Consider the following 230,686-nt stretch of genomic DNA (forward strand, 5'->3'; position numbering starts at 1 on the left):
CAATAACACAAACCGTTTGTCTTCCGGCATTTTCCCGTTCGGCAGCAATAGCAATGCCTAATCCCGCGCTGATCGATGTAGAGGAGTGCCCTACGCTTAACACGTCAAACTCGCTTTCACCACGCCAAGGGAAGGGGTGTAACCCGCCTTTTTGGCGAATGGTGGACATTTGGTCACGACGACCGGTTAAGATTTTATGCGGATAGGCTTGATGGCCCACATCCCAAATTAACTGATCGAAAGGCGTTTTAAAGACATAATGCAGCGCAACGGTAAGTTCCACCGTGCCTAAACCGGACGCTAAATGTCCGCTACTTTGGCTCACCGATTCCAGCAAATATTCGCGTAGCTCTCGACACACTTGAGGGAGTTGTTCTTTGTTTAACAAGCGTAAATCTTCAGGCGAATTAATCAAGGATAAAAGGGGGTAGTTTTGCATAAGGGTTAATCAATCCAACGTTAAAATTTATCTATCACTACGTTAAAAACAGGTCTAATTTCCACCGCACTTTGGGAGAGATTAGCTTTTTCGTTTAATGATAAATTCCGCCAACGCATAAAGTGCGGTGGTATCAAAAGGTAAATCTTTGAGTTCGGCTAATGCCATTTCGTAAAGTTCTTGTGCTTTTTGTTTGGCACCTTCCAGCCCCAATAATTTCGGATAAGTGCTTTTATCAGCCGTCAAGTCGGAGCCGACCGTTTTGCCGATGGTTTCGCTGTCGCCCTCAATGTCTAAAATATCATCTTGTACTTGGAAGGCGAGCCCAATTGCCGTGGCGTAGCGTTCCAGCTGTTGTGCTAAAGCCTTGTCTGCAAAATGAGGCGAGCAAATAAAGCCCATAGTGAGCGCTGCAGTGAGCAAGGCACCGGTTTTATTTAAATGGATGTGTTCTAATTCTTGCAGGCTGATGACTTTGTGTTCTGATATTAAATCTAAACTTTGTCCCAAGCACATGCCTTTGACACCGGAGGCGGCACTTAAGGTTTTAATGAGCGCCAGCTTTTGTTCCGCTGATAGCGTTGGAATATCCGTTAAAATCTCAAAGGCAAAGGCTTGCAATGCATCACCGGCTAAAATCGCGGTGGCTTCGTCAAACGCAATGTGGCAAGTTTTATGGCCGCGACGCAATTCATCGTCGTCCATGGCAGGCAAATCATCATGAATCAATGAATAAGCATGAATGGCTTCAATGGCGGCTGCCGCATAATCAAGCTGCGCTAAATCGGCACCGAGCATTCTGCCGGTGGCATAAACTAAAAAGGGGCGAATGCGTTTTCCACCCAACAATAAGCCATATTTCATGGCGTCAGCTAAAGGCGCGGGCGCGCTATCAAGGTGGGCAAATTGCTCTGCTAAAAAGTGATTAATTCGCTGCTGAACTTGCTGTAAATCTTCTGAGAACTGATACATTACCGCCCCGTTATTCTTCCGCTTGATAATCGCTAAGTTTGGCACTTTCGTTTTTTTGTAACAAAATTTGGATGTGCTGTTCCGCTTGCTGTAAGCGTTCTTGACCTAACTGAGCCAGTTTGATGCCTTGTTCAAAATCTTTTAATGCCTCTTCAAGAGAAAGGTCGTTATTTTCCAAACGGGAGACGATTTCTTCCAGTTGTTTTAACGTATTTTCAAAATCCGGTTCATTTTTCTCAGCCGGTTTGCGCGCCATGGTCTCATCCTTTTTTGCAGCAAAATAGAATTGCCGTATTCTACTTGATTTTTCGTGCTTTTGTTAGGAAGAATTGCGTGCTGCTGGCAGAAAAGTGCGGTCGAAATATACGGTGTTTTTTGACCGCACTTGTGTGTGATGAGAAAACTTTTCCGCGTAAATGGTGCAATTCAGGTACAATGCGCATTATTTGAGGTAACGGGATCTTATGAAAAAAATCAAACATTTTGGCAGTTTTGCCCATCGCTATGTGGAGTGGGTCGTTCGTTTAGGGAAAATCCGTTTCTCGCTGTTAGGCGTGATGATTTTGGCGATTTTGGCGTTGTGTACCCAAATGGTGCTCAGCCTGATTTTTGTCGGAAAAATCTACTGGCAGGATTTGCTCCGTTCGATCGTATTCGGAATGATTTCAGCGCCTTTTGTGATTTATTTTTTCACGTTATTGGTAGAAAAGCTGGAATATTCCCGGCAGGCACTTTCCCATTCTGTTGCAGAACTGAAAAGTGAAGTAAAAGAGCGGCTGTTGGTGGAAAGCCGTTTGTCGGCAGCGTTAGACAAAGTGGAGAAAATTAGCCGCGACAAAACCACCTTGATGACAACGATCAGCCACGAGTTGCGCACCCCGTTAAACGGCATTATCGGATTAAGCCGCATTTTGTTGGAAGAGCATCCCACCGAACGCCAACGCAATTATTTAAAAACCATCAATAGCAGTGCGATTTCTTTGTCGCATATTTTCAGCGATATTATCGATTTAGAAAAAATTGATGCCCGCCGCATTGAATTGCATCGCAAAGAAACGGATTTTTATGCCTTGCTCAATGACATTAGCAATTTCGCTGTATTAATGGTGGAAGAAAAACGTCTTGAATTTCACTTAGATTGCCCGCCAAGCTTGCCAAACTGGTTGATGTTGGACGGTGTGCGGTTAAATCAAATTTTATGGAACTTGATTACCAATGCAGTGAAATTTACCCAACAAGGCAGCGTAACCTTATCGGTTGAACAAATTGCCAATAATGAATTTGCGATTCGCGTGACGGATACGGGCATCGGCATTGGTGAAGCCGATTTAGAAAAAATCTTCGAGCTATATTATCAAGTGAGTTCTAACCGTAATAAATCCTTGGGGAGCGGCATTGGGTTATCGGTGTCCAAAGCCATAGCTCAATTAATGGGAGGCGATTTAACCGTTACCAGCAAAATGGGGCAGGGATCCACCTTTCTGTTAACGTTTAAGGCAGAAGAGGCTTTTCGTCCGTCAGAAAACGACAGCAAGTTGCCATTAAAGCTTAATATCTTGTTGGTGGAGGATATTGAAGTGAATGTGGTGGTGGCGAAATCCTTGCTGGAAAAATTGGGTTACCAAATTGATGTCGCGATGACCGGTGCGCAGGCGATCGAAAAATTTGAGCAAAATTATTATGATTTGGTGTTTTTGGATATTCAGTTGCCGGATATGTCAGGCTTTGATATTGCCCATCACTTACGCCAAAACTACGAAAATGGCATTTATGATTTCCTGCCACCGCTCATTGCCTTGACGGCAAATGTCGTGCAGAAAAAAGAAGAATATGTCGCGCAAGGCATGGATGATGTCATTCACAAACCGCTGTCGTTAGATGAGTTGAATCAGTGTCTGTTCGATTATTTCGGCGAAGAAATCACGCAATTTGAACTCACCGACACCAAGCAACCTGAGGCTTCTGCCGATTTTGACACGAAAATGTTGGGCGAATTGGTGGAAATGCTGGGGGTGAAATTTGTGCAAGATAATCTCACCCTATTTGAACACACCATGGCAGGATACGCCATTGAATTACAGCAGGCCTATCAAGCCTATTTGCAGGATCCGGCATTGAAAGCTAATGTGCTTGCCTTAGCGCATAAAATTAAAGGGGCATTGGCTTCCGTTGGGTTAAAACGCTTGCAGGAAATTGCATCACTCTCACAAAATGCCGAGACAGCACAATGGCAGGAGAATATTGCCCTTTGGTGCCAACAACTGAGCGAAGAATGGCAAGAGGATGTGGAAAAACTGAGAGCGTGGCTAAAACAGTACGTTTAATATTATCGTTATGTGATCTTGCCCATAGAAATATAAAAACGTTCAAGCTATGATAATAGCGGTTTTTTTCTATTCAATGATAAAGGAGTGATTTATGCAATCTTGGACACCGGAAATGTGGCGAGCCGCGTTGCTTGGTTTGGTTGTGGGATTCGCGATAGGGTATTTTTTATTGCGTTTTACCAAAGGTTCTGTGAAAAAACAGGTGAAAACCGAAACGGAATTACGCCAATTAAAAGCACAATTAGAGAATCAAAAGCAACAACTTGAAAAACATTTTGCGGAAAGCGCAAATCTCTTAAAAACGTTAGCGCAGGATTATCAACATTTATATCAGCATTTTGCCGGCGCTTCTGTTCAATTATTGCCTGAATTAGATGACAAAGCCTTATTCCAAGAGCATAAGCTTGATGTGACCGGCGAGGTTTCACCGACAACGCCGGACGATCAGCCGAAAGATTATTCGGAAGGTTCTTCCGGGTTATTAAAGGCCGAAAGATAAGGATTTTTCCTTAGAGTAAAGTGCGGTGGATTTTTCGGTTGTTTTAAACAGGATGAAAATCTACCGCACTTTTCAAATAATCTACTACATATGATGTACGACCAGTCTTTTCCTCTGATGGGTCAACACTTCCGCCTCTAAATTAAATACCGTTTTTAAATTTTCTTGGGTAATGATTTCTTCCGGTGTGCCGATCATAGCAATTTCACCATTTTTCATGGCAACAATGGTATCAGCATAGGCGGCTGCCATATTGATGTCATGCACCACCATAACGGTAGTCAGTGCCAGTTCATCGGTCAGTTGACGTAGCAAGCGCATTAGCTCGCGTGCGTGGAACATATCCAGATTATTTAACGGCTCATCAAGTAGCACATGATCGGTTTTTTGACAGAACGTCATGGAAATCAGGGCGCGTTGACGTTGACCGCCGGAAAGTTCGCTAAGAAAACGATTAGCTAAGGGGGCTAATTCAAAACGTTGTAAGGCATCGCGGATGATGGCATTGTCTTCTTCCGTTGGACGCCCTTGATGGTGCGGATAACGGCCGAAAATTAACAAATCTTTTACCGTAATACGACTATGAATCACGTTATCTTGGGTCAGAATTGCCAGGTTTTGCGCAATTGTGCGTGATGGCGTGGTGGCAATATCCATATCATTGAGCCAAATTTGCCCTTGTTGAATCGGATTTAAGCGCGCAACCAAAGAGAGTAGCGTGGATTTACCGGCACCATTAGCGCCGATCAATGCGGTAATGCCACCGTTGGGGATGGTGAGATTAATGTTATTTAAAATCGTCGCCTGATTGATTTTATAGGTTATATTTTCAATTTTTATCACAAGAAATTCCTTTATTTTGCCCGTCTTAACATCAAATAGATAAACACCAATCCACCGACAAATTCGATAACTACGCTAAGCACCCCCTGCATCTTCATCACCTGTTCAAATACGACTTGACCGCTTACTAATGTGATGGCCGACACCATAAACGTCATTGGGATGCGAATGCTGTGGTGCATGGTCGGGCTGATGGCGTTGACGATGGCGCAAACCAATAAGCCTAAAAACAGAATCGGTCCCACAAGTGCGGTGGAAATTGACACTAAAAATGCGCAGCAAATGAGTAATTGGCGGCTGAACTGATGATATTCCAAGCCTAATCCGATAGCGCGTTCACGCCCCAGTAAGAGTACATCTAATTTAAAACGTTGTTGCCAAATCCACAGGGCGCTGACCAATGTAATGACAGTACCAATCCATAATAAGGTTGGGTTCACCGTGTTAAAACTGGCAAAGGAAGATCCTTGCGCCACGGCGAATTCATTGGGGTCGATCATGCGTTGTAGCAAGTTATTCACGCTACGGAAAAGCACGCCGAAAATAATCCCCACCAAAATCATACGGGCGAGATCGCTATTGTTTTTGCTGAGTGTACGGAATAACAGGAGTGCACCAAGCAACATAAGCAAGGTTTCAAAGGCAAATTTGCCGGCCACATTGAGTTGTGTAAATCCAATTCCGCCGAAGAGAAACACTAAAATGCTTTGCACCAATAAATATAAGGAGTCAAAGCCTAAAATGCTGGGGGTTAGAATCGGGTTATTGGTTAAGGTTTGGAATAGCAATGTAGATATGCCAATGGTGTAGGCCATTATCAGCAATAACAACAGTTTTTTTCCACGAAACGGCAAAATGAAATCCCAGTTACCATTGGCGTGATAGGTCATAAAAAAGATGCAAGCAAACGTGAGTAGGGCACCGAGTAATAACATGACGCGATTATTTTGCATTGGCTTTCCCCTTAAATAACAAATAGAGGAAAATCAATGTGCCGACAATGCCGAAAATGGTTGAAATCGGTACTTCATAAGGTGCGTTAATGACTCGGCCTATAATGTCGCAAATCAAGACTAAATTGGCGCCGAGCAATACAACCGAAGGCAGATTTTGGCGTAATCGGTCACCGGCTAAGCGGGAAATAATATTTGGTACAACCAGGCCGATAAAGGGAATTTGCCCAACGGTGACTACGACTACCGCAGTAATCATCGCCACTACAATTAACGCAAACCACGTCATTTGACGATAATTAATCCCTAAGCCGGTACTGATATTTTTCCCCAGTCCGGTAATGCTCAGACGATCGGCCATAATATAAACCACCACAGCAAGGGCGGCGGTGAGCCATAATAATTCATAACGTCCTGCCAAGATGCCGGAAAAATCGCCGGAAAACCAAATGGACAAGGTTTGTAAGCTGTCTGTTTCGTAGGCAAGAAAGGTGGTCATCGCCTCAATAATATTGCCGAACACAATCCCCACCAACGGAACCATGAGACGTTGATGTGGCGGTAATTGCTGTAACAATAAGGTAAAAATGCCCATGCCGATGAGTGCGGAGACGGTGGCGACAGACATTTTGAGAAGCAAGGCGGCGCTTGGAAATAATAGGCTGGTTAATAAAATCCCCAATGCCGCGCTTTGACTGGCGCCGATCATGCCCGGCTCAATAAAGCGATTTTTTAAGACAATTTGTAATACCATGCCTGCTACGCCAAGGGTCGCTCCCACTAAAATCACGGCGAAGGTACGAGGTAATCGACTGACTAGCAGGACTTGCATTTGTTCCGGTTGAGAAAAAAATTGAGACCAATGGAAATCGGCTACGCCCACGGTAATACTTAATGCGGCGAGTAATACAAGAATTAAAAAATTAATCCGATTTAACGTGAAAATTCCAGACATGATGTTTTTTTAAGTAATAAAAACGTTCTCTCCGCTTGGCATGAAGGCGATACAACGGAGAGAACGATAAGCATGATTATTTTTTCTCGAAAGCGGTTTTAATCGCGTTTAAGTCCGTTTTTAATTGTTCCGCACCGCCCGGCGCTAAGTAGGAAGCGCTACTGAGATAAACGACATTACCGTTTTTCCAGGCTTTAGTGCGACGAACCAATTCATTATCCAACACGTCTTTGGCGGTTTTACCTTCTTCGCCAATAGCAGAAATGCGATCTAACACAAACAACCAGTCAGGATTGGTTTTTTCAATAAACTCAAAGCTCGCCGGTTGGCCATGACCGGTACCTTTAATGCTCGGATCCGCCATTGGTACGCCAAGTTCATCATGAATAAAACTTAAACGATAACCGCTACCGAATGCGGAAATTTTGCCACCGTTGACTAAAATAATTAAACCGTTGCCTTTGTCTTTCACGGCGGCTTTAGTGTCTTTTAATAAGGTTTCCAATTCACCTTTTAACTTATCTGCAGCCGCTTGTTTATCAAATAAACGGCCGAAACTGTCAATGCGTTGAATGCCGCTTTCCACTAATTTATTGCCGTTGTCGGTTAAATCAATGGTTTTGGCAATGGCACTGACATCGTCAAATTTTTTGGCTGTACGCGTGCCGACAATGATTAACTCAGGTTTTAGTTCATTTAAGGCTTCCAGATTTGGCTCAAAAATGGTGCCGACATTTTTGGCCGACGCCAAGGTTGGTTTTAAATACGGAAGGAGTTTTGCCACATCTGCTGCGCCATCCACTTTCACGCCTAAGGCTTGCAAGGTATCTAAACTGCCGGTATCAAACACTGCAATTTTCGCCGGTGGCGCACTTAACGTGACATCACCACGTGCCGTGGGAATCGTAACCTCTTTTGCCAATGCGGACGTTGCCATCGCAATACAGGTGAGTGTTAACAATGCCTTTTTTAACATCATAAGTCTCCTTGGTATATGTGATTGAAAACAATTCTCAACTATTTTAACGGAAGTTAGACAAAAAATGAATGGGGTTTTATAGCGAAATGACATAATAGAATGTGATTACAGAATATGATTTTAGAAAGTGCGAATAGGGGCAACTTATCATGCTCGCCCCCAGATTATGACCGCACTTTTGTTTACTTCAAAATAAACATAGGTGTTTGGCTAATTGGATCGCGGTGAATCACTACTTCTAAATCAAACACCTCTTTTAACAGTCCCTCTGTCATCACTTCGTCAGGCGTCCCTTGGGCCATAAGGTTGCCGTCTTTGAGAACGATTAAATAATCACAATAACGACAAGCCTGATTTAAATCATGGAGTACCGTAATGACGGTTTTGCCGTTTTGTTGCATTTGACGCATCATGCCCATGAGTTCCGCTTGTCGGTTGAGATCCAAATAAGTGGTTGGTTCATCTAACAGAACAAGCTCTGCATCTTGCGCTAATGTCATGGCTAAGAAAACCCGTTGTTGTTGCCCGCCGGATAAATCCGATACCAAATGTTCCGCCAGTTCCGCGGTGTGGGTTTGTTCCATAGCCCAAGCCACTAATTGCTCATCTTTATCACTTAATTTGCCCCACAAATTCAAATAAGGCGAACGGCCGTAAGCAATTAATTCGCGTACCTTAATGCCTTCCGGCACCAAATGTTGTTGTGGCAAGAACGCTAATTGTTTGGCGTATTCTTTCGGGGTGCTTTGCCAAATATCTTTGCCTTTGTGAGTAATTGTGCCTAGACGAGGTTTGAGCAGACGGGCCACTGCTTTCAGTGTTGTGGATTTGCCACACCCGTTCGGGCCAATTAAGGCAATAATTTTGTTGCTAGGAAAGCTGAGAGATAAATCCTGTACGATAGTTTTATCTTGATAGCTTAATTGTAACTTATTGATCTCAATGCTCATTATTTCGTTCTCATCAATAAATAGAAGAAGTAAGGGGCGCCGATAATGGCGGTGAGAATACCGGCTGGCAGTTCTGTCGGCGGATCGATAACCCGCGCTAAAATATCGGAAATTTGTAACAACAACGTGCCGATTAGCATGGCCGCCGGCAATAATGTGCGGTGACGTCCACCGACCAATTTGCGTGCTAAGTGCGGTGCAACTAAACCGAGAAATGCGATGGGGCCGCAAATGGCGACGGCTGTGGTGGAAAGTGCAACAGCCAGCACTAATACCAAGATTTGCGTTTTATTTACGCTTACTCCCAAGGTGGCCGCTTTGTTTTCACCTAAACCTAAGGTGTCCAAATCTCGGCAGAAAATAAACGGTAACGGCAATAACACCAACAACCAAGGCAAAACGACATCGACATAAGCCCAACTTCTGCCCCACAAACTTCCGGTGAGCCAAAGCATAGCCGTGTTGATTTCTACCGGATTGGTTAGCATTAAATAATGGCTGATTGCCGCCCATAGGGCAGAAAGCGCCACGCCGATAATGGCCATTTTGATCGGGCGGAAGTTAAAAGCACATATCATCCATAACAAAATGAAAGACAGGACACCGCCGATAAAGGCAAAAATCGGTAGCCAGTAAAAGGCCAAATTTGGTAGGAAGATTAATACGGTGACGGCGACTAAACCGGCGGCGTTATTGATTCCTAAAATATCAGGAGAGGCCAACGGATTACGCACGACACTTTGCACCAACACCCCGGAAATGGCCAATGCACCGCCGATAATAATGGCGAGTAGCGCGCGTGGCAGACGGTATTCCATTAAAGTGAAATAGTTTTTATCATCAGGGTGAAAGGCCTGGCTAATTTCATCAAAGGATAGCGTGTAAGTGCCGTAACGAATGCTTAATACAAATAATAGCGCGACCGTACAGAGTGCCGATAAGTAAAAGCCGATTGCACGGAATCCTGAATGAGAACGGCGCATTAGTGTTTTCCTCTGGCAAATAAGACAAAGATTGGCGCACCGATTAAGGCCAAAATGGCGCCGGCAGGCACTTCACTTGGGAAATCAACAGCACGGGCAACGGTATCAGCGGCCAACATTAAAATGGCGCCTAATAACATGGACATAGGTAATGATTTTCGTAGATCATAGCCGATCCAATAACGTGCTAAGTGTGGAATTAACAAACCGATAAAGGCGACCGGGCCGGCTACGCTAACGGCTGAACCCACAATTAATAATGCGATGATATTGGCATACCAACGCAGACGGAACAGGTTAATTCCCAAGGATTGAGCGGATTCGTCGCTCAAATTGAGTAAATTTAAACGGCTGGCAAAGAAGAGGCAAAAGAGTGCGCTCGATAGCAGAAACGGCCAAATAGCGTGCCATTCGTTCCAGCGGGCGTGAGAAATGCCGCCGGCAAGCCAACTCATTACGCCAAAGGCATGATCTTCCGACATAATTAACACTAATTTGGTGAGGGCAGTACACAATAACGACACGGCAATACCCGCCAAAATCACGCGGCTGCGATCGCCACTACTGTCTTTCCACGCGTTGCTGATCAACATTACAACCAACCAACTGATTCCACCGCCGATACTTGCCACCAAGGCAATGCTATAGCCTGATAATAAGGCCGGGCTAATGGCAGTCGTCGTTACCATAGCCAAACTTGCGCCGGAATTGACGCTTAATAGCGTTGGTGAGGCCAGTGGGTTGCGGGTGATGGTTTGTAATAATGCCCCGGCTACTGCTAAATTAGCGCCTAATGCGATCGCCACTAATGCCCGCGGAAAGCGTAAATCGACCACGGTAATCTTGGCCAATTCATCGCTATTGGGGAAAAAGGCGTTTAGCGCATCTAATGGTGAAATTTCAATAGGGTAGTATAAAAACAGGCTTCCCCATAACAAGAAAGCCAGTCCTAGTAGGGGCAAGCCCCAACGAAAAGCTGTGCCAAACATTATTTTTGATTAACGAATTGTTCAACTTGTTTTGCCATGATCTCGCTGGCCGTAATGCCGCGTCCGCGTGCCCACATATCGGCATTGACGCTAAATACACGTTTGGCTTTTACGGCAGGAATGGCTTGCCATAATGGTTCAGCTTCCCATTTGCGGGCAATACTTTCTTGGCGATAGTGGGCGATAAACATATAGTCTGGTTTTTCCATCACGAGTTGCTCAAGATTGATTTCAGCAAAGGCTTGAGTGGCGTTTGGTAATTTTGGCGAGTTAAAACCTAGAACACCAAGGAAACTAGCGACATAACCACTGTCATTTTGTAAATTGAATTTGTCTTCGCGAGAGGTGCCGAAAACCCCTTTTTTGCCTTTCACATTGATATTTTGCGCAATGCTTTCGATAATTTTATTGTGTTTATCAATTTGCAATTTCATTTCACTGCCTTTACCGACAACATCGCCGATTTTTTGTGCCGTATCAAGATTTTCCTGATAGCTTTCATGGCGGGAGTCAAACATCATGGTCGGGGCGATTTTTTTTAATTCTTCATAAACTGCTGTATGACGAGAAGGATCAGCGATAATTAAATCGGGTTTTAATGCGGCAATGGCTTCAAGACTAGGTTGTGAACGGGTACCGACAGATTGCCAAGGTTGTATCTTATCTCGTACTTCCTGCAAAATGCGGGTTTTATCGTTGTCATCGGCAACGCCGACCGGGCTAACACCAACTTGAGCAAGGGCATCAACGAAAGAATATTCTAACGCGACAATGCGACTTGGGGTTTTATCTATAGTGAATTCACCTTTAGCATCGGTGACGGTCACAGCACTTGCCGTCACAGAAGTCATAAGAAAAAGAGAAGTAAGGGTTGCTTTGACGAATTTTTTCATTTCCGATTCCTCTGTCATCATAAAAACATAAGTGTAAGAGGTTAAATTATACACAGGGCTTGATATTGAGAATAGTTCTTTTTTTTAATGTCCGACCACATCAATAATCATCACTTCTGATTGCGACCCTAATCGCATCGGTACGCCCCAAAAGCCATAGCCTGATGTGACGAAAAAGTGTCCGTGATTGATTTGTTCATAGCCGTAACTTAAGCGATAAATCAGTTTAACAATAAAATTTGCCGGGAAAATTTGACCATTATGAGCGTGTCCGGAAAGCTGAATATCAATCGGCAAATTGGCGTGTTGTTCAATCTCTGTTGGGCGATGATCCATTAGAATCACCGGTAATGCCGTGTTGACGCCTTTCAGTAATTGCGCCGTCGTTGGTCTGTTTTTCACGAGGTCGTCATTGCGCCCAATGAGGGTAAAACGTCCATCAATCACGACACTTTCATCCATTACGGGAATGATCCCCGCTTTGCGCATTTCCGCTTCAATGCGTTGTTGATCGCCAAAGAAATCATGGTTTCCCAGTGTAGCATACACGCCAAGCGGGGCGTGCAGGTTGGCAAAGTGCGGTTGCATTTTTTCTGCTAAATAGGCGTTGACGTTATCATCCATAATGTCGCCGGGGAGCAAAATAATATCCACTTTTTCCTGCCGCATGATGTCAGCCAACGTATCTAACTGTGTTGAGCCAAACAAACGCCCTAAATGCAAATCGCTTGCCATGCCAATGCGTAAAGGTTGCATGGGTTTATCCAGCTTGACTTGATAATGGCGGATCACCGGTGTGTAAGCGTTATATAAACCCAGTCCAATAAATCCTAAAAAGAGTATCGGGTAGAGTAATTTTAGTGCCTTATCCCACGACTTAAAAAAACGATGCAGTATGCCCACGATGGCACTGCTAAACGTGGAAAAGAGCAATAAGGTGAGAAGCAAGGCACTGACGCGAAAACTTTCGGCATACAGACGCAAGGGGGCGGTTGCAATCAGAGCATTAAAGAGCAAAAAGAGGATGAGGGTCAGTTTGGTGCGCGTTTTGGTGCTGAGATTAAAAAGCCAGCCGAGGGTACGACTAAAACCGAATAACATAAATTGTAAGACCAGCACGGCGATAGCCATGGTGATGTAGTGTCTTGCTTCCATAATATTCCTTATGTTCCTTGAGAGTGGAAAGTGCGGTTATTTTTCTGTGTATTTTTAAGGCAACGGATAATAATACGAATCATCTTGAGGCGCAATTTAATCCGAAATTGATCGTTTTCAAGTCAGAAATTTTTCGCTAAAATGCGACCACTTTTTTGTGTAAATAAGGGAAGAAAATCTATGTTCGGAAAAGGCGGTTTGGGCGGTTTAATGAAACAAGCTCAACAAATGCAAGAAAAAATGCAAAAAATGCAAGAAGAAATTGCACAATTAGAAGTGACCGGTGAGTCAGGCGCAGGGTTAGTGAAAATCACGATTAACGGTGCGCATAACTGCCGTCGTATTGACATTGATCCTTCTTTAATGGAAGACGACAAAGAAATGCTGGAAGACTTAATCGCTGCGGCATTTAATGATGCAGTACGCCGTGCTGAAGAGTTACAAAAAGAAAAAATGGCGTCTGTTACCGCCGGCATGCCATTGCCGCCGGGCTTTAAAATGCCATTCTAAAAACACCTTCAAAATTGACCGCACTTTGGGTTTATTGATCCTAAAAGTGCGGTTTCTTTTTTTATCAAATCGATTGAGAACGCAATGCAAACCAGTCCCTTGTTAGAAAATTTGATCGAAAGCTTACGTGTATTACCGGGCGTTGGCCCTAAATCCGCGCAACGTATGGCGTATCATTTATTGCAACGTAACCGTAGTGGCGGTATGCGTTTGGCACAAGGGCTGACTGAAGCCATGTCAAAAATTGGGCATTGTGAGCATTGTCGTACTTTCACGGAAGAAGAGGTTTGTCATATTTGCAACAACCCTCGTCGTCAAAATTCAGGGTTGCTTTGTGTAGTGGAAATGCCGGCAGATATTCTTGCCATTGAGCAAACCGGGCAATTTTCAGGCCGTTATTTTGTGCTTATGGGGCATCTGTCGCCATTGGACGGCATTGGCCCACGGGAGATCGGCTTGGATTTATTGCAAAAACGTTTACAAACAGAATCCTTCAAGGAAGTGATTTTGGCGACAAATCCCACTGTCGAAGGCGATGCTACGGCGAATTACATTGCAGAATTGTGTTTGCAACAAAACGTCAAAGTCAGTCGCATTGCCCACGGTATTCCGGTGGGCGGTGAATTGGAAATGGTGGATGGCACCACGCTGACCCATTCTTTCTTAGGTCGCCGCGAAATCGGCTAATCTTTTCTCTTCTCTGCGTTTTCTTGTTTATGCGACTTTTTATAGCAGAAAAACCGAGCCTTGGGCGCGCGATTGCGGATGTTTTGCCGAAACCGCATCAACGCGGTGACGGCTTTATCAAATGTGGCGATAATGACTGCGTGACGTGGTGTGTGGGGCATTTGCTGGAACAGGCAGAGCCCGATGCTTATGATGCTCGTTTCAAACAATGGCGCTTAGAAGATTTGCCGATTGTGCCGCAAAAGTGGCAGTTAATTCCGAAAAAAGAAACCTATAAACAGCTAAAAACCGTTGAAAAGTTGGTGCAGCAAGCGGACATCCTCGTCAACGCGGGCGACCCGGATCGTGAAGGGCAATTACTGGTGGACGAAGTATTCAGTTATCTCAATTTACCACCTGAAAAACGCAATGCCATTCAGCGTTGTTTAATCAGCGACTTGAACCCAAGTGCGGTAGAAAAAGCCATCAAAAAATTGCAACCTAATCGTGATTTTGTGCCCCTTGCCACCTCCGCGTTGGCACGTGCGCGCGCCGATTGGCTCTATGGTATTAACATGACACGGGCTTATACCATTCGAGGAAGACAGGCAGGGTATAATGGTGTGCTTTCCGTTGGGCGAGTGCAAACGCCCGTACTTGGCCTTATCGTACGCCGAGACTTAGAAATCGAGCATTTCCAACCGAAGGATTTCTTTGAAGTGTTAGCTTGGGTGCGTGACCCAAAAGAGGAAGAAACACCGAAGAAAGCTACCGCACTTTTTTCTGCGTTGTGGCAGCCAAGCAAAGCCTGTGAAGATTATCAGGACGAGGATGGGCGCGTATTATCTCATGCGTTGGCGGAAAATGTGGTGAAGCGCATTACCGATCAACCGGCGGAAGTGACGGATTATTCGGATAAACGGGAAAAAGAAACGGCACCGTTGCCCTATTCTTTATCAGCGTTGCAAATCGATGCCGCCAAGCGGTTCGGGATGTCCGCACAGGAAGTACTGGATACCTGTCAACGTTTGTATGAAACCCATAAATTGATTACTTACCCGCGTTCCGATTGCCGTTATTTGCCAAAAGAACATTTTGCGGATCGCATGGCGGTGATGAATGCCATTTCTACCCACTTAGCTCCATTTCAGCCCTTGCCTGAAATTATCGATCCTGAGCAAAAAAATCGTTGTTGGAATGATAAAAAAGTCGAAGCACATCATGCCATCATCCCGACAGCAAAGAACCGCCCGGTGAGTTTGAATCCGGCGGAACAACATATTTATTTTCTGATTGCCCGCCAATATTTGATGCAGTTCTGCCCTGACGCGGAATATCGTAAATGTAAAATCACCTTGAATATTGCCGGAGGGACTTTTGTCGCGCAGGCACGTAATTTGCAAATCGCCGGTTGGAAACAGCTTTGGGGCAAAGAAGACAGCGACGATGAACAGCAAGATACGCTGCTGCCGGTCGTCAAAAAAGGGCAACTGTTGCATTGTGAAAAGGGTGAAATTATCAGTAAAAAAACGCAACCACCGAAACCCTTTACCGATGCAACTTTGCTTTCCGCCATGACAGGCATTGCCCGCTTTGTACAAGACAAAGCGTTGAAAAAAATCTTGCGGGAAACCGATGGTTTAGGCACGGAAGCGACGCGTGCGGGCATTATTGAATTGTTGTTTAAACGCGGATTTCTCTATAAAAAAGGGCGTAATATTCACAGCACCGAGGCGGGGCGAATCTTAATTAACGCATTGCCGGATGTAGCAACACAGCCTGATATGACGGCACATTGGGAGTCACAGCTTGATGGCATTAGCCGTAAACAAGCGAGTTATCAGCAATTTATGCAAAACCTCACACAGCTTTTGCCGGAATTATTGCATTACATTAATTTTTCTGCGTTACGCGAGTTGAGTCGGCATAATCAAGATATGAAAAAGCGAGCGCCGAGATCCCAGAAAAGTTAACGAGGTTAAAAGTGCGGTCGTTTTTCAAAATGTTTTTACTGAGTGAATTTGCACCAAATAGCGTAAAAATACATAAAACAACTTGCGAAGTACTAAGATATTCGCTAATATCTGCGCCGTTATTTTTCATTAGAGTTTGCTAAATTAGAGAAGGTAAAATGTATTCAGCGTTGTTAATCCTTTATTTGGTTGTTTCCATTGCCCTTATTGCGTTTATCTTGTTGCAACAAGGTAAAGGCGCAGATGCCGGTGCATCTTTTGGTGGTGGCGCATCCGGTACCGTGTTCGGTGCAGCCGGTGCAGGTAACTTCCTTTCTAGAACAACGGCAGTTTTAGCAACGATTTTCTTTATTATTAGTATCGTTATCGGTAACATCAATTCACACAAAAACAATGTAAAACAAGGTGCATTTGATGATTTATCCGGCACGGCTGAACAAATTCAGCAACAACAGCAAAAAGCACCGGCTGTGTTAGATACAAAAAATAGCGATATTCCTCAATAATAAAACTTATCAAATTAAGCTCTGGTGGTGGAATTGGTAGACACGCTATCTTGAGGGGGTAGTGACCGTAGGTCGTGCGAGTTCAAGTCTCGCCCAGAGCACCAACTTAGAAAGACCGCAATTTTGCGGTCTTTTTTATTAACTTCGATCCGTAACGATTTCGTACGTAGCGTGCATCTTAATGCACAACTAACCACGCACGGAACATTATTTAACCCTTTCGGACATTCACGATTTCGTGTGTAGCGTGCATCTTGATGCACAACCAGACCACCCACGGAACATTATTTAACCCTTTCGAGTATTCATGATTTCGTGCAACAAGTTGCACGCTACGATTCACTAAAATAGAAATATGAAAACAGATATTTCCAGGCGGAAGAATTTTTTGTCAACTCAGCAGGTAGCGTGCATCTTGATGCACGACCAAACCATCCACGGAGCGTTATTCGCCTCTTTCGGACATCCACGATTTCATGCGTAGCGTGCATCTTGATGCACGACCAGACCACCCACGGAACGTTACTTATCCCTTTCGGACATTCGCGATTTCGTACGTAGCGTGCATCTTGATGCACGACCAGACCACGCACAGAACGTTATTTACCCCTTTCGAGTATTCATGATTTCGTGCAACAAGTTGCACGCTACGATTCACTAAAATAGAAATATGAAAATAGACATTTCCGGGCGAAAGGATCTTTTGTCAACACAGTGGGTTATATTGTTACGCATAGAGAATAGATAAAAAAATCTGCGCATTAAGACGAGTGAATTAATGCGCAGATTTGTTTTATTTCTTAAATGGGGACGTTATTTCACCAATCCACCACTGGCTTGCAAGTCGGCATGGTAGGAAGAACGAACGAACGGACCACAAGCCGCATGTTCAAAGCCCATGGCTTGTGCTTTTTCGCGGAACATATCAAATTCTGCCGGAGGCACATAACGGGCAACCGGTAAATGGTGTCGGCTTGGTTGTAAATATTGACCGACAGTGAGCATGGTCACACCGTGATCACGTAAATCCTGCATGACTTCTAAAATTTCTTCGTTGGTTTCGCCTAAACCCACCATTAATCCTGATTTGGTTGGAATATGTGGGAACATGGCTTTAAATTCTTTCAGTAAGCGCAATGACCATTGATAATCTGCACCCGGACGAATTTCACGATATAAACGTGGTACATTTTCCAAATTGTGGTTAAACACATCCGGCGGATTGTCTTTTAATTTTTCCAACGCCAACTCAATGCGTCCACGGAAATCCGGCACTAAAATCTCAATTTTAATGTTCGGATTTAAGGCACGAATTTCGCGTACGCAATCGGCAAAGTGACCGGCACCGCGATCAGGTAAGTCGTCACGATCAACGGAAGTGATCACCACATAACGTAACTTCATATCCTGAATAGTTTCCGCTAATTTGCGCGGTTCTTCTGGATCCGGTGCAAGCGGTTTGCCGTGTGCCACATCACAGAACGGACAACGGCGGGTACAAATCGCCCCAAGAATCATAAAGGTTGCTGTACCGTGATTAAAACATTCATGCAGGTTCGGGCAAGAGGCCTCTTCACAGACAGAATGCAATCCGTGACGACGCATACCGGATTTAATACTTTGAATTCGCGCGCCATTGGCGGGAATTTTGATTTTCATCCATTCCGGTTTTTTCAGTAATTCCTGATTAGGATCGATATTTTTTACCGGAATAATAGAGGTTTTGGCGGCATCACGATATTTAACGCCGCGCTCCATCTTAAAAGGTGTTCCCATTGAAATTCCTTATATTGCGAGTAAATGGCAAGGGTAACGAGATTAAACGGTAATTCACTAAGACTGTTAATGATTTGTTACATTATACCCTAACAGCGTGGAAAAATGCTTAACTAATTGGAGGGAAACTTGGTGGCAATCCGCCCGCTCACTGCCAATGAAATCTGCCAGTTGACACATTTCTAATCCGGCATAACCACAAGGATTAATTTGATGGAAAGGCGTTAAATCCATATTGATATTAAACGCTAAGCCGTGAAAAGAACGACCATGACGAATGCGCAAACCGAGAGAACAAATTTTTTTGCCATCAATATACACACCGGGCGCATCCGGTTTTGGGTAGCCTTCAATGCCATAATCCGCCAATGTTTTCACCACTGATTGTTCAAGTGCGGTCACTAATTGACGCACATTTAAATTCTCATGGCGCTTAATATCAATCAGCACATACATAATTTGTTGCCCTAAGCCGTGATAAGTGATTTGCCCGCCACGATCTGATTGTACCACCGGAATTTCCGTACGTTGCAATAAATGTTCCGGTTTGCCGGCTTGACCTTGAGTAAAGACGGAGGGATGTTGCACTAACCAAATTTCATCAGGCGTATCTGCCGTGCGATTATCGGTAAACGCCTGCATGTTATGCCATACATGTTGATAATCTTGGATACCGAGATTTCTTACAATTAAAGTAGGTTGCATAATTTTTCCTTTGCGTGAGGAATGAAGGTAAATAAAAATCCGATTTATTCATTTTGAAACGTGCTTTATGCCTCTCTGTGGTGGTGTTGGCAAGCGGACAAGTCAAAATATCATTCTTTTTCTTCTAATCGGATGACTTGGCTGATGATATCGCCATCGGGCAGTCGGGTTTTGATTTGTTCACCGACATTCACGTCTTTCATAGAACGAATCGTGAAATTTTGTTGATTTTGTGTAATAGAGTAGCCGCGTGCCAATACTTTTAACGGACTTAAACTATCCAGCTTGCCACACAAATGTGATAACTGTTTTTGCTGAAGACTGAGCGTTAAATTCATGTGAGAATTTAACCGCACTTTTAGCTGCGCAAGCTGCTGTTCATATTGTTGTATGCGCAATGGGAGCGGATTTTTATACAATCGCATTGAAAGTGCGGTCAGATTTTCCGCCTTTTTTTGCCAACGATGACGTAAGCTTTGTTGCAATCGATGGCTTAACTGCGTGATGAGCTGTTGTTGAATACGCAGTTGCGCCTGAGGATGTTGATTGTGTAATCGTAAAGACAGATGGCGTAGCTTTTGTTGCTTTTCTGCAAAGAGACGATCTAGGGCAATTTCAAGACGCTGCCGGCGATATTGAAGTTGTTGCAATAATTCCGTTTGATTTCGACTGACCAATTCTGCGGCGGCAGAAGGCGTTGGTGCGCGGACATCAGCGACAAAATCCGCAATGGTGACATCGGTTTCATGCCCTACAGCACTGATCACAGGAAGATGAGAATGAAAAATAGCACGCGCCACAATTTCTTCGTTAAAACACCATAAATCTTCTAAGGAACCGCCACCACGGCCGACAATCAGGACATCCACTTCTTGCCGTTGATTCGCCAGTTCAATCATTTGCGCAATGTCAGTGGCGGCATCTTTGCCTTGAACGGCGGTCGGATAAATGATGATTTTTAAGCTGGGATCGCGGCGTTGCAAAATGTGTAATATATCCTGCAATGCCGCGCCGGTTTTTGACGTGATAATCCCTACCGCTTTGCTAAAGTGCGGTAGGTTTTTTTTGAGATGTTGGGCAAATAATCCTTCTGCCGCTAACTTCAGTTTTAATGCTTCAAATTGCTGCATTAATAACCCTTCACCGGCTAAATGCATGCTTTCAATAATGAGTTGATAATCGCCACGAGGCTCATACAAACTCACATTAGCACGCACCAACACTTGCATTCCATTGGTCGGACGAAAGCTTACACGCAGATTTTTCATGCGGAACATCGCGCAACGCACCTGAGCGTTTTCGTCTTTCAAACTTAAATACCAGTGACCGGAAACCGGTTGGCTAAAGTTAGAAATTTCACCGGTAAGCCAAACGGCACCCAGCTGATTTTCCAACATCAATCGCACAGATTGATTGAGTTGGCTGACAGAATAAATGTTATCGGCCATGGGTGATTATTCGTATAACAACGCCCAGCCGTCATCTAACCAGTTGCAGATGCTGTCAAATAATACGTCAAGCGACACGGCATTATCGGCGTCGGTTAATTGACACAAGAAAGCATAATCAACGGCTTTACCATCAGCTAGATGTTTTAAAATTGCCGCTTCGGCAGGGCTTAATTCATCTAACCATTCGCCATTGGCATAAAGACGAAGAGGGCTTGTGGTATAAACTAACTTACAGTTATTGTCTTGCAGCAATTTTCCGCCTTGCTCAAAGGTTTCTCGAACATCATCAAGATCGGCAATGTCTTCCGTGGCAAGCAATTCATAACGTCTGCTGCTGACGGTGGTCGCCAGGGCGTGTTGGAATAAGTGATCGAATTGTGTTGACTGTGCAAGTTGTTGCAAGAATTGCTGTTTTAATTCTTTTACGGAATCAGCGGTTAATTCGCCGGTGTTTTGCACAGGTGGCGCAAGTCGGAACGGAATGGCTAATTCGCTGACATCCAAATCTGTATGGCAAAGGCTTTGTTCAATGTTTTCAAACAAATCGGCACTATTCGGATAGCGTAAACCAAAAGAAACGGTTAAGCAGTCATCTTGTGCAACGCCATAATGAGATAAGCGAGAAGGCACATAAAGCACATCACCCGGAGCTAAAACTTCGTCAAAAATGATATCGCCCATATCATCGAAAATACGAATCGGTTGATCGGCTTTGAATTCGGTGGTCGGGTCACACCATTTACCTAACTGCCAGCGTCGGTGACCATAGGCCTGAACGAGGAAAACATCATATTCGTCATAGTGTTTCCCAACAGAACCGCCTTGTGGCGCGAAAGACACCATAATGTCATCACGTTGCCATTGTGGAATAAAGCTAAATTTATTCCAAAGACCACCTAAAGTCGGCGACCATTGTTCTAAATTTTGCACTAAAACAGACCATTTCTCAGGCAAATTTTCAAAATCTTGTGCGGATAATGGGGCTTTATGCAGTTCCCAGTGATCTTCAGCGTGTTGTTTTACTAAACGCGCAACAACTTCATCTGTTTGGGCAAGTTCCAAAATATCATCGGGCAGAAGTTGACCGATAATTTCCGGTAGTCCGTTACGAATTAAGAGCGGTTTTTTTTGCCAGTAATCACGTAAAAAGATTTCTGGCGTAATATCGAATGGAAGGCAGTTCTTGTTCATTTTGAATCCCTTATTAAGCTGTGAAATAACAGGTTTGATTCACTGGCTCATCGGCTAATCATCGGCGAATCGTTGACAAGCGTGGATAAGCAAGAATTGAATCAAGGTTGCGGTCAAATCGTTTGCCCGAATGGTTATAGATTGGGCTTGCGACTTGAACCTTATAGGATGGCACCCAAATAACTCGCTTAAAATTGGGGGAGATTTGCGATCTTTCCCAATCAGGATGATTTATTTTTCTTTCCTTGTTCTTCAGCGCGTTTACGCCGAATTTCTTTCGGATCGGCAAGGAGTGGGCGATAAATCTCAATACGATCGCCTTCTTTGAGCAAATCCGTCAATTTCACGGGGCGACTAAAAATACCCACCTTATTGTTGCGTAAATCAATGTCGGTGAATTGTGTTAGGATTCCCGATTGCAAAATTGCTGTTTGAACCATTGTGCCGTCATCTACCGTAAAGGCTTTTAAATAATAATGATTTGGCAGGGCATAAGCAATTTGAATTTTAATTTTGTGATTCATGAATCCGTTTATCCGTGGTGAATACGGCGTGATCAATTCCTGTTTACATCACAAGAAAGGATCAATGCCGTACAACATTGTGTGATAAAATGCCTAGGCTATAGGTTAAAAGCCTGGTTAAAAAGGCGGGCACATTATACTGGAAAATAGGCAGAAACTTTAGAGGAAAAACATGAATTGGGTAGGGTTTGCGATCGGTTCCGCATTTTTTGCCGGTTTAACGGCAATTTTAGGCAAGTTAGGTGTAGAAGGGTTAAACAGCAATCTTGCAACATTTATCCGCACTGTCGTCATTTTATTTGTTGTGATAGCGATTATTACAATGCGAAATGAATGGCAACTGCCACAGCATATTGCCGCCAAACCGGTCGTTTTTTTGGTTCTGTCTGGTGTGGCAACAGGACTTTCATGGTTATGTTACTACCGCGCCTTACAATTAGCGCCTGCCTCTTGGGTGGCGCCGATTGATAAGCTCAGTGTGGTGATTGCGATTATTCTTGGAGTGGTTGTTTTAGGCGAACCTATCAGTATGAGATTAATTCTAGGCGCAGGGTTAATTTTATCAGGAGTCCTTGTTTTAGCTCTATAATATTGCCATAGGCTGCGTTTTGCGCAGCCTACCCATTATGAATGTTGAATATCATGCGGTTTCTTTTCCGGCTTCTCGGGATCTTCATCAAACTTCACCACAGGCACGCAGCCACGGCAAGTCCCTTGATCAATACCGGCTTCTTTACAGAAATCAGAATAGGCTTCCCAGGCACGTTTCACCCAACTTTTTTTGCCTTCTTCGCTCATTTTTGTCTCCTTCATTTTTTATTTTCTTTTAAATTGTTAAGGGATTGTTATCATAAAAGGACAGCATTTTTTTGCAACCATTTCTTCACTTCCCTACGACAATTTTCTAACCATATTTTCTTATTCGGTCTTTTTTCCGGCTGTTTGCAATAATCTGCCAACATGGGGAAAGGCAATTCGCCTGCTGATGTGATTAAACGCCGAATGGACGGCAAGGCAGAAGATAACGGCAGGAAAAAATCGGCAAAATCCTTTAACAATCGCCAATCCGAGCAATCCAGCGTCCAATCTATTTCTGTTCGAGCAAACTGTGTCGCCAGCGGATGGAAAGAAAGGGGCAAATTACGTTGAAATTGTTTTTCTGCTCGTTGCACGAATACTCGCCCTTCCTCACTCAAAGGACACAACGCCACCACAGAATAACAACCGCTGCTGGCTTCTTTGCTTTCGCTAAAATGCACCAAAATAAAACCGCACTTTTGCCAGAATGCCAATAGTTCCGGCGTGTAACCAAAACTGACGGAAAGAAAATCCACTGTGCCCTGTTGTTTTATCTGCGCAATTAAACGCTGTCCAAGCCCCTGTTGTTGCCAGTTGGGTTGCACGGCGATACGGGAAATGCGCAAAGAACGCAATTCACACGCCTCCTCCAATCCTGCTTGGAAACACAACATTTGCGCCACCAAATTGCCACGCGGGCGACGTTCTCCACGGCGAATTTGGCGAATTAACGTTTTGTCCGTCAACCCGCCTTCCGACACCGCCCATGCGCAACCAAGCAAGGAATCCTGTGCTTGAGCAAGGTAAAATTGCTGCTGTGGTGCATCCAATAAACGGCGTAAATCCAAAGGCGAGGTTCGATAATGCGCCAAGGTCAGTAAGCCGTAAACAGATTCAATTTGATCATGAGGAATTCGTTCACAATGCGAAATTTGGATCTGCGCCGCAAGCGCCACATCATAAGGCGGCTGTGGCAGACGATCTTCGCAATCGCACAGCAACAGGTCGTCAATAAACGCTTCCAGTTTGTCATCCGCCTGCCAACGTAACGGCGTAAACAGTTCAAAATGACGCAAAGTGCGGTCGGTTTTCGCCATGAATTTTAATAAGAAGCCTCTGCCCGTGCCTTCGTAGCTATGAATGGTGGTCGTCAACACAACGCGTTTAAAAGCCTTAGTTAGACGAAATAAGATGTCTAGCGGAATCATCGCCGCTTCGTCCACAAACAACCAATGATTGGCAAAGTGTTGTGGTACGTCGCTGAGGTTTTGGCTGAGTTCATCAGGCGGCATAAAGGTGATATCCGCCCCGGCAAATTCATTGAAAATATTGACCGCACTTTTATTCGGCGCAGTGAGAATCACCGGCTGGTTTTGTGCCAATTGCTGTTTGGCAAAGAGTCCCGCCAACGCCGATTTTCCTCGCCCACGTTTTGCCGTGACGATCAGGATCTCCTCCTTGGCTTCCGCCATTTGTTGCAATAAACGGGCTTGTTCTAAGGTTGGCTGACAATGGGTTGAACGGTCTTTTTGAGGCATCGGCGAGGCAAGCGTTAAGGGCGTACTTTGATAAACAGGAAAACCGTATTTTGCGATTTTTTCCTGTAAAAAGGCGATAAAGTGCGGTGTGTTTATGGCATGTTTTTGGCCCGACCAACGCAGGCTGTCACTGTCCGGTTGGTTGGCTAAATCTGCCCAATGATTCAACAACAATAATAGCTGACCACCGTCCTGCAACGTACCTGCCGCAATGGCGAGGGCATCCAAATGAATGCCTTGTCGTGCGTCATAAATGATGGCAGGAAATTCCCTACCGAGCAGATTTTTTGTTTTGCTAAAAGGAAAAGAGGATTGGGTGGCAAAGTGCGGCGACACATCGCCAATCCAGACCGCACTTTTAAGCGAAAGGTTGTGGTTTAATTGGTGGGCAAGAAAATCATCCTCGCCCACTAAAATGAGGAGTGCTCGGCTCATTTCTCACTCAAATACGGATCCGCAAAACCCAGCCCCGTCATGATTTGGGTTTCCAGGCTTTCCATTTCTTCCGCTTCATCATCTTCAATGTGATCATAACCAAGCAAATGCAAACTGCCGTGCACTACCATGTGCGCCCAATGCGCCATGACGGGTTTGTCTTGTTCCTGCGCTTCACGTTCTACCACTTGGCGGCAAATCACCAAATCGCCGAGTAACGGCAGCTCCACTTCATCAGGGCATTCAAAAGGGAAAGACAACACATTGGTCGGGCGATCTTTGCCGCGATAATTCAAATTCAAGGCATGGCTTTCCGCTTCATCGACAATGCGCACGGTCATTTCCACTTCATCACTCTGCGGTTGTACCGCGGCTGTTGCCCATTGTTCGATTTGTTCTGCGGTTGGCAAGCCGCTTTCTTGTTCACAAGCAATTTGTAAATCAATGATCATCTTACTCATGTTGCTCTCCTAAATTCATTGTGATTTCTGACCGCACTTTTCTTTCTGCGTTTTGGCGCAATATGGATTGTTCAGCTTGATTCAAGCGTAGCGTGCCGCCAAAAGCTGCGCCAATATAGCATGAACGCGAATAAAACTCAGTGAGTTTTTATGTTTGAGTTGCTGGTTTTTTTATGCACAAAAACATCATTTTTTATCTATGAACGTAATGAAATATTAGAATTGTAAATTTTATGTAAAAAATGGCAAATGTTATGTTTTGATGTGTATTAAATGCCATTTAACCATTTGATTTTGTTATGTATTGTAGTGATTTTACGGTTTGACGATAACGTTTGCATTTTATTTTTGAATCACTATAATAGGCCTCGTTCAGTTAATTAGGTAGGCTGGTTAAGTGAACTGGAATTGATTAATAATTCAAACAGACTTGTTCATTTTAAATCTAAAATCTCACATTAGGAGTATTAAAAATGTTAAACGCATTAACTACTAAAGCATACGTTAAAGTTACCGAAGCAATCCGTTCTTTCAAAGAAAATAACGAAGGTGTAACTGCAATCGAATACGGTCTAATCGCAATCGCAGTAGCTGCATTAATTGCTACCGTATTTTACAGCAAAGGCGGTTTCATTGATGCATTAAAAGCTAAGTTCTCCGCATTAGCAACTAAAATTACTAATACTACAATCTAATTAAATTAGTAGATACATTTAGTTTATATTAAAGGCCTCCTAATAGAGGCCTTTTTAATAACTTGATTTAGTGACGGGATATTTTAGCGTGAATCTTTTTTTTCTAAAATTAGAAAGTACATTTAACGAATTTAAATCTTCAGAAAAAGGGGTAACTGCGACTGAGTATGGTCTTATTGCGGTTGCTGTTGCGGCAATGATTGTTGCAACTTTTTATACGTATCCTAGTTTAGTATCAACCATTAGAAATGACCTGATAGCTGTGGCGACCATCGTGATGGGGCAGACATTTTAATAATTTCTTAAATTAGAAGATATTGAATATTTTCAACGAAGTAATGATCACTATTTACTCACTTAAAGTAAGCGCCTGACACAATGAATTATCTAATTATTGCTTTACACATTGTCTTAGTTTGTCTCCTTCTCAGATTGAGTTATACGGATGTCCGAGACCGAGTTATCAGTAATCGTGTTGTTGTGCTATTGTTTTTTATTGTTGTTCCTCTCAGTTTATTACAATACCAATCTGTTTTTCTTGTTCCAGCACTTGTGGCGCTTGTGGTCGGGTTTGTTCTTTTTATGTTGCATGTGATGGGCGCAGGTGATATAAAGCTTATAGCCGTGTTGATGCTTATGATTCCTTATGAGCAGATAATTTTCTTCTTCTTCTTTACTGCCATTGCCGGATTATTTCTTATTATTATCGGCTGGCTTTTTTACCGTAAATCAATAAAAGCGCGTGGATTGCCTTATGGGGTGGCGATTAGTCTGGGATTTCTAACGAATTTGGCATTATCGGGCGTGCCTAGTGCTTGATAATGCTTTTTATTAAAACAAAAAGGGTAAAAAAATGAACTATAGAACTCTCTTAATTATTTCATTGCTCATACTGTTTGTGGGTATAGCAGGTATTATGTTTTTGCCTAGTGGCGATGAAACACCTGCTCAGCAAGCGGCAGAGCAAGTAGAGCCAGAAAAGAAAGTTGAAGAAAAGCTAATTTTAGTTGCTCAGCTGAAACGCGATGTAAACAAAGGTCGCTTGTTACAAGCAGAGGATTATGCACTTAACGAAATGACAGTTACTGTTGATAGCCCGTTAGTCAGTAATGATGTGCGTGATTTAGCGATTAATAATAGTCTGCAAGGCTTTTTAGTTGCTGAGAACTTGGTTTCCGGCTCTTTCCTATCGCCGAAGACCCTTCTTTCACCAAATGATCCCGGTTTTTATACGGCAAGTTTAAATCCGAATCAGGAAGTGGCCTATCGCGTTTATATTCGACCTGAAGATGCTTATATTCTTACTACGGTAAGTGGTGGGGATTATGTATCTGTATTTAACCAGCAGATTGCAAGTGATTCTCGAAATTCAAACGAACGAAAAAACCTTATTAAGGTGGCGCCAAGGGTTTTAGTGTTACAGTCAAAAGCATTCCCATTACCAAAAGACGATGAAGGGAATGTGAGAAAGCCGGATGATGGTTTTTCTTCCGATCAGGAGTATGTTGGGTTTATTGCGCTAAAAGTTACAGGCGCACAGGCAAAGAATTTTTATTCTCTAGACAAAGACTCTAAACTTGTCGTCTTACCAGCTGAGAATACGTCTCAGTATATTGATTCCCGTGGCACATTCATCAGAAAATTAAGAGGTCTATAAAATGCCGACTTTGAATTCTATTTTTAGAAAAAAACACATTATTTCAGGGTTGATCTTTTGTGCTTTTGCTTCTTTTCAAGTTTCTGCGCAAACGTTTCCTATGGAAAAAGGTGCAACGCGCCTTGTTCAAACTAAAGAAAAAATAGACACCATTTTTGTTTCTTCTCCCAATGTGGCTGATTATGAAATTTTAGACGATAACACCTTTATTATTTATGCTAAAGATGAAGGGCGTGCTGAAGTGACGTCTTTTGGTGCAGATGGTCGTCCTTTGACATCAGACACTGTGAATGTGGATTCGGTTGTAAGTAGTATCACTGATACAAATAACCAACTTAAGGCTCGTTTCCCGAATTCTAATCTTTCTGTTAAGAAAGTCGGTAAAGCCTATGTGATTGAAGGTAAAGCAAAAACACAGGAAGAAAGTGATGAGGTTCACCGCATTGTTGGTGAGGCGATGGGCGGAAAAAGAAAAGTTATTGAAACTAAATTAGGTGATGAAACATTCCCATTCTTGGATAAATACAACTATGAGAATGTGGTTGATAATGCTAATGTCGGTGATGCCACACAAGTTAATGTGAAATTAACGGTTGTGGAAGTGAATAAAAAAATATCTGAAGCAATGGGGATTAATTGGGGCCATGCTCGAGGAAGTGGGCCTCTAAGTGGTAACGGAAGTGCGGTCTTTGGCGGAAGTTTTGGATTTGGTGGTGGATATAATGGTGCACAAGGTGGTTTGACCATTACTGCACCGGGACTTGCGGCTTTCATTAACGCTTTAGATGACCAATCAAACGGTAAAATTTTGGCCGAACCAAATATTTCTATGCTTTCCGGTGAGACTGCGGATATTTTAATTGGTGGTGAAGTACCATTTGTTCAGCGTGATAATAATGGTCATGCGACAATTATATATAAAGAATTTGGTGTTAAATTATTTGTGGCTGCGAAAGTGCAGAAAAATAATCGAATTCGTTTAGTGCTTGATCAAAGCGTGAGTTCTATTGCCGGCAATTATAATTTTGGTAGTGATGGCAGTCTTCCTTATTTTAATACGAGAAAATCAAAATCTTTATTTGAGGTAGCTGATGGAGAAAGTTTCATCATTGGTGGACTGTTTAGCGCTACAGACCTTGAGGGGATTAATAAAATCCCTGTATTAGGTGATATTCCAATTCTTGGTTCGTTCTTCCGCAGCGCAACAACAAGTCGAGATAAGAAAGAATTGATTATTGTGGCGACAGTGAACACTGTCAGACCGGTTGATGGGAAAGATGTGGTATATCCAACATTCGAACAAACCGGCACAATGGAGCGCTATTTCCATACAACGCCATTAAAAGATGGCTACCATAATACGTTAACAACCAATTTCTTAAAGAATAGTGGGTTTATCCAATGAGTAAGTTAACTTTTAATACATTTTTAGCATTGATTGGTGTTTCTGTATCGCTACATACTTTTGCATCAAGCGAATTAGTTCAAGATGCTTCCGTTGCACAAGCAACGCAAAATAGTGCGTTTAATCGGGTTGAGTTGATTAATCGATATCCTTTAGCAACGATTACCGAGCGTGATTATACGATTCTCTTAGATACCATTATTCGTGATATTGGTAGTAATAAAAAGAAGAAGGTAAAAATTATTTGGCACACTTCCCCTGCTAAAACGAAAGCGGAAGCACTACATACTGATTTAGTTAAAGCCGGTATTTCTAAGAATGCTATTCAGATTGTAGGTGGAAAGTATAAAAATACAACTTATCCTCTTTATGTTGAAGTCAGCCAGTATGCTGCGAAGAAAGCAACTTGTCGCGCTCGCTATGGAGAGTCTGTATTTTGGAATCCGAATGAAACGTCTTGTGCATTAAAAAGCAATGAACGTATTCAATTAAAGTATTAAAGTAGGTATTTATATGTTATTACTGGATCAAGAAACAGTTTCGTTTGATAACGCAAGAATTATTGCTGTCGTTTCTCAGCGTGAAAATATTTTAAGTGAAGTTGCTCAAGTACTACGTACAAGAGGCTTGGAAAATATTGAAATTGTTAAACGGGATCTTTTTGTTTCTTCTGAAGGCTTGTCTTTTTCTGCAGAAAATTATGTGGGTGTTATTATTGACACCGGAAATGAATCAAATAATAAAACAATTATTAATCACGTCTTTAGTATTGTTCCCCAAAATGTTTGGTGTTGCGTTATTGGTGATAGTGATTCTATTTCGCTGTCTCAAAAATTATTAGGCGAAGGTGTCTTATACTTTAACTCTCACACGCAATTAATCCAGATGGCTGATAAAATTGTCTCTGGCGTTAATATTCCGAGAGTAAGAGATACTGTAAAAATTGCTATTTTAGGTTGTAAAGGGGGAATCGGTACAAGCTTAATTAGTGCGCATATTGCAAGTGAAATCGCACGAAATAAAGCGGTTCCAACCTTATTAGCTCAAGGACTAAATGGATCTCACGATCTTGACCTTTTATTTGATAAACGTTTGTCTAATAGTATTACTGAGGGTGTCCCTCATCTTGATTTATTTGATGGTAATTTAGAGCAACTCTCTAAAGAGGTGTTAGATAAATATAACTTTATTATTTACGATCAGGCACTTTACAACGTGCATAAGGATGATTTTTCTCATTTTCTAAATGAGTACAGCAATGTTGTATTAGTTGTAGAACGAAAAATTAGTTCTTTGAGAGTAGCTAAACAGTTTTTAGATGAATGCGAGCGTATCCGTAGTTCACAAGGAAAACCTATTAGAACATTTGTCTGTATATCAGATAGTCGCCTTGAAACCTCTAAATTAATGGCTAAAAGTGATATTCAAGTGTTATTAGGAACGCAAATTGATGGTGTAATACCGTTTATTAAAAATACCAATACAAAAACGGTATTAGATATTAATCTTGGTAAAGAGGGGAAAAAAGAAATGAACTCTTTAGCCATGAAAATTATAGGTGCCGTTTCACGTAACAGTAAATTAGGTGAGAAAGAAAAGAAAAGTCTATTTTCTCAAATCCTTGAAAAACTGATTAACAAGTAGAATAGTCAAAAATGTTAACTAAAGAGCAAAAGATATTTTTTAGAAGTGAAGTTTTAAGTAATCTTGATATTGAAAAGATTGATCAGCTTCAAACTGACAGAAATTTATTAGTAAATGAGTTAATTCAAATTGTTAACCGGGTCGCTAATAAAAGTTCCGTGTATATTTCATCAGCTGATGCACTTACCATGGCAGAAATGGTGGCGGATGAAATTGGTGGCTATGGGCCACTACGAGAATTAATGTCAGATGACACGATAAATGATATTTTAGTTAACGGTCCTAATGATATTTGGGTGGAACGTGCAGGTATTCTTGAAAAAACGGATAAAACGTTTATCAATAATGAGCAGTTGACAGATATTGCAAAACGTCTGGTTGCTCGGGTAGGTCGTCGTATTGATGATAGTAGTCCACTGGTAGACTCTCGCTTACCGGACGGCAGCCGTTTAAATGTCGTTATTGCACCTATTGCATTAGATGGTACATCTATTTCTATTCGTAAATTTAGTAAAAATAAAAAGAGTTTACAGGAATTGGTAAACTTTGGTTCCATGACCCGTGATATGGCGAACTTTTTAATTATTGTGGCAAGATCTCGTGTCAATATTATTGTATCGGGGGGGACGGGTTCAGGTAAAACAACGTTATTAAATGCGTTATCTAACTATATTTCTCATACTGAGCGGGTTATTACCCTTGAGGATACGGCAGAGTTACGTTTAGAGCAACCTCATGTTGTACGTCTAGAAACACGTTTAGCCGGGGTGGAACATACCGGTGAGGTGAGTATGCAGGATTTGGTGATTAATGCTTTGCGTATGCGACCTGAACGTATCATTGTAGGGGAATGTCGTGGTGGAGAGGCGTTCCAAATGTTGCAAGCAATGAATACCGGTCATGATGGCTCAATGTCTACTCTGCATGCAAATAGCCCGAGAGACGCTATATCACGTCTAGAAAGTATGGTAATGATGTCGAGTGCGGCATTACCTTTAGAGGCTATTCGGAGAAATATTTCATCTGCGGTAAATATTATTGTGCAAGCTTCCCGACTCAATGATGGTTCAAGAAAAATTATGAACATCACAGAGGTGATGGGAATGGAAAATGGACAGGTTGTTCTACAGGATATTTTTAGTTATAAGGCAAGTAGATACCGTGATGCGAATGGGAAAATTATGGGTGAGTTTATTAATCATGGATTATTAAGTCGCTCTGTTGTTTTCCAAAATGCACAGGTGTTTAATCTTAGCAATGAATTGCAAAGTATTTTTGGAGAAGTGAACTAATGTCTTTACTTTATTATATTCTTTTAGCCTTCGGTGGATTGTTAGTCATTTATGTATTAACCAGTTGGTTTGTGACTAAGAAAAAAATTAATGAATATAATGGTACAGAGAACAAGTTAGAAACGTTTGCTCAAAATGTTAAATCTAAGTTGTCGCTGTGGGTATTCTATTTTTCAGGTGGAAATCGGAAAAATATTTTACGAAATAGTGTGATTAGTGTTTTATCATTCTTGGCTTTTTTTGCAATTAATGTGAGTTATATTCATATTGATAGACTAACCTTTAGTATTATTTTTGTTTTTGCTTTTATTATGTTTATATGGAAGTTAGGCCAACGACGTAATAGAAAAGTATTTAATAATGTATTCCCAGAGGTTATTCAGATTTTGGTAGCAGCTTCTTCTTCCGGTGCTGGATTATTACAAGGACTGGAACGTTGTGGACAAGAATTGACAGGGCAGTTAGGTACTGAGTTTAGAAATATTCATAGACGTTTGGCTATCGGTGAGGATCCAATCGCTGTTTTTGATGAGAGTTATACACGTTATCCATATAAAGAATTTTACTTTTTTATTACGATTATCCGGACCAATCTGAGTAAAGGGGGACAGATAAAAGAGGTTATATCAAGATTAGGACGCGTTATTGCAGATAGTACTAAGATGGAAAAAAAGAAAAAAGCAATGACATCGGAAGCAAGAATGTCAGCAATGATTGTGGCTTGTTTTCCTATTGGGTTCTTTATTTTCATGAAGTTTGTGATGCCGGAGAATTTTGAGTTTATCACCACCGATCCTACAGGGCGATATATATTATATTATGTGTTTGGTAGTGTTGCGTTTGGTATGTTGATTATTTGGGGATTAATGAGGAAGTCAACATGACAGTAAAATTACTTCTAATTTACCTATTAGTTATTGCGTTTTCTCTTGTTCTACTGTTTATATCAATTTCGGGTGGTAAGAACCTTCGTCGTAATGAAGATATTTTGGCCGGTAGATTCTCTGAAGCTAACGAGTCTGATGCAGCGAATAAAAATAAGACAAAACAGCAAATCGAACTTGAATTATTATTAATTAATAATAATCCCTTGTTAAAGGTTTTGGGAATAATTGATAAGAATATTAAGCTAAAATTAGCTCTTATGGTCTTGGTGTTTTTTGTTTATTATTTATTTTTTGGTAGAGATACAGATGGTTTTTCTCTAGTTATTGGCTGTGTTTTGATTTTTATTGGTATTATTATTGTTCCTGGATTTCTTACCGGTTTTGTCTTAAAATCCAAAACTAAAAAAATAATGAATGATTTAACCAGTTTTATTGATCTTGTTGCAGTTAATGTGCAAACAGGGGTGAGTATTGAAGCGGCATTAAAACAGGTTGCAACAGATTTTAAAAAGCTAAATCCGGATTTATCTTATGTTATGTTGAGAGTCATTCGAAAATCTGAGCTGACAGGTATGTCGCAGGCTCTACAAGATTTGGCAATTTCATTACCGACTACTGAAATCAGAATGTTTTGTACAGTAATGCAACAAAGTTTAAATTTTGGTTCGTCTATCTATGATCAGCTCATCCAGCTTTCTAGTGATATTCGAGAGTTACAGTTATTAACGATAGAAGAAAAACTAGGGACTCTTTCTGCTAAAATGAGCGTTCCGTTGATTCTTTTTATCATGTTCCCGATTATTATATTAATTTTGGCTCCTGGCGTATTGAGGGTATTTCCACATGTCTTTTAAACTTATCAAAAAAACCTTATTTTGTAGTGTTTTATTGTCTATCAGTGCTTGTTCATCTATGTTTGAAGGTGGCTCCACCGATGATGCTGGAGTTTATGCAGATGATGAAAGCATTACAACTAAAGAAACCTTGTATCAAAATACGCGAAATTATGATGCGTTGATTTCAATGTATCGTAGTATTCTAAAAAATGAAGATGATTTATTAACACGTTATAAGTTATCTGAAGCTTACTACAAGAAAGGAGATAGTAGTTCATCTTTACTATATTTGCAGCCTATCTTAAGTTCCGGCGGTTCTTTGGCTGAAAAGGCAAAGATTTTGCAGGCTAAGAATCTCAATATGCTAAAACGATATAGAGAAGCATTAGATGTTGAAAATGCGGTGTTATCATCCTCTCCAACGAATGGTGAAGTTTATAACTTACGTGGCGTGACTTATGCGCATTTAAATGATTTAAATAGTGCAAGAGAGAATTTTGATAAAGCTCGCGAGTATTTTCTGAATGATGTTATTGCAATTAATAACTTAGCAATGTTAAGCATTATTAATGGTGATTATCGTAATGCGATTTCTTTATTATTGCCGCAATATTTGAATGGTATTAGAGAGCAACGTTTGGTTCATAATTTAGTTTTTGCTTTAGTGAAGAACAATGAACTTGATTATGCGAAAGATATTATCCTGAAAGAAAATTTGAATACCTCACCAGATTCATTAATTGATGCACTTAGAAAAACAGAACGCATTTCAGATTATATTGCAAAATAATTTTCAGGAACGTTGATATGAAACTAAAGAAGTTTGTATTAGGTAATAGAGGTGCAGCCCCTGTTGAGTTCGTGTTAACAATTGCTTTTTATTTCCTTGCCGTATGTTTGATTCTAGAGTTCTGTCGGATTGCTATTACAACAAGCTATTGGGATTTAGCAGTGACTGAAAGCGTCAGAATTTCAAAGAATGAATATGATGGTAAAGGCAGTTATCTGAATGTCTTTAAAAATAATCTTCAGAAGCAACTTAACGCACAAGAGAAGTCAACATTAGGAAATTTCCTTCAGTTAGATAAAAATAACGGTTATGATGTTGATGTCAAATATGTTAATTGTTCTCAAGGGAAATCTTGTATCAATGCGTTGCTAAATAAAGACTTCAAAAAAATTCCATCATCGAGTGGAGCAACACAATATGATACAGATGGGAAAGGTTCGACATTAGCTTATTATACGGTCGTGTATAAGTATAAGTTTTTGGTTCCGGTGCCCTTTGTCCCGAATTCTTTAGTTCAACATGTTTTAACCAGAGAATTTGTTATGGTGCAGGAATGGCAACGTTCTCAATTTCCTGTTACGCCTTAATCATCCAGAGAGTTGGCTAGGTTTGTTTGCGACAAAATTATGGTAGACAGTATGAATAATAATTTTTTAAATCGAGTGAGTTTTTTTAGACAAAGTAAAAAAGGCTCAGTGACGATTGAATTTGCGCTTACGCTGATGATTTTAGTTATTGTTTTTGCGTTCCTAGCCGATTTAGTCGTTCAGCGTTCGACCCAAGCAAAGTTAGATAATACTTCTCTATCTTTAGTGAGTATATTACGTGAACGGGTTCAATTGTATAGTGACAACGGTAACGCAGCATTAACGGATGGTACAAAAGGTGCTGCCGGCGGTTTTAGCGTTGTTGGTAGCAGTGATGGTGATTTGAACCAATATATTCAGTTGGCGAACTTGATGTTGTTTGGTGATCGAAATGCGAACAAAGTAAAAGTGACTTTGGAACGTTTCTCTCCCGATTCAAAGCAATATGATAAAGTGAGTAATTCGTCCGCTTGTGAGCCATATAAACCATTGAATACATTGGAGAATCTTTCTCCTCGTTCAGAAACGAATAATTTACGGAAGATCCCTCTTTATCAAGTTACATTATGCGTAGAAGTGAATAGCTTTTTTCAGAGCATGATTGCGCAGAAGGGAACGGTTTCTAACGGTTTTCTACGTTCTTCAACATTTGCACCGGCTCGGGCGAAATAGTTGTTAGAGTATAATCCCGGCTTGATAAACCACTTGTCTTATATACTGCACCAAGATTAGGCATATTATCCTAGTATGGTGCAGTTTCTTTATGGTAACTTAGCACCGGCAAATGCTTTATTGATGCCGATTCGTTAAGGAAATTTCTGATAATTCCCCGTCGATACCAAAAAAATTTGAGCTGAAAAACGCACTAGTATTCAAATAAAGGAAAAGTTATGTCATTGGATTTAAGTGAAATTCGACAGCAGATTACCCAAATTGACCGCAGTTTATTAAAGTTGCTTTCTGAGCGTCATCGTCTTGCGTTTGATGTGGCGCGTAGTAAAGAAATGACACAGAAGCCATTACGTGATGTGGTACGTGAAGAACAGCTGTTACAAGAGTTAGTGCAATTTTCTGAAAATGAAAATTATCAACTTGAGCCACAATACATTACTGCAATTTTCCAAAAAATTATTGAAGATTCGGTGCTGACGCAACAAGTTTATTTACAGAAAAAGTTGAATTCACAACGCGAGGAGAATATTCACATTGCCTTTCTCGGCAAGCGAGGATCTTATTCTCATTTGGCGGCACGAAATTATGCCACTCGATACCAAGAAGAATTGGTGGAAATAAGTTGTGCCAGTTTTGATCAGGTTTTTGCTAAAGTACAAAACGGTGAAGCAGATTATGGTGTTCTTCCATTGGAAAATACCACATCCGGCACGATTAACGAAGTTTATGATCTGTTGCAACACACTGATTTGTCTTTGGTGGGGGAATTGGCTTATCCTATTCAGCACTGCGTTTTAGTCAATGGGCAGCATGAGTTAAGTCAAATTGATACCCTATATAGCCATCCTCAGGTGATTCAGCAATGTAGTCAATTTATCCATGGTTTAGATCGCGTACATATTGAATATTGTGAAAGCAGTTCTCATGCTATGCAGTTGGTTGCCGGATTGAACAAACCCAATATTGCCGCCTTGGGCAGCGAAGAGGGGGGAAAGTTGTACGGTTTGACTGTGCTGAAACGCAGTATTGCCAACCAAGAAAACAATATCACTCGCTTTATTGTTATCGCGAAAGAATCGCATAATGTTTCGCCACAAATTCATACAAAAACACTCTTGTTAATGAGTACGGGGCAGCAGGCCGGTGCTTTGGTGGAGGCGTTGTGGGTGTTTAAAAAACACAATATCAACATGACAAAATTAGCTTCCCGTCCGATTTATGGGAAACCATGGCAGGAAATGTTTTATTTGGAAATTGAGGCGAATATTCATCATCCTGACACGCAGGCTGCATTGGAAGAATTAAAACAAGTTAGCCACCAGTTGAAAATTTTAGGATGTTATCCAAGTGAAATTGTCACACCCACTAAAATTTTACCTGACTCTCAATAATGTGATGGCATAACACAATCAAAAGTGCGGTCGAAATTTTAACTGTTTATATGGATTAAGCTAAATTGTTCAAAGCCAAGCGCATGAAGACATTCTGATAAGTCGTCTTCAATAATAAATGGCTTTGTATAAAACACTTGAGAAATCATATGATTTTTTGACCGCACTTTGACTTCATTTAGTAAAAAGGCTATTCGTTTAGCGATTGCTTCCCCTGAATCAATGAAATGGCTCACTTGTGGTAAGCATTGCTGAATTTCCGATTTTATGAGCGGAAAATGTGTACAACCCAGCACAATTGCATCTAAATCGGGCATCATTATCCATTCGCTTAACTCCGTTCTTATGTCATTTAAATCAACAGGATAACCACGCAATTTACGCTCTGCCAGTTCGACAAGTTTGGTGCTGCCGATTTTTTCAACTCGACAAGATTGTGCATATTTTTCAATTAAATGATCGATATATTCTCGTTTAACAGTTCCTTTTGTGGCTAATAAACCAATATGCTTTGTCGAAGAGTATTCTGCTGCTGGCTTAATGGCAGGAACTGTGCCAACAATGGGAATAGAGAAATGTTGGCGTAATGAGGGTAATACGATGGTACTGGCCGTATTACAAGCAATAACAATGAGATCTAAGGCATATAAGCGATCAAGGTGCGTGCAAATTTTATTCACACGCTCAATAATGAGTGCTTCCGATTTTTCAGAATAGGGGAAAAATGCATTATCAAAACAATAGAGATAATGACAATCCGGGAGTCGTTTTTGGACTTCTTGGTACACGCTTAACCCTCCGACGCCGGAATCAAAAAAGAGGATTCTAGGTTTGGATAACACTGTCATAATTCACCTGTTAAATCAGCTTTTGTCTCTTAATACGTTGTTTCAAAATATGTCTATCATCTCAGCATTAAACATTACCGTAAATCTCTCGATTATTAAGCCATCGGCGAATGAGCAATTCTGCTGTTTGCGGATATTTGAGTACCAATTGTTTAGCATAAAATTGGACAGTTGGGAGCATTTTACGATCGCGCATGAGGTTTGCTACTTTGAATTCGGTTATGCCGGTTTGTTTCGTACCAAGCACTTCGCCCGGGCCACGAATTTCTAAATCTTTTTCCGAAATCACAAAACCATCTTGTGTATCACGCATGACTTGCAGGCGTTTCTGCGAAATTTTGCCAAGTGGCGGTTTATACATCAAGACACAAAAAGAGGCTGTACTTCCTCGCCCAACACGACCGCGAAGCTGATGAAGCTGGGAGAGTCCTAAACGCTCAGCATTTTCAATGATCATTAAACTGGCATTTGGCACATCCACGCCTACTTCAATCACTGTGGTGGCAACTAACAAATCTAGCTCGGCAAGCTTGAATTGCTCCATGACAGCTTGTTTTTCACTGGGTTTCATCCGCCCATGGACTAAGCCAATACGCAAGTGCGGTAAGATTTTATGAAGATCTTCTGCTACTGCCTCCGCGGCCTGAGCTTCCAGCACTTCCGATTCATCAATCAGGGTACAAACCCAATAAGCCTGCCGCTTTTCCTGCGAGCAGGCCACATTGACTCGCTCGATAATTTCCGCACGACGCTCTTCAGAAATGGCAATGGTCGTAATCGGTGTACGCCCCGGCGGCAGTTCGTCAATAATTGAGGTGTCCAAATCGGCATATACAGTCATAGCCAATGTGCGTGGAATCGGCGTGGCGGTCATAATAAGTTGGTGAGGATAAACACCTGCTTGATTGCCTTTTTCACGCAACATTAAACGTTGGTGTACACCAAAACGGTGTTGCTCATCCACAATCACTAAACTCAGATTATGAAATGCAACCTCATCTTGGAATAGGGCGTGCGTCCCCACCACCATTTGAACCGTACCGTTTTTTATTTTTTCCAACTCGGCAATACGTTGCTTCCCTTTGACTTTTCCTGCCAACCAACCGACTTGAATACCAAGCGGCTCAAACCAACGGCGAAAATTTGTGGCATGCTGTTCCGCCAAAATCTCCGTTGGTGCCATTAACGCCACTTGTTTGCCATTATCGATTGCCGTCAACGCCGCCAGTGCTGCCACCAAGGTTTTACCGGAGCCCACATCACCTTGTACCAAGCGCATCATCGGATAATTTTGTTGTAAATCCTGTTCAATCTCTTGGGTAACACGTAATTGCGCATGGGTCGGTGTGAAAGGTAATTGTGCTAAAAAGCGTTGTTTTAAATCTGATTGTGCACACAAGGGTTCCGCAAAATTCTCCTGAATTCCTGACCGCATTTTTTGCATCGCGAGATTGTATGCCAGCAATTCTTCAAAAATTAGACGCTGTTGTGCAGGGTGTTTACCTTCTTCCAATATCGCCAAAGAAACATCCGGCGGCGGATTATGTAAAAACTGAATTGCTGATTTCAAATCAAAAGGATGCGGATTAAACTCAGCAGGCAACAACTCAGCCAAAGGCGTTTTCTCTAAGACCAACAACGCTTGCGTAATTAATTTACGCAACGACGTTTGTTTTAATCCTTCTGTAGCCGGATAAATGGGCGTCAGCGTTTCCGCCAAAACGAGGGGTTTATTGTCATGAATAATTTGATATTCCGGATGATGAATCTCCGCCATAAAACGCCCACGGCGTACTTCGCCAAAGGCTTTCACGCGAGCACCTGGCTGTAAGCTATTTTTCATGCCGGCATTAAAATTGAAAAAACGTAATGCTAACTTGGATGTACCATCGGAGAGGTAAACTATCAGCATGGGGCGACGCCCAAATTGCACTTCTGCGCTCTGAACTACGCCCTCGATGGTAGCATATTGCTCGGGACGAAGATCAACAATAGGCGTAATTCGGGGACGATCTTCATAACGTAGAGGGAGATGAAAGAGAAGATCTTGCAGATTGAAAATGCCCAACTTACCTAATTTTTCTGCAATTGCAGCGCCGACACCGGAGATGGCGGTGAGTGGAATGGCATCTAATAATTGGGCATGCATTATTGGTTGATATTACGTTCAATGTGAATCAGTTCAGGCATTTGCTTGATTTTACGGATAATATTTGCCAAATGTTTATTATCTTTTACCGTTAATAAGACGATGATTTGATATAAACGCCCCTCTTGCTCTTCTGTCCAAATGCTTTGAATATTGCTGTCCATGGAGGAGATCGTGGACATCAAATGCGGTAAAGTGCCTTGTTGATTGATCATCTCAATACGTAGTTCCGTCTCAAATTCAATTTGAGTATCACTTTTCTCCCAATCCACAGGCATATAATGTTTAGGATTGTCTTTACGATCTTTGAGATTTGAGCAAGCTTCATGATGAATCACCAAGCCTTTCCCCGGACTCGCGTAAGCAATAATCGGATCACCCGGGACCGGATGGCAACACTGCGCAAAAGTAGTCAATAAACCACCATTGGCAGTAATTTCTAATGGCGTCGCATTATTATCCGGATTACCATCCGTATCAATTTCGATCGATTCTCCCAACAAACGATGGGCAATCACCGTACTCATTTGATTGCCCAAACCGATTTCCATAAAGACATCGTTCAGGCTGGTGAGTTTGAGATCCGCTAATACCTGTTGAATAAATTCTGGATTAAGTTCTTCCAGTTTTAACGGACTTAAGGCGTGTGCCAATTGACGCTTGCCCGACTCAATTGCTTCATCACGGCGTAAATCTTTTAAGGCATGGCGGATACTGGAACGGGCTTTAGCGGTAACGACAAAATTTAACCAAGCCACATTTGGACGTGCATTTGGTGAGGTTAAAATATCAATGGTCTGTCCGGACTCTAAAGGTTGGGATAATGGATACGGCTTGCGATCCACATTTGCGGCCACACAGTTTTTGCCTATATCCGTATGTACTGCGTAGGCAAAATCGACCGGTGTTGCACCTTTCGGCAATTCAACAATCCGCCCTTTCGGGGTGAAAACATAAATTTCTTTTGGGAAGAATTCGGATTTTACACTTTCAATAAATTCAAACGAGTTCCCCGCACTTTGTTGCAGTTCCACCAAACTTTGCAGCCAACGTTGTGCGCGAATTTGCGCTGGCGTACTGTCATTTCTTCCGCCTTGTTTATATGCCCAATGTGCTGCCACACCCATTTCAGCCATTTGGTCCATTTCTTCGGTACGAATTTGCACTTCCACGGGTACGCCATGTGGACCGATCATCGATGTATGTAAAGACTGATAGCCATTGGCTTTTGGCACGGCAATGTAGTCTTTTACCCGACCCGGACGCGGTTTATAAAGACTATGCATTTGCCCCAATACGCGATAGCAGGTATCCACGTTCTCTACAACGGTGCGGAATGCATAAATATCCATAATGGAATGAAACTGCTGATCTTTTAAGCGCATTTTTTGGTAGATGGCATAGAGATGTTTCTCACGTCCAAATACGCGCGCTTGAATGCCCACATCGTCTAATCGACCTTTAATTTCGGCAGAAATACGCTCAATCATATCTTTACGATTGCCGCGTGCGATTTGCACAACCTTTTGCAGCACGGCATAACGTTGCGGATGCATGGCTTCAAAGCCAAGATCTTCCAGTTCATTTTTAATATGTTCAATGCCTAAACGATGAGCAAGCGGAGCGTAAATTTCAAGGGTTTCTTTGGCGATACGACGACGTTTATCAGGACGTAATGCGCTAAGTGTGCGCATATTATGGGTACGGTCGGCAAGTTTAATAAGAACAACGCGAATATCCTTAGTCATTGCCAGGATCATTTTGCGGAAGTTTGCCACTTCCGCTTCTTGACGCGTTCTGAATTTGAGTTTGTCGAGCTTTGACACACCTTCGACAATTTCCGCCACACTGGCGCCGAATTCCTCTTTCAACTGTTCTTCGGTATAAGGCGTATCTTCAATGACATCATGTAATAAAGCTGCCATAACCGCCTCATGATCCAAACGCATTTCGGCAATAATAGAGGCGACAGCAACAGGGTGGGTGATATAAGGTTCGCCGCTTGAGCGAGACTGTCCTTCGTGCGCATCGCGAGCAATCACAAATGCACGTTTAACTAATTCAATTTGTTCAGGCGGTAAGTATTCCTGAATAATATGATTTAACCCTTCGAATAGATACAAAACACACCCAACCGATGAAAAACGTTGTAAATATTAACCGCACTTTATTCAGATAACAAAGACACAGCGCTCACTTCAACACGTTCATGTGCCAAATGATCTTGGCGTTCCTGCGCGTCTAAAATTTCATTGTTAATGAGACCTTTTTCAATTTCACGCAAGGCGATAACTGTCGGCTTATCGTTATCTTCCGGCACCAAGGGTTCGCGGGTATGTAACTGCAATTGTCTTGCACGACGAGCCGCAGTTAAAATCAAATCAAAACGGTTACCAATTTTTTCTACTGCATCTTGCACGGTGACACGAGCCATAAATTACTCCAGTTTGCTAAGTCTAATGAATCTAAAGGGGCAATATGATACTAAAATTGCCTTTAGTTTGCCAGTAATTGTTCAATTAAGCCTTTGTTTTCTTGTTGTTGATGACGTGTTGTTAAACGCTCTGCGCGCAAAATAGCTTGTAAATCAACAAGTGCTTGTTCGAAATCATCGTTTACAATGACATAGTCATATTCGTCATAATGAGAGATTTCGCTCATGGCTTTTTCCATGCGGCCGGCAATGACTTCGGCAGAGTCTTGTCCACGTCCGATTAAGCGTTTTTCGAGTTCGCTTAATGAGGGCGGCAAAATAAAAATGCTTTTAACGTGAGGAACTTTTTCACGGATTTGTTGTGCCCCTTGCCAATCAATATCGAGAAACACATCAATGCCTTTCGCTAAATTTTCTTCAATGGCAAACAAAGAGGTGCCGTAATAATTGCCCCCAAACACTTTGGCATATTCTAAGAATGCGTTTTGTTCGATTAAATTTTCGAACTCATTATGTGAAACAAAATAATAATGCACGCCTTCTTGCTCACCCGGGCGGGGGAGTCGAGTAGTATGTGATACGGAAACCATCATTTTATGGCTGTTGACACGTTTCAATAATGCGCTAATTAATGAAGATTTGCCGGCACCACTCGGTGCAGAAATAATGTATAAATTGCCTTGTAACATATTATTCTCTCATCGATAATTTAGCTTATTATGCCTCTAACCCAATAAAAAATCAGCAAAAGTGCGGTCGTTTTTAACAAAATTTTTGAGACGGCAGTCTTGTGTGTTTTTGAGAGGCGCATTCTCAAATTCAAGAAAGTATGTTATAATCCCCCTCAAAATTGGTAGAGAGAAAACAAACCTCCATGCCTATTTAACCTTTTTGTTTAACTTAAAAATATAAGGTGAAAACTTATGGCTATTAAAATTGGTATCAATGGTTTCGGTCGTATCGGCCGCATCGTGTTCCGTGCAGCACAACATCGTGATGACATTGAAGTGGTGGGTATCAACGACTTAATCGACGTTGAATACATGGCTTACATGTTAAAATATGATTCAACTCACGGTCGCTTTGATGGCACTGTTGAAGTGAAAGACGGCAATCTTGTGGTCAACGGCAAAACTATCCGTGTGACATCTGAACGTGATCCTGCAAATCTTAACTGGGGCGCTATCGGTGTTGATGTTGCTGTTGAAGCTACCGGTTTATTCTTAACCGATGAGACTGCTCGTAAACACATCACTGCCGGTGCGAAAAAAGTAGTTTTAACCGGTCCATCTAAAGACAGCACACCAATGTTTGTACGTGGTGTAAACTTTGATGCGTATAAAGGCCAAGACATCGTGTCTAACGCGTCTTGTACAACGAACTGTTTAGCGCCATTAGCCAAAGTGATCAACGATAAATTCGGTATCAAAGATGGTTTAATGACCACTGTTCACGCAACCACAGCAACACAAAAAACCGTTGATGGTCCATCTGCAAAAGACTGGCGCGGTGGTCGTGGTGCTTCCCAAAATATCATCCCATCTTCTACCGGTGCAGCAAAAGCCGTAGGTAAAGTTATCCCTGCATTAAACGGCAAATTAACCGGTATGGCATTCCGTGTTCCTACACCAAACGTATCTGTTGTTGACTTAACTGTTAACCTTGAAAAACCGGCAACTTACGCTGAAATCTGTGCAGAATTAAAACGTGCTTCAGAGAACGAAATGAAAGGCGTTTTAGGCTATACTGAAGATGCTGTAGTTTCTACTGACTTCAATGGTTGCTCACTCACTTCTGTGTTTGACGCCGCTGCAGGTATCGCATTAACCGACACCTTCGTGAAACTTGTTTCTTGGTATGACAACGAAACCGGTTATTCTCACAAAGTATTAGACTTAGTTGCGCACGTTCACAACTACAAAGGCTAATTTTTTACAGTCAACATAAAAATAGCTCCCCCTCCCCAGTGGGAGCTATTTTTTTATGAATAACGTTCAAGTGCTGTCGTTTTTTTGAGATGTTGGCAAACCTGACTTACCCTTGCACGGTTGCTGTTTCTTGTTTATAAATTCGCTTGCCAAAAATCGCCGTGCCGACGCGCACCATCGTAGAACCGCATTTAATCGCAGTTTGCATATCATCGGTCATGCCCATGGATAACGTGTCAATTTGGGCATGGGGCAGTGCCTGTTGCAAACGTTCAAACAAGGTTCGCATTTGACGAAACGTTTGTTCCTGTTGTGCTACATCATCGGTAGGTTCCGGAATCGCCATTAAACCACGCAAACGTAAGTGCGGTAGGTTTTCCACGTGTTTTGCTAAAGACAAAATCTCATCCGGTTGTACACCGGATTTGCTGGTCTCATTGCTGATATTCACTTGAATTAATACATTAAGCGGCGCTTTATGTGGAGATCGTTGCTCATTTAAACGATCGGCAATTTTGGCGCGTTCAAGGGTTTGCATCCAGTCAAAATACTCTGCCACCAAGCGAGTTTTGTTTGATTGTAACGGTCCGATAAAATGCCATTCCAATTCAATTTGATGTTGTTGGCAAAATTGAATCTTTTCAACGCCCTCTTGCACATAGTTTTCTCCAAATACCGTTTGTCCTGCTTCGTATGCGGCTAAAATAGCCTCAATCGGTTTCGTTTTAGAAACGGCAAGTAATTTGACCGCACTTGGCGTTTTGAACTGGCATTCGCATTGTTGTATTTGCGCCCGAATATGAGCAAGATTTTGCGCAATCATAAGGTTTCCTTCTTATCAAAATAGCGATTTATTTTACACCAACTAAAAAAGTTAGAAAATAATGCAAAATTCTCTGAATTCCGTTTGACAAGGATATGAAATTTCGGTATTTCTATATCCAATTTTTCACCATGCAAAATAAATTATGTGTCAAATTAACCGCACTTTGATTACGTCAATTACCATGATTACCATTACGATGATTAATGGGGCGGGCTAGTGCGTTAAGAATAAAATTCATCAACCCGCTTCTTCTATAAAGCGGGTTTTTTTATGCAAACATTTTTATATATCATACTCAGGAGAATATCATGCGCGTATTAAAATTTGGCGGCACATCACTCGCCAATCCGGAACGGTTTTTGCAGGCTGCCGAGCTTATCGAGAAAGCCCATTTAGAGGAGCAGGCGGCAGGTGTGCTATCGGCGCCGGCCAAAATCACCAATCATCTTGTTGCCCTTTCCGAAAAAGCCAGCTTAAATCAACCTACCGATTCCCATTTCAACGAAGCATTAGATATTTTCTATACCATCATCAATGGCCTACATGCCAAAAATAATAACTTTGACCTTGCCGGTACCAAACAAATTATTGATCAAGAATTCCAACAAATCGCCTCTTTATTAGACCAAATCCGCCAAGCCGGTAAAGTCGAAGATGCAGTGAAAGCGACCATTGATTGCCGCGGCGAAAAACTCTCTATTGCAATGATGAAAGCTTGGTTTGAAGCCAAGGGATATAGCGTACACGTTGTTGACCCGGTTAAACAATTATTGGCTCAAGGCAGTTATTTGGAATCTTCTGTGGATATTGAAGCGTCCACCAAACGCGTGAATGCAGGCGCCATCGCCAAAGAGAAAGTTGTGTTAATGGCAGGCTTTACTGCCGGCAATGATAAAGGTGAATTGGTCTTGTTAGGTCGTAATGGTTCCGACTACTCCGCGGCCTGTTTGGCAGCCTGTTTAGGTGCTAGCGTCTGTGAAATTTGGACAGATGTTGACGGCGTTTATACTTGCGACCCTCGTTTAGTATTGGATGCGCGTTTGTTGCCAAGCCTGTCTTATCGCGAAGCCATGGAGCTTTCCTACTTTGGTGCAAAAGTGATTCATCCACGCACTATCGGTCCGTTGGTACGTCCGAATATTCCATGTTTAATTAAAAATACCGGCAACCCAAGCGCACCCGGTTCTGTTATCGCCGGTGATATTAAATCTGAAGGCTTGCAGGTCAAAGGCATTACGAACTTAGATAACGTTGCCATGTTCAACGTTTCCGGTCCGGGAATGCAAGGCATGGTTGGTATGGCATCACGCGTATTCTCTGCCATGTCTAACGCCAATGTATCGGTTATTTTAATCACTCAATCTTCTTCTGAATACAGCATTAGTTTCTGTGTGCCGGTAAAATCTTTGGAGGTTGCACTCAAAGCATTAGAAACGGAATTTGAGCAAGAATTAAAAGCCCACCAATTAGATCCTATCGAAACGATTAAAGACCTTTCCATCATTTCGGTGGTGGGTGATGGAATGCGCCAAGCCAAAGGCATTGCTGCACATTTCTTCTCTGCCTTAGCCCAAGCCAATATCAGTATTAATGCCATTGCACAAGGCTCTTCCGAGCGTTCTATTTCCGCTGTGGTTGCTCAAAATAAAGCGATTGAAGCGGTAAAAGCAACACATCAAGCCTTATTTAATAACAAAAAAATCGTGGAAGTTTTTCTCGTGGGCGTTGGCGGTGTCGGCGGTGAATTAATCGAGCAAATCAAACATCAGAAAGAGTATTTAGCCAAAAAAGACATTGAAATTCGTGTCTGCGCCTTAGCCAACTCCAATAAAATGCTATTAAACGAAAATGGCTTAAACTTAGACCATTGGCAAAAAGATTTGGAAAATGCCACCCAACCGTCTGATTTTGACGTGTTGTTGTCTTTCATTAAGTTACATCATGTTGTGAATCCGGTCTTTGTGGATTGCACATCGGCAGAATCCTTGGCGAGTTTATATGAACGTGCCTTAGCGGAAGGTTTCCATGTGGTTACGCCAAACAAAAAAGCGAATACCCGCGCCTTGGATTATTATCACAAACTGCGCGATTTAGCCCATAAAAACCAACGTAAATTCTTATACGAAACCAACGTTGGTGCAGGTTTACCGGTCATTGAGAACTTACAAAACTTATTAGCCGCCGGCGATGAAGTGGAACGTTTTGACGGGATTTTATCCGGTTCCCTTTCTTTTATTTTCGGTAAATTGGAAGAAGATTTGAGCCTTTCCCAAGCGACCGCACTTGCCCGCGAAAAAGGCTTCACCGAACCGGATCCACGTGATGACTTATCCGGTCAAGATGTTGCCCGCAAATTGTTAATTCTTGCTCGTGAAAGTGGTTTAGAGCTGGAATTGTCTGATGTGGAAGTGGAAGTCGTGTTGCCGAAAGGTTTTGCTGAAGGCAAATCTACCGAAGAATTCATGGCGATGTTGCCACAACTTGATAATGACTTTGCGGCTCGGGTTGAAAATGCCAAAGCGGAAGAAAAAGTCTTACGTTACGTTGGGCAAATTGAAAATGGCAAATGCAAAGTCTCTATTGTTGCCGTGGGCAAAGATGATCCGCTATACAAGGTAAAAAACGGTGAGAATGCTCTAGCGTTTTACACCCGTTACTACCAACCGATTCCGCTATTATTACGCGGTTACGGTGCAGGCAATGCCGTCACTGCGGCAGGCATTTTTGCCGATATTTTAAGAACCTTAAAGCACTAAACGGAGAATATTATGCTAAGAATCTATGCACCGGCCTCCAGTGCCAATATTAGCGTTGGTTTTGATACCTTAGGTGCGGCAATTTCCCCGATTAACGGTTCATTATTAGGCGACGTGGTGCAAATCGAGCCTATCGCGACCGGCTTTGAGCTGGAAAGTGCGGGTTATTTTGTGCGTAAATTACCGAAAGAGCCGCAAAAGAACATCGTTTATCAAGCCTATGTGTTATTTAGCGAACAGCTCAAACTTCGTAACACAAAAGTCAAACCCTTGCGCTTAACCTTAGAGAAAAATATGCCTATCGGTTCAGGCTTAGGCTCTAGCGCCTGCTCTATTGTTGCCGCCTTGGTCGCGCTGAATAAATTCCATGACGAACCGTTTTCTAAAATGGAATTGTTAGAAATGATGGGCGAGTTGGAAGGACGCATTTCTGGCTCCATTCATTACGACAATGTGGCGCCTTGCTACTTGGGCGGCGTGCAATTTATGGTGCAATCGCTCGGTAACATTTGCCAAACCTTACCGTTTTTTGACCATTGGTATTGGGTCTTGGCGTACCCGGGGATTGAAGTGTCCACCGCGGAAGCCCGTGCGATTTTACCAAAAAGTTATACGCGTCAAGATGTGATTGCGCATGGTCGCCATCTGGGTGGTTTCGTGCACGCTTGCCACACGCAGCAGGAAAATTTGGCTGCCATGATGATGAAAGATGTCATTGCCGAACCTTATCGCGAGGCCTTGTTGCCTAACTTTGCCGAAGTGAAACAAGCGACGCGCGATTTAGGTGCGTTAGCTACCGGAATTTCAGGCTCCGGCCCGACGATCTTTTCCATCGCACCGGACTTGCATATTGCCGGCAAACTTGCCACTTACCTTGAAAATCATTATTTACAAAACAATGAAGGCTTTGTGCACATTTGCAAAGTCGATAATGCCGGCGCGAGAGAGCTTGATTAAAACACCGGAAGAAATCACCGCACTTTTGTCTTAAAAGTACCAAACGAAAAACAGGTTTCACATGAATTTATACAACATCAAACACCCCGAAGAACAGGTCAATTTCGCCCAAGCCGTACGCCAAGGGTTAGGCAAAGATCAGGGCTTATTTTTCCCTGAAAACATACCGCACTTAAGCAATATCGATGAGCTATTGGCATTGCCGCTGGTTGAGCGCAGTCAAAAAATCCTTGGTGCCTTAATCGGTGAGGAAATCCCGCAAGCACAGCTTGCACAAATGGTGCGCAACGCCTTCACTTTCCCGGCACCGGTTGTCAAAGTAGAAGACAATATTTATGCATTAGAATTGTTCCATGGTCCGACCCTTGCCTTTAAAGACTTCGGCGGGCGCTTCATGGCGCAAGCCTTAGCCACCGTACGCGGTGACGGCAAAATCACGATTTTAACAGCAACTTCCGGTGACACCGGTGCGGCGGTCGCCCATGCATTCTATGGCTTAGAAAATATCGATGTGGTGATTTTATACCCGAAAGGTAAAATCAGCCCGTTACAAGAAAAATTATTCTGTACCCTCGGCGGCAATATTCGCACCATCGCGATCAATGCCGATTTCGATGCCTGCCAAGCTTTAGTCAAACAAGCCTTTGATGATGCGGAACTACGCCAAGCCATCGGCTTAAACTCGGCAAACTCCATCAATATCAGCCGTTTATTAGCGCAGGTGTGCTATTACTTTGAAGCAGCAGCACAATTACCAAAAGAAGAACGTGAAAACTTGGTGGTTTCCGTGCCAAGCGGCAACTTCGGCAACCTCACAGCCGGATTAATCGCTAAAACTCTTGGCTTACCAATTAAACGTTTTATCGCAGCCACCAACGCCAACGACACCGTGCCGCGTTATTTACATACCGGAGACTGGTCTCCAAATGCAACCGTGGCCACCCTTTCCAACGCCATGGACGTTTCTCGTCCGAACAACTGGCCACGCGTGGAAGAATTGTTCAAACGCAATGGTTGGGCATTGACTGAGTTACATTCTGCGGCGATTTCCGATGCACAAACAGAAGACACCTTACGTGCCATGAATCAATTGGGTTATTTGTGTGAGCCACACGGCGCAGTGGCTTATGAAGTGTTAAAACAGGATTTACAACCAGGCGAAACCGGCTTATTCCTGTGCACAGCGCATCCGGCAAAATTTAAAGAATCCGTCGAACGCATTCTGGATTTAACGCTGCCGTTACCGGAAGCCTTGGATAAACACAACAAACTGCCGTTGTTATCCGATGAAATGGAAAACGATTTTGCGCAGTTAAGAGCTTATTTATTGAAATAAGGCGACAAAGTGCGGTAACAAAATTCAACGGATTTTGACCGCACTTTTCTTATCACGATGACAACGCTAATTGCTTGGGGAAATATTCATACACCCTTCCCCTTTCATGACATCCCAGCCGATCTGATTCCGGCGAATTTACTGACGTTAAGCCACGATAACCCGCGTATGCAACAACGCTGGCAATGTCGTCGTTTAGCGCATTTCTTGCTGTGGCAATTACTCAAAACAGCAGAAAAACCGACCGCACTTTTAGGGCAAATTTCGCGTACAGAAACTGACCGACCGCAATTTTCCTCTTCTGAGCTAGATTTTAATATCAGCCATTCCGGTGATTGGGTGGCAGTGATTTTGCATATCAGCCAATCAGGCAAAAAAAGTGCGGTAGGAATTGATATTGAATCTCCCTGCAAAGAACGTCCTTATTTAGCCCTGTTGGAACACTTTGCAAGCGCAGAAGAAATCCACTGGTTTCAACAACAAACTGAATCCCAATCCGCTTTTTACCGCATTTGGTGCCTGCGCGAAGCCGTGTTGAAATCCCAAGGCGTAGGTATCGCCAAATTATCAGAAGTCACACATCAGCCGGAAACCTTACACATTTTTTCAGCCCACTGCCCCCGTGGACAGCTGTGTTTTACCGATGAACTTCCTTTTTATCTTGCCTTTTTTGTTAACCAAGAAAGCTCGACATTGCCTCAGTGTTTTGTGTGGTCTGATCATGCGCTTGTTTCACAGCAGATGTCAGATGGCGTTTGCTACGAGGTAAATTCATCAAACAAAATAGAAAAAATTCGATCAAGATCGCATATTTCAAAGGTATAAATAGCAACGACCTTGCATTTCTTTAACCATGTCATTTTCTGTCACAGGCTCAAAAAATGACAACACCTTCGGCATTATTATTACGTTTATTACAGATCCCCAAATTCGGCCCGTCAGCGGTGAATAAAATCATTAGCCAAATCGATATAACGGATTTACTGGATTACGATGAAGTTGCTTTTGCACAAATCGGTTGGTCACCTGCACAAATTCGAGCCTGGTTTCAACCGCAACAACGCTATATTGAACCTGCATTACAATGGGCGGAAGATGAGGGCAACAGACTGTTAACCTGCCTCGAACCGGATTATCCTTATCTCCTAAAACAAATCGAAAGCGCACCACCGATATTATTTGTCAAAGGAAATGTCGATAGCCTTGCGCAATCCCAAATTGCCATGGTCGGTAGTCGCCAATGTTCGCACTATGGTGAGTATTGGGCTAACTATTTTGCAACGGAATTAACCCTCAACGGTTTAACCATCACCAGTGGTTTAGCACTCGGGATTGACGGCATCTGCCATCAAGCGGCAGTAACCTTAAAACGCCCGACTATTGCCGTATTAGGCAGCGGATTAGATAAAATTTACCCGACCCGCCATCGAACACTGGCGCAACAAATTTTGGAATACCAGGGCGCATTAGTCTCCGAATTTCTGCCATCACAACCGCCGATTGCGGAAAATTTTCCACGAAGAAACCGCATTATTAGCGGATTATCGATTGCCACATTAATTATTGAAGCCACAGAAAAAAGCGGCTCCTTAATTACCGCACGTTATGCGTTGGAACAAAATAGAGAGATTTTTGCACTCCCCGGCAATATTCAAAATGAATTTAGTCATGGTTGCCACAAGCTCATCAAACAAGGCGCCATGTTGGTAGAAAATATTCACGACATTTTAGATAACTTGCCTTTGCATTCTCCGACACTTTATCAGCAGGCAGCGCTATTCAGTCATGAGATAGACAAGCCAAAAGCGCCGCTTGACACATACACGCCCCCAGTAGAACCGCCTGCACACCCTGCGTTGTACCAAGCGATTGGGCATACACCGATAAGCGCCGATGATCTCGCCACAAACTTAAAGATGCCGATAGAAGAGGTGTTGATTCAGCTGATGGAACTGGAATTACAGGATTTAATCTCTCAAAACAACGGGTTATATCAGCGCAATTAAAAGAGAAGATCACGGTTCGGATTAGGATGTTCGTTAAAAATAGCGTCATTTTCCACCGCACTTTTCTTCTTTTCTGCTCTTGAAATTTCATCTTCCGCACTTATATCCATAACGTTTTCAATTTATTCAACATAAGTAGGAAGAGTATGAGTACAAATCAAGAAACCCGTGGCTTCCAATCCGAAGTCAAACAACTTCTCCAATTAATGATTCATTCTTTATATTCCAATAAAGAAATTTTCTTGCGTGAGCTGATTTCAAATGCCTCCGATGCGGCGGATAAACTGCGTTTCAAAGCCCTGTCTAATCCGGCTTTATATGAAGGTGACGGCGAATTGCGTGTACGTGTTAGTTTTGATGCGGATAAAGGCACGCTTACCATCAGTGATAACGGGATTGGGATGACCCGTGAACAAGTGATCGATCATTTGGGCACGATTGCCAAATCCGGAACAAAAGAATTTTTGACCGCACTTGGACAAGATCAAGCGAAAGACAGTCAGCTTATCGGTCAATTCGGTGTGGGTTTTTATTCGGCGTTTATCGTTGCCGATAAAGTCACGGTGAAAACCCGTGCGGCAGGTGAGGCAGCGGATAAAGGCGTGCTTTGGGAATCTGCCGGGGAAGGCGAGTATTCCGTGGCGGATATTGAGAAAAAATCCCGTGGCACTGATGTGATTTTACATTTACGCGAGGACGAAAAAGAATTCTTAAATGAATGGCGTTTGCGTGAAATTATTGGTAAATATTCCGATCATATTGGTTTGCCGGTGGAAATGCTCACCAAAGAATATGATGACGAAGGCAAAGAAACCGGTGAAAAATGGGAAAAAATCAATAAATCTGATGCCCTTTGGACACGTTCTAAAAACGACATTTCCGATGAGGAATACAAAGAGTTTTATAAACATTTAAGCCATGATTTTGCGGATCCGTTATTGTGGGCGCATAACAAAGTGGAAGGTAACCAAGAGTACACCAGTTTACTTTATGTGCCGTCGAAAGCGCCTTGGGATTTATTTAACCGTGAACACAAACACGGCTTGAAACTCTATGTACAACGCGTGTTTATCATGGATGATGCGGAGCAGTTCATGCCGAATTATCTGCGGTTCATGCGTGGTTTAATCGACAGCAATGACTTGCCGTTAAATGTATCCCGTGAAATTCTGCAGGACAACAAAACTACGGCCGCGTTACGCAAAGCTTTAACCAAACGTTCGTTGCAAATGTTAGAGAAATTGGCGAAAGAGGATGCCGATAAATATCAGCAGTTTTGGAAAGAATTCGGCTTAGTGCTTAAAGAAGGCCCGGCAGAAGATTTTGGCAATAAAGAAGCCATTGCGAAATTATTGCGTTTTGCCTCTACCCATAACGACAGCAGTGAACAAACTGTGTCATTAGAAGACTACGTTGCCCGCATGAAAGAAGGGCAAAAAGCCATCTATTACATTACGGCAGACAGCTATGTGGCGGCGAAAAATAGCCCGCACTTGGAATTGTTCAATAAAAAAGGCATTGAAGTCTTATTGCTTTCCGATCGTATTGACGAATGGATGTTAAGTTATTTAACCGAGTTTGACGGCAAAGCGCTCCAAACTATTACGAAAGCGGATTTGGATTTAGGCGATTTGGCGGATAAAGAAGAAAACGAAGCGCAAAAAGAACAAGATAAAGCCTTTGATAGTTTTATTGAGCGCGTAAAAAACTTGCTGGGCGAACGCGTGAAAGAGGTTCGTTTAACTCACCGTTTAACCGACACGCCGGCAGTAGTTTCCACCGGTAATGACCAAATGACCACGCAAATGGCAAAACTTTTTGCTGCGGCAGGCCAACCCGTACCGGAAGTGAAATACACCTTTGAACTTAACCCGGAACATCATTTGGTGAAAAAAGTGGCTGATATTGCCGATGAAGCGGAATTTGCCGATTGGGTGGAATTGTTGCTAGAGCAAGCCATGCTTGCAGAGCGCGGTTCGTTAGAAAATCCGGCGGCGTTTATTAAGCGCATCAATAAGTTATTGGGTTAATCTATTTGTGATTGATTAATGTAATGGTTAAAATCCTCAGTCTGAATAAGATTGAGGATTTTTTATTTTTGGGAGATAAAAATGATGATAAATATTGAAGAAAGAGCATTAGGTGGCTTCCTCGGATTAGCTTGTGGGGATGCCCTAGGTTCAGTCGTGGAATTTTGTCCTAGAGGAAGCTTTAGACCGTTAACAGATATGCGAAGTGGGGGAAAATTTCGTTTACCCAAAGGACATTGGACTGACGATACGTCCATGGCGATTTGCTTAGCTGAAAGTTTAGTTGCTAAGCCTGAGTTTGATCCCCTTGACCAAATGAATCGCTATTATGAATGGGCGGACACAGGAAAAAACTCAAGCCTTCCACATACCTTTGGTATTGGTAAGCAAGTAGCATTTATGCTAGGGGAATTTAAAAGAACAGGTAATCCTTATACTCCTAGAACCGATGCAAAATATTCAGGCAATGGTTCTTTAATGCGCTTAATGCCCGTCATTTTGCGTTATCATCAAAATCATGAAAATGTTTTAAAGTATGCCGAGTTAAGTTCAAAAACTACGCATGCCACATCTGAAGCAATTCAGTCTTGCCAATATTTTTCAACATTAATTTTACGTATTTTTCAAGGCTTGCCCAAAGAGCAATTATTTCAAGATAAAGATGCATTAACTTTTGACAAGTTAACGCATATCTGTCTTGGCGAATTTAAAAATAAAAAATCTGATGATGTCGGCAGTATCGGTTATGTTGTAGATAGCCTAGAAGTAGCGCTATGGGCGTTTTGGCATACGGATAATTTTAAAGATGCCGTATTAATGGCGGCAAATTTGGGTGATGATGCGGATACTAATGCCTCAATCTGTGGACAAATTGCAGGCGCTTACTATGGTGTCAAAAATATTCCTGACTCTTGGCTAGATTGTCTGTATAGAAAAAACGATATTGAAAAATTAACATTAGAACTACTGAAGATGAGAGATGAAAATATGATCACCGTTTACGGCATTAAAAACTGCGATACCGTGAAGAAAGCATTGAAATGGCTCGCGGATCACAACATCGAACATAAACTCCATGATTATCGAGTGGACGGTTTAGATACGGCTTTTTTAGAGCAAGCCGAAGCGAAATTCGGTTGGGAAAATTTGGTCAATAAACGCAGCACAACTTGGCGCAATCTCGATGAAGAGGTGAAAAAAACGTTGTCAAAATCCACCGCACTTTCTGTCTTAGCTGATAATCCGACCTTAATTAAACGCCCGATTATTTTGCAAGAGGGGAAGGCATTGATTGGTTTTGATGAAAAAGAATATCAAGCTGTTTTTGCCTAAAGTGCGGTGATTTTTTCAGGAGTTTTTATGCAAGAAAAAGTGGTTTCTCTGGCGCAAGCGTTAATTCGCCGTCCCTCTATCAGCCCGAATGACGAAGGCTGCCAGCAACTGATTGCGGGGCGTTTAGAAAAATTAGGCTTTCAAATTGAATGGATGCCGTTTAATGACACCTTAAACTTGTGGGCAAAGCATGGTTCTGGTGAGCCTGTGATTGCCTTTGCCGGGCATACGGATGTGGTGCCAACGGGGGATGAAACCCAATGGACTTATCCACCGTTTTCTGCCGAAATAGTCGATGATATGCTTTATGGACGTGGTGCCGCCGATATGAAAGGCTCATTAGCCGCGATGATCGTGGCGGCGGAAGAATATGTGAAAGCGAATCCCAACCACGTGGGCACGATTGCCTTATTGATTACCTCCGATGAGGAAGCTGCAGCAAAAGATGGCACGGTACGTGTGGTAGAAACCTTAATGGCGCGCGGTGAGAAAATCACGTATTGCATGGTAGGCGAGCCGTCCAGTTCGAAAACCTTGGGCGATGTGGTAAAGAACGGTCGTCGTGGTTCGATTACCGGCAATCTGTATATTCAAGGCGTTCAAGGCCATGTGGCATATCCGCATTTGGCGGAAAACCCTATTCACAAAGCCGCGCCATTCCTACAAGAGTTGACAACCTATCAGTGGGACAACGGCAATGAATTTTTCCCACCGACCAGTTTGCAAATCGCCAATATTCATGCCGGTACGGGCAGTAATAACGTGATTCCGGGCGAGCTTTACGTGCAATTTAATTTGCGTTATTGCACGGAAGTTACCGATGAAATCATCAAACAGAAAGTCGCTGAAATGCTGGAAAAACATGGATTGAAATACCACATTGAGTGGAATCTTTCCGGCAAACCGTTTTTAACCAAACCGGGTAAATTATTAGATGCGTTAACTGCCGCTATCGAACAAACTACAGGCATTACGTCACAAGCGGAAACCGGTGGCGGTACCTCTGACGGTCGCTTTATTGCGTTGATGGGGGCAGAAGTGGTGGAATTTGGGCCGCTTAATGCGACCATTCATAAAGTCAATGAGTGTGTGAGCGTAGATGATCTCGCCAAGTGCGGTCAGATTTATCATCAAATGTTAGTCAATTTATTGGATAAATAAGATGAAATTAACCCCTGACATGTTGACCGGCAAATCGCGGGAACATTTGGTGAATTTGCCAACACCGCATTCGCCGAACCATTTTTTGCAGGCGGAAGCGGCAAAAGCCTTTCAAGGCTTGCAACAAAGTGCGGTCAAAAATGGCTTTAATTTACAACCCGCCAGCAGTTTTCGTGATTTTGCGCGCCAACAACTTATTTGGAACGGTAAATTTAACGGTGAACGCAAAGTGCACGATGATGCAGGCAATGCGTTAGATTTGAGCTTGTTGGACGATTGGCAAAAATCGAAAGCGATTTTACGCTGGTCAGCGCTACCCGGGGCAAGCCGTCATCATTGGGGCACGGAAATTGATATTTTTGATCCCGATCTTTTGCCGGAAGGTCAATCCTTACAGCTTGAGCCTTGGGAATATGAAAAAGGCGGTTATTTCTTTGAACTGAGCGAATTTCTCACTGAAAACCTACCGCACTTTGATTTTAGTTTGCCTTTTATGCAAATGCCGGCAGAGAAAAAAATCGGGCATGAGCCTTGGCATATGAGTTACATACCGTTAGCAGAGCAGGCGGCAAATGTGTTTACCCCTGAAGTGCTATTGAAGGCGTGGGAAAACGAAGAGATTGCGGGGAAAAATGCGTTAACAGCACATTTACCAGAGATTTTTGCACAATTTTTTATTTAGCAATAAAGCTGATATTCATTGTTTTGATACCTCATTAGGCTTGAGAGAATGAAAATAATGTAGCTAAGTGGTAACAGTCTATTCTTCTCTTTTTGTTTTTATTGAAAAAAAGTAGGCATAGTGCCTACTTTTTATATTCAATTACAACGCCTCAATCGCCTTATACTGCTCACGAATTTTTTCTAATCCGGATTGGTATTCGGCTTGTTTTTCGCGTTCTTTGGCGATAACCGCTTCCGGGGCTTTGGCGACGAAGGCTTCGTTGCTGAGTTTGCTTTCAATGCGTTTAACTTCGTTTTGATATTTTTCAATCTCTTTGGTTAAACGGGAAAGCTCGGCTTCTTTATTGATGAAACCTGCCATCGGCACGAGGATTTCGGTGTTGCCGACTAACTTCGCTACGGCTAACGGCGCTTTTTCGCCCTCTTTAAGCACGCTGATGTTGTCTAACTTCGCCATGGCTTGTAAAAGTGCGGTCTGTTTTTCCAGTATTTTTTGCTCGTCGGCTGGAATATTACGGAATAAAAGATCGAGGCCTTTACTTGGTGCAATGTTGCATTCGGCGCGGATGTTACGCACGGCAACAATTACTTCTTTAAGCCAGTTGATATCGGTTTCTGCTTCGGCATCAAACGCATTTTCTTCTACGCGCGGGAAAGGTTGTAACATGATGCTATCGGCAGTGATACCCATAAAACCTTTCACTTTTTGCCAAATTTCTTCGGTAATAAATGGCATGAGCGGGTGTGCTAAACGCAATAATTTTTCTAGCACATGAACCAAGGTTTGGCTTGCTGCACGGATTTGTGCTGCATTACCGTTTGCAAATACCGGTTTGGTGAGTTCCAAATACCAGTCACAGAATTGGTTCCAAGTGAATTCATAAATCGCATTAGCACAAAGGTCGAAACGGTATTGGCTTAATGCGCTGCGGAAAGTTTCTACTGTGCGATTGAATTCAGATTGAATCCAACGGTCTGCCACGGAAAATTCGATTTCGCCTTCACTTAAATCTAATTTTTCATTGGTGAGCACGAAACGGCTTGCATTCCACAATTTATTACAGAAGTTGCGGTAACCTTCTAAGCGTTTCATATCCCAGTTGATATCGCGACCGTTTGAAGCCAATGCGGCTAGTGTAAAGCGCAATGCGTCTGTGCCGTGAGCGGCAATGCCATCAGCAAACTCTTTGCGAGTCGCTTTGGCAATTTTCTCTGCCAATTGCGGCTGCATCATGTTGCCGGTGCGTTTTGCAAGTAAATCTTCAAGGCTGATGCCGTCAATCATATCGATTGGATCAAGCACGTTGCCTTTTGATTTAGACATTTTTTGACCTTGCTCATCACGGATTAAGCCCGTCACGTACACGGTTTTGAATGGCACTTGTGGTTTGCCGTTTTCATCTTTCACGAAGTGCATCGTAAACATAATCATACGTGCAACCCAGAAGAAGATGATGTCAAAGCCGGTAATTAACACATCCGTTGGGTGGAACATTTTGAGTTCTTTGGTTTGCTCCGGCCAGCCTAAGGTGGAGAACGTCCATAAGCCTGATGAGAACCAGGTATCTAACACATCTTCATCTTGTTTTAACTCAACCGAAGAATCTAAGCCATATTTTGACCGCACTTCTGCTTCATTGCGGGCGACATAAACGTTGCCTTCCGCGTCATACCACGCTGGAATACGGTGTCCCCACCAAAGTTGGCGAGAGATACACCAATCTTGAATATCACGCATCCAAGAGAAATAAAGGTTTTCGTATTGTTTTGGCACGAATTGGATTTCGCCGTCTTCCACCGCTTTAATCGCAACATCAGCAAGCGGTTTCACGCTCACATACCATTGGTCGGTTAACATCGGCTCAATCGGCACACCGCCACGGTCGCCGTAAGGCACTTTCAAATCATGCGGTTTGATTTCATCTAATAACCCCAGCGCTTCAAAATCTGCCACGATTTTCTTACGTGCAGCAAAACGCTCTAAACCACGGAAATCTTCAGGAATAGTCGCTTCATAACCCACAAGTGGTTTACCATCGGTACCGATAATTTCCGCTTCATCACGAATATCTGCATTTAAGGTTAACACGTTGACCATCGGCAAGCTGTGACGTTTTCCCACTTCGTAGTCGTTAAAGTCGTGCGCAGGGGTGATTTTCACCACACCGGTACCGAATTCACGATCCACATATTCATCCGCAATAATCGGAATTTCACGGTTAGCCAGTGGCAGAACGACCGTTTTACCAACTAGAGATTGATAACGCTCATCTTCCGGATGCACCGCCACCGCCGTATCGCCCAACATGGTTTCCGGACGCGTGGTTGCGACGACTAAATAATCTTTGCCATCAGCGGTTTTCGCACCGTTGGCTAACGGATAGCGGAAATGCCAAAGGGAACCTTTGCTCTCTTTGTTTTCTACTTCTAAATCAGAAATCGCGGTGTGAAGTTTTGGATCCCAGTTCACCAAGCGTTTGCCACGGTAAATTAACCCTTCTTCGTGCAAGCGAACAAACACTTCTTTTACCGCATTGGATAAACCCTCGTCCATGGTAAAACGCTCACGTTCCCAGTCGATGGAGTTACCTAAACGGCGCATTTGTTGGCTGATTGTGCCGCCTGAATAGGCTTTCCAATCCCAGATTTTGTTGATGAAGGCTTCACGGCCATAATCATGGCGGGTTTTGCCTTCTTCAGCCGCAATTTTACGCTCCACCACCATTTGGGTTGCGATACCCGCGTGGTCTGTGCCCGCTTGCCATAAGGTGTTATGCCCTTCCATACGGTTAAAACGGATTAAGGTATCCATTAAGGTTTGTTGGAAAGCGTGCCCCATGTGTAGGGAACCTGTGACGTTCGGTGGCGGAATCGCAATGCAATAGCTCGGTGCATTTTCATTTTCAGACGGTTTAAAATAACCGTTCTCTTCCCAATGTTGATAAAGGGCTTGTTCTACCGCAGACGGATTAAAACGGTCTGCCATTTCGAATTTTTGTGTCATTTATATTTTCTCTTTTCTGTATTTCATAAAGAAATAATGCTGGTAACGTTAAATATATAATATTAGATGTCAAGCTTAAGTTAAAATATATAAAATTGTTATCTGTTGTTTCCATTGATATAGCCACTTGTAAAATTCCCAATATGACAGTCATAACTCTAGAATCTTCAGAATGATTCTTCCGTTTAGAAAACATATATATAATAAATATAGTTGCCAACATGGAAGAAATATACATTATAAGTTGTTTAACTATTAAAGGATTATCTAAACTAATAGAATACAAGTCTTGCAGAATAGTTACTTCAATTACAAGCAGAACCGTTATACCCCAATGAATATATGAAAAGTGATTTAGTAATTCCCTTATTTGTTCGCAAGACTTCATTATTAATCGCATTATAATAAATATAAATACAATAATGACGGGAACCACAGTGAATGGTTCTTTAAAAAATATATCTGCTAATTTTTCTATCATTTTATTTTAGTCTCTGAAAATTAATCACATAAAATTCATTACTCTTTGGATAAATTTCTTCAATAACCTTTTTCAACTCCGCCAATCCCATATTTTCCTGCTTCGCATGCTGTCCCGTTAGTTCATCAAGGGTAATTGGCGACACACTTAACACTTCAATCGTGCAGAAATATTGATTATCTTCAAATCGACCAATACGCAAAATATCGCCTGCTTTAAAATGGCTTTCGGATTTATCCCGAATAGTGATGGTTTTACGCCCTGTGAGAATATCGGCTTCAAAGTGTTGGTAAAAAGTGATGTCGTTCGGTTGCATTTTATTTCTGAAAGTGCGGTCGGATCTTTAGGTATTTTTGCAACAAAACCCCATCTTTTAAGATGAGGTTTGTGCTATAGATTAATGCCGGCAATCTTTTATTTTGCCAATTCGCGTTTTACGCGTTGCATTTCTCGAATCAGACGTTCTTCTTCTTGGCGGCAATAGGAATCCATTTTAATCTTTCCGCTGTCATCTTTAATGTCGTTTACACAGCGAACTTGCGTGTATTGTTTTTCTAACATGCTTAACACACGCGCTAATTCTTGTTTGTGTGCGGCTTGTTTGTTCGTTGGTTTAACGCTTACCGGTGCGGCAGTCACATCTTTAGGTTGTGCCGGTTGGGTAGCTTGTGCTGCCGCATTCGCTGGCGCAGGCTCTTCTGTTGTCGCAGGGGCTGTTGCATTTTCTTGTGGTGCAGGTTCAGCCATATTTGTATTAGGCTGTGCCGGCATTGCTGTGGCAGTGGCAGGTGCGGTTTCTATTGCGGTAGGAGATGTTGCCTCAGGGCTTTGTGCCAGCATTTCTTTTGTTGGTTCGGCAGGTTCTGAGGCTTTGGTTTCTTCCTGTACGACCTGTGGCTTAGGATCATCACAGGCAGTGAATAAGAACGTTGAGCAGGCAATAAATAAAGCGAGAATTGATTTTTTCATGTTTTAGGCTCCATATAAAATAATGAGTCAAGATTAGGCAGCGTTTTCTATCGAAAGCTGCCAACCTTGGGTTCGCAAGAATTTATAACGCTCCCGAGCAAGTTTTTTGGCTTGTTCTTCTGCGGGCACAAAATCAATAATTTGATTAAAGGTGCCAAAAAATTCAGGCAGTACTTGTTGCAAATTAATCAGTAAATCTCTTCGTTGAGCGTTACGCTTTGATGACCAGCTAATTTCAATGGGTGTTGCGTAGGTTGTTATTTCACCAAAGAGATTATGCGGGACAAATTCATCAGGATCTCGCTGCCATAAGGCTTCATCTAATAGCAATGCCTGTTCCTGTGTTTCACAGCTAATGAGCACCCGTTTCCCCAAACGCCATGCCGCCGCGGCAAGATTGCACGCCAACTGTTCTTGAGCAGACAACCCACTTTGGGACGCCATGTCATGGAGTAAATAAAATTGTGCTGATTGCGCCATAAAAACATACCTCAACAGAGATGCAAGCTGAGATTTTAGCGGAAATCAGCTTAAATAGAAAATGTTAATTTTCAAAACGTTTTACAAACTCACCGCACTTTATGATCTAGGTCACAAAACCGATTTTCTGTTTGTAATTTCAGTTCATTGAAGAGATTGTCAATGTTAGAATCCTATTATTCCTGTTAATAATCATTATGAGGTAATCAAAATGGAATTTCGTATTGAAAAAGACACCATGGGTGAAGTTCAAGTGCCGGCAGACAAATACTGGGCGGCTCAAACCGAACGTTCCCGCAATAATTTCAAAATCGGTCCTGCAGCATCTATGCCACATGAAGTCATCGAAGCCTTTGGTTATTTGAAAAAAGCGGCCGCATTCGCAAACCATGATTTAGGCGTGTTGCCTGTGGAAAAACGGGATTTAATTGCGCAAGCTTGTGATGAAATTTTAGCAGGCAAATTAGACGATCAATTCCCGTTGGTGATTTGGCAAACCGGTTCCGGTACGCAATCCAACATGAACGTGAACGAAGTGGTGGCAAACCGTGCTCACGTTTTACACGGTGGCAAATTGGGCGAAAAATCCATTATTCACCCGAATGATGATGTGAACAAATCCCAATCTTCCAACGATACCTTCCCAACCGCAATGCACATTGCCGCATACAAAAAAGTTGTCGAAACAACCATTCCTGCCGTAGAACGTTTACAAAAAACCTTTGCAGCAAAATCTGAAGCCTTTAAAGACGTGGTGAAAATCGGCCGTACGCACTTAATGGATGCCACACCGCTCACACTCGGTCAAGAATTCTCTGCCTATGCCGCGCAATTACACTTCGGCTTACTTGCATTGAAAAATACCCTACCGCACTTACGCCAATTAGCTCTTGGCGGCACGGCAGTCGGTACCGGCTTGAATACACCGAAAGGCTATGATGTGAAAGTAGCTGAATACATTGCTAAATTCACCGGTCTTCCGTTCATTACCGCAGAAAACAAATTTGAAGCCTTGGCAGCGCATGATGCTATCGTGGAAACTCACGGTGCATTGCGTCAACTTGCTATGAGCTTATTCAAAATTGCCAACGACATTCGTTTATTGGCGTCCGGCCCGCGCTCCGGTATCGGTGAGATTTTAATCCCTGAAAATGAACCGGGTTCTTCCATCATGCCGGGTAAAGTCAACCCAACTCAATGTGAAGCCATGACCATGGTATGCGCACAAGTGTTTGGTAATGACACTACCATCGCGTTCGTCGGCTCTCAAGGTCACTTCCAATTGAACGTGTTCAATCCGGTGATGATTGCCAACTTCTTACAATCTGCCCAATTGTTGGCGGATGTCTGCGTGTCTTTCGATGAACACTGCGCAACCGGTATTGAACCGAACTACCCTCGCATTAAACAACAACTTGAAAATTCATTGATGTTGGTCACCGCACTTAATACCCATATCGGTTATGAAAATGCGGCGAAAATTGCGAAAACCGCACACAAAAACGGCACAACCTTACGCGAAGAAGCCATTAATCTTGGCTTAGTTTCTGCGGAAGATTTCGACAAATGGGTGCGTCCGGAAGATATGGTGGGCAGCTTAAAATAAAGTGACGCTTTAAATTAAGTTATGAGTAAAGAAGACGGGATCAATTTCCCGTCTTTTTTGCTATAATCGCCCACATAAATTTTTATGACGGATTGTTTATGAAATTAAAATCGCTGCTGTTTATTTTAGGTTTAATACCGACCGCACTTTCTGCACATTGGGTGAACGTGGGAAATGCCGATTATAACTGGGGCCCATTTTTAGTGTATTCCATTGATTTAGCAACAGAAAATGGCGAATATAAAGAAAACCAGTTGCCGGTGATGCTTTCCTTTAAATATGAAAAACCGGTTGAAGGCAAAAATTTTGCCATTAGCTTAATTAAAGAAATGGAATATCTAAAAGCAGATAAAACCAAAACGGATTTGTGGTTAAAAGATATGCAGGCTATTTTTCCGGATTTCTCACCTAATGCAATATTGCGTTATATCGCATTACCGAATAAAGGCTATTTCATTTTAAATGACTCCGTTTTAGATCATGAGTTTGAACCGGAATTCAGCCAAATGCTGATTAATATTTGGTTGTCACCACAGAGTAATTTCGTCAAATTGCAGCCTCAATTATTGGGTAAAGAGAAGGGAAAAGTCTCATCGGAAGAATTTAAAACCCAGCCGGAAATCGATCCCATGGGGGAGGATGAGGCCAGTCCACAACTGCCACCAAACTTTCCGCTGAATGCGATAGAGTCGGAATGATCTATAAACCAACCGACTTTATTCGTTTTTCTTAATATAAAAGCCTTTCAGATGAAAGGCTTTTATTATGCGTTAGAACAAGATCCGCGTGCGAATTGTGCCGTCAATATGGCGTAATTTATCGAGCAATGGTGCGGAATCTTCGGTTTCCACATCGATCACAACATAGCCGATTTTTGGATCGGTCTGTAAATATTGCGCAGCAATATTGACGTTAGCCTCAACGAAAATTTGGTTAATTTTTGTCAAGATACCCGGGCGGTTTTCATGAATGTGCAACAAGCGTTTGGAGCCTTCGTGTTCCGGTAGAGAGACTTCAGGGAAGTTGACGGAAGACAAGGTTGAGCCGTTGTCGGAATATTTCACAAATTTACCGGCGACTTCGAATCCGATATTTTCTTGTGCTTCAGCCGTAGAACCCCCGATGTGCGGCGTTAAGATCACATTATCGAATTTGCGCAATGGTGAAACAAATTCTTCGTTAATGGATGCCGGTTCTTTCGGGAATACGTCGATTGCCGCACCACGCAATTTGCCTTCTTCTAGCGCCTTGGCTAATGCATCAATGTCCACGACGGTGCCGCGTGCTGCGTTAATCAAAATGGCATCTTGTTTTAATTGGGCAATACGTTCTGCGCTGATTAAGTTACGAGTAGATGGTAAATCAGGAACATGCAGGGAAATGACATCGCAAGAACCGAGCAATTCTTCCAAACTACGCACTTGTTTGGCGTTACCAAGAGGAAGTTTGTTTTCAATGTCGTAGAAATGCACATCCATGCCCAAGGATTCAGCAATAATACTGAGTTGTGAGCCAATATGGCCGTAGCCCACAATCCCTAATTTTTTACCACGCACTTCGTGTGAACCCACAGCTGACTTATTCCATAAACCACGGTGCACTTCTGCATTGGCTTGCGGAATGTTGCGCATTAATAATAGGATTTCACCTAACACTAATTCTGCTACAGAACGGGTGTTGGAGAACGGTGCGTTAAAGACAGGAATGCCACGGGCTTTTGCTGCATTTAAATCCACTTGGTTGGTGCCGATACAGAAACAACCGATGGCGATCAATTTCGGTGCGGCCGCAATCATTTCTTCGGTTAAATGCGTACGGGAGCGTAGGCCGATAAAGTGGGCATCTTTGATGGCTTCTTTGAGTTCATCGCCGTCTAACGCTTTTTTGTAGTAATCAATGTTGGTGTAACCCGCGGCGTGTAACGTATCTAAGGCGCTTTGGTGAACGCCCTCCAACAACACAAATTTGATTTTATTTTTATCTAATGAAACTTTTGATGTCATATTTCTCTCCAATGATGTTTAAATGATTTTTGCACCGTCCGGTGTGCCGACAATGACAGTATCTGCCGGGCGTAAAGCGAACACGCCGTTAGTCACGACACCTGCAATGTTATTTAATTCTTTTTCCATTTCTACCGGGTTCAGAATTTCAAAATTATGCACATCTAAAATGATGTTGCCGTTATCGGTCACAACGCCTTCACGATATTCCGGCGCACCACCGAGTGCCACCAATTTACGCGCCACTTGTGAACGTGCCATTGGGATGACTTCAATCGGCAATGGGAATGTAGAGCCTAACACATCAACCTGTTTACTACTATCCACGATGCAGATGAAATTTTTTGCCAATGCAGCCACAATTTTTTCACGTGTCAACGCCGCACCGCCGCCTTTGATCATCATTTTTTGCGGGTTAATTTCATCGGCACCATCCACATAAATATCTAAGCTTGCCACATCATTTGCACTAAATACTTCAATACCATGTTTTTTCAGTAATTCTTCCGAATTTTTGGAGGCTGCTACAGCACCTTTGATTTCATCTTTCATTGAGCCAAGCGCTTCAATAAAACAATTCACAGTGGAACCACTTCCCACGCCTACGATCATCTCCGGCTTCACGAATTGCAAAGCCGCTTGCGCGGCGATTTTTTTCATTTCAAGTTGATTCATTTTTTCTCCTTAACATCAGAACATGATGCTGAAACAAATACGTAAACGATTGCGTTTACTTTAATTAGTTTTACTCGCATAAACAAGTAGAGAGAGATTATTCGGGTAAAAAGCCTTCTAATAATTCGTTTAAAAACAGTTTACCGTGCTCGGTGACCCGCCAAGTGCGGTCGGTTTCTGTGATGAATTTTTGATCCTGCGCCCAAGTCATCTTGTCCTCTACTGTACTTAACGATAAGCCGGTGAATTGTTCAAATTCGTTTTTTGGCACGGCTTCCAACAAGCGGAAACGGTTCATAAAGAATTCAAAAGGGCGATCTTCGGTGCGGACTTCCCGTTCTTCATATAAGTATTCGCCGCGCATGTAGCCTTTCGGGTGTTTGGTTTTGCTGTAACGTAAAATCTTGCCGTTTGGAAAACTGACTTTGCCGTGGGCACCGCAACCAATAGCAAGATAATCACCGAAGCGCCAATAATTTAAGTTGTGTTGGCACTGAAAGCCCGGTTTGGCGTAGGCTGAAATTTCGTATTGTTGATAGCCCGCAGCCGTTAATAACTGATGGCCTTGCTCAAAAATATCCCACAATTCGTCGTCATCAGGCAGTTTCGGTGGTCGATAGGCAAACATGGTGTTCGGCTCGATAGTGAGCTGATACCAAGACAAATGTGACGGTACCAGTTCTATGGCTTGGCGTAAATCATCTAAGGCTTCGTTTAAGGTTTGATTGGGTAAACCGTGCATTAAATCCAAATTAAAACTACGCAGAGGAGAAACACGGGCGAAACCTACCGCACTTTTTGCCTCGGCGGCATTATGAATACGGCCCAATTTTTGCAATTTTTCATCAGAAAAACTTTGAATGCCCATGGAAATACGATTGACACCGGCTTGTACATAACCTAAAAAACGTTCGGCTTCAGCCGTACCGGGATTCGCTTCGAGGGTAATTTCAATATGAGGTGCAAAAGGAATGTGTCGCTCGATTTGATGTAATAAAAACGCGATATTTTCTGCGCTAAACAGGCTCGGTGTACCGCCACCGATAAAAATCGAATGCAGCGGACGCTGTTGGACGCTTTCTTGATAACGTGATAAATCCGCCGTTAAATCGGTAAGTAAATGGCGCACATATTCCTGTTCAGGAATAGTGCCTTTTTGCGCATGCGAGTTGAAATCGCAGTACGGGCATTTCTGCACACACCACGGAATGTGAATATATAAACTCAGCGGTGGTAACCGCAACGGATTTAACGGCGCTGTTATCATTAGCGAACGACCACCGCGGTGCCGCTTGCCACAATCATAAACATGCTTTTGGCATCAGAGGTGATGGTGGTGTAATTGACTTCTACGCCCACAACGGCATTGGCGCCTAATGCTTGAGCGTTTTTTTGCATTTCATCTAATGCTTCTTTGCGCGATTTGGTAATGCGCGATTCATACATGCCGGAACGCCCACCGATAATGTCGGTAATGCCGGCAAAAAAGTCGCGGATAAAATTCGAACCTGCAACCACTTCGCCGAACACCAGTTGTTTATATTCGACAATTTGTTTGCCTTCGATGTGAGGCGTGGTGGTAATAATCATCTTTTACTTTCCTTAAAATTTGTTGTGAAAACTGACCGCACTTTATGCGCCTAATTGCGCTTTAAGCGCGCTTAATGCACGGGCTCGGTGGGAAATTTTCTTTTTCTCGGCGGTTTCCAGTTCGGCAAAGGTGCAACCTGTCTCCGGGCTGAAAAAGAGCGAGTCATAACCAAAGCCATTGTCACCTTTTTCTTCAAAAGTAATGACACCGTGACATGCGCCTTGCGCAATAATCGGAGATGGATCGGTTGGGTGTTGTAATAAGACTATGGTGCTAACAAATTGCGCACTACGTTGTTCGGTGGGCACATTTGCCAATTCTGCTAATAATTTTTCACGATTTTTTGCATCAGCCTGTTCACCATCTACCCCGGCATAACGTGCGGAATATAAACCCGGCGCGCCGTTTAACGCGTCAACCACTAATCCGGAATCGTCGGCAATCGCCGGTAAACTGGATTTTTCCGCCGCATAACGGGCTTTTAAAATGGCGTTTTCCACGAAGGTAAGACCGGTTTCTTCCGGGCTGTCGATGCCTAAGTCGGTTTGAGCGATAACCTCAAAACCGAAATCGGCTAACACATCCGCCATTTCTCTGACTTTACCCTGATTGCCGGTGGCTAAAACAATTTTTTGTTTCATGTTGTTCTCTTACTTATTTTGTTAAGTTTGGTTGAAAAATGCTTCGTATTATAACGCACCCAATAAAAAAGACGAGGCGCATTGCCTCGTCTTACATAAAAACAATGTTAGAGGAGAGAGATTAAAGTGCGATGCGCTCGCGATTTTTTTCAAGCGTGGCTTTGCCGATGCCTTGCACTTCCAATAATTGCTCGACAGCACTAAACGCACCGTGTTTTTCACGGTATTGTACGACCGCTTCCGCTTTTTTCGCGCCAATACCCACAAGCGTTTTTTGAATTTCCGCAGCAGTGGCTGTGTTGATGTTGACTTTCTGGTCAACAGCGGCCGTTGCGGCGGGTTGCTCTGTTTGTGCTGTAGGTTCTGCCGCCTTTTCTGTTGCCATGGCAGTGCCGGTAAACACCGTTCCTAACACGAACAGAGAAGCCAAAAGATGTTTCATTACTTTCATAGTGATTCCTTTTCAGACTAAAGTTAAATACACGTTGAATTAATCAACGGGCGTACTTTGCCGAAAATCGAAAAAATGCACGAGAAAACGACCGCACTTTTGGGATCTCAATCGCAAAATCAAGGAAAAACGAGTTAGGTTTTAAAGCATTTCGATCGGGAAGGGTGGAAATAGGGGAGAGTAGAAATAATGAACAGGGATTTCAGGCAAATCAGTGGATTGGTGATTTGCCTGATAGTTGGGAAGATCAAAATACTTTTTTAAACGGCTTAATGATGACATCACCATACACGCCGGCTTCGACATAAGGATCTTGAGCTGCCCAGTCTTTGGCGGCTTGCAAGCTCTCAAACTGGGCAATGACGGTCGAACCGGTGAAACCGGCCTCACCCGGATTTTCATCATCAATTGCCGGGTTTGGGCCTGCGGTTAATAAACGATCTTCGGCTTGGAGTTGTTTCAAACGAGCAAGGTGTTGTTCACGCACTGCCAAGCGTTGAGCCAACGTGTTCGGTTTGTCTTGAGCAAAAATAACGTAGTACATTTTGAGTCCTCTTGTTAGTTTATGGCGTTTTCATGTGTGCCAAAGCGGCATCTAATTCGTGATTATTTTCGCGTGGAATAGCACGAGGTTTACCTTCCTGATCGACAGCAACAAACGTAAATTGTGCTTCTGTCACGCAATAGCGTTCACCAATAGGTTCGCTTGCCACTTTTTTAACCCACACTTCCACTTTGATTTTAATTGAGCTACGTCCAACGTGTAAACATTGTCCATAGCAACAAACGACATCTCCAACAGAAACCGGCTGAATGAAATTCATGCTTTCAACGGCAACAGTCACAACGCGTCCGTGAGCGATTTCTTTTGCTAAGATTGCGCCGCCAATGTCCATTTGAGACATAATCCAACCACCAAAAATATCGCCGTTAGCGTTAGTATTAGAAGGCATTGCTAAGGTTCTGAGCAGAAGGGTGCCGTGAGATTGTTGTCCGGTTTTGCTATCAATTAATTGAGCTGACATCGATTATTCCTTATTTTTTTCTTGTTGTGTTTGAGGTAAATAGCGATAAATATAAAGACCTGTAATGATCGTGGCGACAAACGTCATGCCGATAATGCCGAAGGACTTGAAATCGACCCAAATGTCGTCCGATAAATATCGGCTGATATAAATGTTAAGTAACATACATAAAATAAAAAAGCCGCTCCATCCTAAGTTGAGGTTCTTCCACACCGGCTCAGGTAAGGTAATTTCTTTACCAAGAAGTTGTTTAATCAACAGTTTTTTAAAACCCAATTGAGCGACAAGTAAAACCAATGCAAAGAGCGCATAAATAATCGTCACTTTCCATTTCAAAAACTCAAGATCGTTAAAATAAGCGGTGAGTGTACCGAAAAAAATAACCGCACCTGCCATGAACTTTTGTTGCGTTTCAATTTTGCCGTATTTCACTTTTAAAATAATGAATTGCACGATAGTCGCGATCACCAAGGTGATTGCCGCTTCACGAATTCCAACTAATTTATAGACGGCAAAAAAGAGAATTAAGGGAATAAATTCAAGTAATTGTTTCATATTGATGTTATGCCTTTGATATAAATAACGTATAAAAACGGTATGTGACAACCAATGCAAATACATTGATTAGCGCAACCAGGATACCGCTAATGAGTGCCGTGATGGCATTGCTTGAGAAGGCAGTGAGAAAATTTTCCACGAATGGGATCAGCACATAAATCAGCAAGCAGAAGATCAATAATACAGACACACGCCCCATCGCAGCACGCCATGTGATTTTAGCGGAATGGCTTATGCTGTCGTTTGTTAGCAAATAATGTACCGGCGCTAAGCAAAGACGAATATAGAGCCCAATGCCGATAACTATCGCAAATAATGAAATAATGGAAGGCTGTACTTTTTGCTGAATAGCAATCATGGCTTCTGTTAGCCCAATAAGGATCGGGATAAAAATCAAGAAACTCAGCAAAATAGCGCCCAAAATCCGTTTTAATGTTGAGGAGAAACTCTGCCAAATCGTGTGGAATCGGCGCAGGCTAATTTGATGAATGCTAACTAAACACCATGCACTGATAAAAATATAAATAAGCTGTTTAAGAAAAAAGAATGTCACCAAATCGATGCCTTGTTCTTCTGATATCGTGGAGGCAATTTGATTGTTTGATAAAGACATAACAATTTCATTGGGCAACATGACAAACTGTAGCCATACCATGATAATGTCGACAAAAAAGTAGAGCATAGATAAGAGAAGGATATTTCGCTTTTCATTTTGCATGAAATGAAAGCTGTCTTTAATAATTTGGGTAAAGTTTATTGGCATTTCATTGACTTCATTAAGCGTGAAAGAAAAAGAGCCTAATTATACTGACCTTTCCGGATAAAAACAGATCCTATTTTAATACTCCGATGTGTAAATCCGAGATTTCTGCGCATGGATTCGTGCATCAAGATGCAAGCTGTGCGAGGAATGAACCAACTAGAGGAGAGCGGAGAGTAGGGGGAATCACGCAAATTTTACGTTGATTTATCGATAGCCAATTTCATCAAGCTGAGATTCCCCGTTAAAATTGGGCGTCAATTAGGTTATGTTTGATTTTCCATCCTTAATGACAAGAAACTAGCGGCAAATTAACCGCACTTTTTGCGCAAACTGTGCGCCAAGGGTGTCATCTTCGTTGCGTTGAGACTGATCTAACGAGGAGGCGTAAGCTTTAAGTTTTTCATTGATATTAGGCTCCAACACTTCGCCATGACAATTTTCCGGTAATTGAGAAAAATCGACGGCCGAATGAAAAGGCTTATCGTAATACATGGAAACATAATAAGTCGGATCGTAAGTACTTAATGTAAATTCGTTATCCTGCAAAAGCTGCGGTTTTGACAACATAAAATCAAAATAATACAACACCTGCGCTCCACTGCTCTTCATGCCGTAATTTTGTGGTTTCGCGCTGTATTTTACTTTATTGCCTTGTTTATCAAATAAATAGCTAAAGTAATGCTCATTGACCACATTGCTGATAACCTCATCAATCAATTTCTGCAATGCTTTCTTGTCACTTTTTGCTTGTTTTACATCATATAACACAGCGGCCGAACTGGGTTCATCCAAAATCCATTGCATTGAAAAACCAACTAATTGTTGTTTATCCACCAACACCTTCGTTTTCATGTTAATAAAGGCATGGGGGTGGGCAAGTGCGTGTTGTCCTAGCAAACAGCCTAGTAAATATAAAAAAAGTTTTTTCATAGTATATTCACTCATGAAATAGCTTGACGTTTATTTTGATACCTGAGTTTATAATCCAGGTACACAGAACAAGCGAGGATTAAGTATGAGTATTTTACATGACTAGGGGGAGGAAACCATAGTACTTCTGTTTTACAGTGAAAATAGTTAGTTGAAATAGCTGATATTAGCTTGAAGTTTGGTAGCTACTTTTTAGAACAACAAGGAATGTCTAGTACTTTACATGTTATTAAATCAATGAGATTTTATTTTAAACTGTAACAGGAATGAATAAAAACAGCATATTAGTTAATCGAGATGTCTCTTTGAAGTGACAAGGCGTAGGGTTATACCAAAACCGTGCTTGATTGATAAAATAAATTTACAACTTCAGACAACCGACTTTATTTGGTGAAAAGTGATTTATGTATATATGTATAGAAGTTACTTTAGGTAATTATTACCCTTGAATGACCTATTAAGGAAATAGGTTAAATCTATTTGAATAATGTATAGAAATTAATAATTTTTATACCATTTAGCAATTACTTATGGTATAAAGTCAGGCTGAAGGGGATAGCTAAAGAATTGGCACTTTTCTCTTTTTACATAAAGCCCCCTTTCTCTCTCTAGGTTTTTACATAAAGGATTAATCGATGAATACCCAATTATTAAAACGTACAGCAGTTGCTTTGTTTATTACCGGTGTTATATCCAGTAGTGCATTTGCAACAGATCCCCTTATTGCAGCTCTTGCAAAGACAAGCCAGCAATTAAAGGATGATGTTTCAGACCTTAAACAATCACACAATGACTTAGCCAATCATGTTACCTCAGAAATTAATCGTGTGACTGAGTATGTCAATAACATGTCTGATGACATTGACGCCAACACCGCTGAGATTGAAAAAATCAAAGAAAACCACAATGGCTTGTGGCAGATCATGTTACTTCAGAAATTAATCGTGTAACTGAGTATGTCAATAACATGTCTGATGACATTGATGCCCACGCAGCTGACATTGAAAAAATCAAAGAAAACCACAATGGCTTGGCAGATCATGTTACTTCAGAAATTAATCGTGTGACTGAGTATGTCAATAATATGTCTGATGACATTGATGCCCACGCAGCTGACATTGAAAAAATTAAAGAAAACCACAATGACTTAGCCAATCATGTTACCTCAGAAATTAGTCGTGTGACTGAGTATGTCAATAACATGTCTGATGACATTGATGCCCACGCAGCTGACATTGAAAAAATCAAAGAAAACCACAATGGCTTGGCCGATCACGTGACATCAGAAATTAATCGTGTGACCGACTATGTCAATAATATGTCTGATGACATTGATGCCAACACCGCTGAAATTGAAAAAATCAAAGAAAACCACAATGGCTTGGCCGATCACGTGACATCAGAAATTAATCGTGTGACCGACTATGTCAATAACATGTCTGATGATATTGATACCAATACAGCCGAGATTGAAAAAATCAAAGAAAACCATAATGGCTTGGCAGATCACGTGACTTCAGAAATTAATCGTGTGACTGAGTATGTCAATAATATGTCTGATGGCATTGATGCCCACGCAGCTGACATTGAAAAAATCAAAGAAAACCACAATGGCTTGGCCGATCACGTGACGTCAGAAATTAATCGTGTGACCGACTATGTCAATAATATGTCTGATGACATTGATGCCCACGCAGCTGACATTGAAAAAATCAAAGAAAACCACAATGGCTTGGCCGATCACGTGACATCAGAAATTAATCGTGTGACCGACTATGTCAATAATATGTCTGATGACATTGATGCCCACGCAGCTGACATTGAAAAAATCAAAGAAAACCACAATGGCTTAGCCGATCACGTGACATCAGAAATTAATCGTGTGACCGACTATGTCAATAATATGTCTGATGACATTGATGCCAACACAGCTGACATTGAAAAAATCAAAGAAAACCACAATGGCTTGGCCGATCACGTGACATCAGAAATTAATCGTGTCACCGACTATGTCAATAATATGTCTGATGGCATTGATGCCAACACAGCTGACATTGAAAAAATCAAAGAAAACCACAATGGCTTGGCTGATCACGTGACATCAGAAATTAATCGTGTGACTGAGTATGTCAATAATATGTCTGATGGCATTGATGCCAACACAGCTGACATTGAAAAAATCAAAGAAAACCACAATGGCTTGGCCGATCACGTGACATCAGAAATTAATCGTGTGACTGAGTATGTCAATAGCATGTCTGATGATATTGATACCAATACTGCTGAAATTGAAAAATTAAAGAATACATCAAGTTTCTTAGATGCTGCTAAAGTTGAAAAAAATACTCAAGACATCCGTGCTCAAAACAGCATGATTGAAACTAAAGCAAACAAAACTTATGTTGATAGTAAATTAGCAGATAAAGCTGATAAGGCAGAGTTAGCAAGCAAAGCTGACAAGACTGAGCTAGTAAGCAAAGCCGATAAGGCAGAGCTAGCAAGTAAGGCTGATAAGGCAGAGTTAGCAAACAAAGCTGACAAGACTGAGCTAGTAAGCAAAGCCGATAAGGCAGAGCTAGCAAGTAAGGCTGATAAGGCAGAGTTAGCAAGTAAAGCTGATAAAACTTCTGTGATAAAAAATGAGACTATGATTAAAGCTAATACAGCTGATATCGCTCAGTTAAAATCTATGCAACAAAAGAATATCTCTGCCTTAAAAACTAAGGTTGACCGTAACAGCGCACGTATTGATCAACTTGATAGTCGTGTAAATGATTTAGATAAAGAAGTAAAAAATGGCTTAGCATCTCAAGCCGAATTAAGCGGGTTATTCCAACCGTACAATGTAGGCAAAGTAAATATGAGTGCGGCTGTGGGTGGCTATAAATCTAAAACAGCACTAGCAGTAGGTACTGGTTATCGTTTTAATGAGAATATTGCAGCTAAGGCTGGAGTGTCATTTAGTGCGAACGGTGGCGGTGCAAGCTATAATGCTGGTATAAATTTTGAATGGTAGTCTCATTTAAAGTTTTGTTAAATATTTTTGTTATAAACTAGGTAAAGCTAAACCACTTTCAATACTTGAAAGTGGTTTTTTGTAGTCGGTATGTATGAACTAGTCTAACAGTTAGAAATTCATATCCTAAGAATGCTGTAGTTTTAAATGGATAAACCAGTAGAAAATTGGAAAAGGGAGATAATTTATCTAAAAGGGTTCTAAATCTCTTAATTAGATAGAAATTTTTATATTCCCCCTAGGCTAATCTAGAAAACTGGATATCTTATTTATAGATTAGTTACCGGCTAAATAAAACTGGTGAGAAAAATGATCAATTGATCATTTTATTGATTTATATCAAGAAATAATCTTTTCTGATTTTAATGATGACTCAATTTAATGTACTATCTTAAAAATCAAGTGATTGCTTGATATTCATAAAGTTCCTAAATAAAATAATCATAATAGCTAAACAACTTTCCTACCTCTCTTCGGAGAGGTTTTTTTTGTGCCTAAAACACGATTAAAATATGAATGGAAATTGGCACAACAGCAAACATCAAGTAGAATGAGCCACCTGAATTATGGCAATAATCTTTGTGATTTATTGTTTCTTTAGGGTCATTCCGTATGTCAAAACATCGATAAAAATGACCGCACTTTTCCCTTAACCAGAGAAAAATTATGTCAACACAATTCGTTTACACGATGCACCGAGTAGGCAAAGTGGTTCCGCCGAAACGTCATATTCTAAAAGATATTTCCCTGAGCTTTTTCCCGGGAGCCAAAATTGGTGTGCTCGGCTTAAACGGCGCAGGTAAATCCACGTTGCTTCGCATTATGGCGGGCATTGATAAAGAAATCGAAGGGGAAGCGCGTCCACAACCCGGCATTAAAATCGGTTATCTTCCGCAAGAACCCAAACTGGAACCGCAACAAACGGTGCGTGAAGCAATTGAAGAAGCCGTGGGTGAGGTTAAACGTGCGTTAACGCGTTTAGATGAAGTTTATGCCTTATATGCCGATCCTGATGCGGATTTCGACAAACTTGCTGCCGAACAAGCAGAATTAGAAGCCATCATTCAAGCACACGATGGGCATAATTTAGACAACCAATTAGAACGCGCTGCTGATGCATTACGTTTGCCGGACTGGGATGCCAAAATCGAACATTTATCCGGGGGTGAACGCCGTCGTGTGGCACTTTGCCGTTTATTGCTCGAAAAACCGGATATGTTGTTATTAGACGAACCGACCAACCACTTGGATGCAGAATCCGTAGCGTGGTTAGAGCGCTTCTTACACGACTACGAAGGCACTGTGGTGGCAATTACCCACGACCGTTACTTCTTAGATAACGTTGCCGGTTGGATTTTAGAGCTTGACCGTGGTGAAGGTATTCCTTGGGAAGGCAACTACTCTTCTTGGTTGGAACAAAAAGAAAAACGTTTGGCGCAAGAACAGGCGCAAGAATCTGCCCGCCAAAAATCCATTGAGAAAGAATTGGAGTGGGTGCGCCAAAATCCAAAAGGTCGTCAAGCAAAAAGCAAAGCGCGTATGGCGCGTTTTGAGGAACTTAATTCCGGCGAATATCAAAAACGTAACGAAACCAACGAACTCTTTATTCCACCTGGTCCACGCTTAGGCGATAAAGTCATTGAAGTGCAGCATTTAAGTAAATCCTACGGCGACCGCACTTTAATCGATGATTTGTCCTTCAGCATTCCGAAAGGTGCTATCGTTGGGATTATCGGGGCAAACGGTGCGGGTAAATCGACCTTATTCCGTATGCTTTCCGGCAAAGAACAACCGGATTCCGGTTCTATTACCTTAGGTGAAACTGTCGTGTTGGCCTCCGTCGATCAATTCCGCGATGCCATGGATGACAAGAAAACCGTGTGGGAAGAAGTGTCCAACGGACAAGATATTTTAACAATCGGTAACTTTGAAATTCCAAGCCGTGCCTATGTTGGCCGCTTCAACTTCAAAGGCGTGGATCAGCAAAAACGCGTAGGTGAACTTTCCGGTGGGGAACGCGGTCGTTTGCACCTAGCAAAATTGTTACAAGCCGGCGGCAACGTATTGTTACTGGACGAACCGACCAACGACCTTGATGTGGAAACCTTACGCGCATTGGAAAATGCTATCTTAGAATTCCCGGGCTGTGCTATGGTCATTTCCCATGACCGCTGGTTTTTAGACCGTATCGCTACACATATTTTAGACTACGGTGATGAAGGCAAGGTAACCTTCTATGAAGGCAACTTCTCTGATTATGAAGAATGGAAGAGGAAAACGTTTGGAGCTGATGCGCTTCAACCACACCGCATGAAATATAAACGCATTGCGAAGTAAGCCTTTATGGTCTAAACATAACCTCATGCTTTGTTAAGTGTGAGGTTGTGCTTTGTATCTTATTAAGCGGTACCGATGTTTTTTACGATATTGATTGATATTAGCGCACCATTAAATGAAAAAGGACGCCCTAAAGCGTCCTAATTTTTATCTAAACTTTAACGAATTAAAGTGCAGATTTTGCTTTTTCAACTAATGCAGCAAATGCCACTTTGTCGAATACGGCGATATCAGCAAGGATCTTACGGTCGATTTCAACAGACGCTTTTTTCAAACCGTTGATGAATTTGCTGTAAGATAAACCATTTTGACGAGCCGCTGCGTTGATACGTGCAATCCATAATTGACGGAATTGACGTTTACGTTGACGGCGGTCACGATATGCGTATTGACCAGCTTTGATAACTGCTTGGAAAGCAACGCGATACACGCGTGAACGTGCACCATAATAACCTTTAGCAGCCTTAAGAACTTTCTTATGGCGTGCTCTTGCAATAACACCACGTTTTACACGAGCCATTATTTAATCTCCTATGTAATATTTTAACTAAAATGAACTGACGTACGTTTGTGCTTATGCGTATGGCAAGCACGCTACGACTAAGACTAAGTCGGACTTAGCAACCATGGATTTATGGCGTAGGTGACGTTTACGTTTTGTTGTTTTCTTAGTCAAAATATGACGTAAGTGAGATTGTTTACGCTTGAAACCACCGGAAGCAGTTTTTTTGAAACGCTTAGCAGCACCGCGTACTGTTTTAATTTTAGGCATTGTTAAATAACTCCGCATTTTTAAGTTTAAACAACATAATCAGGCGAATCGTTTTAAGGCGATTACTTGTAGGCACTGATTATTTCCAATCAAGGCAATTTAAAATTGCCCTTCTCAACGTCATTAGGCTGCGTAGTGTGCCCAATGTACCGTTGTATCTTCACCGAAGTGAAAATTCCATTATTCAGATAAAATCTGAATTAAAAATTATTTTTTCTTAGGTGCCAATACCATCACGGCTTGGCGACCTTCTAATTTCCCCGGCGCAGATTCAACCACAGAAATATCGGCTAAATCATTTTTTACACGCTCCAATACATCAAAACCGATGTCTTGGTGAGCCATTTCACGACCGCGGAAACGGACAGTAATCTTGGCTTTATCGCCATCTTCCAAAAAGCGGATTAGGCTACGTAACTTAACTTGGTAGTCCCCTTCATCTGTGCCCGGACGGAATTTAATTTCCTTCACTTGCACCACTTTTTGTTTTTTCTTCTGTTCTTTAGCTGTTTTGCTCTTTTCGTAGAGGAATTTACCGTAGTTCATAATGCGACACACAGGTGGTTCCGCATTTGGACTGATTTCTACAAGATCTAAAGCTGCGGCTTCCGCCATTTCTAATGCTTGTTGAATCGCAACAACCCCAACTTGCTCGCCGTCCTGATCAATCAAGCGGACTTCTTTTACTCTAATTTCGTCATTAATGCGATTAGGGCGATTTACTGCAGGTGCTTTTTTTACGGTTTTGATAATGATATTCCTCTATTAGTTAAACTATGAAAATGCTGCTTGGCGAACCAAACAGTTCTACATTGAATCCGGTTAATTAAGCGCGCATTTTACAAAACTTTATTCTCTATAGCAAAATATTTTCTCAGAAACCTTTTGTTTGCTAAATTCCGTTCTATTAGATAGAAAAAAAGAGTTGAACACATCAACTCTTTTCTTTTCTGATACAAGCATTAGCTTATCACAATAAAACTCATTGATCGTTAGCGTTTAATTTTGCGTAAGCCATTTGCTTCAAGCAACTCATTTACTCTGACAAAGAGGGTATGTTTTTCCTTCTCTGTTAATAAATGCACATGTTTATTCTTTAATGCCGCAGCAAAACGCCAAAGCATGTCAATGTTAATAGGGATGCCAAGTTTTTTTAACCTAACATAACTATTGGTTGCACCTAATGATCTAAATTCATCCACCGTGTAGATATTAATTTTAGCCAGTAATCTTTCGTGTTTGATAGAGAGATTAGCAAGCTCCTTGATCCTTGACTTTTTAGCAAGCGCTTCAGTCAACTTTTTCGTTTGAATTTGCTTCAAAGAAAGGCTAATTAGGTGACCTAATCGTGCTTTATCTTTTTGAATAGCCAGAGGTAATTGATAATAATGATATAAGACTAAAACATCTGAGCAGTCTGGATTTCTTGAATATGCCGCAGCCCCCAAAGATTCAAGGTACTGCGCTAATTCATCCTCCGCTCTAAGATATAAACTACCATTTTGGTAGATAGCAAACATCATTTCTGAATAAAAAATTCCATATCCTGCAAAGAGATTCTTAATCTTTACGTCACCAATAATTGGTGCTAGCTCATCCTTAAGCTGTTTAGAGACAGCCGATATCATAGTAATTTCCAACGTGAGTGATATACGATTGCTGTTTAAATAAACATACCTGTAGTTTGGCTTATTACGCGAATGCAATTTTCATTGCATCAGTAATTATTTATGCCTTCCAGATAGGCTATTTACAGCGCCCTAATATTAAACTGACAGCACTACAATGCCTTTTCATAAAAGGTTGAAAGAAGTGATATCAATTTAATAAAGCTTGGCGGTGACCTACTCTCACATGGGAAATTTCCACACTACCATCGGCATTACGGCATTTCACTTCTGAGTTCGGTATAGAATCAGGTAGATCCGCTATATTATTGCCGTCAAAAATCGATTGATGATGCTTATATAGCATCATCCTTTAAACGTTAATTCATGAGCAATTGTATTATAGGTGTTTATCGAGACCTTGCAATCCCTTTTTATTCTTTGTGTTGATAGATCATCTATGTCTATCCTTAATGGGGGAAATACCCCCACAGGATAGCAGGATAAGGAAAAGGAGGAAGTGATTAGGCTAACTTACGCCGCAACCATCACCATTGCCGGGCGAATCACGCGACCGTTAAGCAAGTAACCTTTTTGCAAGACCGTGGTGATTTGGTTAGTTTCAAAGCCTTCCATCGGTTGCATAGAAATGGCTTGATGGAGATCCGGATTGAAAACCTCTCCGACAACGCCTACAGGTTCAACGCCGAAACGGGCAACCGTCGCCAATAACTCTTTTAAGGTTAGTTCTACACCGTCAAACAAAGCTTTAACGGTTTCATCTTCCGTATTTGCTGGGGTGGCTAGGGCACGTTCTAAGTTATCAATGGTGTTTAAAATGTCTTTGGCAAATTTTTCTAACGCAAATTTATGCGCTTTTTCAACATCTTGTTCTGTACGACGACGAATATTGTCGATTTCAGCACGAGTACGCAACAATAAATCTTGTTCTTTTTTTGCGGTTTCCGCTAATTGCGCTTCTAATTCTTGTACGCGTGCAATAGCTTCTTCCAAAGGATCTTCCGTGTTTTTTTGTTCTTCAACATCCACTTCTTGCGATTGAAAATCTTGTTCTAATTCTTCGTTTTTTTCTTGTTTTTGTTCGTCTGCCATAGTCATTCTCCAATTAATAAAAGTTAGGCGATTATAACAAAAAATGCCACATTTACCACTTGAGTAAAAGGCTTTCTGTTGTAATATAGTGCTCAATTCATTGAATTCAAGTTAATGTAAAAACAATATGGACACGTTAAATTCGGCAAAACCGCAAACGTTGCATACCTCGTTTCAAACCATTGCATTAGTCGGTAAACCGAGAAATGATATCAACCTACAAATGCATAAAAACCTGTTTTTTTGGTTAATTGAACGCGGTTATCAGGTGTTAGTTGAACAAGATATCGGTAAAAAAATTGAGCTTCCCCCAAAACATTTAGCTACCTTAGAAGAAATCGGCAAATCCGCCCAACTTGCCATTGTGATTGGTGGCGATGGCAATATGTTGGGGCGTGCCCGCATTTTAGCCGAATATCATATTCCGCTTATTGGCATCAACCGTGGCAATTTAGGTTTTTTAACGGATATTGACCCCAAAAACGCCTATTCCCAATTACAAGCTTGCTTGGAAAACGGCGAGTTTTTTGTAGAAGAACGCTTTCTATTAAAAGCCTGTGTGGAACGCGACAATGAAATTATTGCCAGCAGTATTGCCGTCAACGAGGCGGTGATTCACCCGGCAAAAATTGCGCATATGATTGATTTTCATGTGCATATAAATGATCAGTTTGCGTTTTCTCAACGTTCTGATGGTTTAATTATTTCAACGCCCACCGGTTCAACCGCCTATTCTCTTTCCGCCGGTGGCCCGATTTTAACCCCGCAATTAAATGCCATCGCATTGGTGCCGATGTTTCCGCACACCCTCTCTTCACGCCCGCTCGTAGTGGATGGCAACAGCAAAATTTCTATTCGCTTTGCGGAATACAACACCTCTCAATTAGAGTTAGGTTGTGACAGTCAAGTTGCCCTCCAATTCGGGCCTGATGATATTATCCACATTCAAAAATGTGACTATCCTCTCCGTTTACTGCACCTTAAAAGCTACAATTATTACAAAGTATTAAGCTCAAAATTAGGTTGGCTACGTAACTTTTCTTAAAGATTAACAAACCCTCTTTACTGTATATTAAAACAGTAATATACTGACAAATATACAGTAAAGAGGATTTGCTTATGTTGACCCAACTCACCATTAATAATTTTGCTATCGTTCGTCAGTTAAATATTGAATTATTACAAGGAATGTCCGTCATCACCGGGGAAACCGGTGCGGGAAAATCCATTGCCATTGATGCACTAGGTGTTTGTCTCGGACAACGGACAGAAGCCTCCATGTTACGAGAAGGTCAAGAACGTGCCGATATTTGCGCAACTTTTCATTTGAACCAAAACAACCCGGCTTTCCAATTTCTACAAGAAAACGAATTGCAGGATCCTGACAATCCTGAAGACTGCATTTTACGCCGCATTATTAATCATGACGGACGTTCTAAAGCATTCATTAATGGCATTCCTGTGTCGGCCGCCCAATTAAAAGAGATCGGGCAACATCTCATTCAAATTAATGGACAACACGCCTCGCAACGGTTACTGAAAAACGACTACCAACTGCAGTTAGTTGATAATTTTTGTCAACACACCGCACTTTTACAACAAATGAGCCTTGATTATCAAACATGGCGCAATTTGCAACATCAAGTCAAAACCTTCCAACAAAAATGCGCGGAAAACGAAGCGAGAAAACAGCTTTTACAGTATCAAGTCAGTGAACTGGATGAGTTTAATTTAAAAGAAAATGAATACGAGGAATTAGAAGCGGACCATCTTCGTCTTTCCAATAGTGAAGAATTAACGCAGCTTTCCCAATCAGTTTTGCAATTATTAAGTGAAAATGAAACGGTCAGCGCAGATTCGCTACTTTACCGCGCTGTGCAACATTTAAACGAACTCTGCGAGTTAGATAATCGTTATACCGATGTGCAAAATCTATTAAATGAAGCATTGATTCAAGTGCAAGAAGCCACCAATGAAATTCAATCGTTAAGCAGCAATGTTGAGCAAGATCCAACGTTATTGGCAGACATTGAACAACGCCTAGGACAAACCGTGCAATTAGCGCGCAAGCACAATGTAAAACCACAAGATTTAGTAGCATTACACCGTCGCCTCAAAGCGGAATTGAATGAGTTGGAAGATTTTTCCGGCAGTGAAGAAATGCTCATTCAACAAGAACAAGCTGCTCATGAAAAAATGCTTGCTACAGCGACCGCACTTCATCAGAGCCGTCAATTAGGTGCACAAAAGCTGGCACAGCAAGTGACCAAATCCATCAAACAATTAGCGATGGAACACGCAGAATTTTTTATTGAATTGCATAGTGACTATGACAAGATAAGTTCAAACGGTGCAGATAATGCGATTTTTACCCTACAAAGTAACTTAGGGCAAAGCGCTCAACCGCTCGCCAAAATTGCTTCCGGCGGTGAACTTTCTCGCATTGCCTTAGCCATTCAGGTACAAGCATCTAACCAAACCGCCATCCCAACATTAATTTTTGATGAAATTGATGTCGGTATCAGCGGTGCCACAGCAAATGTGGTCGGCAAATTATTAAGAAAACTCAGCGAAAAATGCCAAGTCATTTGTGTTACCCACTTGCCGCAAGTCGCCTGCCATGGAACACATCATTTCTCCGTTGAAAAATCGACCGTCGATCAAAAAACGGAAACAAAAATGACCGCACTTTCCCCTCAGCAACGCGTCAAGGCATTAGCAAAATTGTTAGGCGGAAGCAAAATTACGGATGCCGTATTGGCGAATGCACAAGAAATGTTAGAGGGCGTTTGAGGTTTTGCGCCATAGTGTGCGTAGTATTTTATGCCTTAGTTTGGCTTTCGAGGCGGGGCATTTTGGTGAAGCCGGGCATTTGGGCGAAACAGATCAAAGTGCGGTCAGTTTTTAGCGTATTTTAAAAGCCGGCCGCACTTTACGGCATGACGAAAAACTAGGATGCATGGCGTTTGGCGATTGAAGTAAAGGCAATTTTGTCGGGACGATAACTAATGCTGCCATACTGAAACGGGCGACCATCAGATAAATAGGTGGTGCTAGCGACGTTAACCACCATATTATATTCATTGAGATCCATTGTATTTTTTTCTTCTTCATTCGCATAGCGAAAAACGATTTCTCGCTGGGAATGGCTGATTTTGAGACCTAATTCCTTTTCTAAATAGTGATAAATAGATTGTTCTGCGATCTCTCGGTTAATAAAAGAGACGATACGGCGATCAAAGTAGGAAACCTCGTATTCCACGGCCTCGCCGTCAATTTCGCGAACACGGCCGATACGGTAAAAATCCATTTGATCATCGACGTTGAAGATTCGCATCAATGTCTCTTCGCCTTGCACGATATATAGACTTGTCAATGTCGTTTTGACTTGATGGGTTAAAGGGCGGTTAAGTTCACCAACGGTTTTAATTTCAGACAGGATTTGAGGGGTTGAGAGATTGTGTTCAAGCACAATAGAGTTGCGCCCTTGTTGCTTCTGAATGTAGCCATCCATTTCTAGTAATGAAAGGGCTTTGCGAATCGTATCTTTCGAAAAACCATAGTGTTGCATGAGTTCACTTTCACTCGGTAATTCTTGCTTTGGCGCTAAAACACCATGATTAATTTGGTTTTTTATATCATTGTAAACTTTTCGGTATTTACTCATTGTTTCTTTAATTCCCTTTTCTGATACGGAATAGCATAACACAAATTAGCTTACTTATACGGATAAATTTGATAATTATCACAATGTTTCGGAAATGTTTCAACTCTTACGTAAATGTTATTGCATAAATGTGAGTTTCGTTTAGAATCGGCAGACACTTTACTTCTGAAGGGAGAGACTATGTTTACACGTTCAAGTGGTGTTTTAATGCACATTACTTCGCTTCCAAACGCATTTGGTATTGGGAGCTTTGGTCAATCTGCGTATGATTTCGTGGATTTTTTGGTGGAAACCAAACAAACTTATTGGCAAATCCTTCCGCTGACCACAACGAGTTATGGCGATTCTCCGTATCAATCATTCTCAGCGATTGCCGGTAATACACACTTTATTGATTTTGATTTATTGGCCCAAGCGGGATTACTAAATACGTCGGACTATGCTTCTGTAAATTTTGGAGAGGATCCGACTAAAGTGGATTATGAACGCATTTTTCATGCACGCCGTCCTATTCTTGAAATTGCCGTCAAAAATTTCCTGATAAAAGATGCTTTCCGCTCAGATTTTCAAAACTTTGAAAAAAATAACCGCACTTGGTTAGATGATTATGCCGAGTTTATGGCATTTAAAGAACATTTTGGTAATAAAGCGCTGCAAAAATGGGAAGATAAACAGCTCATTGCTCGCCAACCAAAAGCACTTGAGAAATACCGAGCCATGCTGAAAGAAAAAATTCAGTATTTTAAGGTTACGCAATATTTCTTCTTTCAACAATGGAAAGCATTAAAAGCCTACGCCAATAGGAAAGGGATTCAGATTATTGGTGATATGCCGATTTATGTCGCTGCAGATAGTGTTGAAGTCTGGACCAAACCGGAATTATTCCAATTAGATGCAGAACGGAATCCTCGTTTTGTTGCCGGCGTGCCGGCAGATCAATTTAGTGCAACGGGGCAACTGTGGGGCAATCCGCTTTATGATTGGGAGGCGCACAAAAAACAACATTATGCTTGGTGGATTCATCGTATCGAAGAAAGCTTCAAGATTTATGATGTTCTTCGTATTGACCATTTCAAGGGCTTCTCCGATTATTGGCAAGTGGATGGCAAAGCGGACATCGCCAAATATGGTTGCTGGCAACCCGGCCCGGGATATGATTTATTTAAGGCAATTAAAGCGCAGTTAGGTGATTTGCCAATTATTGCTGAAGATTTGGGGAATATTGATGATAAAGCCCGAAAATTACTGACAGATTGTAATTATCCCGGCATGAAAATTTTGCAGTTTGGCTTTGAGGATGTGAGCGGTGAAAGTTTAGATAGTCCGCATTATTGTATTCCTCACAGCATTGTTTATACCGGGACACATGATAATGATGTGACGCAAGGATGGTATAACGGCTTAACGCCAGAGCAACAGCAATATATCAACAGTTATACACATCGCCGTCATGATGAATCAATTTGCCAAGCAATGATTCGCCAGCTTTTTGCCACGGTTAGTCATATTGCCATCGCCACAATGCAGGATATTTTAGCCTTACCGGCTAGCTCAAGAATGAATACGCCTTCAACAATTGGTGGAAATTGGGAATGGCGTATGCAACCAAGCGATTTAACGCAAGCGAAAAAAGACTTTTTAAGACAGGTGACAACATTATATCACCGTGCAAATAAGGGAGAAGACATGATGAAATTGAGTACCTATGTGAAAAATGAGACAAATAAATCATTAGAACAGCTCAGCGATAAAGAAATTTATATTCAGTTGCTAAACTACATTAAACATCTTGCCGCAGATAAACCTAAAAATAATGGAAAACGGAAAGTTTATTACATTTCTGCAGAGTTTTTGATCGGTAAATTACTTTCCAATAACTTAATTAATCTTGGAATTTATCAAGAAATTAAAGATGAGCTGGCACAGGCAGGAAAATCATTAAGTCATATTGAAGATATTGAACCGGAACCCTCTTTGGGGAATGGGGGGCTAGGTCGCTTAGCGTCTTGCTTTGTTGATTCAATGGCGACACTTGGCCTAAATGCAGAAGGGGTAGGATTAAACTATCACTGTGGTTTATTTAAGCAGGTCTTCAAGAAAAATGAACAATATGCGGAACCTAACCATTGGATTGAAGAGAATTCTTGGTTAATTCCCACCGATATTCATTATGAAGTGCCGTTTAAAAAATTTACGTTAACCTCAAAATTAGATCGCATTGATATTTTAGGTTACAAGAAAGAAAGTAAAAATTACCTTAATTTATTTGATATTCAATCAGTGAATTATCATTTAATTAAAAAAGGCATTGAATTTGATAAAACGGATATTCAAGAGAACTTGACTTTATTTCTTTATCCGGATGACTCAGATAAAAATGGAGAATTATTACGTATTTATCAGCAATATTTTATGGTATCTAATGCGGCACAATTACTTATTGATGAAGCCATTGCTCGTGGCAGTAATTTGCATGATTTGGCTGACTATGCTTACGTGCAAATCAATGATACTCACCCATCCATGGTCATTCCTGAATTAATTCGCTTACTAACAGAAAAACATCAGATCAAATTTGATGAAGCGGTAGAGATTGTACGTAATATGGTGGGCTATACTAATCATACGATTCTTGCTGAAGCATTAGAAAAATGGCCTTTAGCTTATTTAGAAGAAGTTGTCCCACATTTGGTTAAAATTATCAAAAAATTAGATAAATTGGTCAAAAAAGCATATAACGATAGCGCAGTACACATTATTGATGAGCAAAAACGTGTTCATATGGCGCATATGGATATTCATTTCTCAAATTCCGTTAATGGTGTTGCCGCATTGCATACAGAGATTTTGAAAAATTCTGAACTGAAAGCCTTCTATGCGTTATATCCTGAAAAATTTAATAATAAGACAAATGGCATTACCTTCCGCCGTTGGTTAGAGTTTTCTAACCAACCATTAGCGGCGTATATTAAAGAGTTAATTGGCGATGATTATTTACATGATGCAACGAAATTAGAAAAATTGCTTGCATTTAAGGATGATAAAAAAGTACATCAAAAATTAGCGGAAATTAAATTCAAGAATAAATTGGCGCTAAAAACCTATTTAAAAGAAAATAAAGGGATTGAATTGGATGAGAATTCGATTATCGATACGCAAATTAAGCGTTTCCATGAATATAAACGCCAACAAATGAATGCCCTTTATGTAATTCATAAATACCTTGAAATCAAAGCAGGTAAACTGCCAAAACGGAAAATTACCGTGATTTTCGGTGGGAAAGCTGCACCTGCTTATGTGATTGCGCAAGATATTATTCATTTAATTCTTTGCTTGTCTGAGTTAATCAATAATGATCCGGACGTGAATCAGTATTTAAACGTGTATTTGGTGGAAAACTATAATGTTAGCGTGGCGGAAAAATTGATTCCGGCAACAGATATTTCAGAACAAATATCCCTTGCTTCAAAAGAAGCATCTGGTACCGGCAATATGAAGTTTATGCTGAATGGTGCATTAACTTTAGGCACCATGGATGGTGCAAATGTTGAAATCGCAGAATTAGCCGGCGCAGAAAATATTTATACCTTTGGTAAGGATGCCGAAAGCATTATCAAGCTGTATGAAACTGCCGGTTATGTGTCGAAAGATTACTATGAAAAGGATAAATATATTAAAAGAGCGGTCGATTTTATCCTTGATTCTACGCTAGTGAAACTGGGTAATAAAACGCGTTTAAAACGTCTGCATGATGAATTGCTTAATAAAGACTGGTTTATGACCTTGATTGATTTTGATGCGTATGTGAAGGCAAAAGAACGCATTTTAGCGGATTATGAAGATCAAGATAGCTGGAATAGAAAAGTGATTCATAATATTGCGAAAGCGGGCTTTTTCTCATCTGACCGCACCATTGCACAATATAACGCTGATATTTGGCATTGTGAGGATTAAAGGGGAGAATCTATGAAACTGCTCACCCTAAATACACACGCTTGGTTAGAAGATAACCAAGCGGAAAAAATGGATGTTATTGCCGAGACTATTGTTGAAAAAGGTTATGACATTATCGCTTTGCAAGAAGTGAATCAATTAATGTCATCCCCAGTGATTTCTCAAGCATTAAAGCAAGATAATTACGGTGTGGTGTTGTTGAATAAAATTAATCCGCGAGTGAGACAAAAATATTCACTTTTTTGGAGCAATTCGCATATTGGCTATGGCAAATATGATGAGGGTATCGCATTCTTAACTAAATTGCCGGTTTATGAGGTAGATGCCTTTTATTGTAGCCAACATCAATGTGCCGACTCTATTCTTTCCCGTAAAATTCTGGGATTAACAGTAGAGTATCAAGGGCAGCTTGTGGATTGTTATTCCTGCCATATCAACTTACCGAATTGCGAGGGGGAAAATCAATTGGACAATATTCGTACCATCGTGGAACGCAATCAAAGCCAAAATCTTAAAATTCTGATGGGTGATTTTAATACAGATGCTATAAGCGATCCTGTCTCGTATCAGAAAATTAAATGTTTAGGTTTGCTTGATACATTTGATATAGCAGAACAGAAAGACAGCGGAATTACCGTTGAGAAAGCCATTGATGGTTGGAATGGCCACAGCGAAGAAAAGCGCTTAGATTACATTTTTTTAAATCAACCGAAACAGGTTTTATCAAGTCAGGTGATTTTTAATGGTAAAAATAAACCGGTCGTTTCCGATCATTTCGGTTTAGACGTTGAGCTCATTTTGTAGGAGAACACATATGAAAAAATTGCTCAGTTTTGAATTTTGGCAAAAATTCGGCAAATGTCTGATGGTCGTGATTGCCGTAATGCCTGCTGCTGGTTTAATGGTGAGTATCGGTAACTCATTACCATTAATTAGTGATGCTGAATGGCTGGCTCGCATCGGTCATATAATTGCACAAATTGGTTGGGGGATTATTGGTAACTTACATCTCTTATTTGCTTTGGCCATTGGTGGTAGTTGGGCAAATGAACGTGCGGGTGGTGCATTTGCCGCAGGTCTTGCCTTTATTCTCATTAACTTAATTACGGGAAATTTTTTCGGCGTAAAAATTGAAATGTTAACCGACCCAACGGCGCATGTGAGCACGCTATTTGCAGGTGATATTCCTGTGGCGCATTATTTTGTGAATATTCTTGGACAACCAGCATTAAACATGGGCGTTTTTGTGGGAATCATTGCGGGCTTTGTAGGCGCAACAACCTTTAACAGTTACTACAACTTCCGTAAATTACCAGAGGTGTTGACCTTTTTTAATGGTAAACGCTTTGTTCCTTTCGTTGTCATTTATCGTTCCGTATTCGTTGCGATTATTTTGGCGTTATTCTGGCCTTTAGTACAAACCGGTATAAACCATTTTGGAGAGTGGATTGCGAATTCACAAAGTTCTGCGCCGATCTTAGCCCCATTTGTTTACGGCACATTAGAACGTCTTTTGTTACCATTTGGGCTACATCATATGCTTACCATTCCTATGAACTACACGTCATTGGGCGGTACCTATGAATTTTTAACCGGAGTACAACAAGGTAAGCAAGTCTTTGGACAAGATCCTTTATGGCTCGCTTGGATCAGTGATTTAATTAACCTGAAAGATTCCGGTGATTTAGCACAATATAATGAACTGCTCACTCATGTTACCCCAGCACGTTTTAAAGTGGGTCAAATGATTGGTTCAAGTGGTATTCTCATGGGGATTACGTTAGCGATGTATCTCAATGTTGATCCAGATAAGAAAACCCTCTATAAAGGGATTTTCCTTTCTTCTGCCCTTGCGGTGTTTTTAACCGGTGTTACTGAGCCTATCGAATATATGTTTATGTTCGTTGCATTACCGCTTTACCTTGTTTATGCTGTTGTGCAAGGTTGTGCCTTTGCCATGGCAGACATTGTGAATTTACGGGTTCATGCGTTTGGGAATATTGAATTTTTAACTCGTACGCCAATGGCGATTAAAGCGGGTATTGGCATGGATCTGGTTAATTTCATTTGGGTTTCCGGCCTTTTTGCTGTGTTGTCATTTGTCATCGCAAATTTCATGATTAAGAAATTCAATCTAGCCACAGCAGGTCGTAACGGTAACTACGATGCGAAAGGCACTGACGAATCGCCTGCTGCAGAGGAGAAAAAAGTCGCAAATGCTAGTGCGCAAGTGGTACAAATCATCAATCTTCTCGGTGGACGGAACAATATTGCTGAGGTGGATGCCTGTATGACCCGTTTACGTATCACAGTGCATAACCCTGATTTAGTCGGAGATGAGGCGAGTTGGAAACAAGCCGGTGCAATGGGCTTTATTGTAAAAGGTTCGGGTATTCAAGCCATTTACGGGCCTAAAGCCGATGTCTTAAAATCAGATATTCAAGATTTACTGGCTTCAGGTGTTGATATACCTAAATCGTAATGAGGCCTTTATGATCAAAAAGTGCGGTGAATTTTAGGGGCAAATTAACTAATGTATTAGAACGTTGTAGATAAGCCTCAGAACACCTCAGCCGATTAAGGTCTCTTTATTAGAAATATTAGAAATATTAGAAATATTAGAAATATTAGAAATATTAGAAAGCAAAGAAAGCACAAAACGTTAGCATTTTGTGCTTTCTCTTTTTAAATATGGAGATGTTTTTTAAAGAATAGGTGTTTTACCGCCGGCTAATTTTACCTTATAACCCTTTTGTTCCAGTAGCTGTTTCAGTAAATCACGTTTTTCCCCTTGAATTTCAATGGTGTGATTTTTTACAGCCCCTCCACAACCACAACGTTTTTTTAACTCTGCCGCAAGCAATTTTAATTCGGTTTCAGCAAGCCCCAATCCGGTGATGACACTGACACCATTGCCTTTGCGTCCGCTTTTTTGCAACTGGATACGTACAATGCCATCCCCTTGGGGAATTTGCGCTTGTGGTTTATCAGCTTTAATCCGTCCACTCTCGGTAGAATAAACTAAATGATTCGTCATAATAATTTACGCAATGGAAGCGTTAATCGCATTTAAAACGTCAACCGGATTTTCAGCTTGCGTAATTGGGCGACCAATCACTAAATAATCTGCACCGGAGCGAATTGCTGCTGCCGGCGTCATGACACGACGTTGATCGCCAAAATCTGTGCCGATAGGACGAATTCCCGGGGTAACTAATTTAAAATCTGGTCCACAGGTACTACGCAAAATTTCAACTTCTTGTGGGGAGCATACCACACCATCTAATCCGGCACGTTGTGTTAAATGTGCCAAACGAATAACGTGTTCCATTGGCGAGGAATTAATGCCGATTTGTAATAAATCCAAGTCTTCCATGCTGGTTAATACGGTTACCCCAATCAGTAAAGGTGCCTCTTTACCGTAAGGTTCAAGGATTTTTTTCGCTTCATCCATCATGCGCAAACCGCCACTGGCGTGTAAGTCCACCATCCAAACGCCTAAATCAGCGGCAGAACGAACTGCTCTTGCCACTGTATTTGGAATGTCATGGAATTTTAAATCCAGAAAAACATCAAAGTGGCGACTATGTAGTTGTTTTACAAATCCGGTACCAAGGGTTGTAAACATTTCTTTTCCGACTTTTAAGCGGCAGGTTTGCGGGTCAAGCTGATCAACCAATGCCAATGCGTCGGCTTCTTTTTCGTAATCTAATGCAATGATGACTTTATTCGTCATAGTTTTCTCCTTATAAACAGGCAGGTTAGCATTTAATTATGCTCAATTGAGCTAACCGGTTTAATCGTTTCCCATTGGCGGCAAGAAGGACAACACCAAATTAATTTGTGTGTTTGATAACCGCAATTACTGCAACGATAACCAAACGTTTGTTTAATTCGTTCTCCTACCATTTTATGTAACAAGATCAAGCTGTCTTTTCCTCGGCCTTTTTCTGCGTCATCAATTTGATATTGAATAAAACGGTGAAAAATAGGGGTTGCCGGATTTTGCTGTAATTGTTGGTAAAGTTTGAGTTGTGCAGCGGCGCGACCGTCTTTTTCTTCAATTAAGTCCGCTAACATTAATGCAACGGCACTGTTATTCTTTTCACGGCTTGCCTTAATGAGAAATAATTCAAAATTATCCCGTTGATTGAGTTGTTGATAACAGAATTTTAAACGGTGCAAGACCTCACCAATATAATCAGGATTTTGCGTTAAAATATTTTCTAAAAAATGCACCGCACTTTGGTAATCTTTCTGTTTAATGGATAATTCTGCCAGCATCATAGAGGCGCGTACGCAAGTTGGAGAAACGGTGAGGGCTTGTAACAAAATTTGTTTTGGATCTTCTTTACTTTCGTCAGGGAGATTTTTGACATACTCACAATAATAATGCGCTAATTCAATTTGATGACTATTGGGTGATATTTTGGCTAATTTTTCCGCAACATTAATGGCTTTTTTCCATTCTTTCGTTTTCTGATAGATAAGCGCAAGCTGTTGTAGTGCGCCTTCAGCAAACTCCGGTTCATCTACCATTAAAATATAAAGGTGTTCGGCTCGGTCAAAAAAACCTACTGCCATAAAATCTCGGGCTAATTGCTGTTTAGCTAATAACTTTTGTTCGAATGTGTAATGAGGACTGTTATCGAGAGCTTGATGGATACGTAATGCGCGATCCACTTCACCTCGAGAACGAAATAAATTACCTAAGGTAAGTTCAGCTTCAAATTGTGAATTGCTGTCAATTTCATTTTCATTTTCCTGCTTTTGTAGCATATCTAAAAATAAATCAACAGCTTTTTCAGTTTGATTGGCTAAAAGAAAATTAACCCCAGCAACGTAATCACGGGAGAGTTTATTACTGATATCTTCCTGATCTTTTTTGGCGCTACGATGCCCCATATACCAACCATACGCGGCAGCTATTGGTAGAAGAAGGAAGAGTAGTTCAAGCATTATTGAGGAGCCTTATCTCTGCTGGTCGTTAATTCATTGATTTGTTGAGTTTGGCGTTTTATTTGACGATTTAATGCAATATTTTTTAATTTTAACTTAAGGTAGAAAACCCCTGTGATAAACCAACCAAGGATAAGCCCTAAGCCGAATAAAATAGCTACTAAGGTAGAAAGTTGGAATTGGCTTTGGGCAAAAATGTAATTAAAGGTAATTACTTGATCATTATTTGCTCCTACGGTAACAGCAACTAAGATGATAGCCAAGATAATGATTAATCCCAAAATATATTTAATCATTTGGTTTCTCCTTAAAATAAAGTTGTTGCTCATTATGCCAAAAATGAGCATAAAAAACGACACTTAAAAGTGTCGTTAATGAAAGTTAGTGAAATAAATTATGCATAAACGTCAACGCGTTTTCTTAGCTCTTTGCCCGCTTTAAAATAGGGTACGCACTTTGCTTCTAATTGAACCTGTTCTCCCGTTTTAGGATTTCGCCCAAGTCTAGGTTGGCGACAATGTAAAGAAAAGCTACCAAATCCTCGGACTTCAATACGTTCGCCATTTTCTAATACGCATGACATTTGCTCTAAAATGGCTTTGACGGCTTCTTCGATATGTTTCAGGGAAAGGCTATTATTTTTTTGCATTAAAAGCCCAATAAGCTCTGACTTTGTCATACCATTCTCCTAACTTTTTATGAACCGGCATATTGCTATGCCGGTTTATTAATGAAGTGAATTATTCACCTTTAGCTGCTTTGAAAGCTTCAGCCATGGCATTTGGAATAGCAACTTCTTCTTGCTTATTCACGTTTGCTACAGCCGCCGCTTCTTCAGCTTGATCTTTTGCACGTACAGACAAGTGAACAATACGTGATTTACGATCTACACCGGTGTATTTCGCTTCAACAACATCGCCTACAGCAACTTCATGAGTTAAATCAGCTGCGCGAATGTAACCTTCAACACCGCCGTCTAATTCAACTTTAGCGCCTTTTGCATCAGCTTCAACTACTTTTGCATTTAATACAGCACCTTTTTTGTTGATAGCAACGAAGTTATTGAATGGATCTTCTTCAAGTTGTTTGATACCTAAAGAAATACGCTCTTTCACTGCATCGACTTGTAATACAACTGCGGCAACTTCATCACCTTTTTTGTAGTTACGAACCGCTTCTTCACCTTGAACATTCCAAGAAATATCAGATAGGTGAACTAAACCGTCGATACCGCCTTCTAAACCGATGAAGATACCAAAGTCAGTGATAGATTTGATTTTACCAACAACTTTGTCACCTTTGTTGTGAGTTTCCGCGAATTGAGTCCATGGATTTGGTTTACATTGTTTTAAACCTAAAGAAATACGACGACGTTCTTCATCAATTTCTAATACCATTACTTCAACAACATCACCTAAGCTAACCACTTTAGATGGGTGAATATTTTTGTTAGTCCAATCCATTTCAGAAACGTGAACTAAACCTTCAACACCGTCTAAAATTTCAACGAAACAACCGTAGTCAGTTAAGTTAGTGACTTTACCGGTTAATTTGCTGTTTACTGGATGATTTTCAGCGATTGCAGCCCAAGGGTCTTGACCTAATTGTTTTAAGCCTAAAGAAACACGGGTACGATCTTTGTCGAATTTCAATACTTTAACGGTGATTTCATCACCAACATTAACGATTTCGCTTGGGTGTTTAACACGTTTCCAAGCCATATCGGTAATATGTAATAAACCGTCAACACCGCCTAAATCAACGAATGCGCCGTAGTCAGTTAAGTTCTTAACAGTACCTTTAACTTCAGCACCTTCAGACAAGTTCGCTAATACTTCTTCACGATCTTGGCTGCTTTCAGATTCGATTACTGCACGACGGGAAACAACAACATTGTTACGTTTTTGATCAAGTTTGATTACTTTGAATTCTAATTCTTTACCAAGTAAGTGATCTGCATCACGAACTGGGCGGGTATCAACTAATGAACCCGGTAAGAATGCGCGAACACCGTTTAACTCAACTGTGAAGCCGCCTTTCACTTTACCGTTAACTAAACCAAGTACAGTTGCTTGTTCGTCGTAAGCTTTTTCCAATACAATCCAAGCTTCGTTGCGTTTTGCATCAGCACGGGAGGCAACAGTTTCACCGAAACCATCATCCACAGCTTTAAGCACAACATCAACAACATCACCAACTTGAACTTCCAATTCACCTTGTGCATTTAAAAATTCTTCGGAAGGAATTGCAGACTCGGATTTAGAACCGGTATCTACAAGTACGAAGCCTTTTTGGATAGCAACGATGGTACCTTTAACAACTGCACCTTGACGGGTTTCAAGGTCTTTCAATGATTCTTCAAAAAGTTGAGCAAAAGATTCTGTCATAATTAATCTTCAATTTAAGTAAATAACGTCCACTTCTAATCCATAAAAAGTGGGGCTGATAACAAAGTTTATCCATCCTTGAATAAACCGTAAAAATTTAAGCTTTAATATCAATACGTTGCTGAATATAGTTTAAGGCCTGACTAATCACTTCATCGATACTCAATGTCGTGCTGTCAAGTAAAAACGCATCATCAGCAGGTTTTAAAGGAGCGACTGCCCGATTTCTATCACGTAAATCACGCTCTTTTATCTCGGCTAAAATCTGTGCAAAGTTACCATTAATCCCCTTATTTTGCAACTGGTTATAACGTCTTTTTGCACGTTCTTCCGCACTCGCATCTAAAAATAATTTCACTTGCGCATCAGGAAATACCACCGTTCCCATATCGCGACCATCAGCAATTAAACCATCATTTTTGGCGAAATCCTGTTGAAGTTGTAATAATGCAGCACGAACTTGCGGAAAAACTGCCACTTTTGATGCGGCATCCGCCACTTCTTGCGTACGGATTAAATGGCTGACATCCATGCCACCTAATAATACATTCACTTCACCATTTTTCGGCACAAACTGAATATCCAAATGACGAGCAAGCTCAGCCAATTCGGTTTCATTGGTTAAATCGGCATGGCGTTTTAACGCGGCCAATGCCGTCACACGATAAATTGCGCCGGAATCCAACAACGCAAAACCTAGTTTTTCTGCCAATGCGTAACATAAAGTACCTTTACCGGCACCGCTTGGTCCGTCAACCGTAATAATTTTATTCATGATTTTTCTCTGTCAAAAGGGATTGAACCTCAACCGTCATCTGGTCAAACATGTCATAACGTTTACGATACATAGAACGTTTTTTACTTTGAATGTCTTCTAAAGGTCGACGCTCAAGTGCGGTCGGAATTTGCCAATAATTTTCAGCCAACTTGCTCTCATTTTCCTGCCAAAATTCATCGTAGTTAAACAATAATTTTGCCGAATCATTCCAACGATATTTCGCCTGACGTTTATGCGGAATGCCTTCCAAGCGACAATTCAACGCTTCTGCAAAAACTTTAAACGCATTCACCAACATAAACATCGGGCGAACACCATGCAACAATTTTGTCGCCTGACGTACTAAATCTTGCGCCTCATCGCCTTTTGGTCCTTGAATTGATGCGATTAACAAGCGGTTATCCGCTAAAAACGTAAAGCTGGCAGAATAAATCGTACGTTGATTAGCATCGGTTAAAGCGATAGCAAAAAAGCCTTCATAAGGATCGATATGGTTGAGCGTTAAATTTAGCGCCAATTCATCCGTTAACTGTGCCAACAGTACCGGCTGTTGTGAAATTAATGCCTCGCATAACGACACACCAAAGTGTTTTTCCGCCATAGCAAAATTGGTCTTAATAGCGTCTAAACGCTGTGTCGCATTAAAGCGTTTATCACAGTACTGGCTTAATAGCGTATTCACACGATAAGGATACTGAGCAAAAACCGGCTGCCACAAGGGATTTTCATGAATAAAATCGACTAACGCCTGGCATTGCGCTGTAAAAACCAAACGACGCGCCCGATAACGTAGCCATTCCCGCAACAATTTTAATTTGCGTTTTTCTACGGGAAACATTTCATGAAATGTTGGAAAATGGAATTCCGTCACAACAAACCTCAAAAATAGGAATCTGAATAGTTGAAGAAATTGTATCAAAGAAGACGAAATAGTTTAACCGCCAATAAGCATAATTGCTATTCGCTTAGCTTAGATTGTAGTATAAGTGCGGTGAAAATTTGCATTAAATTACATAGATTGTGTTTTTTCTAACCTATCAGACATTTTTTTGAAAAAAACACTTGATCCTCAGGATCGAATCTCTATAATACGCCTCCGCACCGCAAGGGTGGCAAACAAAAAGAAAAATTCTTAAAAATTTTTCTTGACGATAAAATAACGAGAAGTTAGAATTATCAACCTTGCTTAGTGCAAATGTTCTTTAACAATCAATCAGACAAACTGTGTGGGCACTTGAAGATTCGTTTTATCATTAAAGATTTTAAAATTGAACTGAATAGTGCTACGAAGATTCGTTTATTTATTATAGATGATTAATTAAGTCAGCAGTATTGAGCGATTAAACTTTTTGAATTGAAGAGTTTGATCATGGCTCAGATTGAACGCTGGCGGCAGGCTTAACACATGCAAGTCGAACGGTAACAGGAGAAAGCTTGCTTTCTTGCTGACGAGTGGCGGACGGGTGAGTAATGCTTGGGAATCTGGCTTATGGAGGGGGATAACGACGGGAAACTGTCGCTAATACCGCGTAGAATCGAGAGATGAAAGTGCGGGACCGCGAGGCCGCATGCCATGAGATGAGCCCAAGTGGGATTAGGTAGTTGGTGGGGTAAAGGCCTACCAAGCCGACGATCTCTAGCTGGTCTGAGAGGATGACCAGCCACACCGGGACTGAGACACGGCCCGGACTCCTACGGGAGGCAGCAGTGGGGAATATTGCGCAATGGGGGCAACCCTGACGCAGCCATGCCGCGTGAATGAAGAAGGCCTTCGGGTTGTAAAGTTCTTTCGGTGACGAGGAAGGTTGTTGTGTTAATAGCGCAACAAATTGACGTTAATCACAGAAGAAGCACCGGCTAACTCCGTGCCAGCAGCCGCGGTAATACGGAGGGTGCGAGCGTTAATCGGAATAACTGGGCGTAAAGGGCACGCAGGCGGCTATTTAAGTGAGGTGTGAAATCCCCGGGCTTAACCTGGGAATTGCATTTCAGACTGGGTAGCTAGAGTACTTTAGGGAGGGGTAGAATTCCACGTGTAGCGGTGAAATGCGTAGAGATGTGGAGGAATACCGAAGGCGAAGGCAGCCCCTTGGGAATGTACTGACGCTCATGTGCGAAAGCGTGGGGAGCAAACAGGATTAGATACCCTGGTAGTCCACGCTGTAAACGCTGTCGATTTGGGGATTGGGCTTTAAGCTTGGTGCCCGTAGCTAACGTGATAAATCGACCGCCTGGGGAGTACGGCCGCAAGGTTAAAACTCAAATGAATTGACGGGGGCCCGCACAAGCGGTGGAGCATGTGGTTTAATTCGATGCAACGCGAAGAACCTTACCTACTCTTGACATCCATGGAATCCTGTAGAGATACGGGAGTGCCTTCGGGAACCATGAGACAGGTGCTGCATGGCTGTCGTCAGCTCGTGTTGTGAAATGTTGGGTTAAGTCCCGCAACGAGCGCAACCCTTATCCTTTGTTGCCAGCGATTAGGTCGGGAACTCAAAGGAGACTGCCGGTGATAAACCGGAGGAAGGTGGGGATGACGTCAAGTCATCATGGCCCTTACGAGTAGGGCTACACACGTGCTACAATGGCGTATACAGAGGGTGACGAAGCCGCGAGGTGGAGTGAATCTCAGAAAGTACGTCTAAGTCCGGATTGGAGTCTGCAACTCGACTCCATGAAGTCGGAATCGCTAGTAATCGCGAATCAGAATGTCGCGGTGAATACGTTCCCGGGCCTTGTACACACCGCCCGTCACACCATGGGAGTGGGTTGTACCAGAAGTAGATAGCTTAACCTTCGGGAGGGCGTTTACCACGGTATGATTCATGACTGGGGTGAAGTCGTAACAAGGTAACCGTAGGGGAACCTGCGGTTGGATCACCTCCTTACCAAAGATAGAATTGACTTTAAGTGTCCACACAGTTTGGCTGATGATTGTAAACAAAAGAAGAATAAACAAATAAAGCAAGATGTGAAGAATATCTTTACATGTTGTCCCCATCGTCTAGAGGCCTAGGACATCGCCCTTTCACGGCGGTAACCGGGGTTCGAATCCCCGTGGGGACGCCATTTAAAGATGATTTTTTGTCTTCTTAATAAACTGTTCTTTAACAAACTGGAAACAAGCTGAAAACGAGACTTTCAAGAAAGTCTGAGTAAGGGTCATTGATAAAAGGCAATGATTCTGAATAAATTAACTGTTACGGCTGACAAACCTAACGTGTTTTTAGCGTCAATCTGTGATGTAGAGTGGATTTTAACTTTAAATTCCATTTTATCTTCATCAGATTGTTCATCCTAAGAATACTTGAGGTTGTATGGCTAAGTGACAAAGCGTACAAGGTGGATGCCTTGGCAATCAGAGGCGAAGAAGGACGTGCTAATCTGCGAAAAGCTTGGATGAGTCGATAAGAGGCGTTTAATCCAAGATGTCCGAATGGGGAAACCCAGTAGATGAAGAATCTACTATCACTTACTGAATTCATAGGTAAGTGAGGCGAACCGGGAGAACTGAAACATCTAAGTACCCCGAGGAAAAGAAATCAACCGAGATTTTGTGAGTAGCGGCGAGCGAAAGCGAAAGAGCCTGTTAGTGATAGCGATAGAGACAGAGGAACAAGCTGGGAAGCTTGGCGACACAGGGTGATAGCCCCGTACTCGAAGTCCAGGTCGTGGTACTAAGCTAACGAGAAGTAGGGCGGGACACGTGATATCCTGTTTGAAGATGGGGGGACCATCCTCCAAGGCTAAATACTCCTGATTGACCGATAGTGAACCAGTACTGTGAAGGAAAGGCGAAAAGAACCCCGGTGAGGGGAGTGAAATAGAACCTGAAACCTTGTACGTACAAGCAGTGGGAGCCCGCAAGGGTGACTGCGTACCTTTTGTATAATGGGTCAGCGACTTATATTTTGTAGCGAGGTTAACCGAATAGGGGAGCCGAAGGGAAACCGAGTCTTAACTGGGCGTTGAGTTGCAAGGTATAGACCCGAAACCCGGTGATCTAGCCATGGGCAGGTTGAAGGTTGGGTAACACTAACTGGAGGACCGAACCGACTAATGTTGAAAAATTAGCGGATGACTTGTGGCTGGGGGTGAAAGGCCAATCAAACCGGGAGATAGCTGGTTCTCCCCGAAATCTATTTAGGTAGAGCCTTGAGCGGACACCTTTGGGGGTAGAGCACTGTTTCGGCTAGGGGTCCATCCCGGATTACCAACCCGATGCAAACTACGAATACCGAAGAGTGATACTCAGGAGACACACGGCGGGTGCTAACGTCCGTCGTGGAGAGGGAAACAACCCAGACCGCCAGCTAAGGTCCCAAAGTCTATATTAAGTGGGAAACGAAGTGGGAAGGCTTAGACAGCTAGGATGTTGGCTTAGAAGCAGCCATCATTTAAAGAAAGCGTAATAGCTCACTAGTCGAGTCGGCCTGCGCGGAAGATGTAACGGGGCTCAAATATAGCACCGAAGCTGCGGCATCAGACGTAAGTCTGTTGGGTAGGGGAGCGTTGTGTAAGCGGATGAAGGTGTGTTGAGAAGCATGCTGGACGTATCACAAGTGCGAATGCTGACATAAGTAACGATAAAACGGGTGAAAAACCCGTTCGCCGGAAGACCAAGGGTTCCTGTCCAACGTTAATCGGGGCAGGGTGAGTCGGCCCCTAAGGCGAGGCTGAAAAGCGTAGTCGATGGGAAACGGGTTAATATTCCCGTACTTGGTAAAGCTGCGATGTGGGGACGGAGCAGGTTAGGTTAGCGTACTGTTGGATATGTACGTTTAAGTTGGTAGGTGGGAAGTTTAGGCAAATCCGGACTTCCTTAACACTGAGAGATGATGACGAGGCTCTACGGAGCTGAAGTAACTGATACCACACTTCCAGGAAAAGCCACTAAGCGAAAGGCTTTACTAAACCGTACTGAAAACCGACACAGGTGGTCAGGTAGAGAATACTCAGGCGCTTGAGAGAACTCGGGTGAAGGAACTAGGCAAAATAGCACCGTAACTTCGGGAGAAGGTGCGCCGGCGTAGATTGTAAGGGCTTGCCCCTGAAGGTTGAACCGGTCGAAGATACCAGCTGGCTGCAACTGTTTATTAAAAACACAGCACTCTGCAAACACGAAAGTGGACGTATAGGGTGTGATGCCTGCCCGGTGCTGGAAGGTTAATTGATGGTGTAATTGAAAGAGAAGCTCCTGATCGAAGCCCCAGTAAACGGCGGCCGTAACTATAACGGTCCTAAGGTAGCGAAATTCCTTGTCGGGTAAGTTCCGACCTGCACGAATGGCATAATGATGGCCAGGCTGTCTCCACCCGAGACTCAGTGAAATTGAAATCGCCGTGAAGATGCGGTGTACCCGCGGCTAGACGGAAAGACCCCGTGAACCTTTACTATAGCTTGACACTGAACATTGAATTTTGATGTGTAGGATAGGTGGGAGACTTTGAAGTAGTCACGCCAGTGATTATGGAGTCGTCCTTGAAATACCACCCTTTAACGTTTGATGTTCTAACGAAGATTGCGAAACGCGGTCTCGGACAGTGTCTGGTGGGTAGTTTGACTGGGGCGGTCTCCTCCCAAAGCGTAACGGAGGAGCACGAAGGTTTGCTAATCACGGTCGGACATCGTGAGGTTAGTGCAATGGTATAAGCAAGCTTAACTGCGAGACAGACAAGTCGAGCAGGTACGAAAGTAGGTCATAGTGATCCGGTGGTTCTGCATGGAAGGGCCATCGCTCAACGGATAAAAGGTACTCCGGGGATAACAGGCTGATACCGCCCAAGAGTTCATATCGACGGCGGTGTTTGGCACCTCGATGTCGGCTCATCACATCCTGGGGCTGAAGTAGGTCCCAAGGGTATGGCTGTTCGCCATTTAAAGTGGTACGCGAGCTGGGTTTAGAACGTCGTGAGACAGTTCGGTCCCTATCTGCCGTGGGCGTTGGAGAATTGATTGGGGCTGCTCCTAGTACGAGAGGACCGGAGTGGACGCATCACTGGTGTTCCGGTTGTGTCGCCAGACGCATTGCCGGGTAGCTACATGCGGAAGAGATAAGTGCTGAAAGCATCTAAGCACGAAACTTGCCAAGAGATGAGTTCTCCCAGATTTAAAATCTGTAAGGGTTGTTTAAGACTAAGACGTAGATAGGTGCGGTGTGTAAGTGTAGTGATACATTGAGCTAACGCATACTAATTGCCCGAGAGGCTTAGCCATACAACGCTCAAGTGTTTTGGGGGAGACCTGGAGCATGGAGTGAAGTAGAGGGTAACAGTTAAGAGAGTAGACGAAGAAGAGAAAGTGGAGAGTCAGCTTGTTTTAGTTTGAAGAAGACAGAGAAATAAAAAGAAAGAGATAAGAGAGAAAGAGAAGAATATCATCGACCGATTTTTGGCGGCGATAATGCGGTGGACCCACCTGATTCCATACCGAACTCAGAAGTGAAACGCTGTTATGCCGATGGTAGTGTGGGAGATTCCCATGTGAGAGTAGGTCACCGCCAAGTTTATTCGTATGAACCCCTGATGTGAGAGCGTCGGGGGTTTTTGATTTTTATATATTTATGTGCGTATTTTGTTTGCTAGTTTGATATCAAGCTGAATTTTATATGAATCACTAAAACGCCGTTTTGCGTGATAAAACTTAAAAATACTTAGAAAGGTAGCAGCATTTTTAAGAATAGAACAATGCTAATCATCCTCGTTTGGACCAAATAAGCACAAGCGTGGACGCTTGCGCTATCTTGAAGGATTCATATAGATAGCGTACTCTTCTTAGAGTGTACTGATATTTTTGGAAAAGGTACATATTAGGAGACGCGCTCTATTTCGGGGGATTATTTATCCCCACGTAGCGTGCAACTTGTTGCACGAATGATTAAACTCCGATGCGTAATTCATGATTTCATGCGTAGCGTGCATCTTGATGCACGATCAATCCACGCATGGAACGTTATTTAACCCTTCCGGCTATTCACGATTTCGTGCAACAAATTGCACGCCACAATTCACTAAAATAGTGATATAGAAATAGACATTTCTGGATGAATGGATTTTTGTCAGCGCAGTAGGCTTAAATACAAAAGTCGTGGAGGGCTATATAAAGGAATTAAGAAAAAGAAGACATACTTCAAGATAATTTATCAACGAAGAACATATCGCCCCTTTTAAAGAGTAGTTAGGGAAACCATTAGATACGTTTGTCAGTTTTTACAAGCCTTGAGTGGCTTGCGAAGTATAGGTCCTTATAGGGGAGCCTAAAAACCACATGTTTTACGTGCGGATTGTTATTTTTATATGTTTATTTATAGAAGAATCAGACTTAATATGAACTGTTGAAACTCAGTTTTGCACGATAACACTTAAAAATGATTGGAAAAGTAACCGCACTTTTCAAAACAGAAAGATGGTTTAAGCGTCCACGCTTGGACCAAATAAGCACAAGCGTGGACGCTTGCGCTATCTTAGGGAAGAAGGTTTATGTGGAGTTTCGATAAACAAAAGTGCGGTAGATTTTAAAAGTGTTTTTGAGATTGAAAACGTTTGAAAAAATGACCGTACTTTCTAAAAACAGAGCGATGGTTCAAGCGTCCTCGCTTGGACCAAGATAGCACAAGCGTGGACGCTTGCGCTATCTTAGGGTTTGGATCTCGGGAGCTTAACAAGAATTTGTTGGTAGGCTTGTTGTACTAGCCCCATGCTGGCTGCTCTCCTGACGCGCGCTATCGTCGGAGGTTATGCTTGAGCAATCGTGAGTTAACTTTAAATCTATAAACAACTTCTAATATTTTTCAGAAACAAAAAATATGTTTTCATTTCAAAAAGCTGTAAATCATATTTAGCCTTATCAAAGTCCTTCTCTTTTTTTATTTCATCTAAACTTTTATTAAAAGATAATATTCTATATAGATTTTTAATTACATCTTTAGGAGATACAATATTAATATCTTCAAATTCATAATCTGTCACTTTCATATCTTTATCTCTATTTACTACTAGAGAAAAACCAACATACCATACTTCAGAATTATTATTAAAGTCAGTAATTTCAATACAAAAATGATAGCGACTGAATTCTCTTGATTCTTCATTAGAAAAACAAAAATAAGGGTATTTGTCAGATTCTATAAACGATAAAATTTGATGATAGGCATATCCTTTATGAAGGGTATCAAATTTTTTAAACTTATTTAGAACAATTGGTAGTGTTCTATCTATTCCTAGTGTTTTTCCTGTGCTAATAAGATCAAATGTCTGTGCTCTAGCTATTCCACCTATATTAGGAGTTATACAAATTTTATAAGGAAAGGGATAACTATCAGAAAAAAAAGAATTATATAGTTTTACTTTGAAACTATAGTTATCCCATAATTTATCCCAAAAACTAATTTTAACTAAAAAAACACGATATGAGGCTTTTTGATAATAGCTTTGAACTTTAGAATTAAAAACATTATGTTTGTATGCCTTTATAGAAAAATATAAGGCAAATAACGATATAACTATAGGAGTAATAGAGATAAAATTATGAGAAATAAAATCAATCATATAATTAATCGCCTTAAAATCACATGCTACTAATCACATTTAAAACCCGCTTATCCGACACCTGATACTTGGTCCCTAACTGCTGTGCAAACAAACTCACTCGCAATTCCTCAATCATATAACGAATTTCCGCCACCTCATCCGAAATCGGTTTAGATTTTGGCAGTTTGGCAAGAAGTTGTTGGTAGGCTTGTTGCACTTGTTCCACGCGTAACATAGCGGCGCGATCACGATTGACATCTTGAGCCAGTTTATCCATGCGTTTGTCGATGGCTTGCAGATAGCGGAGTAAATCCGGCAGGCGGGTGTAGCCGCTTTTTTGCACGAAGCCTTGATAAATCAAACCGGCAATTTGGCTTTTTATATCGGAAAGCGCAAATGCCATGGTGAAATCCATTTTGCCTTTTAAACGTTGATTGATCTGATGTGTAAGTGTAAGGATCTGCTCGACTTTTTGCGCAATATCCACGGTAACTTCATTAACGTTTTCACGCACAAAATCCCGTAGTTTGTCAAAACCTTCTTCGTTCCACACAAAGCCGCCAAAATCCGCAATGAGTTTATCCACGGCACAGGCAATACAATCGTCAATCAAATCCAACACACGGCCAAACGGCGTGAAATACAGCCCTAATTTGGCTTTATTCGGCAATTTTTCATGCAGATATTTAATCGGTGATGGCACGTTGAGCAACAACAAGCGACGCAGACCTTGCTGCATTGCCACCGCTTGTTCAAATTCCGTTTCAAACAGTTTGATGCCCACCGCGTCTTTTTCGTCCACAATGGCAGGGAACGCTTTCACACTGAAACCGCGCTGTTTTTGTTCGTAACATTGTGGCAGCTCGGCGAAACTCCAAATATGCAGTCCACTTTGTTCAATGCCATCGTCCGCCACCGCGGAAATGCTTTCCTGTACACGATCTTTTAAACTAAATTTCAGCTCGTCTAAATTCATGGATTCGGCGATTTTCTTGCCGTTTTCATCCACCACGCGGAAGGTCATTTTCAAATGGCTTGGAATTTGTTCCCAATTCCAATGTTCCGCTTCTACGGTGACGCCCGTCATGCGACGCAATTCATAAATCAACGTATCCAACAACGGTTTTTCCAATGGCACGGCGCGTCCTAAAAAGGCTTGGGCATAATTCGGTGCCGGCACGAAATTACGGCGATAAGATTTCGGCAGAGATTTAATCAGCGCAATCACCAGTTCTTCCCGCAAGCCCGGAATTTGCCAATCAAACCCCGTCATTTCCACTTGGTTGAGCAACGGCAACGGAATATGCACGGTCACGCCGTCCGCATCTGTGCCCGGTTCAAATTGATAAGTCAGTTTGAGTTTCAGATTGCCTTGATGCCAGAAATTCGGGAAATCCAGCTTGCTCACTTGTTCCGCATCATCGTTAATCAAAAATGAGCGTTCAAAATTAAGCAGCTCGGGATCTTGTTTTTCTGCCTTTTTCCACCAAGTATCAAAATGCTTTTGCGACACCACGTCAGTGCCGATACGCTGATCGTAAAACTCAAATAAAGTGCGCTCGTCCACCAAAATATCGCGACGACGGCTTTTGTGTTCCAATTCCTCCACTTCTCGAATCAGCTGCTGATTTTGCTTGAAGAATTTGTGCTTGGTATTCCAATCCCCTTCCACCAAGGCGGATTGAATAAAGATTTCACGGCTTACCCTTGGGTCAATGGCGCCGTAATTCACCGGTCGGGCTGCCACAATCGGCACGCCATACAGGCTCACCTTTTCATCAGCAATCACCGCCCCGCGGGATTTCGACCAGCGCGGTTCAGAATAAGATTTTTTCGCTAAGTGTTCGGCAAGCGGCTCAATCCATTCCGGCTCAATTTCCGCCACCATGCGTCCCCAAAGCTTGGAGGTTTCCACCAGCTCCGCCGCCATCACCCATTTCGGTTGTTTTTTGAAAAGCACGGAATTTGGGAAAATCGCAAAATGCGCATTGCGCGCGCCAAGATATTGTTGTTTTTCCGCTTCTTTTAAGCCGATATGAGAAAGCAAACCGCTTAAAAGTGCGGTGTGAATTTGCTGATATTCGGCTTTTTCCGAATTAATCGGCAAGCCCATTTCACGCACGGCAAGGCGAATTTGTTGATAAATATCCTGCCATTCTCGAATGCGCAAATAATTTAAAAAATCCTTTTGGCACTGACGGCGGAATTGGTTTTTCGTCAATGCCTTTTGCTGTTCTTGCACATAATGCCAAAGATTCAAGAATGCCAAGAAATCCGATTTTTTATCGGCAAAGCGGCGATGTTTTTCGTCGGAAGCCTGTTGTTTTTCGGTTGGGCGTTCACGCGGATCTTGAATGGATAACGCCGAGACAATAATCATTACCTCATAAACGCTACCAAAATCGACCGCACTTAGAAGCATTTTGGCAAGGCGTGGATCGACCGGGAGTTGGGCAAGTTGGCGACCGATCGGGGTAAGTTCCCAACCTTGTTTTTTCTCTGTCGATTCGCTAGCGCGCGTCTCCTGACGCGTGCTTTCATCTGTCAACTTTTGGGCACGCGTCGGGAGACGCGCGCCATCACGAGATTTATATTTTTTCGGTTGAATCGCACCCAACTCTTCTAACAACTTCACGCCATCTTGAATGTGCCGTTTATCTGGCGCATCCACAAAAGGGAACGCTTCAATATCGTCTAAACCCAACGCCGTCATTTGCAAAATGACGGAAGCCAAATTGGTGCGCAGAATTTCCGGATCGGTAAATTCCGGACGATTGTTAAAATCCTCTTCCGAATAAAGACGAATACAAATGCCTTCACTCACCCGCCCGCAACGCCCTTTCCGCTGATTGGCGGAGGCTTGGGAAATCGGCTCAATGGGTAAGCGTTGCACTTTGGTGCGGTAACTATAACGAGAAATGCGCGCTGTACCTGGGTCAATCACATATTTTATACCCGGCACGGTCAATGAGGTTTCCGCTACGTTGGTCGCCAACACAATGCGATTTAATCCGCTCGGGTGGAAAATTTTATTTTGTTCTTGCGCTGACAAGCGGGCAAAGAGCGGTAGGATTTCCGTGTGTTTTAGATTTTGTTTTTGCAAGGCTTCGGCAGTATCGCGAATTTCCCGCTCGCCGTTCATAAAGATCAAAATATCGCCGCGTCCTTCCGCTTGAAGTTCATCCACCGCATTGAGAATGCCTTGTAGCTGATCTTGATCGTCTTCTTCCACTACGGGGCGATAACGCACTTCCACGGGATACGTTCTGCCCGAGACTTCGATAATCGGCGCATTATTGAAATGCTTGGAAAAACGTTCCACATCAATGGTGGCCGAGGTGATAATGACTTTTAAGTCCGGACGGCGTGGCAGAAGCTGTTTCAGATAACCGAGAATAAAATCGTTATTTAAGCTGCGTTCATGGGCTTCATCAATAATCAGGCAAGAATATTGATTGAGTAAACGATCCGTTTGAATTTCAGCCAGCAAAATCCCGTCTGTCATCAACTTGATTTGGGTGTTATCGCTAATCTGATCGTTAAAACGGACTTTATACCCCACTAAATCGCCAAGCTCTGTTTGCAATTCTTCCGCAATTCGAGCAGCTACCGAACGTGCCGCAATACGGCGCGGTTGGGTATGTCCGATTGTGCCAAGATTGCCGAATCCTAGCTCCAAACACATTTTCGGCAGCTGGGTGGTTTTCCCCGAACCGGTTTCCCCTGCCACCACGATCACTTGATGCTCGGAAAGCAGTGTTTGAATTTCTGCTTTGCGTTGGCTAACAGGCAGGCTTTCCGGAAAAACGATGGGATTTTGCACCGCACTTTTACGATTTTCTACACGTAATCTTGCTTGTTCAATTTGCTGTTGGATTTCAGCCGCAACGGCTTGCTGCGCTTCTTGGCTTTTAATTTTGCCGATGCCATGAATGCGGGCGGATAAACGGCGTTTATCTACCAGCATGATGTGATTTAATTGAGAAAAAAGGGATTGTTGTAACGGGGTCAATTCGTGTTTTACGGTTTTATTCTTCATACTGATTTACTTTTTCAAACTGCCGTAAGCCAAGCAAAGCCAGCCAATTAAAAATAAGGTACCCCCAATCGGTGTCACCCAAACCAGGAATTGTCCTGCACCAAGTGCGAGTGCATAAAGGCTGCCGCTAAAGAGAAGAATGCCGAATGCCCATGCACCCGCGGCGAAATTGACCATTTTGCAGGCAACCAATGATTCACGGCACAATTGCAAAATGCCAATCGCTAAAATAGCAATGGTGTGGAACATTTGATATTTCACACCGGTTTCAATCCACGCTAATTCTTTAGGCTCTAAAACCTTGCTTAATCCGTGAGCAGCAAAAGCGCCAATCGTCACACATAAAAAACCGCTCAAGGCGGCGATAAATAACCATTTGTTTTTCATTTAGAATTTTCCTATGAGTAATGCCAAAATACCTGCAGCGATAAGCGGCCCCACTGGGATGCCGCCGAGAAAAGAGACACCGATAATGGTGCCGATGACTAAGCCTGTCAGCAAAACCGGTTGTTCCCCCATCAGCGGAACGCCTCTGCCCGCAAGCCACGCGACCAATACACCCACCGCAATGGCAACGAACATTTTCCAACTGACAAACGCCGACAAGCCGGGAAGCTGAATTTTGCCGGAAACCAACGGGCTCAAAACGCCAATGGTTAAAATCACGATACCAATGCTCAAGCCGTATTTTTCCAAATAGGGAATGTATTGAGCGAGAAATGTTTGCTGCATGATCAGTAACACGGCGGCGGAGATCGTGATGGCGCTATTGTGGCTAAGAATGCCAAGCAAAATTAACACCACTAAAAGTAACGCAATCATATTGAATTGAAGCGACATATTGATCCTAAAGTGCGGTAAAAATTCGCAGAAAATTATAGCACAAGCCATGTCTTTTCTTTGCCGGTATAGAAAATTCCTGAAGGAAAAGTGCGGTCATTTTTTAGCCTCTTTTTATACAAATACCTGTTGTACCAAGAACATATATAACATGGTGCCGGCAGCGATGGATAAGAACATATTGCGCTTCCACAAATGTAACGCAACGACGATCGCACCAGAAAGAAATTCGGGGACGCCATGAAAGCCGCTAAACACATCCACGTTTTTGTAACAATACACCACGAGCATACCAAACATTGCTGCAGGTAAGACTTTACCTAAATAACGGATATATTCGGGAATCGGGCGGTTCGCCGGGAAAATCCAAAACGGCAACCATCGGGTAAATTGCACGCCTAGTACAGCAATACCGATGGTGATGATTTGTTCGGTTAATGTCATTCTTCAATCCTCTTTAAGGTTGAGGACAATTTTGGTCGACGGAAAGTCAATACCGTCCAGATGCCGATTAAGGTTGGCAATAAGAAATAGTCATGTCCGAAAACGATGAGGGAAATCGCGGCAATCGCCAAACCTAACAAAGAGCTTTCATGAGATTTTTCCTGCGCCCAGTTTTCGGCAAAAATCACTAAAAACAATGCTGTCATAGCAAATTCAATGCCCTTCAAATCAAAGGGAATAATGTTCCCGAATACGTTGCCAATGCCAGCACCGATTGCCCAATACATATGCAAATAAAACGAAACAAAAAAGAGATACCAACCGCGATCAATATGCGGTGGAACGTTTGCCATGTAATTCAAGGAAAAAGATTCATCTACCAACGTGGCAATAAGGTATGGACGTTTTTTGCCCAAGGATTTTCCGTATTTTCCCAACATCGCAATGCTATAAAAAAGCTGTCTGCCACTCACCATCAAGGTAATCAATAACGCATTTAACGGCGCAAATGCCAAACTTAATGCGCCGGCAATGATGAATTCCACGGAACCGGCGTAGATGAATAACGCCATCAACACGGGATACCAAACACCAAAACCAAGTGCTTTCATGTAAATGCCGTAAGCCACGCCAAGGAACAAAAAGCCGGCGAGCATCGGCGCACTATAGGGCAAGGCGGCTTTCGCCGCCGCCCAAATGGGATGAGAATTTGTCTTTACGTCAGACATACAACGAGATCTCTTCTAATATAGACAATTCGGGCAAGGTAGAAAAACTTTGGGCTTTCACGGTTTCATAGAAATCATCCACGAACGCCATTTGTGAATCCAACTCTCGCGTTGCGGCATAAAGATTACTGTGTAACCCCTGTTCGGTAATTTTTCGTGCCACGATGTAACCACGATCCAAATAAGGCTTCGCCGCCCAAAACGGCAATGCCGCCACTCCACGTTTACTTGCCACCAACTGAATGATGGCGATGGTAAGTTCACTGGTTCGTCGGGTCGGATTGATGCCTTTCGGGTGTAATACCTTACGCAACAAATCCAACATATCATCCGGTACGGGATAAGTAATTAACGTTTGATCAATAAAATCTTCCGCCTGCCAAACCTCTTTCGCTGCTAGCGGATGATCTTTTGCACATAATCCCACCATTTCATAGGAAAACAACGGCTTATACACAATGCCCGGAGTCTCTTCCACTTCTTGCACAACCGCCCAATCGGCACGATGGCTTAACAGCAACCCAACGGCATCGGTATGGAAACCGGACACAATATCCAACTCCACCAACGGCCAATGTTGACGGAATAAATCCATGGCAGGCATAAGCCAATCGAAGCAAGTGTGGCATTCCACCGCAATGCGCAACTCGCCGGCTTCCCCTTGTTTCACCCGCGCTAAATCGCGCTCCGCCTCAATCACTTTAGGCAAAATATCATTGGCAAGCTGAATCAAACGTTCACCTGCCGGTGTAAAGTGCAACGGCTGAGTTTTACGCTCAAATAACGGCAAGCCGTATTGATCTTCCAACAGTTTAATTTGATGGGAAAGAGCGGATTGAGTGAGATAAACCCGTTTTGCTGCCAAAGAAACACTGCCCGTTTCTTTTAAGGCAAGTAAAGTTTTAAGGTGTCGAAGTTCAAGAAAGATTGGTTTCATGAGAAAGATTCATATTCATGAGGAAAATAATGAAACCGTATCATACACCAAAATAGGCTGTGCTTTAATGTTCCAGAAAAGAAAATTAAGGCATAGATTGAACAAATCCGTTCATCCTTTTTGTTGAGGTTAAATCACACAAGAAGACCGCACAGAGATGTCTCAAAGTGCGGTCGGAAAAGAGAGCGTTTTACGCTTTTTTGTATAATTGCGGTAACGCAGAATCTTTGTTTGTCGCCAGTAAACCGGTGCGGGAATAGATACCGAGTTTGTCGCGGGTGTCGGTGATATCAAGGTTGCGCATGGTTAATTGACCAATACGATCGACCGGATCAAACGGTGCATTTTCCACTTTTTCCATACTCAAACGTTCCGGATGGTAGGTTAAGTTCGGCGATTCCGTGTTGAGTAAGGAATAGTCGTTACCACGACGTAACTCTAACGTCACTTCACCGGTGACCGCGCGAGCCACCCAACGTTGAGCGGTTTCGCGCAACATTAAGGCTTGCGGATCGAACCAGCGACCTTGGTATAACAAGCGACCTAAACGAATACCGTTGATGCGGTATTGTTCAATGGTGTCTTCGTTGTGGATACCGGTCACTAAACGTTCGTAAGCGATGTGTAAGAGAGCCATTCCCGGGGCTTCGTAGATGCCGCGTGATTTTGCTTCGATGATACGGTTTTCGATTTGGTCGGACATCCCTAAGCCGTGACGACCACCAATGCGGTTGGCTTCAAGGAACAATTCTACGATATTGTCGAAGGTTTTGCCGTTTAATGCGACCGGAATGCCTTCTTCAAAGCGCACAGTCACTTCTTCCGCTTTGATTTTCACATCTTCACGCCAGAACGGTACGCCCATGATTGGGTTGACGATACGAATACCTGAATTTAAGAATTCCAAGTCTTTTGCCTCGTGAGTCGCGCCAAGCATGTTGGAGTCGGTGGAATAGGCTTTTTCGACAGACATTTTGTAATCAAAGCCGTTCTCGATTAAAAAGTTAGACATTTCAAAACGGCCGCCCAATTCATCGATAAATTTTTGATCCAACCACGGTTTATAAATTTTTAAATTTGGGTTGGTCATTAAGCCGTAACGATAGAAACGTTCGATGTCGTTGCCTTTGTAAGTACTGCCATCACCCCAAATATTGACATCATCTTCTTTCATGGCAGAGACCAACATGGTGCCGGTCACCGCACGGCCTAATGGAGTAGTGTTGAAATAAGTCAAACCACCTGTCGTCACGTGAAACGCACCGCATTGGATCGCTGCAATGCCTTCTTGGGCTAATTGCGTGCGGCAGTCGATTAAGCGCGCCATTTCTGCGCCATATTCTTTGGCTTTGCGTGGAATAGCCTCGTAATCCTCTTCATCCGGTTGGCCAAGGTTCGCGGTGTAAGCACAAGGAATGGCGCCGTGTTGACGCATCCAAAGCAGTGCCGCGCTGGTGTCTAAGCCGCCGGAAAAGGCGATACCGACTTTTTCACCTTTGGGTAAGTGTTGCAAAATGGTATTTGACATATTTTCTTTCCTTATCTGTGTTTGTTTGGGTTAATGGGGTTAATAAAACGGCGTTGTAAAAATATTTCGAAAAACAACCGCACTTTTATTCTTCTGTTGTCAGCATTAAATTCGGATCCGGATATTGGTAAACAAATTCTAATTCATGACAAATTTTTTCCGTCATGATAATGCGCTGCGGATCTTGTTCTGAGTTAATAAAGTGCGGTGGTTCTAGCCCGTATTTTTCCGCAGCATACTGATAATAGGCTTCTCGTGTAGGGTGCGTTGGCGCTGCCAAATGATATAAACGGTAGCCGCCCGGGGTTTCTAACAATAACTGAATGGCGCGTGCGCAATCATCTAGATGGACTAAATTCACGGGAGAATGACCGCACTTGAGTGCTTGTTTTCCGGCAAGAGAATAAACAGGGTGGCGATCGTTGCCGACTAAACCGGCAAAACGAATAATATCGCAATCGATGTCTTGCATTTTTGCCAAGGCGTTTTCAATTTCAACTAAGGCGCGACCAATGTCGCTACTTGGCTGTGGGATGACGGACTCATCAAAATTGGCGGAAATCTCAGGGAAAACGGAAGTGGAGCTAATAAAAATAATGTGGCTTACGCCTTGTAATAAGGCTTCGTTCACCAGATTTTGTACGCCTTCGACATATTGATTGAGATCGAAAAAATATTGGCTTGGTGGAATATTGATGATCAACGAATCCACATCCAGCAATGCACTGACATCATCAGGATCCGCATTAATTTCAGGGGTAAGTTCCAAATGATAGGCTTCCAAACGCATTAAACGCATTTGTTCTACACCATCGTGAGTGCGTTTCGTGCCTTTCACTTCCCAGCCTAGATTTTTTAAATGTCGCGCCAGTGGCAAACCTAGCCAACCTAACCCGACAATGGCGACCGACCTCATATTACTCCTATCCGGTTACAAAAAATTCCCACTATTCTAATGCATAGCGGGAATTCCTTTAAGTGTTATTTGGTTAATAAATCCAAGGCTTCTTGGTATTTATCTACGGTCTTCTGAATGACATCCGACGGCACTTTCGGCGCCGGTGGCTGTTTATTCCAACCGCTGTTTTCCAACCAGTCACGAATAAATTGTTTATCAAAAGACGGTGGGTTTGTGCCTTCTTGATAAGTCTCTACTGACCAGAAACGGCTGGAATCCGGCGTTAATACCTCATCCATCAACGTTAACGTACCGTTTTCATCCAAGCCGAATTCAAATTTGGTGTCACAAATGATGATACCTTTGGTTAAGGCATATTTCGCCGCTTCGGTATAAAGGGCGATGGCTTTTTCTTTCACTTGCGCCGCCAAATCTTTGCCGATTAAGTTTTCACACTCAGCATAGCTAATATTAATGTCGTGATTGCCGATTTCTTCTTTGCTGGATGGCGTGAAAATCGGTTCAGGCAATTTGCTGGCTTCTACCAAACCTTTTGGTAACACTAAACCGCAAATGGTCCCCGTTTGTTTGTAATCTTTCAGACCGCTACCGGTTAAATAACCGCGCACGATAGATTCAATTTTAATTGGGGTTAAGCGTTTGCACACCACCGCACGCTCTTTCACTAAATCGGCTTCCGCTTTGGGTAACACATCGTAAACGCTGTCACCGGTAAAATGATTCGGCATAATGTGCGCCAGTTTGTTAAACCAAAAGTTAGAAATTTGTGTCAGGATTTCGCCTTTACGCGGAATCGGATCATCTAAAATCACATCGAACGCCGACAATCTGTCACTGGCGACCATCAACATTCGTTTGTCATCAATTTCATACAAATCCCGTACTTTGCCGGAATAGATTTTTTTAAGACTGAGTTGTGTCATTTCATTCCCTTTTTATCTGCGTAAAAATAATGACGCGTATTGTACCGCACTTTTTACGCAAACGTTTGCATTTTTTGGGATTTTTATTGATGTTGACTTCATATTGCCGTAAGAGAAAAGAGTGCGGTCAGAAAAAAGGATGTTTTATGACGTATCAAAATACGCCCAGAATATACCGCACTTTGTTGCAACGTGCTCCCATTCATGATGCTTAAACTTGAAAAAATGGGCTAAAAAGCATATAGTTGCGCCACTCATTTTAGGACCGTCGTTTAAGGCGGTTTCTTTATTTCTTTATCAAATAATACAGACAGCACAGATGACATACCCACAAGAACAAGTTAATAAACGCCGCACTTTTGCGATTATTTCTCACCCCGATGCGGGGAAAACCACCATCACCGAAAAGGTCTTGCTTTATGGTAACGCCATTCAAAAAGCCGGTTCGGTGAAAGGCAAAGGTTCCGCGCAACACGCGAAATCCGACTGGATGGAAATGGAAAAACAACGTGGGATTTCCATTACCACGTCCGTGATGCAATTCCCATACAACGATTGTTTGGTCAACCTGCTGGATACTCCGGGGCATGAGGATTTCTCTGAAGATACTTACCGCACTTTAACGGCAGTGGACAGCTGCTTGATGGTGATCGACTCCGCCAAAGGGGTTGAGGAACGTACCATTAAATTGATGGAAGTCACCCGTTTGCGCGATACGCCGATCATCACGTTTATGAACAAACTTGACCGTGATATTCGTGATCCGATGGAATTGTTGGATGAAGTTGAAAGCGTATTGAAAATTCACTGCGCGCCGATTACGTGGCCTATCGGCTGCGGCAAATTGTTTAAAGGTGTGTATCACTTATACAAAGACGAAACCTATCTTTACCAAACCGGACAAGGTCACACCATTCAAGAAGTGCGAATCGTAAAAGGCTTAAATAATCCGGAATTGGATAACGCCGTAGGTGACGATTTGGCACAACAATTACGTGATGAATTGGAATTAGTCAAAGGCGCCAGCAATGAATTTGACTTAGATTTATTCCTAAACGGCGAACTGACGCCGGTCTTTTTCGGTACGGCGTTAGGGAATTTCGGCGTGGATCATTTCCTTGATGGTTTAACCGAATGGGCGCCTGCACCGCAAGCCCGTCAGGCAGATACGCGTAAAGTGTCTGCTGACGAAGAAAAATTCAGTGGTTTCGTGTTTAAAATTCAAGCCAATATGGATCCAAAACACCGCGACCGTGTTGCCTTCTTACGCGTCGTGTCCGGAAAATACGAAAGAGGCATGAAACTCAAACATGTGCGTATCGGCAAAGAGGTAGTGATTTCTGATGCCTTAACCTTTATGGCGGGTGATCGTGCACACGCGGAAGAAGCCTATGCAGGCGACATTATCGGGTTACATAATCACGGCACGATTCAAATCGGCGATACCTTTACCCAAGGAGAAGAGTTAAAATTCACGGGCATTCCAAACTTTGCACCGGAATTATTCCGCCGTATTCGTTTGAAAGATCCACTCAAGCAAAAACAATTATTAAAAGGCTTGGTACAGCTTTCAGAAGAAGGCGCTGTGCAGGTTTTCCGTCCGCTGCTAAATAACGATTTAATTGTTGGGGCAGTGGGCGTGTTGCAGTTTGATGTGGTCGTTTCGCGTTTGAAATCTGAATACAACGTCGAAGCCATTTATGAAACCGTCAATGTGGCAACCGCACGTTGGGTGGAATGTGGTGATGCGAAAAAATTTGAAGAGTTTAAACGTAAAAACGAGCAAAACTTGGCGTTAGACGGTGGCGATAACCTTACTTACATCGCCCCGACTATGGTCAATCTCAATCTTGCGCAAGAGCGTTATCCGGATGTGACATTCTTCAAAACCCGAGAACATTAATTCGTTCAAAAACATGAAAAAATAGACCGCACTTTGATCTTCTTCTATGGATTGCTATCGATCATTGTGCGGTTTTTCGTCTTAGATGAAAAATAGTGGCTGTTTTGGATGGCGCTCAATTTTTAACTTGCGAAAAAGTAAAAAATCAATAAAATGAACGAACGTTCATTCAGTGGTGTATTATTTGCTGTCTGTAACCTATCAAATGTGCGAATAAAGAGAAATTTTAACCGCACTTCTCACAATTAACCCAAGTTTATTAGTGACTTTATATGCATCAATCTGAAACGGATATGATCGAGCGAATTTTTACGGCCACGAATGATTTGATGGCGACAGTGGGTTTGCCAAATTTATCCATATATAAAATTGCCAAAGAGGCCAAAATTTCCCCGGGGACGATTTACCTTTATTTTAAGAATAAAGATGAATTGCTGGAACAATTTGCAAGATATATCTTTAAATCTTTCGAAGAAACCTTGGAAAAAGACTATGATGAAAACCAGTCGTTTTTCCGGTATTATGTAGCAGTTGCACAAAGACCTAACCGATTGAAAATACTAAAATCTCCATTGAAAGTTTAACTCAATGGAGATTTTTATTATGGCGGAATCCCACCTTATTTCTCAATTTAGCAAATTAATTGAAAGCAGCTATAAAGAAAAAGCAATTCTTGAACATCAGCTTACTCAGTTGGAACAACAGAAATTAGATTTAGAAGATAAAATACTCTGTTTTGAGAATACTTTAATGTACCTCGAACCCAATTTCGATTTAAGGCAAATCAAAACACAATTTAATGCGTCAAGGCTAATAAAACCTCGTTTGTTTAAACAAAATCTTCAATTGTTGGTCGCAAGGGTATTAAAGCAAAGTGAACGTTGGAAAACATTATACTCGATTGCAAATGAGGCGTTGGCATTAGATAGTGGCAAAGATTATTTTTCACCTAAAAGAGAGCATGAATTAGCCGTTGCTCGCGTATTGAAAGGACTGTACAAGAAAGGAATTATTGAACGGAGAGAAGTTGAATTACATAAACGGACAATAAAGCGAGGATTTTTCAGACGTTCTGAATGGCGATTAAAACCTCTTGAGTAAAAATGGATAAGTAGCGGTAGAAATACCGCTATTTTTGTTTTAGCCGCCATTTGACATCAGTCACGCCTCTTTCTAACCGTTCTACGACGCCTTTTGTCAGCCAATGTTTTAACGCGCCACGCACGGAAACCGTATGTTTCGGACGAACGATAGGGTCTTGTCTGTCTTTTATTAAGACAATCTCAGTGATTTCATTGACCGTAAAATAATGGTCGGGTTGAGCTTTGAGTACCGCTAAGACCATTGGTCTTAATTTTCCACGGAATCTATGTTTGTAGGTTCGATATGAATAAACCTCAGTATCGTATTCATCGGTTAAGGCTTCATCTTCCATTACTTCGAGAGCATCGTTGAGTTTTTTAATTTTTCGTTCAACTAATTCGAGATGTTCTAGCACCTGTGTTCGTTCACGCTGCAATCGGTCGATTTTAGCCTGAATTTGGCTAAAGTAGATTTTATTTCCCATTACATTATCAGCCTTTCTGCTTGTCTATGATTACCTTGCCAATAGCCTTGCCAGTCTGTTGTATTGTCGGTAGCAAGACATTGCCCTAGCGTGCTGTTAAATAGGCTTAAATTATCAACACGGCGATTATCTTCTCGATAAGCACATTCGTTGGCGTAGTTATCAAGATACTTATTGCTGATTTTGTGGTGCGTACCGATAATCATACGTTTAAAACGGCTGAAATAGCTTTCCGCAAGATTGTTAGTGATACCGTCATCGCTGCGGTATTCTTTTTGATGGTTCACACGCCGCAAATCGTAGTGAATCATCAATTCGTCATAAGCCGAGTTTTCGTCTGCGTGAATACGGCTACCTGCCTTAATATAGCTTGTTGCCAGTTTATTCACGACTTGGCTATTTTCCGATAAAATCGGAAAGGTTAAGGTTTTCTTTGCGCCCACTAAATACGGATTTTCTACGGTTTCTTCCTCAGTGTAACGACTTCGCATTACCAAAATTGACCGCTTGTGAGGATTAGCATTTTCCTTCAGTCGTCTATCAACGCGTTCACTTTTCTTATTTTTAGGGCGTGGAGCGGAATGCACGTAAGTGCCGTCAATATGGATTTCACCCGAAAGCGGAAATAACTGTTTCTGAATTTGTAAACTTTCACGAATTTTGTGAGCAAGCGTAAAAGCCGTCTTATATTGCACGTTCAAGTCGCGCGAAAGTTGGCAAGCAGACAAACCTTTAGCGGCATTAACAAATAAAGCTATCGCGTAAAGGTAGGTCTGAATAGACAGTTTACGGTCGGCAAAAATCGTGCCTGATGTGACACTAAAGGTATGATGACAATGTTTACACCGCCATTGATTGCGACTGGCAATGCGATAAGCAATATGTTGAACGCCACACTTCGGACACACCACATTTTCCTCACTCCCCCAACGAATTTTGCATAGCAATGTTCGCGCTTCGGTATCAGATAGCTGTGCCAGCTTGATAGGTGAAAGCGTGCGAGCTTTACTGGAGAGTAAGAAATGTTGAGCCATTTAATGCCTAAAATCTGTCGATTACCGTTTGTTTAAATATACCTAAAGATGTATAATCATCTTTATTTTGACGTATAATATACATATTTAAAAACAAAAGTCAATATTGAGATACACAAATGAATACAAGTGAAAGGCTTAAACATATCATGGAAGCAAAAGGATTCAATCTAAAAACCTTTGCTGAACAGGCTGATATACCTTATAGAACCCTACAAAATTACATTTTAAGTGGGCGTGAACCAAGTGCAGAAGCCTTGATGAAATTGCATACCCGATTAGGTATCAATCTAAATTGGCTAGTAAGTGGTAATGGTGAAATGTTTGTTGATAACGTTAAGGAAGTAAATTTAACGGAGTTAGAAAAAGCACTGCTTTCCGGTTATCAATCTTGTGATGTCTCCACTCAACGTAAAATTAATATCGCTATTTCTGCTATTGCTCAAGATAAGTAATGAATTAACGAGCTTTTCAACTAGGGGTGGCGGCATTAAAGAGAATAAAAGGCTAAAAATGCTGCAGACTTAAAAATAAAAATCCTGTATAGTGATAAAAACTTTTCTGCAGAAATAAGGTGTATGAAAATCTATATTGAAGTACTGAAAGAATCAATTAAAGGAAATATTGATAACATAAGAAAACTAGCTGAAAAAAATAATACTGAGGAAATAATAGAAAACATTAGAGCAATTTTATCTGCAGAGTATTTGAAAACTCTTGGTGCATTTTTTACAGAGCAATCTCTGGCTGCTGAGGCTATGAAACAGTTTCAGTCTGCAATTACTGCAGAATCAATCGTTCTTGATCCGAATTGTGGCATAGGCAGTCTGCTTATTGAGTGTTCTCGTCAGTTAGGCGTATGTAAGAAATTATCTGATACATTAAAACAATGGAATCATGTATTAAGAGGGGTTGATATTCAAGCTGATTTTGTCGAGATTACCAAGCTACGAATTATACTTGAAGCATTGTGTAGAGGAGTAAAAAAAGACTGCAGTATTGAAGAAGCTATTTCTTATTTAAATAATATTGAATTACGAGATGCCCTAACTCTTTCAAAAGAGGATGTGAGGAATGTAACACACTTATTTATGAATCCACCTTTTATTGCGGTTCAAGCACCGAAGCGTGATTATTGGGGGAATGGTAAAACAAATTCTGCTGCAGTATTTTTCGATTATTATCTAAGATTACTCCCTAAAAATAGTAATGTTGTCGCTATTTTGCCTGATGTATTAAGATCAGGTTCTCGTTTCACTTATTTTCGTAGATTTGTTTCTGATTCTATGCATGGTAAGTTCCAGATTTGGGGTCGTTTTTCTTCAAGTGCTGACGTTGATGTTTTTATTCTTTCAGGTATAAAAACGGATAATAACCCTTCAATCGAATGGGATAAAAATTCTCAATTTAGTGGAGTTGCTACATTAGCATCTGAGTATAATGTTCGTATCGGACCACTTGTTGCTTATAGAGATAAACAGCAAGGACAAATTTATCCCTATTTTCACCCTAAGAATTGTAAAACTTGGGAGGTAATTACTGCAGTATCAGAAATGAGAGCTTTTGATGGAAAGGTTATCCAGCCCCCCTGCATATTGATTAAACGTACTTCCAGTCCTTCAGATAAATTTAGAGCAGCTGCAGCGTTAATAGACTTACCTCAGTCAATTGCCGTAGAAAACCATTTAATTGTTGTAACTCCTAAAGATGGAACATTAAAAAGCTGTAAAAAATTATTGAGAGTACTTGCTAAACAAAAAGTAAATGACTTTCTTAATGAAAGAATACGGACAAGGCATTTAACTGTTGAAGTTGTGAAATCTATTCCATTGGTTTAATAAGATAAGAAGATGATGCTACAGCATTAGAAACAAGAGTATTGAATTCTTCTATTAGTGGTAGTAAATGCTCTTTTACTTCATTATATGCATCTTCAATGCTCTTATTATCTCTTAATTCACCGTGTGCTATCGCATTTCGATTACTTAGGAGAATTTCGTTGATAAAATGTTCTTTTTGGATAAATAAAGTTGAATTCAATCCTAATTGAAGTAAAATTGTATCAAGAATATCATATTTTAGATTTGAATTTGTATCTATAACATTTCCCTCTTTAACTTTGAATTTTTCATTAGGTATTATAGATAAATATTCATACAATTTTATTTGATGTTGCACTTTTGAGATAGAAAATCCATTACGGAAGTTTTCTCCTAATGAAAGATGATGAAAATTTTCTTTTAACAGGCTATGTTGTATACCTTGATGATTTAAGAAGTTTATATAGGCAATAGAACAATTTTTAATATGACCTTCCCAATGGGAATAAAATAAAACTAATGCTGACTTCATAAGAATAGTTTTTTCATGTTTTCTGGCTTTTTCGATTAAAAATATCAGTGACGTTATTTCTTTTTTCCTCCATGCTATATCACTATTAATATAATCTATACATTCTAATGCGCTTCTAATTCTCATCAAAGATGCTCTCGCTTAACTTTAACATATTAATTGTTCTTTCTATCGGTCTTGTATTATTAGCTCGTAAAGAGTTTAAAAAATCAGTATTTTCTGAAAGAGATTTAGATTTAATTTTTATTAACTTAATAAGTTCATTACTATCAACATGTTTTTCTATAAGTCTAGAGGTTGCAGTTGATATTACTTCAAAAATAGGTAATGAAACACCGCCTTTATATTTACTTTCAGATAATTGATATTTCTTAAAACAATCTTCACCTAATGCATCATTTAATATTTTAAATGTTTCATTAAATACGGTCTTTTCTGAATCTATATTAAAATTAGTATTTTTAGAGAATAATCTAATTAATTCGTTATCTAGATATTCATTAACATAACTATAAGCTGAGGGATTGTCTAATTTAAAATATCTTTGTATAAAGAAACGCAAAGCTAATTCAGAATAATGACTTTCATTTTCTTTTCTTTCCGTAATAGGTAGAGTCTCCCTAAAATTACTATTCTCAGAACATTCTTTAATTAAATTAAAAATATCTTTATTAATCATTAGTAATATGCAATTTCGAACTTCTTGTGGTTTTAGTTCACTTCCTCCAGTATTTAATCTTTGAAATAGCTCAAATTTAGTATCTGAATCAGAATCTCTACTCACAATTTTAACGTCCATTCTCGCTCTTTTGAAATCTAACTTTAAAGCAGACGTTAGTTCTCTTGAATCTTCACTACTTCCCCAAGTTACATTTTCTAATTCAGTAAGATATTTTGTTGAAGATAATTTTAGATTAGGTAATGTTTTCCCATCCTCATCTTTAAGTTTACCCATGAATTGAAAAATTGTAGATAATCTTTGCAATCCATCTACAACTTCCCAAACACCATCGGAATTTTGAGCAACAAATATTGAGGGAAGAGGGATTCCAAGTAAAATAGATTCAACAAATTTACTTTTTTGATAATTATCCCATCTATATACTCTTTGGAATTCAGGATGAATATTTAATTCATTGTCATCATATAAATTTACTAATTCACCAATAGACATTGAATATCCATCCGTCGATACCGCCAATCTTGCTTCTTTTACTTGTTTTTCTAAATTATTATTCATGTTGCCTACCATAAAATAAGAGCATTTTTTTATAATGTTTAAGTTAAATAATCATCTGACCAATATAAGGTTCTATAGAAATTTATTGTTTATCGCTAATCTTTTGAATTAAATTCCTTAATGATTGAATCTCACCATCCTTCTGCTCAAGCAACTTCCTCAACAATTCTTCCTTCTCATTCGCATGAGACAAAGCTAGCTTCAACCGTTCAACCTCAATCAATAACTGAGTTTCCCCTCCGCCTTGATATATAGAACCTAGTGGGGACTCAATTTGAAAACAGATATTCTTACCATCTGATTGCATTAATTCGACTACATCAATGTCGAAAACTTGTGCAATTTGCTCAAGTTTATCTAAGTAGATTTTACTTTCACCACGCTCAATTTTAGCATAGCCATTTAATGACATATTCAGTTTTTCAGCCATCTGTTCTTGCGACCAATCCTTTGCTTCTCGGATCTTTCGAATCTTCTCATTGACACTCATTTTGTACCTGTAAAATTTCTTGAATACCCACTACTAGGGTAGTTGATAGAGATTGCCAGTTGCTACAGCAAAATAACCACGTTATGTATTATAGCTATATTTAATGCGGGTTTTTACTAAAAATTTCCCTAAATTTCTTACACTAATCATTATAGGTTTTTTATTATGAATAAGCTATATCCATCTTTCGCTGTGATGTTTTTATCTGCAAATGTTTTCGCTTTATCACCTTTAGAGCAAGCTAAAGTAGATACCGTTACAAAGGTCTATCAAACCAATGATTTAGAACGCTACTCAACAAAAGATTTTGCAGATTTACAAATGAAGGCAACAAATATTCATAATGAAAATGAGTATGAATACGGTGGAACGTGCCTTTCGGAGTTCTGGATTTATGGAATGGTAAGAAATCAAGTCGAGGCAACTCCTAGTGTAAAACTGGATAGTGAGCAGGTGAATGTTATGCTCAGAAATAAGAGAGGATCAATTAGTTTAAGCTATCAAATGGACTGCAAAACCAATCAGTGCTTAGTATCGGATGTGATTACTGAACAAGGACGTAGTTACAAGAAAAACTTGGCTTCTTGCATCAAGAAATATCAATAAGGAAATATCATGAGAAAAGCAGTTATCGCCGTAGCATTAAGCCTATCATTAACATCTTGTGCCGAAATTGCGGATGGGCTTCGAGATGTTTCACAAGGTACATTTGTGAAGAAAAGGGTCAATAATCCATTCAGAACGGAGCAGACCACTGATTCGTCTTTTTACGACAGTCTGGTTAAGCTATCTCAAGGTAAGGCAACAGGTTCATCTATAAAGATGGAAACATCCGATCTTATGTTCTTTAAGGCATTAAACCATAATACTTTAATTCAAGAAAATGAAGTAAATTATGACTACGACCAAGTCGAATTATTAAGTAATGAATTAAAACGTCATAAAATCTTTGTTAAAGAAAGTAAAGCAGGTGAAAAATGTTCATCTCCTTTATCAAATGATAAAGGCTACTCAGCATCGACCCATGAATTTATATTCAATGGTAAAAAACTATACATTATTGCATATGGAACAGTGTGTGGTAGTTGTTTACATAGACCAGTAGTGATAACGAAAAATCAACCATGTAAAACCCTTAATATTCTCTAAAATTTAAAAGGAAACACAATGAAAGAACTTATTTATTTTTATCTTCTTGTTGGTTGCTATGTTGCACATCGCAGAACAGCTACTCTTGATGCAAATACACCTGAATTTTTGAAAACATATTTAAAAATAATGTGTACTTATCCTAAAGAATTAATTAACAAAGTACCTAGTTTCAAGAAAAAAGAACCTGATAACTCTGAACAGCAATAGGAGTATCAAATGGCTTTCAATAAGTTTGGAAAATATATTTTTCCTGTTGTAGCGACAATTTTTACTGCTGATGTACTTATACCAAGCATTTCTCCTTTGCAAGCTATTCCTGTATTTCAAAAAGAAATTGAATGCGATGATTATGTAGTTGAAGAAACTGTACGTCGCTTTATTAATGAAGGAGTAAAGCAGCAGAATGTTCAAGCAAATAAACTTGCTCAATTTTTTGTTGGACACGCAACCAATGGATTAGACCGTTCAAATCCATTATGGGATACGTTTGCTAGAGGTTTTGAAGGTGCAGGTCGTATTGTCGAAAATACAACTAGACCACAAAACTTTATTTCCTTTGCTTCTTTTGAAGCAAAGGAGATTTCCAATGATTATGGGATAAAGCGATGTAGAGTTATTGCGAATACAGTTCATAATATGATGTCGGGAAGAAGTGAAATACAGACTCATAACTTAACTATAAATATTAGTGAAAATCAAATTATTGTTGATTAACAATCAATAGCGAGCTTCAGCTCGCTATTTTTATACTTGCAAATCGGTCAAACGTTGTTCTAAAATACCCTACCTTAGGGAAGTCTTCCTAAGTAAATATATTAATTAGCCAAAGAATGCATTATTTGCCTATTGCCATTACTAATTGGCATGCGTGAATGTTTAGGCGACAGAAAAAATTTCATCTTTATGAGTTTTCTGTTTTGACACTCACGATTTATCTCATTTTTCAATGAGTTTTCCCACAAATTCCTTGTGGAGTATTAACGGTATTCGAGGCACAAACGCTTTGAGCCGACTTGAGATTTTCAGGTGGGCGATTTTTCGTGTCTGGCGTTTAGCAAATCTCGAATGCCTTGTACTACACAAGGAAATTCGCAATGGCTCAACATTATTTACTTTCAAGCAAATCAAAAAACATCAATTTAAAAGATATTTTACGCCTTACAGAAGAAGATGCTTTTCACCTTTTAAAAACTCACCGTTGGGGAAATACTGGTAATATTCGTGATGTGTGTTGTCCACATTGCGGCATTCGTCACGAAGCCTACTTCCTTGATTCTCGTAAACGTTGGTGTTGTAAACATTGCAAACGCCATTTCTATATCACTACAAATACCGTTTTCGCTTTTCATAAGGTTAAATTAGTCGATATTCTTGCGGTCATTGTGATGATGGTAAGTTGCTCAAAAGGTATCAGTGCGATTGATGTTAGTCGCCTTCTCCATTTGAATTACAAAACGGCTTTCGTACTTTGCCACAAGTTGCGTGAAGCCCTGTTCAAAACGCGTGATTTACGCCCAATGCAAGGCGAAATTCACGAAGATGGAGCTTGGATTAACTTCACGCTACGCAAGCCAAACTACCGTAAAAACAACCATAAACAACGCCAACAAGCGGACGAAAAAGGACGGAAATTTCCCAAATTTAGACCGACTAAACGTTGCATTATCAGTCTTAACCAACGTTCCGCCAATGATGAACAAATGTGGGGTTCTAACCGCACCATCGTGGCAATGGATTATACCGAAAACGCTGACACTGTATTCGCCTTAAATCAACGTTTCATCACCGTAGGCAGCGATATTATGTGTGATGAAAACCCTGCCTACAACAATCTTAATTTTCATTACAACCGTTGGTCGGTGAATCATCAAGAGGCTTATAGTGCAAAAGGTGTAAACAACAATCTAGCAGAGTCTTTCAACGCCAGAATGCGAGATTTAATGCGTGGCACACACCATAAAACCGATAATAAATATGCCTTACATTACGCCAATCAAGCGGCATTTATGTCAGACAATCGTAGAAAATCGAATGGTGAATTATTCTCCGACGTGCTTCAACGCTGTCTATGGGTATTGCCACTCAAAGAATGGGTCGGTTACTGGCAAGGGAATCACCGTCAAGGTGAGTTAATCGGAATGAAAGCCTTTTCCCCCGAAGAAATTTCACAAAACTACTTCAAGCGACTAGAAGAACAAATGAAGTACGATGAAATGCTGTTAGCTGCGTAGATTGCAATAGCTAGAAAGGGATAATTAGCTTACCGAAATCACGGTCGAGCGGATTTCTCATGCCTAAATCAGCGGAAAATGAAGAATTTGCGTGAAAAATAGCGTAGAATTTCAGGAAAAATAAATGCCTTTCGCAAGATCATCTCGGAAAGGCACTTAATTTGGAATGCGGTTTTAGTCAATTTTCGGTCTTTGTGCAACTGCTACATAATACCGCGTTTTTCCAACGCTATCGGAAAATGTGGTGGAATATTTGGCATTCTTTGGAACAAGATCCAACGCGAGTTGCCAATATGGGGCAATATGAATTTCTGCCCGGGTTTTATACTATTTGCAAAGAATGGGAAACGCGCGGTATTTGGCATCGTTTTTGTAAAAAAAGCCGCAGAAGCCGGCGAAGTATGTGATCTGCCTCCGCATTTATTATTTGCGCTTTCCTTGGAAAGCGCAAATAATATCGCGTTTAAATGCAAACACTTTGCCCATAAGAGTTCAATGGCGATGCTGGAGTCGGTGATCGACCGCACTTGGCGCGCCATTCAAAAATAATCACTTGAGCTATTAGATAACCTTTACGGAGTTTTTTATGAGTCAAACTCAAACGAATAAACCAAAGCGTTCTCATGTTTTCTTGTTAAAACTGGCGCTGGGAATATTTATCTTAATTTTTATCGCAATGATTGTGATGAATCAGATGAAAGCAAAAGGCATTGCTGATTTCTTGGCTAACCAAGGGGAAAGAGCTGTTCCGGTGACGGCAATGACGGTTTCTGCTCAACAATGGACACCGGTGATTCAAACCACCGGTTTGGTGCGTCCGAATCAAGGGGCGATGTTGAGTGCGCAAAGTGCGGGGACAATTTCAAAAGTTTTAGTGACCAACGGACAAAGCGTGAAAAAAGGCGAGTTGTTGGTGGAATTAGACAGCTCCGTGGAGCGCGCAAGCTTACAAGCGGCTGAAGCACAAGTGATTTCATTATATCAAACGTATCAACGCTATGCGAATTTGGCGAAAAGTGGTGGCATTTCTCAGCAAGAATTAGATAATGCCAAAGCGGCGTATGATGCGCAAGTGGCGAACGTGGAATCCTTAAAAGCCACAATTGCGCGCCGTCAGATTGTTGCACCTTTTGATGGCAAAGCGGGTATCGTGAAAGTTAATGTGGGACAGTATGTATCGAACGGCACAGAAATTGTGCGTGTGGAAGATCGCAGTTCTATGAAAGTAGATTTTGCGATTGCACAGAATTTATTGGAAAAATTGCATATCGGCCAAAAAGTCACCGCGACAGCAGATGCCCGTTTAGGCGAAACCTTCTCGGCAACGATCTCTGCGATTGAACCGGCGATTAATTCTTCCACCGGGTTAATTGACGTGCAAGCCACGTTTGATCCGGAAGATGGCGAAAAACTGTTATCCGGTATGTTCACCCGTTTAAACGTGGCATTGGCAACGGAGTATGACCAAGTTGTCGTGCCACAAGTCGCCGTGAGTTACAACATGTATGGCGAATCACTTTATATTTTGACCGCACTTTCTGATGAGGAAAAAGAGAAATTTGCGAAACAGGGTGATGTGAACAAAATGTATCGTGCGAAGCAAATTACGGTGTTTACCAAAGATCGCCAAGGTATCTATGCTCAGTTAAAAGGTGATGAAGTGAAAATCGGCGATAAAATCGTGACCGGTGGTCAGCAAAATTTAAGTAATGGCGCATTAGTGCTTGTCGCAGATAAAGAAGGTGTCGGCACCACACAACCGGCAACAAAAACCAATCTTTAATTAGGAAATACGAATGAAATTTACCGATATATTTATTCGACGTCCTGTTCTCGCAGTTTCGATTAGCCTGTTGATCATTATTTTAGGATTGCAGGCAATTTCAAAACTGGCAGTGCGTGAATATCCTAAAATGACCACGACCGTCATTCAGGTTTCAACCGTCTATCCCGGTGCGGATGCCAATTTGATTCAGGCGTTTGTGACCTCCAAAATTGAGGAGGCAGTGGCTCAAGCGGATAACGTAGATTATATGTCTTCTAGCAGTAGCCCAAGCAGCTCGGTGATTACGGTAAAAATGAAATTAAATACCGACCCGAATGCGGCGCTTGCCGATGTGTTGGCGAAGGTGAATTCCGTGCGTTCAGAATTGCCAAGCGGGATTGAAGATCCGACGGTGACGTCTTCTACCGGTGGTTCGGGCATTATGTATATTAGTTTCCGTTCTAATAAATTGGATGCAAGCCAAGTGACGGACTATATTCAACGTGTCGTGAAACCGCAGTTCTTTACGGTTGAAGGGGTGGCAAGCGTGGATATTTTCGGTGCATCCGAATATGCCCTACGTATTTGGTTGGATCCGCAAAAAATGGCGGCACAGAATCTTTCTGCGACGCAAGTGATGTCTGCCTTATCGGCAAACAACGTGCAAACGGCAGCAGGGAATGACAACGGTTTTTACGTGGTGTACAAAAACAAAGTGGATACCACCACAAAATCCGTTGATGAATTAAGCAAACTGATTGTGTATTCCAATGGCGATAAACTGGTGCGTTTACGGGATATTGCGGATATTGAATTAAATAAATCCAGCGATGCGGCGCGTGCAGTAGCCAACGGTGCTGATTCTGTTGTTTTAGCGGTGAACCCGACCTCTTCCGCCAACCCGTTAACGGTGGCAGAAAAAATTCTGCCGTTGTATGAAAGCATCAAAAATAACTTACCGGACGCGATTCAAACAGATATTTTGTATGATCGTACCGTTGCAATTAATAATTCTATTGATGAAGTGGTGAAAACCATTATTGAAGCGACGATTATCGTATTGGTGGTGATTACCATGTTTATCGGTTCCTTCCGTGCGATTTTGATTCCGGTCATTACCATTCCGATTTCCCTCATCGGGGTAATCATGATGCTGCAAACGTTGGATTTCTCCATCAATCTGATGACATTGCTGGCTTTAATTTTAGCGATCGGTTTGGTGGTGGATGATGCCATTGTGGTGTTGGAAAACGTTGACCGCCATATTAAGCTCGGTGAAACGCCATTCCGTGCGGCGATTATCGGTACACGCGAAATTGCTGTGCCGGTCATTTCCATGACGATTGCGTTGATTGCGGTATATTCACCAATGGCGTTAATGGGCGGCATTACCGGAACATTGTTTAAAGAGTTTGCCTTAACCCTTGCCGGTGCGGTGTTTATTTCCGGTATCGTAGCATTAACGCTTTCTCCGATGATGACCAGTAAATTGTTGAAAGGACACGATAAACCAAGCAAATTGGAAGAGCGTGTTAACCGCACATTAACTAAAATCAACAATGCCTATACTTATGTTTTAGGTTTAGTGATGGCGAATCGGAAATGTATGTTGGTATTTGCGGCAGCGATTTTTGCCACATTACCGGTATTGTTTAATTCCCTTTCCAGTGAATTGACCCCGACAGAAGACAAAGGCGCATTTTTGGCGATAGGTTCGGCGCCGTCCAATGTAAACGTCGATTATGTGCAAGCGGCGATGGCACCGTATCAAAAAATGTTAACGGATACAGACGAAGTGCAATTTGCCATGAGTATTTCCGGTGTGCCAAGCACCAACCAATCTTTGAATGTTGTCACCTTGAAAGACTGGAAAGATCGTTCCAGAAGTCAGGCAAAAGTGTTGGAAGAGTTAAACAACAAAGCCAAGGCGATTCCGGAAGTGTCTGTCAGTGGTTTTGCTTTCCCCGAAATTGAAACCGGGGAACAAGGGCCACCGATTGGTTTTGTAATTAGTACGTCAAAAGGCTATGAAGATTTAGCGAATGTTGCCGGTAAATTCTTGGAAGCAATGCAGAAATCCGGCAAGTTCGTTTACTCGAGCTTAGATTTGAAATTCGACACGGCGCAAATGCACATCAAAATTGACCGTGAAAAAGCCGGTACTTACGGCATTACGATGAAACAAATCAGTGCAACATTAGGCAGCTTCTTATCTGCGGCGACAGTTGAACGTGTGGATATTGACGGCCGTGCGTATAAAATTATTTCACAGGTAAAACGCGAAGATCGCTTATCTCCACAAAGTTGGGATAATTATTATGTTTCGGCAGCGAATGGCACCTCTGTTCCGCTAAGCAGTTTGGTGAGCATGACGTTAGAACCACAACCAAGCTCTTTGCCACGTTTTAGCCAGCTGAACTCGGCGGTGATCAGTGCGGTACCGATGCCGGGTTCTTCCATTGGGGATGCGATTCAATGGCTGAAAGACAGCTCAAAAGAATTATTACCGCAAGGTTATAACTACGACTTCAAAGGTGAAGCCCGTCAGTTGGTACAAGAGGGTAATGCATTAGCCGTGACGTTCGTGTTGGCGGTAGTGATCATTTTCTTGGTGTTAGCAATTCAGTTTGAGTCTATCCGTGACCCGATGGTGATCATGATTTCCGTGCCGTTGGCGATCAGTGGGGCATTATTGGCATTAAATGCCTTCGGTTTTGTTGGCAAAGCCGGCGCGACATTGAATATTTACTCCCAAGTGGGGTTAATTACGTTGGTCGGATTAATCACCAAACACGGTATTTTAATGTGTGAAGTCGCAAAAGAAGAGCAGCTAAATCATGGTAAAAATCGTATTGAAGCCATTACTGAAGCCGCCAAAGTGCGTTTGCGTCCGATTCTGATGACCACTGCAGCGATGATTGCCGGCTTGGTTCCATTGCTTTATGCCACTGGTGCTGGGGCAGTTTCCCGTTTCAGTATGGGGATCGTGATTGTTTCAGGCTTGGCGGTTGGTACGTTGTTTACCCTGTTCGTGTTGCCGGTGATTTATTCTTACGTGGCAAGTGAACATAAACCGCTTCCGGAATTTGATGAAAACGTCAAACCGATTGAAGGTGAGATAAATCACTAATTCAAATCATCCGTAAAACAAACCGCACTTTTGAGCCGTATTGAGCTGTTCTAAGTGCGGTTCTTTTTTGTTTTATTTTTTCACATTTCAGCGGATTTATGATATTTTAACCGCCGATTTTAATCAGTTTATGGACGCTCCATTGCGTCTTCTCTTTTCATTAACTAAAAGGAAATTTGAATGGAAGCTCAACAAGGCAGCCCAATGTCAATGTTATTTATTTTCATCATCTTCGGATTGATTTTCTATTTCATGATTTATCGTCCGCAAGCGAAAAGAAATAAAGAACATAAAAAATTAATGTCCGAATTAACCAAAGGCACCGAAGTGTTAACCGCCGGCGGTATCATCGGTAAAATCACTAAAGTGCCTGAAAAAGGGGATGTTATTGTGATTGCATTAAACGATAAAACCGAAATTACCATCAACCGCAATTACATTGCCGCCGTGTTACCAAAAGGCACCATCGAAACTCTTTAATCTATTCCTCAAGGGAACAAGAAAGCTATGTTAAATCGTTACCCTTTATGGAAGAATCTAATGGTGATCTTTTTGGTCGCCATTGGTGTTTTATACGCTCTTCCAAATCTTTACGGTGAAGATCCTGCCGTACAAATCTCAGGAACTCGTGGTCAGGAAGCCGATTCCGGTGTCTTAAGCGAAGTTCAAACCGTCCTAAAAGACAATAATCTGATAACCAAATCTGTCGTATTGGAAAACGGCTCGATTTTAGTGCGTTTCGACAATACCGATGCGCAATTACTCGCCAAAGATAAAATCACCGAAAAATTAGGGACAAATTATTCTGTTGCGTTAAATCTTGCACCGGCAACGCCAAAATGGCTAAGCAGTATTGGTGGTAATCCGATGAAATGGGGCTTGGATTTGCGTGGTGGTGTACGCTTCCTGATGGAAGTGGATATGAACTCTGCACTCACCAAACGTCAAGAGCAATTACAAGATTCCTTACGTACCGAATTGCGCAAAGAAAAATATCAATACAGCGCTATTAAGTCAGCGGAGAATTTTTCCACGATAGTCACATTAGCGAATCCGGATCAGCTATCTGATGTACAGCGTTATTTGCGCAAACAGCATCCGACCTTAGACATTCGCGCGATTTCTGATAATACCCTGTCTTTGGCGTTATCTGATGCGGCATTAAACGAAGCCCGCGAAAGTGCGATTGAACAAAACCTAAGTATTTTGCGTAAACGTGTCACCGAACTTGGTGTGGCAGAAGCGGTGATTCAGCGCCAAGGTGCAGAACGTATCGTGGTTGAATTGCCGGGGGTACAAGATACGGCTCGTGCGAAAGAAATTCTTGGAGCAACGGCGACCCTTGAATTCCGCTTAGTCAATGGTAATGCAAACTTAGAGGCAGCCGCTCGCGGCATGGTAACTTCTGATTCTGAAGTGAAATATGACAGAAATAATCGCCCTATCGTGTTATACAAACGTGCTGTATTAGGGGGAGAACACATTACGAACGCCAGTTCCGGTGTGGATCAAAATACCTCTAGACCGCAAGTGAGCGTCACTTTGGATAGCGAAGGCGGCGAAATCATGTCACAAACTACACGCGCCAACATCCAAAAACCAATGGCGACGTTGTATGTGGAATATAAAGATAGCGGCAAAAAAGACGAAAATGGCAAAACCATTTTACAAAAACACGAAGAAGTGATTAACGTTGCCACCATTCAAGGTCGTTTCGGTAGTCAATTCCAAATTACCGGCATTGACTCTCCGGCAGAAGCACAAAATCTTGCTGTGTTGCTTCGTTCCGGTGCGTTAATTGCGCCGATTCAAATTGTGGAAGAGCGTACCATCGGTCCGTCTCTTGGTGCACAAAACGTCGAACAAGGTTTGCAAGCCAGTTTCTGGGGATTGATGGTGGTTGTGGTCTTTATGATCATTTACTATCGTAAATTCGGTATCATTGCGGACATCGCTTTAATTGCTAACATTGTTTTATTGGTTGGGTTAATGTCCTTATTGCCGGGCGCTACGCTAACCATGCCGGGGATTGCCGGTATCGTGCTAGCGGTTGGGATGTCTGTGGATGCGAACGTATTAATCTTTGAGCGGATTAAAGAAGAAATTCGCAATGGTCGTCCGATCCAACAAGCCATTAACGAAGGTTATAACGGTGCATTCAGTTCTATCTTTGATGCGAACTTGACCACCATTTTGACTGCGGTGGCACTCTACGCCGTGGGGACAGGTCCAATTAAAGGCTTCGCAATCACCTTATCTTTAGGGATTGCTATCTCAATGTTTACCGCAATCACCGGAACACGCGCAATCGTGAATTTCTTATACGGCGGCAAACGAATTGATAAATTATCAATTTAACGGTGAGGAAATATATTGTGAATTTAGAAAATAGAAGTCAGCCAATTAAAGAAATTCAAGGCATTAAACTCCCTTTCCGTTTAGTGGAATTCATGAAATTCCGTCTGTGGGGCTACCTTGCTTCCGTTGTGATTATCGCGGTTTCCTTATTCTTTGTGTTTACCAAAGGTTTCAACTGGGGGTTAGATTTCACTGGTGGTGTGGTGGTAGATACCCACTTCTCCCAACCGGCGGATTTGGAAAAAATCCGTTCTACGTTGGTGCAAAATGGCATTGAGAGTCCACTGGTGCAAACCACTGGTGGTGTGCGTGATGTGATGATTCGCCTCCCGGCAACCGATGATGCGCAAATCGGCGATCACGTCAAAAAAATGCTGAATACCTTGGATAGCGATATTCAAATTCGTTCCATTGAGTTTGTTGGGCCGAACGTCGGGGAAGAATTAACCCAAGGGGCCATTTACGCCACATTAGCCACCCTCATTATGCTATTGCTTTATGTGGGCATGCGTTTTGAATGGCGTTTAGCCACCGGCGGTGTGCTTTCTTTGGCGCACGACGTAATTGTTACCCTAGGGGCATTCTCTTACTTACAAATCGAAATGGATTTAACCTTTATTGCAGCGATCCTTTCTGTAGTAGGTTACTCGTTAAACGACAGTATCGTGGTGTTCGACCGTGTGCGTGAAAACTTCCGTAAAATCAGACGGATTTCCGCCATCGACATCATCGATATTTCCTTAACTCAAACCCTGTCCCGTACTATTATGACCTCGCTCACGACATTGATTGTGGTCGTTGCTCTTTATGTTTTCGGCGGTCCAACAATTCATAGCTTCTCGCTTGCGTTGCTCATTGGGATCGGTTTTGGTACTTATTCTTCCATCTTTATTGCGATTGCTATCGCCTATGATTTAGGCTTAAATCGTGAACACATGGTTCAACCCAAAGTGAATAAAGATGATATTGATGAAATGCCGTAATTGAGCATTAAGAAAAGGCGCTAAAAAGAAGCCCCTCGACCGGTTCAGTTGAGGGGCTTTTTTCGTATTAAGCAATGTTGAGTTTAGGAATTACGCTAATAGATTTCCTCGCAACCGTTAATGCTATTTAGATTCAAAACGCTCGAATGCCAGTACTTTATTTTCGACTTTGCGTAGCATTAATGTGGCGATACCGGTAATCAGTAAGTAGATACCGCCGGCGATACCATAGATGGTCAGCGCATCATATTCTGTGCCATAGAGCTGGCGGGCATATCCCATGATGTCCATAATCGTGATGGTTGACGCCAACGATGTGCCTTTAAATACCAAAATAATTTCATTGGTATAAGAGGGCAGTGCGCGTTTAAGGGCGTATGGAATCAAAATTTTAAGCGTTTGTACGCGTGATAATCCTAATGCAGCACAACTTTCCCATTGACCTTGGGGAATGGCTTTGACCGCGCCATAAAAAAGCTGAGTAGAGTAAGCTGCACTATTTAATGCTAAGGCTAGCATAGCGCAAAACCATGCATTGGAAAGCAAGGACCAAAGTGGACTTTGCGTAATAAATTCAAATTGTCCCGGACCACTATAAATTAAAAAAATCTGAATAAGTAGGGGCGTGCCGGTAAATAAAACAAGATAAAAATTCACCGCACTTTTTAGCCAGCGATTCCCCATGGCAAGGATAAACGTAAAGAATAACGCTAATAAAAAGGCGATTAATAAAGAGGCGAAAGTGAGCAATAAACTGGTCGGAATGCCCTGCGCAATCACTGATAAATAGTCTTCAAACATTATGCATTCCCTCGCTCAAATCGAGTAAATCGTCTTTCTAATTTACGAATCGCAACTTGGCTGATAAGTGTTACTGCCAAATAAATTAATGCTGCAATGCCGTACCATGTAAAAGGTTGGTGTGTATTAGTGTTAATCAATCCGGCTTGGCGCATTAAATCATCTACGCCAATTAGTGAAACAAGTGCGGTGTCTTTTAACAACACAAGCCATTGATTGCTTAGCCCCGGCAAAGCATGACGCCATACCTGCGGCATGATGAGGTGAATAAAGGTATAAGGGCGGCTTAACCCCAGCGCCATACCCGATTCCCATTGCCCTTTAGGAATCGCTTGAATAGCGCCCCGTAAGGTTTGGGAAGCGTAAGCGGCAAAAATCAGGGATAAAGCAAATACACCACAACCGAAGGCACCAAATTCAATATATTCACCGGTTAATAATTCTACGATTTCCGTTGAGCCGAAATAAATCAATAAAACGATCAGAATTTCAGGTAAACCACGCAATAACATCACTAAAACAGAGGTAGTTCTGGCAATGATCGGATATTTATTGGACTCAAGTGCGGTGAAAAAAATACCTAAAATTAAACCGACGATGAGCGAACAAACAGCAAGCCCTAAGGTCGTTAGGGCTGCATGAAAAATTAACGCGAGATAATCATAAAACATAAATTATTTTGTCATCCATTTATCATAGATTTTTTGGTATTCGCCACTGGCTTTGATGGCATCTAACCCTTTGTTTAAGTTATCTAATAATTCTTTAGAAGATTTATTAACGGCAATACCTAAGCCATTACCAAAATATTTTTTGTTGGTCACTTTCTCACCGACAAATTGGATTTCCGGTTCTTTTGTGATCATATCGGCAAGCACGGCTGTATCGCCAAAAATCACGTCAATACGTCCATTTTTTAAATCCAAAACCGCATCTTGTAAGCTGGCATAGGCTTTGATGTCATATTGTTTTGTTTCTGCCGCTGTGTATTGTTGGAAGGTGGTACCGTTTTGTACCCCTACATTTTTCGCCTTGCTTAAATCGCCTTTGCCTGTTAATGCAACGTAGCTTGCCGAGCTGTCATAGTAGGGTTGAGAAAAGGCAACTTGTTTTGCACGTGCATCCGTAATATCAATGGCGGAAATGGACGCATCAAAACGTTTTGCTTTTAAACTTGGAATCAACGCATCGAATGCTTGGCTTTTAAAGTGGCAGGTCGCTTGAATTTGTTGACAAACGGCATTCGCGATATCCACGTCAAAACCAATGATTTCGCCTTTTTCGTTGGTGGTTTCAAATGGCGGATAGCTTGGTTCCATTGCAAAAGTGATTTCTTGTGCGTTGGTTGCAAGTGCGGTGCTGGCGAGTAGGGCGGTTAAAAGTAATTTTTTCATGATGTTTCTCCTTCTAGATTAAATGTTATGTGATAAATAGTGTTTAAATTGTTCGGTTTTAGGTTGTTCAAAGCAGCTGTTATCGCCCATTTCGATAATATGACCTCGTTCCATATACACGACTTTGGTCGCCACTTTTTTCGCGACATTCACTTCATGGGTGACAATCACTTGGGTAATACCGGTTTGTTGCAATTCTTCAATGATGGAGACGATTTGCGCGGTAATTTCCGGATCCAGGGCAGCCGTCGGTTCATCAAATAACAGCACCTGCGGTTTCATCATTAATGCGCGCGCAATGGCGACACGCTGTTGTTGACCACCGGATAAATGGAGCGGAAAACGCGCCGCGTGTTCTTCCAAACGTAAACGTTGCAACAGTTCCATCGCCTGTTGTTTGGCTTCCGTTTCGCTTGTGCCAAGAATTTTCATCGGCGCTTCAATGAGGTTTTGCAACACGGTCATGTGCGGCCATAAGTGATACTGTTGAAATACCATGCCGACATCACGACGTAGTTGGCGAATTTGTTTCGGATCATTATTGGCGGACAAATCAAATTGATTATTGGCAATGCTCAATTCGCCCGATTGTGGCACTTCCAGCAAATTTAGCGTGCGAATTAAGGTGCTTTTGCCGGCACCGCTTGGGCCTAATAGCACCACCACATCGCCGTCATCGGCGGTTAAATTAATATCGAATAAGGCTTGATTGGCGCCATAGAAAAAATTCAGGTTTTTAACACTAATTGTCATTGTGACTTCTGCTCTTGTATCAAATCATTGTTGGAATGAAAATATATTATTATTTTGTGCATAATTATGCAATGGGTTTATGCATAATTTTATTCGGTGATGATTCTCTTTTTTTGCCGACAATAACCGCAAAGGCAATGATAAAATTATGCTATAGTATCCGCCTTATTAAATTGAGGAATAAATCACTATGACATTAAGTCTCATTGTGGCCATGACAAAAAATCATGTGATCGGGCAAGAGAACAAAATGCCGTGGCATTTGCCGGCGGATTTGGCGTGGTTTCGTCAAAATACCTTAGGAAAACCTGTGATTATGGGACGAAAAACCTTTGAAAGCATTGGTCGCCCATTACCCAAGCGAACCAATATCGTATTGTCTCGCCAACCCTTTATTCATGAAGGCGTGCTGTGGAAAGACAGTATGGAAAGTGCGGTCGATTTTGCAGGTGATTCTCAAGAACTGATGATCATTGGCGGCGGGCAGCTTTTTAAACAAGCGCTACCTTTGGCAGACCGTTTATATTTAACGGAAATTCAAACGGAATTGGCGGGTGACACGTTTTTCCCACAGATTTCATATGATGAATGGGAGATTGAGTTCGAACAATGGCGACCTGCCGATGAGCAGAATCCCTATGATTGCCGTTTTTTAATTTTACAGCGGAAATAATGAAAAACGGGGTTAAAAGAGACGATTTAAATCTCCTTAATTGCGAAAGGGAAAACACCAGAAAAAACGACCGCACTTTTATGCGATCGTTTTTTTGTTATGAACAGATGACTTTAATGGCCAAGCCTCCTGTGGCGGTTTCGCGGTATTTGGCGTTCATGTCTTTCCCGGTTTCATACATGGTTTCAATGACTTTATCCAAACTCACGCGTGGGCTGGTGGTACGGCGTAAAGCCATGCGACTGGCGTTAATGGCTTTCACCGAAGCGATAGCGTTGCGCTCAATGCAAGGTACTTGAACTTGTCCGCCGACCGGATCGCAGGTGAGCCCCAGATTGTGTTCCATGGCGATTTCTGCGGCGATGCACACTTGTTCCGGGCTGCCGCCAAGGATTTCCGATAAACCGGCGGCTGCCATGGAGCAAGCAACACCCACTTCGCCTTGACAGCCCACTTCCGCGCCGGAAATGGAGGCGTTCATTTTATATAACGATCCGATCACGCTACAGGTTAATAAATAACGTTCAACGATTTCATCGGTCAATGCGCCGACAAATTTTTCGTAATAAGCCAATACTGCCGGCACGATGCCGCAAGCGCCATTTGTTGGTGCAGTAACAACGCGTCCGCCTGCGGCATTTTCTTCATTGACGGCTAACGCAAACATATTGATCCAGTCAATCACCCGCATCGGATCGTTAGATAATTCGTTGTTCGCTTTTAGCATTCGATATAACGTCGCCGCGCGTCGAGCAACTTTTAATGGCCCAGGCAAGACCCCTTCCGTATGCAAACCACGATGAATACAGGCTTTCATGGTTTGCCACACTTGGTGTAAATGATTTTCCAGTTCTGCTTTGCTGTGTAACGCCAGTTCATTTTTCATCACTAAACTGGATAAGGAAAGCCCGCTTTCTTGGCAATGACGTAACAGATCGGCGGCGTTTGCATAGGGATAAGGCACTTCGATTGGATGTTCTTCTTGCTGATTAAAATGTGCTTCATCTACAATAAAACCGCCACCAATGGAGTAATACGTTTGTTTGTATAATACTTCGGTGTCAGCCAATGCCGTAATGGTCATGCCGTTTTCGTGTAAGGGCAAAAAGGTTTTATGAAAAATCATGTCTGTTGCCGGATCGAATTTCGCCACTTGCTTGCCCTCAGCTAAAGGCAATTTAGCGGTTTTATTTACCTTGGCAATAAAACCGGGAATGCCTTCAATATCCACGTTATGAGGTAAGTAGCCGGCTAATCCCATGATAATCGCAATATCGGTGCTGTGGCCAAAACCGGTCATGGATAACGAACCGTACACATCCACTTGAATGTGTGTGACCTTTTCCAGCAAGTGGTGCTCAATCAAATCATCAATAAATTGTTTACCGGCTTTCATCGGGCCCACGGTGTGCGAACTGGAAGGGCCGATACCGATTTTAAACATATCAAAAACGCTAATCATTTTTTACTTATTACCCTTGCTGACGAGGCGAAATCGTCGGGCGTGTTTGGTTGAAACAGAACAAAGGAGACGCATTCTACGCTTATTTTGAAAATAATCCATAGCGCAACACGAGGGATCACAACGGTGCGTATCACAACCTAAAATGAACAATGTGCGCTCGGGTTTTTAGGTTAATCATCGACAAAATTCAGCTGTGTTTTACATTTACGGCAAAAATAGACCGCACTTTCACGTTGGATCTTATTGTGTCGGCGAAGGGTTAATTGGTACGTTTGGCAGGCGCAGCGGTAAGTAAAGGTTTTGCCTTGCACGGAAGACAGATCAAACTGATGGCAGGTATCGGCAGGTAGATGAAAAATCTCGTTCATGACAAATCGCCATTCTTTGCCGTGCGGCTGAACATGACCGAAATGTTGATAAACAATGAGATGAGCGAGTTCATGTAAGGAGACCTGCTGAATGAACTCCTCCGGATTTTCCAACATTAAAGTGCGGTTAAAACGGATGGCGTTTTTTTGTAAATGGGCAACACCGGCTTTCACGCCTCTTAGCTCATAATGAATTTGCGGAAAATGAAAAGGGTGTTTGAAGTAGTCTTCCGCCAGCTGCATACCGTGGTGCAGGCGGCGAAGAATTTGCATTTTTAGCATGCGAAAATGATGTTCTGTGTGCATAACCTGTTCTCTGATAAAGGCGAATAGATATCAGTCAATGGAGATTTTTCCGCTAAACAATATACCTTTATGTGGCGGTTGTCATGTATATCCAACCAATAGCGCAAGGTGAAATGTCTTGGGAAGAAAATGAAAACGGAGTTTGGCTGTATGAAAAAACGAAAGATAGTCTGCCGACACGGTTAAACCGCTTGCAACTTGAATAAACAAATAATAAACTTAGCTCAAAGTGGTGAAAAGTGGTTTTTTGTGGTGAATTTTGGATCGCAATCCCAAATTTAGCGCTATAAACAAGAAGAAGGTGTTTTTCATGTTTCGTGGTGCGTCGGCAGTCAATTTAGATGCGAAGGGGAGATTGGCTATCCCAACGCGCTATCGCGCCGAGCTTTTGGAACAAAATCAAGGGCAAATGGTTTGCACCGTGGACATTCGCCAGCCTTGTTTATTACTTTACCCTCTCCAAGAATGGGAGATGATTGAACAAAAACTGCTTGAACTTTCCAACTTCGATCCCGTACAACGCAGCCTACAACGGGTTATGTTGGGATACGCCACCGAATGTGAATTAGACAGTGCCGGTCGAATTTTGATCAGCGGTCCGTTACGCCAACACGCGAAATTGGAAAAGTCCATTATGTTGGTTGGGCAGTTGAATAAATTTGAAATTTGGAGCGAAGCCGAATGGCAAGCCCAAGTGGAAAAAGATATGGCACTGGGCGCAACAGAGACTTTTGCGCTATCGGAAAAATTAAAAACGCTGTCATTATAAGAGTTAAACTCACGGAACAGCGGCACTAGCAAAGATAAGCGGCGATTATGCCGCTCTATCTTCTTTTTAGATTATAATTTTATGTACCCTTGGTAGTCATGTATGGCCCTTTCAAATACATTTTCGTCAGCTGAACATTCAACCGTTTTGTTACATGAAACCGTTGAAGGGTTGGCATTGAAAGAAAATGGCATTTACATTGATGGGACATTCGGTCGAGGCGGACATTCCCGCTTGATTCTCTCCAAGTTAGCCGACAATGGCAAATTAATTGCCATCGATCGCGATCCTAAAGCTGTCGCAGAAGCTAAAAAAATTCAAGACCCACGTTTTCACATTGAACACAATACCTTTTCTGAAATTTTACCGATTTGTGAAAAATTAGGGTTAGTTGGCAAAATTGACGGGATTTTGCTTGATCTGGGCGTGTCTTCTCCGCAATTAGACGATGCCGCGCGTGGCTTCAGTTTTATGAAAGACGGGCCGTTAGATATGCGTATGGATAACAGTCAAGGAGTGTCTGCGGCTGAATGGTTACAGCAGGTTTCAGAACAGGATTTGGCGTGGGTTTTAAAAACCTTTGGTGAAGAGCGATTTGCAAAGAAAATTGCCTCAGCCATCGTGAATTACAATAAAAGTGCGGTGCAAAATGGCGGTAAATATTTAACGCGTACGTTACAACTCGCTGAATTAATTGCACAGGCTGTGCCATTTAAAGATAAACATAAACATCCTGCTACTCGAAGTTTTCAGGCGATCCGTATTTTTATTAATTCAGAGTTAGATGAGCTGGAAAAGGTCTTGCAGTCAGCATTAACTGTGTTAGCGCCGAGAGGGCGTTTATCGATTATCAGTTTCCATTCGTTGGAAGATCGCATGGTGAAACATTTTATGCGGAAACAAAGCCAAGGCGAGGCGATTCCAAAAGGTTTGCCTTTGCGTGAAGATCAAATTCAACGTAATCAACGCTTAAAAGTGATCGGTAAGGCGATGATGCCAAGTGAGGACGAAATTGCCCAAAATCCACGCGCGAGAAGTGCGGTGTTACGTATTGCAGAGAGATTAAGTTGATGTTGCAGAATAATGACAGATACCCGTTGCAAGAGATCATCATTGAAGACTTATTTACGTCTAATAAACTCGTGCTGATCTTGTTATTCGCCATTACCGCCAGCGCCCTTGGAACGGTTTGGATTACACATCAAACCCGTGGTTTGGTGGCGGAAAAAGGGGAATTGGTTTTGCAGCATCAAGCGCTTGAAAATGAGTTTTTAAATTTAAAATTAGAAGAAGCGACACTCAGCGATAACACGAGAATAGAAGCCATTGCCAAACAATTAGGTATGCAACGTGCCACATCAGAGCAAGAAGTCGTTATTCTTGAATAGTATGGAATGTGAGAGATATGGTGAAGTTTAATAAATCCTCTAAGTTACCTAAGCCCAAAAAAGCCACAAAAGGGGCATCTCATAGCAGTTCTGCGGTTAAGCCGAATAAACCGAAGGTTGTTTATGAAAAAAGCTTTTTACAAGCCCGTTATATTTCGGTGTTAAGTTTAATTCTTTTGGGATTAATCGCACTGGTTAGCCAAGCTGCCTATGTTCAAATCGTCAATGCCGATTCATTAATCGATGAAGCGGATAAACGTTCTTTGCGCAAACAAGAAATTCAGTTTGTGCGTGGTTCTATTTTAGATCGTAACGGTCAACTGTTGTCTGTTAGCGTGCCGATGTATTCTGTCGTGGCGGATCCGAAATTTATCTTTGATGAAAACGCATTGAAAGATAAAGAACGCTGGCAAAAATTGGCAGAAGCCTTGGGGATTTCTTATAGCAATTTGGTTAAACGGATAGAAAAAGATCCGAAATCTCGCTTTGTGTATTTATCTCGTCAAATTTCACCGACCCTTGCACAATATGTAAAAGAGTTAAAAATTACCGGTATCGTTTTGAAATCGGAAGCGCGTCGCTTTTATCCTCGCGTGGAAGAAACCGCCCATTTGATTGGTTATACCAATATTGATGGCACAGGTATTGAGGGCATTGAAAAAAGCTTCGATTCCATGTTGGTGGGTAAATCCGGTTCCATGACATATCGTAAAGATAGATTCGGTAACATTGTTGAAAATATTTCCGATGTGAAGAAATATGATGCGCAAGACGTGACCTTGAGCATTGATGAAAAATTACAATCCATGGTTTATCGCGAAATTAAGAAAGCGGTCGCCGAGAATAAAGCCGAATCCGGTACGGCGGTGTTGGTGGATGTGCGCACCGGTGAAGTTTTAGCAATGGCGAATGCCCCTTCTTATAACCCAAATAATCGTGTGGGAGTAAAATCCGAGTTAATGCGTAACCGCGCGATTACCGATACCTTTGAGCCGGGTTCTACGGTAAAACCGTTCGTGGTTTTAACCGCACTTCAACGTGGCGTAGTGCGTCGTGATGAAATTATTAATACCGGCCCGTTAATCTTGAACGGCCATGAAGTCAAAGATGTGGCACCGCGTGATCAGTTAAGTTTAGATGGCATTTTAGAAAACTCCAGTAACCGCGGTGTGAGCCGTTTAGCGTTACGTATGCCACCGAGTGCTTTAATGGAAACCTATCAAAATGCCGGTTTAGGTAAGCCGACAGATTTAGGTTTGATTGGCGAACAATCCGGTTTGTTGAATGCTAACCGTGCTCGTTGGTCTGATATTGAGCGTGCTAACGTAGCCTATGGCTATGGTTTGAATGCAACGCCATTACAAATTGCTCGTGCTTATGTCACTTTAGGTAGCTTTGGTATTTATCGCCCACTATCTATTACAAAAGTCGATCCGCCGGTAATTGGTCATCGTGTGTTCTCTGAAAAAATTACACGTGAAGTCGTCAACATGATGGAAAAAGTCGCAATTAAAAATGGCCGTGCGATGGTTGAAGGCTATCGTGTCGGCATCAAAACCGGTACGGCGAAGAAATTGGAAAATGGCCGCTATGTAGATAAATACGTGGCTTATACCGCAGGTATCGCACCAATTACCGACCCACGTTATGCTTTGGTGGTGCTGATTAATGATCCGAAAGCAGGGCAGTACTATGGGGGGGCAATTTCCGCACCGGTATTTTCCAGCATCATGAGTTATGCGTTGCGTAGCAACAACGTACCGCCGGATGGCATTGAAACAGATAAAACAACGAAACGCACTGTTCGTTTGAATAGTAAAAAATCAAGTGAAGTCAACTAAATTTGACTAAATTCAATATAAAGTGCGGTGCGTAAATAAAACGTTTTTCACTCATTCATTGAGAAAACATTATGTATCGATTAACTCATCTTCTCGGGATTCACATAGCAGAAAATGTGAATCTCACCGAAATGACATTAGACAGTCGAACTGCAAAGGCCGGCTGTCTTTTTGTTGCAATTAAAGGACATCAAACCGATGGTCGTCAATATATTCCGCAAGCGTTGCAAAATGGCGCAAGTGCGGTCATTTTTGAGGCTGATTCTGAGGCGCAACATCTTCAGGTGCGCTACGAGCAACAGATTCCACTCATTGCGTTTTACCGTTTAAGCGAACATTTATCCCATCTTGCGGATGTGTTTTATGGACAGCCTTCCAAGCGTTTAACGTTGATTGGGGTAACCGGTACCAACGGCAAAACGACAACCGCGCAACTCTTGGCACAGTGGACACAGATTTTAGGCCATACCAGCGCCGTAATGGGCACTATTGGTAATGGACTATATGGTCGAGTTAAAGAAGCAACCAATACCACAGGATCCGCCATAGAAATTCAAGCATCACTGGCGGAGTTTGTGGCACAAGGCGCAGATTTTGCGGCGATTGAAGTGTCCTCTCACGGTTTGGTACAACATCGTGTAGAGGCGGTACATTTCAGTGCCGCGGTGTTCACGAATTTAAGTCGCGATCATCTGGATTACCATCACACGATGGAAAATTATGCCGCAGCAAAAAAACGTTTATTCACCGAATTAGATAGCCGCCATCACATCATTGATGCGGATGATCCCGTTGGTGCAACATGGTTAAGTGAGATGCCGGAGGCGGTTGCGGTCAGTAGCAAGGCAGATTTTGTTCCACAACAAGCCAAATGGTTGAAAGCGGTAAATGTCTCCTTTAACCACAAAGGCGCCAGTATTCAATTTGAATCCTCTTGGGGCAACGGTGAATTACAAAGTGCACTTATCGGCGCATTCAACGTCAGTAATTTATTGTTGGTCATGGCAACCTTGTTGGCGCTTGGTTATGACTTAGCCGAACTTATTCGTAGCGCACATAAATTAACCGGTGTCTGTGGTCGGATGGAAGTGCTGCATACTCCGCATAAACCGACCGTGATCGTGGATTACGCGCACACGCCGGACGCGTTGGAAAAAGCGTTACAGGCAGCACGGTTACATTGCCATGGTAAGCTTTGGTGTATTTTCGGCTGCGGTGGTGATCGCGATAGTGGTAAACGTCCGTTGATGGCGAAAATTGCCGAGCAGTTGGCGGATAAGGTGATTGCGACAGATGACAACCCGCGTACAGAAGATCATACGCAAATTATGGCGGATATTTTAAAAGGGTTTATTCATCCGCAAGCCGTGCAAGTGATACATCAACGTGAAGAGGCCATTGCCACTGCGATTCAAAGTGCGGTGGAAAATGACGTTATTTTAATTGCCGGCAAAGGGCATGAAGACTATCAAATTATTGGCAAAACGAAGCATCATTTTTCCGATCAGGAAGTTGCCCGTCATTATTTATCTCAGTAATAAAAATTATGATTACATTATCTCTCTCTCAAATCGCCTCCATTTTAGAGGCACAGCTTATCGGTGATGGCAACGTGACTGTCGAAAACGTGAGTACAGACAGCCGTAAAACCGTCAATAATGGGTTGTTTTTTGCGTTGAAAGGCGAAAATTTTGATGCACATGACTACGTTATGAAAGCGGCTGAACAAGGTTGTGTTGCCGCCGTGGTTGAACATCCAACAGAGGGCAATATTGCCCAATTAATTGTGAAAGACAGCCGTCTTGCCTTAGGGCAGCTTGCCAAATGGTTGCGTGAGAAAATCAATCCGAAAGTGGTGGCGATGACAGGGTCTTCGGGCAAAACCACGGTAAAAGAAATGACGGCCTCTATCTTGCAACAAAGTGCGGTGGATTTTGACGACGTTTTATTTACCCAAGGCAATTTTAATAACGACATCGGTGTTCCGCTGACGTTATTACGTTTAACCGAAAAACATAAATTTGCAGTGATTGAACTTGGTGCCAATCATATTGGTGAAATTGCCTATACCACCGCCTTGGCGCAGCCTGATGTGGCGTTAGTCAATAATGTCATGGCAGCCCATTTGGAAGGTTTTGGTTCTCTTGACGGCGTTGCAACAGCGAAAGGCGAAATTTTCCGCGGATTAACCCAGCATGGCGTCGCTATTATTAATAAGGCACATAACTATTCACAAAAATGGCAGGCAGAGATTGGTGATCATTCGGTGCAATATTTTGCTTACGATGATCCGAAAGCCGATTATTATGCCGAAAACATCGTATTTTCCGGACAAGGAGCGGCTTTCATCTTACACACGCCACAAGGCAATGTGCAGATTGATTCACCGTATTTAGGTGAGCACAACGTATCAAATGTTTTAGCCGCGACAGCGCTGACAATGAATGTGGGTGCGACGTTAGCGCAGGTCAAAAAAGGGTTGGAAACGCCATCTTTGGTGAAAGGGCGTTTGTTCCCGATCGTCCCTTGTGAAAATCTTTTGCTCCTCGATGATAGCTATAATGCGAATGTAGGTTCCATGAAATCAGCAATTTCTGTGTTGCAAAAATATTCGGCATTTCGCGTCTTTGTTGTTGGTGATATGGCAGAATTAGGCGATAATACACCGCTTTGTCATCAAGACGTGGGCGAGTTCGCCCGTGCTGCCAAATTGGATTTGGTGATTTCATTTGGACGTGACAGTGCCGCCATAAGTGCGGTCAATTTAGGTCGTCATTTTACCGATAAAACAGAACTTGTCGCTTATTTAACACCAATTATTAAACAACAATTAACACAACAAAAAGTCGTTGTTTTGGTGAAGGGATCACGCAGTATGAAAATGGAAGACGTGATCGATTTATTAAAGGGTAATTTTTTATGTTAGTTTGGATTGCTGAGTTTCTCACCAAATACAATTCTGATTTCCATGTCATTTCCTACATTACCGTGCGTGCTATTTTAGCGTTGCTCACGGCACTTTTATTGTCCTTATGGATCGGTCCGAAGGTTATTCGTCGTTTACAACTGCTGAAGTTTGGCCAAGTCGTACGCGATGACGGCCCTGAAAGTCACTTTGCCAAAAAAGGGACACCGACCATGGGCGGTGTCATGATTCTCTTTGCCATCGGTGTGAGCACATTATTATGGGCGGATTTAAGAAACCCCTATGTTTGGTTTAGCTTGTTTGTTTTATTCGGCTACGGCGCTGTTGGCTTTGTGGACGATTACCGTAAAATTACCCGTAAAAGCACAGACGGATTAGTGGCGCGTTGGAAATATTTTTGGCTGTCTGTGGTGGCATTGGTGGCTGTGTTTGGTATGTATGCCATGGGGCAAGATACCGATGCGACACGCCTTGTCGTGCCGTTCTTTAAAACGGTGATGCCTCAGCTAGGCATTTTCTATATTGTATTAGCTTATTTTGTGATTGTCGGTTCCAGTAATGCCGTGAACTTAACGGATGGGTTAGATGGTTTGGCGATTGTGCCGACCATCATGGTCGCCGGTGCATTTGCATTGGTGGCATGGGCAACCGGGAACATTAACTTCGCTGAATATTTACACATTCCGTACATTAAATTTAGTGCTGAGTTAGTGGTATTCTGTACTGCCATTGTGGGTGCCGGTCTCGGTTTCTTATGGTTTAACACTTACCCTGCGCAAGTGTTTATGGGCGATGTCGGCTCATTAGCATTGGGCGGCGCGTTAGGCGTGATTGCCGTCTTAGTTCGCCAAGAATTTCTATTGCTGATCATGGGCGGTGTGTTCGTCATGGAAACGCTGTCCGTGATTTTACAAGTGGGTTCCTACAAATTGCGTAACAAACAACGCATTTTCCTGATGGCACCGATTCATCATCATTTCGAGAAAAAAGGCTGGCCGGAGCCACGTGTTATTGTGCGTTTCTGGATCATTTCCTTAATGCTGGTATTAATTGGTTTAGTGACCTTAAAACTACGTTAATCATACCTAAAAGCGCGGTCATTTTTGAGAGAGAATTTCATGCAATATCAAGATAAAAAAGTCACTGTTATCGGACTGGGCAAAACAGGGTTATCCTGTGTTGATTTTCTGCGCGCTAAGCACGCGGAAGTTCGTGTCATGGATACGCGCAACGCACCGGCAGGGGCAGATCAACTTGATAAAACCATTCCTCTGCATACCGGCAGTTTAAACCAGCAATGGCTCTTAGAAAGCGATTTGATCGTGATTAGCCCGGGTCTTGCGGTAAAAACGCCAGAAATTCAGACCGCACTTCAAGCCGGTGTCGAAGTTGTCGGCGATATTGAGCTGTTCTGTCGAGAAGCGGATAAACCGATTGTGGCGATTACCGGCTCCAACGGCAAAAGCACCGTGACTACCTTAGTAGCAGAAATGGCAAAAGCCGCCGGATTAAGCGTTGGCATGGGCGGAAATATTGGTATTCCTGCGCTTTCTCTCTTAAATCAATCGCATGATATTTACGTTTTGGAGCTTTCCAGCTTCCAGTTAGAAACCACCTATTCGCTAAAAACTGTGGCGGCAACGGTGTTGAACGTCACCGAAGATCATATGAATCGTTACGTGGATTTACAGGATTATCGCCAGGCGAAATTAAAAATCTACGATAATTGCCAAACGGCGGTGGTTAACGGAGAAGACCCGCTCACCCTGCCAACTACGCAACACCCGGAAAAACAAGTGAGTTTTGCGGAACATCATGCGGATTATTGGCTGAAAAACGAAAACCGGAAAACCTATTTAATGGCGCGTGATGAGGTGATTTTAGCTTGTGATGAAATGAAATTAACCGGTCGCCATAATTACATGAATGCCTTGGCTGCGATTGCCTTGGCGCAAGCTGCCGGCATTAATTTGTTGGGAATTCAGACCGCACTTCGCGAGTTCGGTGGCTTGGAACACCGTTTCCAAGTGGCGCATATGGCGAACGGCGTGCGTTGGATCAATGATTCAAAAGCAACCAATGTCGGTAGTACGGTTGCTGCATTAACCGGTTTACAGGTCGCCGGGAAACTCTATTTATTGTTAGGTGGAGATGGCAAAGGCGCAGATTTTTCAGCTCTGGCAACCTTAATTAATCAGCCGCATATTTATTGTTATTGCTTTGGCCGTGATGGCAAAGCGTTAGCGGATCTTACCTCACAAAGCCGCTTATTCGACACCATGGAACAAGCCATCGCGGCAATCCGTCCGCAATTACAAGCAGGCGACATGGTGTTGTTATCCCCGGCGTGTGCCAGTTTGGATCAATTTCCGTGTTTTGAAGCACGCGGTGAAGAGTTCACGCGATTGGCACAGTTAAGCTCATCACTAAGTTAGGACAGATGAGGAAAATACATGGGATTTTGGGATCAGTTTAAAGCGCGTAGCGTGCAAGCAACCACCGTAACGCCAAGCAGTTCGTTGTACGACCGCACGTTGCTTTGGTTGTATTTAATCTTGCTATTAATTGGGCTATTGGCAGTATCCTCAGCCTCTATTCCGGTGGGGACCCGTTTGTATAGTGATGCGTTCTATTTTGCCAAGCGCGATGTGCTTTACATTATCCTTTCCTGTGTGACCTGTTATTTTGCGCTACAAATTCCCATGGAAAAGTGGGAAAAATGGCATGTTAAACTCTTTGGCGTGGCTTTGGTGTTGCTTTTTCTCGTGATGATTCCTGGGATCGGACGGGAAGTGAATGGCGCACGCCGTTGGATCCCGATGGTTTTATTTAATTTCCAACCGGCGGAATTTGCTAAGTTAGCCTTAACCTGTTTCCTCGCCAGTTATTTTACCCGACGTTATGATGAAGTGCGGAGTCGCAAATTAAGTGCGTTCAAGCCTTTTATCGTGATGGGCGTGATGGGCTGTTTCCTTTTAGTACAACCAGACTTGGGCAGTGCCGTTGTCTTATTTATTATCACCTTTGGCCTATTATTTATCGTAGGTGCCAACTTTTGGCAGTTTATCGGGTTAATTGGCGTGGGCTTGTTGCTGTTTGTGTGGTTGGTGCTGACATCCGCATACCGTCTAAAACGGATTACCGGCTTTATGGATCCTTTCAAAGACCCTTACGGTACCGGTTTTCAATTATCTAACTCGTTAATGGCATTCGGTCGTGGTGGCTTTTTCGGCGAAGGGTTAGGCAATTCCGTATTGAAATTGGAATATTTGCCGGAAGCACACACTGACTTCGTCATGGCGATTGTGGGCGAAGAGTTCGGCTTTTTTGGGATTTTTATTATTATTGCGCTACTTGGCTTATTGGTTTTTCGCGCCATGAAAATTGGGCGTGAGTCCTTAATTCTGGAACAGCGTTTTAAAGGCTTTTTGGCTTTCGGGATCAGTTTTTGGATTTTCTTCCAAGGCTTTGTGAATTTAGGGATGGCGCTGGGGATGTTACCGACCAAAGGGCTTACCTTTCCACTCGTCAGTTACGGGGGCTCCAGTATTATCATTATGTCGGTGACTATTGGTATGCTCCTGCGCATTGATCACGAAAATCGCCTCATGCGTGGTGGTCAAGCAAGATTGCGGGATGACTAAGAACCTAAGTGCGGTCGGTTTTTTAAATATTTTTAGAGAAAAGAGATGGGTAAGAAATTATTAGTGATGGCAGGTGGAACAGGCGGACATGTTTTCCCTGCCATTGCCGTTGCACAAGAATTACAACAGCAAGGTTGGGAAATTCGCTGGCTGGGCACCAAAGATCGTATGGAAGCCCAACTCGTACCAAAACATGGCATTCCCATTGAATTTATCCAAATTTCAGGTTTACGCGGCAAGGGCATCAAGAGTTTATTATTGGCGCCTTTTGCGATTTTGCGCGCGGTGTGTCAGGCGCGTAAGATTATTCAACAATATCAACCCAATGCGGTATTAGGCATGGGGGGCTATGTTTCGGGCCCGGGCGGTATTGCAGCAAAACTTTGCGGCGTGCCAGTGGTATTGCATGAACAAAATGCCATTGCGGGGTTAACCAATCACTGGTTGTCGAAAATTGCAGCTCGTGTATTACAGGCATTTCCCAATGCCTTTCCTCATGCCGAAGTGGTGGGTAATCCGGTACGTCGTGATTTATTCCAAACCGAATCGCCGGAAACACGTTTTGCTGCCCGTGATAAAATCTTGCGTATTTTAGTTGTCGGTGGCAGCCAAGGGGCGCGCGTGTTAAATCAAACTGTGCCAAAAGTCGCAGAGAAACTCAGTGCTCAAGGTTTGGAGATTTATGTGCGTCACCAAGTAGGCAAGGGCAATTTAGCAGGCATTGAGGAAATTTATCAGGCAAACCAAAATGGCGTGGCGACTGAATTTATCGATGATATGGCAGAAGCTTATGCCTGGGCGGACATTGTGATTTGTCGTTCTGGCGCATTGACGGTGTGCGAATTGGCGGCAGTCGGTGTACCGGCTATTTTCGTGCCTTTCCAACATAAAGACCGTCAGCAATTTTTGAATGCCAAATATTTAGCGGATGCAGGGGCTGCGCTGATCATTGAGCAACCGGAATTTACCGAAGCGCGTCTGTTGAATGCGTTAACCCCATTGTTGGCAGATCGTGAAACATTATTAGCCATGGCGTTAAAGGCAAAAAGCAAGGCAACACCGTTAGCGGCTAAGCGGGTCGCTGACGTGATTGAAGACGTGGCAAATTAAATTAAAAGTGCGGTCGTTTTTTCAATTATTTTGCGCGACCGAGTAAGAAGGACAGATTCATGGATAACTATCATCAACAGATTAGAGACATCATTCCGGAAATGCGCCGAGTGAAGCAAATTCATTTTATTGGTATCGGTGGCGCGGGGATGTGTGGTATTGCCGAAATTTTATTGAATGAGGGGTATCATATTTCGGGGTCGGATATTGCGGAAAGTGCGGTGACTCAGCGTTTAACTCGTGCAGGTGCTAAAGTATTTATTGGGCATAAAGCAGAAAACATTGCCGGTGCCAGCGTGGTGGTGATTTCTTCTGCGATTCGTGATGGTAACCCTGAAGTGGTGGCGGCAAAAGAAGCACGCATTCCGGTGATTCAACGTGCGCAAATGTTGGCGGAATTAATGCGTTTTCGTCATGGTATTGCCGTGGCAGGTACGCACGGTAAAACGACGACCACCGCGATGGTTTCTATGATTTATGCAGAAGCCGGTTTGGATCCGACTTTTGTGAATGGCGGTTTGGTGAAATCTGCCGGGACGAATGCGCATTTAGGGCGTAGCCGTTATTTGATTGCCGAGGCCGATGAAAGTGATGCCTCTTTCTTGCATTTGCAGCCGATGATTTCTATCGTGACCAATATTGAGCCGGATCATATGGATACCTATCACGGTGATTTTGATGAAATGAAGCAAACCTATGTGAATTTCTTACATAATTTGCCGTTTTATGGATTAGCCGTGTTATGTGCTGATGATGCCGATTTAATGAGCTTGGTGCCGCAAGTTGGGCGTCAGGTGATTACTTATGGTTTCAGTGAGAATGCCGATTATCGCATCGAAGATTATCAACAAACCGGTTTCCAAGGCCATTACACGGTGATTTGCCCGAACGGTGAACGTATTGATGTCTTGCTGAATGTGCCAGGACGCCATAATGCCTTAAATGCGACGGCCGCGTTGGCGGTAGCCAAAGAAGAAGGCATCAAAAACGAAGCGATTTTAGCCGCATTAGCTGATTTCCAAGGGGCTGGTCGCCGTTTCGATCAGTTAGGGCAATTTATTCGTCCGAACGGTAAAGTGATGCTGGTGGACGATTATGGTCATCACCCGACAGAAGTGGGCGTCACCATTCAAGCCGCACGCCAAGGCTGGGAGAATAAACGGATTGTGATGATTTTTCAACCGCACCGTTATTCCCGCACCCGCGATTTATTTGATGACTTTGTGCAAGTCTTATCTCAGGTCGATGCCTTGATTATGTTGGATGTGTATCCCGCCGGTGAAGCACCGATTGTGGGGGCAGATAGTAAAGCATTATGTCGTTCTATTCGCAATCTTGGCAAAGTGGATCCGATTTTGGTGTCTGATACGACACAATTAGGAGACGTGCTTGATCAAATTATTCAAGATGGCGATTTAATTTTGGCGCAAGGCGCCGGCAGCGTGAGCAAGCTTTCACGCCAGTTAGTCGAATGTTGGACAAAAGAGTAAGTGGATAGCGAGATGAGTAAAACCTTAAAACAAGAAAAAATTGCCGTATTATTGGGCGGAACCTCAGCCGAACGTGAGGTGTCTTTAAATTCAGGAACTGCCGTATTAAACGCATTGCGTAAACAGGGGTATGATGCTTACCCGATTGATCCGAAAACTTTTCCGGTGGCAACACTAAAAGAACAAGGCTTTGATCGTGTGTTTAATATTTTACATGGTCGCGGTGGTGAGGACGGCACGATGCAAGGGTTGTTGGAGCAAATCGGTATTCCTTACACCGGTTGCGGCGTGATGGCGTCTGCGCTGACCATGGATAAAATGCGCACGAAAATGTTATGGAAAGCCTTTGGTCTGCCTGTCGCTGAGATGGAAATCGTGACAGTGGAAAATCGAGCAACCTTAAACCCTGAGGTAGTGGTCAAAAAATTAGGCTTGCCGTTGATGGTGAAACCCTCTTTAGAAGGGTCTAGTGTGGGGTTAACCAAAGTGAAAACGATGGAAGAATTGGAAAGTGCGGTGGATTTTGCGCTTAAATTTGATCGCACCGTACTGATTGAAGAATGGCTTGCCGGTGATGAATTTACTGTGCCGGTACTGAATAACGAAGTGTTACCTTCCATTAAAATCGTGCCGGAAGGTGAGTTCTATGATTATGATGCGAAATACATTTCTGATAATACGCAATATTTTTGTCCGGCAGGGTTAAGCGATGAACGTGAGCAGGAGCTTCGCCATTTAGTAAAACAGGCCTATGATGTGGTGGGATGTCGTGGTTGGAGCCGTATTGATGTGATGGCAGATGCGGAAGGAAAGTTCCGTCTGGTAGAGGTGAACACGAATCCTGGTATGACGAGTCACAGTTTGTTCCCAAAATCAGCTGCAACGGTTGGGTATTCTTTTGAACAGTTGGTTGAGAAAATTTTAGAGTTGAGTGCGGAATGAATTTACTAAAACGCAAAACCACACAAAATATAAGATATGGTGAGCCAAAATCAAAAGTTTTTGTGCAAATTAAATTATTACTTGTGCTATTATGCGTTGGCATCGCGTTCTATTCTTATTCAAATTGGCAAAGTTTTCTAGAAAAATTAGATAGTAAGCCTATCAGTGCATTTGCATTAGTCGGTACACCAACCTTTACGACGGATGCGGATGTGCGTGATGTTTTATTGAAAATGGGTGGGTTAAAAGGCTTTTTCGGTCAGGATGCCGACATTATTCGTGAGCAAATTGAAACAATGCCTTGGGTAAAAGGGGCGGTTGTGCGAAAAATGTGGCCGAATAAGTTAAGCATTTGGGTGACAGAGTATAAGCCTGTTGCGATTTGGAACGAAAGCGATTTTCTCTCTGATGATGGCGTCGTTTTCCAGCTGCCCATGAATAAACTCAAAGATACGCATCTCCCGCGTCTAGCCGGTCCGGATTTCCAAAGTGAAAAAGTGCTTGATGCCTGGAATAGAATTTATGCTGATTTGAAACAAAAAGGCTTAACTTTAAAAGCGGTTGCCATTGATGCGCGTGGTGCATGGAAAGTCGTATTAGATAATGATGTGGTACTGAAACTTGGGCGAGGCGACTGGAAAAGCAAACTCGAGCGTTTCGTTACGATTTATCCACAGATTGAAATTCCTGAAAATAAGCGATTATCTTACGTTGATTTACGTTACGCCTCCGGTGCTTCGGTAGGCATGGTGGATGCTAATTAAATATTAATAGTGAAGTTAAAAAATGTCTAAAATTGTGGAATCAAAGACTATTGTAGGATTGGAAGTCGGTACATCAAAAGTGGTTGCCGTGGTGGGTGAGGTATTGCCTGATGGCGTGGTAAACGTGCTTGGTGTCGGCAGTTGCCCTTCTAAAGGAATTGATAAAGGAAGCATTACGGATCTCAATGCAGTAGTGACTTCAATTCAACGCGCCATTGAAGCGGCTGAATCGGTGGCTGACTGCCGTATTATGAGCGTAACGCTAGCTATTACCGGTGAACATATTCAAAGTCTAAATGAAAATGGCTTTGTGCCGATTGCCGAAGGCGAAGTCACACAAGATGAAATTGATTCTGCGATTCACACAGCCAGTTCGGTGAAAATGCCGGAAGGGTTGTCTTTGTTGCACATTATTCCACAAGAATTTGCCGTTGATAAGCAAATGAATATTAAAAATCCATTGGGTTTGCAAGGTGTGCGCTTAAAAGCACAGACCCATTTAATTGCTTGTCATCAGGATTGGCTAAACAATCTGAAAAAAGCGGTAGAACGTTGCAAATTAAAAGTGGAGAAAATTGTCTTTTCCGGTTTGGCTTCAAGTTATTCTGTATTGACTGAAGATGAAAAAGATTTGGGCGTCTGCTTAATTGATTTCGGTGCCGGCACCATGGATATTATGGTGTATATTAACGGGGCATTGCGCTTTAGTAAGGTGATTCCTTACGCCGGTAATCGTGTGACCGATGATATTGCTTATGCTTGTGCGACCTCAAGAATGGAGGCTGAAAGCATTAAAGTGAATCATGGTAGTGCATTCTGTCCACCGAAACATCATGCGGATAAAAAAATTGAGGTCTCTAGCATTGGTGGGCGTGGTCCGCGCACATTGACTCGCGAACAACTTTCGATGGTGACATCTGCCCGCTATAAAGAATTATTAGGTTTAGTTAAAAATGAACTTCTTTATTTAAAAGCGGACTTAGATTCTAAAAATATGAAATGTGAGCTTATTGCCGGCATTGTCATCACCGGTGGTGGCGCACAAATTGAAGACTTAAAAGAATGTGCCGCCGAGGTATTCGGTACTCACGCTCAAGTGCGTATTGGTAGCCCGTTAAATATTACCGGTCTTACGGATTACGTTAATAAACCACAATATGCAACAGTCATTGGATTATTGCAATATGGACATAGTAATGAAGATGAAGGTCCAATCAATGAGGAGCATACCGATAGCGGATTTTTAAGTGCTTGTGGCAATATCATGAAAAAAATTTTTAATAAAGTGCGGTCGGAATTTTGAGAATTTTGATTTTTCATCTACAATATGAACAATTTGGGTTTAATACGCCGATAATTTGTCGGCACTAACGGAGAATAGGTAATTATGTTTGAGCCGGTAGATTACGATCTTGGTGAAATGAGTGGTGCGTTGATTAAAGTCGTCGGTGTTGGTGGTGGCGGCGGTAACGCGATTAATCATATGGTTGCAAATATGCAGCAAAAAAATGCCGGTAATATGATTACTGACGATGCTCTATTTAACACCGATGAGCATGGTAAGATTGAATTCTATTCTGTGAATACAGATGCTCAAGCGCTTCGTAAGAGTCAAGCCCAACAAACCGTTCAAATCGGCGCGAATACAACGAAAGGATTAGGTGCCGGTGCAAACCCAAATGTCGGTCGTAAAGCAGCGGAAGATGATCAAGATGCCATTCGTAAAATGTTAGAAGGTGCGGATATGGTATTTATCGCTGCCGGTATGGGCGGTGGTACAGGTACCGGTGCAGCACCGATCGTGGCTCAAATTGCAAAAGAATTAGGTGTTCTTACCGTCGCTGTGGTGACAAAGCCGTTTGTATTCGAAGGTAAGAAACGGATGATGTTTGCTGAAATGGGAATTAAAGAGTTATCGAAATATGTGGATTCTCTTATTATCATCCCTAATGAGCAATTAACGAAGGCTATGCCAAAAAATGCCACATTGATACAAGCATTTTCCGCCGCAAATGATGTGTTGAATAATTCTGTGACCGGTATTTCCGATATGATCACCTCTCCAGGGTTGATTAACGTGGACTTCGCTGACGTGCGTACCGTGATGTCAGAAATGGGACAAGCAATGATTGGCTTTGGTGCAGCACAAGGTCCACAAGGAGAGGGGCGTGCTGAAGAGGCTGCAAAAATTGCAGTGAAAAGCGATCTATTAGAACGTGTGGATTTATCCGGTGCGAAAGGTGTTTTAGTTAATATTACTTGTGGTATGGATTTGGGATTATCTGAATTCAACGCTGTAGGTGAGACCGTGAGAGGATTTGCTTCGGAAGAGGCAACAGTGGTCATCGGTACGACATTAGTGCCGGATATGGTTGATGAAATTCGTGTAACTATTGTTGCGACCGGTATCGGCGAGCCTGAAACGCCGGAAATTCAAATTCCTGCTCGTCCTCAGACTGTACAGGGAAATACTCAACCGGGTCTTCAACCGATTAGTACAGCCTTTGGTAGTTTGGGAACTCGGGCGCCAAATTATGGTCAGATAACACAAGATAACGTATCTGAACGTGGTCAACAAAAGCCGGAAGATAAACCTATTCCTGCTAATGTCGATTCACTGTTTAATGTACGCGATTTTATGCGTAATAATGACAAATAGAGAGTATTATGATTAAGCAAAGAACCTTAAAACAAAGCATTAAAGTCACCGGTGTTGGCTTGCATAGCGGTAACAAAGTTACTCTGATTTTGCGCCCGGCAATGCCGAATACTGGGGTGGTCTATTGCCGTACTGATTTGAATCCGCCGGTGACATTCCCGGCTAACGCAAATTCAGTGCGTGATACAATGCTTTGTACTTGCTTAGTGAATGAACAAGGTGTGCGTATTTCAACGGTTGAACATCTTAATGCCGCATTGGCTGGATTAGGTATTGATAATGTGATTGTTGAAGTAGATGCACCGGAAATTCCAATTATGGATGGTAGTGCAAGTCCATTTATTTATTTATTACTTGATGCAGGCATTGAAGAACAAAATGCACCGAAGAAGTTTATTCGTATTAAACAAAAAGTACGCGTAGAAGATGGTGATAAATGGGCTGAATTTTCTCCTTATAACGGTTTCCGTTTAGATTTTACGATTGATTTTAATCACCCGGCAATTAGCAAAAATGTACGTAATTATGTGTTGGATTTTTCTGCACAGGCTTTTGTACAACAAATTAGTCGTGCCAGAACCTTTGGTTTTATGAAGGATATTGAATACCTTCAATCCCAAGGCTTAGCTTTAGGCGGTAGCTTGGATAATGCCATTGTGCTTGATGATTACCGCATTTTGAATGAAGACGGTTTACGTTTTAAAGATGAATTGGTACGTCACAAAATGTTAGATGCGATCGGTGATTTGTATATGTGTGGTTATAACATCATCGGTGATTTCAAAGCCTACAAATCAGGTCATGGTTTGAATAATAAATTATTAAGAGCGGTATTGGATAATCAAGAAGCGTGGGAGTTTGTTACCTTTGAAGACAAACAACAAGTTCCACAAGGTTATGCTGCACCGGCTCAAATCTTAATTTAATATCTAAAATAGTCGGTTATAAAAAACTATATTTCATTAGAAATATAGCTTTTTTTGTATCACGTTTTATTAGTTAATCGACATAAACAAGGCTACTTCATGAAAAGTAGCCTTTTTATTATAGCCAGCCAAAGTCTGGCTATAAAAACCATACGCAACATATATGGAGCCAAATAGCTTAAGCGATGAACAGAAAAATCCTCGCGATATAATGAATAAGGCTGACAACCGAAATTCAACATTATAGGAGGATTATTTACCCCTCGTAGCGTGCATCTTGATGCACGAATAATTAACCTCGATGCGTAATTCACGATTTCATGCGTAGCGTGCATCTTGTGCGCGAATGATTAACACTCGGATGTGTAATTCACGATTTTATGCGTAGCGTGCAACTTGTTGCACGAATGATTAACCTCGATGCGTAATTCACGATTTTATGCGTAGCGTTCATCTTGATGCACGACCAAATAACGCACGGAACGTTATTTAACTCTTTCGGGCATTCATGATTTCGTGCAACAAGTTGCACGCTACGATTCATTTAAAATAGTGATATGAAAATAAACACGGTGACCGGTTTTCACAAGCCCCTTTTAGGGCTTGTGAAGTATAGGCCCTTATATGGGAATAGGGGAGCCTAAAAACCGCACGTTTTACGTGCGGATTGTTATTTGGGATTAAATCTAATCTAAATTACAAGTATCCAAACAGGGTTGTGAAGATATAACCGAAGATACAGGAGGTAATTACACCGATTAAGCCCGGTAAAATAAAGCTGTGGTTGATGACAAATTTACCGATGTGGGTGGTGCCGGAGCGGTCAAATTGAATCGCTGCCAAGTCGCTTGGGTAGGTTGGTAAAATGTAGTAACCGTAACACGCTGCGGCGAAGGCAAGAATAATCGCCGGGTCAACACCGATACCTAATGCCAGTGGTACGAATGCCACTAATGCCGCCGCTTGGGAGTTAACGAATTTAGAGATTAATAGTAGCATTACAGCATAAGTCCAAGGGTGAGCTTTTACAACGTCCCCTAATGCCGCTTTCATCATTGGTGTATGGACGGTAAACATGGTTTCTGCCATCCAAGAAATCCCGAATACTGCCACTAATGCAATCATACCGGAACGGAAGATTTCATTTTTACTGATTTTACCGGCGTCGGTTTTTGTAAAGATGATTATTAATGCACCAGCCAATAACATGAAGATTTGAATAACATGAACCATGCCTAAATTGACTTTTTTCTTCACTGAGTCTTTTAAGACGATTGTCGCGTTTTCAATGGTTTCTGTTTTATCGCCGGCAGTAATGACAACATTGTTATCTTGTAAAGCAACAGTTTGGGTTAATGTACCTTTGTTGTCGTAAATCTCAACGCTGTCATAAGCGGTTTTTGCTTTAGCTTTGTTGTCTTTAACATCAAGCGCAACTTTACCGTCTTTGGCTACGGCAAGAATTTTACCGTCTTTCACGTTAAAGCTTTTGACTGCTTTATCGCCTGAAAGTACTTCAACTACCTGCGCGGGTGTACTTTTCTCGAAAGATGGACGCAATTCTTTGAAATAACCCAATAAGGCAACCACTAAAATGGCACCGAAGAAAATCCACATCGCATTCCAGCTGGATTGTGGTAATTTTTTATCGAGTAGGGAAGCGCTGTCGCCATACACATATTTTTTGAATTCAGGATCTTTTAATTTTTCTTGGAATTCTTGGTCTTTATCTAAATCTTTACCACGGAACCAGCTGAAGATACCGATGGCTAACACACCACAAAGGGTGGATGGCACAGTGATTTTTAATAAATCTAAGTAACCGTCAAAGCCGGCTAAATGGTTTTGTGCATTCACTAAGAAAGCCGTTAAGGTGACGACCGCAACGGAAACCGGGGAAGCGATGATACCCATTTGTGAGGCGATGGAACTTGCTGCCATTGGGCGTTCCGGACGAATGTCGTTTTTAATCGCGATATCGTAAATAATCGGTAACATGGTATAAACCACATGGCCGGTACCACAAAGAATCGTCAGGGTACAGGTAACAAATGGAGCGAGAATACTGACGTATTTCGGGTTTTTACGCAGTAATTTTTCTGCGATTTGCAACATCACATCTAAACCGCCACTAGCTTGTAACGTTGCCGATGTTACCACCACCGCAAGAATGGTTAACATGACATCGATTGCCGGTTTACCCGGTTCAATGCCGAAACCGAACACCAAGACAATAAGACCAATACCGCCTAACAAACCGAGCGCAATACCGCCTTTTTTGGCGCCGTAGAATAAACAGATTAAGACGATCGCAAGCTGAATTGCAAATTGCGTGCCTTCACTTAAGTTCATGAGAAATTCCATAGAGACTCCAGAAAATAATTTCATTTGGTGGTGAGAAAATCAACGCCAGTCTAGCATTAAGGCTACTTATTAAGTAGTAGAATTAGGAAAATTTTTGCGTTACATCAAAATTTTATCAGTGTGTTGTTCAACGCATAGCGACGATTCACTTCTCGCCTAACCTGTAAAAAAGCGTGCAATGAGAAAAAACACGGTGATTTTCAACCGCACTTTAGTCCATGTTTTTACTAGTTTATTAGATAAATACGATATAGAATAAACACAATTTTTAACGCAGTATTAATAAACAGAAGAAGAAAGGTAACAGTATGATCGATCCGAATTTACTCCGTAATAATTTGGCAGAAGTCGCAGAAAAATTAAAAATTAAACGTGGTTTTACGCTTGATGTGGCAAATATCACGCAATTAGAAGAACAACGCAAAGCCTTACAGGTAAAAACCGAAACGTTACAAGCAGAACGTAATGCGCGTTCTAAAGCCATCGGTGCGGCAAAAGCCCGTGGAGAAGATATTGCGCCGTTGTTGGCGGAAGTGGATCACATGGGCGCAGAATTAGAACAGGGCAAAGTGGAGTTAGAAAAAGTACAAAATGCGTTAAATGACATTGCCTTGAACATCCCGAATATTCCTGCTGATGAAGTGCCTTTGGGGAAAGATGACACTGAAAATCTTGAAGTATCCCGTTGGGGTGAACCACGCAAGTTTGATTTTGAGGTAAAAGACCACGTTGCATTAGGCGAAAATTTACAAGGCTTGGATTTTGCTTCTGCGGTGAAATTAACCGGTTCCCGTTTTGTGGTGATGAAAGGTCAAATTGCCAAATTACATCGTGCCATCGCGCAATTTATGTTGGATTTACACACGGAACAACATGGCTACACGGAAGCTTATGTGCCTTATTTAGTGAACCACGATACGCTTTATGGCACAGGTCAATTACCTAAATTCAGTGAAGATTTATTCCACACGAAACCGCTAGAAGGGCAAGATCCAAATGAAGTGCAACGCACTTATGCGTTGATCCCGACAGCGGAAGTGCCGGTTACTAACTTGGTACGTGGTGACATTTTAGAAGCGGAAAATTTACCGTTAAAAATGACCGCACATACGCCATGTTTCCGTTCAGAAGCCGGCTCTTACGGACGTGATACACGCGGTTTAATTCGAATGCACCAATTTGATAAAGTGGAATTGGTTCAAATTGTGGAACCGGAAAAATCCATGGATGCACTGGAAGAACTGACAGGTCACGCGGAAAAAGTCTTGCAATTACTTGGCTTGCCATATCGTAAAGTGTTGCTTTGTACCGGTGATATGGGCTTTGGTTCTTGCAAAACTTACGACTTAGAAGTTTGGGTACCGGCGCAAAATACGTACCGTGAAATTTCTTCTTGCTCTAACATGTGGGATTTCCAAGCGCGTCGTATGCAAGCACGCTGTCGTTCAAAAGGCGACAAGAAAACCCGTTTGGTACACACCCTTAATGGTTCCGGTTTAGCCGTGGGGCGTACCTTAGTGGCCGTTTTGGAAAACTATCAAAATGCTGACGGTTCGATTACCGTACCGGAGGTTTTACGTCCTTACATGGGCGGATTAGAGGTGATCGGCAAATAGCCTACACACTTGCTGTAAAAAATAGACATAAAACCACCGCACTTGAGTCTGTTCGTTAAAAAGCCAGCCTGAAATATCCTCAAGGGCAGATTCTCATAGGTAATATCATGAAAAGTGCGGTGGTTTTTATGGAGAATTGGATCTAAAAAAATAGGCAACATCTTTGAGATGTTGCCTATTTTTTGTTGTTAAGCTTTGGCTTGAGCTCGTTTCACTAAAATCGTGGAAAGGCTGAACGCCACAATAAAGGAAATGGCCATGCCAATGCTGTACATGGCAAGGCTGTCCGGTTTAATCGACGGAATCCCTAAAAAACCTGCCGCACCAAGGGCGATGGCTTTGACATTAAAGAACGCAATAAACGCACTGGCAAGACCGGAGCCAATCATGGCTGCGATAAAGGCTTGACGGTAACGCAAGTTCACCCCGAACATGGCCGGCTCGGTAATACCCAGCAACGCAGAAATGCCGGAAGGAATGGCCAAGCCGCGAATTTTCGGATCTTTTAAGGCAAATGCCACACCCAAACAGGCGGCGCCCTGCGCAATGTTAGACATTGCCGCAATTGGGAAAATAAAGGTACCGCCGGTACGAGCCATTTCCGCTAATAATTGGGTTTCCACCGCAATAAAGGTTTGATGCATACCGGTAATCACGATGGGCGCGTAGAAGGTACCGAAAATCGCACCGCCGATGAAACCTAAGGTGTCATATAACCAAGTCAACCCTGCGGCAATTAATGAACCTGCTTCACGTCCGATTGGGCCGATGAGGGTAAACGCCAAGAAGCCGGCGATAAACAAAGAAAATAGCGGTGTGACCAAATTATCTAAATAAGACGGCACAAATTTACGGAACGTTTTTTCTAACGTTGCTAACACCCAAGCAGAAATTAAGGTTGGGATCACAGTGCCTTGATAGCCTACGCGTTCAATTTGCAAACCAAGTACATTCCAATATTGGATTTTTCCTTCTGCCAGCGTTAAAGCATAGTTCCAGCCGTCAGCCAGTGCCGGGTGAACCAATAACATTCCTAATGCGGCTCCAAGGAATGGGTTACCGCCAAACTTACGGGTGGCGGAGAAACCAAGCAATACCGGCAAGAATACAAACGGTGCGTTCGCAATGGTATTAATGAAATCCACTAAATCTTTGAGTTCAGGATGCATGTCAATGACGCTGAGTTCATCCACAAAGAACCCTTTGGCGGTGAGCATGCTGTAAATACCCATCAACAAACCGCCTGCCACAATGGCCGGAATGATCGGCACGAAGATATCCGCTAAACCTTTCACCAAACGTTGCAACAAACTTTGATTACCGCCTGCCGCTTCTGCTACTTCCGCTTTACTCACATCGCCGATGCCTAGCAATTTGGTTAATTCAGCGTGAACTTTATTCACCGTGCCGGAACCAAAAATAATTTGATATTGGCCTGCTACAGCAAATTGCCCTTTTACGCCTTCAATGTTGTCAATGCCTTCCTTGTCCACTTTGCTTTCATCATTTAGTACAATACGCAAACGGGTGGCACAGTGAGCCGCTGTGACAATATTTTCTTTGCCGCCAAGTTTTTCAATCACTTGTTGGGCGATGTTAGGAAAGTTCATAGTCTTCTCCCGAAGTAGTAAATAATAGGTAGAATTCTAGCTAAAAGGTTTTTGCTAAGCCAGCAGAATTTATTGCGTCATTCACTCATCCGCGCACTGAATACACCTTAAATTTGTTATTTTTCGCTAATACCTCATGACCGCCGAAATGTTGATCCAGCCAGTCGGCATAAGGCAAAAAGGCATTTGCCACAATGCGCAATTCACCACCGGCTTTAAGATGCCATTTGGCTTGTTTAATCAACTCATTAACGGCGGTATAGGCGGTATCAATGCCGTCATGAAACGGCGGGTTGGAAATGATCAGGTCAAATTTACCTTCCACATGAGAAAACACATCGCTTGCCTGTACCGTGCCTTGCAACTGATTTTCTCGCAACGTTCGCTGTGCCGATTCAAGCGCCATGGCGTGAATATCCGTCATCACCAGCTTGGTTTTCGGATGATATTTTTGAATGTAACTGCCAATCACGCCTGCGCCACAACCGATATCCAGTACATCGCCCGACACATTTTTTAACGTGGACAACAACAATGCGGTGCCGCCATCCAGTTCGGCTGCGCTGAATACGCCCGGCAACGCATACACGGTGACATCAGCAAGTTGTGGATGTTGGTAGGATTTCCAGAAGGAATTCAGATCAAAGTGCGGTGGATTTTTTAGCTGAAAATGATAAAGACTACAACGGCGGGCAGAGTCGATTTTGTGAATATCGCCGAAGTCCGCAAGCCTATTTTCGGCAGAACGTACGCCGCTACGATTTTCGCCGACAATGAGTATTTCTTGCCCCATCGGGCTTTTGGCGAGAATTTGCATTAATTGGACATGGCATTCCTGCTTGTTCTTTGTCCAATAAAACAGGATCAAATCGGCTTGGCATTGAAATTCGAGGGAAAAATCCACCGCACTTTGTTGCTTTTGATTTTCTCGGTTGGCGTAATCAAAATACCAACTCCAAGCGCGGGCGTTAAACCCCTGGCGTCGTAAATCGGAAAGAAACTCATCGTTCACCGCGCCGGTAAGCAATAATGATTTCCCCGTTAAAAAATCTAAATGCCGTTCCAACACTTCGCTTTCTGCACAAATCACGCTATTAATCCTCTGCCTTATTGGTTAAAATGGGCGCCCATTATACTGGATTGAATTGATTTTAGATATGCAAGAAACGCGCCAACCTTACTCCCGTCGAGATGTATTACTGCAACAAATGGGCATCAGCCAGTGGCAGTTAGTGCGCCCGGAAGTGTTGAAAGGCGCAATGAATATCACTGTCGCCGAGCATATTCGTTTGATTATCATCAGTCAGCAAAATCTATTGCAACAACCTGTTGTGCAGGATGTGTTACGCAGCCTCACACTGGATAGCGAGCAAGTATTAAACATCACCTTTGAACAGCTTGCTTATTTGCAAGTTAACCATAAAGTCAGTTATTGGTTGCTTTCTCAAAACGCCTTGGAAAATGACCGCACTTTAGCGCTCCCACAACCGTTAAATGTGTGGCAGTCAGGTGATCTTGAGGAATTTAAACAACATCCGCAGGCAAAACGTCAATTTTGGCAAACCATTCAACAATCCCCTTCCATCAATGCCGCATAACAAGGATCTGTCGTGATAACCATTTCGCCCATTGAAGCACAAGATTTTGACGCACTTTATGCCATTGAGCAGGCGGCTCACGCCGTGCCTTGGAGTTTAGGCACGCTGAAAAATAACCAAGGCGAGCGTTATCTCAATTTAAAGATCGTCGAAGGACATCAGATTTATGGATTTGCTATTTGTCAGACAGTATTAGATGAAGCCACCCTGTTTAATATTGCTATCGATCCGCAAAAACAAGGCTTGGGACTCGGACGACAACTCTTAAACGAGCTCATCACCCAACTCAGACAAAAAGGCATTCTGACCTTGTGGCTAGAAGTGCGCGAATCCAATCAAAAAGCCCAAGCGCTTTATGATTCGCTGGGCTTTAATCAAGTGGATATCCGTAAAAACTATTACCCGACGCCTGATGGCAAACGGGAAAATGCCGTTGTCATGGCGGCCTATTTGTAAGGTTATTTTTCCTTCTTAATCGCTTCCAACATCGGCACAAACCACGCTTTCACCTGCTGATTTATCCAATTCAAATCTAATTTCTGCGTTTGTACCAACACACGTTGCCAATATAAATCGCCGGGAGAATAATCACCACCTTCGGCAATTTTTGTTAACTGAGCAAAGCACTTATCACCATCAACTTCATCTTCGTTAGCGATCTGTTCTAGGTATGCCTTAATACCTTGTGTTGGAATCAACTGTAATTGCGACTGCCCGGCTAAATAGCTTTCGACATAAATTTGCAGTTGCGCAAGGGCATCCTGTTGAGACACCACCTGAAAAATCTCGCGTTTATCCTTGCCTTGGAAAAGAGATTCCGTCGGCTGCGGCTGCGTGGCACACAACAATAAATGATATAACCAAGCTTCAATACGATCTTTGTCTTTCACCGTTGCCATGCGCCAGGTCACACGCTGTAACGGGTCGCCATATAAATGAGAGATATTGCCTGATAAGGTGATGTTACCGAATGCCGTCGGCAAGGTCATTTGTACAAAACGGTTTTGTGGCGTTTGTTCCACATAATCGGCAATATAGTGTTTAAATTCCGTCACTTCATCCAATAATTTATTGGCGTAGAGTGTCGCAAATTCGCCTCTTGGCAAGACGCCTTTCACCTTCAAATGATCAAAAAATGCGTCGATTTGGTGTTCATCGACATCGACCAAGTCCGCATGAATCAGGTATTTCTCTAAGCCATTATTCAAAACGAAATTTTCACTGTCGGCGATACTTTCTTCCTGCTCGGAAAAATTCACACCGAGGCGGCGCTCAAAGAAAAATTTCACCGGATTTTTCACAAACGCCACCAAACGAGAAAATTCAATCTCCGTTTCTTGCTCGAAATCCTCCTGCGCTATCGCTGGTTGAATAAAATCCGACAATGCTTGATTGGATTGCGAATTCACCAAAGGCAACCATTGTTGCGCAAAAGATTGGCTAAAAGTGCGGTCGTTTTTTTCAAAGTTTTTTCGACTAAATGCCGTCATGCCGTGTTGTTGCACCAGTAATGCCCGCCAATCCTTACCTTCATTCGGCAGATTTTCCACGATGTAATCCAACAACTGGCTCACCAACACCGACGGCTCACGTTCTTGATTATCTGAAATAGAACGTCCGATGTAGCTGATATACAAATATTCCTGCGCAGATAACAAAGCCTCAAGGAACAAGTAACGATCATCATCACGGCGTGCACGATCCCCTTTAATGCGGTGATACTGCATTAAGTCAAAACTATTTGGCGGCTGTTGACGTGGGTATTCACCGTCATTCATACCGAGCAGGCAGACCACTTTAAATGGAATAGAACGCATCGGCAGCAACGTGCAGAAATTCACTTTGCCGGCTAAAAAACGGTAGTGATTCGGGTTTTCTTCTAACGCACCACTCATGACATCTGCCACAACATCAACCGCCAAGCGCTCGTCAAAATGCACGTCCTGTAACTGTTCTGCAAATTGCTGAATCACGTCTTTAATATAAAATAAGGTTTCTTCGGTTTCCGTTGTCGCGGCAAAGAAACGATCCGTTAAGGTCAACAAATGTTGTTGCCATTGCGCCACGGAATAGCGTTGTTGCAGCGTTTGGTACCAATCTGATAATGCGACGATAAACTCAGCCAGTTGCCCCGCTAGCTGCCCTTTTAAACCAAAACTGTTATCCAATCCAAGGCTGTCTTGCCAAATACCATTTTCTTCCCGTAAGGCATACCCCAACAACATACGTTCCAAACCGGCTTGCCAAGAATTGTAGTTGTTTTGCGTCTCACCATGAGGTTCTGCACTTTGTTTCTCTAAACCAAAACGCACGCCGGCATTTTTCACCCAATCTCGAATTTGCGCCAAATCCTGCAATTCAATATTAAAGCGTTGGCGTATTGCCGGCACATCTAACAGCGCTAACACCTCTTCTGCACTGAAAATGCTTTCTTTGAGCTGCAATAAAGAGAGGAACCCGGCAATAATCACATCATTTTCCGATAATTTGTTATCCGAAATCGAAAATGGAATGGCAGTTTGCGGCGTAGCATGTTGCCCGAAAACCGCGCGAATATAAGGCGTGTATTTATCAATATCCGCCACCATCACGATGATGTCTTTTGGAGTCAAATGGGGATTTTCTTGTAATAAATGCAGCAGATAATCCTGCAAGACTTCCACTTCCCGCATCGTGCTGTGGCAAGCATGGAAGGTTAAAGTGCGGTCATTTTCTTGATAGTTTAACGGCTCACTGCCACTCGGTATAAGGTGCAAAATCTGATGTTGAATTTGACTCAATAAATTCTTCGGTTCAATCTCCGCATAGGCAGAAATCTCATTCGGTTCTAACTGCGTTAATAAATAAGAAAAATCGCGTCCCAATTTTCCCCATGAAGCCAACAAGGGATTACCGACTTGCAATTTTTCCTGTGCGTAAGTCACTTCCCATTGCTGCTCAGCCTGCGCAATTTGTTCTGCGGATAACAACGGTTTATTCGCTTGATTGAAATAATCGGTACGAGTGCGTAGTGCTAATTTTTCAACAAATGTTGGATCCACAATGTCCCCCCAATATTCCTCGCAAGGATTATTGAAGAACAAATGCACATCACAATATTGGCTAATCGCCTGAAATATTTCCAAATAGGCTTTTGGCAAGGCAGGAATACCGAAAATGAAAAGACGTTCCGGTAAAAAGAGCGGTCGATTTTCACGGAGTTTTTCTAACAGCAACTGGTGTAAATGCGCTCGGTGTTGTACTAACTCCAATCCGGTTTCGGTTTTTACTGCCTGTACCAAAGCCCGCCACAGGCTCGCCTGCCAGGCGATATTTTGTTCAATCTGTGCCGATAAACGATCATTATTGAAACTTGATTGGGCTTCAATTTGATGATGAATATCTGCCTCTTGGTGCGCTTCCCAAGCGGCAATCCAGTCCGGGCGGTAAACCAAATATTGGTCGAATAAATCCGCGATCTTTCCGGCAAGTTGGTAGAGTTTAAATTGCTCCGATTGAACAGAATGCGCCAGATAATGGCGTAAAGGATGAAAAGCCTCTTGCTCTAAATATTGAGGAATTAAGCGCATCAAACGCCACATCATTGCATTTTTATTAAACTGATTGCTTTGCGCCACATCAGGCAAGTTTTCCGCATAAAGTTGCCAAATAAAACTGGCGGGCATCGGGAAAGCAAAATTTGCTGCAATGCCTTTTTGCTCTGCGATTTGTAACTGTAACCATTGTGCCATGCCCGGACTTTGTACCAGCACGGTTTCCGGCTGTAATGGATTGCTCAGCGGTTGACGTTGAATTAATTCAACGAGAATGTCCTTTTGCACCTCAAGTTGATTCGAATGATAAACAGTAAACACGCCGCCTCCGGAAATAAGCCCAAATATAAGTTGGGCTATTATAAACTAATTTCACCGCGAGGATATTTCACCGTGACCTGATTTTGCGTGCACGTAACGCGAAAACGAATTTGATTCTGTAGCACGTTCGATTCACAAGGCAACCCAAGAAAACGCCGTTGATGTTGATTCTCAACAATTTGAATAGCTTGAAAACGTTGATAAATTTCCACCGCACTTTTGCGTTGTAAATTTCCCCATTGGTTAAACGTGAGGAAAAGCCCGCTGAATACAGATAAGGTCACCAACAAAGACGGCAAGCTCATGCCTTTGTGATTAATTCTTTGGAACGACAAAATCATACCAACTCTTCTCTGCTAAGCGCCAACGGCTGTATTGTTGCACGATCTGAGTAACCGTACTTTTGGAATAAGTCACTTTAATATTTTCATCTAACGTCAATCGTCCTTTGGTAATGATCGAACCGCTAATTTTACCCTGCCCTCGAATATGTAAATCGCCTTCGGCGACAATCACCGCATTCACGTTTTTATCAATCTCCCATTCGGTTTCATTCGCCGTGAACCAATACAATGCCGCAGGCGACGACTTGCTTAAAATTAGCGGTGGAGACTGTAATTGTTGACGAAAAAGCACAAGCCCTTCTTCGGAAATGAACTGGTCAAACAACTTTTCATGTTGGTTTCGCACCGGCTGTTTTTGAAATAATTTATCGCGCCGGCACCACACATAATGGCTCAAACCATCCGCTAATCGATTATTCTCCAAACGAAAGGTCACTAGAAAGGTATCACCGTTTTCTTGTGTAGAAAGCTGTTCGCAGCGCGTTTTTTTCTCATGCACGCTAAGTTGTTGCAAGGTGAGCTGTTGTTCCACATACCGATGCCGCTGAGCAGCAATGGCGGAATATAAACGCAGGAGATCATCGTTAAATAGCATAGCCACCAGCAAAAATCCGCTAAGTAATATCAGTAAGGTGAGGGTCATAATGCCGCGTTGGGGTGTTGTCATGGTTCTTCTCGGTTTAATAAGGGCACAATGACGGTGGTTTCGTAACTTATTTTCTTATGCTGCTTTAAATTGCCAATTAAACGCACTTCAACGCCTTTTTGTTCCGCTAACCAAGTAAAAGTTAAATCAGAAATTTCATATTCTTTTTCATCTAACAAATCTACCCAACCACCGTGATTACAGGCAGATTGTTGGGTATAACGTTGGCAATCTTCAAAACTGCAATTTTGTTTGACCGCACTTTTATAGGTTAAACGGGTTTCTACCATTTTCTTATTGAGTCGATAACCGAATAATTCACGTTCAATTTCTTTGGTGGCATTTTTCTCGTTTGCAAGACAGGTATTGCCTTTGTATTGTCCGCCTATACAGCCGTTCACATTCAGATCATAGAAAAAGAGAACGCAACTGTTACTTTTTTCACCATTCATTTGCGCAATAGTCATTGCCGAGGGCGGATTCGGTTGTTCAAATAAGGATAAATTGTTTCGGGTTAATTTCTCGCTCACCGCGCGAAAACCGGCACGCGCCAAATCTTTACCGATGAGCTGAATCACACGCTGCAGCTCCGTTTGTAACTGCAAACGCAAAAGCATTTCCCGATTTTGTTGTTGGTGTTGGCTATAAAACTGCAAAATCACCAAGAATAAAAACGAAGAAAGGGATATTGAAAGCATTAAACTCACCAAGCTTTGCCCCGACATGTATTTTGGTTTTAACGTTATGCTATTCTTCGTCATTCACACAAGCGCTTAAGGATTGGTTATCTTTTAATTTAAGGCTGCCCACATTAAAAAATGAAAAGAGGGTTCGTTGATGATTGGCTTGTAACACAAAACAGGCGGTGGACGCGGTGTTACGAATGCCGCTTAACCGTGTAATTTCAAAAGGGTAGTAGCGTTTACTGATTAACAGGGTGCCTTCAAAGGCTGGAAAATAAAAATAGGCGGAAACTTCCGAGGGGCAATGTTGTGGGTTTAAGCAATCACATAATTTGTCATGCTTCACTTGCGCCGTGAGACACCAACGTCCCGTCGTTTGATGACGATTGGCAATTAACAACCAAATGTCCGATGAATTTTCTACCCGCGCTTGAATTTGGCGTAAAAAGATATATAGCTTTTGTTGCTCTTTCTGCAAAATCGACTGTTGGCGATAGTGTTGCCATGTGGGAAGTGCCAATGTTAATAGAACACTTATCACAAGCAGTGCAATCAAGCTTTCCAATAAGGTGAATCCCTTTTGCATAAACGTTCCTTTTTTTTGACCGCACTTTAGCCAGTGAAATCATCAAAAGGAAAGCTTGCGATGTGATTTTGCGATCCCAATCGCAAAACCGTATCTTTCGCGCATGAGAAGCATCATGCGCAGAGAAAATAAGAATAGGTTGCCGATCAAAGTGCGGTCATTTTTGGGGCGATTTTTAGTTTTGCTCTTTTTTCAGTAACGCACATAAAAATAAGAAAGTAGAACAGATTACCACTGAGGGGCCGGCGGCGGTGTCGTAATAGGCGGATAAGGTTAAGCCCATGGAGACAGCAATCATGCTGATGATACTGGCGATGACAACCATGCTTTCCGGTGTGCGGGCAAAGCGTTTGGCGGTGGCGGCAGGAATAATAAGCAACGAGGTAATAATCAAAGCGCCGACAAATTTCATACTTAACGCAATGGTTAATGCGGTGAGTATCATTAAAATAAAGCGCATTCTTTTCACGTTAATGCCTTCCACTTGTGCCAGTTCAGGACTGATGGTGGTGGAAATGAGCGGTTTCCAAAAATAGCATAATGTGGCAAGCACGATGACAGCACCTATGCCGATATAAATTAAGTCTTCGTAGTTAATGGAAAGCAGATCACCGAATAAATAGGACATTAAATCTACCCGCACATTTTGCAGTAAGCCGACGGTTACCACGCCGATTGAAAGACAACTGTGAGCGATAATGCCAAGTAACGTATCGACAGAAAATTGCGTGTTATTTTCCAGCCAAACCATCACAACGGAAAGCAGTAACGTGAGGATGAGAATGGCGATATACGGATTGATTTGCAGGAAAATACCCAATGCCACGCCAAGGAGGGCAGAGTGGGACAGGGTATCGCCAAAGTAAGCCATTTTTCGCCAAACGACAAAAGCACCGAGGGGCGCGGTGATGAGCGAAAGTATCATGCCTGTAAGCCAAGCGGGAAAAAGAATATCAAACATCATATTACCTTGCGTTGGAGTGTTTCGGTTCCATATTGCAGATATCTCCATGCATATCATGACGATGATTGTGATGGTGGGTATAAACTGCAATGTTTTTAGAAAATTGATCACCGAAAAAGTGAATAAACGTCGGGTCATTAGACACGGTTTCCGGCGTGCCGGCACAGCAAATATGCTGATTGACACAAAGCACTTCATTGGTGTCTGCCATCACAATATGTAAGTCATGGGATACCATTAAAATGGCGCAATTAAGTTGCTTTTGGGTTTGATTGATCAGCTGGTAGAGTTCTGCCTGACCGGTCATATCCACCCCTTGAGTCGGTTCATCCAAGACCAATAAATTCGGTTTATTTAACATCGCTCGCGCCAATAGCACCCGTTGCATTTCGCCACCGGAGAGCTTTTGCATACTGTTGTGCATTAAATGGGTAATCGACAAGCGCGTCATTGCTTCTTGAATGTCTTGCTGTCCAATGCCTTTTTTTAGGGATAAAAATTTCTCCACAGTGATGGGAAGATTATGATCCAAATGGATTTTTTGCGGCACATAGCCAATACGAATATGTTTGTTATAAATGACTTGACCTGACGTGGGCTGTTGCAATTTTAGCAAGACTTTCAACAAGGTCGATTTACCTCCACCGTTTGGACCGACAATGGTAATAATGGAGTTGGGATAAACCGTCAAGTTAATGTTGCTTAACGCCACGTGTTGCCCGTATTTCACATTAATATTTTTTAATTCAACTAAAGGCAATTTAATTGCATTGATTTGCATATGAATTTTGGCATTTTGTTTTGAGGAAAAATTGCGCTAAAAATAACTTATTTTTTGAAGTTTAACAAGTTGAACGCAAATTTCTGTGTATAATGACGAGATTCATTTTAATTTATGTTTTGATGAATTTTTTTTTATTCATGTGGTCGTAACTACTATTCTGATGAAGGGTTTGTTGTAAAGGAAGTTGGTGCTGTGCAGTATATTATGTTGGCTAGAGATCGCCGTAAAAGAAAATCTCGTATAAAAGCCGTTATTTTTTTTATTGCGATTTGCTCAATTGCGCTTGGTGTTTTTTTACGCTTAAACGACAGTGCTTCCGATAAAGCGGAAACCATGGCTTATCCTCTTCATCTTGATTCTTCCATGACGAATGAGCTCACTTCAAGCACGAATCAATTTCAAGACATTCTCGCTGATGCACTCTATCCCGCATCTGCCTACACGACCTCGTTTGCGAATGAAACCTTGCAATCCTCACAAATTCTTGCGGATACTCGTGGGTTGAATACCGAAGATAATAATGCAACCTCTTATGAGGACGACCTTGGGCAAGATGACGAAGCGGAAGAAGTCACAACCCATGATGAATTTGATGGATTAGAGGGGTTGCCGAATGATGCTAAAGATGTGGTGGCGAATATTTTAGATGTAGCCGATCAAGCTATTCGGATTAAAGAACAATTCAGCCACACCGTTGTGAAAGGGGAGACATTAAAGGATGTCTTGGAGCTTTCCGGATTAGATGATGAGACCGGCAAGCAGTTGACCGAAGCCTATCCCGAATTAAAGCATTTACAGGCAGGGCAACAGTTTTACTGGATTTTGGATAATGATGGAAAATTAGAATATTTGAACTGGCTTGTTTCTCAAAAGAAAGAGCATACTTACGAATTGCAAGCAAGCGGACAATTTAAACGACAAATTATCGAAAAGAAAAGCACATGGAAGCGGGATGTTTTACGCGGTAGCATGGAAACGTCTTTTGTGAATAGTTTGAAGAGCATGGGACTGGAAAGTCGCCAAATTTATCAGTTATTTTCCGCCTTGCAGTGGCAAGTGAGCCTAAAACAGCTAAGTAAAGGCACAAAAATTTCCATTTTGGTCTCTCGTGAATATTTAGATGGCAAGCTCACCGGTCAGGGAAATGTGGAGGCAATTCATATTATCAGTAACGGTAAGAGCTATTATGCGATCCAAGCTGATAACGGGCGTTATTATAATCGCCAAGGTGAAACCTTAGGCAGAGGTTTTGCACGTTACCCATTGCAACGTCAAGCGCGGATTTCCTCACCGTTTAACCCTGTTCGCCGCCACCCGATTACCGGCCGAATTGCTCCGCATAAAGGGGTGGATTTTGCCATGCCGACAGGTACACCGGTGATTGCGCCGGCGGATGGCACAGTAGAAAAAATTGCTTATCAAGCCCATGGTGCCGGCCGTTATGTGGTGATTCGACATTCGCGTGAATACCAAACCGTTTATATGCATTTGAGCCGTCCTTTAGTGAAAGCAGGACAAACGGTCAAAAAAGGGGAAAGAATTGCGCTATCGGGGAATACCGGCGGGTCAACGGGACCGCACTTGCACTATGAATTTCATATTAACGGGCGTCCGGTCAATCCGATTACGGTAAAACTTCCCGGCACGAGCAGCAGTATGACCACAGCAGAACGTAAGGCGTTTTTAATTAAAGCGGCAGAAATTGAACGCGCGTTACGCTAAATTCGTGTGTGGATTAAATGGCAAATTAAACAAGCAAGGTAAGCGTAGAGGGAGCATGCGGAATGTTTAAATGAATTTGTGACCTAGGACAAATTTCTTATAAAAAATCACCGCACTTTATGCTTATTTTTGCGCTTTGAATGTAAATATGGTACTTTTTATTCGTCAATCCGACGGTAATGATTAAATTTTTTATGAACGAAGAACACTCGACCAATCAACCTGAAGCCAGTAAACAATCCTTTTTCCAATCTCTTTTCGGGCGCTTTTTCCAAGGCGAACTGAAAAATCGTGAAGACTTAGTGGAAGTCATTCGTGATTCCGAACAAAACGATTTAATCGATCAAGATACCCGCGAAATGATTGAGGGCGTGATGGAAATCGCCGAATTGCGCGTGCGTGATATCATGATCCCGCGTTCTCAAATTGTCTTTATTGAAGCGGAGCAGGATCTAGATTCCTGTTTGGATGTCATTATTGCATCAGCGCATTCCCGTTTTCCGGTGATTAAAGACGCAGATGATCGCGACAATATTGTTGGCATTTTACATGCCAAAGATTTGTTGAAATATTTACGTGCCAGTGCAGAAGAATTTAATCTGCTTGATGTTATTCGCCCGACAATGATTGTGCCGGAAAGTAAACGTGTGGACAGAATGCTAAAAGATTTCCGCTCCGAACGTTTTCACATGGCGATTGTAGTGAATGAATTTGGTGGCGTCTCAGGGTTGGTCACCATTGAAGACGTATTAGAGCAAATTGTCGGAGACATTGAAGACGAATTTGATGAAGAAGATGTGGCAGATATTCGTCAGCTTTCCCGACACACTTATGCCGTGCGTGCGTTGACGGATATTGATGATTTTAATCAGCAATTTAATACGCAATTTGTTGACGAAGAAGTGGATACTATCGGTGGATTGATTATGCAGGCCTTTGGTTATTTACCTAAACGTGGCGAAGAAATTACGCTGGAAAATCTCCACTTTAAAGTGACGTCTGCCGACAGCCGACGTATTATCCAGTTGCGTGTTACCGTGCCGGATGAACACCTGCCGGAGAAGGAAAAAACAGAAGAGATTATCGAATAGTTTTCGTTTTAACTTGATTTTTCATTATATCTTTAACGATGGCACGCGCTTTTCTAACGCGTGCCGTTTATTTCATTCAATAATAACATATTAGGGGTGTGTGCTGGGAGGCGTACGCCGTTTGCGTGATGAATAAATACTTAACTTACCTTATCGCACTATTTTCCGGTGTTATTGGCGTATTTGCCTTCGCACCTTTCAATTACTGGCCACTATCTTATGTTTCCTTGTTAGGATTAATTTGGGCAATAAAAACGCCACAAAAATCCACCGCACTTTTTTCTGCCTTTTTATGGGGCTTAGGTTTTTTCACATTTGGCGTCAATTGGTTGCACGTCAGTATTCATCAATTCGGCGATGCACCTCTGGTGGTGAGCTATTTCTTAGTGGTTGTGTTGGCAGCCTATTTATCTTTATATCCGCTCCTATTTGCCTATTTGGTACGTCGTCTGCAAGTGCAACGAGCAGTGATGTATCCAGTATTGTGGACGTTTACGGAATTCCTGCGCGGTTGGGTCTTCACCGGTTTTCCTTGGTTGCAGTTTGGCTATACGCAGATTGAGAGTCCTTTTTCAGGTATTGCACCGATTTTTGGTGTTACCGGATTAACATTTTTTACGATGTTTGTGAGTGCGGTCATTTTTAACGGCGTTTTTGCATGGCTAAGCGCACCACGCAAGATCACGATGGCGGTGGCGAATGTCTTGATTCTAGCCATTGTTGCTTTGCTTGCCGGTTATACGTCCAAAGCAAAATATGTGCAAGACATCCCTGAAAAAGCCGTGAATATCACCTTAGTTCAAGGCAATATTGAGCAAAATTTAAAATGGGATCCGAATTATTTGTCTCAAACCATGGAAAATTATGGGCGATTGATTGGCGATAATTTGGGGAAAACAGATTTAATTATTTTGCCGGAAGCGGCATTTCCTACTTATGAAAATAATATCCAACCATTTTTCCAAATGCTCCAATCCATGGCGGAAAAAACGAATACAGAAGTGATGATTGGAACGATTTATCGTGATGAGTCTGTGGGTAAGTTATTCAATTCTATTGCGGTAGTTGGTAATAAAGCGATGCCTTATGAGCTAAAAACGCCTAACCGCTATAATAAACATCATTTAGTGCCGTTTGGCGAGTATGTACCGTTAGAAAACCTTTTACGTCCGCTTGGAACAGTGTTTAATTTGCCGATGTCAGCTTTTCAAAGTGGTGATTTTGTTCAAAAACCACTCTCAGCCAAAAATGTTAATTTCACAGCGGCGATTTGTTATGAAATTATTTTGGGTGCGCAGTTACAGAAAAATAAGGTAGCGGATTCCAATTTCATTTTAACCATTTCTAATGATGCGTGGTTCGGCAATTCCATTGGCCCATGGCAACATTTGCAAATGGCACAAATGCGAGCATTAGAGTTTGGTAAGCCTGTCATTCGTGCCACGAACACAGGTGTTACCGCATTTATTAATGCACAAGGGGAAATCGTGGCGCAAGCACCACAATTTGTGGAAACCGTACTTACGCATAAGATCGCGCCGACAGAAGGCAAAACGCCTTATGCCGTATTAGGTGATACTCCTTTATTTATTCTAAGTGCGGTCTTTTTCTTGCTACATTTCTTGGGTGGATTTGTTCAGCGTCGTATTTTGAAAAAGATGCAATATCCAACAACTTAAAAAACAAAAACACCGGAGAATATCCGGTGTTTTTGTTGATTCGGTGAGGCGAACATTAACGGCTACGGAAAATGATGCGGCCTTTGCTTAAATCGTAGGGTGTCATTTCTACGGTGACTTTATCACCAGTTAAAATACGAATATAGTTCTTACGCATCTTGCCCGAAATATGTGCAGTTACCACATGGCCGTTTTCTAACTCAACGCGAAACATGGTGTTTGGTAAGGTTTCCAGAATTGTACCTTGCATTTCAATGCAATCTTCTTTTGCCATTTTATCCTCTAAAATAATTAATCGGTTTTCCCGCCGGCATCTGTTGGCGGAATCTTATATGAAAATTCGGTGCGAATTATACCGTTTTTATTGGAAACAAGGAAGTTTTTATCCGGACAATCCGCTTTGCTTAGATTTCATTTTGGATGACTCGTTGTTTTTTAATATAGCCGGAATTAAACTTGTGATAACGCCGATATAAAAAGCCCGGCATTAAACCGGGCTTTTTTTCGTAAAACTGAATTATTCAGCAACGATAACAACGTTTAAGTGAGAGAAAACTTCACCGTGGAATTGGAAAGTTACTTCATGTTCACCAAGCGTACGGATTAAACCATTTGGTAAACGTACTTCACTTTTCGCCACTTCAACGCCTTTTGCAGTGATTGCATCAGCGATGTCACGAGTACCGATAGAACCGAATAAACGACCTTCGTCGCCCGCTTTAGATGCGATGGTTACAGAACCTAATGCTTCTAAGCGTGCTGCGCGGTCAACAGCTGCAGCTAATGCTTGAGCTGCTTTTTCTTCTAATTCTGCACGGCGTGCTTCGAAATGTTCAATGTTTGCTTTGGTTGCCATAACTGCTTTACCTTGTGGGATTAAGTAGTTACGTGCGAAACCAGATTTCACATTGACTTGATCGCCCACTTTACCTAAGTGTGCAATTTTATCTAAAAGAATTACTTGCATTTGACCTTCCCCTTCTTAGTGATGATGTGTATCAGAGTAAGGTAATAACGCTAAATAACGTGCGCGTTTGATTGCGCGAGCTAATTGGCGTTGGTACTTCGCACGAGTACCGGTAATGCGGCTTGGTACAATTTTGCCGCTTTCAGAAATGTAGTTCTTTAATGTAGCGATATCTTTGTAATCGATTTCAACAACATTTTCCGCTGTGAAACGGCAGAACTTACGACGACGGAAATAACGTGCCATTTGGCTAGTCTCCTAATCTATAAATTCGATTTGCTCGGCATGTAGGACTAATTGTGTTGACCCATTATTTAATTGATGGGTGGTTAAGAAACCTAGAATTAATACTTTACTGCCGACCGTAATGCCTTGAGTTTTTTCTACTAATTGATTGCCACTGATTTGAACGGGCATTTTACACCAGGCTTGTCGCATTAAATTTGCTTCTTGCTGGCTCGAACGATGTTCCAATAAAAATTGGCAATGTTCGATTCCGTTCGGGCTTTTGCGTCGTTTAGGATTATTGGCGACAACACCAATAATGGATAAACGATTATCAATGTTCAAATTACTCTTCAGCATCCTCAAAATCGTTGGATTCAACTTCAGTTAAAGCTTTACGATCGTCTTTTGCTTTAACCATTGGGGACGCTTCGGTTACGGCGTGCTTAGTGTGAATAACAAGGCTGCGCAATACAGCATCGTTATAACGGAAAGTCGTTTCTAGCTCGTCGATGACTTGTTGAGGCGCTTCTACATTCATAAGCACATAGTGTGCTTTATGTAATTTGTTAATTGGGTATGCTAATTGACGGCGACCCCAATCTTCTAGGCGATGAATTTGACCGCCGGCTTCTTTTACAGAACCGGTATAACGTTCAATCATCCCTGGTACTTGCTCGCTTTGATCCGGGTGGACCATAAACACGATTTCGTAGTGACGCATTACTGCTCCTTACGGGTTAATCAGCCTCCAACGTTAAGACCAGTCACCAATCTTGTGGAAGCAAGGAACTTATTCGGACGTGACTGAGGGCGCAAATTATACACGGAATCCGAGTTTTTGCAATAAAAGTGCGGTCATTTTTTTCAGTGTTTTTCCCCTTGGGCGTTTTTACATCCAAGCATTATTACGAATAATGCCGACTGCGATACCTTCGATTTCAAAATGCGGACGTTGGGTTAAATCTACGACAATTGGGGCAAATTCTTCGTTTTCAGCGTGCAAGTAAATCATCGAACCTTTACGCTCCAAGCGTTTTACTGTCACTTCATCTTCAATACGTGCGACCACAACTTGACCATTGCGCACATCTTTTGTGCTATGCACTGCTAGTAAGTCGCCGTCTAAAATACCAATGTCTTTCATGGATTGCCCATACACTTTGAGCAGAAAATCCGCTTGTGGTTTAAACATTGCAGGATCAACATGATATGTACCTTCGATATGCTGTTCGGCTAAAATCGGTTCACCGGCGGCAACGCGACCAATGAGGGGGAGGCCGGGTTCTTCTTCTGCATGATTATCTTCCAATAAAAGACGAATGCCACGTGATGCACCGGAAACAATTTCAATGACACCTTTTTTTGCCAATGCCTTCAAATGTTCTTCTGCTGCATTAGGAGAGCGAAACCCTAACTCTTTTGAAATCTCCGCTCGCGTTGGTGGCATACCTGTGGTTTCCAGATGATGTTTAAGAAAATCATAGACTTCTTGCTGGCGGGCTGTGAGTGGTTTCATAATATCGATCCTGTTCATATATACATAAATAACTGGTATTATATACAGAAAAATAAGCAGTGCAATCTTTTCTTTGGTAAAAGATAACGCGAATGATGACGTTATCTGAGAATTGTGTCGTAGGTCACTAATTCAGTAAAAATTTTATGCTAAACTAGCGCAAGTTTGACAACCTTTTAGTGATATGACGTTATAACAAGGACATTTATTATGGCGAGTTTTCTTAATGCTTATCGAAAATTGCTCGAGTTGCCATTGTCGATTTTAGTAAAAAATAATCCGATTCCACATCACCCTATTGAAGAATTAGCACTGAATGTTGCGCAACCTGTCGTTTATGTGTTGCCTTACACCTCTGAAACCGACTTTGTGATTTTCCGCAAAAACTGTTTGAGCGTCGGTTTACCGGATCCCTTGGAGCAAAATGAAATTAATGGGCGTGTTTTGCCACGTTTTGTCTTTTTAGATGAAGGACGGCGCTTTTTTAAATCCAAAGGTGCGAAGAAAGAAACTATCACGATCTTCAATAACTATTTGGAATTGCACCGCACTTTGCCAGAATTAGATGTTCAACTCATTCCGGTTTCGGTTTTGTGGGGAAGAGCTCCGGGACGCGAAGACAAAACCGGTTTACCGAATTTACGTTTGTTAAACGGACTACAAAAAACCATCGCAGCACTCTGGTTTGGACGGGATACTTTTGTACGTTTTTCTCAAGCGGTATCTTTGCGTTATATGACGCGTGAGCATGGCTTTGATCAGAAAATCGCACAAAAACTCGCCCGCGTGGCAAAAATACACTTTGCCAAGCAGCGGATTTCTGCGACTGGCCCGCGTTTGCCTAATCGCCAAGCGATGTTTAATAAACTATTGCAACAACCGGTGATATTGGCGGCCATTGAGGATGAAGCGAAAAGCAAAAATATCAGTAAAGAAAAAGCCTACAAAGAAGCCGAAAAAATTTTAGATGAAATTGCTGCTAATGTGAGTTATGAAGGATTACGCATGGCAGATCGTTTCTTGCGTTGGCTATGGAATAAACTTTATCAAGGTATCGATGTAGAAAATGCTGATCGCGTGCGGAAATTAGCATTAGAGGGGCATGAAATTGTGTATGTGCCTTGCCATCGTAGTCATATTGACTATCTCTTGCTTTCCTATGTGTTATATCACCAAGGTTTGGTACCGCCACATATCGCTGCTGGAATTAACTTAAATTTCTGGCCAGTTGGGGGCATGTTCCGCCGTGGTGGGGCATTCTTTATTCGTCGTACCTTTAAAGGCAATCGCTTGTATTCCACCATTTTCCGTGAATATTTGGCGGAATTGTTCCATCGTGGTTATTCTGTGGAATACTTTATTGAAGGCGGGCGTTCCCGTACTGGTCGCTTGTTAGCGCCAAAAACCGGCATGATGTCGATGACTTTGCAAGCCTTACAGCAGCAACAAACCCGGCCGATTTCTGTCGTGCCGGTGTATGTGGGGTATGAACACGTTTTAGAAGTGGACACATACGCAAAAGAGCTGCGTGGAGCGGCAAAAGAAAAAGAAAATGCCGGTTTAGTGTTACGTGTGATCAAAAAGTTACGCAATTTGGGCAAAGGTTATGTGAATTTTGGTGAGCCGATTACTTTAAGCAATTATTTGAACCAGCATTTCCCGGAATGGAAAGCTCCATTGGAAGATCGCCCACAATGGTTTAACAAAGCGGTTGACGCAGTCTCTCATCAAGTAATGGTGAATATCAACAAAGCGGCAGCAGTGAATGCCATGAACTTAACCGGTACAGCGTTGTTATCCTCCCGACAACGTGCGCTATCTCGCGAGCAATTGTTAGAGCAGCTTGCCAGTTATCAACAATTCTTACAAAACGTGCCATATTCCGATGATGTGGTGATTCCAACGGAAAAACCGGAAATTATGCTTGATCATGTGTTAAGTTTGGATCGCATTGGTATTTTGGTGGAAAAAGACAATTTTGGTGAAATTGTTCGCTTGGAACGTTCTTCTGCTGTATTAATGACCTACTACCGCAATAATATCCAGCACCTTTTTGTCTTGCCATCATTGGTTGCCAGCATTGTGTTGCATTATGAGGCGATTCAAAAAACCTTAGTGCTGGATAGTGTATTGAAAATTTATCCGTTCTTGCGAAGTGAATTATTCCTGCATTTTAATGAAGAAGCGCAAATTGCCGAACGAGTAGAGCAGATTATTCAAGAATTTCAACGGCAAAATATTATTAAACATAGTGAAAATGTGTTGACTATCAATAAGCCGAATATTCGGATGCTACAATTGTGGTCTGCCGGTGTGCGTGAAATTTTGCAACGTTACTACATCACCGTGAATTTGTTGCAAAATAATCCATTGATTTCTCGTGCGAATTTGGAAAAAGAAAGTCAGTCTGTAGCGCAACGCTTGTCTGTTCTACATGGCATTAATGCACCAGAATTTTTTGATAAAGCGGTTTTCTCTGCTTTTACGAATAGCTTAAAAGAACAGGGCTATTTCAATGAAAGTGGCACAGCCAATACGGAAAAACTACAGGAATTAGCCACGATCTTAACGCATTTAATTTCTACTGAGATTTGCCTAACGATTAACGGTGCGGTGGCGAAAGTGGAAGAAAAAGAACAGGATGAGAATTAACTAAAATAATAAACATCAATTAGCCGCCAAAAGCCGGATTAGGATATTGGACGTTTGGTGCGCTAATTGATTTTTTATTTATTGATTATCTAAATACACCCACCACAGCTACCACAACGCCAATCCTCTGGATTTACGGCTTGGTAAAATGCCCGCATATACTCTTCTTCTAATGGAATATTATATTGAATAAATAAATCAGATAACCAATCCATGTTAGCGAGTATCCAATCATTTTCATCTAAGCCTTCTAAATAAAGTTCATCTTCGGGATCCATGAAATTATAAATATTTTGTGTTCCCATATCTTTATCCCGTCGTTCAGCAGGAAGTGTAAGAGGCAGTCCGTTATAACTGATTTCCCAATGACCTAAACAAAGCGTATGACCTTTTGATGTCCAGTTGGCAGTAAATGGATTTTCCATGATTTTTTATACGTTGCTGTAATAAAGGTGGGGAGGAGTATAAAACGTGAAATGAAATGAGCCATACTACAAACATGGTAATCCTGTGGGTAATCATAAAAAACTTGATCTCACGCAAAGAGAATACCTCAAAAAGTTTAAGCCCGTTTTTCATGAGAATGAATTTATCCTCTTTATTTTGCTAACTTTTCTTTTTGCTTTAGGTAGAAATTCGCTATAATTCTAAGCAATTTTTTTATGTTTTTGATTTATTTTTGAGTGTGATTTCATGTTAAAGCAAGTGACCGATTCCCTATTAGTTCGCAATAATTTAGCATTATCAGATTTGTCTAATCTGTTCGATACCTTAGCGCAACGCAACGTAGATTATGGCGATTTATATTTTCAGCTAAGCCAGGATGAAAACTGGGTATTGGAAGACGGAATTATTAAAGAGGGCGGATTTCATATTGATCGCGGCGTGGGCGTGCGTGCGGTAAGCGGTGAGAAAACCGGTTTTGCCTATTCGGATCAAATTAATTTAGCCAATTTGCAACAATGCGCTCAAGCGGTGCGCGGTATTGCACAACCTTCTCAATGTAATTTTATTCTGCCGGTGAGATTTAACCCGGTGGACGCACCGTTGCGTTATCAATCCATTAATCCGCTATACAGTTTAAGCCAAGAGCAAAAAATTGAATTATTGCGTTTAGTGGATAGAACCGCTCGTGCGGAAGACCCGCGAGTGGTGCAGGTGAATGCCGGTTTGAGTATGGTATATGAGGAAATGTTGGTGGCAGCCACGGACGGCACCTTGGCAGCTGATATTCGCCCACTCATTCGTTTATCGGTTTCCGTATTGGTAGAACAAGACGGTAAGCGCGAACGTGGTAGTGCGGGCGCAGGCGGTCGTTTCGGCTTGGAATGGTTCTTTGAGAGCTATCAAGGTGAGCAAAGAGCGGTCTATTTTGCGAAAGAATCGGTGCGTCAAGCATTGGTGAATTTAGGTGCGGTGGCGGCACCGGCAGGATTAATGCCGGTGGTGTTGGGCGCAGGTTGGCCGGGTGTGTTATTACATGAAGCAGTGGGGCACGGCTTGGAAGGCGATTTTAATCGTAAAGAAAGTTCCTTATTTACCGGCAAAATCGGCGAATTAGTCACATCACCGTTATGCACAATCGTGGATGATGGCACTTTAATGGATCGCCGAGGATCAGTCACCGTTGACGATGAAGGTGTGCCGAGCCAACATAACGTGCTAATTAAAGACGGTATTTTGCAGAAATACATGCAAGATAAAATGAATGCTCGCTTGATGGGCGTGCAACCGACAGGCAATGGACGTCGTGAATCCTATGCGCATTTGCCAATGCCTCGTATGACCAATACCTATATGTTGGCAGGCAAAGATAAATTTGAGGATTTAGTGGCGTCCGTAGAACAAGGCATTTTTGCACCGCACTTTGGTGGTGGCCAGGTGGATATTACCTCCGGCAAATTCGTGTTTTCTACGTCTGAAGCTTATTTGATTGAAAAAGGCAAAATTACCAAGCCGGTGAAGGGCGCAACCTTAATCGGTAGTGGTATTGAAGTGATGCAAAATGTGTCCATGATTGCGGATGAAGTAGAATTGGATCATGGTGTAGGCACTTGTGGTAAAGAAGGACAAAGTGTGCCGGTGGGTGTGGGACAACCGGCGTTGAAAATCGATCAAATTACCGTAGGTGGGACAAATTAATACGTACGCAATATCGCATTGTTAAATAGCGGAGATCATCAATAAATGAAAAAATCGACATATTTGTTTTTGGGACTTCTTGTATGCGGGGTTGTCGGTGGTGGATATTACTGGCATCAAGAGCAAAAATTCAACGATCCTAATGGGGTTAAAATCACGTTAAACCCGATTCAACCAACACAGTATCAGGCTGAAGGGGGAGAAATAATTGCACCGTTAGTGATTGATTTTAGCGCAAATATTGTTGCACCGAATCAAGTAAAAGCACCTATTGCGCAGGGCATTAAGCTTCTTCCATCAGTGAAAGGGCAGTGGACATGGGAAAATGAACACGCACTGGCTTTTTTGCCGGCGCAAGATTGGGCGGCGGGGCAAGAATATCAGGTGACACTAGATAGACAACTACTTAACGCAAGCTTATCCTATGCACCGGAAGTTACCCAACCTCAAACGGTCAAAACAGCACCCTTTAGTGTCGTCCGTGCGGAAGGGGAATTTTCTCAAGATGCTATTTCAGGACAGCATTATGCAGTGGGTCATATTGTTTTTTCTCATCCGGTCGATCCGAAAGTGCTGGAACACGCCATTGAATTTAAGTTAGTTCAACAACCGAAGGGAAAAGAGGCTACGCTAATAAAAACGTTGCCTTTTAACGTCACCTATTCTGATAATCAGCTTGAAGCGTGGATTCGTTCTGAGCCGTTAGCGCTCGCAACACAAGAGGATGAGTTTGTGCAAATTAGCCTCTTGAAGTCACTACAATCGAAATTAGGCGGAAATACATTGGATAAAGATGTTGGCATTCCCCTAATTGCTATTCCGAATGAATTTAGTTTGAAAAATACACAAAGCACATTCTCTTTTGTAAATGATGAGGAAGATGTCCTTGATCAGGTGCTAACACTGCATTTTAACAACGAAGTGAATGAAGAGGATATTGCGGATAGTTTGGTTGCGGTGTTACTGCCGGCTTTGCCGAAAGGTGAAACGTGGTCTTATGAAAAATTAAATGAATCTGCCCTGTTGCAGGGCGAGGTGATTAAGCCGGAGCTTCTTGGTGAGGGGCAATCTTATACGACAAAAACGGCTTTTCGTCTGAGCGTACCGGAAGAACGTTGCGTGTATTTTATTTTAAATAATGAGTTCACCGCAAAAGGGGGCTATCGTTTTAAAGATCCATTAGGTAGTTTAGCTTGCTTACCTCATTATCCGCATCATGTGGAGTTTGTCGGTCAAGATGATCTTCTTCCGCAATACTGGAATAGCAAAATTAATTTAAAAATACGTAATGCGCAAAGTGTAACATTAGATGTTGCACCATTATCGAAAACACAAGTACTTTCAATGATTAATTGGAGCGCGCCATCTCTTCAACCATCAGATTTGGCTGTCTTTAAGCCGGAAAAAGCAACGCTTTTCAAAACAGAGACGTTACATACCGAAGGTGAAAATCCACGTTACTTTGATTTTCTTTCCGTGGATTTAGCTGAAAAAGGGCTACCTTCTAAGGGCATTTTTTGGTTAAAAGCTGAAGTTCCTGTACCGGCAGAGAAAACGGAAGTGGAAAGTGCGGTCAAAAATGACATCGATCAGGTGACAGACAAATTGACGGACTATCGCTTGCTTGTTTTAACCGATTTTGACGTGACAACGGAGATGGAGGATAGTGGTAAGTATGTCGTTAAGGTAAAATCCTTAGCCACCGGCGAACCGATTGAGGGCGCAACCATTCGTCTCGTGACGGCAACGGCAGAAGAAAGAGAAGCACAAGCAACCAATGAGAAAGGGGAAACCACCATTGAATTGCCGAAAGAAAATGCCGGTAAGACGTGTGTGCTTTGGGTTACCAAAGGCGATGACGCCTCTTTTGTGATTATTCATGCCCCTTAATGGGGTCTATTATGCCTTGCATTGACAGAGATTTAACCTGAACATTTTTTTGTATGCTACGTAGCAAGTTTAAATGTAAAAGCGGTTAATTTGTCTGTGTAAAAAGAGGCAGTTAAATTTGTGATTAATGTCTTTTCATTGGGGGATAATCACTATATCATTAGCAACTCATCTTTATCATCGCCGCTTATCTTTTATGATAAGTATTTGTTTCTAATTTTTACCGAAAAATGTCGGTACATTAGGGAGAAAACCAAAGAAAGTGGAAAACTCGGTTCAAAACAAGCCAATTATTGAGCTTCGTTCAATCAAAAAATCCTACGGTTCCAATACCATTATTAACGATTTTAATTTAACCATTAATAACGGTGAATTTGTCACCATTCTTGGCCCATCCGGTTGTGGTAAAACTACCGTGTTGCGTTTATTGGCCGGATTGGAGGAATTAGATTCTGGCAACATTATTTTGGACGGTGAAGACATTACCAATGTGCCGGCAGAAAAACGTCACATCAACACCGTATTCCAAAGCTATGCCTTGTTCCCGCACATGACGATTTTTGAAAACGTGGCTTTCGGTTTGCGCATGCAAAAAGTGCCGGAAAGCGAGATCAAACCTCGTGTGTTAGAGGCATTGCGTATGGTGCAGTTAGAAGAAATGGCGGAACGTAAACCAACCCAGCTTTCAGGCGGACAACAACAGCGTATCGCGATTGCCCGTGCGGTCGTCAATAAACCTAAAGTCTTATTGCTGGACGAGTCTCTTTCTGCGTTGGACTACAAATTGCGTAAAAAAATGCAATACGAGTTAAAACAATTACAACGCCAATTAGGCATTACCTTTATTTTCGTTACACACGACCAAGAAGAAGCCATTACGATGTCTGATCGTATTGTCTTATTGCGTAAAGGTAAAATTGCACAAGACGGTTCTCCACGTGAGATTTATGAAGATCCGGCAAACTTGTTTGTGGCACGTTTCATCGGCGAAATTAATGTTTTTGATGCAACCGTGATTGAACGCAAATCAGACAACGTGGTGCTTACTAATGTGGAAGGTCGCATTTGCGATATCTATACCGATATTCCGGTCGAAAAAGATCAGCAACTTCAAGTGTTGCTTCGTCCTGAAGATATTGTGATTGAAGAGCTGGATGAACACGAACATTCTAATGCGATTATCGGTCACATTATCGACCGCACTTACAAAGGTATGACTCTTGAATCTACCGTAGAATTCGAGCACAACGGCAAACGTGTGTTAGTGAGCGAGTTTTTCAATGAAGACGATCCTCATATGGATCACAGTATTGGTCAACGTGTAGGGATTACTTGGCACGAAGGTTGGGAGGTTGTACTCAACGATGAAGATAATCAATAATAAATTTCAGAAAATTACTGTTGCGATTATCTTCGGTTGGCTCATTTTCTTTGTGCTAATTCCAAACTTATTGGTATTAGTCGTAAGTTTCTTAACCCGAGATGGTAGTAACTTTTATGCATTGCCATTTAACTTAGATAACTACATCAATCTGTTTAATCCGCTTTATGCGCAGGTGGTGTGGAACTCATTGTATATGTCGGGCATTGCCACCATTATTTGCTTACTCATTGGTTATCCGTTCGCCTTTATGGTCAGCAAAATTCACCCGAAATATCGACCGCTCTTATTGTTCCTTGTGGTGTTACCCTTCTGGACAAACTCGCTGATTCGTATTTACGGTATGAAAGTGTTCCTCGGTGTGAAAGGTATATTGAATACCATGTTGATGGACATGGGCATTTTGAGTGAACCGATTCGCATTCTAAACACAGAGGTGGCGGTGATCATCGGTTTAGTCTATTTGCTTCTACCGTTTATGATTTTGCCACTCTACTCCGCGATTGAAAAATTAGACGGACGTTTATTAGAAGCGGCAAAAGACTTAGGTGCCAATGCGTTCCAACGTTTCTTCCGTGTGATTTTACCACTCACCATGCCGGGCATTGTGGCAGGTTGCCTGTTGGTATTATTGCCGGCAATGGGCATGTTCTATGTCGCCGATTTACTTGGCGGCGCGAAAGTGTTGCTGGTGGGTAACGTGATTAAGAGTGAATTCTTAATTTCCCGCAACTGGCCGTTCGGCTCTGCCATCAGTATCGGATTAACAATTCTCATGGCATTGTTAATTTTTGTGTACTACCGTGCCAATAAACTATTGAATAAGAAAGTGGAGTTAGAATAATGGGCCGTTTACTACGTAATATCTTTATGTTTGTGGTATACGCTTATTTGTATATCCCAATTATTATTTTGGTGACTAACTCCTTTAACGAAGACCGTTATGGTTTAAGTTGGAAAGGCTTTAGCTGGAACTGGTACGAGCGTCTTTTCAATAATGACACGCTTATTCAAGCGGCAGTACACTCTGTGACGATTGCTTTCTTTGCAGCAACCCTCGCTACCATTGTAGGCGGTTTAACTGCGATTGCGCTTTATCGTTATCGTTTCCGTGGTAAACAAGCGGTGAGTGGCATGTTGTTTATCGTAATGATGTCTCCGGATATCGTGATGGCGGTATCTTTGCTCGCCTTATTCATGGTAGTTGGCATTTCTTTAGGTTTCTGGTCGCTATTGCTCGCCCACGTCACCTTCTGTTTGCCGTATGTCACCGTGACCATTTTCTCTCGCTTAAACGGTTTTGATGCAAGAATGTTAGAAGCCGCGAAAGATTTGGGTGCCAGTGAAGTGACGATTTTACGCAAAATCATCCTGCCGCTTGCGTTACCTGCGGTGGTATCCGGTTGGTTGTTAAGCTTTACCATCTCGCTAGATGATGTTGTGGTGTCGTCTTTTGTGAGCGGTGTAAGCTATGAAATCTTACCATTGCGTATTTTCTCCTTGGTGAAAACCGGGGTGACACCGGAAGTCAATGCACTTGCAACCATCATGATTGTGCTTTCATTATTACTCGTGGTCGTCAGCCAATTTATCGGCAGAAAACACAAAGACATCTAGCGGTAATAATGTTTCACAAATAATTTAATATCACATACAATACGCCTTGACGCACAATCAAGGCGTTTTTTTATACCTGCATTTTATGCAGGTGGTTTTTTTTCACCTCTTTTACGGAGAACAAACAAAAATGAAAAAATTTGCTGGTTTATTCACCGCAAGTATGATCGCCGTTGCCCTTACCGGTTGTAACGAAAAAGACAATAAACAAGCGCAAACCGCGCCGGAAGCCCCTAAAGCTGAAGCGCCTGCAAATGATACCGTGTATCTTTATACATGGACTGAATATGTACCGGATGGTCTTTTAGACGATTTCACCAAAGAAACCGGTATTAAAGTGATTGTGTCAAGTCTTGAATCAAACGAGACAATGTATGCGAAATTAAAAACGCAGGGGGCTGCCGGCGGTTATGATGTGATTGCGCCGTCTAACTACTTCGTATCCAAAATGGCACGCGAAGGTATGTTAAAAGAACTTGACCACAGCAAATTACCTGTCATTAAAGAATTAGACCCTGATTGGCTCGACAAGCCTTACGACAAAGGCAACAAATATTCCCTTCCACAATTATTAGGTGCACCGGGTATTGCATTCAACACCAATAGCTATAAAGGCACCGATTTCACCTCTTGGGGTGATTTATGGAAACCGGAATTTGCGAATAAAGTACAATTATTAGATGATGCCCGTGAAGTATTCAACATTGCCTTATTGAAAATTGGTCAAGATCCTAATACGCAAGATCCGGCAATTATCAAACAGGCTTATGAGGAATTGTTGAAATTACGTCCGAATGTGCTTTCCTTCAACTCTGATAACCCGGCGAACTCTTTTATTTCCGGTGAAGTAGAAGTGGGTCAATTATGGAACGGTTCTGTGCGTATTGCGAAAAAAGAACAAGCACCTTTAGACATGGTGTTCCCAAAAGAAGGGCCGGTACTCTGGGTGGATACTTTAGCCATTCCGGTTACCTCTAAAAATCCGGACGGTGCACACAAACTTATCAACTATATGTTAGGTGCGAAAGCCGCTGAAAAATTAACCTTGGCAATTGGTTACCCAACGGCGAACCTTGAAGCGAAAAAAGTGTTACCAAAAGAAATCACGGAAGATCCGGCAATCTATCCAACGGCTGAAGTGTTAAAAAATAGCCATTGGCAAGATGATGTGGGTGATGCGATTCAATACTACGAACAATATTATCAAGAACTGAAAGCAGCGAAATAATTTGTTCTCATAGCCATCACAAAAGTGCGGTCGAAATTTATATTAATTTTCAACCGCACTTTTTTTATCCAGTGCTAAGATAAGGACATTAAAAACGAAAAAGGAGATGATTATGGCAACACCAATTTCAGACAAAATTCACCACGCGTTGTCCCAAATTGATAATGTGCTGTTGGCTCAGGATATTTGGCTTATTTTACAAGAGCAAAAATTTGTGGGATTCCTACCGCACTTTTCCGTACAGCATTTGTGCAACAAACATCAAATCACTCCTCAACAACTCTCCCTTCAGCTGCTTCCTATTGCCGCTTGTTATGCCACCACGCCTATCTCACATTTTAATGTTGGCGCGATCGTCACAGGAGTGAGCGGCAATTTTTATTTTGGCGCGAATCAAGAATTTTGCCAAACAGATATTCAACAAACCATCCATGCCGAACAAAGTGCGATTAGTCATGCTTGGATGTGCGGAGAAAAACAAATCACCGATATTAGCGTCAACTACACGCCATGTGGCCATTGTCGCCAGTTTATGAATGAGTTAAATAGCGCAGAAAGATTACAAATTCATTTACCGCATCGCCAGAATAATCCATTGCACCAATATTTACCTGATGCATTCGGACCAAAAAACTTAAATATTCAGCTACATTTGCTGGATCAACATGACAATCAATTATCCTTAAACAGCAACGACCCAGTGATTTCACAAGCCCTTGCGATGGCTAACCAAGCACATGCGCCTTATTCAAATTCCTTCCATGGCATTGCATTGCAAACGCAAGATCAACACATTTATCACGGCAGTTATGCGGAAAATGCGGCGTTTAACCCAAGCCTACCGGCAATGCAGGTGGCATTGAATTATCTGATATTAAGTGGCGAAGCCGTAGAAAACATTACCCGTGCGGTGATGGTAGAAAAATCACAGACGCTCAGTTATAAAAGGATGGCAGAGGATTTGCTGGGAAGTTTAACGAAGGTTAAGTTAGAGTACATTTTGACCTAATGGCATTGAATAAAATACAGTGAACGTACCTTTATGGTGTCCGCTTAGGTGTGGTGAGATTTTATCATCGATTCAAAATCTCTTAAAAAATCCACCGCACTTCAACGCACTGAGTCGCTTAAAACTGCTATATCCCCGCCAATTTTTTCCAACCATTAAGACCTTATGAAACAACTTTTTGCCACCACAGCCAGTGGGTTTGAAGAGCTTTTGAAATCTGAATTGACCGAGTTAGGCGCGCAGGATGCTAAAGTCGCGTAAGGCGGCGTGCATTATTGGGCGGATGATGAAACCTTGTATCGCACTTTGCTTTGGAGTCGTTTGAGTTCACGCATTTTATTGCCTATCGTGCGAGCGAAAGTCTTTAGCGATTTGGATTTATATTCTGCTGTGGTGGGTGTGAATTGGTTGGATTATTTTGATGAAAAAGTTCATTTTTTCGTGGATTTTAACGGTACGAACCAAGAAATTCGCCACACCCAATTCGGCGCGATGCGTGTGAAAGACGGCATTGTGGATTATTTTGAACGCCACGGGCTCTGGCGGATCAACTCGGCGCCTTTGATTACATCCGCCGACACACCCACACCTGCTACAACGGCGTCGAAGGCGGCTACGGCGAATGCCCTAGCTGCGTTTTGCGCGAACGCGGATTGAAAGCATATTTACAGGAACTCGAAACAAAAAACATTTAGAAAAAATAGCACTCTTTTTTCTGACAGGTATGCAAAACCTAGTTTAATTTAATATGATATGTGAATATTCTTTTGAGGAATACTTGGCAGTTTGTTAGTGAGAATATTGCTGATTCATTTTTTTATAAGGAGATGGTATGGAAAATATGTTTATTGAATTAATGAAAGTTAATGATTTTCCTTTTTTTTATATTTTATTGATTTGGTTATGTGTTCAAGTTTTATTAAAGATTTTGGGATCTAATTCTATAGAGTATGTTCATCGTTATTTAATATCTAAGAAAAATTCTAGAATTAAAGAATTGTTAGAGTTAAATGACATGATTACTGATTCTGAGTTAGATGACTTAGTTCAAGAAGAAGTAAAGTCTAGAGTCTTTGTGATGACATCTGGCATTTCTGTCGATAAGAGTATTCGAAGAAGTATTTTGTTTGTTTCTAAAGATAAAAATATTCCTTTATCTGATTTCAAAAAAGCGCAAAAGTTTTTACGTATTATTGATGGTCATTTGAATGTTGTTATTAATAAAGTTGATGTCGTTGAAAAGTATTTTAATATATTTTATTCAACAACTGTATTCCTTGCGGGACTTTATTTCTTAATTATTCCTATAGTCGATATTGGTGGATTATCAGATGTCCAAAAACTAGAGATTTTTGCATTTTGTGTTTTTATGTTTATATTTTCTCTTTATATTATATCAAGAAATCAAATCTTTAAATCTGCAGAAAAAATAAAAAGGATTTTATAAATATAATAAAAATACCCACGGTTGAGCGTGGGTATGTGGTGATATAGAAAGATTTATTTTGACCAGTTAGCTTTGGCTGAAAATGCACCGCTAAAGCCTTTTTCTTGGTTAGTATAAATACCGCCCATTTCATTAGCATCCTTCCCAAAGAAGGCTCCTTGCATGGTTGTGCCGTCTTTTGTTCCGCTGAATTGGTTACCGGAGATTTTACCTTCCAGTTTAGAAACAACGTTATCCGGATAACCGGTTGCCAGTAATTGGCCATCAACTTTTTTCTCATCAAAGTTAGCGGTCATATCAATACCGACAATTCCCCATCTTGGCGGGTTGACGTCGGAAGCTCCCTCATTTAGGGTTTCGTTGTTGACATGGTAGCTACTTAATCCAAGATAACGTACTTCACCTGTACGTGGAATTTCATTTACCGGGGTTAATTCACCTTGTACATAAACATAGGTTTTGCCGTCTTTTTGGTTTTGATAGATGCCGTTTCTTGTGCTGGACATGAAGATTAATCCATTAACAAAGGCACCGGTACTTAAACGGGTTTCTCCGTCCTTATCCAAATAAGTGTATCCTGGATTCACACCTTCGGGTGCAATATCAATTCGTTTCCCGTCAACGTTTAATACATCGATATTGTTTGAACTTAAACGATGTACTTTGGGATTCACAATTTTGTCATTTACATCACCGCTTTTATATTCATAAGCGACACCATTATATTTTCCACTGGTTGGAATGCCCACAATTGATACCGGTGTGCTTGGATCTGATGGTTGGGTCGGTGTTGTCGGTTGTTTAATTTGATTACTTGGTTGGTTTGGCTCAGTTGGTTGCGCCACTTGATTATTAGGCTGATTTGGCGTCGTCGGTTGTGTTACCTGATTATTCGGCTGGTTTGGTGCTGTTGGTTGGGTAACTTGATTACTTGGTTGACTTGGTGTTGCCGGCTGATTTGTTTGGTTGTTTGGTTGGCTCGGAGTTACCGGTTGAGTGATGGTGTTGTTGGTGTTATCCGTATGATTTGAATCACTACCGCTGGATGAGCACGCGGATAAACTTAATGCAGTAACAACAGCGAGAATAGATAAATTGAATTTATTCATTAGTGCTCCTTATTTACAATATAGTAAAGAGAGTGGTAGTCATTTATCGTCATTTACGACGGGCAGGATAATACCAAAAAATAATACCAAAAAATAATAACAAAGCAAATTAGTAGGTTTTATAAAATAGACAGAAAACAGCAAAAAAGTGCGGTCGGTTTTCAGAGTGAATCTAAAATATCCGTAAAATCCACCGCACTTCAACGCACTTAGAGTTTAAAACTGCTATAATCCCCGCCAATTTTTTCCAACCATTGAGACCTTATGAAACAACTTTTTGCCACTACAGCCCGTGGGTTTGAAGAGCTTTTGAAATCCGAATTGACCGAGTTAGGCGCGCAGGATGCTAAAGTCGCGCAAGGCGGCGTGCATTATTGGGCGGATGATGAAACGCTGTATCGCACTTTGCTTTGGAGCCGTTTGAGTTCACGCATTTTATTGCCTATCGTGCAAGCGAAAGTCTTTAGCGATTTGGATTTATATTCTGCGGTGGTGGGCGTGAATTGGTTGGATTATTTTGATGAAAAAGTCCATTTCTTCGTGGATTTTAACGGTACAAACCAAGAAATTCGTCATACTCAATTTGGCGCGATGCGTGTAAAAGACGGGATTGTGGATTATTTTGAACGCCATGGTCGCGCTCGTCCAAACGTGGATAAAGAACAACCGGATATTCGTATTCATGCGTATTTAAATCGTGATGACGTGGTCCTTTCTCTCGATTTAAGTGGTGATGCGCTGCATATGCGTGGTTATCGCGAAGACACCGGCAAAGCGCCGTTGCGTGAAACCTTGGCAGCTGCGATTGTGCTGCGTTCCGGTTGGCAAAGAGGCACGCCGTTGGTGGATCCGATGTGTGGCTCCGGTACGCTATTGATTGAAGCGGCACAAATGGAAGCACAAATCGCACCGCAATTATATCGTTTGCATTGGGGCTTTGATTTTTGGCAAGGGCATAATCAGGCAGCGTGGGAAAAGGTGAAGGAAGCGGCTTTAGCTTTGGCGGAATCCGAAAAACAACGTGAAAACTCACCGCACTTTTATGGTTTCGATTTGGATCATCGCGTGTTGCAAAAAGCCAAACAAAACGCCAAAAATGCGGGCGTGGCGCATCTGATGCAATGGCAACAGGGCGATGTGGCGGCGATAAAAAATCCAAGTCCGAATTTGGCAGGTACGGTGATTTGTAACCCGCCGTACGGAGAACGTTTAGGCACAACGCCGGCGCTGATTGCCTTATATTCTGTGTTTGGGCAACGCTTGAAACAACAATTTGCCGGCTGGAATGCGTCTATTTTTAGCGGTGAACCAAGTCTATTGGATTGCTTGCGTTTACGTTCTCACCGTCAATTTAAAGCGAAAAACGGCCCGTTAGATTGCGTACAGAAAAATTATCAAATAGCCGAGCGCGCAGAGCAAAGTGCGGTAGAAAACACCGTAGAATTTGACCGCACTTCTTCGGTGTCTTCTGACGTCGCGGTGGATTTTGCGAATCGCCTGCAAAAAAATATCAAGAAAATTGAGAAATGGGCGAAGCAGCAAGGACTAGATGCTTATCGCTTATATGACACGGATTTGCCGGAATACAATTTGGCGGTGGATCGTTATGCTGATCACATTGTGGTGCAGGAATATGCCGCGCCGAAAAATATTGATGAAAATAAAGCGCGCCAACGCTTGTTGGATGCGGTCAATGCTACGTTGAATGTTACCGGCATTGAAACCAATAAGTTGATCTTAAAAGTGCGCCAAAAACAAAAAGGCACTAATCAATATGAAAAATTGGCGAACAAAGGCGAGTATTTTTATGTAAACGAATATGGCGCGAAGTTGTGGGTGAATTTAACGGATTATTTGGATACCGGCTTGTTTTTGGATCACCGCCTGACCCGTAAAATGTTGGGCGAAATGGCGCAAGGCAAAGATTTCCTCAATTTGTTTGCTTACACCGGTTCGGCAACAGTGCATGCAGCGTTGGGTAAGGCAAAATCTACCACAACCGTGGATATGTCAAATACCTATCTCAACTGGGCGGAACAGAATTTGTTGTTGAACGACATTGAAGGCAAACAGCACAAACTGATTCAAGCGGATTGCCTGCAATGGTTAGAAAAATGCGATCATCAGTTTGATTTGATTTTTGTTGATCCGCCGACATTCTCCAATTCTAAACGCATGGAAGACAGTTGGGACGTGCAACGGGATCATATTAAGTTAATGACGAATTTAAAACGCATTCTGCGCCCGAACGGCACCATTGTGTTCTCTAACAACAAACGCGGTTTCAAAATGGATTTTGCTAAGTTGGAAGAATTAGGTTTAAGTGCGGTGGAAATTTCTCACAAAACCTTGCCGTTGGATTTTGAACGTAATAAGCAAATTCATAATTGTTGGCTGGTGACGTTGAAATAAGGCAAGTTTAGCAAAAGAAGATGATTAAAATGAAAAGAACCGAATGCATCGTACATTCGGTTCTTTTTATGGCATTATTTTTTGTTGTTTTCTGGGCATTGATTAATGTCACTGCATTTGCCATAGAGATATAGACTGTGGCTGGAGAGTTCAATACCGTGCTGTTTACTGATTTCTTTTTGGCGATTTTCAATTAATTCGTCATTAAATTCAAACACTTTACCACAATCGGTGCAGATAATATGGTCGTGATGTTGGGTTGGCGCCAACTCAAAAACCGATTTATTTCCTTCGAAGTTATGGCGAATTAAGATTTTAGCTTCATCGAATTGGTTTAAAACACGATATACCGTCGCTAAACCAATGTCTGAACCATTCTCCAATAGCATTTTGTAAACATCTTCTGCGGAAAAATGCTGTTCACTGTGTTTTTGCATTAAAGCAAGAATCGTCAAACGGGGTTCCGTAATTTTCAATCCTGCTTTTTTTAATAATTTGATGTTTTCTTCAGACATAACAGCTCCTTTTTTGCTATTAAGCTAACTCAGCCAAACACATTTCGTCATAAACTTGTTTAACCCATTTGTTGACACGTTCAGACGTTAATTCCGGTTGACGATCTTCATCAATACATAATCCGACAAACGTATCATCGTCAACTAATGCTTGTGAAGATTCAAAGTTGTAACCTTCTGTCGGCCAATGTCCGACAATAATCGCACCGTGCGGCTCGATAATATTACGCACGGTTCCCATGGCGTCACAGAAATAATCTGCATAATCTTCCTGATCGCCGCAGCCAAAGATGGCGACCAGTTTATCCGTAAAATCAATTTGCTCTAATGTTGGGAAAAAGTCATCCCAGTCACATTGCGCTTCACCGTAGTACCACGTCGGAATACCGAATAAGAGAAAATCGTAAGCCTCGATATCTTCTTTGCTACTTTTGGCAATATCGCGAATATCAACTAATTCGCTGCCTAATTGTTTTTGAATCATTTTGGCAATGTTTTCTGTATTGCCAGTATCACTACCATAAAATAAGCCGACAACAGCCATCTTGTTACCTATTTATTAATGTTAAAATAATCTTGTAAAATTGTGCCAATAAGCTCGGCACGATTCACATTTCGTAGGGATGCTAAATCTTCTAATTGTTGAACCAAGTCCGCATGCAATTTTAATTCGACACGCTTTAATCCACAGGATTTATCACGTTTTAATTGATTGCGCTTATTAATACGGATTTGTTGTTCCCGACTCAGTGGATTGGTTTTCGGACGTCCAACTCTACGAATTTCGCTAAATAAATCTAAAGTAATACAGTCAGAATCTTGTTTTGCCATTTTGTTAACCACTGGCCTGTAAGTTGACTTCTGCCATTCTTAGTAAAGAGAATTATTTCAGAAGTGATAATGATAAGCCACAACCAAATTTGGGAGAAAACTATATCATAATTAACAGGCAAATGAAATTCTATTTAGATTCCCCGTGACTATCAATTCTATTTAAAAAATGTGTGATTGCACGGATAACAAATTGCGGTTTTTCCGCATGAACCCAATGTCCGCTACCGTTAATGGTGAAGGAGGCCGCGTGTGGGCATTGGGATAAAATCCGATCGGTGTATTCGGGTAAAATATAGGAGGAATTGCCGCCTTTAATAAACAAGCAAGGTTGTGTGATGTAGCGTGATTCCCAGTCCATTAAGTGAGGGTAATTGTGTTTAAGTGCGCTCAAATTAAAGCGAAAATAATCGGCACTTGAGGCATCAAAGGATTTCAACATAAACTGTTGTACGCGTTCATCCTGAATATATTGCGCTAAAATGGGCTTAGCCTCTTGACGGGTATGAGGTTGAGCATTTTTTACAGCAAACAAACCATTGAATACGTCATCGTGCCCATGTTCGCCATAAGCGACAGGCGCAATATCAATCACCACTAATCCTTTGACGAATTCAGGGTAATTTGCCGCACAAACCATAGCGGTTTTTCCGCCCATGGAATGCCCGACTAAAATCACTTCACGAATGCTTAAAGAATGAATTACGTCAAAGACATCTTCTGCCATGGCATCGTAATTCATCTCTTCGCAATGAAAACTCAAGCCGTGATTACGTAAATCCACCCGTAGAATGGAATAATCATCACTGAATGCACGAGCGATGACGCCCAAGTTATTCATATCGCCGAATAAACCGTGAATGAACACCAAAACCGGTTTATTAATTGCTTGTTTTAATTCATTAAATTGGAAGTTGAGTAATTTTTTCATCGGTTAAATTTGGGGCTGGAGAATTTGCTTATAGCTCGTTATAATGTGTCAAAAGGTTAAAGAGATCAAGCAAGTGGAGAGAGAAAATGAAAATTATCGAAGTGGATGAAGAGCTTTATCAATACATTGCCGGTAATACGCAATCGATTGGTGAAAGCGCTTCGGATATTTTGCGTCGTTTGCTCAATCTTTCCACGAAGAACAGTTATGTTCCTTTTGCCGAGAGTTTATCTTCCCCTGTTGAACATTCTTCTTCCGCTAACACGAAACAGGACGCCAAAAAAGTCAATGCAGCGCCGGAATCAAGCGATGCAATAAAGCCTGCTGTGAAAAAGCAGCCTGATGCCGTGACGCAAAAAACCATTGAGAAATTAGAAGCGTTACTTAACTCAGAAGCATTTAAACAAGAAAATAAAGCGGTCATTCGTTTCTTAAATATTCTGACGATTTTATACCGAACCAATCCGGAAGGTTTTGCCCTCGCAACCGAATCATTACAAGGACGAACTCGTGTTTATTTTGCCCGTGATGAAGGCACCTTGCTGATGGCAGGGAATCACACGAAACCGAAACAAATTCCTGACACCCCGTATTGGGTAATCACGAATACCAACAGTGGTCGTAAAATGCTTATGTTGGAAGGGGCTATGCAGTCCATGCATTTGCCGGAATATTTAATTGATCAAGTGCGGTCATTTTTTACGGCAAATTAACGCTTATGGCACTAGGTCAGCAATTTGCACAATCTCCTCTATTTTCCAAGCGAATCGCCTTGCAAGTTTTGCAAGGCGACGCTTTTACATGGCCGCAACTCCTCAAAAAAACACAGCAAATCTCCACGTATTTGCAACATCTTGGTGTGAAGCCACAAAAGGGCATCGCATTGTGTGGGAAAAATAGTCTAGAACTGGTGCTGTTTTATTTAGCGGCGATTCAAATCGGTGCCCGCGTTTTAATGCTCAATCCCATGTTTCCACTGGAAAAACGTATTGCGCTTTGCCAAGCCTATAATGCGGATTTTTTCTTTACCTCAGATCAGGCAGAATGTGCTACAGAACAACAAAAGTGCGGTCAGATTTTTAAGTGTTTTTTTATCTTTTCGGATGCCATAAAGCAGGCAGAGAAAATCGAAGCTTTCGGTGATTTTCCCGTTAATTTGACGCAACCGGCGACCATGACGCTCACATCAGGTTCCACGGGCTTACCCAAAGCCGTTGTGCATAATGCGCAAGCACATTATGCAAACGCACAAGGCGTATGTGATTTAATGCAATTTGGTGCGGCAGATTCATGGTTGCTTTCATTGCCGTTGTATCACGTCTCCGGGCAAGGCATTGTGTGGCGTTGGTTGACGACTGGGGCAACCTTGGTGTTACCCGGTGAGGATTTTTATGCGGCCGTCAATCAGGTGACTCATGTCTCCTTAGTGCCAACGCAAGTGCAACGCTGGTTACAGTATTTGCAGGAAAAACCAACAGCAATACAAACACGCGCCGTATTGCTTGGCGGGGCACATATTCCGTTAGCACTGACACAATCGTTACATCGTCTTGGTGTGAAAAGTTATTCCGGTTATGGCATGACAGAAATGGCCTCCACGGTGTTTGCTAAACAAAGTGATGAAAAAAACGGGGTAGGACAGCCCTTAGCTGGACGTGAATACTGTTTGCACAATGAAGAAATTTGGTTGCGCGGTGCAGGCTTGGCGTTAGGTTATTGGCAACAGGGCCGCATCGTTTCTCTTCTTAACGAACAAGGTTGGTTTGCTACCAAAGATAAGGGTGTGTGGCACGACGGTGAACTTGTGATTTCAGGGCGAATTGATAATATGTTTATTTCCGGTGGGGAAAACATTCAGCCGGAAGAAATTGAAAAACTGATTTTGCAGTCTGATTTAGTCAAACAGGTTTTTGTGTTGCCTGTCACCGATCCGGAGTTTGGTCAACGACCGGTGGCCATTGTAGAATGGCGAGAATCGACAAAAAGTGCGGTGGAAAATCTGAACGGATTTTTACAAGGGCGATTGGAACGTTTTAAACAACCTGTTGCCTATTATGAATTGCCGTTAAATTTAAGCGACGGTGCAATCAAAGTTTCTCGGAAAACGTTAGCAGGCTGGCTAGCGAAACAATTAGGATAAATATGAAAATAAACGCGTTTTTAACCGCACTTTGTGCTGCCTTATTTTTGAACATGGCGCTCTCACAAAGTGCCTTTGCCGATCAAAATACCCTGTCTTTGCCAACAGAAAAAAGTCTCAAGGCAGATCTTGCCGCAGCACAAAAAATGCCGGATGGTGATGAAAAACAAACGTTGGTCACAGACATTCAAACCTCTTTGGATTTATTGCAACAAATTCAAGCGCAGCAAAAGGCCAATGAGACGCTACAAGCCACATTGAATGGGGCAGATGCTGAGATTCAGAAGAATAATGCCGAATTACAAACGCTGAAAAAGCAATTGGATACGGCAAAAGCGGCAGATTATCAATCTCGTCGCTTAGCAGATTTACAGGCTCAGCTTGAAAAATTAATCGAACAACAACAGGAAACGCAATCGGCGTTAGGGGCAGTGAATAGCCAATTGGCGGGGCAAAGCTCAGTATCCGAGCGGGCGCAAGCCACATTAACCGCCAATTTGAAGCGTGCGCAAGAGCTTAATCAAAAGCTTGGCGATAGTACGACTTCAGCAGCATTGAAACAGCAGGCTCAGTTAGAGTTACAATTGATTGATCTGAAAAATAATTACAATCAAATTTTGTTGAAAAACAGCGATCAACTGACGGTGTTGTATCAAAGCCGTTATGACTTATTAAACGCTCGTGCGCAAGTGCTACAACAACAGATTGCGGCCATTCAAGAGGCGATTAATCAACAGCATTTGGCACAAACACAAAATCAGGTTGAGCAAGTACAGCAACAAAGTCAAAGTGCGGTCAAAAATAATTACATTCAAAAAGAATTAGAGCGTAATGCCCAGCTGAGCCAATTTTTATTGGAACAAACGGAAAAAACCAACACGTTAACGCAAGATGAATTGCGTATGCGTAGTGTTCTAGAAAGCTTAACGCAAACGCAGCGCACCATTGATGAACAAATTAGTGCGTTGCAAGGCACATTGGTGTTGTCACGGATTATTCAACAGCAAAAACAAAAATTGCCGACAAACTTGAATATCCAAGGATTATCAAAACAAATTGCCGATTTGCGTGTACAGATTTTTGACATGACCCAACGCCGCAATGAGCTTTATGATTTGGAAGCGTATTTAGCGAAAGTTCAAGTCGACCAGAACCAAACCTTTACGGCAGAAGAAAAAGCACAGCTTACTAATTTGTTGACGGAGCGCCGTAAAATTGCTTCAGATGTGATTAAGTCCTTAAATAATCAGCTGAATTTAGCGATTTCTTTAGAATTGACACAACAGCAAATTACACAGCTTAGCGATCAAATTCAGGCGAAGTTGGATCAGCAAAGCTTTTGGGTCAAAAGCAATAACCCGATCAATTTAGCGTGGTTTAAGCAGTTACCGATGTCACTTGGCGAGCAATTTGAGGGAATCAGTAAAAAATTAGGTTTCCCGAGTAATTTTGATAATTTGCCTTATTTACTCATGTTTGTGGCAATTTTGGTACTGATTGGCGGTATTATTTTCAGATTTAAAACACTGATTAAGCAACGTTTAGCTACCATTAACAGTGAAATTAATACACTTCGTTCCGACAGTCAGTGGCATACGCCAATGGCACTTTTATTGACAGCGATTATCGCTTTGCCATCCACATTATGGTTTTTAGCCGTATGCCAACTGTTAGGCTTTTTCTTTGTTCGAAATCCGGCGGAATTTTGGCAATGGTCGTTGAGTATGGCGGCATATTGGTGGTTCTTTAGCTTTGTGCTTGCACTTTTACGACCGAATGGTATCTCCGTTCGTCATTTTGGTTTTTCTCAGGATGAAGCGGAAAAACTGAGAGCGGTGACGAAACGAATCATTGTCGCGGTAGTATTATTATTGAATACCTCGGTTTTCAGTAATGTCATGGACAGCGGTTTAGCCAATGATGTGCTTGGCGAATTGAATACCATGGTCGCCTTGATTTTTTGTATTGCTATTATTGCGCCACGTTTTCGTAGAGCTTCAAAAACATTAGGCCAGACAAATCGTGATCATCGAGATGAACTGGTTTTAAAAATTGTCCGCATTTTATTGCAATTAGTGCCGGTCGGATTGATTGTATTGGTCGCGCTCGGTTATTACTACACCGCACTTAACTTGATTAACCACATGATTAACACCTACATCGCTTGGGTGATTTGGTCTCTGGTTCGTTACACGCTATATCGTGCGATTACGGTTTCCTCCCGTCGTTTAGCATACCGTCGCGTGCAAGAAAAACGTCAGCAAAAAGCTATGAAAGCCAATGATGGATCCTCTGCAGAGGATATCGTGGTGGTGAGCGAACAAGAAGAGGGTATGGCCGTTAATCAAGTCCGTAGCCAGTTACTGCGCTTTGCCGATTTATTCATTTGGACGGCATTGTTTGCGATTTTCTATTATGTGTGGTCAGATCTAGTCACCGTAGCAAGTTATCTACGCGACATTACCTTATGGCAACAAACAACGACAACAGAAGCCGGTGTCGTAACCGAAAGTATTTCGCTATTTAACTTACTTATGGCGTTAGTGATTATCGGTATTACTTACATTTTAGTGCGCAACTTGCCGGGGATTTTAGAAGTGTTGATCTTCTCCCGTGTGAAGTTGTCGCAAGGCACGCCTTATACGATTAATACCTTATTAACCTATCTCTTAGTGGCTATTGGAGGCGCATGGGCATTTGCCACCTTGGGGATGTCATGGTCTAAATTGCAGTGGTTATTCGCCGCACTTTCTGTGGGTCTCGGTTTCGGTATGCAGGAAATTTTTGCGAACTTCGTGTCGGGTATCATTCTCTTATTTGAACGTCCGATTCGAGTGGGCGATACCGTCACCATTAACGATGTGACCGGTACGGTAGCGAAAATTCGTATTCGCGCAATTACGATTATCGATCCTGATCGTAAAGAAGTGATTGTGCCGAATAAATCTTTTGTGACCGGACAGGTCACTAACTGGGCGTTATCCAATACCATTACCCGTTTAGTGATTTCGGTCGGGGTAGCATACGGATCCGATTTAGACTTAGTTAAGCGTTTATTATTACAAGCGGCGGCTGAGCAAGCTAATGTAATGAAAGAACCTGAGCCAAGTGCTTTATTCATCAGTTTTGGCGCCAGCACCTTGGATCATGAATTGCGGGTTTATGTGTCTCAACTCTCCGAACGTAATAATACCATTGATGCGTTAAACCGCCGTATTAATGAATTATTTGCGGAACATAACATTGAGATCGCCTTCAATCAGCTTGATGTCTTTATCAAAAATCAAGATACCGGGGCGATTATGCCGTTGGTGGAAGTGAAATCATAAATCGAATTGAAGAGAGAAGATTATGGCAGGAAATACGATTGGGCAATTATTTCGCGTAACCACCTTTGGTGAATCTCATGGCATTGCATTAGGTTGTATTGTCGATGGTGTACCACCGAATATGGCGCTCTCGGAAGCCGATATTCAGCCGGATTTAGATCGCCGTAAACCGGGTACCTCTCGTTACACCACGCCACGTCGTGAGGACGACGCAGTGCAAATTTTATCGGGCGTCTTTGAGGGGAAAACCACGGGCACCAGCATTGGCATGATCATCAAAAACGGCGATCAACGTTCGCAAGATTATGGCGAAATCAAAGATCGTTTTCGTCCGGGGCATGCCGATTTCACTTATCAGCAAAAATACGGTATTCGTGATTATCGCGGTGGCGGCCGGTCTTCTGCCCGTGAAACCGCCATGCGTGTGGCGGCAGGCGCTATTGCAAAAAAATATTTACGTGAACAATACGGCATTGAAGTTCGCGGCTTTTTAAGCCAAATCGGCAAGGTAAAAATCGCGCCCCAATCTCTTGCAAACATCGATTGGGCGGAAGTGAATGACAATCCGTTTTTCTGTCCGGATAAAAGTGCGGTGGAAAAATTCGATGAATTAATTCGTGAATTGAAAAAGCAGGGCGATTCCATTGGTGCTAAATTAACCGTTATCGCTGAGAATGTGCCGGTAGGCTTAGGCGAACCGGTATTTGACCGTTTGGATGCGGATTTAGCACATGCTTTAATGAGCATTAACGCGGTAAAAGGCGTAGAAATTGGCGATGGTTTCGCCGCCGTAGAACAACGCGGCAGTGAACATCGTGATGAAATGACACCGGAAGGATTTCTTTCTAATCATGCGGGCGGCATTTTGGGCGGTATTAGCTCAGGGCAACCGATTATTGCGACCATTGCGTTAAAACCTACCTCCAGCATCACCCTTCCGGGGCATTCCGTCAATCTTAATAACGAACCCGTAGAGGTGGTGATCAAAGGTCGCCATGATCCTTGTGTGGGGATTCGCGCCGTGCCGATTGCCGAAGCGATGATGGCAATTGTGTTGTTAGATCATTTATTACGATTTCAAGCGCAGTGTCGATAATTTGCAACAGGGACACCATAATGAATAAGATTTTTCATCAACTCATCAAAAGTGCGGTCATTTTTAGCAGCGTTTTTTTTGCAACCTCCACTTTTGCTGCACCACAAGATTGGCAACAGATCAAACGTCCGATCCCGGCAGAAAACGGCAAAGCCGAGCCGATTGGTAGCTATTCCAACGGCTGTATTATCGGCGCAGAACCCTTGCCTTATAAAGGCGAAGGCTATCAAGTTATTCGGATGAATAAAAACCGTTATTATGGTCATCCGGACATGATTCGTTATTTGCAACGTCTAGGGCAACGTGTCAAAGCGGCAGGCTTACCGACCATGCTGGTGGGTGATATTGCCATGCCGGGGGGCGGACGTTTTTTGACGGGACACGCCAGTCATCAAATGGGGTTAGATGCCGACATTTGGTTGCGCATGGGCAGTATGTCTGACACTGATGCCTTGAATTCAGATGGAAAAGGTTTGTTGGTGGTGAACCGCAAAGCACAACGGGTAGATGAGAGCGTTTGGACAGCCAATCACGCAAAACTGATTAAGTTAGCCGCAGAAGATCCGAAAGTAACGCGTATTTTTGTGAATCCGGCGATTAAATTGAAACTCTGTGAAACGGCAGGTTCGGATCGTGCTTGGTTACATAAAATCCGGCCGTGGTTTGGGCATGACTCCCATTTTCATGTGCGGCTCACCTGCCCGCAAGGTGCACAGCATTGTGAAAATCAGGCACCGGTGCCAGCCGGAGATGGTTGTGATAGTGAACTTTATTCTTGGTTTGAACCGGCAAAACCGGGGGCAACACCAAGCAAGCCCAAAGTCACACCACCGGAGCCTTTTTTGTGTCAACAAATCTTAAACTCACCAAATCGGAGTGAATGGTTGGAGTAAGGGATGGAATTCGGTCTTGATATTTTAGCCATTTTATTTGTGGTCGCTTTGGTTGCCGGTTTTATTGATGCCATTGCCGGCGGTGGCGGATTAATCACGATTCCGGCATTGCTGATGACAGGCATTCCGCCTGCGGTTGCGTTGGGGACTAACAAGCTACAAGCCTGTGGTGGTTCTTTTTCTGCCAGTCTTTATTTTTTACGCAAAAGAGCGGTCAATTTTTCGGAAGTTTGGTTAATCTTGCTGATGATTTTCTTTGGTTCTGTCGCCGGAACGATTTTAATTCAGCTGATTGATGCCTCCGTCATTAAAAAAATGCTGCCATTTTTAATTTTAGCCATCGGCGTTTATTTTTTAGTGACCCCTAAACTGGGCGATGAAGATCGTAAACAACGTCTGTCTTATCCAGTTTTCGCTTTTTGTATCGGCACATTGATGGGCTTTTATGACGGATTCTTTGGACCGGGCACCGGTTCTATTATGAGCTTGGCATGTGTGACATTACTTGGTTTTAACTTAGCGAAGGCCACCGCCCATGCCAAAGTCATGAATTTTACCTCTAACTTGGCTTCCTTAATTTTTTTCCTTATTGGGGGGCAAATTTTATGGACGGTCGGTTTGGCCATGATGGCGGGACAATTTATTGGCGCCAATTTAGGCGCTAAAATGGTGATGACAAAAGGCAAAACGTTGATTCGCCCAATGGTGGTGGTCATGTCTTTCATCATGACGATAAAAATGGCCTTTGATCAAGGCTGGTTTAATTTCTAACGGGATAAAGTGCGGTCAATTTCCGCAACGTTTTTTATGACAGATTCTCAACAAAATATTCGTTTAACGGCACGTGTCGGCTATGAGCCGCATTTCTCGTGGTCCTATTTAAAGCCTAAATACTGGGGCATTTGGCTCGGTATTTTGGTTTTGCTGTTACTGGCGTTTATTCCTTTTCGTTTGCGCGATAAATTTGCTGCCAAGATTGGTCTGTTGGTTGGACATAAAGCGAAAAAACAACGTAAACGCGCTCAAATTAATTTGCAATATTGCTTTCCGCAATGGTCGGAACAACACCGCGAACAGGTGATTGATGATATGTTTGTTGTATTGGCGCAAGTGATGTTAGGGATCGGCGAAATTGCGGTGCGTTCAAAAAAACATTTGCAACAGCGCAGTGAATTTATTGGCATTGAACATATTAAACAGGCAAAAGAGCAGGGTAAAAATGTGATTTTGCTGGTGCCACACGGTTGGGCGATTGATGCGTCAGGGATTATTTTGCACACTCATGGCATTCCGATGACATCCATGTATAACCCACATCGCAATCCGCTGGTGGATTGGATTTGGACGCTGGCGCGCCAACGTTTTGGTGGCAAAATGCATGCGCGCCAAAATGGCATCAAACCCTTTTTGAGCCACATTCGACAAGGACAAATGGGCTATTATTTGCCGGACGAAGATTTTGGGGAAGAACAAAGCGTGTATGTGGATTTCTTCGCGACCTACAAAGCGACTTTACCGGGGATTAATAAAATGGCGAAGTTGGCAAAAGCCGTTGTGATCCCGATGTTTCCACGCTATAACGCACAACTTGGTAAATACCAAATGGAAATTCATCCGGCAATGACACTGAGTGATGATCCGCAGCAATCTGCTCGTGCCATGAATGCAGAAATCGAAAGTTTTGTCACCGAAACACCGGAACAATATGTATGGATTTTGCAGCTTCTGCGCACCCGAAAAAATGGCGAAGATCTTTATGATTAATGTTCGGCAATCCAGCGATTTATGATAATATGCGCGCCGGCTTATCATTTTAATTCACGTGAAAAAACAACCGCACTTTTAGGTAAAAAAATGGAAAAACAACTTGCACTTATTGCTTCTTCAATTAAATCCATTCCTGATCATCCAAAACCGGGAATTATTTTTCGGGATATTACCAGCTTAGTTGAGAATCCGGCGGCGTTTCGCGCGGCAATCGATTTGATGGTGCAACATTGCAAAGAGAAAGGCATTAATAAAGTCATTGGGACGGAATCCCGCGGCTTTATTTTTGGTGCGCCAGTGGCATTGGCATTAAATGTGCCTTTCGTGTTGGTACGTAAACCGGGTAAATTGCCACGTGAAACCATTGCGCAATCTTATGAATTGGAATATGGACAAGACACCTTAGAAATTCATGTGGATTCCATCCAGAAAGGTGATAACGTATTGATTATTGACGACTTATTGGCAACAGGCGGAACCGTTGAAGCCACGGTTAAATTAGTACAACGTTTAGGCGGCGAAGTGAAGTATGCGGCATTCGTAATTAATTTACCGGATCTCGGCGGCGAACAACGCTTACGCGATTTAGGCGTAGAACCTTATACTTTAGTTAATTTTGCCGGTCATTAATCTTCTAAACGGGCAGGGATAAAGCATGAGTTATCAAGTATTAGCAAGAAAATGGCGACCAAAAACCTTTGCTGATGTTGTCGGTCAGCAACATGTTTTGACCGCACTTGCTAATGGCTTGCGTGAAAATCGTCTGCATCATGCTTATTTATTTTCCGGCACGCGCGGCGTGGGGAAAACTTCCATTGCCCGTTTATTTGCCAAAGGGCTAAATTGTGTTAACGGTGTGACTGCCGAGCCTTGTGGGGTATGTGAACATTGTAAAGCCATTGAAGAAGGCAATTTTATCGATTTAATTGAAATCGATGCGGCATCCCGCACCAAAGTGGAAGATACACGTGAGCTGTTGGATAACGTGCAATACAAGCCGGTGTTGGGGCGTTATAAAGTGTATCTTATTGATGAAGTGCACATGCTTTCACGTCATTCTTTCAATGCGCTCTTAAAAACCTTGGAAGAGCCGCCGGAATACGTGAAATTCCTGTTGGCGACTACTGATCCTCATAAACTGCCGGTGACGATTTTATCTCGTTGTATGCAGTTCCATTTGAAAGCTTTGGAGCAATCACAAATTGCCGAGCATTTGGGATACATCCTAAATCAGGAACAGATTCCCTTTGAGTCTTTAGCATTAGATAAACTCGCCAGCGCGGCACAAGGCAGTATTCGCGACAGTCTCAGTTTGACAGATCAAGCCATTGCAATGAGTAACGGCAATGTCACGCTCAATATTGTCAATGAAATGTTGGGTTTATTGGATGAAATCCAAGCCATTGAGATGATTTATGCCTTGCAACAAGGCAATGGCGAAAAGCTCATGCAAGTTGTGAATGAGGTGGCGAATAAAGCGGGGGATTGGGATGAACTGTTGCGTGAAGTTGCAGAAAATTTGCATAAGATCGCAATGCAGCAATTATTACCACAAGCCTCGTTAACGGAAGCGGATCACATTAGCTTTTTAGCGAAACATATCGCACCACAGGACGTACAGTTTTTCTATCAAGTGGTGGTGAGTGGTCGGAAAGAATTAAGTTTGGCACCGACGGCGCGTATGGGCGCGGAAATGGTGTTATTGCGTGCGTTGGCGTTTCATCCGAAATTCATTGGTCAACCGCTAAACCTTGAAAACAGCACGAAAGGAAGTTCATCCAAAAATCCATCAAGTGCGGTGGAAAATCGTGTTAAATCTTCTGATCAAACTGCTTCAGCGGCAATTGAAATGCCGGTGGTTTCTCAGGCGATAAAAGCCCATTATCAAGATCGTAAAAAATCCACTACGAATGAAACCGTGGTAAAAAGCGCGCAACCTCAATCCACGCAATCGACAGAACCCTTGGTGAGTTCGCCTGTACTTGGCGCATTAAACGGATTAGACCAACTGGATGCGATGCCGAGTAGCCCTTCTCAAGAAAAAAAAAAGTCTGAGCACCTAGCACAACATTCCTCTGAAAAACTGACCGCACTTTCTCATGCTTCTGACACCTTGGATGCTAAAAGTGCGGTGGAAAATCCGAATGAATCGGAGAGTGAAGAAAACGATTCAGATGGGCTAGGCGAAGATTACCGTTGGGAGTGGAGCAACCCGGAGCTAGCACAGGTTGAGCAGGGCCCGAAACCTTCAGACATCAAGGCCGCCATTCTGCAAGACATCACCCCTGAATTACAGCAAAAAATTGTCCATTTAACGGAAGAACAAGATCGCTGGGCACAGTTGATTGAACAAAGTGGCGTGGAAAATCTCACCAAAGAATTTGCGTTAAATACCTTTATTTGGACGGAAAGCGAAGATTCGCTTAAATTGGGCGTACGTTCCAGCCATGCACATTTGAATCAAGATAAGCATTGCAAATTGCTGCAGCAGTCGATTTCACAGGTGTTAGGAAAAACCATTGCATTAACCGTTGAAATCAATGATGACGAGCACTATCTTACGCCGACTGATTATCGCCGCAAAATTTATGCTCAATTACGGGAGCAGGCGAAACAGGATTTATTGCAGGATCAAAAATTGCAATTATTAGAACGCGAATTTGATTGTAGCGTTGATGTGAAAAGTATTCGTCCGGTGTAATGATGTTTAGAAAACATGCCTTTAAATTCATCGCGTTTCTCATTTTTCTTATAGCGGCGATTACCGGTTATCTTGTTTATAGCTTAACGATTTTCTCTCCCGTCAATATTCACTTTAGCACGACGCCAAATCTCACCTATCATCCGATAAAAAAACAGGATGAGTTAATTTGTTATCAAGCAGACCAGGCACCACCCGAAATCACACAAAAGACATTTAGCTTGTTGGTTTGGAATTTGCATAAAGGGCAAGATGCCGGTTGGCAAGAAGCGCTGAATCGTTTGGCGCAGGGGCGTGATCTGTTGTTATTACAGGAAGTGTTAAACACACAAGAATTGGCTGCGCAATATTCATCGCGATTTCCTACCGCACTTTATGCCAGCGCCTTTGCCTATTTACAACAACAATCAGGCGTGGAAATTCTCTCTCAATTTGCACCGCACTTTTACTGTGCCGGCGCAAAATCCGAACCTTGGATTCGTATTCCCAAAGTGGGCGCAGCGATGAGCTTGCCTCTGTCCAACGGGCAAGCGCTGTTATTGGTCAACGTGCATTTGATCAATTTTGAAATAAATCCCACGACTTATGAAGAACAACTTCGCACACTGACGCAGTTAGTTTCTCAACATCAAGGTCCGCTTGTGTTATCCGGTGATTTTAATTCTTGGAATGGTTATCGCGCGCAAATCATCCGAAAAGTGATCAACGAATTTGGTTTAGAGGAAGTGTCTTTTGAACAAGATCACCGCTTACGCTTTTTAGGCAATCCGCTCGATCATGTTTTTGTGCGTGGACTGAATGTGTTGAACGCCACAACAGAACCCACGGAAAGCTCTGATCATGCACCGTTGCTGTTAGAGGTGGAATTAGCAGATTAAACCGCAGCCGTGATCACAATTTCTACTTTCCAGCGAGGATCCGCAAGTTTAGCTTCCACGGTAGCACGCGCTGGGGGATTTTGCACATCAACCCATTCATCCCAAGCTTGATTCATTAACGTATAGTCCTGCATGTTCGCCAAAAAAATTTGTGCGTTTAGAATACGGCGTTTATGGGAATGTATTTTTTCCAGCAACTTGTCGATAAGCGTCAAGACTTCTTTCGTTTGCTCGTAGGCATTCTGTTCTACGCTGGTTTCCGGCACTTGCCCTGCAAAATAAGCAACACCCTGATAAATTACGGCTTCTGCAAGACGAGCGTTGGTGTCAATGCGTTGAATTTGTGTCATGTCATCTTCCTCTGAATAAAAATAATTCTCAGAGATTATACCAATCCTCATAAAAAACCTCTAAAATTCTTGAACCTTTCATTCAATAATTTATCTGATTTATGAAGCTATTAATTTCGAATCAACACGGTGCCATTGTGATGGCGCTTATGCCGTTTTTATACGGAATGTTGCTCAGTCATCCGATTTGGCAACATATTTTCTTTTTGTTGGCGTGGTTTTCCTTGTATTTAATGACTTATCCGTTTCTGAATTTATTTAAAGGCAGAAATTTGGAACTGTATATCAAATGGTCGTGGATTTATTTCTTTGCCTGTGTCATTTTTGCTATTCCGGTATTGATTTATAACTGGCATACGGTGTTATTTGTGGCAGCCATGTTGCCGTTCGTGTTGATCAGTATTTATTACGTTAAGCAGAAAGATGAGCGCGCTTTTTTAAATGATTTGGCAGGTATTGTGATTTTTGCCATTGCCGGTATGGGATCCTATTATTTTTCTGACCGCACTTTTGATGACAAAATTTGGCTGGTCGCGCTGTATCCGAGCTTATTTTTTATCGGAACGACCTTATATGTAAAATCCGTTATGCGCGAGCGTAAAAATCCGTTGTATTTAAAATTATCCATCGGCTTTCACGCCCTCTGTATTCTTGGATTTATTTTGGTAGAACAATATCTCATGGCATTGGCGTTTGTGCCGCCATTCATTCGAGCAATTTGGCTACCGCAGAAAAAAATGTCGGTAAAACAAGTGGGTTTCACCGAAATGGGGATTTCCCTATTGTTTTTTGCGAATTTACTTTATGCCACGTTGTAGATAAAGGGTGAAAAAATAGAGAGATGATGAAAAGATAGACAGATGATGAAAAAACAATTGAAATATATTGCCCTCGTATTCGGGGTATTGAGCGGTTTCACCCAAGCCAATCTTGGACTTCCAATTTCCGTGGGAAATACCGTCCAAGAGATGGATAAGCTGTTACGTAATCAATTAACGAACGACCAGTTGAGGGAATTGGCGCAACGCTTTTTACAAGCCGGCGATTTACGTACCGCATTTAATACCATGCATATTTTGGCGCTGAAAGATGATCGTCGTGCGCAGCTTGATCTCGGGCGGTTTTATTTCCGTGGCGATGGCGTGGCACAAGATTACGGTAAAGCCTATTGGTGGTTTAGTGAAGCGGCCGAAAAAGGTAGCGCCATGGCGTTAACAAATTTGGGGATTTTATATGCCGGCGGTTATGGCATTAAAAAAAATCTTCCGCATGCCATCTCTTTATTGGAAAAAGCCGCCTCGGCCAATGATTCCCATGCCATGTTGGTTTTAGGCATGTTGTATTACAACGAGGACAAGATTAAAAGCCTAAGCAAAGCTTTTCGTTGGTTAGAAAAAGGCGCGAAACGTGGCAATGAGGAAGCCATTTTCCGTTTAGCGTTAATGTATGAACATGGCGAAGGGACGAAGCGTAACCGACCGATGGCGATTTCTATTTATAAAGATTTAATCGCACAAAAAAGCCGTTTTTCTGAAGAGGCAAAAGAGCGTCTGGCGTTATTAGAAGGTTAAGTGGATACAATAAATGGATGAGATTCGATACATATACGAAAAATGGCATGAGTATGCGAAAGCGCGGGATGTTGAAGCGTTAATTGCGTTATATGCGGATCATGCGGTATTTGAAAGTCCTTTGGTTCCGGCTATCTTAGATAGAACAAATGGCGTACTGAATGGCAAGGATGACATTAAATTTTTCTTACAGGAAGGGACAAAGCGTCGTCCTAACGAATTGGTTAAATGGTTTCGGCGTGGTGACTATCTCACAAATGGGCGTTTATTAGTTTGGGAATATCCAAGACAAACCGATGAGGGTGAGCAAATTGATATTCTAGAATTGATGGAAATCGAAAACGGGCTCATTCAACAACATAGAATCTATTGGGGCTGGAAAGGATGTTTGCTGATTAGTCAGGGGTTAGCGAGATTGCAGCACGAATGACCAACCTCAATGCGTAATTCACAATTTCGTGTGTAGCGTGCAACTTGTTGCACGAATGATTAACATCGATGCACAATTCACGTAGCGTGCATCTTGATGCACGACCAAACCACGCACGGAATGTTATTTAACCCTTTCGTATATTCACGATTTCGTGCAACTTGTTGCACGAATGATTAACCTCGATGCACAATTCATGTAGCGTGCATCTTGATGCACGACCAAACCATGCACGGAACGTTATTTTAAGCTTTTCGGACATTCACGATTTCGTGCAACCGGAAAACCCACCGCACTTTTCATATAAAAAAGGACGCCAATCACGCGTCCTTTTGAGTCTGAATTTCGTCTTATTCCTCTGGAGTTACCACTTCAATTTCCACGTTACTATGCAGCCCTCGTGGTAGCTGTGTCCCTTTGCGACCCCGTTCGGCGCGGAATTTCTGTAAATCTTCCGGCTTTAAGGTCACTTTACGTTTACCGGAATGGAAGACTAGGCTGGAATTTTCTTCAATCAACAATAACCGCACCAGTAATTCGGAACGCGCTTTGGCGTTGGCGGATGGAATAGTGACAATTTTGTTGCCTTTGCCTTTGGACAGTTCCGGTAAATCTTGTGCAGGGAAAATTAGCATTCTGCCGGCGGAGGTAAGCGCCACCAAAAGTGCGGTCGGATTTTTCAGTGTTAACGGCGGTAACACTTTGGCGTTTTCCGGTAAGGAAATGAGTGCTTTACCGGCTTTGTTACGAGCGACTAAATCGGCGAATTTACAAATAAAGCCATAGCCGGCATCGGATGCCATAAGCAACGGTTGATCTTCATTTTCAATAAGCAGCTGATCAACGGTTGCACCTGCCGGCAAGGTAAGTTTGCCGGTGAGCGGCTCGCCTTGGGACCGGGCGGACGGCAGACTTAGCGGATCCAGTGTGTAACTGCGCCCTGTGCTGTCGATAAACACCGCCGGTTGATTACTTTTGCCGTAGGCATGCGCCAAATATTTGTCGCCGGCTTTGTAGCTTAAGCCTTGCGGATCAATGTCATGTCCTTTAGCACAACGCACCCAACCCATTTCCGATAAAATCACCGTCACCGGTTCTGTCGGCAGCATTTCGTTTTCTGCAATGGCTTTGGCTTCCGCACGTTCAACTAACGGCGAACGGCGTGGGCTGGCGTACGTTTTGGCATCCTGTTGAATTTCTTTTTTCAACAGCGTATTTAAACGACGTTCGGAGCCTAAAATCTCTTCCAAAGATGACCGCTCTTTTTCCAGTTCAGCTTGTTCCGCTTGCAACTGATGTTCTTCCAGTTTCGCCAAATGACGCAAACGCAAGTTCAGAATGGCTTCCGCTTGTTCATCACTTAAGTTGAAACGAGCCATTAATTCGGCTTTCGGCTCATCTTCGTGACGGATGATTTCGATCACGTCATCAATATTCAAAAAGGCAATCATCAAACCTTGCAAGATATGCAGGCGGGCAAGCACTTTATCTAACCGATATTGCAAGCGGCGGGTCACGGTGGTGCGACGGAAAGTCAGCCATTCAGTGAGGATTTCTAACAAATTTTTCACTGCCGGTTTGTAATCCAAACCAATCATGTTCATGTTGACACGATAGCTTTTTTCTAAATCGGTGGTGGCAAATAAATGCGCCATCATGGCATCAGTATCTACGCGATTCGAACGCGGCACGATCACAATGCGCACCGGATTTTCATGATCTGCTTCATCACGAATATCTTCTACCATCGGTAATTTTTTCGCCGTCATTTGCTCGGCAATTTGCGCAATCACTTTGGATGGCGAGGCTTGGTGCGGCAGGGCACTGATAATGATTTCCCCGTCTTCTTTCTTCCATGCGGCGCGCATTTTGATAGAGCCGCGACCTTGCTGATATATTTTGCGAATTTCTTCTTTCGGCGAAATGATTTCTGCCTCAGTTGGGAAATCCGGGCCTTGCACCACGGTCAACAAGTCATCCAAGGTCGTTTTTGGATTATCCAGCAACATCACTGCAGCGTCAGCAATTTCATTAATATTGTGCGGAGGAATATCCGTTGCCATCCCCACCGCAATCCCTGTCGTGCCGTTGAGTAAAATATGCGGCAAACGTGCCGGCAAATATTGCGGTTCTTCTAAGGTACCGTCAAAGTTTGGCTGGTAATCTACAGTACCTTGACCGAGCTCTGCCAATAGAACTTCTGAAATTTTAGATAAACGGGATTCCGTATAACGCATCGCCGCGAAAGATTTCGGATCGTCTACCGCGCCCCAGTTGCCTTGTCCGTCAACCAATGGGTAACGGTAAGAGAAGGGCTGTGCCATCAACACCATGGCTTCATAGCAAGCGCTATCACCGTGCGGGTGGAATTTACCCAATACATCCCCCACAGTACGGGCAGATTTTTTATATTTTGCCGCTGCATTCAGCCCAAGCTCGGACATGGCATAAATAATGCGTCGCTGTACCGGCTTCAAACCATCACCGATAAACGGCAAGGCGCGATCCATGATGACGTACATGGAGTAGTTGAGGTACGCCCTTTCAGTGAAGTGGCGTAGTGGCATTTGTTCAATGCCTTCGTAGTTGATGGAGTCAGTCATGATTTATTTTTGCGTTTTATTTATGTCGATAATATTCGTTTAATTTATTGGCTTTCGCCAAGTTTCCCCTCTTTTGTAAAGAGGGGCTAGGGGAGATTTAAAGTGCGGTTGATTTTTGAAATGTTTTGAAGTGTTTGAAAATTTCACCGCACTTTTCTTCTTACACAGCCAAATCCACTTGATCCCCTTTCGCTTGCAACCAGTTTTTACGGTCTTCAGCGCGTTTTTTGGCCAGTAGCATATCCATAGTTTCCATTGTTTCTTGGCTTTCTTCGCCTTGCGCTTCAAAGGTGAGTTGCACTAAACGACGGGTGTTTGGATCCATCGTGGTTTCGCGTAATTGCATTGGGTTCATTTCACCCAACCCTTTAAAACGCTGTACGTTCGGCTTGCCTTTTTTCCCTTTGAGACGATCCAAAATAGCGTCTTTTTCGCTTTCATCGAGGGCATAGAAGACTTCTTTGCCTAAGTCGATTCGATAGAGCGGTGGCATCGCCACATACACATGGCCTTGTTCTACCAGTTTTGGGAAATGGCGTAGGAAGAGGGCGCAAAGTAAGGTGGCAATGTGTAAACCATCCGAATCCGCATCGGCGAGAATACAGACCTTGCCGTAGCGAAGTTGAGATAAATCATCGTTGTCGGGGTCAATACCCAATGCCACGGCAATATCATGCACTTCTTGTGAGGCTAACACTTGCTCCGGTGACACTTCCCAGGTGTTCAGAATCTTACCGCGCAACGGCAAAATCGCCTGATATTCGCGATCTCGCGCCTGTTTGGCAGAGCCCCCGGCAGAATCGCCCTCTACTAAAAACAACTCGGTTTTATCCAAGTCCTGTTGCGAACAGTCGGCAAGTTTGCCCGGTAAGGCTGGACCGCTCACCAGTTTTTTACGCACCACTTTTTTCGTTGCACGCAAACGGCGTTGGGCGGAACTGATTGCCATATCTGCCAATAATTCAGCTTGTTGAATATTTTGGTTCAACCACAAACTGAAAGCATCTTTCACCACGCCGCCAATAAACACCGCACTTTGACGGGAGGAAAGTCGTTCTTTGGTTTGTCCGGCGAATTGCGGATCTTGCATTTTAAGGGACAGCACATAAGCACAACGATCCCATAAATCGTCAGCGGTAAGTTTTACACCGCGTGGCAATAAATTGCGGAATTCGCAGAATTCACGCATGGCGTCCAATAACCCTTGACGCAAACCGTTGACGTGTGTGCCGCCAAGTGCGGTCGGAATCAGGTTTACATAGCTTTCACCAATGAGTTCGCCACCTTCCGGCAACCATAATAACGCCCAAGATACCGCTTCTTTTTCGCCTTTAAATTCACCGATAAACGGTTGTTCCGGTAAGGTGACTAAACCGTTTACCGCTTCCATTAAATAGTCGTTCAAACCGTCTTGATAAAGCCAAGTGTCTTCTGTGTCATTCACTTTATCGATAAATTTAATTTCGAGTCCTGAGCACAACACGGCTTTGGCGCGGAGTAAATGACGCAAACGGCTGGCAGAGAATTTTGGGCTGTCGAAATATTTTGGATTGGGTTTGAAGTGCACGGTAGTGCCGGTTGTGCGACGACCGCAGGTGCCGATAACGGTGAGATCTTCTACTTTTTTGCCATTTTCAAAGGCGATTTTATACACTTCACCGTTACGTTTAACGGTGACATCAACTCGCTCGGATAAGGCGTTCACCACAGAAATCCCCACCCCGTGCAAACCACCGGAGAAGGTGTAATTTTTATTGGAGAATTTACCGCCGGCGTGCAGTTTGCTCATGATGACTTCTACGCCGGAGACGTTTTCCACCGGGTGAATATCTACCGGCATACCGCGCCCGTTGTCGATTACTTCAATGGATTGATCTTTATGCAAAATCACTTCGATTTTCGTGGCAAAACCGGCAAGGGCTTCGTCCACGCTGTTGTCGATAACTTCTTGTGCGAGGTGATTTGGGCGGGTGGTGTCGGTGTACATACCCGGGCGGAGTTGTACGGGTTCAAGGTCTTTTAAAACGGTGATTTCGTTGGCGGAATAATTCGTTGTCATAGTCATTCATTAATAAAATCTTGGAAGCAAAATTGCGCAGGATTATAGCAAAAAACAACGGGGTTTTTAACCGCACTTACCGGTTTTGTCGAAAGGAGGGAGAGGTAAGTGCGGTCGTATTAGCAGAACTTTGGATTATGACGACGGATCTTCGTCATGCTGATTTTTCAGGGTGGAGAAATAGTTGGCTAATATCGGGCCGGAAACATTGTGCCAGAAACTGAAAACGGCACTTGGCACCGCGGCAATCGGATTAAAGTGCGCCGTGGCTAAGGCAGCACCGAGACCGGAGTTTTGCATACCCACTTCAATGGCGATCGCTTTGCTGTCGTAATTATTGAGGCGTAAGGCTTTGGCAGCGATAAACCCAACGAGATAGCCAAGGCAGTTGTGTAAGACGACAACGCCGAAAATTAATAAACCGGAATCAATGATTTTGTCTTTGCTACCGGCGACGACGGCGGCAAGGATTAATACAATGGCAATCACCGAAACCAACGGCATGGTTTGACTGATTTGCGCCATTTGTTTTTTTAATAAGGCGCGAATGACTAAACCTAAGAAAATTGGGAAGAGCACCATTTTTAATACCGAAGCAAACATGGCAGAGGCATCAATATCAATCCATTGGCTGGCTAATACATAGAAAATGACCGGCGTTAATAACGGTGCTAGTAAGGTGGAAATGGTGGTGCACGCGACAGAAAGTGCGGTGTTGCCTTTCGCTAAATAGGTCATCACGTTGGAGGAGGTGCCGCCCGGACAAGCGCCTACCAGAATCACGCCGATGGCTAAATCTGTTGGGAGCGCAAAGAGTTTTGCTAATGCAAACGCAATAGCCGGCATGATCACAAACTGTCCAACCACACCGACAATAACGGATTTCGGGTGCTTAACGACTTCGCTGAAATCGTTAAAGGTGAGGGTAATGCCCATACCAAACATGACAATGCCCAGTAAGTAAGGGATATATCCACGGATTTCGAGGAAGGCTTCCGGTGAAACAAACGCGAGGAACGCAAAGAGTAACACCCAAAGTGCAAAGGTTTTACTCACAAATTGGGTTAACTTGAGCAGATATGGCATAAATTTTCCTTAAATAAACATACCGAGTAGTAAAAAAGAAGTTAAAAATAACAGAAATTTGACGGGGAATACAAAGATTTTTCATGGATTTTTTTTAGCATGCCCTGAGAAGTGGATTGCGCGATATTATGTGGCTGTTGTACAAAGCTGAAACCTCAGTCTCCTGAGGTTGTAGGAGGATGAATCACTTTAGCCTATTTCAATATAAAGCTAATGTTTCGACAAGGACTTCAACCATTTCTATATTTGATACATAATCAGGAAAATTTAAATATAAGTTAAATAATATGAGTTAATAATGTAAAATATCTAAAATATAGCTATCAGAATCTATTCATTAGAAATATATAAGACAGGATTAAATCATGAATAAACAATGTTTTCGTATCATCTTTAGCAAAACTTTACAATGTTTAGTTGTGGTGTCAGAGCTTGCAAAGTCGGAAGGTAAATCAGCCGAGACATCATCTTTTACGGTTCCGCAAATTTTAGCTCGAATTCGACCGCTTACCTTCAGTTTATTTTGTGCCTTAGGGTTTGTTGCATTTCCAGATTCAGCGATGGCCGATACTTTTATTATTCAAGCAGATAAATCAGCACCTAAAAATGAACAACCGATTATTTTACAAACCGCTAATGGACTCCCTCAGGTAAATATACAAACGCCTAATGATAAAGGACTTTCACACAATAAATATTCAAAATTTGATGTGGATACCAAAGGGGCTATTTTAAATAACAGTCGTACTAATGTTCAAACTCAACAAGCAGGAATGATTACAGGTAACCCTTATCTTGCTCGCGGAGAGGCTAAAGTTATTTTAAATGAAGTCAATTCGTCTGATCCCTCTGTGTTAAAAGGGTATGTGGAAGTGGCCGGTAAAAAAGCGGATGTAATTATTGCCAATGCCTCAGGTTTGCATTGTGAGGGGTGTGGAGTCATTAATTCTGACCGGACGACTTTCACAACGGGTAAACCACAAATCGTAAATGGTAATTTGGAAAATTTTGTCGTTGAAAACGGTCTGGTAAGCGTTTCGGGTAAAGGTTTAGATAATAGTCGTGTTGATTACACCGAAGTGATTGCGCGTGAAATGCAAGCGAATGCAGGTATTTGGTCTAAGAAAGAAACTAAAGTTATCACAGGGAAAAATACTGTTAAGCGGTCAGATGACCCCGAAGATCTCCAAATTACGCATACGAAGCAAACCTTATCAACAGAAAATAAACCTCAATTTGCTCTTGATGTTGGCGAATTAGGAGGTATGTACTCAGGTAAAATCCACTTGATTGGAACGGAAGAGGGGGTAGGTGTTCGGAATGCCGGGCACATTGGCGCTAGTGCGGAAACATTACAAATTGATAGCCATGGGCGTATCGTAAATACGGGTACTGTAAATGCGCAGAAAGAACTGCGATTAGTTAGTGAAACAGGTATTGAAAATACAGGTAAAATTGAAAATCGACAAAGCGATATTGTACTCACTACGCGGACTGAGATTAAACAAGACGGTACGGTTGTAGCACGCAATGGCAATATTTATAAAAGTGCAAATCAAGGCATCACTCAACATGGTGAGACTATTGCAAAAGGAAATGTGAATTATCAAGCTCCAAAAGTAACAGCTTCAACGCACTCGCTTATTGCTGCAGGCGTTGATGTTAAGGATGTTGCGCAAGGCGAGGAACGTTCTCTTGAAAAAGCCTCGGCACAAGGTAAAAACATCACAGCAATCACAACTGAAAAAGCCACCTTACAAGGGAAAAACCTTGCATCAGGCAAAATTCAAATCACAGGTTCGGCAGCAAATTTGGATAATAGCCATACATCCGCATATTCAATTAATGTCACCGCATCCGAAGATAACATTCAGGCGAATAATGCCGCGATTATTGCGGATGAAGAGCTAGCTTTATCAACGCCGACTTTACTTGAAACTAAAAATAGCTATTTAAAAGCGGAAAATATTACAACTAAGCAACGTTCTCTTCATACGCAAAATACGGTATGGGAACAGACCGGTTTGGGAGAGTTAAAACTTGAAGTTGTGGATGAGCTACAAAATAAAGGCGGTACTTTTAAAACTAAAGGTGATTTGACCGTTAAAGCAAACGGTATGGATAATCAACAAGGTCGTTTATTGGCAAGTGGTAAATTAACTGTCAATGTAGGGAAAGGCAAATTAGATTCAAGTCACGGCGCAATGTTATCGGAGCAAATGCTTTCCATTACTTCAGGTGAGCTTATTAACGATGCCGGTTTAATTCAATCCACTAAACATATTGCAATCAATACACAAGGGCAGTCTCTCTCTAATAAACAGACATTAAGTAATACAAGTACACAGAATAAAGGTATTGTGGCATTAGGTGATCTAAATATCCAATCAGAAAATATTTTTAACCAACAAGGACGTATTGTTAGTGGTGGCGCGCAAAATCTCCAAATAGCCCATACTAATAATCAACATGGGTTAATTTATTCCGGGCAAAATTTCACCTTAAATGGTGTAGGTCTGACTAATGATGGCGGTAAGATCGGGGCTGCTAAGCAAGGCAATATTGCGCTTTCAGGGGATTTAAGTCAGCAGAATGGTGAAATTAATGCAGATGAGATAGTCGTGTCGGCTCAAAATATGAGAAGTTTGGATAAGAGTCGGATTATTGCGAAGGGTGTTACCTTAACAATGGCTCATCAATTAGAAAACTTAAACAGTTTTATTCAAGCCGATTCGAAAGATTTAACCATTTCAAGTCAAGCACTAGATAATACCGGTGGTGAGATTCATGGTCTTCAAAGTGCGGTAACGATTAATACACGCCAGCAAAAGCTTGTAAATAAGACAGGCAAGATCCGTTCGAAATCAATGTTAATGGTTAATAGTGGAGAATTAAATAACATTAACGGCGCTATTCACAGCGAAGGTGATGTTGCGATTAATGCCCATGGACAACTTATTAATAATCAACAAACGAAAGATAAATTACATGGAATCTTAGCTAACGGTAAATTAAAAATTGATGCAGGTAAATTAGATAACGATCAAGGGGCAATTTTAGCTAATTTAGCACAACTAGATGTCGCGCAATTAGAGAATCATTTAGGTATTGTACAGAGCGGTAGTGATTTATCTCTAAACACTCAACAGCTTGAGAATAGCGAAGGACTGATTTCAGGTGCTGCAAAGACTACTCTTACGGTGGCAAATAGTTTACGGCAACAAGCAGGTAAAATCAGTGCGGGAGCATTAACTCTAAACGCCGGCACACTTGATTCTACACAAAAAAGCGTTATTGCGGCTGATAATGCTGATCTGACGATTAAACATAACTTAATCAACACGCATAGTGAGCTTTCTGCAATTCATAATTTAAATGTCATTAGCCAAGAATTGAATAATAGACAAGGTCTGTTATTAGCTGAACAGGGACGCTTAGTAATCAATACCCAACAACATCAAGTGAATAACCAACATGGTAAAATCGTTGCGGGGCAGGCGGTGCATCTAGATAGCGGCCAATTAGATAATCAACAAGGTCTCGTGCAAGGTGATGCAGGCGTTACCTTAAATACTCACGGTCAATCTGTGAATAATATGTCGGCAGCCATAGTCAGCCGACAAGCTTTGGCTATTACAGCGGAGCAATTGAATAATAACCAAGGCTATATTCAATCGGCACAGCAAGCTGATATTCAGCTTGGTTCCTCAACTTTATCCAATGAAAACGGTGAGATTTCTATCGGTACGGATTTGAACTTAAATTCCGGCACAGTGAGCAATACCGATGGCACTATAGTCGCAAAACAGAACGCCATTATTCGTAGTGGTAGACTAAATAATACCAATGCTATGTTAATTGCAGAGCAGGGGAATCTTGATATTGATACTCATGAGCAAGATTTAATCAATCAGCAAGGTAAATTGAGTTCGGGCGCGAATTCTAAAATCAATAGTGGCTTATTAGATAATCAGGCAGGTTTAATTCAAAGCCGTCAAGATATGATGATTAATACTCATCAAGGTGATTTGAATAACCAACAAGGAGAAGTGCCACCAAAAGAAAAAGGTATTATTTCATTGGGTCGATTGGTGATCAGTACACAGCAATTTTTAAATAAAACAGGGTATGTGTTAAGTCAAGGCGACCAGACTATAACGACAGAATCTATTAAAAATGATTCAGGTATCCTTTCCTCATTTGCATCTCAAAAAATAACGGTAAATCAATATCTTAGCAATGTGCAAGGTAGAGTCAGCGCGAATGCTGTCACGATAACCGCGCAATCGATTAATAACCAAACGGGTTTATTGCAAGGGAGTGATCTACTTAATCTTCGGGCGACAGAGGTTTTTAATAATCAGAAGGGACAAGTCAAAGCAAATGATAAGGTTGAAATTCATGCAAAAAGTGTAAATAACCAAGAGGGAAATATTAATACGATTGCAGGCAATTTATTGCTTTCTTCTAAGGAAAGGCTGAATAACAGGTTAGGCAATATCATTACAAAGCAAAATGCAAGCATCATTGCAAATGGCATAGATAATCACCAAGGAACGATTTATAACGAAAAAGGATTGCTTCATCTTAATTTATGGCAACAGGCCTTAGATAATCAACAGGGTAAAGTGATTAGTAAAGAGAACCTCATTTTTGAAGGTGGTTCTCTCTCAAATCATAACGGGGCTATTTATGCTGAAACACAAGGTAAGCTCCAAGTTACAGGATTAGTTGATAACCAACAAAACGGTAAAATTCACGGATTAGGTGAAATGACTATTTTGGCCGATAGCGTTGATAACCGTGGTGGTGAAATTCGTACAAAAGATAATCTCACATTAAATGTAACGACAGAAATCAGCAATCAAAAAGTCGGGGCATCGGGATCATTTATTGAAAGTGGAAATCTTTTAATAATGAATACTGCAAAACTCGATAATCGCGATACAAAATCAATTTCAGAGCAAGTAAGGGAAGGTATCTTAGCCTCTGTATTAAAAATTTCGGCGCAGTCTATCGATAATCAGCAAGGTAAAATTCATAGCCGTACCGAGAGCCATTTAGCCGTAGAGCACTCTCTCAATAATCAGCAAGGTGAGATAACAGGAAATCAAGCGGTTTCGATTAAAGGCACAAATTTACATGTTGATAACCAATCAGGACGCTTGCAAGGGGCGTCTCTGTCAATTGTTGCTGATGATGTTACGACCGATGGACATATTGAGGGTAAAAATGTCCAAATTACCCAACAAAAAGATTTTGTGACGAACAATCACATTAATGCCGAAGACACACTTTCCATTACAACGGCGGGGAATTTAACGAATCGACATAATTTATATGCGAATGCCGGTGTCATGCTTAATGCGTACCATATTACCAATGATGTAGATGGGCGAATTAGTAGTGCGGATACCCGAGTTTACGCCAAAGGTAATATCACCAATGAAGGGTTGATTAACGGGATTAGCTCGGATGGAAATGCAAAAACGGTTGTGAAGGCAGGGAAGCATTTACTCAATACAGGGAAAGGTCGTATTTATGGTGATGAAGTTGCACTTCAAGCAGAGAAAATTGAAAACAGCGATAAAGATTACGGAAATGGGGAAATTAAATCGGCTGTCATTGCCTCGCGCGAACGCTTAGACATCGCTGCACATGAGGTGGAGAATAATACGGTACATTATTTAGCCGATAATCAGGTGGGTGCAATCTTATTTAGTGCAGGAGAGATGACCTTTGGGCGAACACTAAACGCAGATAATCATGCGGAGGGCAAGGCTGACACATTACGCAATAACAGCAGTGTGATTGAAGCGCAACAAGACATTCACTTAAACGTCGCGCAAATTCATAACAATAACGTGCATTTTCTTGTTGAACACGTAAAAACAGGTAAAGCGCCAACGGAGGTCACGAAATTAGAAAATAGATCTGTGAATAAGACTGACATTGTGCCGATGGGGCGTAATGCTCGCCATAATTTGCAAACCGATTTTACGAATAATTTAAATGGAGATAAATCGGGGATAAATACTAACGATCCTCATATTCCAATGACATTACTTCGTTGGGCCGGTTGGAGCCGTGCGGGACAGCTAGTTTATAAAAATGATGGCGCGGAACCGACGGTCTTAAAAGCAGGAGACGTCATAACCAAAGATACACCGCTTGCCATTCGTAATGAAATGACGTGTGACTATATTAACGGAAAAAATGCTTGTCAGTATACACCGGCAGGGCAATATGGTTCGGATAGTCCTATTTGGGCATACTTTGGTGTTCCGGCACCGGTAGAACAACAGCCCCCGTTTCCATTTGATGATTTAGCGGAACAACCTTGGTATAAAGAGAGTGATTGGTTTGATGATGAGGGTAATTTTAAGCGCCCTACCAGACCATCTCGTTTTCGGATGAATAGCGCAGCTTATCAAGAGCAAATAGTAAAATGGGATTATTATGTCGAACACATTAGACCGTTAGAGTTGTGGGAGGCCAAATACCGCAAGAGTATAGATGCGGTAGATGCCGGAATCGAGGCGCATAATAAAAACCGGTTAGGTGCGTTAGCGGGAAAATATTATCGTGAGTTTTGGCGCTTGCATATCAATAATCATCGAGTGGATGAAAGCAAAGTCACGAGAACGGTGGCAGGTCAAATACTGGCTGGTGGTTACTTAAATTTTGATGGTCAATCTTTTATTAATGAACGTAGTGTCGTTATTGCCGGTGAGACGATGTCCTTAACAAATCAAATTAAAAATATTGGTGAGCAAGGATTACATCGAATTACGGATAGCGGCGATAAAGTGTTTACATTTGATAAATGGCGAGGGGGCTTTAAACGTTATTTTCAACGTAAATGGGAAAATCAAGGGCCATATACCCGAATTATTGAAACTCCATTTGATATGCCGGTCTATCGGGTTGAAGAAAAGGTGAATTACAGTGCTAACAAACGGACATCGGATGAGGTTAGCGCATCGACACATCACACATTATCCTTAACCGAAGTGGGTGCGAATAACAGCAGTGCAATTGCGACGATAAGTGCCTATACACCGACTAAATTAGAAGGTGGTGAAATAGCTTCATTTGCCACGTTAAACACATCGCAAATTCTTCATGGGGCGCAACTATGGTCGGGGAATAAATTAGGGCTTGGCGTGCCGACGTTAGCGGAGCGATTAAATGATTTTGGGCGCATGCCGGGACAAAGTCAAAGTGCGGTGCGTCAGTTGGCGCGAGTTGAGTTATCGAACGAGCTTGAAGTGCGTAGCATCCAGCCGAATGTCACGCTTCCGCAAAATGTGTTATATCGAGTTAATGCAGCGCCGACGAGCAACGTGCTGATTGAAACGGACCCGGATTTTACGAACCAAAAACGCTGGTTAAGCAGTGATTATATGTTCAACACACTCCGCTATGCGCCGGAAACGATGCAAAAGCGTTTGGGTGACGGATTTTATGAGCAACGTTTAATCCGCGAACAAATAAACCGCTTAACGGGCAG

207 protein-coding genes, 2 tRNA genes, 4 rRNA genes and 5 pseudogenes (2 of these 218 only partly in view) are annotated in these 230,686 nt (G+C 42.2%); 114 read left to right on the forward strand and 104 right to left on the reverse strand.

Going from position 1 to position 230,686, the window contains the following annotated elements; translation table 11 throughout:
* From dxs to xseB, 3 genes are all read right to left on the reverse strand, one after another.
* Window positions 1–439, reverse strand: the beginning of a protein-coding gene (dxs, locus tag AC30SF_RS02420; protein WP_489607451.1) for a 1-deoxy-D-xylulose-5-phosphate synthase. It extends 1,418 nt beyond the left edge of the window; the window shows 439 of its 1,857 coding nt (coding positions 1–439); the start codon lies at window positions 437–439; the stop codon falls past the left edge of the window.
* A gap of 81 nt (window positions 440–520) precedes the next feature.
* The gene (ispA, locus tag AC30SF_RS02425) at window positions 521–1,411 is read right to left on the reverse strand and encodes a (2E,6E)-farnesyl diphosphate synthase (RefSeq protein WP_489607452.1); all 891 of its coding nucleotides are present in this window, start codon (window positions 1,409–1,411) and stop codon (window positions 521–523) included.
* A 10-nt stretch (window positions 1,412–1,421) separates the two neighbouring features.
* Window positions 1,422–1,667, reverse strand: a complete 246-nt coding sequence (gene xseB, locus AC30SF_RS02430) for an exodeoxyribonuclease VII small subunit (protein ID WP_021615675.1) — start codon at window positions 1,665–1,667, stop codon at window positions 1,422–1,424.
* Between the two features lie 208 nt (window positions 1,668–1,875).
* Here xseB and AC30SF_RS02435 point away from each other — a divergent pair, with 208 nt between their 5' ends.
* Together AC30SF_RS02435 and AC30SF_RS02440 are read left to right on the forward strand one after the other, a co-directional pair.
* Entirely contained in the window at window positions 1,876–3,735 is a 1,860-nt protein-coding gene (locus AC30SF_RS02435) for an ATP-binding protein (protein WP_489607453.1), read from the forward strand.
* Window positions 3,736–3,829: 94 nt separating this feature from the next.
* On the forward strand, window positions 3,830–4,237 hold the full coding sequence (locus tag AC30SF_RS02440) for a Z-ring associated ZapG family protein (protein WP_489607454.1): 408 nt from the start codon (window positions 3,830–3,832) through the stop codon (window positions 4,235–4,237).
* 84 nt (window positions 4,238–4,321) lie between these two features.
* On the opposite strand, the gene AC30SF_RS02445 is transcribed toward AC30SF_RS02440, so the two are convergent.
* The 9 genes from AC30SF_RS02445 to AC30SF_RS02485 all read right to left on the reverse strand — a co-directional run bounded on the left by AC30SF_RS02445 (window position 4,322) and on the right by AC30SF_RS02485 (window position 12,937).
* Complete coding sequence (locus AC30SF_RS02445; protein WP_489607455.1) at window positions 4,322–5,080, reverse strand: iron ABC transporter ATP-binding protein; 759 nt, start codon at window positions 5,078–5,080, stop codon at window positions 4,322–4,324.
* Window positions 5,081–5,091: 11 nt separating this feature from the next.
* Complete coding sequence (locus AC30SF_RS02450; RefSeq protein WP_489607456.1) at window positions 5,092–6,033, reverse strand: iron chelate uptake ABC transporter family permease subunit; 942 nt, start codon at window positions 6,031–6,033, stop codon at window positions 5,092–5,094.
* Entirely contained in the window at window positions 6,023–6,988 is a 966-nt protein-coding gene (locus AC30SF_RS02455) for an ABC transporter permease (RefSeq protein ID WP_048750275.1), read from the reverse strand. The genes AC30SF_RS02450 and AC30SF_RS02455 overlap by 11 nt, the downstream gene beginning before the upstream one ends.
* A gap of 76 nt (window positions 6,989–7,064) precedes the next feature.
* Window positions 7,065–7,964, reverse strand: coding sequence for a siderophore ABC transporter substrate-binding protein (locus tag AC30SF_RS02460; protein WP_489608302.1), 900 nt, complete (start codon window positions 7,962–7,964; stop codon window positions 7,065–7,067).
* A gap of 185 nt (window positions 7,965–8,149) precedes the next feature.
* Window positions 8,150–8,917: a Fe(3+) dicitrate ABC transporter ATP-binding protein FecE gene (fecE, locus tag AC30SF_RS02465; protein ID WP_489607457.1), complete on the reverse strand. Its 768-nt coding sequence runs from the start codon at window positions 8,915–8,917 to the stop codon at window positions 8,150–8,152.
* Window positions 8,917–9,900, reverse strand: coding sequence for a Fe(3+) dicitrate ABC transporter permease subunit FecD (fecD, locus tag AC30SF_RS02470; RefSeq protein WP_489607458.1), 984 nt, complete (start codon window positions 9,898–9,900; stop codon window positions 8,917–8,919). The genes fecE and fecD overlap by 1 nt, the downstream gene beginning before the upstream one ends.
* Window positions 9,900–10,889, reverse strand: a complete 990-nt coding sequence (gene fecC, locus AC30SF_RS02475; RefSeq protein ID WP_489607459.1) for an iron-dicitrate ABC transporter permease FecC — start codon at window positions 10,887–10,889, stop codon at window positions 9,900–9,902. Before fecC ends, fecD begins: the two co-directional genes overlap by 1 nt.
* The gene (locus AC30SF_RS02480) at window positions 10,889–11,782 is read right to left on the reverse strand and encodes a Fe(3+) dicitrate ABC transporter substrate-binding protein FecB (RefSeq protein ID WP_489607460.1); all 894 of its coding nucleotides are present in this window, start codon (window positions 11,780–11,782) and stop codon (window positions 10,889–10,891) included. Before AC30SF_RS02480 ends, fecC begins: the two co-directional genes overlap by 1 nt.
* 84 nt (window positions 11,783–11,866) lie before the next feature.
* Window positions 11,867–12,937 (reverse strand): metallophosphoesterase, encoded by a 1,071-nt coding sequence (locus AC30SF_RS02485; RefSeq protein ID WP_489607461.1) that lies wholly within the window; start codon window positions 12,935–12,937, stop codon window positions 11,867–11,869.
* Window positions 12,938–13,117: 180 nt separating this feature from the next.
* Between AC30SF_RS02485 and AC30SF_RS02490 the strand changes: the two genes are divergently transcribed.
* From AC30SF_RS02490 to AC30SF_RS02510, 5 genes are all read left to right on the forward strand, one after another.
* Window positions 13,118–13,447 (forward strand): YbaB/EbfC family nucleoid-associated protein, encoded by a 330-nt coding sequence (locus AC30SF_RS02490; RefSeq protein WP_021615663.1) that lies wholly within the window; start codon window positions 13,118–13,120, stop codon window positions 13,445–13,447.
* Window positions 13,448–13,531: 84 nt separating this feature from the next.
* On the forward strand, window positions 13,532–14,134 hold the full coding sequence (gene recR / locus AC30SF_RS02495; protein WP_021615662.1) for a recombination mediator RecR: 603 nt from the start codon (window positions 13,532–13,534) through the stop codon (window positions 14,132–14,134).
* Between the two features lie 29 nt (window positions 14,135–14,163).
* Entirely contained in the window at window positions 14,164–16,086 is a 1,923-nt protein-coding gene (locus tag AC30SF_RS02500; protein ID WP_489607462.1) for a DNA topoisomerase III, read from the forward strand.
* A 158-nt stretch (window positions 16,087–16,244) separates the two neighbouring features.
* Entirely contained in the window at window positions 16,245–16,592 is a 348-nt protein-coding gene (gene secG, locus AC30SF_RS02505) for a preprotein translocase subunit SecG (RefSeq protein ID WP_209363065.1), read from the forward strand.
* Between the two features lie 18 nt (window positions 16,593–16,610).
* Window positions 16,611–16,696, forward strand: a tRNA-Leu gene (locus AC30SF_RS02510).
* Window positions 16,697–17,405: 709 nt separating this feature from the next.
* Here the strand turns inward: AC30SF_RS02510 and lipA are convergent.
* The 5 genes from lipA to AC30SF_RS02535 form a co-directional block, all read right to left on the reverse strand.
* Entirely contained in the window at window positions 17,406–18,368 is a 963-nt protein-coding gene (lipA, locus tag AC30SF_RS02515) for a lipoyl synthase (RefSeq protein ID WP_297929737.1), read from the reverse strand.
* Between the two features lie 66 nt (window positions 18,369–18,434).
* Window positions 18,435–19,073, reverse strand: coding sequence for a lipoyl(octanoyl) transferase LipB (lipB, locus tag AC30SF_RS02520; protein WP_209363062.1), 639 nt, complete (start codon window positions 19,071–19,073; stop codon window positions 18,435–18,437).
* A gap of 110 nt (window positions 19,074–19,183) precedes the next feature.
* Window positions 19,184–20,521, reverse strand: a complete 1,338-nt coding sequence (gene xseA, locus AC30SF_RS02525; RefSeq protein ID WP_489607463.1) for an exodeoxyribonuclease VII large subunit — start codon at window positions 20,519–20,521, stop codon at window positions 19,184–19,186.
* Between the two features lie 6 nt (window positions 20,522–20,527).
* Complete coding sequence (locus AC30SF_RS02530; RefSeq protein WP_489607464.1) at window positions 20,528–21,715, reverse strand: ribosomal protein uL16 3-hydroxylase; 1,188 nt, start codon at window positions 21,713–21,715, stop codon at window positions 20,528–20,530.
* A 221-nt stretch (window positions 21,716–21,936) separates the two neighbouring features.
* Entirely contained in the window at window positions 21,937–22,239 is a 303-nt protein-coding gene (locus AC30SF_RS02535; RefSeq protein ID WP_021615654.1) for an RnfH family protein, read from the reverse strand.
* Between the two features lie 172 nt (window positions 22,240–22,411).
* Here AC30SF_RS02535 and AC30SF_RS02540 point away from each other — a divergent pair, with 172 nt between their 5' ends.
* A complete protein-coding gene (locus AC30SF_RS02540) occupies window positions 22,412–22,828 on the forward strand; it encodes an EamA family transporter (RefSeq protein ID WP_489607465.1) in 417 nt (138 codons plus the stop codon).
* Window positions 22,829–22,863: 35 nt separating this feature from the next.
* Here AC30SF_RS02540 and AC30SF_RS02545 read toward each other — a convergent pair whose 3' ends face one another.
* From AC30SF_RS02545 to ybeY, 3 genes are read right to left on the reverse strand one after another with little or no spacing between them, the layout of a single operon-like run.
* Window positions 22,864–23,037: a DUF5363 domain-containing protein gene (locus AC30SF_RS02545; RefSeq protein ID WP_295975723.1), complete on the reverse strand. Its 174-nt coding sequence runs from the start codon at window positions 23,035–23,037 to the stop codon at window positions 22,864–22,866.
* A 50-nt stretch (window positions 23,038–23,087) separates the two neighbouring features.
* Window positions 23,088–25,010 (reverse strand): tRNA(Met) cytidine acetyltransferase TmcA, encoded by a 1,923-nt coding sequence (locus tag AC30SF_RS02550; protein WP_489607466.1) that lies wholly within the window; start codon window positions 25,008–25,010, stop codon window positions 23,088–23,090.
* On the reverse strand, window positions 25,007–25,471 hold the full coding sequence (gene ybeY / locus AC30SF_RS02555) for an rRNA maturation RNase YbeY (RefSeq protein ID WP_489607467.1): 465 nt from the start codon (window positions 25,469–25,471) through the stop codon (window positions 25,007–25,009). Before ybeY ends, AC30SF_RS02550 begins: the two co-directional genes overlap by 4 nt.
* 473 nt (window positions 25,472–25,944) lie before the next feature.
* Between ybeY and AC30SF_RS02560 the strand changes: the two genes are divergently transcribed.
* From AC30SF_RS02560 to AC30SF_RS02625, 14 genes are all read left to right on the forward strand, one after another.
* Window positions 25,945–26,166 (forward strand): Flp family type IVb pilin, encoded by a 222-nt coding sequence (locus AC30SF_RS02560; protein WP_314401087.1) that lies wholly within the window; start codon window positions 25,945–25,947, stop codon window positions 26,164–26,166.
* Between the two features lie 70 nt (window positions 26,167–26,236).
* Entirely contained in the window at window positions 26,237–26,461 is a 225-nt protein-coding gene (locus tag AC30SF_RS02565; RefSeq protein ID WP_489607468.1) for a Flp family type IVb pilin, read from the forward strand.
* 83 nt (window positions 26,462–26,544) lie between these two features.
* Entirely contained in the window at window positions 26,545–26,985 is a 441-nt protein-coding gene (locus AC30SF_RS02570) for an A24 family peptidase (RefSeq protein WP_489607469.1), read from the forward strand.
* Window positions 26,986–27,019: 34 nt separating this feature from the next.
* Window positions 27,020–27,823: an RcpC/CpaB family pilus assembly protein gene (locus AC30SF_RS02575; protein WP_315543767.1), complete on the forward strand. Its 804-nt coding sequence runs from the start codon at window positions 27,020–27,022 to the stop codon at window positions 27,821–27,823.
* Window position 27,824: 1 nt separating this feature from the next.
* Window positions 27,825–29,228 carry a type II and III secretion system protein family protein gene (locus AC30SF_RS02580; protein WP_489607470.1) on the forward strand — a complete coding sequence of 468 codons (1,404 nt, stop codon included), beginning with the start codon at window positions 27,825–27,827 and terminating at the stop codon, window positions 29,226–29,228.
* Entirely contained in the window at window positions 29,225–29,728 is a 504-nt protein-coding gene (locus AC30SF_RS02585; RefSeq protein WP_489607471.1) for an RcpB protein, read from the forward strand. Before AC30SF_RS02580 ends, AC30SF_RS02585 begins: the two co-directional genes overlap by 4 nt.
* A gap of 13 nt (window positions 29,729–29,741) precedes the next feature.
* Complete coding sequence (locus AC30SF_RS02590; RefSeq protein WP_376921598.1) at window positions 29,742–30,872, forward strand: CpaE/TadZ family protein; 1,131 nt, start codon at window positions 29,742–29,744, stop codon at window positions 30,870–30,872.
* An 11-nt stretch (window positions 30,873–30,883) separates the two neighbouring features.
* Entirely contained in the window at window positions 30,884–32,164 is a 1,281-nt protein-coding gene (locus AC30SF_RS02595; protein WP_489607472.1) for a TadA family conjugal transfer-associated ATPase, read from the forward strand.
* Window positions 32,164–33,048 carry a type II secretion system F family protein gene (locus AC30SF_RS02600; RefSeq protein WP_489607473.1) on the forward strand — a complete coding sequence of 295 codons (885 nt, stop codon included), beginning with the start codon at window positions 32,164–32,166 and terminating at the stop codon, window positions 33,046–33,048. The genes AC30SF_RS02595 and AC30SF_RS02600 overlap by 1 nt, the downstream gene beginning before the upstream one ends.
* Window positions 33,045–33,905 (forward strand): type II secretion system F family protein, encoded by an 861-nt coding sequence (locus tag AC30SF_RS02605; protein WP_489607474.1) that lies wholly within the window; start codon window positions 33,045–33,047, stop codon window positions 33,903–33,905. Before AC30SF_RS02600 ends, AC30SF_RS02605 begins: the two co-directional genes overlap by 4 nt.
* Window positions 33,895–34,677, forward strand: a complete 783-nt coding sequence (locus AC30SF_RS02610) for a tetratricopeptide repeat protein (protein ID WP_033002441.1) — start codon at window positions 33,895–33,897, stop codon at window positions 34,675–34,677. The genes AC30SF_RS02605 and AC30SF_RS02610 overlap by 11 nt, the downstream gene beginning before the upstream one ends.
* A 17-nt stretch (window positions 34,678–34,694) precedes the next feature.
* Complete coding sequence (locus AC30SF_RS02615; protein ID WP_295975756.1) at window positions 34,695–35,264, forward strand: TadE family protein; 570 nt, start codon at window positions 34,695–34,697, stop codon at window positions 35,262–35,264.
* Between the two features lie 51 nt (window positions 35,265–35,315).
* The gene (gene tadF, locus AC30SF_RS02620; RefSeq protein WP_489607475.1) at window positions 35,316–35,936 is read left to right on the forward strand and encodes a tight adherence pilus pseudopilin TadF; all 621 of its coding nucleotides are present in this window, start codon (window positions 35,316–35,318) and stop codon (window positions 35,934–35,936) included.
* A gap of 218 nt (window positions 35,937–36,154) precedes the next feature.
* Window positions 36,155–37,327: a chorismate mutase gene (locus tag AC30SF_RS02625; RefSeq protein WP_489607476.1), complete on the forward strand. Its 1,173-nt coding sequence runs from the start codon at window positions 36,155–36,157 to the stop codon at window positions 37,325–37,327.
* A 38-nt stretch (window positions 37,328–37,365) separates the two neighbouring features.
* On the opposite strand, the gene murI is transcribed toward AC30SF_RS02625, so the two are convergent.
* The 5 genes from murI to gmk all read right to left on the reverse strand — a co-directional run bounded on the left by murI (window position 37,366) and on the right by gmk (window position 43,447).
* Window positions 37,366–38,175 (reverse strand): glutamate racemase, encoded by an 810-nt coding sequence (gene murI, locus AC30SF_RS02630; RefSeq protein WP_489607477.1) that lies wholly within the window; start codon window positions 38,173–38,175, stop codon window positions 37,366–37,368.
* Between the two features lie 67 nt (window positions 38,176–38,242).
* Entirely contained in the window at window positions 38,243–40,324 is a 2,082-nt protein-coding gene (recG, locus tag AC30SF_RS02635; protein WP_489607478.1) for an ATP-dependent DNA helicase RecG, read from the reverse strand.
* The gene (gene spoT, locus AC30SF_RS02640; protein ID WP_021615633.1) at window positions 40,324–42,447 is read right to left on the reverse strand and encodes a bifunctional GTP diphosphokinase/guanosine-3',5'-bis pyrophosphate 3'-pyrophosphohydrolase; all 2,124 of its coding nucleotides are present in this window, start codon (window positions 42,445–42,447) and stop codon (window positions 40,324–40,326) included. Before spoT ends, recG begins: the two co-directional genes overlap by 1 nt.
* A gap of 44 nt (window positions 42,448–42,491) precedes the next feature.
* Window positions 42,492–42,758 carry a DNA-directed RNA polymerase subunit omega gene (gene rpoZ, locus AC30SF_RS02645; protein WP_021615632.1) on the reverse strand — a complete coding sequence of 89 codons (267 nt, stop codon included), beginning with the start codon at window positions 42,756–42,758 and terminating at the stop codon, window positions 42,492–42,494.
* A gap of 62 nt (window positions 42,759–42,820) precedes the next feature.
* Complete coding sequence (gene gmk / locus AC30SF_RS02650; protein WP_209363028.1) at window positions 42,821–43,447, reverse strand: guanylate kinase; 627 nt, start codon at window positions 43,445–43,447, stop codon at window positions 42,821–42,823.
* Between the two features lie 234 nt (window positions 43,448–43,681).
* On the opposite strand from gmk, the gene gap reads away from it, so the two are divergent.
* Window positions 43,682–44,686, forward strand: coding sequence for a type I glyceraldehyde-3-phosphate dehydrogenase (gene gap, locus AC30SF_RS02655; RefSeq protein WP_021615630.1), 1,005 nt, complete (start codon window positions 43,682–43,684; stop codon window positions 44,684–44,686).
* A gap of 106 nt (window positions 44,687–44,792) precedes the next feature.
* On the opposite strand, the gene AC30SF_RS02660 is transcribed toward gap, so the two are convergent.
* Complete coding sequence (locus AC30SF_RS02660) at window positions 44,793–45,509, reverse strand: YggS family pyridoxal phosphate-dependent enzyme (RefSeq protein ID WP_489607479.1); 717 nt, start codon at window positions 45,507–45,509, stop codon at window positions 44,793–44,795.
* Between the two features lie 311 nt (window positions 45,510–45,820).
* Between AC30SF_RS02660 and thrA the strand changes: the two genes are divergently transcribed.
* The 10 genes and pseudogenes from thrA (at window position 45,821) to AC30SF_RS02710 (ending at window position 57,772) form a co-directional block, all read left to right on the forward strand.
* Window positions 45,821–48,268, forward strand: coding sequence for a bifunctional aspartate kinase/homoserine dehydrogenase I (gene thrA / locus AC30SF_RS02665; RefSeq protein ID WP_489607480.1), 2,448 nt, complete (start codon window positions 45,821–45,823; stop codon window positions 48,266–48,268).
* A gap of 12 nt (window positions 48,269–48,280) precedes the next feature.
* Window positions 48,281–49,225: a homoserine kinase gene (thrB, locus tag AC30SF_RS02670; protein ID WP_489607481.1), complete on the forward strand. Its 945-nt coding sequence runs from the start codon at window positions 48,281–48,283 to the stop codon at window positions 49,223–49,225.
* 61 nt (window positions 49,226–49,286) lie between these two features.
* A complete protein-coding gene (thrC, locus tag AC30SF_RS02675) occupies window positions 49,287–50,561 on the forward strand; it encodes a threonine synthase (RefSeq protein WP_489607482.1) in 1,275 nt (424 codons plus the stop codon).
* A 57-nt stretch (window positions 50,562–50,618) separates the two neighbouring features.
* Window positions 50,619–51,386, forward strand: coding sequence for a 4'-phosphopantetheinyl transferase family protein (locus tag AC30SF_RS02680; protein WP_489607483.1), 768 nt, complete (start codon window positions 50,619–50,621; stop codon window positions 51,384–51,386).
* Window positions 51,387–51,442: 56 nt separating this feature from the next.
* On the forward strand, window positions 51,443–52,567 hold the full coding sequence (dprA, locus tag AC30SF_RS02685; protein ID WP_489607484.1) for a DNA-processing protein DprA: 1,125 nt from the start codon (window positions 51,443–51,445) through the stop codon (window positions 52,565–52,567).
* Window positions 52,568–52,713: 146 nt separating this feature from the next.
* Entirely contained in the window at window positions 52,714–54,597 is a 1,884-nt protein-coding gene (htpG, locus tag AC30SF_RS02690) for a molecular chaperone HtpG (protein WP_489607485.1), read from the forward strand.
* 84 nt (window positions 54,598–54,681) lie between these two features.
* Window positions 54,682–55,563, forward strand: a pseudogene (locus AC30SF_RS02695) (ADP-ribosylglycohydrolase family protein); the annotation flags it as partial.
* Between the two features lie 21 nt (window positions 55,564–55,584).
* Complete coding sequence (locus tag AC30SF_RS02700; protein WP_489608303.1) at window positions 55,585–55,929, forward strand: ArsC family reductase; 345 nt, start codon at window positions 55,585–55,587, stop codon at window positions 55,927–55,929.
* Between the two features lie 27 nt (window positions 55,930–55,956).
* A complete protein-coding gene (gene dapE, locus AC30SF_RS02705; protein WP_489607486.1) occupies window positions 55,957–57,090 on the forward strand; it encodes a succinyl-diaminopimelate desuccinylase in 1,134 nt (377 codons plus the stop codon).
* Window position 57,091: 1 nt separating this feature from the next.
* On the forward strand, window positions 57,092–57,772 hold the full coding sequence (locus AC30SF_RS02710; protein ID WP_489607487.1) for a M15 family metallopeptidase: 681 nt from the start codon (window positions 57,092–57,094) through the stop codon (window positions 57,770–57,772).
* Between the two features lie 141 nt (window positions 57,773–57,913).
* Here the strand turns inward: AC30SF_RS02710 and AC30SF_RS02715 are convergent, their stop codons facing one another.
* The 5 genes from AC30SF_RS02715 to AC30SF_RS02735 all read right to left on the reverse strand — a co-directional run bounded on the left by AC30SF_RS02715 (window position 57,914) and on the right by AC30SF_RS02735 (window position 62,708).
* Entirely contained in the window at window positions 57,914–60,778 is a 2,865-nt protein-coding gene (locus AC30SF_RS02715; RefSeq protein WP_489607488.1) for a valine--tRNA ligase, read from the reverse strand.
* Window positions 60,744–61,259: a hypothetical protein gene (locus AC30SF_RS02720; protein ID WP_489607489.1), complete on the reverse strand. Its 516-nt coding sequence runs from the start codon at window positions 61,257–61,259 to the stop codon at window positions 60,744–60,746. The genes AC30SF_RS02715 and AC30SF_RS02720 overlap by 35 nt, the downstream gene beginning before the upstream one ends.
* A gap of 1 nt (window position 61,260) precedes the next feature.
* The gene (gene yqfB / locus AC30SF_RS02725; RefSeq protein ID WP_489607490.1) at window positions 61,261–61,575 is read right to left on the reverse strand and encodes a N(4)-acetylcytidine aminohydrolase; all 315 of its coding nucleotides are present in this window, start codon (window positions 61,573–61,575) and stop codon (window positions 61,261–61,263) included.
* 98 nt (window positions 61,576–61,673) lie between these two features.
* Complete coding sequence (locus AC30SF_RS02730) at window positions 61,674–62,228, reverse strand: hypothetical protein (protein WP_489607491.1); 555 nt, start codon at window positions 62,226–62,228, stop codon at window positions 61,674–61,676.
* 33 nt (window positions 62,229–62,261) lie between these two features.
* Window positions 62,262–62,708: a DNA polymerase III subunit chi gene (locus tag AC30SF_RS02735; RefSeq protein WP_489607492.1), complete on the reverse strand. Its 447-nt coding sequence runs from the start codon at window positions 62,706–62,708 to the stop codon at window positions 62,262–62,264.
* A 211-nt stretch (window positions 62,709–62,919) separates the two neighbouring features.
* On the opposite strand from AC30SF_RS02735, the gene fumC reads away from it, so the two are divergent.
* Together fumC and AC30SF_RS02745 are read left to right on the forward strand one after the other, a co-directional pair.
* Window positions 62,920–64,314, forward strand: a complete 1,395-nt coding sequence (gene fumC / locus AC30SF_RS02740; RefSeq protein ID WP_448758147.1) for a class II fumarate hydratase — start codon at window positions 62,920–62,922, stop codon at window positions 64,312–64,314.
* A gap of 98 nt (window positions 64,315–64,412) precedes the next feature.
* Window positions 64,413–65,012 (forward strand): hypothetical protein, encoded by a 600-nt coding sequence (locus tag AC30SF_RS02745; protein WP_485860755.1) that lies wholly within the window; start codon window positions 64,413–64,415, stop codon window positions 65,010–65,012.
* A gap of 72 nt (window positions 65,013–65,084) precedes the next feature.
* Here AC30SF_RS02745 and serA read toward each other — a convergent pair whose 3' ends face one another.
* The 11 genes from serA to zevA form a co-directional block, all read right to left on the reverse strand.
* A complete protein-coding gene (gene serA / locus AC30SF_RS02750; protein ID WP_454901140.1) occupies window positions 65,085–66,317 on the reverse strand; it encodes a phosphoglycerate dehydrogenase in 1,233 nt (410 codons plus the stop codon).
* Between the two features lie 18 nt (window positions 66,318–66,335).
* Window positions 66,336–66,992: a ribose-5-phosphate isomerase RpiA gene (rpiA, locus tag AC30SF_RS02755; protein ID WP_448757964.1), complete on the reverse strand. Its 657-nt coding sequence runs from the start codon at window positions 66,990–66,992 to the stop codon at window positions 66,336–66,338.
* A 97-nt stretch (window positions 66,993–67,089) separates the two neighbouring features.
* Window positions 67,090–68,259 carry a radical SAM family heme chaperone HemW gene (gene hemW / locus AC30SF_RS02760; protein WP_489607493.1) on the reverse strand — a complete coding sequence of 390 codons (1,170 nt, stop codon included), beginning with the start codon at window positions 68,257–68,259 and terminating at the stop codon, window positions 67,090–67,092.
* Window positions 68,259–68,582, reverse strand: a complete 324-nt coding sequence (locus tag AC30SF_RS02765) for a YbjQ family protein (RefSeq protein WP_006719266.1) — start codon at window positions 68,580–68,582, stop codon at window positions 68,259–68,261. The genes hemW and AC30SF_RS02765 overlap by 1 nt, the downstream gene beginning before the upstream one ends.
* A gap of 42 nt (window positions 68,583–68,624) precedes the next feature.
* The gene (rdgB, locus tag AC30SF_RS02770) at window positions 68,625–69,224 is read right to left on the reverse strand and encodes an RdgB/HAM1 family non-canonical purine NTP pyrophosphatase (RefSeq protein ID WP_489607494.1); all 600 of its coding nucleotides are present in this window, start codon (window positions 69,222–69,224) and stop codon (window positions 68,625–68,627) included.
* Window positions 69,225–69,345: 121 nt separating this feature from the next.
* Entirely contained in the window at window positions 69,346–69,675 is a 330-nt protein-coding gene (locus AC30SF_RS02775) for a ComEA family DNA-binding protein (protein ID WP_489607495.1), read from the reverse strand.
* Window positions 69,676–69,922: 247 nt separating this feature from the next.
* The gene (locus tag AC30SF_RS02780) at window positions 69,923–70,219 is read right to left on the reverse strand and encodes a YciI family protein (RefSeq protein ID WP_209362972.1); all 297 of its coding nucleotides are present in this window, start codon (window positions 70,217–70,219) and stop codon (window positions 69,923–69,925) included.
* A gap of 19 nt (window positions 70,220–70,238) precedes the next feature.
* Complete coding sequence (gene yciA, locus AC30SF_RS02785; protein WP_489607496.1) at window positions 70,239–70,700, reverse strand: acyl-CoA thioester hydrolase YciA; 462 nt, start codon at window positions 70,698–70,700, stop codon at window positions 70,239–70,241.
* 3 nt (window positions 70,701–70,703) lie between these two features.
* A complete protein-coding gene (locus AC30SF_RS02790; RefSeq protein ID WP_489607497.1) occupies window positions 70,704–71,255 on the reverse strand; it encodes a septation protein A in 552 nt (183 codons plus the stop codon).
* 7 nt (window positions 71,256–71,262) lie between these two features.
* Window positions 71,263–72,021, reverse strand: a complete 759-nt coding sequence (locus tag AC30SF_RS02795) for a beta-methylgalactoside transporter (protein ID WP_489607498.1) — start codon at window positions 72,019–72,021, stop codon at window positions 71,263–71,265.
* 297 nt (window positions 72,022–72,318) lie between these two features.
* Window positions 72,319–72,951, reverse strand: a complete 633-nt coding sequence (gene zevA / locus AC30SF_RS02800; protein ID WP_489607499.1) for a zinc transporter binding subunit ZevA — start codon at window positions 72,949–72,951, stop codon at window positions 72,319–72,321.
* A 635-nt stretch (window positions 72,952–73,586) separates the two neighbouring features.
* Between zevA and AC30SF_RS02805 the strand changes: the two genes are divergently transcribed.
* The 3 genes and pseudogenes from AC30SF_RS02805 (at window position 73,587) to ettA (ending at window position 78,304) form a co-directional block, all read left to right on the forward strand.
* On the forward strand, window positions 73,587–73,901 hold the full coding sequence (locus AC30SF_RS02805; RefSeq protein WP_489607500.1) for a hypothetical protein: 315 nt from the start codon (window positions 73,587–73,589) through the stop codon (window positions 73,899–73,901).
* A 1,658-nt stretch (window positions 73,902–75,559) separates the two neighbouring features.
* Window positions 75,560–75,967, forward strand: a pseudogene (locus AC30SF_RS02810) (YadA C-terminal domain-containing protein); the annotation flags it as partial.
* Window positions 75,968–76,633: 666 nt separating this feature from the next.
* The gene (ettA, locus tag AC30SF_RS02815) at window positions 76,634–78,304 is read left to right on the forward strand and encodes an energy-dependent translational throttle protein EttA (protein ID WP_489607501.1); all 1,671 of its coding nucleotides are present in this window, start codon (window positions 76,634–76,636) and stop codon (window positions 78,302–78,304) included.
* Window positions 78,305–78,470: 166 nt separating this feature from the next.
* Here ettA and rplT read toward each other — a convergent pair whose 3' ends face one another.
* From rplT to grpE, 6 genes are all read right to left on the reverse strand, one after another.
* Window positions 78,471–78,824, reverse strand: a complete 354-nt coding sequence (gene rplT, locus AC30SF_RS02820) for a 50S ribosomal protein L20 (RefSeq protein WP_005596075.1) — start codon at window positions 78,822–78,824, stop codon at window positions 78,471–78,473.
* A 54-nt stretch (window positions 78,825–78,878) separates the two neighbouring features.
* A complete protein-coding gene (gene rpmI / locus AC30SF_RS02825) occupies window positions 78,879–79,076 on the reverse strand; it encodes a 50S ribosomal protein L35 (RefSeq protein WP_005542274.1) in 198 nt (65 codons plus the stop codon).
* Between the two features lie 207 nt (window positions 79,077–79,283).
* Window positions 79,284–79,832 (reverse strand): translation initiation factor IF-3, encoded by a 549-nt coding sequence (infC, locus tag AC30SF_RS02830; protein ID WP_446053820.1) that lies wholly within the window; start codon window positions 79,830–79,832, stop codon window positions 79,284–79,286.
* A gap of 236 nt (window positions 79,833–80,068) precedes the next feature.
* Window positions 80,069–80,701 (reverse strand): TfoX/Sxy family DNA transformation protein, encoded by a 633-nt coding sequence (locus AC30SF_RS02835; protein WP_489608304.1) that lies wholly within the window; start codon window positions 80,699–80,701, stop codon window positions 80,069–80,071.
* 206 nt (window positions 80,702–80,907) lie between these two features.
* Window positions 80,908–81,023 (reverse strand): 5S ribosomal RNA (gene rrf, locus AC30SF_RS02840).
* A gap of 194 nt (window positions 81,024–81,217) precedes the next feature.
* On the reverse strand, window positions 81,218–81,796 hold the full coding sequence (grpE, locus tag AC30SF_RS02845; RefSeq protein ID WP_314401727.1) for a nucleotide exchange factor GrpE: 579 nt from the start codon (window positions 81,794–81,796) through the stop codon (window positions 81,218–81,220).
* A 127-nt stretch (window positions 81,797–81,923) separates the two neighbouring features.
* On the opposite strand from grpE, the gene AC30SF_RS02850 reads away from it, so the two are divergent.
* Both AC30SF_RS02850 and recN read left to right on the forward strand, forming a co-directional pair.
* Window positions 81,924–82,841 (forward strand): NAD(+) kinase, encoded by a 918-nt coding sequence (locus AC30SF_RS02850; protein WP_489607502.1) that lies wholly within the window; start codon window positions 81,924–81,926, stop codon window positions 82,839–82,841.
* A gap of 74 nt (window positions 82,842–82,915) precedes the next feature.
* Complete coding sequence (gene recN, locus AC30SF_RS02855; RefSeq protein ID WP_489607503.1) at window positions 82,916–84,589, forward strand: DNA repair protein RecN; 1,674 nt, start codon at window positions 82,916–82,918, stop codon at window positions 84,587–84,589.
* A gap of 157 nt (window positions 84,590–84,746) precedes the next feature.
* On the opposite strand, the gene AC30SF_RS02860 is transcribed toward recN, so the two are convergent.
* Complete coding sequence (locus AC30SF_RS02860; RefSeq protein WP_021617113.1) at window positions 84,747–85,463, reverse strand: UTRA domain-containing protein; 717 nt, start codon at window positions 85,461–85,463, stop codon at window positions 84,747–84,749.
* A 180-nt stretch (window positions 85,464–85,643) separates the two neighbouring features.
* Here AC30SF_RS02860 and malQ point away from each other — a divergent pair, with 180 nt between their 5' ends.
* Genes malQ through AC30SF_RS02875 form a run of 3 tightly spaced genes read left to right on the forward strand, consistent with a single transcriptional unit; the run spans window position 85,644 to window position 91,899 of the window.
* Window positions 85,644–89,417 (forward strand): 4-alpha-glucanotransferase, encoded by a 3,774-nt coding sequence (gene malQ / locus AC30SF_RS02865; RefSeq protein ID WP_489607504.1) that lies wholly within the window; start codon window positions 85,644–85,646, stop codon window positions 89,415–89,417.
* Between the two features lie 12 nt (window positions 89,418–89,429).
* A complete protein-coding gene (locus tag AC30SF_RS02870) occupies window positions 89,430–90,221 on the forward strand; it encodes an endonuclease/exonuclease/phosphatase family protein (protein ID WP_489607505.1) in 792 nt (263 codons plus the stop codon).
* Window positions 90,222–90,231: 10 nt separating this feature from the next.
* Window positions 90,232–91,899 (forward strand): PTS transporter subunit IIBC, encoded by a 1,668-nt coding sequence (locus AC30SF_RS02875; protein WP_489607506.1) that lies wholly within the window; start codon window positions 90,232–90,234, stop codon window positions 91,897–91,899.
* A 222-nt stretch (window positions 91,900–92,121) separates the two neighbouring features.
* Here AC30SF_RS02875 and yciH read toward each other — a convergent pair whose 3' ends face one another.
* The 8 genes from yciH to AC30SF_RS02915 form a co-directional block, all read right to left on the reverse strand.
* Window positions 92,122–92,454, reverse strand: coding sequence for a stress response translation initiation inhibitor YciH (gene yciH / locus AC30SF_RS02880; protein WP_489607507.1), 333 nt, complete (start codon window positions 92,452–92,454; stop codon window positions 92,122–92,124).
* Between the two features lie 6 nt (window positions 92,455–92,460).
* Window positions 92,461–93,153, reverse strand: a complete 693-nt coding sequence (gene pyrF, locus AC30SF_RS02885) for an orotidine-5'-phosphate decarboxylase (RefSeq protein ID WP_209362953.1) — start codon at window positions 93,151–93,153, stop codon at window positions 92,461–92,463.
* A 32-nt stretch (window positions 93,154–93,185) separates the two neighbouring features.
* Window positions 93,186–94,376 carry a lipopolysaccharide assembly protein LapB gene (lapB, locus tag AC30SF_RS02890; protein ID WP_290521741.1) on the reverse strand — a complete coding sequence of 397 codons (1,191 nt, stop codon included), beginning with the start codon at window positions 94,374–94,376 and terminating at the stop codon, window positions 93,186–93,188.
* Window positions 94,376–94,672 (reverse strand): LapA family protein, encoded by a 297-nt coding sequence (locus AC30SF_RS02895; protein ID WP_033002809.1) that lies wholly within the window; start codon window positions 94,670–94,672, stop codon window positions 94,376–94,378. The genes lapB and AC30SF_RS02895 overlap by 1 nt, the downstream gene beginning before the upstream one ends.
* Before the next feature lie 98 nt (window positions 94,673–94,770).
* Window positions 94,771–95,055: an integration host factor subunit beta gene (locus AC30SF_RS02900; protein WP_021617105.1), complete on the reverse strand. Its 285-nt coding sequence runs from the start codon at window positions 95,053–95,055 to the stop codon at window positions 94,771–94,773.
* 61 nt (window positions 95,056–95,116) lie between these two features.
* Window positions 95,117–96,763, reverse strand: a complete 1,647-nt coding sequence (rpsA, locus tag AC30SF_RS02905; protein ID WP_021617104.1) for a 30S ribosomal protein S1 — start codon at window positions 96,761–96,763, stop codon at window positions 95,117–95,119.
* A gap of 97 nt (window positions 96,764–96,860) precedes the next feature.
* Window positions 96,861–97,538, reverse strand: a complete 678-nt coding sequence (gene cmk, locus AC30SF_RS02910; protein ID WP_489607508.1) for a (d)CMP kinase — start codon at window positions 97,536–97,538, stop codon at window positions 96,861–96,863.
* The gene (locus AC30SF_RS02915) at window positions 97,531–98,379 is read right to left on the reverse strand and encodes a VirK/YbjX family protein (RefSeq protein WP_489607509.1); all 849 of its coding nucleotides are present in this window, start codon (window positions 98,377–98,379) and stop codon (window positions 97,531–97,533) included. The genes cmk and AC30SF_RS02915 overlap by 8 nt, the downstream gene beginning before the upstream one ends.
* 513 nt (window positions 98,380–98,892) lie before the next feature.
* Here AC30SF_RS02915 and AC30SF_RS02920 point away from each other — a divergent pair.
* From AC30SF_RS02920 to rrf (AC30SF_RS02935), 4 genes are all read left to right on the forward strand, one after another.
* Window positions 98,893–100,432, forward strand: a 16S ribosomal RNA gene (locus AC30SF_RS02920).
* 105 nt (window positions 100,433–100,537) lie between these two features.
* Window positions 100,538–100,613: transfer RNA gene (locus tag AC30SF_RS02925), tRNA-Glu, on the forward strand.
* 250 nt (window positions 100,614–100,863) lie between these two features.
* Window positions 100,864–103,760, forward strand: a 23S ribosomal RNA gene (locus AC30SF_RS02930).
* Window positions 103,761–103,933: 173 nt separating this feature from the next.
* A 5S ribosomal RNA gene (gene rrf, locus AC30SF_RS02935) occupies window positions 103,934–104,049 on the forward strand.
* Window positions 104,050–105,310: 1,261 nt separating this feature from the next.
* On the opposite strand, the gene AC30SF_RS02940 is transcribed toward rrf (AC30SF_RS02935), so the two are convergent.
* The 10 genes from AC30SF_RS02940 to AC30SF_RS02985 all read right to left on the reverse strand — a co-directional run bounded on the left by AC30SF_RS02940 (window position 105,311) and on the right by AC30SF_RS02985 (window position 116,430).
* Window positions 105,311–106,090 carry a hypothetical protein gene (locus AC30SF_RS02940; RefSeq protein WP_489607510.1) on the reverse strand — a complete coding sequence of 260 codons (780 nt, stop codon included), beginning with the start codon at window positions 106,088–106,090 and terminating at the stop codon, window positions 105,311–105,313.
* Between the two features lie 19 nt (window positions 106,091–106,109).
* Window positions 106,110–110,111, reverse strand: coding sequence for an ATP-dependent RNA helicase HrpA (hrpA, locus tag AC30SF_RS02945; protein WP_489607511.1), 4,002 nt, complete (start codon window positions 110,109–110,111; stop codon window positions 106,110–106,112).
* A 6-nt stretch (window positions 110,112–110,117) separates the two neighbouring features.
* On the reverse strand, window positions 110,118–110,498 hold the full coding sequence (locus AC30SF_RS02950) for a DUF423 domain-containing protein (RefSeq protein ID WP_489607512.1): 381 nt from the start codon (window positions 110,496–110,498) through the stop codon (window positions 110,118–110,120).
* Window positions 110,499–110,951, reverse strand: a complete 453-nt coding sequence (locus AC30SF_RS02955; RefSeq protein WP_489607513.1) for a DUF441 domain-containing protein — start codon at window positions 110,949–110,951, stop codon at window positions 110,499–110,501.
* Window positions 110,952–111,065: 114 nt separating this feature from the next.
* The gene (locus AC30SF_RS02960; protein ID WP_314170897.1) at window positions 111,066–111,395 is read right to left on the reverse strand and encodes a branched-chain amino acid transporter permease; all 330 of its coding nucleotides are present in this window, start codon (window positions 111,393–111,395) and stop codon (window positions 111,066–111,068) included.
* Entirely contained in the window at window positions 111,392–112,123 is a 732-nt protein-coding gene (locus AC30SF_RS02965) for an AzlC family ABC transporter permease (protein ID WP_489607514.1), read from the reverse strand. The genes AC30SF_RS02960 and AC30SF_RS02965 overlap by 4 nt, the downstream gene beginning before the upstream one ends.
* Complete coding sequence (locus AC30SF_RS02970; RefSeq protein ID WP_489607515.1) at window positions 112,116–113,060, reverse strand: LysR family transcriptional regulator; 945 nt, start codon at window positions 113,058–113,060, stop codon at window positions 112,116–112,118. The genes AC30SF_RS02965 and AC30SF_RS02970 overlap by 8 nt, the downstream gene beginning before the upstream one ends.
* Before the next feature lie 190 nt (window positions 113,061–113,250).
* Entirely contained in the window at window positions 113,251–114,588 is a 1,338-nt protein-coding gene (argG, locus tag AC30SF_RS02975; RefSeq protein ID WP_479744112.1) for an argininosuccinate synthase, read from the reverse strand.
* 85 nt (window positions 114,589–114,673) lie between these two features.
* Window positions 114,674–115,504: an SDR family oxidoreductase gene (locus tag AC30SF_RS02980; RefSeq protein ID WP_479744113.1), complete on the reverse strand. Its 831-nt coding sequence runs from the start codon at window positions 115,502–115,504 to the stop codon at window positions 114,674–114,676.
* 65 nt (window positions 115,505–115,569) lie between these two features.
* On the reverse strand, window positions 115,570–116,430 hold the full coding sequence (locus tag AC30SF_RS02985; RefSeq protein ID WP_314170901.1) for a phosphoribosylaminoimidazolesuccinocarboxamide synthase: 861 nt from the start codon (window positions 116,428–116,430) through the stop codon (window positions 115,570–115,572).
* A gap of 319 nt (window positions 116,431–116,749) precedes the next feature.
* Between AC30SF_RS02985 and prfC the strand changes: the two genes are divergently transcribed.
* The 3 genes and pseudogenes from prfC (at window position 116,750) to AC30SF_RS03000 (ending at window position 119,434) form a co-directional block, all read left to right on the forward strand.
* Window positions 116,750–118,333, forward strand: coding sequence for a peptide chain release factor 3 (prfC, locus tag AC30SF_RS02990; protein ID WP_489607516.1), 1,584 nt, complete (start codon window positions 116,750–116,752; stop codon window positions 118,331–118,333).
* Between the two features lie 272 nt (window positions 118,334–118,605).
* Window positions 118,606–118,857: pseudogene (locus tag AC30SF_RS02995) on the forward strand (TetR/AcrR family transcriptional regulator); the annotation flags it as partial.
* Window positions 118,858–118,936: 79 nt separating this feature from the next.
* Window positions 118,937–119,434 (forward strand): hypothetical protein, encoded by a 498-nt coding sequence (locus tag AC30SF_RS03000; protein ID WP_489607359.1) that lies wholly within the window; start codon window positions 118,937–118,939, stop codon window positions 119,432–119,434.
* 28 nt (window positions 119,435–119,462) lie between these two features.
* Here AC30SF_RS03000 and AC30SF_RS03005 read toward each other — a convergent pair whose 3' ends face one another.
* Both AC30SF_RS03005 and AC30SF_RS03010 read right to left on the reverse strand, forming a co-directional pair.
* On the reverse strand, window positions 119,463–119,900 hold the full coding sequence (locus AC30SF_RS03005) for a DNA repair protein (protein ID WP_109059941.1): 438 nt from the start codon (window positions 119,898–119,900) through the stop codon (window positions 119,463–119,465).
* Window positions 119,900–120,934, reverse strand: a complete 1,035-nt coding sequence (locus tag AC30SF_RS03010) for an IS1595 family transposase (protein ID WP_489607360.1) — start codon at window positions 120,932–120,934, stop codon at window positions 119,900–119,902. The genes AC30SF_RS03005 and AC30SF_RS03010 overlap by 1 nt, the downstream gene beginning before the upstream one ends.
* Before the next feature lie 119 nt (window positions 120,935–121,053).
* Between AC30SF_RS03010 and AC30SF_RS03015 the strand changes: the two genes are divergently transcribed.
* Complete coding sequence (locus AC30SF_RS03015; protein WP_315027517.1) at window positions 121,054–121,389, forward strand: helix-turn-helix domain-containing protein; 336 nt, start codon at window positions 121,054–121,056, stop codon at window positions 121,387–121,389.
* A gap of 123 nt (window positions 121,390–121,512) precedes the next feature.
* Window positions 121,513–122,772, forward strand: a complete 1,260-nt coding sequence (locus AC30SF_RS03020) for a DNA methyltransferase family protein (RefSeq protein ID WP_489607361.1) — start codon at window positions 121,513–121,515, stop codon at window positions 122,770–122,772.
* Here the strand turns inward: AC30SF_RS03020 and AC30SF_RS03025 are convergent.
* The 3 genes from AC30SF_RS03025 to AC30SF_RS03035 all read right to left on the reverse strand — a co-directional run bounded on the left by AC30SF_RS03025 (window position 122,756) and on the right by AC30SF_RS03035 (window position 125,016).
* Window positions 122,756–123,412 carry an MAE_28990/MAE_18760 family HEPN-like nuclease gene (locus tag AC30SF_RS03025; protein ID WP_489607362.1) on the reverse strand — a complete coding sequence of 219 codons (657 nt, stop codon included), beginning with the start codon at window positions 123,410–123,412 and terminating at the stop codon, window positions 122,756–122,758. The two genes, AC30SF_RS03020 and AC30SF_RS03025, sit on opposite strands and share 17 nt — an antisense overlap.
* On the reverse strand, window positions 123,402–124,526 hold the full coding sequence (locus AC30SF_RS03030) for a GmrSD restriction endonuclease domain-containing protein (protein ID WP_489607363.1): 1,125 nt from the start codon (window positions 124,524–124,526) through the stop codon (window positions 123,402–123,404). The genes AC30SF_RS03025 and AC30SF_RS03030 overlap by 11 nt, the downstream gene beginning before the upstream one ends.
* 82 nt (window positions 124,527–124,608) lie before the next feature.
* A complete protein-coding gene (locus AC30SF_RS03035; RefSeq protein WP_315027521.1) occupies window positions 124,609–125,016 on the reverse strand; it encodes a helix-turn-helix domain-containing protein in 408 nt (135 codons plus the stop codon).
* Between the two features lie 165 nt (window positions 125,017–125,181).
* Between AC30SF_RS03035 and AC30SF_RS03040 the strand changes: the two genes are divergently transcribed.
* The 12 genes from AC30SF_RS03040 (at window position 125,182) to secF (ending at window position 136,635) form a co-directional block, all read left to right on the forward strand.
* Window positions 125,182–125,622, forward strand: coding sequence for a hypothetical protein (locus AC30SF_RS03040; RefSeq protein ID WP_489607364.1), 441 nt, complete (start codon window positions 125,182–125,184; stop codon window positions 125,620–125,622).
* Between the two features lie 9 nt (window positions 125,623–125,631).
* Window positions 125,632–126,165 carry a hypothetical protein gene (locus AC30SF_RS03045; RefSeq protein WP_489607365.1) on the forward strand — a complete coding sequence of 178 codons (534 nt, stop codon included), beginning with the start codon at window positions 125,632–125,634 and terminating at the stop codon, window positions 126,163–126,165.
* Window positions 126,166–126,183: 18 nt separating this feature from the next.
* Window positions 126,184–126,375, forward strand: a complete 192-nt coding sequence (locus AC30SF_RS03050) for a hypothetical protein (RefSeq protein ID WP_061869977.1) — start codon at window positions 126,184–126,186, stop codon at window positions 126,373–126,375.
* A gap of 9 nt (window positions 126,376–126,384) precedes the next feature.
* A complete protein-coding gene (locus AC30SF_RS03055) occupies window positions 126,385–126,882 on the forward strand; it encodes a hypothetical protein (protein WP_489607366.1) in 498 nt (165 codons plus the stop codon).
* A 380-nt stretch (window positions 126,883–127,262) separates the two neighbouring features.
* Window positions 127,263–128,399 (forward strand): IS1595 family transposase, encoded by a 1,137-nt coding sequence (locus AC30SF_RS03060; protein ID WP_489607367.1) that lies wholly within the window; start codon window positions 127,263–127,265, stop codon window positions 128,397–128,399.
* 239 nt (window positions 128,400–128,638) lie between these two features.
* Window positions 128,639–128,806 carry a hypothetical protein gene (locus AC30SF_RS03065; protein ID WP_489607517.1) on the forward strand — a complete coding sequence of 56 codons (168 nt, stop codon included), beginning with the start codon at window positions 128,639–128,641 and terminating at the stop codon, window positions 128,804–128,806.
* Between the two features lies 1 nt (window position 128,807).
* Window positions 128,808–128,948 carry a hypothetical protein gene (locus AC30SF_RS03070; RefSeq protein WP_489608305.1) on the forward strand — a complete coding sequence of 47 codons (141 nt, stop codon included), beginning with the start codon at window positions 128,808–128,810 and terminating at the stop codon, window positions 128,946–128,948.
* Between the two features lie 37 nt (window positions 128,949–128,985).
* Window positions 128,986–130,182 carry a multidrug efflux RND transporter periplasmic adaptor subunit AcrA gene (gene acrA / locus AC30SF_RS03075; RefSeq protein WP_489607518.1) on the forward strand — a complete coding sequence of 399 codons (1,197 nt, stop codon included), beginning with the start codon at window positions 128,986–128,988 and terminating at the stop codon, window positions 130,180–130,182.
* A gap of 13 nt (window positions 130,183–130,195) precedes the next feature.
* A complete protein-coding gene (acrB, locus tag AC30SF_RS03080) occupies window positions 130,196–133,294 on the forward strand; it encodes a multidrug efflux RND transporter permease subunit AcrB (protein ID WP_489607519.1) in 3,099 nt (1,032 codons plus the stop codon).
* 180 nt (window positions 133,295–133,474) lie between these two features.
* Entirely contained in the window at window positions 133,475–133,774 is a 300-nt protein-coding gene (gene yajC, locus AC30SF_RS03085) for a preprotein translocase subunit YajC (RefSeq protein WP_005701087.1), read from the forward strand.
* Window positions 133,775–133,801: 27 nt separating this feature from the next.
* Window positions 133,802–135,652, forward strand: coding sequence for a protein translocase subunit SecD (secD, locus tag AC30SF_RS03090; protein ID WP_489607520.1), 1,851 nt, complete (start codon window positions 133,802–133,804; stop codon window positions 135,650–135,652).
* A 17-nt stretch (window positions 135,653–135,669) separates the two neighbouring features.
* Window positions 135,670–136,635 carry a protein translocase subunit SecF gene (secF, locus tag AC30SF_RS03095; protein ID WP_209362901.1) on the forward strand — a complete coding sequence of 322 codons (966 nt, stop codon included), beginning with the start codon at window positions 135,670–135,672 and terminating at the stop codon, window positions 136,633–136,635.
* A 123-nt stretch (window positions 136,636–136,758) separates the two neighbouring features.
* Here secF and artM read toward each other — a convergent pair whose 3' ends face one another.
* From artM to artP, 4 genes are read right to left on the reverse strand one after another with little or no spacing between them, the layout of a single operon-like run.
* Entirely contained in the window at window positions 136,759–137,436 is a 678-nt protein-coding gene (gene artM / locus AC30SF_RS03100; protein WP_489607521.1) for an arginine ABC transporter permease ArtM, read from the reverse strand.
* Complete coding sequence (gene artQ / locus AC30SF_RS03105; protein ID WP_489607522.1) at window positions 137,436–138,107, reverse strand: arginine ABC transporter permease ArtQ; 672 nt, start codon at window positions 138,105–138,107, stop codon at window positions 137,436–137,438. The genes artM and artQ overlap by 1 nt, the downstream gene beginning before the upstream one ends.
* Before the next feature lie 3 nt (window positions 138,108–138,110).
* On the reverse strand, window positions 138,111–138,830 hold the full coding sequence (locus AC30SF_RS03110; protein WP_489607523.1) for a lysine/arginine/ornithine ABC transporter substrate-binding protein: 720 nt from the start codon (window positions 138,828–138,830) through the stop codon (window positions 138,111–138,113).
* Between the two features lie 18 nt (window positions 138,831–138,848).
* A complete protein-coding gene (gene artP / locus AC30SF_RS03115; RefSeq protein ID WP_021617078.1) occupies window positions 138,849–139,583 on the reverse strand; it encodes an arginine ABC transporter ATP-binding protein ArtP in 735 nt (244 codons plus the stop codon).
* Window positions 139,584–139,773: 190 nt separating this feature from the next.
* On the opposite strand from artP, the gene folA reads away from it, so the two are divergent.
* The gene (gene folA, locus AC30SF_RS03120; protein ID WP_489607524.1) at window positions 139,774–140,256 is read left to right on the forward strand and encodes a type 3 dihydrofolate reductase; all 483 of its coding nucleotides are present in this window, start codon (window positions 139,774–139,776) and stop codon (window positions 140,254–140,256) included.
* Window positions 140,257–140,353: 97 nt separating this feature from the next.
* Here folA and AC30SF_RS03125 read toward each other — a convergent pair whose 3' ends face one another.
* Window positions 140,354–141,718, reverse strand: coding sequence for an L-serine ammonia-lyase (locus tag AC30SF_RS03125; RefSeq protein ID WP_489606412.1), 1,365 nt, complete (start codon window positions 141,716–141,718; stop codon window positions 140,354–140,356).
* Between the two features lie 173 nt (window positions 141,719–141,891).
* On the reverse strand, window positions 141,892–142,395 hold the full coding sequence (locus AC30SF_RS03130; protein WP_489607525.1) for a SprT family zinc-dependent metalloprotease: 504 nt from the start codon (window positions 142,393–142,395) through the stop codon (window positions 141,892–141,894).
* 83 nt (window positions 142,396–142,478) lie between these two features.
* On the opposite strand from AC30SF_RS03130, the gene AC30SF_RS03135 reads away from it, so the two are divergent.
* The 17 genes from AC30SF_RS03135 (at window position 142,479) to lpxC (ending at window position 160,854) form a co-directional block, all read left to right on the forward strand.
* A complete protein-coding gene (locus tag AC30SF_RS03135; RefSeq protein ID WP_021617074.1) occupies window positions 142,479–142,601 on the forward strand; it encodes a hypothetical protein in 123 nt (40 codons plus the stop codon).
* Between the two features lie 104 nt (window positions 142,602–142,705).
* Window positions 142,706–143,164, forward strand: coding sequence for a division/cell wall cluster transcriptional repressor MraZ (mraZ, locus tag AC30SF_RS03140; protein ID WP_448757682.1), 459 nt, complete (start codon window positions 142,706–142,708; stop codon window positions 143,162–143,164).
* A 102-nt stretch (window positions 143,165–143,266) separates the two neighbouring features.
* Window positions 143,267–144,235, forward strand: coding sequence for a 16S rRNA (cytosine(1402)-N(4))-methyltransferase RsmH (gene rsmH / locus AC30SF_RS03145; protein WP_489607526.1), 969 nt, complete (start codon window positions 143,267–143,269; stop codon window positions 144,233–144,235).
* Window positions 144,235–144,552 (forward strand): cell division protein FtsL, encoded by a 318-nt coding sequence (ftsL, locus tag AC30SF_RS03150; protein ID WP_021617071.1) that lies wholly within the window; start codon window positions 144,235–144,237, stop codon window positions 144,550–144,552. Before rsmH ends, ftsL begins: the two co-directional genes overlap by 1 nt.
* Window positions 144,553–144,569: 17 nt before the next feature.
* Window positions 144,570–146,393, forward strand: a complete 1,824-nt coding sequence (gene ftsI, locus AC30SF_RS03155; protein ID WP_489607527.1) for a peptidoglycan glycosyltransferase FtsI — start codon at window positions 144,570–144,572, stop codon at window positions 146,391–146,393.
* Window positions 146,394–146,464: 71 nt separating this feature from the next.
* Complete coding sequence (murE, locus tag AC30SF_RS03160; protein ID WP_489607528.1) at window positions 146,465–147,931, forward strand: UDP-N-acetylmuramoyl-L-alanyl-D-glutamate--2,6-diaminopimelate ligase; 1,467 nt, start codon at window positions 146,465–146,467, stop codon at window positions 147,929–147,931.
* 8 nt (window positions 147,932–147,939) lie between these two features.
* A complete protein-coding gene (gene murF / locus AC30SF_RS03165) occupies window positions 147,940–149,319 on the forward strand; it encodes a UDP-N-acetylmuramoyl-tripeptide--D-alanyl-D-alanine ligase (RefSeq protein WP_489607529.1) in 1,380 nt (459 codons plus the stop codon).
* The gene (gene mraY, locus AC30SF_RS03170) at window positions 149,313–150,398 is read left to right on the forward strand and encodes a phospho-N-acetylmuramoyl-pentapeptide-transferase (protein ID WP_021617067.1); all 1,086 of its coding nucleotides are present in this window, start codon (window positions 149,313–149,315) and stop codon (window positions 150,396–150,398) included. Before murF ends, mraY begins: the two co-directional genes overlap by 7 nt.
* Before the next feature lie 39 nt (window positions 150,399–150,437).
* Window positions 150,438–151,754, forward strand: a complete 1,317-nt coding sequence (gene murD, locus AC30SF_RS03175) for a UDP-N-acetylmuramoyl-L-alanine--D-glutamate ligase (protein ID WP_489607530.1) — start codon at window positions 150,438–150,440, stop codon at window positions 151,752–151,754.
* Window positions 151,755–151,772: 18 nt separating this feature from the next.
* Window positions 151,773–152,963 carry a putative lipid II flippase FtsW gene (gene ftsW, locus AC30SF_RS03180; RefSeq protein WP_295973548.1) on the forward strand — a complete coding sequence of 397 codons (1,191 nt, stop codon included), beginning with the start codon at window positions 151,773–151,775 and terminating at the stop codon, window positions 152,961–152,963.
* A gap of 45 nt (window positions 152,964–153,008) precedes the next feature.
* Window positions 153,009–154,073 carry an undecaprenyldiphospho-muramoylpentapeptide beta-N-acetylglucosaminyltransferase gene (gene murG, locus AC30SF_RS03185; protein ID WP_314116268.1) on the forward strand — a complete coding sequence of 355 codons (1,065 nt, stop codon included), beginning with the start codon at window positions 153,009–153,011 and terminating at the stop codon, window positions 154,071–154,073.
* 59 nt (window positions 154,074–154,132) lie between these two features.
* Window positions 154,133–155,563, forward strand: coding sequence for a UDP-N-acetylmuramate--L-alanine ligase (gene murC / locus AC30SF_RS03190; protein ID WP_489607531.1), 1,431 nt, complete (start codon window positions 154,133–154,135; stop codon window positions 155,561–155,563).
* Window positions 155,564–155,575: 12 nt separating this feature from the next.
* Entirely contained in the window at window positions 155,576–156,505 is a 930-nt protein-coding gene (locus tag AC30SF_RS03195) for a D-alanine--D-alanine ligase (protein ID WP_376922692.1), read from the forward strand.
* Window positions 156,502–157,269 carry a cell division protein FtsQ/DivIB gene (locus tag AC30SF_RS03200; RefSeq protein WP_314116263.1) on the forward strand — a complete coding sequence of 256 codons (768 nt, stop codon included), beginning with the start codon at window positions 156,502–156,504 and terminating at the stop codon, window positions 157,267–157,269. The genes AC30SF_RS03195 and AC30SF_RS03200 overlap by 4 nt, the downstream gene beginning before the upstream one ends.
* Window positions 157,270–157,291: 22 nt before the next feature.
* Complete coding sequence (ftsA, locus tag AC30SF_RS03205) at window positions 157,292–158,572, forward strand: cell division protein FtsA (RefSeq protein WP_021617060.1); 1,281 nt, start codon at window positions 157,292–157,294, stop codon at window positions 158,570–158,572.
* An 84-nt stretch (window positions 158,573–158,656) separates the two neighbouring features.
* Entirely contained in the window at window positions 158,657–159,928 is a 1,272-nt protein-coding gene (gene ftsZ / locus AC30SF_RS03210) for a cell division protein FtsZ (protein WP_021617059.1), read from the forward strand.
* 8 nt (window positions 159,929–159,936) lie between these two features.
* Complete coding sequence (gene lpxC, locus AC30SF_RS03215; RefSeq protein WP_314170919.1) at window positions 159,937–160,854, forward strand: UDP-3-O-acyl-N-acetylglucosamine deacetylase; 918 nt, start codon at window positions 159,937–159,939, stop codon at window positions 160,852–160,854.
* Window positions 160,855–161,550: 696 nt separating this feature from the next.
* Here the strand turns inward: lpxC and AC30SF_RS03220 are convergent.
* Window positions 161,551–163,218: an anaerobic C4-dicarboxylate transporter gene (locus AC30SF_RS03220; RefSeq protein WP_489607532.1), complete on the reverse strand. Its 1,668-nt coding sequence runs from the start codon at window positions 163,216–163,218 to the stop codon at window positions 161,551–161,553.
* Window positions 163,219–163,526: 308 nt separating this feature from the next.
* On the opposite strand from AC30SF_RS03220, the gene serS reads away from it, so the two are divergent.
* The gene (serS, locus tag AC30SF_RS03225) at window positions 163,527–164,834 is read left to right on the forward strand and encodes a serine--tRNA ligase (protein ID WP_489607533.1); all 1,308 of its coding nucleotides are present in this window, start codon (window positions 163,527–163,529) and stop codon (window positions 164,832–164,834) included.
* Between the two features lie 188 nt (window positions 164,835–165,022).
* Here serS and AC30SF_RS03230 read toward each other — a convergent pair whose 3' ends face one another.
* Both AC30SF_RS03230 and rsmC read right to left on the reverse strand, forming a co-directional pair.
* Complete coding sequence (locus AC30SF_RS03230) at window positions 165,023–166,444, reverse strand: sucrose-specific PTS transporter subunit IIBC (protein ID WP_489607534.1); 1,422 nt, start codon at window positions 166,442–166,444, stop codon at window positions 165,023–165,025.
* Between the two features lie 85 nt (window positions 166,445–166,529).
* Window positions 166,530–167,534, reverse strand: coding sequence for a 16S rRNA (guanine(1207)-N(2))-methyltransferase RsmC (gene rsmC / locus AC30SF_RS03235; protein WP_489607535.1), 1,005 nt, complete (start codon window positions 167,532–167,534; stop codon window positions 166,530–166,532).
* A gap of 67 nt (window positions 167,535–167,601) precedes the next feature.
* Between rsmC and AC30SF_RS03240 the strand changes: the two genes are divergently transcribed.
* Together AC30SF_RS03240 and rimI are read left to right on the forward strand one after the other, a co-directional pair.
* The gene (locus AC30SF_RS03240) at window positions 167,602–168,042 is read left to right on the forward strand and encodes a DNA polymerase III subunit psi (protein WP_489607536.1); all 441 of its coding nucleotides are present in this window, start codon (window positions 167,602–167,604) and stop codon (window positions 168,040–168,042) included.
* A 12-nt stretch (window positions 168,043–168,054) separates the two neighbouring features.
* The gene (rimI, locus tag AC30SF_RS03245; RefSeq protein WP_489607537.1) at window positions 168,055–168,498 is read left to right on the forward strand and encodes a ribosomal protein S18-alanine N-acetyltransferase; all 444 of its coding nucleotides are present in this window, start codon (window positions 168,055–168,057) and stop codon (window positions 168,496–168,498) included.
* Between the two features lie 2 nt (window positions 168,499–168,500).
* On the opposite strand, the gene recC is transcribed toward rimI, so the two are convergent.
* From recC to znuC, 7 genes are all read right to left on the reverse strand, one after another.
* Window positions 168,501–171,896 carry an exodeoxyribonuclease V subunit gamma gene (recC, locus tag AC30SF_RS03250; RefSeq protein ID WP_489607538.1) on the reverse strand — a complete coding sequence of 1,132 codons (3,396 nt, stop codon included), beginning with the start codon at window positions 171,894–171,896 and terminating at the stop codon, window positions 168,501–168,503.
* A 38-nt stretch (window positions 171,897–171,934) separates the two neighbouring features.
* A complete protein-coding gene (locus AC30SF_RS03255) occupies window positions 171,935–172,237 on the reverse strand; it encodes a DUF5374 domain-containing protein (RefSeq protein ID WP_489607539.1) in 303 nt (100 codons plus the stop codon).
* Window positions 172,212–172,907 (reverse strand): DUF2572 family protein, encoded by a 696-nt coding sequence (locus AC30SF_RS03260; RefSeq protein ID WP_489607540.1) that lies wholly within the window; start codon window positions 172,905–172,907, stop codon window positions 172,212–172,214. Before AC30SF_RS03260 ends, AC30SF_RS03255 begins: the two co-directional genes overlap by 26 nt.
* A complete protein-coding gene (locus tag AC30SF_RS03265; RefSeq protein WP_489607541.1) occupies window positions 172,904–173,647 on the reverse strand; it encodes a hypothetical protein in 744 nt (247 codons plus the stop codon). Before AC30SF_RS03265 ends, AC30SF_RS03260 begins: the two co-directional genes overlap by 4 nt.
* Window positions 173,634–174,155 carry a type II secretion system protein gene (locus AC30SF_RS03270; RefSeq protein WP_314400978.1) on the reverse strand — a complete coding sequence of 174 codons (522 nt, stop codon included), beginning with the start codon at window positions 174,153–174,155 and terminating at the stop codon, window positions 173,634–173,636. Before AC30SF_RS03270 ends, AC30SF_RS03265 begins: the two co-directional genes overlap by 14 nt.
* A 175-nt stretch (window positions 174,156–174,330) precedes the next feature.
* Complete coding sequence (gene znuB / locus AC30SF_RS03275) at window positions 174,331–175,116, reverse strand: zinc ABC transporter permease subunit ZnuB (RefSeq protein WP_290521093.1); 786 nt, start codon at window positions 175,114–175,116, stop codon at window positions 174,331–174,333.
* A gap of 4 nt (window positions 175,117–175,120) precedes the next feature.
* Window positions 175,121–175,900, reverse strand: a complete 780-nt coding sequence (znuC, locus tag AC30SF_RS03280) for a zinc ABC transporter ATP-binding protein ZnuC (RefSeq protein WP_209362833.1) — start codon at window positions 175,898–175,900, stop codon at window positions 175,121–175,123.
* A gap of 195 nt (window positions 175,901–176,095) precedes the next feature.
* Between znuC and mepM the strand changes: the two genes are divergently transcribed.
* The 3 genes from mepM to lnt all read left to right on the forward strand — a co-directional run bounded on the left by mepM (window position 176,096) and on the right by lnt (window position 180,395).
* Window positions 176,096–177,625 carry a murein DD-endopeptidase MepM gene (mepM, locus tag AC30SF_RS03285; protein ID WP_489607542.1) on the forward strand — a complete coding sequence of 510 codons (1,530 nt, stop codon included), beginning with the start codon at window positions 176,096–176,098 and terminating at the stop codon, window positions 177,623–177,625.
* 194 nt (window positions 177,626–177,819) lie between these two features.
* The gene (corC, locus tag AC30SF_RS03290; RefSeq protein WP_485860626.1) at window positions 177,820–178,716 is read left to right on the forward strand and encodes a CNNM family magnesium/cobalt transport protein CorC; all 897 of its coding nucleotides are present in this window, start codon (window positions 177,820–177,822) and stop codon (window positions 178,714–178,716) included.
* A gap of 128 nt (window positions 178,717–178,844) precedes the next feature.
* On the forward strand, window positions 178,845–180,395 hold the full coding sequence (gene lnt, locus AC30SF_RS03295; RefSeq protein WP_489607543.1) for an apolipoprotein N-acyltransferase: 1,551 nt from the start codon (window positions 178,845–178,847) through the stop codon (window positions 180,393–180,395).
* Window positions 180,396–180,450: 55 nt separating this feature from the next.
* On the opposite strand, the gene infA is transcribed toward lnt, so the two are convergent.
* The 6 genes from infA to lexA form a co-directional block, all read right to left on the reverse strand.
* Window positions 180,451–180,669 carry a translation initiation factor IF-1 gene (gene infA / locus AC30SF_RS03300; RefSeq protein WP_005627617.1) on the reverse strand — a complete coding sequence of 73 codons (219 nt, stop codon included), beginning with the start codon at window positions 180,667–180,669 and terminating at the stop codon, window positions 180,451–180,453.
* 243 nt (window positions 180,670–180,912) lie between these two features.
* Window positions 180,913–181,362, reverse strand: a complete 450-nt coding sequence (gene rplI / locus AC30SF_RS03305; RefSeq protein WP_021617038.1) for a 50S ribosomal protein L9 — start codon at window positions 181,360–181,362, stop codon at window positions 180,913–180,915.
* A gap of 15 nt (window positions 181,363–181,377) precedes the next feature.
* Window positions 181,378–181,608, reverse strand: coding sequence for a 30S ribosomal protein S18 (gene rpsR, locus AC30SF_RS03310; RefSeq protein WP_005541294.1), 231 nt, complete (start codon window positions 181,606–181,608; stop codon window positions 181,378–181,380).
* A gap of 12 nt (window positions 181,609–181,620) precedes the next feature.
* Window positions 181,621–181,947 (reverse strand): primosomal replication protein N, encoded by a 327-nt coding sequence (gene priB / locus AC30SF_RS03315; protein ID WP_209362829.1) that lies wholly within the window; start codon window positions 181,945–181,947, stop codon window positions 181,621–181,623.
* Window positions 181,934–182,311 (reverse strand): 30S ribosomal protein S6, encoded by a 378-nt coding sequence (gene rpsF / locus AC30SF_RS03320; protein ID WP_005555822.1) that lies wholly within the window; start codon window positions 182,309–182,311, stop codon window positions 181,934–181,936. The genes priB and rpsF overlap by 14 nt, the downstream gene beginning before the upstream one ends.
* 168 nt (window positions 182,312–182,479) lie before the next feature.
* The gene (gene lexA / locus AC30SF_RS03325; RefSeq protein ID WP_290521087.1) at window positions 182,480–183,106 is read right to left on the reverse strand and encodes a transcriptional repressor LexA; all 627 of its coding nucleotides are present in this window, start codon (window positions 183,104–183,106) and stop codon (window positions 182,480–182,482) included.
* Between the two features lie 210 nt (window positions 183,107–183,316).
* Between lexA and plsB the strand changes: the two genes are divergently transcribed.
* Window positions 183,317–185,758: a glycerol-3-phosphate 1-O-acyltransferase PlsB gene (plsB, locus tag AC30SF_RS03330; protein WP_209362827.1), complete on the forward strand. Its 2,442-nt coding sequence runs from the start codon at window positions 183,317–183,319 to the stop codon at window positions 185,756–185,758.
* 89 nt (window positions 185,759–185,847) lie between these two features.
* On the opposite strand, the gene AC30SF_RS03335 is transcribed toward plsB, so the two are convergent.
* Window positions 185,848–186,183, reverse strand: a complete 336-nt coding sequence (locus AC30SF_RS03335; protein ID WP_033002806.1) for a hypothetical protein — start codon at window positions 186,181–186,183, stop codon at window positions 185,848–185,850.
* Window positions 186,184–186,451: 268 nt separating this feature from the next.
* Here AC30SF_RS03335 and tldD point away from each other — a divergent pair, with 268 nt between their 5' ends.
* From tldD to AC30SF_RS03385, 10 genes and pseudogenes are all read left to right on the forward strand, one after another.
* Window positions 186,452–187,900 (forward strand): metalloprotease TldD, encoded by a 1,449-nt coding sequence (gene tldD / locus AC30SF_RS03340; RefSeq protein ID WP_489607544.1) that lies wholly within the window; start codon window positions 186,452–186,454, stop codon window positions 187,898–187,900.
* Between the two features lie 45 nt (window positions 187,901–187,945).
* Window positions 187,946–189,790, forward strand: coding sequence for a hypothetical protein (locus AC30SF_RS03345; protein WP_489607545.1), 1,845 nt, complete (start codon window positions 187,946–187,948; stop codon window positions 189,788–189,790).
* A gap of 262 nt (window positions 189,791–190,052) precedes the next feature.
* Window positions 190,053–191,171, forward strand: a complete 1,119-nt coding sequence (potA, locus tag AC30SF_RS03350; RefSeq protein ID WP_489607546.1) for a spermidine/putrescine ABC transporter ATP-binding protein PotA — start codon at window positions 190,053–190,055, stop codon at window positions 191,169–191,171.
* Complete coding sequence (gene potB, locus AC30SF_RS03355; protein ID WP_489607547.1) at window positions 191,155–192,015, forward strand: spermidine/putrescine ABC transporter permease PotB; 861 nt, start codon at window positions 191,155–191,157, stop codon at window positions 192,013–192,015. Before potA ends, potB begins: the two co-directional genes overlap by 17 nt.
* Window positions 192,015–192,788, forward strand: coding sequence for a spermidine/putrescine ABC transporter permease PotC (gene potC / locus AC30SF_RS03360; RefSeq protein WP_489607548.1), 774 nt, complete (start codon window positions 192,015–192,017; stop codon window positions 192,786–192,788). Before potB ends, potC begins: the two co-directional genes overlap by 1 nt.
* A 130-nt stretch (window positions 192,789–192,918) precedes the next feature.
* Window positions 192,919–194,016 carry an extracellular solute-binding protein gene (locus AC30SF_RS03365; protein ID WP_315543702.1) on the forward strand — a complete coding sequence of 366 codons (1,098 nt, stop codon included), beginning with the start codon at window positions 192,919–192,921 and terminating at the stop codon, window positions 194,014–194,016.
* 112 nt (window positions 194,017–194,128) lie between these two features.
* Window positions 194,129–195,025: a cytidine deaminase gene (cdd, locus tag AC30SF_RS03370; protein WP_489607549.1), complete on the forward strand. Its 897-nt coding sequence runs from the start codon at window positions 194,129–194,131 to the stop codon at window positions 195,023–195,025.
* A 165-nt stretch (window positions 195,026–195,190) separates the two neighbouring features.
* A pseudogene (locus AC30SF_RS03375) lies at window positions 195,191–195,562 on the forward strand (THUMP domain-containing protein); the annotation flags it as partial.
* Window positions 195,562–195,720, forward strand: a pseudogene (locus tag AC30SF_RS03380) (7-cyano-7-deazaguanine synthase); the annotation flags it as partial. The pseudogenes AC30SF_RS03375 and AC30SF_RS03380, both read left to right, overlap by 1 nt.
* 137 nt (window positions 195,721–195,857) lie before the next feature.
* A complete protein-coding gene (locus tag AC30SF_RS03385; RefSeq protein WP_489607550.1) occupies window positions 195,858–196,472 on the forward strand; it encodes a hypothetical protein in 615 nt (204 codons plus the stop codon).
* A 53-nt stretch (window positions 196,473–196,525) separates the two neighbouring features.
* On the opposite strand, the gene AC30SF_RS03390 is transcribed toward AC30SF_RS03385, so the two are convergent.
* Window positions 196,526–197,581 (reverse strand): transferrin-binding protein-like solute binding protein, encoded by a 1,056-nt coding sequence (locus AC30SF_RS03390; RefSeq protein WP_489607551.1) that lies wholly within the window; start codon window positions 197,579–197,581, stop codon window positions 196,526–196,528.
* 264 nt (window positions 197,582–197,845) lie between these two features.
* Here AC30SF_RS03390 and rlmKL point away from each other — a divergent pair, with 264 nt between their 5' ends.
* Complete coding sequence (gene rlmKL / locus AC30SF_RS03395; protein WP_489607552.1) at window positions 197,846–199,993, forward strand: bifunctional 23S rRNA (guanine(2069)-N(7))-methyltransferase RlmK/23S rRNA (guanine(2445)-N(2))-methyltransferase RlmL; 2,148 nt, start codon at window positions 197,846–197,848, stop codon at window positions 199,991–199,993.
* A 74-nt stretch (window positions 199,994–200,067) separates the two neighbouring features.
* Here the strand turns inward: rlmKL and fur are convergent, their stop codons facing one another.
* The 4 genes from fur to AC30SF_RS03415 all read right to left on the reverse strand — a co-directional run bounded on the left by fur (window position 200,068) and on the right by AC30SF_RS03415 (window position 202,270).
* On the reverse strand, window positions 200,068–200,508 hold the full coding sequence (fur, locus tag AC30SF_RS03400) for a ferric iron uptake transcriptional regulator (protein ID WP_295976370.1): 441 nt from the start codon (window positions 200,506–200,508) through the stop codon (window positions 200,068–200,070).
* Window positions 200,509–200,527: 19 nt separating this feature from the next.
* Complete coding sequence (fldA, locus tag AC30SF_RS03405) at window positions 200,528–201,052, reverse strand: flavodoxin FldA (protein ID WP_021617022.1); 525 nt, start codon at window positions 201,050–201,052, stop codon at window positions 200,528–200,530.
* An 8-nt stretch (window positions 201,053–201,060) separates the two neighbouring features.
* Window positions 201,061–201,339 (reverse strand): LexA regulated protein, encoded by a 279-nt coding sequence (gene ybfE, locus AC30SF_RS03410; RefSeq protein ID WP_315542589.1) that lies wholly within the window; start codon window positions 201,337–201,339, stop codon window positions 201,061–201,063.
* Window positions 201,340–201,469: 130 nt separating this feature from the next.
* Window positions 201,470–202,270 carry an alpha/beta fold hydrolase gene (locus AC30SF_RS03415; RefSeq protein WP_489607553.1) on the reverse strand — a complete coding sequence of 267 codons (801 nt, stop codon included), beginning with the start codon at window positions 202,268–202,270 and terminating at the stop codon, window positions 201,470–201,472.
* Window positions 202,271–202,356: 86 nt separating this feature from the next.
* Between AC30SF_RS03415 and seqA the strand changes: the two genes are divergently transcribed.
* The 10 genes from seqA to AC30SF_RS03465 are packed head-to-tail and all read left to right on the forward strand — an operon-like array spanning window position 202,357 to window position 215,074.
* Window positions 202,357–202,983 carry a replication initiation negative regulator SeqA gene (seqA, locus tag AC30SF_RS03420; RefSeq protein WP_209362813.1) on the forward strand — a complete coding sequence of 209 codons (627 nt, stop codon included), beginning with the start codon at window positions 202,357–202,359 and terminating at the stop codon, window positions 202,981–202,983.
* Between the two features lie 5 nt (window positions 202,984–202,988).
* On the forward strand, window positions 202,989–204,410 hold the full coding sequence (gene menE, locus AC30SF_RS03425) for an o-succinylbenzoate--CoA ligase (RefSeq protein WP_489607554.1): 1,422 nt from the start codon (window positions 202,989–202,991) through the stop codon (window positions 204,408–204,410).
* A 2-nt stretch (window positions 204,411–204,412) separates the two neighbouring features.
* Window positions 204,413–207,739, forward strand: coding sequence for a mechanosensitive channel MscK (mscK, locus tag AC30SF_RS03430; protein WP_489607555.1), 3,327 nt, complete (start codon window positions 204,413–204,415; stop codon window positions 207,737–207,739).
* Between the two features lie 22 nt (window positions 207,740–207,761).
* Window positions 207,762–208,835: a chorismate synthase gene (aroC, locus tag AC30SF_RS03435; RefSeq protein WP_489607556.1), complete on the forward strand. Its 1,074-nt coding sequence runs from the start codon at window positions 207,762–207,764 to the stop codon at window positions 208,833–208,835.
* A 20-nt stretch (window positions 208,836–208,855) separates the two neighbouring features.
* Window positions 208,856–209,728, forward strand: coding sequence for a penicillin-insensitive murein endopeptidase (gene mepA, locus AC30SF_RS03440; RefSeq protein WP_489607557.1), 873 nt, complete (start codon window positions 208,856–208,858; stop codon window positions 209,726–209,728).
* A gap of 3 nt (window positions 209,729–209,731) precedes the next feature.
* A complete protein-coding gene (locus AC30SF_RS03445; protein WP_489607558.1) occupies window positions 209,732–210,499 on the forward strand; it encodes a TSUP family transporter in 768 nt (255 codons plus the stop codon).
* A gap of 36 nt (window positions 210,500–210,535) precedes the next feature.
* A complete protein-coding gene (gene lpxM / locus AC30SF_RS03450) occupies window positions 210,536–211,492 on the forward strand; it encodes a lauroyl-Kdo(2)-lipid IV(A) myristoyltransferase (protein ID WP_489607559.1) in 957 nt (318 codons plus the stop codon).
* A gap of 21 nt (window positions 211,493–211,513) precedes the next feature.
* Window positions 211,514–212,125 (forward strand): adenine phosphoribosyltransferase, encoded by a 612-nt coding sequence (gene apt, locus AC30SF_RS03455; RefSeq protein WP_376921671.1) that lies wholly within the window; start codon window positions 211,514–211,516, stop codon window positions 212,123–212,125.
* A gap of 25 nt (window positions 212,126–212,150) precedes the next feature.
* Complete coding sequence (gene dnaX, locus AC30SF_RS03460; RefSeq protein ID WP_489607560.1) at window positions 212,151–214,196, forward strand: DNA polymerase III subunit gamma/tau; 2,046 nt, start codon at window positions 212,151–212,153, stop codon at window positions 214,194–214,196.
* Window positions 214,196–215,074, forward strand: coding sequence for an endonuclease/exonuclease/phosphatase family protein (locus AC30SF_RS03465; RefSeq protein WP_489607561.1), 879 nt, complete (start codon window positions 214,196–214,198; stop codon window positions 215,072–215,074). Before dnaX ends, AC30SF_RS03465 begins: the two co-directional genes overlap by 1 nt.
* Here the strand turns inward: AC30SF_RS03465 and AC30SF_RS03470 are convergent.
* Window positions 215,071–215,424 carry a RidA family protein gene (locus AC30SF_RS03470; protein ID WP_489607562.1) on the reverse strand — a complete coding sequence of 118 codons (354 nt, stop codon included), beginning with the start codon at window positions 215,422–215,424 and terminating at the stop codon, window positions 215,071–215,073. The genes AC30SF_RS03465 and AC30SF_RS03470 overlap by 4 nt on opposite strands.
* A 101-nt stretch (window positions 215,425–215,525) precedes the next feature.
* On the opposite strand from AC30SF_RS03470, the gene AC30SF_RS03475 reads away from it, so the two are divergent.
* Genes AC30SF_RS03475 through AC30SF_RS03485 form a run of 3 tightly spaced genes read left to right on the forward strand, consistent with a single transcriptional unit; the run spans window position 215,526 to window position 217,425 of the window.
* A complete protein-coding gene (locus AC30SF_RS03475; protein ID WP_296028022.1) occupies window positions 215,526–216,242 on the forward strand; it encodes a YwiC-like family protein in 717 nt (238 codons plus the stop codon).
* A 42-nt stretch (window positions 216,243–216,284) separates the two neighbouring features.
* Window positions 216,285–216,995, forward strand: a complete 711-nt coding sequence (locus tag AC30SF_RS03480) for a tetratricopeptide repeat protein (RefSeq protein WP_489607563.1) — start codon at window positions 216,285–216,287, stop codon at window positions 216,993–216,995.
* 13 nt (window positions 216,996–217,008) lie between these two features.
* A complete protein-coding gene (locus AC30SF_RS03485) occupies window positions 217,009–217,425 on the forward strand; it encodes a nuclear transport factor 2 family protein (RefSeq protein WP_021617006.1) in 417 nt (138 codons plus the stop codon).
* 350 nt (window positions 217,426–217,775) lie between these two features.
* On the opposite strand, the gene parC is transcribed toward AC30SF_RS03485, so the two are convergent.
* From parC to AC30SF_RS03500, 3 genes are all read right to left on the reverse strand, one after another.
* Window positions 217,776–220,028 carry a DNA topoisomerase IV subunit A gene (gene parC / locus AC30SF_RS03490; RefSeq protein WP_489607564.1) on the reverse strand — a complete coding sequence of 751 codons (2,253 nt, stop codon included), beginning with the start codon at window positions 220,026–220,028 and terminating at the stop codon, window positions 217,776–217,778.
* 160 nt (window positions 220,029–220,188) lie between these two features.
* On the reverse strand, window positions 220,189–222,087 hold the full coding sequence (gene parE, locus AC30SF_RS03495; RefSeq protein WP_489607565.1) for a DNA topoisomerase IV subunit B: 1,899 nt from the start codon (window positions 222,085–222,087) through the stop codon (window positions 220,189–220,191).
* Window positions 222,088–222,222: 135 nt separating this feature from the next.
* Window positions 222,223–223,173, reverse strand: coding sequence for a bile acid:sodium symporter family protein (locus AC30SF_RS03500; RefSeq protein ID WP_485860624.1), 951 nt, complete (start codon window positions 223,171–223,173; stop codon window positions 222,223–222,225).
* A 365-nt stretch (window positions 223,174–223,538) separates the two neighbouring features.
* On the opposite strand from AC30SF_RS03500, the gene AC30SF_RS03505 reads away from it, so the two are divergent.
* Window positions 223,539–230,686 carry the 5' portion of a two-partner secretion domain-containing protein gene (locus AC30SF_RS03505; protein ID WP_489607566.1) on the forward strand. Its footprint extends 4,057 nt past the window's final position, so only the first 7,148 of its 11,205 coding nucleotides appear in the window; the start codon lies at window positions 223,539–223,541; the stop codon falls past the right edge of the window.

It is taken from the genome of Aggregatibacter valvarum, assembly GCF_980468985.1.

Excerpts from the sequence above, each read along its gene's own strand:
- ispA (WP_489607452.1), bottom strand. The coding sequence starts at position 1,411 with ATGTATCAGTTCTCAGAAGATTTACAGCAAGTTCAGCAGCGAATTAAT.
- xseB (WP_021615675.1), bottom strand. The coding sequence starts at position 1,667 with ATGGCGCGCAAACCGGCTGAGAAAAATGAACCGGATTTTGAAAATACG.
- AC30SF_RS02435 (WP_489607453.1), top strand. The coding sequence starts at position 1,876 with ATGAAAAAAATCAAACATTTTGGCAGTTTTGCCCATCGCTATGTGGAG.
- AC30SF_RS02440 (WP_489607454.1), top strand. The coding sequence starts at position 3,830 with ATGCAATCTTGGACACCGGAAATGTGGCGAGCCGCGTTGCTTGGTTTG.
- AC30SF_RS02450 (WP_489607456.1), bottom strand. The coding sequence starts at position 6,033 with ATGCAAAATAATCGCGTCATGTTATTACTCGGTGCCCTACTCACGTTT.
- AC30SF_RS02455 (WP_048750275.1), bottom strand. The coding sequence starts at position 6,988 with ATGTCTGGAATTTTCACGTTAAATCGGATTAATTTTTTAATTCTTGTA.
- AC30SF_RS02460 (WP_489608302.1), bottom strand. The coding sequence starts at position 7,964 with ATGTTAAAAAAGGCATTGTTAACACTCACCTGTATTGCGATGGCAACG.
- fecE (WP_489607457.1), bottom strand. The coding sequence starts at position 8,917 with ATGAGCATTGAGATCAATAAGTTACAATTAAGCTATCAAGATAAAACT.
- fecD (WP_489607458.1), bottom strand. The coding sequence starts at position 9,900 with ATGCGCCGTTCTCATTCAGGATTCCGTGCAATCGGCTTTTACTTATCG.
- fecC (WP_489607459.1), bottom strand. The coding sequence starts at position 10,889 with ATGTTTGGCACAGCTTTTCGTTGGGGCTTGCCCCTACTAGGACTGGCT.
- AC30SF_RS02480 (WP_489607460.1), bottom strand. The coding sequence starts at position 11,782 with ATGAAAAAATTCGTCAAAGCAACCCTTACTTCTCTTTTTCTTATGACT.
- AC30SF_RS02485 (WP_489607461.1), bottom strand. The coding sequence starts at position 12,937 with ATGGAAGCAAGACACTACATCACCATGGCTATCGCCGTGCTGGTCTTA.
- AC30SF_RS02490 (WP_021615663.1), top strand. The coding sequence starts at position 13,118 with ATGTTCGGAAAAGGCGGTTTGGGCGGTTTAATGAAACAAGCTCAACAA.
- recR (WP_021615662.1), top strand. The coding sequence starts at position 13,532 with ATGCAAACCAGTCCCTTGTTAGAAAATTTGATCGAAAGCTTACGTGTA.
- AC30SF_RS02500 (WP_489607462.1), top strand. The coding sequence starts at position 14,164 with ATGCGACTTTTTATAGCAGAAAAACCGAGCCTTGGGCGCGCGATTGCG.
- secG (WP_209363065.1), top strand. The coding sequence starts at position 16,245 with ATGTATTCAGCGTTGTTAATCCTTTATTTGGTTGTTTCCATTGCCCTT.
- lipA (WP_297929737.1), bottom strand. The coding sequence starts at position 18,368 with ATGGGAACACCTTTTAAGATGGAGCGCGGCGTTAAATATCGTGATGCC.
- lipB (WP_209363062.1), bottom strand. The coding sequence starts at position 19,073 with ATGCAACCTACTTTAATTGTAAGAAATCTCGGTATCCAAGATTATCAA.
- xseA (WP_489607463.1), bottom strand. The coding sequence starts at position 20,521 with ATGGCCGATAACATTTATTCTGTCAGCCAACTCAATCAATCTGTGCGA.
- AC30SF_RS02530 (WP_489607464.1), bottom strand. The coding sequence starts at position 21,715 with ATGAACAAGAACTGCCTTCCATTCGATATTACGCCAGAAATCTTTTTA.
- AC30SF_RS02535 (WP_021615654.1), bottom strand. The coding sequence starts at position 22,239 with ATGAATCACAAAATTAAAATTCAAATTGCTTATGCCCTGCCAAATCAT.
- AC30SF_RS02540 (WP_489607465.1), top strand. The coding sequence starts at position 22,412 with ATGAATTGGGTAGGGTTTGCGATCGGTTCCGCATTTTTTGCCGGTTTA.
- AC30SF_RS02545 (WP_295975723.1), bottom strand. The coding sequence starts at position 23,037 with ATGAGCGAAGAAGGCAAAAAAAGTTGGGTGAAACGTGCCTGGGAAGCC.
- AC30SF_RS02550 (WP_489607466.1), bottom strand. The coding sequence starts at position 25,010 with ATGAGCCGAGCACTCCTCATTTTAGTGGGCGAGGATGATTTTCTTGCC.
- ybeY (WP_489607467.1), bottom strand. The coding sequence starts at position 25,471 with ATGAGTAAGATGATCATTGATTTACAAATTGCTTGTGAACAAGAAAGC.
- AC30SF_RS02560 (WP_314401087.1), top strand. The coding sequence starts at position 25,945 with ATGTTAAACGCATTAACTACTAAAGCATACGTTAAAGTTACCGAAGCA.
- AC30SF_RS02570 (WP_489607469.1), top strand. The coding sequence starts at position 26,545 with ATGAATTATCTAATTATTGCTTTACACATTGTCTTAGTTTGTCTCCTT.
- AC30SF_RS02575 (WP_315543767.1), top strand. The coding sequence starts at position 27,020 with ATGAACTATAGAACTCTCTTAATTATTTCATTGCTCATACTGTTTGTG.
- AC30SF_RS02580 (WP_489607470.1), top strand. The coding sequence starts at position 27,825 with ATGCCGACTTTGAATTCTATTTTTAGAAAAAAACACATTATTTCAGGG.
- AC30SF_RS02585 (WP_489607471.1), top strand. The coding sequence starts at position 29,225 with ATGAGTAAGTTAACTTTTAATACATTTTTAGCATTGATTGGTGTTTCT.
- AC30SF_RS02590 (WP_376921598.1), top strand. The coding sequence starts at position 29,742 with ATGTTATTACTGGATCAAGAAACAGTTTCGTTTGATAACGCAAGAATT.
- AC30SF_RS02595 (WP_489607472.1), top strand. The coding sequence starts at position 30,884 with ATGTTAACTAAAGAGCAAAAGATATTTTTTAGAAGTGAAGTTTTAAGT.
- AC30SF_RS02600 (WP_489607473.1), top strand. The coding sequence starts at position 32,164 with ATGTCTTTACTTTATTATATTCTTTTAGCCTTCGGTGGATTGTTAGTC.
- AC30SF_RS02605 (WP_489607474.1), top strand. The coding sequence starts at position 33,045 with ATGACAGTAAAATTACTTCTAATTTACCTATTAGTTATTGCGTTTTCT.
- AC30SF_RS02610 (WP_033002441.1), top strand. The coding sequence starts at position 33,895 with ATGTCTTTTAAACTTATCAAAAAAACCTTATTTTGTAGTGTTTTATTG.
- AC30SF_RS02615 (WP_295975756.1), top strand. The coding sequence starts at position 34,695 with ATGAAACTAAAGAAGTTTGTATTAGGTAATAGAGGTGCAGCCCCTGTT.
- tadF (WP_489607475.1), top strand. The coding sequence starts at position 35,316 with ATGAATAATAATTTTTTAAATCGAGTGAGTTTTTTTAGACAAAGTAAA.
- AC30SF_RS02625 (WP_489607476.1), top strand. The coding sequence starts at position 36,155 with ATGTCATTGGATTTAAGTGAAATTCGACAGCAGATTACCCAAATTGAC.
- murI (WP_489607477.1), bottom strand. The coding sequence starts at position 38,175 with ATGACAGTGTTATCCAAACCTAGAATCCTCTTTTTTGATTCCGGCGTC.
- recG (WP_489607478.1), bottom strand. The coding sequence starts at position 40,324 with ATGCATGCCCAATTATTAGATGCCATTCCACTCACCGCCATCTCCGGT.
- rpoZ (WP_021615632.1), bottom strand. The coding sequence starts at position 42,758 with ATGGCTCGTGTCACCGTGCAAGATGCAGTAGAAAAAATTGGTAACCGT.
- gmk (WP_209363028.1), bottom strand. The coding sequence starts at position 43,447 with ATGTTACAAGGCAATTTATACATTATTTCTGCACCGAGTGGTGCCGGC.
- gap (WP_021615630.1), top strand. The coding sequence starts at position 43,682 with ATGGCTATTAAAATTGGTATCAATGGTTTCGGTCGTATCGGCCGCATC.
- AC30SF_RS02660 (WP_489607479.1), bottom strand. The coding sequence starts at position 45,509 with ATGATTGCGCAAAATCTTGCTCATATTCGGGCGCAAATACAACAATGC.
- thrA (WP_489607480.1), top strand. The coding sequence starts at position 45,821 with ATGCGCGTATTAAAATTTGGCGGCACATCACTCGCCAATCCGGAACGG.
- thrB (WP_489607481.1), top strand. The coding sequence starts at position 48,281 with ATGCTAAGAATCTATGCACCGGCCTCCAGTGCCAATATTAGCGTTGGT.
- thrC (WP_489607482.1), top strand. The coding sequence starts at position 49,287 with ATGAATTTATACAACATCAAACACCCCGAAGAACAGGTCAATTTCGCC.
- AC30SF_RS02680 (WP_489607483.1), top strand. The coding sequence starts at position 50,619 with ATGACAACGCTAATTGCTTGGGGAAATATTCATACACCCTTCCCCTTT.
- dprA (WP_489607484.1), top strand. The coding sequence starts at position 51,443 with ATGACAACACCTTCGGCATTATTATTACGTTTATTACAGATCCCCAAA.
- htpG (WP_489607485.1), top strand. The coding sequence starts at position 52,714 with ATGAGTACAAATCAAGAAACCCGTGGCTTCCAATCCGAAGTCAAACAA.
- AC30SF_RS02700 (WP_489608303.1), top strand. The coding sequence starts at position 55,585 with ATGATCACCGTTTACGGCATTAAAAACTGCGATACCGTGAAGAAAGCA.
- dapE (WP_489607486.1), top strand. The coding sequence starts at position 55,957 with ATGCAAGAAAAAGTGGTTTCTCTGGCGCAAGCGTTAATTCGCCGTCCC.
- AC30SF_RS02710 (WP_489607487.1), top strand. The coding sequence starts at position 57,092 with ATGAAATTAACCCCTGACATGTTGACCGGCAAATCGCGGGAACATTTG.
- AC30SF_RS02715 (WP_489607488.1), bottom strand. The coding sequence starts at position 60,778 with ATGACACAAAAATTCGAAATGGCAGACCGTTTTAATCCGTCTGCGGTA.
- AC30SF_RS02720 (WP_489607489.1), bottom strand. The coding sequence starts at position 61,259 with ATGATAGAAAAATTAGCAGATATATTTTTTAAAGAACCATTCACTGTG.
- yqfB (WP_489607490.1), bottom strand. The coding sequence starts at position 61,575 with ATGCAACCGAACGACATCACTTTTTACCAACACTTTGAAGCCGATATT.
- AC30SF_RS02730 (WP_489607491.1), bottom strand. The coding sequence starts at position 62,228 with ATGAAAAAATCAATTCTCGCTTTATTTATTGCCTGCTCAACGTTCTTA.
- AC30SF_RS02735 (WP_489607492.1), bottom strand. The coding sequence starts at position 62,708 with ATGGCGCAATCAGCACAATTTTATTTACTCCATGACATGGCGTCCCAA.
- fumC (WP_448758147.1), top strand. The coding sequence starts at position 62,920 with ATGGAATTTCGTATTGAAAAAGACACCATGGGTGAAGTTCAAGTGCCG.
- AC30SF_RS02745 (WP_485860755.1), top strand. The coding sequence starts at position 64,413 with ATGAAATTAAAATCGCTGCTGTTTATTTTAGGTTTAATACCGACCGCA.
- serA (WP_454901140.1), bottom strand. The coding sequence starts at position 66,317 with ATGACATCAAAAGTTTCATTAGATAAAAATAAAATCAAATTTGTGTTG.
- rpiA (WP_448757964.1), bottom strand. The coding sequence starts at position 66,992 with ATGAATCAACTTGAAATGAAAAAAATCGCCGCGCAAGCGGCTTTGCAA.
- hemW (WP_489607493.1), bottom strand. The coding sequence starts at position 68,259 with ATGATAACAGCGCCGTTAAATCCGTTGCGGTTACCACCGCTGAGTTTA.
- AC30SF_RS02765 (WP_006719266.1), bottom strand. The coding sequence starts at position 68,582 with ATGATTATTACCACCACGCCTCACATCGAAGGCAAACAAATTGTCGAA.
- rdgB (WP_489607494.1), bottom strand. The coding sequence starts at position 69,224 with ATGAAACAAAAAATTGTTTTAGCCACCGGCAATCAGGGTAAAGTCAGA.
- AC30SF_RS02775 (WP_489607495.1), bottom strand. The coding sequence starts at position 69,675 with ATGAAAGTAATGAAACATCTTTTGGCTTCTCTGTTCGTGTTAGGAACG.
- AC30SF_RS02780 (WP_209362972.1), bottom strand. The coding sequence starts at position 70,219 with ATGTACTACGTTATTTTTGCTCAAGACAAACCGAACACGTTGGCTCAA.
- yciA (WP_489607496.1), bottom strand. The coding sequence starts at position 70,700 with ATGTCAGCTCAATTAATTGATAGCAAAACCGGACAACAATCTCACGGC.
- AC30SF_RS02790 (WP_489607497.1), bottom strand. The coding sequence starts at position 71,255 with ATGAAACAATTACTTGAATTTATTCCCTTAATTCTCTTTTTTGCCGTC.
- AC30SF_RS02795 (WP_489607498.1), bottom strand. The coding sequence starts at position 72,021 with ATGCCAATAAACTTTACCCAAATTATTAAAGACAGCTTTCATTTCATG.
- zevA (WP_489607499.1), bottom strand. The coding sequence starts at position 72,951 with ATGAAAAAACTTTTTTTATATTTACTAGGCTGTTTGCTAGGACAACAC.
- AC30SF_RS02805 (WP_489607500.1), top strand. The coding sequence starts at position 73,587 with ATGAATACCCAATTATTAAAACGTACAGCAGTTGCTTTGTTTATTACC.
- ettA (WP_489607501.1), top strand. The coding sequence starts at position 76,634 with ATGTCAACACAATTCGTTTACACGATGCACCGAGTAGGCAAAGTGGTT.
- rplT (WP_005596075.1), bottom strand. The coding sequence starts at position 78,824 with ATGGCTCGTGTAAAACGTGGTGTTATTGCAAGAGCACGCCATAAGAAA.
- rpmI (WP_005542274.1), bottom strand. The coding sequence starts at position 79,076 with ATGCCTAAAATTAAAACAGTACGCGGTGCTGCTAAGCGTTTCAAAAAA.
- grpE (WP_314401727.1), bottom strand. The coding sequence starts at position 81,796 with ATGGCAGACGAACAAAAACAAGAAAAAAACGAAGAATTAGAACAAGAT.
- AC30SF_RS02850 (WP_489607502.1), top strand. The coding sequence starts at position 81,924 with ATGGACACGTTAAATTCGGCAAAACCGCAAACGTTGCATACCTCGTTT.
- recN (WP_489607503.1), top strand. The coding sequence starts at position 82,916 with ATGTTGACCCAACTCACCATTAATAATTTTGCTATCGTTCGTCAGTTA.
- AC30SF_RS02860 (WP_021617113.1), bottom strand. The coding sequence starts at position 85,463 with ATGAGTAAATACCGAAAAGTTTACAATGATATAAAAAACCAAATTAAT.
- malQ (WP_489607504.1), top strand. The coding sequence starts at position 85,644 with ATGTTTACACGTTCAAGTGGTGTTTTAATGCACATTACTTCGCTTCCA.
- AC30SF_RS02870 (WP_489607505.1), top strand. The coding sequence starts at position 89,430 with ATGAAACTGCTCACCCTAAATACACACGCTTGGTTAGAAGATAACCAA.
- AC30SF_RS02875 (WP_489607506.1), top strand. The coding sequence starts at position 90,232 with ATGAAAAAATTGCTCAGTTTTGAATTTTGGCAAAAATTCGGCAAATGT.
- yciH (WP_489607507.1), bottom strand. The coding sequence starts at position 92,454 with ATGACGAATCATTTAGTTTATTCTACCGAGAGTGGACGGATTAAAGCT.
- pyrF (WP_209362953.1), bottom strand. The coding sequence starts at position 93,153 with ATGACGAATAAAGTCATCATTGCATTAGATTACGAAAAAGAAGCCGAC.
- lapB (WP_290521741.1), bottom strand. The coding sequence starts at position 94,376 with ATGCTTGAACTACTCTTCCTTCTTCTACCAATAGCTGCCGCGTATGGT.
- AC30SF_RS02895 (WP_033002809.1), bottom strand. The coding sequence starts at position 94,672 with ATGATTAAATATATTTTGGGATTAATCATTATCTTGGCTATCATCTTA.
- AC30SF_RS02900 (WP_021617105.1), bottom strand. The coding sequence starts at position 95,055 with ATGACAAAGTCAGAGCTTATTGGGCTTTTAATGCAAAAAAATAATAGC.
- rpsA (WP_021617104.1), bottom strand. The coding sequence starts at position 96,763 with ATGACAGAATCTTTTGCTCAACTTTTTGAAGAATCATTGAAAGACCTT.
- cmk (WP_489607508.1), bottom strand. The coding sequence starts at position 97,538 with ATGAATAAAATTATTACGGTTGACGGACCAAGCGGTGCCGGTAAAGGT.
- AC30SF_RS02915 (WP_489607509.1), bottom strand. The coding sequence starts at position 98,379 with ATGTTTCCCGTAGAAAAACGCAAATTAAAATTGTTGCGGGAATGGCTA.
- AC30SF_RS02940 (WP_489607510.1), bottom strand. The coding sequence starts at position 106,090 with ATGATTGATTTTATTTCTCATAATTTTATCTCTATTACTCCTATAGTT.
- hrpA (WP_489607511.1), bottom strand. The coding sequence starts at position 110,111 with ATGAAGAATAAAACCGTAAAACACGAATTGACCCCGTTACAACAATCC.
- AC30SF_RS02950 (WP_489607512.1), bottom strand. The coding sequence starts at position 110,498 with ATGAAAAACAAATGGTTATTTATCGCCGCCTTGAGCGGTTTTTTATGT.
- AC30SF_RS02955 (WP_489607513.1), bottom strand. The coding sequence starts at position 110,951 with ATGTCGCTTCAATTCAATATGATTGCGTTACTTTTAGTGGTGTTAATT.
- AC30SF_RS02960 (WP_314170897.1), bottom strand. The coding sequence starts at position 111,395 with ATGACATTAACCGAACAAATCATCACCATCGGTATTGCTGTACTAGGC.
- AC30SF_RS02965 (WP_489607514.1), bottom strand. The coding sequence starts at position 112,123 with ATGTCTGACGTAAAGACAAATTCTCATCCCATTTGGGCGGCGGCGAAA.
- AC30SF_RS02970 (WP_489607515.1), bottom strand. The coding sequence starts at position 113,060 with ATGAAACCAATCTTTCTTGAACTTCGACACCTTAAAACTTTACTTGCC.
- argG (WP_479744112.1), bottom strand. The coding sequence starts at position 114,588 with ATGTCAAATACCATTTTGCAACACTTACCCAAAGGTGAAAAAGTCGGT.
- AC30SF_RS02980 (WP_479744113.1), bottom strand. The coding sequence starts at position 115,504 with ATGAGGTCGGTCGCCATTGTCGGGTTAGGTTGGCTAGGTTTGCCACTG.
- AC30SF_RS02985 (WP_314170901.1), bottom strand. The coding sequence starts at position 116,430 with ATGACACAACTCAGTCTTAAAAAAATCTATTCCGGCAAAGTACGGGAT.
- prfC (WP_489607516.1), top strand. The coding sequence starts at position 116,750 with ATGACATACCCACAAGAACAAGTTAATAAACGCCGCACTTTTGCGATT.
- AC30SF_RS03000 (WP_489607359.1), top strand. The coding sequence starts at position 118,937 with ATGGCGGAATCCCACCTTATTTCTCAATTTAGCAAATTAATTGAAAGC.
- AC30SF_RS03005 (WP_109059941.1), bottom strand. The coding sequence starts at position 119,900 with ATGGGAAATAAAATCTACTTTAGCCAAATTCAGGCTAAAATCGACCGA.
- AC30SF_RS03010 (WP_489607360.1), bottom strand. The coding sequence starts at position 120,934 with ATGGCTCAACATTTCTTACTCTCCAGTAAAGCTCGCACGCTTTCACCT.
- AC30SF_RS03015 (WP_315027517.1), top strand. The coding sequence starts at position 121,054 with ATGAATACAAGTGAAAGGCTTAAACATATCATGGAAGCAAAAGGATTC.
- AC30SF_RS03020 (WP_489607361.1), top strand. The coding sequence starts at position 121,513 with ATGAAAATCTATATTGAAGTACTGAAAGAATCAATTAAAGGAAATATT.
- AC30SF_RS03025 (WP_489607362.1), bottom strand. The coding sequence starts at position 123,412 with ATGAGAATTAGAAGCGCATTAGAATGTATAGATTATATTAATAGTGAT.
- AC30SF_RS03030 (WP_489607363.1), bottom strand. The coding sequence starts at position 124,526 with ATGAATAATAATTTAGAAAAACAAGTAAAAGAAGCAAGATTGGCGGTA.
- AC30SF_RS03035 (WP_315027521.1), bottom strand. The coding sequence starts at position 125,016 with ATGAGTGTCAATGAGAAGATTCGAAAGATCCGAGAAGCAAAGGATTGG.
- AC30SF_RS03040 (WP_489607364.1), top strand. The coding sequence starts at position 125,182 with ATGAATAAGCTATATCCATCTTTCGCTGTGATGTTTTTATCTGCAAAT.
- AC30SF_RS03045 (WP_489607365.1), top strand. The coding sequence starts at position 125,632 with ATGAGAAAAGCAGTTATCGCCGTAGCATTAAGCCTATCATTAACATCT.
- AC30SF_RS03050 (WP_061869977.1), top strand. The coding sequence starts at position 126,184 with ATGAAAGAACTTATTTATTTTTATCTTCTTGTTGGTTGCTATGTTGCA.
- AC30SF_RS03055 (WP_489607366.1), top strand. The coding sequence starts at position 126,385 with ATGGCTTTCAATAAGTTTGGAAAATATATTTTTCCTGTTGTAGCGACA.
- AC30SF_RS03060 (WP_489607367.1), top strand. The coding sequence starts at position 127,263 with ATGGCTCAACATTATTTACTTTCAAGCAAATCAAAAAACATCAATTTA.
- AC30SF_RS03065 (WP_489607517.1), top strand. The coding sequence starts at position 128,639 with ATGTGGTGGAATATTTGGCATTCTTTGGAACAAGATCCAACGCGAGTT.
- acrA (WP_489607518.1), top strand. The coding sequence starts at position 128,986 with ATGAGTCAAACTCAAACGAATAAACCAAAGCGTTCTCATGTTTTCTTG.
- acrB (WP_489607519.1), top strand. The coding sequence starts at position 130,196 with ATGAAATTTACCGATATATTTATTCGACGTCCTGTTCTCGCAGTTTCG.
- yajC (WP_005701087.1), top strand. The coding sequence starts at position 133,475 with ATGGAAGCTCAACAAGGCAGCCCAATGTCAATGTTATTTATTTTCATC.
- secD (WP_489607520.1), top strand. The coding sequence starts at position 133,802 with ATGTTAAATCGTTACCCTTTATGGAAGAATCTAATGGTGATCTTTTTG.
- artM (WP_489607521.1), bottom strand. The coding sequence starts at position 137,436 with ATGTTTGAAGACTATTTATCAGTGATTGCGCAGGGCATTCCGACCAGT.
- artQ (WP_489607522.1), bottom strand. The coding sequence starts at position 138,107 with ATGTTTTATGATTATCTCGCGTTAATTTTTCATGCAGCCCTAACGACC.
- AC30SF_RS03110 (WP_489607523.1), bottom strand. The coding sequence starts at position 138,830 with ATGAAAAAATTACTTTTAACCGCCCTACTCGCCAGCACCGCACTTGCA.
- artP (WP_021617078.1), bottom strand. The coding sequence starts at position 139,583 with ATGACAATTAGTGTTAAAAACCTGAATTTTTTCTATGGCGCCAATCAA.
- folA (WP_489607524.1), top strand. The coding sequence starts at position 139,774 with ATGACATTAAGTCTCATTGTGGCCATGACAAAAAATCATGTGATCGGG.
- AC30SF_RS03125 (WP_489606412.1), bottom strand. The coding sequence starts at position 141,718 with ATGATTAGCGTTTTTGATATGTTTAAAATCGGTATCGGCCCTTCCAGT.
- AC30SF_RS03130 (WP_489607525.1), bottom strand. The coding sequence starts at position 142,395 with ATGCACACAGAACATCATTTTCGCATGCTAAAAATGCAAATTCTTCGC.
- AC30SF_RS03135 (WP_021617074.1), top strand. The coding sequence starts at position 142,479 with ATGTATATCCAACCAATAGCGCAAGGTGAAATGTCTTGGGAAGAAAAT.
- mraZ (WP_448757682.1), top strand. The coding sequence starts at position 142,706 with ATGTTTCGTGGTGCGTCGGCAGTCAATTTAGATGCGAAGGGGAGATTG.
- rsmH (WP_489607526.1), top strand. The coding sequence starts at position 143,267 with ATGGCCCTTTCAAATACATTTTCGTCAGCTGAACATTCAACCGTTTTG.
- ftsL (WP_021617071.1), top strand. The coding sequence starts at position 144,235 with ATGTTGCAGAATAATGACAGATACCCGTTGCAAGAGATCATCATTGAA.
- ftsI (WP_489607527.1), top strand. The coding sequence starts at position 144,570 with ATGGTGAAGTTTAATAAATCCTCTAAGTTACCTAAGCCCAAAAAAGCC.
- murE (WP_489607528.1), top strand. The coding sequence starts at position 146,465 with ATGTATCGATTAACTCATCTTCTCGGGATTCACATAGCAGAAAATGTG.
- murF (WP_489607529.1), top strand. The coding sequence starts at position 147,940 with ATGATTACATTATCTCTCTCTCAAATCGCCTCCATTTTAGAGGCACAG.
- mraY (WP_021617067.1), top strand. The coding sequence starts at position 149,313 with ATGTTAGTTTGGATTGCTGAGTTTCTCACCAAATACAATTCTGATTTC.
- murD (WP_489607530.1), top strand. The coding sequence starts at position 150,438 with ATGCAATATCAAGATAAAAAAGTCACTGTTATCGGACTGGGCAAAACA.
- ftsW (WP_295973548.1), top strand. The coding sequence starts at position 151,773 with ATGGGATTTTGGGATCAGTTTAAAGCGCGTAGCGTGCAAGCAACCACC.
- murG (WP_314116268.1), top strand. The coding sequence starts at position 153,009 with ATGGGTAAGAAATTATTAGTGATGGCAGGTGGAACAGGCGGACATGTT.
- murC (WP_489607531.1), top strand. The coding sequence starts at position 154,133 with ATGGATAACTATCATCAACAGATTAGAGACATCATTCCGGAAATGCGC.
- AC30SF_RS03195 (WP_376922692.1), top strand. The coding sequence starts at position 155,576 with ATGAGTAAAACCTTAAAACAAGAAAAAATTGCCGTATTATTGGGCGGA.
- AC30SF_RS03200 (WP_314116263.1), top strand. The coding sequence starts at position 156,502 with ATGAATTTACTAAAACGCAAAACCACACAAAATATAAGATATGGTGAG.
- ftsA (WP_021617060.1), top strand. The coding sequence starts at position 157,292 with ATGTCTAAAATTGTGGAATCAAAGACTATTGTAGGATTGGAAGTCGGT.
- ftsZ (WP_021617059.1), top strand. The coding sequence starts at position 158,657 with ATGTTTGAGCCGGTAGATTACGATCTTGGTGAAATGAGTGGTGCGTTG.
- lpxC (WP_314170919.1), top strand. The coding sequence starts at position 159,937 with ATGATTAAGCAAAGAACCTTAAAACAAAGCATTAAAGTCACCGGTGTT.
- AC30SF_RS03220 (WP_489607532.1), bottom strand. The coding sequence starts at position 163,218 with ATGGAATTTCTCATGAACTTAAGTGAAGGCACGCAATTTGCAATTCAG.
- serS (WP_489607533.1), top strand. The coding sequence starts at position 163,527 with ATGATCGATCCGAATTTACTCCGTAATAATTTGGCAGAAGTCGCAGAA.
- AC30SF_RS03230 (WP_489607534.1), bottom strand. The coding sequence starts at position 166,444 with ATGAACTTTCCTAACATCGCCCAACAAGTGATTGAAAAACTTGGCGGC.
- AC30SF_RS03240 (WP_489607536.1), top strand. The coding sequence starts at position 167,602 with ATGCAAGAAACGCGCCAACCTTACTCCCGTCGAGATGTATTACTGCAA.
- AC30SF_RS03255 (WP_489607539.1), bottom strand. The coding sequence starts at position 172,237 with ATGATTTTGTCGTTCCAAAGAATTAATCACAAAGGCATGAGCTTGCCG.
- AC30SF_RS03260 (WP_489607540.1), bottom strand. The coding sequence starts at position 172,907 with ATGACAACACCCCAACGCGGCATTATGACCCTCACCTTACTGATATTA.
- AC30SF_RS03265 (WP_489607541.1), bottom strand. The coding sequence starts at position 173,647 with ATGACGAAGAATAGCATAACGTTAAAACCAAAATACATGTCGGGGCAA.
- AC30SF_RS03270 (WP_314400978.1), bottom strand. The coding sequence starts at position 174,155 with ATGCAAAAGGGATTCACCTTATTGGAAAGCTTGATTGCACTGCTTGTG.
- znuB (WP_290521093.1), bottom strand. The coding sequence starts at position 175,116 with ATGTTTGATATTCTTTTTCCCGCTTGGCTTACAGGCATGATACTTTCG.
- znuC (WP_209362833.1), bottom strand. The coding sequence starts at position 175,900 with ATGCAAATCAATGCAATTAAATTGCCTTTAGTTGAATTAAAAAATATT.
- corC (WP_485860626.1), top strand. The coding sequence starts at position 177,820 with ATGAACGAAGAACACTCGACCAATCAACCTGAAGCCAGTAAACAATCC.
- lnt (WP_489607543.1), top strand. The coding sequence starts at position 178,845 with ATGAATAAATACTTAACTTACCTTATCGCACTATTTTCCGGTGTTATT.
- infA (WP_005627617.1), bottom strand. The coding sequence starts at position 180,669 with ATGGCAAAAGAAGATTGCATTGAAATGCAAGGTACAATTCTGGAAACC.
- rplI (WP_021617038.1), bottom strand. The coding sequence starts at position 181,362 with ATGCAAGTAATTCTTTTAGATAAAATTGCACACTTAGGTAAAGTGGGC.
- rpsR (WP_005541294.1), bottom strand. The coding sequence starts at position 181,608 with ATGGCACGTTATTTCCGTCGTCGTAAGTTCTGCCGTTTCACAGCGGAA.
- priB (WP_209362829.1), bottom strand. The coding sequence starts at position 181,947 with ATGCTGAAGAGTAATTTGAACATTGATAATCGTTTATCCATTATTGGT.
- rpsF (WP_005555822.1), bottom strand. The coding sequence starts at position 182,311 with ATGCGTCACTACGAAATCGTGTTTATGGTCCACCCGGATCAAAGCGAG.
- lexA (WP_290521087.1), bottom strand. The coding sequence starts at position 183,106 with ATGAAACCACTCACAGCCCGCCAGCAAGAAGTCTATGATTTTCTTAAA.
- plsB (WP_209362827.1), top strand. The coding sequence starts at position 183,317 with ATGGCGAGTTTTCTTAATGCTTATCGAAAATTGCTCGAGTTGCCATTG.
- AC30SF_RS03335 (WP_033002806.1), bottom strand. The coding sequence starts at position 186,183 with ATGGAAAATCCATTTACTGCCAACTGGACATCAAAAGGTCATACGCTT.
- tldD (WP_489607544.1), top strand. The coding sequence starts at position 186,452 with ATGTTAAAGCAAGTGACCGATTCCCTATTAGTTCGCAATAATTTAGCA.
- AC30SF_RS03345 (WP_489607545.1), top strand. The coding sequence starts at position 187,946 with ATGAAAAAATCGACATATTTGTTTTTGGGACTTCTTGTATGCGGGGTT.
- potB (WP_489607547.1), top strand. The coding sequence starts at position 191,155 with ATGAAGATAATCAATAATAAATTTCAGAAAATTACTGTTGCGATTATC.
- potC (WP_489607548.1), top strand. The coding sequence starts at position 192,015 with ATGGGCCGTTTACTACGTAATATCTTTATGTTTGTGGTATACGCTTAT.
- AC30SF_RS03365 (WP_315543702.1), top strand. The coding sequence starts at position 192,919 with ATGAAAAAATTTGCTGGTTTATTCACCGCAAGTATGATCGCCGTTGCC.
- cdd (WP_489607549.1), top strand. The coding sequence starts at position 194,129 with ATGGCAACACCAATTTCAGACAAAATTCACCACGCGTTGTCCCAAATT.
- AC30SF_RS03385 (WP_489607550.1), top strand. The coding sequence starts at position 195,858 with ATGGAAAATATGTTTATTGAATTAATGAAAGTTAATGATTTTCCTTTT.
- AC30SF_RS03390 (WP_489607551.1), bottom strand. The coding sequence starts at position 197,581 with ATGAATAAATTCAATTTATCTATTCTCGCTGTTGTTACTGCATTAAGT.
- rlmKL (WP_489607552.1), top strand. The coding sequence starts at position 197,846 with ATGAAACAACTTTTTGCCACTACAGCCCGTGGGTTTGAAGAGCTTTTG.
- fur (WP_295976370.1), bottom strand. The coding sequence starts at position 200,508 with ATGTCTGAAGAAAACATCAAATTATTAAAAAAAGCAGGATTGAAAATT.
- fldA (WP_021617022.1), bottom strand. The coding sequence starts at position 201,052 with ATGGCTGTTGTCGGCTTATTTTATGGTAGTGATACTGGCAATACAGAA.
- ybfE (WP_315542589.1), bottom strand. The coding sequence starts at position 201,339 with ATGGCAAAACAAGATTCTGACTGTATTACTTTAGATTTATTTAGCGAA.
- AC30SF_RS03415 (WP_489607553.1), bottom strand. The coding sequence starts at position 202,270 with ATGAAAAAATTACTCAACTTCCAATTTAATGAATTAAAACAAGCAATT.
- seqA (WP_209362813.1), top strand. The coding sequence starts at position 202,357 with ATGAAAATTATCGAAGTGGATGAAGAGCTTTATCAATACATTGCCGGT.
- menE (WP_489607554.1), top strand. The coding sequence starts at position 202,989 with ATGGCACTAGGTCAGCAATTTGCACAATCTCCTCTATTTTCCAAGCGA.
- mscK (WP_489607555.1), top strand. The coding sequence starts at position 204,413 with ATGAAAATAAACGCGTTTTTAACCGCACTTTGTGCTGCCTTATTTTTG.
- aroC (WP_489607556.1), top strand. The coding sequence starts at position 207,762 with ATGGCAGGAAATACGATTGGGCAATTATTTCGCGTAACCACCTTTGGT.
- mepA (WP_489607557.1), top strand. The coding sequence starts at position 208,856 with ATGAATAAGATTTTTCATCAACTCATCAAAAGTGCGGTCATTTTTAGC.
- AC30SF_RS03445 (WP_489607558.1), top strand. The coding sequence starts at position 209,732 with ATGGAATTCGGTCTTGATATTTTAGCCATTTTATTTGTGGTCGCTTTG.
- lpxM (WP_489607559.1), top strand. The coding sequence starts at position 210,536 with ATGACAGATTCTCAACAAAATATTCGTTTAACGGCACGTGTCGGCTAT.
- apt (WP_376921671.1), top strand. The coding sequence starts at position 211,514 with ATGATAATATGCGCGCCGGCTTATCATTTTAATTCACGTGAAAAAACA.
- dnaX (WP_489607560.1), top strand. The coding sequence starts at position 212,151 with ATGAGTTATCAAGTATTAGCAAGAAAATGGCGACCAAAAACCTTTGCT.
- AC30SF_RS03465 (WP_489607561.1), top strand. The coding sequence starts at position 214,196 with ATGATGTTTAGAAAACATGCCTTTAAATTCATCGCGTTTCTCATTTTT.
- AC30SF_RS03470 (WP_489607562.1), bottom strand. The coding sequence starts at position 215,424 with ATGACACAAATTCAACGCATTGACACCAACGCTCGTCTTGCAGAAGCC.
- AC30SF_RS03475 (WP_296028022.1), top strand. The coding sequence starts at position 215,526 with ATGAAGCTATTAATTTCGAATCAACACGGTGCCATTGTGATGGCGCTT.
- AC30SF_RS03480 (WP_489607563.1), top strand. The coding sequence starts at position 216,285 with ATGATGAAAAAACAATTGAAATATATTGCCCTCGTATTCGGGGTATTG.
- AC30SF_RS03485 (WP_021617006.1), top strand. The coding sequence starts at position 217,009 with ATGGATGAGATTCGATACATATACGAAAAATGGCATGAGTATGCGAAA.
- parC (WP_489607564.1), bottom strand. The coding sequence starts at position 220,028 with ATGACTGACTCCATCAACTACGAAGGCATTGAACAAATGCCACTACGC.
- parE (WP_489607565.1), bottom strand. The coding sequence starts at position 222,087 with ATGACAACGAATTATTCCGCCAACGAAATCACCGTTTTAAAAGACCTT.
- AC30SF_RS03500 (WP_485860624.1), bottom strand. The coding sequence starts at position 223,173 with ATGCCATATCTGCTCAAGTTAACCCAATTTGTGAGTAAAACCTTTGCA.